A 230,686-nucleotide genomic window follows, 5' to 3' on the forward strand; every position below is an offset into this window, starting at 1 on the left:
GCGTGTACAATGGAATAACATGATCGCCGGGCTTTACGCTGGTCACACCTGCGCCGACTTCACGCACGATCCCTGCGCCTTCATGGCCAAGCACGGACGGGAATATCCCTTCGCTGTCAAAGCCATCGAGCGTATAGGCATCTGTATGGCAAATGCCGGTCGCCATGATCTCAACCAAAACTTCACCAGCCTTGGGACCCTCAAGGTCAAGCTCTACAATCTCAAGTGGCTTCTTCGCTTCAAAGGCAACAGCTGCGCGCGTCTTCATGGTAATCGGGTCTCCCTGTGACTGGAATGGCTTTTCCATTAACCGCGCGGACACGCAAGCCTAGATTCCGGCATACCACTCATAGTCGCCCACATCTTCCCAATATCCACCTTTTCCACCATGGAATTTTGTCAGATCATCGGTCGCCTCGATACGCATGACATATTTGGCCTGCTTATAGCCCAGCTGCCGTTCGACACGCAGGCGCACAGGTGCACCATATTTCACCGGCAGCATGTCGCCATTCATGCCCCACGCCAATATTGTTTGCGGGTGAAATGCATCGATCAAATCGATGGATTCATAATAAGGCTGCGCGCCGTAACTGTCCGCACAATGAAACACGATATATTTGGCCCGCGCCGATAAACCGGCTTGCTGTAACAACAGCCGCAACGGCGTGCCCTGCCATTTTGCAATCGCGCTCCAGCCCTCAACACAGTCATGCCGTGTTATTTGGGTGCGCGACGGCATCGCGCGCAGCGTTTCCAGACTGACGTCCATCGGATTGGCAACCATGCCATCAATGCGCAGCGTCCAGTCGGCAAACTTATTGCCAACATGCGCCAGATACTCCGCCGAGGTGCCTGTCAGTGATCCGTTGGTTTTGAAGACTGGCGAAATGTCGGATGCAGGGAATTCCGGTGCAAGCGCCGCCCTGTCCATCAGGCTTCTGTGCGCCACTTGGTTCAGCGTTTCAGCTGTGCGCAGCGCCGATCGAAACATATCGCTTTCATTCAACGCGTCGCAACCGCTTAAGATCAGCGCGCTGCCACCCAAAGTTGCGCCGCGCAAAAGTGCACGCCGCCCGATGATATCGCGGTCATTCTTCATGACGTCACCCCCGTCACGTTCACGTGGCGTGCCTGAGCAACTTTGCCCGTAATCATCGAACGGATTCCGTTAATTGGCCCGGACAAGAAAACCATCACGAGATGCACCAGCACAAAAATGAACAAAAGCGCCGCGCAAATAAAGTGGATCGAACGCGCCGATTGGCGACCGCCAAATATATCATGCATCCACGGCAGGGCTGCATTCATAGCCGGTGACATCGCTAGACCAGTGAGGATCATCAGCGGTAAAAAAATGAAAATCACGCTGACATAACTGAACTTTTGCAGGATGTTATATGTCCCCGCATTGTGCGCATCAAATCGCAATCGGGCATGGTTTTTAACATCGCGCCATATATGCTTTGGGGCCCATTCTGCCTTGTGGATATGCAAATGCTGGCGGATGTGTCCGTTCAACACCGATGCCGCCATGAAGCCCGCCAACCCAAGTGCGAACAGCCATGCAACGGCAAAATGCCAACGCCGTGCTGCGCCGAGATTGTAACGGGTGGGAATCGTCGCCCAGCCGGGGAAGGCCACGCGGCGGACTTTATCGTCAGCGCCCAACGACAATCCTAGAACACCCGTTGTCTCGAGCGTCATTGAACCGATTTTCACAAATCCAGTTGTTCTTGTGTCGTCAATTTCCAACCATGCGCGGTCTTCACGCGATCCATATTCGCCCCAATACAAACGCGGGTGCGCATTGAAAATCATCAGGCCACTCATCAGCAACACCGTAAGCGCAAGTGCGTTCAGCCAATGCCAAATCCGTGTGGTGGCTTTGTGCCGCTGTACCAGATTTTCCGCCATTGACCGTTTGCCCTATGATTGATCACGCGGGACATTATGCCAATGTGATACTGACCACAACTGATACCCAAGCATCAGGCCATTGGGTGCGCGTGGCCGTTCTAAGGGGCCTGTGCGTTTGCGGTCCCATTGTTCGGCATGGCCGCAATGCGCGGAACGGGGCGGGCGATTAGAATGCCCATATCCACCGTGCCGCTGGATTTGTTCAATGCAGCGACACCCGACAATTCTGAAACCACGCCAATGATGTTGGCCGACAGCGGTGCAACTCTGATCGTATAATTCCCATATGGGATGAACTCGAAAAGGAAAAAGCCGTCAAACTCGCTGCGCGTGGACTTCACGACGCGGCCGTTTTTATCGACAAGCTCAAGTTCAACGCCACTCAGCGGCTTGCCGCCCTCGCGCTGCAAAGTTCCGGATATTTCGCCTGCGGACACGAGCGACAGTTCAATGATCGATGGAATACCTGGCCGCGGCGTTACCACTATTCCGCTATTTGCGGGCTGAACGAAGGGATCGGGTAAGCTGGATGCATCAATGCCGATCAGAATCTGTTCATATGGCTGAAGGCCATCGATGATCGTGCGGCCATAACGATCGGTTGGCAGCCCTCGCCCCGTTGAACCAGCGGTAAGTTCAACGCCTTTTTGCAAATTTTCGCCCGGCTGACGGATACCATCGGCGTTATCATCCTGAAAAACGACAGCAAATGCCTGTCCCGATGACGCAAGCTTTTCAGCCGCAACGCGGAAACCGTTATTGTGCGGATTTGGCCCAAGGCTGAACGCAAGGTTTAAGCCAGCGGCGACGGATCCATCGCTGCCCGCCTCTATCTGTCCCGTAACGGCGAAATATTTGAAGCGCCGACTATGGCCCAGTGACAGGCGCGCGCGGGAACCATCGACCGAATAGCCTGCTTCCACTTTCCAGTCGGAATATTCGCCGGCGCGCCACTCGCCAATAAATTTGGATTGTCTGAAGCCAGCATCGTCTGAAAGCGCGAATGTCGCCTCCCCACGCAAACGCAAGCCGCCAACCCGCCCCGATAGCCGAAGCGCCGAGTCCAGCTGCGATGTGGACATGCCGCCGCGCCCGCTATGCTCCTGCGTCCATTCAAGTTCGGCACTTGCACTTAATCTATTGATATTAAATGATAGTCTTGATGCAACTTCCATTCGGTCGCCGCCATCCGCACGCTCAATATAGCGGATTTCGCCGCGCAGCGGGATATATTGCCGTCCCAACTTGACAGCATGATCCAGCGATAGGCTGTTGAAGCGCCGGACGTCACGATCATATCGCTCGCTTTGATAGTTACCAAAAAGCCAGGCGCTCTCTCCGGCGATGAGCGCCTGTCCGACCTGCGCCAATGCTTGCCCGCGGAGGGCATAGCCACCAACAAGATTTGCCGCGCCAGCCAGTTCAATCAGCGTTGGCCCGACTGCACGGCGGACCGATGCTTCAAGATAATGTTGGCGCTGCCCGCGCAGCTCGGATGTAAACAGCGAAGCCGCGAATGACGTCTTGGGGTCAAGTCCGCGCTCAAGTCCGAAGCCGCCGCGCCAGCCCAAAAAGTCGCTTAATTCAACATAACCTAGGTCGATAAGATCGCGTCCTGCGTCCTGCACCGCGGCCCAATAATAGGTTTCACGCGGCGGGATGGAATCGAGTCCCACCGGGATCATTTTTGTTTCGCGGCGTACCTGACCCTGCGGTCCATAAAGGACCACCTCGAACCGATTTTGGCCATAGGACAATTGGACATCAAGAAATTCAAAGCGCCCATCGCCCCGGCTTTGGACATAAGCAATCAGCTGATCATTGCGGTATAGTTCGGCTTCCCAACCATCGGGCAATTCCCCACGGAACACCGTTCGGTCAAAGCTGGCGGGCCGGTTAAGTGGCCGGTTGGTGACAAAGGCGCCACGCCCCGTCGTGGTTTGGATGCCGAGTGCGGTTGCATTTGTCGCGACATCACCAAGCCCAAAATGTGTGGCGGCCAGTGGCCCCAATAAGGTGCCATCCGGATCGGTCCGATAGGCGCGGAGGCGCAAGTTTTCAGGGATGCCCCGTCCGTTTGAGGACAAGCGAGCATCGACCGACGCGCCCGCAATTTCGCCACTCGCATAGATTTCATATCGCGCGTCAATGCGGTTCCCGGATCTTTTGTCACGGGCCGCACCGATAGACGCCACGACGTCAATGGATGGCATGCGGAAGAATTTATACGGATCATGCGCTTGCGGCAGACTGCTGAAGTCAAAATCTTTCGATGGTTTAACTTTACCCGCCCGTGCCTTGCGTTCTTCGGCAAGCTCAAATGGTAATTTGCGGTCAGCACTGACAAGAATGAGCGCATTGGACCGGTCGGCCTTAATATTCACATCAAGCCATTTTGCCATGACATCAACATCCACACACCAGCCTTCCGGCACATCGCGGATATCGGTGGGCTTCAGATTTTGCGCCTTGTTCACGATTTGCACGATGTTGGCTTCGCGATCGATCGTGAAGGTGCGGCTTTCTTCAAACAGCCATCCAGTTGCGCGACGCGACTTTTTGTCCAAACGCACAGGAAGGTCGAAGGCCATGATGATATCAGCCAGGTCAACGCAGACGCCGGTATCGGTTTGATATCCACGCACGCCATCGCCAACGCGCCATTGGCCAACGCGAACATCAAACAGCAGCGCATCATCTTCATTCGCTTGCCAGCCAGCGGCAAACGCAGGCGCAACCGGAGCCACGAGGACTCCGGTCGCAACGGCGATTGCCATTAGTGCCTTTGCGGCCTGATGAAAAATGCGGCGTATCAATTTTTAGTAGACCGAGCGGTCAGGGAAGGACGGTACGCACCTGGCTGATAAGGCCGCCACCGGCTTCAGGCGCTTCATAATAGGATATGATGATGTCGCCGCGCACCTGAGCGGCCAATGCGGGTGAAAGCGGAATAGATACCACACGTTGGCTAATCTCAGGGTAGATCGCGATACCCTTGCTGACATGCAACGGTTCGGAAAGACCCGGCTTTGTCACGTGAATTTCGCCGAACAATGACCGGTTTCCTGACCGGTTCATGTCGAATTCCAGCGTTGGTCCTTCATTGTCCTTTCCAATGCGGACATTCGCCAATGCAGCCGTCGCATATACATTGCCCTTGCGGACAATGACGGGGATGCTGATTCCGTAAATGGGCGTGATTTGGATCTTTAAACCCTCAGTCGGGCTGGCAGCAGGAGCGGCTGGCGCGGCTTTTGGAATAGCGCGAAACAGCATGTGCGCGCGATATTCGCCATCTGCTAGCCCGTCATTCGGCTGAAGCCCTATCCGGATAGATTGCGGTTGGTTCGGCGGAAGCGTTACCCGTCGCGGTGCATATCGAATGACATCCAAAGCCGATTTTTCTTGATCCGTCGCTTTTTCTAAATCGACATCATCAAGCCGCCCCTGCGCGTTCATACGACGCAGTTCGAGGGTAATGCGATAGGTCGCCTCTTCATCGCCGATATTGTTCAAGATGACTTCTGTTCCACGACGACCGTCGAGAATGACGCGCGTCGGTGCGATGAGCAAGTCACCCGCCGCATACGCAGGGGTTAAAGGCATCACAAAAGAAATTGGGAAGAGAAGTGCTAAGGTGACGCACTTCAGCGCAGTTAGCCACCGTGCTTCTTCAAGCAATTCAAACATAATATTTCGCCCACATTTAGGCACGAGGGGTCAATCCACCGTGCTGGTCCACGCCCCAATGTGGATCAATATGGTTACCATCCGACTAACGATGTTGTGTTGCGGCCACAAAAAACCCCCGAAAGCTTGGCCATCGGGGGTAAGATGCGCGGTGATTACGTCCGAAGACGTAGGCGTCTTACTGATAATCAGCAGAAACGTTGTAAGAGCCCGTGTACGTTCCGGCAGCTTGGTTGGCACCAACTGCAAGTGAACCGCCAACAAAGAATATCTGCGGCGTTCCAGTTGAATTGAACGATGTCATCGAAGGTGTGAGCGTCAGCACCATGTTATTGCCAGCGGAGGTCAAGGTTGTTGACGCTGGAACATTGATCGCGACAACATAGCCGGAGGTTGCACCGCCAACAGTGAAGCGGCCGCGGAGCGCCGTGCCGAGGCAGGAAACGCCAGTCGAGCAGACACGGGTGTCGGAGCCAGTTGGCAGTACAACCGTTCCGGCTGTGCCACTTGTTGCAACGATGCCAAGATCGAGAGCGTTGTTTTGTGCGAGTGTAACGGCGGCGACAATATCAACTTCAGCTGATGCCGTTTGCGTAGCAGCCTGTGCGCCAGTCGAAGCCATTGCAGCGGCAGCGACAACACCCACAAGCGCGAATTTCGTCTTTTTCAACATATTCTGGTCCTTCGTGACTTAGCAGATTCGGAATGCCCCCACAGCATTCACCATCCTCTATGCACGTCGAATCATAAGGTTTTGCTTGCCATTAAGGTTAATGCAGGCGTTCAGCCACGGCTTCGATGCCGCCATTAACCGATCAAAAATCAACGTGTTTCCGCCAAAAATGACGACACCGAACAGCGCACCAGATGTTAACATTCAGCTATACGGCTGAAAAAATATTAGAATTTTTCACCCGTCAGGCGCTGACACAACATGTCGAGTTGATCGAGACTACCATATTCAAACGTCACTGCTCCTGCGCCAGTGGCATTTTTCTGAACAATCCGCACGGTCAAGCCCAACAGGTCCCCCAAATGGGTTTCGACTGCCCGAATATCCGCATTGTCACTCGGGCCCGTACTTTTGCCTTTTTTGGCGGTCGGGGCGCGCTCTTTTTGTACAAGCGCTTCCGTAGCGCGGACCGACAGGCCGTTTTTAATGACCAGCATGGCCAATGGCACCGCATTCTCGCTGCCCAACAATGCGCGTGCATGCCCCATGCTCAACTTCTCTTCGATGACCAAATCGCGCAACGGCATCGGCAAATCAAGCAGGCGCATCATATTCGCAACATGGCTGCGCGACTTGTGCACCAGCTCCGCCAACTCCGCCGCACTATGCCCGAACAAATCGGTTAGCTTTTTATACGCTTCGGCTTCTTCTATTGGATTCAGATCCTGACGCTGGATATTTTCCAACAACGCGATTTCAAGCGTTTCGGAATCGTCAAAATTGCGCACGATCGCAGGCAAATCATGTAGCTGAACCCGCTGCGCCGCGCGCCAACGGCGTTCACCGGCGACGATTTGATAGCCATCGTTGAACGGACGCACGACGATTGGTTGAATCACGCCATGCTTTGCAATGCTGGCCGCCAGCTCATTCAGCTTATCGTCGGAAAAATGGCGGCGCGGCTGGTCGGGGTTTGGGCGTATCTCGGCAACCGCAATTGTCATGACGCCTAAGCTGCGGGAATCGACATTTCCGGACGCGCGCGCAGAAGCGGGATCGCCGCGCAATGCTTCACCAAGCAAGGCATCTAGACCGCGGCCCAAACCCATTTTTTTCTTCAACGGGGATTTTTCAGATGGATTATCATTCGTCACGCTGCGAGCTCCCGGGCCGGTAGACGGCCAATTAATTCTCTTGCCAATTTCATATACGCCTCCGAACCCGAGCAGCGATGGTCGTACACCAACGCGGGCAGTCCATGGCTTGGTGCCTCCGACAAACGTACGTTGCGCGGTATGACTGTTTGGAACACCAGATCGCCCAAGCAACTGCGCACGTCATCCGCAACTTGTTCGGTCAGTTTGTTGCGTTTGTCGTACATGGTCAACGCAACACCCATGATCGTCAGCGCCGGGTTAAACCGGCCCTGAATACGCTCAACTGTCTGTAATAGCTGACTTAAACCTTCCAACGCGAAAAATTCGCACTGTAGAGGTACAAGCAGTGAGTCCACCGCCACGAGCGCATTGATGGTGATGAGCCCAAGCGAAGGCGGACAATCAATGATGCAGATATCCCAGTTGGCATCCGATTTGTCGAAAGCCGCCTTTAACCGCCCGGTGCGGTCCTCATATTCGACCAGTTCAATTTCGGCGCCCGACAGATCAACTGTCGCGGGGACCATGTCGAGATTGGGAATCAAGGTGGGAATGGCGGCATCCTTCAGCGAGGCATCCCCCAGCAAAAGATCATAGCTGCTGTGGACGCGCTGCGCTTGTTTAAGGCCTAGACCGGTGGACGCATTTCCTTGAGGGTCCAGATCGACCAGCACGCACCGCCAACCGCTTGCCGCCAATGCAGTAGCCAAGTTGATAGCTGTGGTGGTCTTGCCAACGCCGCCCTTCTGATTTGCCACTGCAATTCGGATCATGGTTTTTGTCCCTTTGCCCCGGCGTTGCCGCCACCTGTACGCTTACCTACCAATGTACCGACAAGAATACCGGCATCTGCATCGGTTATGCTTTGCTTTACACTAAACGCGCCGTCCCAGACTGTTTTGACGTCATCCCACTCTGCAGCTGCGTTACGACCCTTTGGCAGCAGCCACAAAGTGTTATTATGAGAGAAACGGGCCGCCAGTTCAAACAATTTGGGCAAGGGCGCAAAGGCCCGCGCACTGATGACCGAAAATGGGGCGGTTTTCATGCGCTCCAGCGGCATACCCATGACCGTGACACGACCGCCGATATCGAGCATGCCCACCGCACGCTGCAAATATTCAATCCGCCGCGCGCGCGACTCCACCAGCGTCACTTCAAAATTCGTGAGCAATGCAATAATCAACCCCGGGAAGCCCGCGCCTGAACCAAGGTCCAACCATTTCGTTTCGGGTCGGCTCTGATCCATGAAGGTAAGCAACTGCGCGCTGTCGACGATATGGCGCGACCAAATATCTTCTATGGTCGATGCCGCAATGAGGTTCTGGCTGGCCGACTCGCGTTTCAGGAACGCAACGAACGCATCGAGCGATTCCATTGTTTCACGTGAAACACCCAAGGATGTCGTTAACCACTCTTTCGCTTCGGTTTCGGTCATGCGGCTTCCGTCGCCGCGCTGCGCGCGCGTTTTGCGTGGACGAGGATAGCAGCCAAAGCCGCTGGCGTGATGCCACGAAGGCGCGACGCAGCAGCCAAATTTTCGGGTTTAGCGCTCTGCAATTTCTCCACCATCTCATTGGAAAGTCCTGCAATAGCGGCATAGTCGACATGGCTGGCCAGCGTTATCTTCTCATTTGCGGCGATGTCTTGAATTTCCGCCTCTTGCCGCGCGAGATATGGTGCGTAGCGACCGTCTTGCTCAATCTCTAACAAAAGCTCGCGCGGCCATTCGTCGCCATCTGCGTCCAACAAGTCCATGATCGATACGTGCGGAAAACGCAGCCATTCGAGCTTGGACATTTTACCCGCATCGGGTTTGACCGGCACACCCTGCTTCATCAGCACATCAGCACTTATGGGCGACGACATCATATCGAGCGCTGCCGCTTTCATTTGCGCTCTATGGTTGAATGCATCCATGCGGCCTTTGCCAACGGCACCCGCTTCAATCGCCATTGGCGTGAGCCGCGTCTGCGCATTGTCAGACCGAAGCCTTAAGCGATACTCCGCGCGGGCCGTGAGCATCCTGTACGGCTCTGTAACGCCCTGCAGCGTAAGATCATCAATCATCACCGCAATATAGCTATTGGTACGGTCCATGGCCGGCATGGGTCGATCCAGCATTTTGCACGCCGCACCCAGCCCGGCGACCAATCCCTGCGCCGCAGCCTCTTCATATCCCGTCGTGCCATTGATCTGACCCGCGCAATATAGTCCTTCAAAACCGCGGACGGCGAGGGTCGAATCCAGACACCGCGGGTCGATATAATCATATTCGACGGCATAGCCCGGGACGATGATTTCGCACTGCTCAAGTCCCGCCATCGACTTGACCATGGCTTCCTGAATGTCTGTGGGCAGCGACGTCGATATGCCATTGGGGTAAACAAAATGACTATCAAGCCCTTCGGGTTCCAAGAATATTTGGTGGCCATCACGATCACCGAAACGGAATATTTTGTCTTCAATCGACGGACAATATCGTGGCCCCCTGCCCTCAATATCGCCGCCAAATAAAGGCGAACGGTCCAAACCACTGCGGATGATGTCATGTGTCACCGCGTTGGTGCGTGTCATTGCGCAGAATATCTGGGGTACCGTGCGCCGCTGATTTGAAAAGGACATCGTCCAATCGTCATCATCGGATGGCTGTTCTTCCAACATTGCCCAGTTAATGGTCCGGCCATCAATGCGTGGCGGGGTACCCGTCTTTAGCCGCGCTATCGGCAACGCCGCATCGCGCAGCTGCTTGGACAGCAGCATTGCGGACGCTTCGCCTACGCGCCCACCCTCAAACCGCTCTTCCCCACGAAACAGCTTTCCACCCAAGAATGTGCCCGTCGCCAATATGACGGCCGAAGATGTGATGATGGAGCCATCGCCAAGGACCAAGCCGCCCACATTGTTGGATGACCCTGGATTGATGTGGAGCGCTGCGGCCTCAGCCTGCACGATCGTTAAATGCGCAATCTGTCCCAGTTGGCGCTGGATCGATGCCTTGAACAAAGATCGGTCTGCCTGAACCCGGGGTCCCTGCACGGCCGCGCCTTTTGACGCGTTGAGCATCCGGTAGTGGATCGCAGCGTCATCTGCCGCACGGGCAATAAGACCGTCAAATGCGTCTACTTCACGCACCAGATGCCCTTTTCCAAGACCGCCGATGGCTGGATTGCATGACATCGCGCCGATCATGCTTTTGTCGAAACTCACCAGCGCGACGCGAACACCCATACGCGCGGCGACGGCTGCGGCTTCAGTTCCCGCATGCCCTCCGCCAACTACAATGATGTCGAAATCGGTTGTCATAGGTCGCGCATAGACGAACAAGTCGCATCGGTCAAAACTCTGCGTGGGATTGTTTCACGTGAAACAGCAGGTCATTTTCCGACGCAGAATTTACCAAATACATTATCGAGCAGTTCTTCGGTGTGCGCGCGGCCCGTGAGTGCGTCCAAAGCCAAGCGCGCTTGCCGCAAGCATTCTGCGACGATGAGCCAGTCGTCGGTCGCCTGACATGCGCCGAGCGCATCTGCGCAGTCTGCGAGTAACGTCCGTTGACGCTGGTTCACTGAAAACTGGTCGGGTGGCGGCAAAAGCTTTTTCGCGATATCCGCGATGGCCGTTTTTAGGTCGGCCATGCCAAATCCTGAGACGGCCGACACCTGAATGGCCGCACCCGATTTTTTCAAGCCATCTGGGCTATCCGATTTGGCCGCCACTTCAATGATCTGCGGATGGTTGGGCCCAGTACCTTCGGGCCCAAGCCATAATATGATATCGGCCCCCTGCATCGCGGCCTGACTGCGGTCGATGCCCATGCGCTCAATGACATCGTCGGTGTGATCCCGTATCCCTGCCGTGTCGGTAAAAACGAACGCGATGCCATCAATCCCAATCGGCACTTCGATCATATCCCGTGTGGTGCCGGCAATGTCCGACACGATAGCCGCGTCGCGCTCAACCAAGGCATTCAACAAGGTCGACTTGCCGCAATTGGGTGGACCACCCAGTACGACGCGCAACCCGTCCTTCAATTTTTCAGCAGCGGGGTTGGATAATATGCGTTCGATTTCGCGTTGAATTTCTGCACAAGAGTCTGATATTGAACGATTATGTTGCGTATCCACATCAGACTCATCTGAAAAATCAAGTTCAGCCTCGGTCAGCGCGGACAGTTGGAGAACCTCTTGCCGCCATGCTTCGATCGCTACGCTAAAACTACCGCCAAACATCAATGTTGCGGATTTGCGCTGCCACTCAGTCTCTGCCGATAACAAATCAGCAAGACCCTCGGCCTCGTTAAGATCCAACCGGCCATTGGCAAAAGCTCGGCGCGTAAATTCCCCAGCCTCTGCCGCGCGCACATCGGGAAACTGCGCTATGGCTTTTTCGACAGCGCGAACGACGGCACGTCCACCATGAATATGAAGTTCAGCCAGATCCTCGCCCGTTGCGCTATCAGGACCCGGAAAGAGTAGAACAAGGGCTTGGTCGAGTGTCTCCCCGCTGTCTGGCGCCCGTAATGTAGCCAGCGATGCACGCCGCGGCTTTGGTGTCCGTCCTGCGAGTCCGTGCACCACTTTAAACGCCGCAGGGCCGCTGATGCGGATAATCGCTATGGCAGCCGGCGGCGCACCGCTGGACAGTGCAAAAATAGTATCGGTGGAGGACATCAAGGCTCTATTTTTTGTCTTTGCTGCCCATGCCCGACATGGCGGCCTTCGCACCCGTTTCGATCAGTTGTTGAAACAGCTGCAATCCCATTTGCCCCATTGGCGCGATTTGCTTGCCAAGTTCCTGCAGCTGGTCGATGCCGCCGGCGCCGTTCATCAGGTTCGTGACCTTTTCCACATAGGCTTCATTTGCCTTGGTCACATCGGGCAGACCCAAAAGCGCACGGGCCTCTTCTGGCGAACAATCGATCTCTATGTTCATCTTCATGGCCGGGACTCTCCTCTTGATGGTATGACATACTATAAAGACAACATCGAATCACGCAATTGCGGAGAATGTCCGCACAGGAGCAAGATATGGGCGACATGATAAAGATTCCGGCACTGAACGAAGATGCCTTGTTTCCGGCGTATCTCGCCGCTCCGGTGGGCGCAGCAAAAGCGGCTATTATCGTCATACCTGAAATATTCGGCGTAAATGCGGGCATTCGCCAAAAATGCGATCGCTTGGCTAATAATGGATATCTGGCGATTGCACCCGACATTTTCTGGCGTTTTGCGCCCGGCGTTGAACTTAACCCCGATGTGGAAGCGCAGCTTCAAGAAGCGTTCGGTTATTTTGGCCAATATGATGCCGATGACGGTGTCAAAGACATTGAGGCAACTATTCATGCGATACGGGGCGGCATTTCAGGCCACGCCCCCGTTCAAAATGTGGGCTGTGTCGGTTACTGCCTGGGCGGACGACTGGCCTATATGGCGGCGACACGCACCGATATCAGTGCATCCGTTGGCTATTATGGCGTCATGATTGATCAGATGCTTGGCGAAAGTCATGCGATTGCCCAACCGCTCATGCTGCACATCCCGACCGCAGACCATTTTGTCGGTCTAGAGGCGCAGGCGGCAATCCATGCAGGACTAGGCAACCACCCGAAGGTGACTTTGCACGATTATGAAGGGCTCGACCATGGCTTTGCCGCCGAGATGGGCAACCGCCGAAACGAAGCTGGCGCGGCACTTGCCGATTCACGCACAGCAGCGTTTTTTGCAGAGCATCTAAGTTGAGGGCTATCTGACGATCGTCAGATGCCCTCAAAAATTAGCGGCTGATCAGCGCGATGATATAGTGGCCGACGCCCAGCGCGGGGTCGGTCCAACCTTCGTAAATCATCTTGAGCGCAACATAGACGATCACGGCCATGCCCAGCCATGCAATCCATTTATAGCGTTCAATATATTGCGCGATGATGTTCGCTGCGACGCCCATGAGCGCAACGGCAAAGATCAAACCAACAATCATGATGCCTGGATGATCCTTGGCAGCGCCTGCCACGGCCAGAACATTGTCGAGGCTCATCGATACATCGGCAACCGCAACCGCCCATGCCGCAGCCGCAAAGCTTTTGGCCGCCGGAATACCGCTATTTTCGTCACCTAAAACTTCAGGAGATCCGGGCGATTCCGTTGCTTCGCTGCGTTGAAGGTCGCGGTACATTTTCCACGCAACCCAGATCAGCAACAACCCGCCGACGAAGATGAGGCCAATGACACCCATCAACAAATTGACCATCAAGGCAAACACCACACGCAAAACCAGCGCAGCGATAACCCCGATGAAAATGACCTTTTTGCGCTGTTCCGCAGGCAGGCCCGCAGCCAAAGCGCCAACGACAATAGCATTGTCACCTGCAAGCACGAGGTCAAGCAAGATGACCGAACCCAAAGCGGTCCACGCGCTGGTGGTGTTTAGATTGGAGAAATCATTGACGATATGGCCCCAAATTTCGGCAGGTCCACCAAGAGACATCGCCGATGACGCGGTCGCAATCAAAAATTCAAATATCATGATGTGGCCGATCGCTTACTGATTCATCGAGTCGAAGAAATCTTCGTTGGTCTTCGAATCCTTCATCTTGTCGAGCAGGAACTCCATCGCGTCGATGGTGCCCATTTGCATAAGGATACGGCGCAGGACCCACATTTTCTTGAGCTTGCCTTCCTCGACCAACAATTCTTCCTTACGCGTGCCGGACTTGCCGACATCAAGTGCTGGGAAGATACGCTTATCCGCGACCTTGCGATCGAGCACGATTTCGGAGTTGCCGGTGCCCTTGAACTCTTCAAAAATAACTTCATCCATGCGGCTGCCGGTATCGATCAGCGCGGTTGCGATGATGGACAAGGAACCGCCTTCCTCGATGTTTCGTGCCGCACCAAAGAAGCGCTTGGGACGTTGCAACGCGTTCGCATCGACACCGCCGGTCAACACCTTGCCCGATGATGGAACCACGGTGTTATAGGCACGGCCAAGACGCGTGATTGAGTCGAGCAGGATGACAACATCATGCTTATGCTCCACCAGGCGCTTTGCCTTTTCGATAACCATTTCAGCAACTTGCACGTGACGGGTTGCGGGTTCATCGAAGGTGGAGGAAACAACCTCACCCTTCACCGAACGCTGCATATCGGTCACTTCCTCTGGCCGTTCGTCGATCAACAATACGATCAAGAACACTTCAGGATGGTTTTCGGTAATGGCGCGGGCAATATTTTGCAGCAACACAGTCTTACCGGTACGCGGCGGCGCAACGATGAGTGCGCGTTGGCCCTTACCTTGCGGGCTGACAATATCGATAACGCGTGCGGACTTGTCCTTCACCGTTGGGTCAAGTGAGTCCAAAGTCAGCTTTGAATCTGGATATAGCGGCGTGAGGTTATCGAAATTAACGCGATGACGGACGGCGTCCGGATCATCAAAGTTGATCTTCATCACTTTGGTCAGGGCAAAATAACGTTCGCCATCTTTCGGCGCACGGATTTCGCCTTCAACGGTATCACCGGTGCGCAGACCAAATTGGCGGACCATATTTGGCGATACGTAAATATCGTCTGGGCCAGCGAGATAGTTCGCTTCTGGCGAGCGCAAGAAACCAAAGCTGTCGGGCAGAACCTCAATCGTACCAAGACCCATGATCTGCTCGCCATCTTCGGCCAGCTCTTTCAGAATAGCAAACATCAGATCCTGTTTGCGCAAGGTCGACGCGCCCTCGACACCAAGCTCTTCAGCCATCGATACGAGGTCAGCGGGGTTTTTGCTTTTCAGCTCTTTCAAATGCATAGGTAATTCCGTTGAATGGACCATTGGCCCCGATTGCAGGTGGACAATTGTCCGATTGAGAGCCGGTTTTTAAAAAGACAACCGACAAGATGTTGAAAGTTGGTGGCGCGGTTGTGTTGAGATCGCGCCTCACGCCCAGGACGGGCTTAGACAGTCAAATAGGCTGCGATGCATGCGCCGTCAACTATTCTGCAAAAACGCATCGCATAATCGTCAGAATGGCTTGGCCACGACCAATATAACGATAATGGCGGCCGCAATGCCCGGCACTTCGTTCAACAAGCGCAACTGCTTGCCCGTTAGCTTGCGTTCACCGCGGGCGAGTTTTTTCGCATAGCCAACAATCCAGCCATGATATCCAGACAGGCCCAGCACAAAGAGCAATTTGGCATGGAACCAGCTTTCAGCCATCGCACCGATATTCCAAGCCAAAAATAGTCCGACAACCCAGACAATGATGATCGATGGATTGAGGATGATTTTGATAAGCTTGGACTCACGGTCTACCCATTTGGCAGCCTCTTCAGACCCTACTGCACTTTCCTGATGATAGACGAAAAAGCGCGGGAGCATAAACAGCCCCGCCATCCAGAAAACCACGAAAATGATATGGGCAGACTTTAACCAGATATACAGCACAGATAGCGTTTCCATCATGAAAACGGCCTTTATGGGTTAACCCTTGCGGACCAAATTAAGAAGCATTTCGACATTTTCAATCGGCGTATCCGGCAAAATACCATGACCAAGATTGAAAATATGGGGGCGGTCGGCAAATGCCGATAGAATATTGTCGGCAGCCTCTTTCAACCCCTGACCGCCAGCAATCAGCGCGAGTGGATCAAGATTGCCCTGCACCGGCAGACCCTTTGGCAGCTCTCGGTTGGCCCAATGTGGATCAACCGTTTCATCCAGTCCCAATGCATCAACGCCGGTGCCTTCGGCATAAGCGGCAAGCTTACCGCCCGCCCCTTTGGGGAAACCAATGATGACCGCATTCGGATTGCGGGCTTTTAAGCGACGCACGATTTCGGCATTTGGCGCGATGACCCATTTTTGGAACTGTGCTGGCGACAAAGACCCTGCCCAGCTGTCAAACAACTGAACCGCATCAACCCCGGCATCAATTTGATTGGCGAGATAATCAACCGTTGCCGAAATGATCGCTTCGATAAGACCAGCAAAACGCTCCGGCTCTGCGTGGGCCATTCTGCGGGCCTCTGCTTGGTCTTTGCTACCCTGACCATGCACCATGTACGTAGCGACCGTCCACGGGCTTCCAGCGAAGCCCAGGAAGGTTGTTTCCGCTGGCAGTGCCGCCGATACTTTCCGCACCGTGTCGATAACAGGATTGAGCCGTTCAGGTGCTGGCACAAAGTCTTCAAGCCGTGATTCCGCTAAGCGCGGCGCAAGCCTTGGACCTTCGCCTGTTTCGAACCACAGGTCCTGACCCATGGCGTGCGGAATGACCAAAATGTCAGAGAATAAAATGGCGCCATCAAAACCAAAACGCTTGATGGGCTGCAGCGTTATTTCCGTCGCGGCATCGCTGTCATACGCAAGCGCCAGAAATCCGCCCTTTTCAGCGCGAAGGGCCCGATATTCTGGAAGATAACGGCCTGCCTGTCGCATGAGCCAGATAGGCGGAACCGCTTCTTGGTTGCCCTTAAGGACGTTAAGCAGTTTTTTCGAGGCTTGCGCTGACATAAGCGGCAGAGATCCAATCAAAATATATATTTATATAAAGGATGATGAAAGATGATGTGCTGTTGATATCGCAGGCCTTAAAAGCTTTTGCGGATATTGCCAACATCTTGACGTCCACGGGCAAACGCAAACCAATGGAGTCGCAAATTCCATCCCCATTATTCACAGGCTGTGGATAGGCAATTGCCCCTGTGGACAGGCTGTGCCCGAATCGAGAGGTTATTCGGCGATAGTGGGGAAGATAGGGTGGGTGAAAACTTGTCCCTTGATTTATCCCCAGCCTACCAACAAGACTGTGAGTCATGAGCCAACGTTTTCATCTTCATCTGCTTTCGGACTCCACAGGCGAGACGCTTGAAAACATTGCGAAGGCTGCATTGGCGCAGTTTGATGGTGCCGAAAATGTCGTAAAGCATTTTTGGCCGATGGTCCGTTCGGAAAGCCATCTCGACCGAATTTTACGCGACGTCGCGACCAACCCAGGCCTTGTCCTGTTCACATTGGTCAATCGTGATACGCGGCGCAAGCTGGAAACACGATGTCGTGCGATGGGGTTGCCAGCGGTTGCCGCGCTTGATGCCGTGAGCGACGCTATGTCGAATATGCTTGGGCAAGAGGCAAAGGCGCGCCCGGGCCGGCAGCACGCGATGGACGCCGCCTATTTTGCCCGCGTCGATGCTATTCAATTTACGATTGCCCATGACGACGGCATCAATGCGCAAAATTGGGAAGAGGCGGATATCGTCCTTGCTGGCGTATCGCGGACATCCAAAACGCCAACGAGCATTTATCTGGCCAACCGCGGATATAAGACCGCCAACATCCCCATCGTCCCCGAAGCGCCGCCGCCACCGATATTGTTTCAGTTGAAACACCCGATGGTGATTGGCCTTGTCACCAGCGCCGAACGCTTGGTTCAGGTGCGGCGTAATCGGCTGCTTTCGTTGAATCAGTCGCCCGACACCGATTATGTTGATGAGGAAAAGGTAAAGGCGGAAGTCGCGCATGCACGGCGTATGTTTGCCGATAATGGCTGGCCTGTGCTGGATGTGACGCGGCGTTCGATTGAGGAAAGTGCCGCTGCGATCATCAATCTCTTCAATGAACGCGAACTGGCCGAGGCTGCAAAAATATGACCCTCATCCTCGCGTCACAAAGCGCCGGGCGGATCGCGATGTTGCGCGCTGTGGGTGTTGATGTTGAGCCTTGCCCTGCGCTGGTTGATGAAGACAGCATCAAAACGGCGCTTACGCAATCGGGCGCTAAACCACGCGATATTGCCGACGCACTTGCCGAAGCCAAGGCGCTCAAAATATCACGCAAACAACCGACGGCAATGGTACTTGGCGGTGACCAAATATTGGTGAGTGCCGACGGAAAAATCTTTGATAAGCCTGAAGATAAAGACGAAGCACGCGCACATCTGGCGGCATTGTCGGGCGCGTCGCACAGACTGATAAGTGCTGCGGTCATATGCGAACAAGGCAAGCCTGTCTGGCGGATTGTCGACAGCGCGCAGATGACGATGCGGACGCTCAGCGCCGCATTCATCGACCAATATGTCGACGCATATTGGGATGAAATACGGCATTGTGTGGGTTGCTATCGTATTGAAGCCGAAGGCGCGCAGTTGTTTGCCAGCGTAAGTGGCAGCCAATTCACGATAATTGGCATGCCTTTGCTTCCCATTCTTGACTATCTGCGGGTGAGAGGTCTTTTGCCGACATGACTATATATGCCGAAGTTATCGGGCACCCGATTTCACATTCTAAATCACCGCTCATCCACGGCCATTGGCTGCGGCTTTTGGGCATATCGGGGGCATATCGGGCGCATGAGGTGTTGCCTGAAAATCTGGAGCAATATTTTGCGACCCGCGCAGCCGATGCCAATTGGCGCGGATGCAACATCACCATACCCCACAAGATTGCGGCGCTGGATTTTGTAAATGACCCGGGGGACGTCCGCACGTCTATCGGTGCCATCAACACGGTATTTCGCAATGAATCGGGCGCCTTGGTTGCAACCAACACCGACGCAGGTGGCTTTTATGGTCCAATCGCAGATGTGCCTATCGCGGGTGAAACTGCCATCGTCATTGGTGCTGGCGGTGCCGCACGTGCGGTGCTTTTTGCTTTGGCTCAGGCAGATGTTGGCGAAGTTGTTTTGGTGGCGCGCAATGCGCTGAAGGCTGCTGGCTTGCTGGCCCATTTTGGCCTGAAGGGCAAAGTGATTGGATTTGACGCACGCCTGCCCGATGCTGCCTTGCTCGTGAACGCAAGCCCGCTGGGCATGGTCGGGCAAGAGGCGCTTGATATCGACTTGTCGCCTTTGCCCGAACATGCGCTGGTCTATGATCTGGTATATGCGCCCATTGAAACACCATTGCTAAAGGCTGCGCGCGCACGTGATTTGGAAACAGTCGACGGGCTTGAAATGCTTGTGGGTCAGGCCGCCATCGCCTTTGAATTATTCTTCGGTGTTGCCCCACCAGAAGAGGGCGAAGATGAACTGCGCGCGTTGCTGTTGAAATGAAAAAGCCGCTCATCATCGGTCTCACAGGATCCATCGGCATGGGCAAATCGGCCGTGGCGGCGATGTTCGCTGATGAAGGCGTTCCTGTTTTTGATGCCGATGCGGCTGTCCACGATATGCAAAAGGCAGGCGGCGAACTTGTTGCAGAGATTGAGGCTGCGTTTCCCGGAACAACCAGCGTCGATGGTGTCGACCGCAAAGCGTTGGGCGCTGCGGTTTTTGGCAATCGCGATCAGCTCGCAAAACTTGAATCGCTTATTCACCCTGCGGTGGCTGAACGCCGCAAAGCGTTTCTCGCCGGCCACAAAGACGCCGATATGGTCGTTTTCGATATACCGTTATTGTTTGAAAAGGGCGGACAAGCCGGCGTCGATGTGACGGTGGTGGTATCTGCGCCCGCGTCGGATCAACGCGCCCGTGTGCTGGCGCGCCCCGGCATGGTGCCCGAAAAATTCGAACAGATCTTAAAACTACAAATGGCGGATGCCGACAAGCGCGCACGTGCCGATTATGTCATTGATACCGGACAGGATATTGCAGCTACGCGCGAGGATGTACGCGCACTGGTCAAAAAGCTGCGCTTGGGTCTTGCATAAGGCGGCAAAGAGGCTCACATCTCATCATAGAATGCGTGAAATTATATTCGATACCGAAACGACTGGATTTGACCCCGCAACTGGGGATCGCATGGTCGAAATCGGCTGCATTGAAATGATCGGCCGGGTCATGACCGGCAATCACTATCACGCATATTTCAATCCGCTTCGTCCAATGCCCGCTGCCGCTGAACAAGTGCACGGGCTTTCCGACCGTTTTTTGTCGGACAAGCCTGTTTTTGCGGACAAAGCAGATGAATTGCTCGCGTTTCTGGGTGACAGCCCCTTGGTCGCGCATAATGCCAGTTTCGACTTCGGCTTTTTAAACCATGAATTGCAATATTGCGGACGCACCCCCGTTTCGATGGACCGCATGGTGGACACTGTCGCGCTGGCACGCGTTAAAAATCCCGGTGCCAAGCTGTCGCTGGATGCGTTGTGTTCGCGTTACGGCATCGACCGCAGCCACCGCGTCAAACATGGTGCGTTGTTGGACGCAGAGCTGCTGGCGCAATTATATATTGAGCTAACCGGTGGCCGTCAGATTGGTCTTGGCCTCGCCGATAATGACATTTCTGATACCGCTTTGGCTCAAATGGACGTGAACAGCGTTCAGATAACGAAAATTTGCCGGCCCGCGCGCGCGCATTCGGCTTCGACAGAAGAATTGGCGCGACATGCGGACTTTATAGCGAAGATTAAGGACGCGCTCTGGCTCCAGACGGGGTCATCGCTTTAACAAAGGAGACAGGCATTGGATATCAGGGTTTCAGGACATCAGGTCGACACCGGTGAAGCGCTCCAGACCCATGTGGAAACACGGCTTGGATCCATTGCTGAAAAATATTTCTCCAAAGCCTTATCTGCGCATTCTACATTTGGACGCGCGCCACATGATGGCTTCACCAGCGATATTGTGATGCATGTGATGCAGGGCCTTGTCCTGAAGGGACGGGGAGAGGCGCAGGACGCACATGTCGCTTTTGACCGTGCTGCCGAGCGTATTGAAAAGCAATTGCGTCGCTATATGCGCCGTCTGCAAGATCGCCATGTCCAGACGGCCTATGCGGTGGCGCAGGAAGAAGCGGCCTATACGGTATTTGACGGCAGCGATGGCGAACTGGAGACACCAGCCCCCGACGCACCAGTAATTGTCGCCGAGATGCGTACCGATATCCCTGAATCTACAGTGTCAGATGCTGTTATGTTGATGGATTTGCGCAATACGCCTGCGTTGTTATTCAAAAACACTGGAACTGGACGGCATAATATGGTTTACCGCCGCGAAGACGGCACGATCGGTTGGGTTGAACCAAAATCCGCGCCATAAATACCGGTCACATTCGTTTAGTTTTCTTTACCAATTCAAATATTTAGGGATTGTGCTGCTAGGTGAAGCAGGCGCATTTGAAAGAAATATGATAAGACTTTCTACAAGGCTCGTTGAAGGGGCCGTTGCTGCTAACATGGTATGTTCGGGCAAATCCGACCTTCTTGCGCGCCTATCGGTGATTGCAGCCGAGAATTATTTTCTCGATTCCCATGCGGTGCTTGAAGGCATGGTGGAGCGTGAGCGACTTGGCCCGACGGGTTTTGGTGGCGGTACCGCGATTCCCCATTGCAAGGTGTCGGGCATTGATATGCCCGTTGCCGTATTTGCCCGGCTTTCAAAGCCTGTGCCTTATGATGCCGTGGATGATGAGCCCGTGGACCTTGTCTGCGCGTTGATATCACCTGCGCAAGACGGTGCGTCGCATTTGCGCGCATTGGCCGAGGTTTCCCGCCTGTTTCGGGACGAGAAATTCCGTGCCCAGTTGCGCGGCGCAGCCGACTCGGCGGCCATGTTCGCCGTGCTGACCCTGTCCGAAGAGCGCGACGCTGCTTGATTGAACCGCGGCTTGCAACGGATGTGCAGATATCTGCCATGCGGCGGTTGGCAGAGGCTGACGGCGGTTTTGCGACAGTTTTAAAAAAGGGCGATGCTACGTCAGGCGCCATCCTGCTCATTGGGCAGATCCGCGGCGCAGAGCCGCGTTTGTATGACCGATATCCGTCATTGGACGGCAAAACCGCCTGGAAAAGCGTTGATTTGGCGGAAACAGGTGATGCTGCCATCCAAAATTATTGGCAAAAACGCTGCGCCCGCGACCCAGATTTGTGGGTTTTTGAACTGGATGTCGTATCCGCTGCACGGTTGGACGGACTATTGTCTGCGTTTAATTGACTTTGCTGCGGCGCATCATAAATGCGCGGCCATCGAGTAGCGAAGGTTGTCGAACGGGAACGCAATAGGGGTGACCAGACAAACACGCGAGTCGGACGCAACAAAAGACGAATAAAAACATATATATAGCATTTCGTCCGCTGTTGTTGCCGCTTTATTGTACGTTTAATGTTTAAATTTTTTCGGGCTGCTTCTGTTGCGGCCGTAACGTTTACCCTGGCTTCAGCGGTCATTGCCGCAGATGCCGGTTTCGCTTTTGGGAATACCCAAAGCACTGCCTTAAACGCGACCACCATATCAGTGGACGCTGCGCAAATCTCCGCTGATCAGGTCCAAGCAGACTTGGCAAAAAGCGGTAAGGTTACTGCGACCCTCGCCGACAATGGCGACATCATTTTCACTCCAGGCATCGGCGAATCTTCGAATATCGATGATAATGAAGCCATCGCGGCTTCGTCGCTATCCGACCTCGTGCGCCAACAAGACACCAACGAATCGCTGAGCGCTGAACAACGCTGCCTTGCGAGCGCAGTGTATTTCGAATCAAAGGGTGAATCACTCACCGGACAGCTTGCGGTTGCGCGTGTCGTCATGGCACGAGCCAAGTCCGGTCGTTTCCCCACCACATTATGCGGTGTGGTTTTCCAGAAAAGCCAATTTTCCTTTGTACGGGGCGGCGACATGCCACCAATATCCATTGGCAGTGCCCATTGGCGGAACGCTGTCGCGATCAGCAAGATCGCGCTGGACGACCGTTGGGCAAGTCCCGTTGAGGGCGCTTTATATTTTCACGCGCGGCATGTGTCGCCAGGCTGGCGCTTAACGCGCCTTGGCAGCGTCGATAATCATATTTTCTATCGCTAAACGCCAATGAAAGCTGACAATAAGGGCCCCGAAATGGGGCCTTTATTTTGTTCTACTTTCGTTCTATTTGTGCGCAATGGACGCACACACTTCAATATTGCCGATTGGGGCCCCATCGGTTGCCCGCGGAACATCACGGCTGTTTCTGCGCAACCAGATTATGGTTCAATCGGAGGTAAGCCTTCGCAATGGCCGGCGTGCAGACCTTATGGGGCTGACGACCAAAGGCGAAATCATCATCGTCGAAATCAAATGTTCACGCGCTGATCTTTTGGGTGACCAGAAATGGCCCGAATATCTGGAATATTGCGACCGGTTTTTTTGGGCTGTGCCGGCTGGGTTTGATATCGGACCATTGCATGGCGAGGCGTTTATGCCCGAACGGGCGGGGCTGATCATCGCCGATGCTTATGACGCCGAAATAGCCCGCCCGGCGGCGCTCGTCCCATTGGCCACCGCGCGGCGCAAAACCGAAACGCAACGGCTGGCACGGCTCGCCATGCGCCGCCTGATGGGGATTGCCGATCCTGACCCGATCCTTGCAGAAATCGAAGCGGAGTAAAGAAAGCCTAGCTTAGCTCTTCTTCGGATTAAACCAGATCGGCGAAGAATAAGCCCGCTCTTGTGCCTTCAACTCAGTACCAGGCAGCAGCTTTGCACCATAGCGCAAGGCATCGAACAGCACCCATCGCGGCGTCGGAATTTCAATCACGCGCACATAATAAAAAGCGCGGATGGAAGGGTTAAACTCAGGATCCGTCCATATCGTCCGCAGTTCCGGGTCACCAATGCTGTTGGTATAACTGGCCTTCGCGATATTGACGGTGTCGCCGACGGGCGTCAGCTTGCCATTGGCGCCTTTGGTGCGCTTGTCGGCGTCCGACCAGACAACATCAAAGACTTTTTCTTGAAGTGCGCCCGATGCGTTTACCCAGCCTTTGACGACCTGTACCCGATCAAGGTTGGCACCCATCGGATCTTTGAGTGCAGAAATCATGAATTTCGGCGCGCCGCGGCCGGGTTTTAAATCTGCGCCCATGGGCACACCGCGCGCATAGCCTGCTTTAACCCAGTCACGCGTGAATTCATTCTCGGTAAAGTCCCAACCGCCAAAGAAGCGCAATTTAATGCGTGGCCCCGTCGTGGCATAAACCTCACGCCGTGTCATGGCATCGAAAATGGCGGCGCGCGTGTTCGCCGTAGCCCAAACCGCGGCATATCCGCCGGCGAGATAATGCCAACCAATGCGGCCCTCACGGGTGCCCAGATTCTGGGCTTGGCTCGCGCGCTTCGCACTTGGTTCGACGCCTGCATGCTTTCCGAAGAAATTATTTTCATCGGCGGTGGCAAGGCCTGTGTGGCTGTCGGTTGAACCGATCACACCGAATTTATAGGGGTTCACGCCAGTGCGTGCCTCAATCGCAAGCCCTCGCTTCAAGGCCTCTCGAATATATTCGCCAGCATAATCCTGGTTTTTCTTTTTTATCTGCATGGTCAGGTTGCCGGTGTCCCAGCCTGCCGTACCAAAGCCTGCAAATTCGTCATTTGGCGACAGGAATGGATGCGACTCGCTATCACCCTTAATCTGGGTGATTTCAGTCACCGGTTCGCGTGCGGCCCGCCGCCGGGCATATGCAGCGGTCATTGGTCCGCCATCTGGGCCAACCAATTCAAACATCAGGCCATTGGAAAGGTTGCTGTTGTGCGGAATGGCCAACACCTTGCCACCCGTGACCTTTTCATAATTGTCCATATAGTCCCACAGCTGGCTGACAGGTGTGTCGCCTTGCCCCGGATCATATGGAAGAACCTTGTCGGTCCGGCTTTTGCCATCACGGAACATCACCACGCGGTGTAAATTGTTGCCGCCGGGCATCAGCGTATATTCAAAACCCATGAAGGCGGTGAACTTGCCCGGTTCATTATACCGCTCGACGAGGGAGCTGTGGCCTGTCCAGATGCTCGTCGACGTTTTTTTCTGCTTTACGGGGTCTGTCAGCGCCGCTGGCAACGCATTGCGGCCAACGCGATCGATCAGTTCTGCTGTAACGCGTTGCATGCCTTCCGGGCCCTTGTGCATTTCGTCATGCCAGCGTTTCAGGGTAGGGTCGCGGACAAGAAAGCCGGGTGCGTCATATAATGCTTTGGTCGCGCCCAAGCCGCCGGAGTGATCGGCAATCACCAGAAAGTCGAGTGGACGTTCCAGCTTTGCCTTCAGTCCGCCGGTCGAGGTGACTTCTTCACCGCGTGCAAAGCGCAGCGCATCTTCAGGTCCCAACTTTACGCCGAAACCAAAGGCGTCGATGGAATTTGCCGTATGCAAATGGGTGTCGCCCCATAACAGCTTATCAGCGGGACCCGAGGTCACTTCGCTATCGGATGCTGCTTGCGCGCTACGCGCGTCATCCATGATGCTTTTTTCGCGATATTGCTGCCAACCGTAGGTCAGTCCGGCGCCGACCGCGACAACAGCCACGGTGCCCAAAATGATGTTGCGCAATTTTGCCATGATATAATCTCCCCCAAACTCGAAAATGCGTCGGAAAACAGTGTAGGTCAAGTGCCGCGAAGCAATCGCAATATAACGTTACGTCATGGGCTGCTTCATGCTCCAGACAAATGCAGATGGTCGTTGATCGTCGAATTGGGATAGGCCGATTTTCTGATTTTCGGCACCGACCATGGATTCTGCACAATATGTCCCGAACAATCGGTCCCAGATCGACAAAGCAAAACCGAAATTACTTTTCTGTTCGGCAACAATCACGCTGTGGTGCACCAGATGCATGTCGGGCGTCACAAAAAATGTGCGCAACATCCGGTCGAGATACTTTGGTAGGCGGATGTTGCTGTGATTGAACAGCGCATTTGCGTTGAGCCACAATTCAAATGCCAGCGCCACGGCAAGCGGTACGCCCAACAGGGCGACCATTGCGGATTTATAGAATGTCGATACGATCAATTCGAACGGATGAAAGCGCAGCGCGGTGGTCACATCAAGATCGCGGTCGCTGTGGTGTACGGCGTGCATAGGCCAGAAAAATGCGAACCGGTGCATCGCAAAATGCTGCAGCCAGACGGCGAAATCGAGAACAACAAACGCCATCAAGGCTTGGGCCCAAAAGGGCCAGTTTAAGATGTGCAGCATTCCGAACCGGTGGGCGTCCGCCCATGTCGCCGCCACACCGATAACGACGAAAAACGACAGGATCCTGCCGACAACTGCGTTGGTTGCGAAGAATAAAGCATGCGTCCGCCACCGCGGATAGCGGCCCAAGACCAAGGCGCGGCGCGGCCAGATATATTCTGCGCCGGCCAACGCAAAAAGCAGCAAAGCGGGGATGGCTATTGCATATATGCCAAGCCCCGCTTCGATCATCTTTTATGCGTCCGCCGTTTCCAAGAACGGATAGTCGGTATATCCTTCTGCGCCGGGTGCGTACCATGTCTTGAAATTATCAGGGGTCAGTTCAGCCCCGGACCGCAGACGTTCAACCAGATCAGGGTTGCTGATATAGGGACGGCCAAAGCTGATCGCGTCAGCCAAACCAGATGCCAGATCTTCATCCGCCATTTCGCGCGTATATTCTTGGTTCAGCACCAACGGGCCTTTGAATATCTTGCGGATTTCAGGTGAAATGCGCGGCACATCGGATTGCCCGAAATTGCCATATGTCTTCAATTCACGCAGTTCCAAGAACGCGATGCCGATATCTTGCAACGCAGCCGCGGCAGCGGTGAACAGCGGCACTGGATTGCTGTCATTTGCACCCTGTGTTTCGCCATTGGGCGACAGGCGTACCGAGGTGCGTTCCGAACCAATGGCGTCGACCACCGCTTGGGTGACTTCGCGCAACAGGCGGATACGGTTTTCAATTGGGCCGCCATATTCATCGGTGCGCAAATTGGTGTTGTCGCGCAGGAATTGGTCAATCAAATAGCCATTGGCCGCGTGAATCTGAACGCCGTCAAAGCCGGCGGCCATCGCGTTTTTCGCAGCACTGACATAATCCGATATGATGCGGGGTATTTCCGATGCCTCAAGCGCGCGCGCTTCGGTATATTCTTTTTTGCCTTCCGCGGTGTGCGCATAACCCGGCGCAGTCGTTGCGGATGCGGATACAGGCTGTGCGCCGCCCAAGAAGTCCGGGTGGACAAGCCGTCCCATATGCCACAGCTGCAATATGATCCGGCCATCGGCCTTGTGCACCGCTTCGGTCACTGGCTTCCACGCCGCGATCTGGGCATCTGACCAGATACCGGGCGCCGACGGCCATCCAAGACCTTCTTGGCTAATGCCGGTCGCTTCAGCGATAATTAGGCCAGCCGTGCTGCGCTGGCTGTAATATTCCGCTTTCAAATCCGACATGGGAACATGCCCTTCCACACTGCGGCCGCGAGTCAGCGGCGCCATGAGGACTCGGTTGGGCGCGGTGATGGCGCCGAGTTGAATCGGATCAAACAAAGTTGCAGTCATGTAATATCCTGTCATTAAGCGTTTCTTTGCAGCCAAGATGCGGATTAAAGTTGCAAAATGCAACGGGGGTTTATGTCGCAGAAGATTTTACATCAGCAACCACCCAGCTTGCTTGCCTTTGCGGCATTGCTCGCGGGAAATATTGCGATCGCTTTTGGGCCATTGCTGGTGCGTTTTGCGGACAGCGGACCCATTGCGACCGGGTTCTGGCGACTGGCGCTGGCGACGCCATTTTTGTTTTTTGTCGGATATCGATTTGGTTTTCGTTTCTCGGCGCTTGGCAAATCAACAATCTGGCTTGCGACAATTGCGGGGCTGTTTTTCGGTGTTGATATCATCTTGTGGCATATTGGCATTTTCCAAACGAAAATGGCCAATGCGACATTATTTGCGAACTGCGCCAGCCTGATTCTTGTGGTTTACGGGATATTTGTCGCACGTAAAATGCCCAGCAAATGGGAGAGCGCAGCGGTGCTTTTTGCATTTGTGGGCGCTGCACTTTTAATGGGGCAAAGCCTTGATCTATCGCCACGGCATTTCCAGGGGGATATTTTATCGCTTGCTGCGGGCCTTACATACACGGTGTATCTGGTGCTCATGATGCGTGTGCGGCAGAATACAGAAAGCTGGGGCGCACTGGGCATGGCAAGCGCTGTTGCGGCGGTCATCTTGCTTACCGGGTCGATTGTCGCGGGGGAACAGGTTATTCCGACAGTGTGGTGGCCAGTTGTGTTGCTTGCATTTTCATCGCAGTTTTTCGGACAGGGGTGCCTAACTTATGCCTTGCCGCATTTCAGCCCGCTGGTGATTGGCTTGGCACTGTTGTTTCAGCCTGCACTGTCGGCTGCTGCTGGGTGGCTTGCCTTTGGTGAAACGCTGACCGCAATGGATTTTACCGGCAGCGCGCTGGTGATGATCGCGCTTGTCCTTGTGCGCAAGCAATAGACCTTTTCTTGAGGGCACCGAACGCCTACATATTGTTTATGTCCATATCACCGCTTCCTGCCGACCCGACGCTCGACGAAATTCGCACTGCGCTTGCCCCACTGATCGCGCGTAATGCGGGATTCGATGGCTGGTCTGATGCCGCTGTCCATGCGGCTGCTGATGAAGCTGGCGTGGACCGTGATGTCGCGAAACTTGCGTTCAAGGATAACGCCATCGACATGATTGATGCTTGGATCGACAGCATTGATTTGGAGCTTGCCCATCGTTTGCCGGCTGAAAAGCTTGCGGCGATGAAAATCCGTGATCGGATTACGGCATTGCTGGCAACGCGGCTGGAAATCATGGCGCCCGACCGCGAATCCCTGCGGCGCGCGATGGCGATCATGGCCATGCCGCAAAATCTGGTTCGCAGTGCAAAGATCGGCTGGCGATCTGCCGACCGGATGTGGCGTCTCGCCGGAGATACCGCGAGCGACTTCAACCATTATACCAAGCGCATGACGCTGTCGGCAGTGTATGCGAGCACGCTGAGTGTGTTCGTCAACGATGACAGCGACAACTTCGCCGATGCGCGCGCTTTCCTTGATCGTCGCATCGATAATGTGATGCAGTTTGAGAAGGTGAAGTTTCAGGCGAAACAGCGTCAGGACTATGTGCCAAGCCTTTCCCGTTTCATTGGCCGCCTGCGCTATCCGGCGCGTTAACGCAGATCGCTATTGATGTTATTGCGAATCGGTTGCAAATAAGCGCCCGTGCAGCTTGACCATCTTCCATTGAACCGCGCCGCGGTTATTCGGGCCATCGATTGGGATGTTTTGCCCGATCAGGAAGGACATCGTCTGCGTTCCCTTGGCTTTGAACCCGGGGTTACCATAGAGGCATTGCACAAAGGCATTTTGATGTGGCGTGACCCGCTTGCCGTGCGGGTTGGCCGAATGACCGTGGCCTTGCGCACCAATGTGGCTGCGGCCATTGATTGCGAGCTTAAGCCATGACGCAAATGCCGCCCCTCGTTGCCCTTGTCGGGAACCCCAATGCCGGGAAAAGTGCGTTGTTCAATGCGCTGACCGGCGCGCGGCAGAAGATTGCGAATTATCCCGGCGTCACGGTTGAGCGCAAATCAGGGCGGGCGACGTTTGACGACGGCCAACCCGTTGAAATGATCGACTTGCCGGGCGCCTATAGCCTTGATCCCGATAGCCTTGATGAAGCCGTCACCCGCGATGTCGTTTTGGGCAATCTGGAGGGCCATCGCCGCCCGGACGCGCTTGTGATCGTGCTGGATGCCGGCAACCTTGATAACCATCTGCGCTTTGCGCTTGAGCTGATTGCGCAAGGCCTGCCGACGGTGGTCGCGCTAAACATGGTCGATCTTGCCGAACGTGATGGCTTGCAACTGGACGCAGAAAAGCTCGCCCGCGCATTGGGTGTGCCCGTTATTGAAACGGTGGCGGTACGTCGTCGTGGTCTGGCGCCGTTGATGGCGGAGCTTGAACGCACACTTAAAGCGCCAAGACCTTCGGTCGAGCCAGTTGCGGTATCGTTCGGCGCGAAGAATCAGCAGGCACGCGACATTGCACGCTCGGTGATTGTCAGTGAGACCGCTGGTCGCCAGTGGACGCGCAGGCTCGATTCCGTATTGCTGCACCCGGTCGGCGGCGTGGTTATTTTGCTCGCTTTGTTGTTCCTCATGTTTCAGGCGGTGTACGGCTGGTCTGAGGCACCGATTGGTTGGATCGAAAGCGGCTTTGCCCTGTTAAGTGAAGCGATTACGGGCGCGTTGCCCGATGGATTATTCCGGTCATTCTTGACCGATGGCGTCATTGCGGGCGTCGGGTCGGTGGTCGTCTTCCTTCCGCAGATTTTGATCCTGTTCCTGTTCATTTTGCTGCTTGAAGCATCGGGTTATATGACGCGCGCTGCCTTCGTTATGGACCGGGTGATGGCGGCGGTGGGTCTTTCGGGGCACAGCTTCATTCCGCTTTTATCATCCTTCGCCTGCGCGATTCCAGGCATCATGGCGACGCGCACGATCATGGATCAGAAGGAACGGCTGGCGACCATATTGATCGCGCCGCTGATGACCTGTTCGGCGCGGCTGCCGGTATATACCGTCATCATTGGGGCATTCATTCCTTCAACCACTGTTGGACCGGGCATCGGCCTGCAGGGCCTTGTTCTCTTTGGCCTGTATATCGCAGGCATATTGGGTGCGATGCTGGCGGCGTCCGTCATCCAACGTTTTGTTACGCAAAGCCGGACGAGCAGCTTCCTGATCGAAATGCCGCGTTATCAATGGCCGCGCTTGCGGGATATTGCGCTGAGCCTGTGGCAGCGGGCATGGGTGTTTTTGCGCCGCGCGGGCACCATTATTTTTGCTGCGACCATCATATTGTGGGCGCTTTTAAGCTTTCCCAAAGCACCAGAGGGCAGCGGCATTTCGCAAGTGGAATATTCGGTCGCTGGCCGCATTGCCGACGGGCTTGAACCGATTGTCCGGCCGATTGGCTTCAATCATGACATTGCGCTCGCGCTCATTCCCGCGATGGCTGCGCGCGAAGTGGCCGTCTCTGCCTTGGCGACAGTCTACGCTATTGACGCCGCGGATGAAGATGTGGCGGCGTCTAGTCTTGGTCCCAAGCTGGCGGCGGACTGGTCACTTGCGACAGCCTTGGCCTTTCTTGCATGGTTCGTCTTCGCGCCGCAGTGCATTTCCACCATCGCGGTGACGCGCCGTGAAACCAATGGATGGAAATGGCCGATCTTCATGGTCACCTATCTTTTTGCGCTGGCATATGCCGCCGCTGGCATAACATATTGGACAGCGCGGTCCTTCGGCTTATAGCAAGTTCACAAGATCATTTGATTAGAGGGCAGGAACATGGCGGGAAGCGTCAATAAAGTTATCATCGTGGGCAATTTGGGTGCGGATCCCGAAGTCAAATCCTTCCAGAATGGTGGGCGCATTTGCAATCTGCGGATCGCGACGTCGGAAGACTGGAAAGACCGCACCACGGGCGAGAAAAAAGAACGCACTGAATGGCATAGCGTCGTGTTGAACTCCGACGGTCTTGTGGGCGTGGCCGAACGTTTCCTGAAAAAAGGCAGCAAGGTTTACATCGAAGGCCAATTGCGCACCCGCAAATGGCAGGATGCTTCGGGTAACGACCGCTACACAACCGAAGTGTCGGTTGCAGGCTTTGATGGCAAGCTGGTCATGCTGGATGGTCCCAAGGGCGGATCAGGCGGCGGCGATGGCTGGAGCGGCGGTTCCTCGGGCGGTTCCTCGGGCGGATCGTCCGGCGGTAACAATTGGGGCGCCGGCGGCGGAAGTGCTTCTGGCTTTGGCGGCGGCGATTTCGACAATGATCTCGACGACGACGTACCGTTTTGATCGCTAGCCAGCGGCCAATAGCAATAACAGATTGAACAGGGGCCAAAATGAAAAAAGCAGTTTTGGCTCTTGTCCTGATTGGCGCGATTGCGGCCTATTTTATTTTTGATTTGGGCCAATATTTAAGCCTCGATAATTTCAAAGCCAGTCAGGCAGACATTGTCGCGGCAAAGGATGCATACCCGGCTTTGTATATCGCCGGGTTTTTCCTCCTTTATGTCGCGGTGACGGGATTATCGATTCCGGGCGCTGCAATCATGAGCTTGGTCGCCGGCGCTTTGTTTGGCGTTGTCATTGGCACGCTGATTGTATCCTTTGCATCAACGATGGGCGCAACATTGGCGTTTCTCAGTTCACGTTATGTGCTGCGTGATTGGGTGCAGGGCAAATTCGGCGAACGCTTGCGCGCGGTTGATGACGGGCTTGAAAAAGATGGCGCATTTTATTTGTTCACGCTGCGTTTGATTCCGGTATTTCCGTTCTTCGTCATCAATCTGCTGATGGGTTTGACGCGGATTAAAACCGGCACATTCTTTTGGGTCAGCCAGATCGGCATGTTGCCCGCGACAATCGTGTTCGTGAATGCAGGCACCCAGATCAGCCGCATAGAAAGCACCGCCGGCTTGTTGTCGCCCACACTCATTGCCTCATTTGTGGCGCTCGCGTTCTTCCCCTGGGCGGCAAAGGGCATTGTAGCGATTGTAAAGCGCAGCCGTGGCTAAACGTTGGCAAAAGCCGAAGCGGTTTGACCGCAACCTCATTGTCATTGGTGCCGGATCGGCGGGCTTGGTCTCGGCCTACATCGCGGCAATGGTCCAAGCGAAAGTGACCTTGGTCGAAGCGCATGACATGGGGGGTGATTGCCTGAACACCGGATGCGTCCCGTCCAAGGCGCTCATCAAAAGCGCAAAGGTTGCGCATCAGGTTGCGGACTCGCCCCGCTTTGGCATTCAGAGCGGCGCACCCGTCATCGACTTCCCTGCGGTCATGCGCCGCGTTCGCGATGTCATTACCGCGATTGAACCACATGATAGCGTTGAACGCTTCACCGGTCTCGGCGTCGATTGCGTAAAGGGCTATGCGCGCTTTATCGATCCGTGGACCATCGAGATTGATGACGCACGCCAGTTAACCGCCAAATCCTTCATCATCGCCACGGGCGCAGCGCCATTCATCCCGCCGCTGCCGGGTGTGGAGGATAGCGGCTATCTGACCAGCGAGAGTTTGTGGGATGTCATGGCGGATCGGCCCAGTGCGCCCGCCCGTCTGGTGATTTTGGGTGGCGGTCCCATTGGCTGCGAACTCGCACAGGCATTCCAGCGTTTGGGGTCAAAAGTGACGATCGTCGAAATGGCGGATCGGTTGCTGCTGAAAGAGGATGCCGATGCCGCTGCATTGGTGACCGCACGATTGCAGGCAGAAGGCGTGACCATTCACACCGCCCACCGCGCACTGCGGTTCTCGTCTGGAAAAACTCTGGTCGTAGAAGGGCCGCAGGGTGAAAAATCGATAGCCTATGATGACATCATCATCGCCGTCGGTCGCAAGCCGCGTGTGTCCGGCTTTGGTCTTGAAGAATTGGGGTTGGTTGTCGATGGCCAGCTTGAGAATGATGATTTTCTGCGCACGAACATGCCGCACATATATTGTGCGGGCGACGTTGCCGGACGCCAGCAGCTGACGCACGGCGGCAGTCATGAGGCATGGTATGCCAGCGTTAATGCACTGGCGCGGCCGTTCAAAAAATACCGCACCGATTACCGCGTTTTACCGCGTGTCACCTATACCGAACCCGAATTGGCGAGCGTTGGCCTGACCGAAGCGGAGGCGCGCGCGCAAGGCTTGTCGTTCGATGTCACGCGCTACGACCTTGATGATCTCGACCGGGCGATTGCCGAAAGCGAAGCCCATGGCTTTGTCAAAATTCTGACCGCCAAAGGCAGTGACCGCATTTTAGGCGCAACGATTATTGGGCAGAATGCGGGCGAAATTCTCGCCGAAGTCACCTTCGCGATGAAGCATAAAATGGGGCTGCGTAAAATCCTGCAGACCATCCACCCCTACCCAACATGGGCTGAGGCCAACAAATATGCTGCGGGTCAGTTTGGGTTGGCGCGCAAACCCGAAGCTTTGCTGAAATGGGCCGAGCGTTGGTTCCGCTGGCAGCGGGGTTAGCTGAAGCTTTTGGCCGCGAACGCAACGCGCTGGGCAACGGTCAACACACACAAAGCGGCAAATATTGCCGCCAATGTCGGGAAAAATGCCGGGAACAGGCAGAACAGCAAAAAGAATGCGATGGTTTCCCCGCCCTCCATCAACCCGGTGGAATAGATAAATGCTTTGGGGCCGTGGGCACCGTCATCATCATTGCGGCGCGCGGCGATTGCCGCATATCCGAGAAAGCTGACTGCTGTCAGGGTGAAGCTGCCGACTAGTGCGAGCGCAGGCATTTGATTGTCAGCGCTTATTATGCCGAACGCGACCGGGACGGAAACGTAGAACAGAAAGTCACACAGCGAATCCAAATATCCGCCAAAGTCCGTCGGTCCGTTGATTCGGGCAATCGCGCCATCAAGGCCGTCAAAAAGGCGATTGAGGACGATGCACAATAATGCAGCCGTATAATCCGCCTGCGTGATGAAAAACGCGGCGCCCAGTCCGATGGCAGCACCGGTGATGGTCAGCGTATTGGCCGAAAACCGCGCGGCTGCCAGCACGCGCGCTATCCGGAACAGCGCCGGGTCGACCAGTCGGCGCAGCGCCACATCAAACATGGCGTACCACCATCATTTTTTCGCCAGCAAGTCCTTTAGTCCGGCGAGCGCACCCACTGGAGCGACGTCTTCTTCGCTTTTGACACCCGCAGCCCGCAAAATTTTCTCTGCCTCGGGGCTGCGCGGATAGGGATTGAGCGCGAGACCCATTGACTGGGCAACAGCCTCACCCAAATCAATGGTCTGGCCATCGTGGAACATCGTGTCGCAATCTTCGGGTGCGAGTTCGAGTTCCACTTCGCCATTTGATGTGGGTTCGGCAATAAATTGGATATGGATGGCCTCGTCCAATTTCGCAGGAACGGGATCATGCGTTGCGATGCAAAATTGTGCGAGACTGGCCGTAAAGCGTCCGGTTGCAATCACGGCGTCCGCTTCATGCTTCAACGAAATTTCAGCCTCAAGATTGTCCAGCGCCGCCAGATCAAACCGCGCCATCAGGCCATTACGCGCTGCCTCATCCGCCGAAAGCCGCAGGTTGCGGCTGTGGTTTCCTACTTCGGATATCTTGACGACATGGCTGAACTCGTTGGTGGTCACCACTTTGCTTCACCTTCAACGATCATATCGGGCAATTGCGCCCCCAATGCACGTTCGACATCCAACAAAGCTTGGCGGGTATGCGCAAGCGCGCCAGCTTCAGGGCCAACACCCCGGTAAATGTTGCGCACAATTGCTTCATCAAGCTCCGCCGTATCGGACAAAGCCGAGCGTAGCGCACCGAGGCGGCCGCCGACCGCGCTCATAATCTGGCCGATATGTTTGCCAACAATCATATCGCCAATGCCAACTTCGCGTAGCTGCCCATCCATATCGTCGACAAACACTTCGGTAAGGCGCGCCATGTCGAGTGCGCAATCACCGCTGTCCTCAAGCCGCAGAAGAACCAGCGACAATATAGAGGCAACCATATCGAAGCGTCCGTCAATGCTGTCCGGCACCTGGCCTTCGATATACCAATGCGGCTCACGCGCTTTGGCCACGATCTGATTGTACAACGGAATCAGCTTAAGCTTGGGGTCGGGTTCCCCTTTCCCGAAAAGTCTTTTCAATAATGTCATTTTGACGCGTTTTCATCCTTACTCATCGGGCATTCATCTGGGATTGCATATTGATATTGCGCCTTAAGGATGCAATGGCAAAGGCCCAACTTTAGTGGATTAGCGGAGAAGTTTATGCGCGCGACGCAAATTGCAGGTTTTGCAGCATTATTGGCCGCGATGACATTGGCGTCTGGCTGCACCCGCCTTCGTTCGCATCAGGGCTATATTGGTGACCAGACCCTGCTGAACGCTATCCAACCCGGTGTAGACAATAAGGAATCGGTTCAGGCATCGCTTGGCCGCCCGACATTTGTGGGTCAGTTCGATCAAAACGACTGGTATTATTATTCACGCGACGCAAAGCAGCTGGCGTTCTCGCAGCCAAAGGCAGACACCCAATATGTGCTGAAGGTCCGGTTTGACCCAGCCGGAAATGTCGCATCGGTTGCGCAAACGGGCAAAGAACTTATTGCGAAAATCAGCCCTGAAGGCGACAAAACGCCAACACTTGGCCGCAACACCAGCTTCTTTGAAGAAATCTTCGGCAATATCGGTTCTGTCGGCGCAGGCACTGGTCAAGGCTCAACGCCGAACAGCCCGAACTGATTCTGGCTTAACGTCACGATATTGGAAAAGGCGGGGACCATCGCCCCTGCTTTCCTGTCGCTTATTCAGTGACACCTGCCGCAGCAAGTACGGCCAAGGTCACCAAGTCGCTGGTGCTTGATGCCATAGTGGCCACCTGTACCTGACGCTCGATACCCAGCAGCATGGGTCCGATGACTTGGTCCCCGCCCAATTCGCGCAATAGCTTTGCCGACAGGTTTGCCGATTGCAGACCGGGCATGACAAGCACGTTGGCTGGCCCGGACAAACGGCAGAACGGATAGTTTTTCATCAACGCTGGGTTGAGCGCAACATCCGGCGGCATGTCGCCTTCATATTCGAAGTCGGGGCGGCGGGCATCCAATATGGCAACGGCATCGCGGATGTTATTGAGCCAGTTTCCAGCTGGGTTGCCGAAGGTCGAGAATGACAGGAACGCAACGCGTGGAACATGGCCCATGCGGCGGGCAACGCCAGCGGTTTTCTCGGCAATATGGGCGAGTTCTTCTGCCGATGGACGCTCATTGACCGTGGTGTCGGCGATAAATACCGTATGTGTTTTTCCGACCATGACGTGAATGCCAAACGGTGTCGCATCCTTCTTTGCATCAAGCACCCGGCGCAACTCGCGCAGGGTTTGTCCAAAGGTACGGGTCACGCCCGTGATCATCGCGTCGGCTTGGTCCATCTGAAGCAGCAGTGCGCCAAAGATGTTGCGGTCGCGGTTGACCATCCGCTGGATGTCGCGGCGCAGATAACCGCGACGTTGCAAGCGGTTATACAGCCGGTCGACCATTTTCTCGACCAGTGGACTTTGGACGCTGTTATGGATTTCATACTCGTCCGGATTGGCGCCGAGTCCGATTAGCTTTTCAGTGACGCGCGCATCGCGTCCGATCAGCACGGGAACGCCATAGCCATCTTGCTTGAACTGAACGGCGGCGCGCAAAACGACGTCTTCTTCAGCTTCGGCAAAAATGACACGCTTTGGTTTTGCCCGTGCCGCTTCATAAACTTGGGTCAGAACGGATGTTGTCGGGTTTTGACGCGCGCGCAGACTTGCACGGTAGGCGTTCATATCCGCAATCGGTTTTTGCGCGACGCCCGAATCCATTGCTGCCTTTGCCACGGCCGAGGCGACGATTTCCATGAGGCGCGGGTCAAATGGCGACGGGATGATATAATCCCGTCCGAATTTGTGCATCATGCCGCCATAGGCAGCCGCCACTTCTTCGGGCACGGTTTCGCGCGCCAATTGTGCCAAGGCATGCGATGCCGCAATCTTCATGGGTTCGTTGATCGTCGTGGCGCGCACGTCGAGCGCCCCGCGAAACAGGAATGGAAAACACAGGACATTGTTGACCTGATTTGGAAAATCAGACCGTCCCGTCGCAATGATCGCATCGGGCCGCGCCGCGCGCGCCACAGGTGGCGAGATTTCGGGATCCGGGTTCGCCATGGCGAAGATGATTGGCTCAGGGGCCATCGACTTCACCATATCGGCGCTCAACGCATTGGCGGCGGAAAGGCCAAGGAACACATCTGCGCCGACAATGGCTTCCGCCAGATTGCGCGCGGTTGTTTTTGCCGCATGCGCCGATTTCCACTGGTCCATGCCTTCCGTACGGCCCTGATAAATCACGCCGGAACGGTCGCACATAATGACATTATCGTGCGGAACGCCCATGGCTTTGATCAGCTCGGTGCAGGCAATCGCCGCTGCGCCTGCGCCATTGCAGACAATCTTTATGTCTTTCAGCGAACGGCCCGTAAGCTCGCACGCATTGATCAATCCTGCCGCCGCGATGATCGCGGTGCCGTGCTGGTCATCATGAAAGACGGGAATATTCATCCGTTCTTTCAACGTCTGTTCAATGATGAAGCAATCAGGCGCGGCGATATCTTCCAGATTGATGCCGCCAAATGTCGGTTCAAGAAGTTCGACCGCGTCAATGAAACGCTGCGCATCTTCGGTCTTCACTTCGATATCGATCGAGTCGACATCGGCGAAGCGTTTGAACAGCACCGCTTTGCCTTCCATCACGGGCTTGGATGCCAATGCACCCAAATTGCCCATGCCAAGGATCGCTGTACCATTTGAGATAACCGCGACGAGATTACCCTTCGCAGTATAATCATAGGCCGTTGCCGGGTCGTCATAAATAGCCTGCACCGGCACAGCGACACCCGGTGAATATGCGAGCGACAAATCGCGTTGTGTGGCCATTGGCTTGGTCGCCACGATTTCGATTTTCCCTGGACGACCTTGGGAATGAAAATCCAAAGCTTCCTGAGCTGTAATCTGTACGTCGCTATCGTTCATTTTGGGGCCTGACCGTATTTTATAATTTAAACTGCCCTAACGTGGTGGTGCCGCTAGGGCAAGCATTGCCCCGCAGGAACGGCTCCGCTATCGCGTTGCCCATGACGGGGACAATGAAAGCAACATCGGGACCAACACCAATGATGGTGCAGTATCTCGCGCTGAAGGCGAAGGCCGAAGATTGCCTGTTGTTCTACCGCATGGGCGACTTTTTTGAGCTATTCTTCGATGATGCGCGCGCTGCTGCTGCAACGTTGGATATCGCGCTGACATCGCGTGGCGAACATGATGGCAGGCCGATTCCGATGTGCGGCGTGCCTGTGCATGCAGCCGAAGGCTATCTGGCGCGGCTCATTAAGGCCGGGCACCGCGTTGCGATTGCGGAGCAAACCGAAAGCCCCGAGGATGCCAAGGCGCGCGGCGGTTCAAAGACATTGGTGGCGCGCGACATCGTCCGGTTCGTGACGGCAGGAACGTTGACGGAGGACAGCTTGCTAGACAGCTGGACTTCAAACATGCTCGTCGCCGTCGCGCCGGTGGGTGACGAATATGGTCTGGCGGCGGCAGATATTTCGACGGGCTATTTCGAACTCGTCACCGTTGCGGCGAGCGCACTTGAGGCCGAGCTTGCACGCCTTTCCGCAAGCGAACTTGTCGTACCGGATGGTTTGGCCCAGCAGTTTATAGGCGCAATCATTCGTCCCCGCGCTGACTTTGACAGCATCGTCGGCGGCGATTTGCTGAAGCAGCATTTTGCGCTTTCGACCTTGGACGCTATCGGTGCGGTCACGCGTGCTGAGCAGGCTGCCGCTGGCGGGCTCATCGCCTATCTGGCGCATGTCGGGCAGGGCAACATGCCCTTCCTCAAACTGCCGGTCCGGCGTGAAGTGCATGCCCATTTGCTGATTGACCAAGCAACACGCGACAGCCTGGAAATCAGCGCAGCGAACAAAGGCGCACGCGCTGGATCATTACTGGCCGAGGTGGACCGCACGATAACGGGTGCCGGCGCACGCCAGCTGGCGTCGGACCTGTCTGCGCCGTTGATGGACCAAAGCATCATCGAAGCGCGCTTGTCGCTGGTGCAGTGGTTCCATGACGCGCCGTTGACCCGCGATGCCGTCCGGTCCGCTTTGCGACAATTGCCCGATATCGCCCGCGCATTAGGCCGTGTTGTTGCCGGACGCGGCAGTCCACGTGACTTGGGGCAAATTCGCGATGGATTGGATGCGGCGCGCCATCTACGGGAACGATTGGGCGCCATGGCCGACCGCCCCCAATTGCTCGACCATTTGCTGCCGATGTTGGATGGCCACGGCCATATGGTGGACGTGCTCAGCCGTGCACTTGTTACCTCCCCGCCCACCGATACCACACAGGGTGGCTATATCGCAGAAGGTTATGATGCGGCGTTGGACGTGCTGCGTTCGGCTGGCCGTGACGGGCGGCAGGCGATTGCCCAATTGGAGGCGCGCTATCGCGATTCGACCGGCGTGGCTGCGCTGAAGATCCGGCACAATGCCGTTCTGGGATATTTTGTTGAAGTGCCGGCCAAGCATGGCGATGCACTCATGGCGGCCGGGTCAGGCTTTGCGCACCGGCAAACGATGGCTGGCGCAGTCCGTTTCAACTCGCCTGAGCTTCATGAAGAGGCCATGCGCATCACGCAGGCCAGTGGACACGCCTTGGCTGCTGAAGCCGCGCATTTGGAAGAGCTGACCGCGATTGTGCTCACGCGGCGTGATGCAATCGCCGCGAGCGCCGACGCCTTGGCGCGGATTGATGTTTCGGCGGCGCTTGCGGAACGCGCTGCAGAGGGCAATTGGTGCCGTCCATCTTTTGTCAGCCACCCATGCCTTGAAATCGAAGGCGGCCGACATCCGGTGGTCGAAAGCGCGCTGGCCAAATCGGGTGACCGGTTCATTGCCAATGATTGCAAGCTGTCGCCCGATAAGCGGCTGTGGCTGGTCAGCGGCCCCAATATGGGCGGTAAATCCACCTTCTTGCGGCAGAATGCGTTGATCGTTTTACTGGCACAGGCGGGAAGCTATGTTCCTGCGACATCGGCCAAGCTTGGCCTTGTTGACCGTCTTTTCAGCCGCGTCGGTGCATCGGATAATCTGGCGCGCGGGCGGTCGACCTTTATGGTCGAAATGGTCGAAACGGCGGCCATTCTTGCGCAGGCAACCGAACGCAGCTTTGTGATTTTGGATGAGGTTGGGCGCGGCACATCGACTTATGACGGCCTTGCCATTGCATGGGCGGTTGTTGAGGGCATTCACGAAACCAATCGCTGCCGCTGCCTGTTCGCAACGCATTATCACGAGCTGACCCGGTTGTCGGACAGCCTCGATGCGTTGTCGCTGCACCATGTCCGCGCCAAGGAGTATAAGGGCGACCTTGTCTTGCTCCACGAGCTTGGCGATGGCCCCGCCGACCGCAGTTACGGTATCGCAGTGGCAAAGCTTGCCGGTCTTCCGCCGCAAGTCGTGTCGCGGGCAAAGACCGTGCTGGAGAAACTCGAAAAAGGGCGTGCGGAAACTGGTGGCCTGGCCGCGGGTCTGGGTGACCTGCCATTGTTCAGCGCCGCGCTGGACGCCGCCGAAGCCAAGGTTGATGCCTTGCGTGAAAAGCTCACTGGCCTCGATATCGACGCACTTAGCCCGCGGGCAGCGCTTGACCTGCTCTATGAATTAAAGCGGGCCGCTGGCGAAAATTAATTACCCCAAAGACAGGAACAAACCGGCCAGCGCCGCGCTCATCAGGTTGGATAGCGATCCGGCAGCAAGCGCCTTCAAACCCAGCTTGGCAATGATGGGCCGCTGGTTTGGCGCAAGGCTTCCCGTCACGGCCATTTGAATGGCAATCGAACTGAAATTCGCAAAGCCGCATAACGCGAAGGTAACGATGCCGACGGTCGGTGCGGAAAGTTCTTTCAGTGCGCCCAAATCAATGAAGGCGACGAATTCGTTCAGAACGATTTTGGTGCCGAACAAGCCGCCAGCTTGAATCGCTTCATGCCATGGCACGCCCAAAAGAAACATTACGGGTGCAAAGGCATAGCCAACAATTTGCTGGAAACTCAGGTCCGGCTGACCAAACCAGCCGCCGATGCCGCCCAATATGCCGTTGGCAAGCGCAACCAACGCAACGAAAGCAAGGACCATCGCGCCGACCGCCACCGCCAGCTTAACGCCGGTTTGTGCGCCTTGCGCCGCGGCCATAATGATATTGGCGGGTTTTTCTTCGCCATCATCATGGACCATGACAGGTTCATCATCAGGATGCGGGTTGGCCAGCGCAGGATCACGTTCGGCGAGCACTGCTGCAGGGACGTCGGGCATCATTAGCTTCGCCATCAAAATGCCGCCCGGCGCGGACATGAATGCTGCTGCGAGCAGATAATCGATGCGGATGCCCATCGATGCGTAAGCGGCCAATATGGTGCCGGCAACGCCCGCCATGCCCACGGTCATGACGCAGAAAAGCTGCTCCGGTTTCAAATTGGCAAGATAGGGGCGGATGACCAATGGTGATTCTGACTGGCCCACGAAAATATTGGCGGCAGCACACAGGCTTTCGACTTTTGAAATGCCGGTAATTTTTTGCAAACCGCCACCGATCCAGCGGATAACATATTGCATGATGCCCAGATAATAGAGGATCGAGATCAGCGAAGCGAAGAATATGATGACGGGAAGCGCCGCAATCGCAAAACTGTTGCCGCCGATTTCGGGAGAGGCGAGCGGGCCAAAAATGAATTGCGTCCCCTTTGCCGAATAGCCGAGCAGGTTCGAAACGCCGGTAGACGCGGCATTGAGCGCGACCTTACCCCATGAGGTGTAGAGTACGAGGGCGGCGACGCTGGCCTGCAAGGCAAAGGCTGCGCCAACCACGCGGAACTTGATGGCGCGCCTGTTTGACGAGAGCAAAGTGGCGATCGCGAGAATGACGATCATCCCTGCAAGGCTCAATAAAATATGCATAAAGTCCCCAACCCCGATTTATTGCCGCGATACCTAGCGCCATCGTTGGCCTTGCGCCAATAAAATTAGACGCTAGTCAGTTTCTCATGACTAACCAGACCACATCCGGCGTATCATTAAGCGCCATTCCGCGCTCCTTGTTTGTTTTTGCTATCTTCTATGGTGGCATGGTCCCCTTGGGCGGATTTTTAGGTGCCAAGCAGGTTGCGATTGGGCCGCTGGCCGTTGAAGCGGGGATTTTTCCGTTTCTGACGCTGATCGCGGTTTCAAGTGCCATTGCCGAAATGCATGGACGCGCCATTGCTGACCGCTTGGTGCGTTATGGCTTTGTGCCTTTGTTCATTGCGATTGGCCTTTCCTATTTTGTCCTGCAACTCCCGACTGATCCCGGCATGTATGAACCCGCCAAAGAAGCCTTTCCGGTCATCGTCGGCCAAAGCGGGCGGATGATGGCAGCGGGCATCCTTGCCTATGGCGTATCGGTTTCGTTGAATGTCTGGTTGTTTGCGCGGCTGAAAGGCACGTCGGGCAAGTTCCTTGCGGCTCGTGGTTTTGTCGCCGCTGCCTTGTCGCAGATTGTCGACACGCTGATCTTCATCACGGTGTCCTTCTATGGCGTGCGCCCTATCGCTGATCTGATGGTTGGGCAGATGATTGCCAAAATTGTCCTGTCGGCGGTCATGGTCCCGCTGGTCATTGCCCTAGTCGTCCGTATCGGCCGCAAACTTGACGCAGAAGGCGCAGCATGACGATTAATCCCGCCAACCTAGCCAAAGCCGAAACGCTTACCGAGGCGCTGCCCTATTTGCAGCGTTACGCGGGTAAGACATTTGTCGTAAAATATGGCGGTCATGCGATGGGCGATGCTGGTCTGGCGCGCGATTTTGCGGAAGATGTCGTGTTGTTAAAAGCCGTCGGCATTAACCCCGTCGTTGTTCATGGCGGCGGCCCGCAAATCGGCGCCATGCTCAAAAAATTGGGCGTGGAAAGCCAGTTTGTTGATGGTTTGCGCGTCACCGACGCCGAAACGGCGAAGATCGCCGAAATGGTGCTTTCGGGCGCGATCAACAAAGAACTGGTCGGCTGGATCAACGCTGCGGGTGGTAAAGCGCTTGGCATATCCGGCAAAGACGGCGGCTTTGTTACCGCAACGAAGGTTCAGCGGACGCAGAAAGACCCGGACAGCCATATCGAACGCAATATCGATTTGGGTTTTGTCGGCGAACCGACGACGGTCGACCGCAGCGTCATTGATACGATCAGCGCCGCGGGGATGATTCCGGTCATTGCGCCCATTGGCGTTGGCGCAGACGGGCATACGTACAATATCAACGCCGACACGATGGCGGGCGCGGTGGCGAGTGCGCTTGGCGCATCGCGGTTGTTCCTTTTGACCGATGTTGCCGGCGTGCTCGACAAATCGGGCCAGTTGCTGACCGATCTGGATCCTGCGGCGATTGCTAAGCTGCAAAGCGACGGCACGATTAGCGGCGGCATGATTCCCAAAATTCAGACCTGCGTTGATGCGGTGGAATCGGGCGTGGACGCAGCGGTCATCCTCGACGGGCGCACGAGCCACGCGATGTTGATCGAAATGTTCACCGTGAAGGGTGCAGGCACGCTGATCCATAAGTGAAATCAGCCATTGCTGTTTTAGGGTGTTGATACAGCGCCTTGGCTCGGCTAATTGCCAACGCCAGACCTATCCGGAGAATATCATGCTTCTCGCGCTCATTTCCATTATTGGCTATCTGATGACGATCCTGTCGACGGTTGTCATCGTTCAGTTCATTTTGAGCCTGCTTATCGCGTTTAACGTTGTCAGCCTTTCGAACAATATCGTCTCGTCAATCTGGCAAGCGTTGAATGTCATTCTTGACCCGTTTTTAAGGCCCATCCGCAAAATCCTGCCCGACACCGGCATGATTGATTTTTCCCCAATGGTGCTGCTGATCGGGCTGCGCGTTCTCCAGATGCTTCTGATGGGCCTTGCCAGTGATATCTCAATGGCGGGCATGTGAGCACAGCTATGATCATTGATGGTAAAGCCTTTGCAGCCAATTTGCGCCAACGGATCGCAGCTTTAGTCCCTGCTTTTGTAACCAAAACAGGCAGAAGCCCCGGTCTCGCGGTTGTGCTGGTGGGCGAAGACCCTGCAAGCCAAGTCTATGTAGGGTCCAAGAAAAAGGCGACCGTCGAAGCGGGAATGAAAAGCTTTGAACATAAGTTATCGGCTTCGGTTTCGCAGGATGAACTGATCGCATTGGTGGAAACACTCAATGCCGATCCGGCTGTTGATGGCATTCTGGTTCAGTTGCCCTTGCCAGCGCATATGGATGACAAGGCGGTCATTGCCGCAATTGATCCCGCCAAGGATGTCGACGGGTTCCATGTGGTCAATGCAGGGCGGCTTGCGGTGGGTGAGGATGCTTTTGTGCCGTGCACGCCTTTGGGCTGCCTCATGCTCTTAAAAGACCATATGGGCGATTTGTCCGGCAAGAATGCTGTCGTGATTGGACGGTCCAACATTGTTGGCAAACCAATGGCGCAATTGTTGCTCGCTGAAAATTGTACCGTCACCATCGCGCATAGCCGCACGCAGGATTTGCCCGATGTCGTGCGGCGCGCGGATATTGTTGTCGCAGCCGTCGGCCGCGCTGAAATGGTAACGGGCGACTGGTTGAAACCGGGCGCGGTGGTCATCGATGTCGGTATCAACCGCCTTGCGCCCGCAGATGGGCAAAGCAAGGGCCGGCTGGTCGGCGACGTTGCCTTTGATGATGCCCTCCGTCATGCTGGCGCAATCACACCTGTGCCGGGCGGCGTTGGACCCATGACTATTGCGTGCTTGTTGCGCAACACTTTGGTCGCTGCGCATCGCCGTGCAGGGATAACAGTGCCGGAAGGCATATGACGTCATGAAACCCGTTTTCGCCCTGACACTTGCTGCGGCGTTGACGGGTTGCACCGCTGGCCCCAGTCCAGAGTTTCGCACCTTCCAACCCAAGATTGCCAATCCAAGTGCGATCATCGCGGCGGACATCGCGTTTAACCAGCTTGCCCAACAAAAGGGCCAATGGACGGCATTTCGCGAAACGGCTGCAAAGGATGCGGTGATGTTTGTGCCGCAACCTGTGGCCGCGTCCGAATGGTTGAAAGGCAAGGCTGATCCAGCGGCATCGGTGAAGTGGCAACCGCATAAGGCATTCATGTCCTGCGACGGCAAAACCGGCGTCACGACGGGTGCATGGCAACGGCCCGATGGCTCGGTTGGCTATTTCACCACTGTGTGGGAATTTGTTGAAACGAACAATCGCGGCGATGGCGAATGGAAATGGGTGCTGGACCATGGCGACGCCCTGACCGCGCCGCGCATGCCGAAGGAAATGATTGAGACCAAGGTCGCGAGCTGCAAGGGCCGTGCGCCCGCAATTCTGGTGGCACCACCCGAGGGCGCGAAAATGAAGATCGGTTATGCGCGGGATCAGTCACTAAGCTATAGTTGGATCGTGCACCCAAATGGCGCGCGGACCATTGAAATCAAATTGTGGAACGGTGAAGCGACGGAGACCGTGGTTACCGATCAGGTTGCTGCTGAATTATGATGGACCTGTTCCTCTCGGCCTTCATCACATTTTTCGTGGTGATCGATCCTCCGGGATGCGCGCCAATTTACGCGAGCCTGACCAAGGGCGCAAATGCCGCGCAGCGCCGCAATATGGCGTTTCGTGCGGTCATCGTCGCGTCGGGCATATTGCTGGTGTTTGCGTTGTTCGGTGAACAGTTGCTGTCGGCATTGCACATTGAATTGAACAGCTTCCGAATCGCTGGCGGTATCATGCTGTTTCTCATCGCCATCGACATGGTTTTTGAAAAGCGCACGGAACGCCGGGAAGAACGCGCGCAGAAAATCCTCGACACCCCCGAAATCGAAGACGTCTCGGTCTTTCCCATGGCCATGCCAATGATTGCGGGACCGGGCTCGATCGCATCGGTCATGCTGTTGATGTCGCAAAATAGCGGCATGGATCGCGCAGGCGTGGTCCTTGCCGCGCTTGCCACCGTGTTGGTGCTCACCCTGCTCGCGCTTTTGGCTGCTGGCCCGATCATGCGGGTGCTTGGAGCCAATGCAGAGGCTGTCATCACGCGCCTCCTTGGCGTGCTCCTCGGCGCACTTGCGGCGCAGTTTGTTATTGATGGATTGCGCGCAAGCTTTGTTGGCTGATTATTGCAGTGTTACCCGATCGTCCGATCCGTCATGCCGTCCGAAAAATTGCATCAGTTGAACGATCGTATCTGCGCGGTCTGACAATCCCCGTGCCTCCAACAATGCCTGTTTTGCGGCATAGTCAAACGGTGCGATCTGGGCGATTGCGTTGACCAGCGAATAATCATCCAGCTGCGACACTGCGCTCCAGTCGACACTATAGCCCTGCGCTTCGGCAAAGCGGCGCGATTCGATTTCGAGTGAGGCGCGTTCTGCCAGCGATAGGGCATCACTAATTTCGTCTTCCTCCCACAGCTCGGCTTCGACCTGCCGAAAGCTGGTGGTGACATTCAGCTCATGCACGATCGAAAAGCGCTGCACGCCTTCCAGAATGATATTGTACCTGCCATCGTCGAGCGCCTCCACATCGTGGATGCGTGCAAGACAGCCGACGGTGAACAGCGGCGGGTTGGTACCCTGTCCCTTTGGCTGGATCATGCCGATTTTGCGGTCACGCGCCAGCGAATCACCAACAAGGTCACGGTAGCGTGGTTCAAAAATATGCAGGGGCAATTGCATACCCGGAAAAATAATGGCCCCGGTGAGCGGGAAAATCGAGATACGGCGCGTGGTCATCCGAACAATATCGCAGACAATTTGCGGCGTGTTGCCGACACCCATGGGTCCTCAAGACCGATGACAGCAAAAATTTCCAGAAGTCGTGCCTTTGCCGCGCCTTCATTCCATTCGCGGTCCGCTGCGATGATATGCAGCAGCGCGTCGGCTGCGCCATCGCGGTCACCGGCGGCCATTAACGCATTTGCGAGATCAAGCCGCGCTTGATGGTCTTCGGGCGCTGCATCGACGGCTGCTTTCAAACCGGCCAATTCTTCGGGCGGGACAGCAGCGGCGGCAATGCTCAATATCGATCCCGCCTTTTCGAGCGCGGGATCGCTGCGCAGTTCGTCGCTCAAGCTGTTATAAACCGCCTGCGCCTCTTCCACACGGCCAATAGCGGCCAGAGTTCGGATAAGGCCTGACAATGCTGCGGGATGCTCGGGCGATATCGTCAGCGCCTCTGCAAACAGCCCATAAGCCTGCTCGGCATCATCATGCGCCAAAAGATCTTCTGCAGCTTCCATCAGCGGCAACAGGGCGGCTGTGGGGTCATCCGCAACCTGGCCTGCCGATATGGGCAGTTTCTCAAGCAGCTGGTCCAGCATTTGCTTCAACTGCGGCTCGGTGCGGGCTGGCGACAGGTCGGCAACGGGCTGTCCCTGAAAAATGGCATAGACGGTGGGAATCGAACGCACCTGAAACTGCGACGCGATGAACTTATTTTCGTCGACATTGACCTTGGCCAAAACGACGCCGCGATCTGCATATTCTGCCGCAACCTTTTCCAATATGGGCGTCAACTGCTTGCATGGGCCGCACCATTCGGCCCAGAAATCCAGGATCACCAATTTGTCCATCGACGGCGTAACGACGTCGTTCCGGAATTGCTCAACGGCTTTTTGCTCGTCGGTGGTAAGGCCCATCGTCGCCACTTCATTCTCCATTCCACAGGATTCGTTTCATCCCTATGTGGGCAAAGAGACAGGTTTCACAATAGAGGCATTACCCCAGTTTTCGCAAAAAGCCGATATTTGGGGCTTGCAGGGGAATATACCCCATGCTAACGGCGCGCCTCACCCGTCAGGATTTAAAGAACCTGACCGCCAGAGCGGGCGTAGCTCAGGGGTAGAGCACAACCTTGCCAAGGTTGGGGTCGAGGGTTCGAATCCCTTCGCCCGCTCCAGTTTTCCTAGGGTTTCAGAGAAACCCTACAATCCCCCATGAAACTTCCATGAAAAACGGTATGTTTTATGCGATGATTTATTTAACCACATAATATAGCGTAATCTCTGTTTTCATATTGTTCAACCTTCGAAAACATTGGACCTAGGCAATTACACTTGTTGCGGCACTAGATCCCATTGTTAGCCATGATGCCGCATGTTGGGGTGGGGTTTTAAACCAAAATTCATATGAATATCAAACAGCTGACCGGAAACGGGTCAATCGCCTGCGGTTGGAAAACTACCGATATGTAAGGCAGTTGTATGTTGGGACTGTTAGATTGGCATCCGCGTTTAGCGGATCAAGTCCATGCTATCGTTAGCTTGATACAAATCGTGTAAAGTCGCGCACGGTTTTTGAAAAAGCATTGTCAAAATAGATGCTAGAAACAAAGATTGCCACTTCATGCCAATGCGTTGATAGCCAAGCGCTGTTCGGGGCTGAGGAGGAAGATCGCATGACCAGTAAGCGCAATAGTCAAATGCTGATCAGGAATTGCGAATTCGCGTTTAAATGCGAGCCGTCTGGGAAAATTTGGAACAGAAGCGCAGCAAGAAAATCCGGTTCTGCCATACATGTTCAAAAAATGTATATTTCTGTGAAGACGACGACGAGTTGCGTCAAAAGATCGTCCAAAACAAATGCGTTGCGATTGAAAGATATGGAGAGCGGCTTCTTGGGATGGCTTTGGACCCCGCTGAATCACACTCAACCAAGCTATTTAAAATAAAGAATGTTATCGATGGATAGATCGGCGATTGGATCGATTTTTGGTGTACCGTCATCTTCTAATTCGATCACATGCCAGACACCGTTTGCGTAAAGCAGGTCCTTCCCAACATTGCTGGCTATCTTTGAGAGTCTCTGCATCCCGCCATTCTTAACCTCAACATCATAGACATAATCGACTTCGAGAGACGCAACCGTTTCGTCGAAAATCGTCGTATCGAAGAACTTCTTGGCGACAGGATCATAGTTCCACCAGTGCTGGATTATCTCGGTGGATTTCTGAACTGGGTCTAAAGGGTAGACTATCCACCCGCTGATCAATTCGTTGCATGTTGATCCAGAACCAAGAACGTCGACCTTTTCATTGCCATGTGCGTTCAAGAAGCAGTTTTGCATATTGTTTCGGGGTATCCGTTCCACACTGACCCGCCGAGGCTCAATGTTACAGAACGGCAATCTAGTTTTGATCAGTGCACGGCTGGCACGGTACATGGCATATCTCTCCCTACTTCGCGGTTGATCTTAGATAGCATCACGCATTTAAGACAAGGACGCCGACGCTATATCCGCTTCCCATTGGAGACCATGATGGACACAACTCGCAATGATCGTCCTGCTACACAACCCTGAGAGGCTTCATGCGATCCTAAAGCTTAGCGATGCTCTCCGTCGAAAGATGAGTTCTCCAATGGGTCGCCTTGATGCCGTATGTTAGGGCATGATTTCAATCCAAAATTCATATGAATAACGATCTACTGACCCGAGATTGATCCAAAACTAAGTGCTCCTAAATTTCGGAAAAGTAAGCCTGTTGTATGCTTGTTGGAGCCGGTTTGGAGGGAGGTGTGAAACGACGTACCTAATACCCCAACTCTTCCACTTAGCGCTATGTTAGTTGAAGCGGTCGACGAGGTTCATGCGGTAATGTGCGCTCATGCGCTAACAGTGGTCGCTAAGAGTTGCTTGAATCAATCGAAAGTGCTTCAAATCGAATTCCGTTTCCCGCACTTATCATCCAAACTGATATTAAATGGTGCGCACACTTCAAGGCTGAAAAATGGCAATTAAAAAATCAGAACTGTATAGCTCTCTTTGGTCGAGTTGCGATGAGCTGCGTGGGGGGATGGATGCTAGCCAATACAAGGACTACGTACTTGTGTTGCTGTTCATAAAATACATTAGCGATAAATATGCGAACGTCCCGTATGCACCAATCACTATTCCAGAAGGCGCAAGCTTCAAGGACATGGTGGCTTTAAAGGGCCAGCCAGATATTGGCGACCAGATCAATAAAAAGATAATCGCGCCTCTTGTTAATGCCAACCGCCTGTCAGATTTCCCAGATTTCAATGATGACACGAAGCTGGGGAGCGGAGCTGAGAAAAAGGACCGCCTCACCAATCTCATTGCCATATTTGAAAACCCTGCACTGGATTTTTCCAAGAATCGCGCCGATGGCGACGATATTTTGGGCGATGCCTACGAATTTCTCATGCGACATTTTGCGACCGAAAGCGGCAAAAGCAAAGGGCAGTTTTATACCCCCGCTGAGGTCAGCCGGATCATGGCGCAGATACTCGGCATTAAGAACGCAAAGACCGGCGCGGACACTACCGTTTATGACCCGACGTGCGGATCAGGCTCGCTGATTTTGAAGGTGGGCGACGAAGCTGGAACGAACGTCACGCTTTACGGTCAGGAGAAGGATGCAGCGACCAGCGCCCTCGCTCGCATGAACATGATCCTGCACAACAACCCAACCGCACTCATCAGGCAAGGCAACACCCTTGCCGATCCAAAATTCACTGATGGGGAGGTACTCAAGGCCTTCGACTATGTGGTCGCAAACCCGCCATTCAGCGACAAGCGTTGGAGCACGGGCATTGACCCTCTTAACGACAAATATGACCGCTTCGATTCGTTCGGTGTTCCGCCTACGAAGCAGGGTGACTACGCCTACCTCCTGCACATCGTCAGATCGCTGAAGAGCACAGGCAAAGGCGCGTGCATTCTGCCGCATGGCGTTTTGTTCCGAGGCAATGCTGAAGCGGACATCCGGCGCGCGCTCGTTCGCAAAGGTTACATCAAGGGCATTATCGGCCTGCCAGCAAATTTGTTCTACGGGACAGGCATTCCAGCTTGCATTGTCGTGATCGACAAGGAAGACGCGCGCGCTCGTAAGGGTATTTTCATGATCGATGCAAGCGACGGATTTACGAAGGATGGGCCGAAGAACAGACTCCGCTCGCAGGACATTCACAAGATCGTGGACGTTTTCACCAAGCAGATTGAGATCAGCGGCTTTTCAAAAATGGTATCGTTCGATCTGATCCAGAAGAACGATTTCAACCTCAATCTCCCGCGTTACATCGACAGCACCAAAGCCGAAGATCGGCAGGACATCGAAGGACATTTGCGCGGCGGCATTCCACAGGTAGACGTGGATGCGCTGCAATCCTATTGGGACATTTGCCCGTCATTGAACGCATCGCTCTTCAAGCCATGCCGCGCTGGCTATGTTGAATTGCGCGTAGAGAAGGCAGTGATCAAGCCAAGCATTTTCGGCAACGCTGAATTCGCATCGTTCACCACGGCGATGAACGACCATTTCATCGCATGGCGTGATCGCAACGCACCAAAGTTGAAAGCACTGGCACAGGGGCATCACCCCAAAGAGATAATCGGCGACCTGTCCGAAGATTTGCTCGCCCACTACACCGGCAAGCCGCTGATCAACAAATATGACGTGTATCAGCACATCATGGATTATTGGGCAGAGGTGATGCAGGACGACTGCTATCTCATCGCCGCCGATGGCTGGACAGCCGAAACCTATCGCATCATCGAAACCAACAAGAAGGGCAAAGAGGTCGATAAGGGCTGGACGTGCGACCTTGTTCCAAAGCCCTTAATCGTCGCCCGATATTTTGCAGCCGAGCAAACCACGCTGGACGACTTGCGCGCCGAGCTTGAATCGGTGAGCGCGCAGATTGCCGAACTTGAAGAAGAACATGGCGGCGATGAAGGCGCGTATGCCGACCTCGACAAAGTGACCAAGGCCAACGTCAACGCGCGGATCAAGGAATTGAAAGGCGACAAGGATGCTAAGGAAGAGATCGCCGCGTTCAAAGCTTGGGTCGAGTTGTCTGAAAAGGAAGCCGCGCTCAAGAAGGCAGTGAAGGATTCAGAAGCTGAACTCGACGTCTTGGCATACGCAAAATATCCCAAGCTATCCGAGGCAGACATCAAGACGCTTGTGGTCGATGACAAGTGGATGACGACACTCAACGCGGCAATTCATGGTGAGTTGGACCGCGTCATCCAGACCTTAACTCAGCGTGTGCGCACCCTCGCAGAGCGATACGAAATCCCGATAGCAAAACTTGTGGAGCGCGTTGCCAACCTCGAAACTAAGGTGAACCAGCATCTCGAAAAAATGGGGTTCGCATGGTGAGTGTAATGGCGGCAGTAAAGCTAACTAGCGCCGAGGTGGCTGGATTTCAGGTAACTGAAATTGGGATGATACCAAGCGATTGGAAGCTTCAATACGTTGACGATTTCTGCAAGGTTTCAACAGGTGGACGGAACACGCAAGATCGAGTTGCAGATGGCGAATATCCATTTTTCGTTCGTTCGCAGACGATAGAGAATATCGATCGATTTTCCTATGATGAGGAAGCGATCTTAACTGCTGGGGATGGCGTAGGCACTGGCAAGGTGTTTCACTACATAAGTGGAAAATATGACGCTCATCAGCGCGTCTACCGCATGTTCGATTTTAACAACGAGGTATCTGGCAAGTATTTTTTCCGATATTTTAGCGAGAAGTTTTATGCGCGGATCATGCAAATGACTGCAAAGTCATCGGTGGATTCAGTTCGCCGCGACATGATAACGCGGATGCCAATCGCATTGCCAGTATTGAGAAGCGAACAAGAAGCAATCGCCGAGGCATTGAGCGATGCGGATACCCTTATTGAATCGCTTGCGCATCTCATCGCCAAAAAGCGGGCAATCAAACAAGGCATGGCGCAAGCACTACTGACAGGAAATGTGCGATTATTAAATTCCAAAAACGAATGGAAATTAGCAAAATTGGGTGATTACGCGGAGTTTTTTAAAGGAAAAGGCCTCCCAAAGTCTGATATTGCACCATCAGGTCGCTTTTCATGCATTCACTATGGTGAGCTATTCACAACATATGGCGCTATTATTAAAAAAGTACATTCAAGGACAGATAGAATTGATGTGGCATTATTGTCGAAAAGGTACGATGTATTAATGCCTACGTCAGATGTTACGCCCTATGGCTTGGCCAAGGCAAGCTGTCTTACGCAGGAGAATGTTGTAATTGGTGGAGACACATTAGTTATTAGAACGGATCAAACAAAAATTAACGGAACATTCTTAGCGATGCAAATACGCTATCGCGAGGAACAAATTCTAAAGTTAGTTACGGGTAGCACTGTCTTCCACTTGTACGCCAGTGATATGCGCAAATTCGAGCTACCTATTCCGCCTATTTCAGAGCAATCCGCCATCGTTGAAGCTCTCTCTGCTATCGATAGCGACATTGACGGATTGTGCTCCAGACTCGCCAAGGCACAACAGATTAAAATAGGTATGACGCAGGTGTTGCTGACGGGAACGGCGAGGTTAGTATGAGCGCAATCACTCCAATTTATCGGACGGTTAAAGACCTTCTTCAAAGCCAGTCATTCGCAATTGATGAATATCAGCGCGAATATAAGTGGGAAAAGAAGCACATTGATGAGCTGGTATCTGATTTGCAAACCGCTTTCTCGAATAGCTACCGCACAGGTGATGAAACAAAACACGTCAGCGGATACGTCGAATATTTTCTCGGATCGATCATTGTCAGCACGCGCAATGGCAAGAAATATCTTGTCGATGGCCAGCAGCGCGTCACCTCTCTGACGCTTTTGCTGATCTACCTCTATCGGTCAGCGGCGCAGGTTGGTTTGAATGTTACTCAGACTATTGCGCCGCTGATTTTCAGTGACAATCTCGGCGAACCAAGGTTCAATCTTGACATCCCCGAACGTCTTCCCGTGATCGAAGCTCTATTCAAGGGCGACAAATTCTCTCCTGACGGGAAGGATGAATCGATCCAGACGATGTACGCGCGCTATGGCGACATCGAGCAATCCGAGCTTGCGGCCGAGTTAGGCGAGGCACTTCCACACTTCGCCTATTGGCTCATGACTCGCGTCGGTTTGATTGAGATTTCGACAGACAACGATAACCACGCCTACGCCATCTTCGAGACGATGAATGATCGCGGCAAGCCGCTGAGTCCCGTCGATATGTTGAAGGCGTATCTTCTCGCCCCCGTTGAGAACGTAGAGCGCCGCAATGAGGCGAACCGCGTCTGGAAAGATCAGGTGCTCGGTTTGATCACATGGGGTGGTTCACACGAGCAAGAGCGTGACGCTAACTGCATCAAAGCGTGGTTCAGAGCGCAATATGCCGACACCATTCGCGAGCGCAAAGCCGGCGCGAACGATAAAGATTGGGAACTAATCGGCACAGTGTTCCATCGATGGGCACGCGATAATTCTGCGCGTCTCGGGTTGGGAAGCGAGGCTGGAAATCTGAAAATGATCTCTAATGACTTCCCATTTTTTGCCAAAGCATATCAGCGCATCCTCGATGCGAGCGAAAACTATCGCGCTGGACTGGAGGCAGTTTTCTACAATGCGCACAATGATTTTACATGGCAAAATACGGTGCTGCTTGCTCCATTGGTTTCAACGGATGACGATGAAACCGTTCGCCGAAAATTTGCAGTGACAGCCTCTTATCTCGACATCTGGTTGATGCGTCGAGTTGTTAATTATGTTCGCGTCGGCTACTCATCAACCTCTTACGCGATGTGGCTTTTGTGCCGTGATATTCGCCAAAAGTCTCTGGATGAGTTGGTCGCGATCCTCTCAGAGAAATTGGCTGAGGATGAACAGGACATCAACTTCACAGGCAGCGCTGCTCGCAACCGCAGTGGATTAGCGCAGCTATCGTTGAATCAATTCAGCCGTCGTTATATCTATCACCTGTTGGCGAGATTGACCGCCTACACGGAGATTGGATCAGGCCGAGGCGATCCATTCGCAACCTTAGTCGATAGGGCGAAGGCAAACGCGTTCGACATCGAACATATCTTCGCGGACAAGTTCGGAAATTTCACGGACGATTTTGCGAACGAACATGAATTTCAAGAATGGCGAAATCACATTGCATCACTCTTGTTGCTTCCGGCTGATGTGAATCGCAGCCTTCAAGATAAGTCGTTCTCGCAAAAAGCGCCGCACTACGCGAAGCAAAATTTCTACGCGGCTAGCTTGGATCCGTCTGCGTATCAGCACCAGCCTCAATTTGAGAAATTTTGCGAAGCCAATGGGTTTACCTTCGAGCCCTTTCAGAAATTTGGCAAAGAGGAGCAATTACAGCGCCGTGCTCTTGTGGAGGCGCTGGTGCATCGAGTGTGGTCGCCAGATCGATTGGAAGAGGCCGCGCAATGACGGATGTTGGAAAGCCAGAGCGTGCAACGCAGAACCGTATCATCAATCTCTTTCGTAACGAGCTTGGCTATCGCTACTTAGGCGATTGGTCGGATCGCGCTGGGAACAGTAACATCGAAGAGGGAATTCTCTCAGACCATCTAGCAGGGCGTGGTTATAACGCCGAGCAAATAAGCAGCGCCATATTCAGATTGCGTACCGAGGCGAGTAACCATAGCCGCAGCCTCTATGCCAACAATCAGGCCGTCTATAACCTAATGCGATATGGCGTTCCGGTTAAGGATGATGTGGGTAAGCCCACCGAAACCGTACATCTAATCGACTGGAAAAGCCCAGATCAGAACGATTTTGCGTTTGCGGAAGAGGTCACGCTAAAGGGTGGCTTTGAACGCCGACCGGACATCATTCTATATGTGAACGGTATCGCAACCGGCGTGATCGAGCTGAAAAACAGCCGCGTCAGCATTAATGAGGGTATCCGGCAAAATCTCTCCAACCAGCTTCCTGAGTTTAATGAATGGTTTTTCTCAACTGTTCAGTTCGTGTTCGCGGGCAATGACTCGGAAGGCTTGCAGTACGGCTCGATAAAAACCGAGGAAAAATTCTTCCTGAAATGGAAAGAGGACGAAGCCGAAAACGAAGGCTTTAAGCTCGATAAATATCTTACGAAAATGTGCGAGAAGGCTCGCATTATCGAACTGATGCACGATTTCATCTTGTTCGATGGCGGCGTCAAAAAGCTGCCAAGAGTGCACCAGTATTTTGGCATCAAGGCCGCGCAGGAGCACGTTCGCCAACGCAAAGGGGGCATCATCTGGCACACGCAGGGCAGTGGAAAGAGCATCGTCATGGTGCTGCTTGCCAAGTGGATCCTAGAAAACAATCCAAATGCCCGCGTTGCCATAATTACGGATCGTGACGAGCTAGATAAACAAATTGAGCGTGTATTCACCGAAGCAGGCGAGCCAATCAAGCGCACCAGCAGCGGGCGCGATTTGATGACGCAACTTGGGCAGGCGACGCCGCGCCTTCTTTGCTCACTCGTGCACAAATTTGGGCGCAGGGACGTCGATGATTTTGATGGCTTTCTAAAAAATTTGGAAACGCAACCCAGCCAGACCGTGGGCGAGATATTCGTATTCGTAGATGAATGCCATCGCACACAAAGCGGCAAACTTCACCGCGTTATGAAAGCGATGATGCCCAATGCGATCTTTATCGGCTTCACCGGTACGCCCTTGCTGAAGAAAGATAGGGCAACCAGCGCTGAGATTTTCGGCAACTACATCCACACCTACAAATTCAGCGAGGCGGTCGAGGATGAGGTGGTGCTTGATTTGATTTATGAGGCGCGCGATATCGATCAGCGCCTTGGATCAGAGGATAAGATTGATCAATGGTTTGAGGCAAAAACGAAAGCGCTGAATGACTGGCAGAAGGACGAACTGAAGAAGAAATGGGGCACGATGCAAAACGTGCTCAGCTCACGCTCGCGCATGAATAGGGTCGTCACCGACATCGTTTTTGACTTCAGCGTGAAGCCGCGGCTTTCCAGCGAACGAGGCAATGCGGTCCTTGTCGCATCGAGCATTTTCGAAGCCTCCAAATATTTTGGACTATTTCAGAAGACGCCCTTCAAAGGAAAGTGTGCGGTCGTCACGTCTTACGATCCTCAAGCCCGCGACATCACGCTTGAGGAAACTGGTGCGAACAACGAAACCGACAAGCAGTTGATTTACAACACCTACGTCGATCTTCTTAAAAATGTGGAAGCCAAGGCAGGGATGTCGAAGACTGAAACATATGAGGAATGGGCCAAGAAGCTCTTCACGAAAGAGCCTGCCAACATGAAGCTCCTGATCGTAGTGGACAAACTTCTAACGGGCTTTGATGCTCCACCGTGCACGTATCTCTACATTGATAAGTCGATGCAGGATCACGGCCTTTTCCAAGCAATCTGCCGCACCAATCGTCTCGACGGTGCTGACAAAGATTTTGGCTACATCGTTGACTATAAGGACCTCTTCAAGAAGGTTGAGAACGCCATTTCCGTTTACTCGTCTGAACTGGACGACAGCGACGGCGGGGTCGCACCTGATGTCCTACTGCAGGATCGATTGAAGAAGGGGCGGGAGCGCCTCGACGATGCAGTTGAAGCTATCGAGCTGCTGTGCGAGCCGGTTGATCTCCCTAAGGGCGAACTGGATTTCATTCACTATTTTTGCGGGAATACCGATTTCCCCACCGATCTCAAAGATCGCGAACCGCTTCGTGCGTCGCTTTACAAGGCAACGGCAGGATTGCTGCGATCATTCGCGAACATTTCGGACGAGATGGACGCAGCCGGATATCTGAACAGTGATATCGTGCGTATTAAAATACTAGTCGATCGTTATGTGAACATTCGCGAAATCATACGTAAAGCGAGTGGCGAACAGCTGGATCTCAAGGCGTACGAGGCCGATATGCGGCATTTAATCGACACCTACATAGAGGCGGACGAGCCCCGCAAAATCTCTCCATTCGATAAAATTAGCTTGATCGATTTGATTGTCAAAACGGGCATTGCGGATGCCATTGCGTCCCAGCTTGGAGGTCTGAAAGGCAATAATTCAGCGATTGCCGAAATCATCGAAAATAACGTCCGCAGCAAGATTATTCGTGAGCACCTTAACGATCCCGCGTTCTTTGATAGAATGTCATCGCTGCTGGATGAGATCATCGCGGCCCGAAAGGCCAAGGCCATCGCATATGAGGAGTATCTGAAGGACATCGGGGAGATAGCCAAGAAGGTTTCGGCTGGACAGGCGGAGGACACACCTAAATCCCTAGACACAGCCGGCAAGCGCGCGCTCTTCAATAATCTTGGAGGCGACGAAGCTTTGGCAATTAGGATTGCTGAAACTGTTTTGGAAATTCGACCGGATGAATGGCGCGGCATCCCAGCGCGCGAGATGGTCATCAAACAGGGTCTCTTTAGGATTTTGCAGGACGAAGACGAAGTTGAACGGATCTTCCAGATTATCCGCGCTCAGGGTGAATATTGATGGTCGCTGAGTTGCAACTTGGCGACCTATCGATCGATCTTGTTTTCAAGGATATCAAGAACATTCACCTGAGCGTTTATCCGCCAACTGGTCGCGTTCGGATAGCAGCACCTACGCGCGCAAATATCGAAACAATCAGGGCCTTTGCGATTTCCAAGTTGGTTTGGATCAGAAAGCATCAAACAAAACTTGCCGAACAGGAACGCCAGCCGCCGCGGGAATTTCTTGATCGTGAAAGTCACTACCTTTGGGGTCGACGTATGTTGCTCCAAATCGTCGTAAGCCAAGGTAGACCATCGATCGATATTGAGCATAAAAAGATTACCCTTCGAGGTCCCGAAGCGTTTACGCTTGAAGCGAAACAGCGACTTCTCGACAAGCTATATAGGCGCGAAGCACGGCGGGCAATTGAGCCTATCGCATCGAAGTGGGAGAAAATTCTCGGGATCGAAATCAATCAAATCTATTGGCAGCGAATGAAAACGAGATGGGGAAGCTGTAACCCGCAAAGCGGAAACATCCGCCTCAATCTTGAGCTGGCAAAAAAGCCTTTAGAATGTTTGGAGTATATCCTGCTTCACGAAGCGTTGCATTTTTTGGTGCCAAATCATGGTGAACACTTTCTTGTACTCCTCGATCAGCACATGAGTAATTGGCGGACTATACGTCAAATTCTGGCTGATGAACCGCTTGCCCATTCTCATTGGAAATATTGAAGTTAACTTCGGCACAAAAAACCGATCTTTAGTTCTCTATTAAATTGAGGCCATGCTGGCCACACATTGCGTCAGGTTGCTTGTATCTCAGCTACAACTAGAGCGAAATGGGCGTAGAGCGGTTTCCATGCACGCTGGGCTTTTCTATCAGCAATTCTGAAAAGTGAATACGCCCGTGGTATGAAACATCCATTGTTTTTAGCGCCAAACGAAACTCAGCTTCTGACACATTAGTTTCAACTTTGAAGATACGCTCTGGACCAAGCTGCACAAGAGTTGCTTCATCTCGATGCTGACCAAGAGCCGACATTAACGCGCTACCAAATTTGAAGGCCATTGTGCCATGAGGCCACTTTTCAACAACGATGAGGACCGGACGTTTTTTCCGCGCCTCCACAAGCTTGGGATCGTGCCCTTCACTCATCTTTGCCGCCTCCTTCCGGAGCGGCATTCCAGACCAGCAGCGCAATCGTTCTCCACTGGCTCGCGTCGAGATAACCTTGCTCATTTATCCAGTGAAAGTGATCTAAATCGCCTTTCTCCTTATCCCATCTCCAATAATCGATCAGAAGATGAAAGGCGGCTTGGTCGAGACTGACATCCTTTCGCAGGACATACCCAATCGGCAGCCAATCCCATTTTCCCCAGTTGTCATCATAGCTGTAAAGCCACAGCATCCAGTGACTTCGTCCGCGGCTGATATAATATGCGTCGACGCGGTTATTCATGCGCGACCATGCCCACTCAACTTGTCCCAGATATTCTGGGTTGCTGGGCCCGTTAGCCAAAACGACGCCTTCAGGCTTTTCGTTCCAGCCGACAACAGCATCAAAAGGATTGGGGCGGGCAGGGATCGACGCAACTGGCACTATTCGCTGTTGAGGCAACTTGTCAGGTGACATTGGGATAGATGGATTTTTCATTTCCGCCTCCATTTTTAGCTGCGTATTTGAAGTCGATGGCGAAGAGGTGTTCAGTGAGAAGCTCGCGTATGCCCTCAAGTTCATCATGTGTAGGCGGCGGGCCAGCCTTTGCTAGCCGGTTCCTGAGAAGGTGAGCGAGCGAGAGCATGGCCGGCCTATCCAGCTGGTTGATCTCTTCTCGCGTAAAAACCTCAAGTGCAGCATCGCCCACGAGTACAGATGGAATTCGAGCGGTCGCTCCGTTCGTCATTTGAACAGCTAGGTCGTGGCCTGCAACGGCGTCAACCAAGCCATCTTCTAACCAGCTAGCCCACATCGCTCCAGTAGCCTCCATCATGTTGTGCCACAGCCCTTCCATCAGCTCGAGAGCAATTGCTCTGCGGTCTTCGCCCGCTGGAGCAACAGCGATCACCAGATCACGGACGCCCTGAATATCGGGAGACCGAGCTGTTAGAATTTCAACGTGGAAACCATCGATATAGGTGAGCCAAAATTCGATCGGCCAGTAGAAACCCTTTCCTTCAGTTGTCCATCTGACGGTGCAAACCAGTGTAGGATCGATTAGTCTATTGGTTGGGATCCTGACGTTCCACTCTAGCGCCAAAGCGCGCCCATGCTCACCTTGTGTAGCCCATTTGGGTAGCTGTTCGCTAATGTGGTTGGTAATTAAGCCGGCTGCCGCAAAGGCAGGATCGTCTTCGCATCTAGCATGCAGATCGAGCTTTCGAACGGCTTCCTTCAGTGTTAGCTTCGAGCTGTTCCCGCCTAGATAGGCTTCTAGGATCGCGAGCACCGTCTCTGGGTACTGCGTGGGGATTGATACTTTACACATAAGCTTCTCCTTGCGTTTGCATCGCAAGAAGGCTCGACTAGATATTGCGGTAATTGCGCTCTTGATTGCGTAATCCGCCACATCTCGCTTTCGCGTTACCACCTTACCGAGCAATAGGCAGGTTGGTGAAGGACTTAACCTTCTCTTGATGTGGCTACACGTTAGGAGATAATTGTGGTTCTGTAAATAGAATCCATCCAATCCACTATTCGTTGTTAAGCAAAGGCAGCTTCGTTATCCTTTGGTCCCTACGTAAAGGGCTTTGCCGCAAATGCGTTTGGAATTCTTCTACCCATAACGATTACCGCCCTAATTGGATGCGGGGAGCCGACATGTGAAGCATGTGTCCGCGAAGCAGTTGAAAATGGCCGGTCTGAATATGCTATTCAGATGCTCACAGACCTATGTGATCGAGCGGAACAACAGAAGCAGAAAAAATCTGAAAACGGAGCTTCGCAGCACTAACAAAACAATATGGAGAGCCCGCTGTATAAATTTAAAGAGACTCGCTCACCGGTGGGACCGGTCAATGTGAATTTAATGCAGATCTATCTGCTGAATGACAGTTGGCGGTTTCCTTCCACGAGCAGATGTGCTTGAGATTGTGGGTGTGCAGAGCGACATTAGGATGAGTGTTGCGGCCTCAGGTTTAGCCATGAGATGATCTTTCAATTAGGTAAGCAAGCAGGAGGGGGATATGTGGGAAGAAGATAACGACGACGAGGACCCATGCGGCTGCCCCTTTTGCGGTAACTTCGGGTGCGAACATCTATTGATATCAATAGATGAGACATTTCGATCGGCGGATGGAGGTCCCCTTGCCGAGGCGTTCAACACGCACTGGGGTAACCTTACCGAAGCTGGCGGCGATGATTTTGATGAGCATGAGCCTTGGCTAGACTTAGTCTCGCAATGCGAGGATTACGGTTGCCGTGACTCGTATTATAGAGATTCCGGCCCCATGACCGCAACAAACACCATCGATCTCTACTGCGCTAGTAAAGAGGAGGTGTCTCGATCGATCAAAAAATTGAATAACTTATGGATTGAGATGAGCTGAAAACTAATTATCCCGTCATCAATAATCCTCGGCGCTTTTACGCTGTGCAGCTTCGAAGCTCAAAGTTTTTTCGTGCCAAGGCGTGAGAGGAAAATTGGCATAATGTTGGAAAAAATTATCCCAGTAAAAAGTGTGCGCATTGTTAAGAGCATCGTAATCTACGACAGCATTGCGATTCTCAGTCATTTTAAAGATTCCGACTCCTGTTACGGGCCAATCTGCTTTCACTTCGAATGTACCGCCATGTTGAGCTCCGCCGACTCTACCTGCCGCGATCAACTCGACCCCAAATTCATTTAACGAAGGTTGAATCGCCGACCACCACTTGTGATCATGAAAATCAGCTGTTGAAATTATTGCTGATCCACCCGCATTTAGGCAACCAAATATGCAACTGATTGCATTTGATTGTTGATCAGGCTTGAGGTGGTGCAGGACGTCTATGCAAAGCGCTAAGTCATATTTTTGTTCAGTCTCGAAAGGTAGCTTTCCAATTTGCAATTCAACATTTTTTAGGCCTTTGAGTTGTTCCTTTGCCGCTTCAATCGCCTTTGCAGAAGGATCAATTCCTGTGAATTCATTTGCAAATTTTTGCGCAAGGAACTTCAGTAAAATTCCATTTTGACAGCCTATATCGATTACCTTTCCAGAGACACTGCTGCGCTGCATCCAAGAAAATGATAGAGCGATCAGATCGAGTATATATGTCCGACGGCAATCAGAAACATGAAATGCATGGATATCGAAATCAGCCATTGCATCTGTCACCAGCTTTTCATTTTTCTTCTTACACAGACGTTCAAATCGCTGCCAGCGGGATAGTCCGACTTTTTTCATTTTGGCCAAAATCTGCTCGTGTGTGAGCAAATACTCAATATGCCAGTCTTCAATTAAGTAGCGATCAATTTCCGAAAGGACATCGTACTTTGGAAACCAGCAATCGAGATTGATGTTCGAGACCATATTTTTTCCAGTTCGTGCGTTTTTGCTAGGTATGTGAGGGCAAAGTTGATGTCGCATGCCGGTGTTGGCAACGGTAAGTGCTATAATATAAGGGTTTTACCTTCTAAGAAATAAGCAGCTTACTGGTTCGGCCGTCAAGCACTTCCACTTACCTGTTCGGTTAAAGGCGTTCAACATAGAGCATCGGAACCGTGCTATGGTCTTTTTCCTCCGTTATGACGATTCTTCTTTGAGACATCCAAGGCAGGGATAGAAATTTTTCTGCTGCGGTTTGCATTGGCAAATGTTAAAGCAACAGTGGTTTATACTTTTTGCTGAAAGGGAATAATTTATGGCAGCTGCAGGAATGCGGAAGCCGCTCGATGTGTTGCTCAGCGACATTGATTTTCTTAATGAATACCTTCTCGAACTTAGTGAACGTTTCAGATCGGAAGGTAACACAGAAGAAGCCGAGCGAGCTAATGATTGGGCAATGCTAACTGACGAGATAACGGACCGTCTCTCTGAATGAAGGTAATGATTTAGCAAATCAGCTCCGCTGCGGGGGTGCCCTCACTATGACAGCGGGATGAGACTTTTAGATTTTGAAATCTGATTTTCTGCCGAAGGCTCGGGAGTGGGCACAAATGGTACCAACAGGTTCGTGCCCCCATTCCTGTACCACGCCCCCCCCCCGCCGCCGCTCCATATTCAAGTCCTTTGATAGCAGCAGTGAATTTAGGAGGGCCGACATTAGCTTCGGATTAGATTCAAGCCATAGGATCGACAAATTGCATCCCGCTTGTTGACGTCTTTGTATTCTTGAAACGTCATTACATACTGAGCGTTCGGATGAGCTAGAAACTCGGCCTTTAGCTCTCTAGCTTTCGCACTGTCCGTCTTTCTTCTTCTTTCATTTGGCTTACTACTAAGTTTACTGCTGTTTTCTATGAGCCATCTATTAGCATTTTTGTCTAAGTACATCGTAAATCCTGAACCTTGGTGGAGATCTTCTGTGGGCATAGCTTTGCCTGCGAGACAGAAAGGCTTCCCCTTCTGCCTTGGCAAAGCCATGTTCCTGAACCTCGGAGCCAGCCCACAGGTTTAGTCACAGTTAGATCAGCGGCACCTGTTAAAAGGTGGGGGTGGTCATGCTGTCGCCCGATTACCCGCTACTTGTTGACGCAGAAAACGTGAGCCGATCTAATGACTACCACGCTTCTTGTGGGTTCCTGCAAAGGAGAGCCCACTCACACAGCCGAAGCTGCTTGGCACCAGTCTGCAAAGACTGGCTGGACAGGTTTCCCTGTCTTCGATCTGCCGTCGCCTCACTCCCATGTCTTACCTCAACGGGCTGGGAAGGCGGCCCATAGGGGGCGGGATATCACACCCCCACTGCAGATAGATGCGGAGGCAACTGAGAAGATAGGACTTTTGGATTGGATTGCAAGTAGAAAAATAACCTAAGCTACTGAAAATATTACATAAAAGATATGACTGGTGTTTTAAAAAAATTGTTCCTTATGTACGCAGCGGCTTCCGTTGACGATCAATTTTGACACGCCAATGCATTGATGGATGGGCGCTTCTCGAAAGCGCCGCTCACCAACTCAAGCTGTAAACTTATGTATTTTGATGAAGCCGCTAGGCTCTAACTTCCCTGCCCTCAGAACTATATTTTTTGGGAAACACAAACAGTCACGCTTCGCGGTTCTATTGAACAGTACTATGGCCGAGTCCGACGCCCCAAAGGAAACGCGTAGGCGCCTCAAACCATGAGCTAACACTGAGCACGAGCCGCTGCTTCCGCGCTTCCAGACGCCGGAGAAGGCGACACGATATCAATTGGAAATATGATGGCCCTTATAGTTTTGAGCCAGTAGCACTGCACACGGCCTTAAAATACGAGCCCCGCCAGTGCTTTTTCTGCGTCGCCTTGGATTAAATGTCCGTAATGACGTTCAATCATGACAATGCTGGTGCCTGCTAACTGCGCTACCGTCAGGGCAGGTACGTTCTTCCTGATGAGTTCTGTTATGACACTATGGCGCAATGTGTAGGCGCAAACACCCATGGGTAATCCGCTAGCAAATACGGCTTCTTTGATTGGTCCCTTCCAAGCATCCTTGTTCCAAGGCCTTCCGTCACGCCGTGCGAAGATCGGCGATGTAGGTGGCTTATCTTTGCAATGCGGCTCTATAACTGACGCTATGCTTGGGGGTACGACAAGTTGACGGGCGCCGCCGCTCTTGTCCCGCCCAATCGTTAGTGTTCGAGTTTTGGGATCAAAGTCTTTTACTGTTAGCGCCGCGAGTGCTCCGGCTCGCAACGGCAAAAAACATAGGCCGCGCAAAAAGCCTTCGATTTCCTGATTAGCACACGCCACCAATCTTCTCCGGTCCGCTTCGTCCAAAAACAAGACGCGTCGTTTGTCGGCGTTTCTATAAGGCCTCAAAGCCTCTTGCCACGCCGCGTCGGTATTAGGCGCGCCCTCCGATAAGACCTTCCGCAATGCCGCCCGCAATGGAGACATGTCTCTGTTAACGGTAGACTTGGATCGCTGTTTGGTCGTGATGTTCGTCTTATTTCTCGAAATGAGAGCGGGGGTATCTTCCAGCCTCCTTCTCCATCCTTGCAAATGGTGGCGCCGTAATTTTTTAAGCTTCACGCTCGCGATCGGATCACTGAATACCGTCCGCTCTAAAATACCCAACTCCGAAGGCTGTTTTAATGCGGCATAAGAGCGGCAAGCATCACCGACCGTGATTATGTTCTCCGGTCCCGTTCCACCACACTCTATTTTTGCGGCCCATTGCTCTGCGTCGCGCCGTGCTTGGTTGAAGACCTCATGCCCATTTAGGCTGGGATAGTCACCTAGGGCAGCCCGCTGATACTTCCCAATGTCGGCGTCATAAGCACGTGCAAGCCACGCGCCTCTTCCCCCACGCTTAGAAGGACGAAATCCAACGTAGCAGCCGTTCATGATGCGCTGCCAATGAGGCTCGTCTCCCCTTTTTGGTTTCAAACGCTCCCGCTCGCCGATTTTACTGAGGTCTGCCATTTAGCCACTCCATGAAACACGCATGAAAAACATACTGCTGCAACATGAAATGCCGTCGGAAAAAAAGACGTAATTTCAATGTCTAATGGCGTAGCTCAGGGGTAGAGCACAACCTTGCCAAGGTTGGGGTCGAGGGTTCGAATCCCTTCGCCCGCTCCAATGATTTCAATGACTTAGGCGATATCGCCTTTGCAGCCCAAAGAGTGGCTACAGCGTGCGTTTTTATCAGCGTTCTGATTGGAACGCCGGCTCAAAAATCGGAAAAATTCAGTGTTTAAGTAGGCCTTGGATGAGACATTGCCGGTTTACGTGATTGGCACTGCGCTCATCTTTGTGTTCAGCACGCTCCTAAAAACGGATGAGCGACGATCATCCGTAACGCTTTGGGACTGGTCCGCCAATCCCAAACGTCACATTTGCCCGGGAAGAGCCGTTGGCGTCGAGCATCGTTCGCCAGCGTTCCAATTGGAACAGCTTGCCCTAACGGAAAGCCTAATCGGCCGTCGTCCTTGAGCAGGTGTCATGGCAACTTTTGGGCCGCTCAAAACGCTTGGCAGTTCTCACTTACATAGCGGCCGCTCATTTCGGTTGGCCAAAGCACGGCTTCAGTTAGAAGAGGTCATGTTTAAGCAGTCGCCGACACAAGCCAAGCCTTACCGTGCATGATCACGCCTTGCCCGGCTACATAATGCGTCTGGAATAGTTCGAGCAAATCTGTTTCAGCTGCCGCGCGAACATCTGCACCTTGTTCCTCTAGAGCGCGTCCAGCCGCCATTGAAGACAGCACGAACGATACCGCATCATGAGCTGTGGCATTCACGCCACCAATTGGTTGAAGCCCATTATATGCCACGACGCTGGCTTCCGAAAAACCGGCGCTCGCGAGTATTTCGTTCAGATAGTCGAGGTCTTCAAACGCGAATGGCCCGGGCGCCCGGGGAACCGCCGGGGGGATATCGACATAGCGACGAACGACGCCCATCATTTCCATCATCCACAAATTGTCGCGTGGTGGACCCCAGACCGCCAGATCAATCCGCGCACCGGGACGCAGCAGACTGTGCAAATTTGCAAAGGCCTTATGCGGTTCGGGAAAAAACATACTGCCAAAGCGCGAAAAGAGCCTGTCAAATGGGGCATCTTCCAACTGGACCGTGGCTCCATCAGCGCAGATGAATCCAATGTTGGTAACTCCAGCGTCTTTGGCACGCCGCAGAGACGCGGTCGTCAAGTCGGGTGAAATGTCGATGCCAACCACTTCACCGGAAGGCGCAATGGCCTTTGCTATGGCAATTGTCGTCCCGCCACCACCGCAGCCGATATCAAGCACGCGTTCGCCGGTTTTAAAATCGGCTTGCCGAAGAAGCGCCTCGCCAATCGGGGCAATCATGCCCTCAAAACATGCGAGATTGGCAAGCCATTTGGCACCCATCTCGCCCGCCCAATCTTCACCCTTCAATGCTTCGGGGCCGTTGTGTATCTCGGTCATTTTTGCGCCACTCCCCATGCAATCTTTTAGAGCAATACCCATCGGATAGCACTGCCGACGATCGCCAGCGCCGCGACGCTCAGCAGCCAGATGCCGAAGAACCAGCCCAATTGTTTGGCGCGCGGCATCAATGATATCCGTCGTGGCCGACTTTGCCGCGAAACACCCAATAGGACCATGCGGTATAAGCAACGATGATCGGGACCATGATAGACGCGCCGATCAGCATGAAGACTTGGCTGCGATGTGGTGCGGCCGCTTCCCAAATGGTGACCCGCGCCGGAATGACGTTTGGCCAGATCGAAATGCCAAGGCCAATCAGGCATAAGCCGAACAATGCGAGTGCCCAGAAGAACGGCTGCGCGTCTTTGGTCTGGCGCAGGCTGCGGTAAAAGAGGAATGTCACGGCAATGGTGGCAATCGGCACTATGGCCGTTGCCAATACACCCGGATAGCTCAACCAACGCAGATAATATTGCGCCTCAAGCGTCAATGTGGCGAGGCTGATCAGGCCGATCATCAAAAGCAAGCTTATGCCCAGCCGTCCGGCATAAGTGACCGCCTGACGCTGCAATGCCCCTTCGGTCTTCCAGTTCAGCCAGCACGCACCCAAAAGCGCATAGCCGACCACCAACCCAAAGCCGGTCAAAATACTAAATGGCGACAACCATTCCCACCATCCACCGGCGTAGGAGCGGCCTTCAATGGTAATGCCTTGGAGCAGCGCGCCAAGCGCTATCCCTTGCGCGAAGGTGGCAATGAACGATCCCAGCGTAAACGCCCTGTCCCATAGTTCGCGATGTGCGGGGTCACGCCAGCGAAATTCGAACGCAACGCCGCGAAACACAAGGCCAAGCAGCATCGCAATCATCGGTGCATAGAGCGCAGGCAAAATGATGGCGTACGCCAGCGGGAACGCCGCAAGCAAACCGCCTACCCCCATCACCAGCCATGTTTCATTTCCGTCCCAGACAGGCGCGATACTGTTCATCGCGGTATCGCGGTCCTTGCCCACTTTGAAAAAGGGAAACAATATGCCGATGCCAAGATCAAATCCGTCCATGACGACATAAGCAATGATGGCAAAGCCAATGATGCTGGCCCAAATGACTGTCAGATCGATCATGCCGATGCTCCTTCCAATACCGCGGGTGCAGGGGTGATGCCTGCGCTTCGGATAGGGGCACCATCGAGCGCGCTTTCATGCGCCTCCGGTGCTTTCTTCATCAAGCGCAGCAAATACCAAATGCCCATGCCGAATACTGCGAAATACACGACGACAAAGGCGAGAAGCGAGAAAGCCACAGCAGGTGCATCCAGCGGCGACGCGCTATCAACGGTGCGCAACACGCCATAGATTGTGAAGGGTTGCCGCCCAACTTCGGTCACGACCCAGCCGGCAAGCACCGCAATGAAGCCAGACGGGCCCATCACTAATGCGGCCTTATGAAGCCACGACCATTCATATAGCTGCTTTCTTGCCCGCGCGAGCAGGCTCCACATGCCGATGGCTACCATCGCCATGCCGAGACCGACCATGATCCGGAATGCCCAGAAGACAATGCCAACCGGCGGCTCGTCTGCGTCGGGGATGGTATCAAGCCCAGCGAGCGGTGCATTCAGGTCATGCTTCAGGATTAACGACGATGCTTTGGGAATTTCGATGGCGTAATCGACCGTGCGCTCTTTGCTGTTGGGAATGCCAAACAATATCAATGGCGCGCCGTCGGGATGGCTTTGATAATGCCCTTCCATCGCCATGACCTTCGCGGGCTGACGCTCCAACGTATTGATGCCGTGAAAGTCACCCGCCACGACCTGAAGCGGCGCGACGATGGCCGCCATCCACATTGCCATCGAAAACATTTTGCGCGCGCCCGGATTGGATTTGTCTTTCAACAAATGCCAGGCACCAACCGCCCCCACGGCAAAGGCTGTGGTCAGATAGGCCGCCAGTAAAGTGTGGACGAGGCGGTAGGGGAAGCTCGGGTTGAAGATGATGGTCCACCAGCTATCACCGGGCATGAACTGACCATTGGCCGCAATCTCATATCCCACCGGTGTTTGCATCCAGCTGTTCACTGACAGTATCCAGAATGCCGAAATGAAGGTGCCAATGGCGACGGCCAGCGTTGCGACAAAGTGGAGCTTACGCCCAACCTTGTTGATGCCAAAAAGCATGACACCCAGAAAGCCAGCCTCCAAAAAGAATGCCGTCAGCACTTCATAGGCCATCAAAGGCCCAATGACGGGACCGGCCTTGTCCGAAAATACCGACCAGTTGGTGCCGAATTGGTAGGACATGACGATGCCCGAAACGACGCCCATCGCAAAAACGACGGCGAATATCTTGAGCCAGTAACGAAATAGATTGGCGTACACGCCCTTACCGGTTTTGAGCCACAGCCCCTCAAGAACCGCGAGAAAGCTCGCCAGCCCAATCGAAAACGCCGGGAACAGAAAGTGGAAGCTTACGGTAAAAGCAAATTGTGCGCGGGCCAGAATTATTGCCCATTCTTGTTCAATCATCTCAACGCTCCTGCCGATCTAGCATTCCGGTGTTCAATTTTTTGTGATGAATTCAAATCACTCATGCCAGCAATTCCATGGCGCTGCGCCAGAGCATGTAAAACGCCACCACTAAGACAAATGAGGCAAATATTGTATTCAATTTACCCTTGTCTGCCGACAATATGCCTGAAACGCGTGTCCCCAATGCACTCCCAAAGATGCCGCCGAAGATGAAGACAGCAGCCAGCGGCCAATTCACCAGCCCTGACAGGGTGTAGTTGAATGATGTTGTTAGTCCGAACGCAGTAACGGCGATGAGCGATGTGCCGATGGCGCGAACGATCGGCATTGAGGTTGAGGCGACAAGCCCGGGAACAATCAGGAAACCTCCGCCAATGCCAAAAAAGCCAGAAAAGACGCCAGTGGCAAGGCCGTAGCCAGCCACTTTTCCGACATTTTCGCGGTTACATTGCGCGCCCTCGACACCGACATCGCCGCGGTTGCGAAACATCATTACGGCCACAACGATCATCAATATGGCAAATAAGACGAGCAATTTGTGTCCATCTATATTTTTGCCGATGGTTGATCCCGCAAAAGCGCCCACGACGCCCGCCGCGGCATAGATGTAACCGCAGCGCCAATTTACTGTCCCCGCTTTTGCATGGTTCCACAAGCCAATTGCGGCGTTTGCGGCGACTGCGAATGCGCTGGTGCCAATCGCAACATGCGGATTTTTCACGCCAACCAAATAGAGCAGCAGAGGTACCGCCAAGATGGATCCGCCTCCGCCCACCAATCCCAAAACGAAGCCGACTAGGACGCCCGAAAAGGCACCAAGTGCATAATGTAATGTATCGATCATAGCTTAGTTCGCTGCCCCTATTGTGTGTGGCTTGACCATCCACTCATGTCCTTTGAGCATGCCATGCCAGTAAATCGGCGGCAGGATGGTATCCTTTAACAGCCATGACAGGCGCGATGGGCGCGTGCCGTCGATTAGCCAATTCGGGAAGCTCGGCAGCAATTTTCCGCCATACCCGAATTCGGCGAGCACAATCTTGCCGCGCTCAACCGTCAACGGGCAACTGCCATAGCCGTCATAATCGGCGACAGGTGGCTTGCCCTCAAGAGCAGCCAATACATTCACCGCGACCACTGGCGCTTGCTTGCGTGCCGCCGCCATTGTCTTGGCGTTTGATGCTGAGCAGGCGTCGCCCAAGGCGAAGACATTAGGATAGCGCACATGCTGCAATGTCGCTTCATTGACCTCAATGAAGCCACTTGCGGCAGCCAGCGGACTGTTGCGCACAAAATCTGGCGCGACTTGCGGCGGGACGACATGGATCATGTCGAACTTTTCGTCGACCTGCGTGACGATGTCGCCGCGTTTCTGTTCAAATGTCGCAATTTTGGCAGGGCCATCGATCGCAACCAGCTTTGATTCAAAATTTAAGTGCGCGTCATAGCGTTCGATATATTCCATCAGTGCGGGCACATAGGCGGCAACCCCGAACAGCACTGCGCCGCTGTTATGGAATTGCACATCAATGTCTTTTAACACCCCGGCACGTTCCCACGCACTGCATGATAGATACATTGATTTTTGCGGCGCGCCTGCACATTTAATCGGCATGGGCGGCTGCGTGAACAGCGCGCGGCCTTGCTTGAAATCCTTCACAAGGCGGTTGGTATAAGGGGCAAGGTCGTAACGATAGTTGGACGTTACGCCATTTTGACCGAGTGTTTCGGTCAAGCCGTCGATAGCCGCCCAATCCAGCTTAATGCCGGGGCATGCCACCAGCACGCGATAGGCAACCGAACTGCCATCGGCGAGCAGCACCTTGTTGTCCTCAGGCACAAATCCAGAGGCTGCCTTTTTGATCCAGTCAACCGCTTTGGGCATGACCGATTTTTCGGTGCGCTTGGTGAATTCAGCCGAGAAAACACCAGCCCCAACCATAGTCCAGCCGGGCTGATAATAATGGTCTTCTGAAGGTTCGATTACGGCAACCGATAGCTTCTGATTGCGCTTTAACAGGCTGGCGGCTGTGGCGATGCCGGCACTGCCGCCGCCCACGATAACCACATCATAGATTTTGGCGGAGGATGGCGCTGCATCCTGAGCTTTTGTCGCCATTTCCCAAAGCTTGGCTGAACGCGCGCCGGAGCGGCAATAGGCAAGAATGGGGGGTGGCATTTGGGCCAGAGCCGCTTTCATCTTCGCCGCATCATCGTCCGTAACTGCGCCTGAGACGGCTGGAATATACGTGAATGACAGGCCAAGCGCTTCTGCTTCTTTCTGAATGGCGGCGGCGGATGGTTGCCCCGCCTCTTCGCCATCTGGCCGGTTGCAGATAACCGATTTGAAGCCCTGCGCGGCAGCGTGATGCAGATCTTCTGTCGTCAATTGCCCTGACACAGAAAAGCCTGGCGTGATGGATTTGAACGTCATTTAGGCCCCGCTTGTTTTGGTTTTTGGGATAAAAAAGGTACGAAGCGTTGCGCGGCCATGCCGACAAACATCGCAACGACAAATGGCGCGACATCGCCCGGCGCAATCGCCAAGTCAGCAAGCGCAGGGCCGGGGCAAAGGCCGGCAATGCCCCAACCCATTCCAAACAATATGGCCCCAATGGCAAGCGGGCGATCTAGCTTGGTCGTGCCTGGTAAATCGAACGTTGGTGCCGCAAGCGGCGAAGACAGCCGCGATCTAATCACCCAAGCCACGGCCATTGGCAGCATGGCGCCACCCATGACGAAAGCGAGCGTTGGATCCCATTGGCCAAGCAGATCCAGAAACGCCTGAACGCGGGCAGGATCTGACATGCCCGAATAGGCAAGGCCTGCCCCGAACAGCGTTCCAGAGAGCAATGCGATAAGCGCCCGGGTCATTGCCAGCCTCCCGCGCGCAGAAGCCCCACGGTCACAAACCCGCTTGCCATGAACATGCCGGTTGCCACCATCGACCGCGGCGAAAGACGCGACAGCCCGCATACGCCATGGCCACTGGTGCAGCCCGAGCCGAGCCGTGTGCCATAACCAACGAGCAAGCCACCGATGATCAGCGGCCAGATGGATGCTGGAAAACTGACGTTCACCGCACCAACGGTCTGCGCGATCAGAAGCGCACCAAGCGGAAGGCCGACGACGAATGCGATTGCGACATTTCGCGGCGCTCCGCTATCCGCGATGCCGGTTGCCCGTGCCGCCATTCCGCTGACGCCGGCGATCCGGCCAAGGCCGAGCAGCATGATTGCGGCCGCAAGTCCAATCAGCAAGCCGCCCATAAAGCCCTCAACAGGCATGGCGTTGGGAAAGGCCGATATCATACGGCGTTGACCGGGATTTTGAGGTATGTGATGCCATTGTCGTCCGCCGCGGGCATATGGCCTGCGCGCATATTCACTTGCACCGACGGCAAAATCAGGCGCGGCATATCCAGCGTCGCATCGCGCGCCTCACGCATCGCGACAAATTCATCCTCGGTTATGCCGTCATGGGCATGGATATTGCCTTTACGCTCTGCCTCCACCGTCGTTTCCCATGCATATTCCGTGCGGCCAGCAGGCAGATAGTCGTGGCACATGAAGAGCCGCGTCGTGGCAGGCAGCGACAATATCCGGCGCAACGACTGGAACAATTGCCGCGCGTTCCCGCCGGGAAAATCCGCGCGCGCCGTGCCGTAATCGGGCATGAACATTGTGTCGCCCGTGAACACGGCATCGCCAATGACATAGGCAATGTCCGCAGGCGTATGACCGGGGACATGGAGGACTGTTACGTCCAGCTTCCCAATTTGGAAGTGGTCGCCATCGGCAAACAGCCGGTCAAAGTCCGACCCATCACGCTGAAAATCAGTGCCAGCGTTAAACAGCTTTCCGAACACATTCTGGACGGTGACGATATGTTCGCCAATTGCGATTTTGCCGCCAAGCTTTTGCTGCAAATAAGGTGCTGCCGAAAGGTGATCGGCATGCGCATGGGTTTCGAGCAGCCAATCAACGGCCAAGCCCTGCTGTGCAACATATGCGATAATGGCATCCGCCGACGCGAACGATGTTCGCCCTGAGGCAGGATCAAAATCAAGCACGCTATCAATGATCGCAGCCTTCTTAGTTTCAGGATCGTGAACCACATAGCTGACGGTGAAAGTCGGTTTGTCGAAAAAGGCACGAATTATCGGAACACCCTTTTGGGCATCACTCACCTGCGCGATGGCATTTTCTAACGCTGAGTCGGGCATGGGAAACTCCTATAAATTCATATTTACATAAATTGTGTAATCGATTATCCATGTTGCGTCAATATGAGTCTCGTGGCAGCGCCGACCGATGAACAGGATGAAGAAATGAACGACACGAAAGCAGTTGCCTCACAGCCCATTAGGATCGGCGAAACAGCGCCGGACTTTCGCGCGCGGACAACGCTCGGGGAACGGAGCCTATCGGAATATCGGGGCCAGTGGCTCATCTTGTTTTCGCACCCTGCAGACTTTACGCCCGTGTGCACGACGGAATTTGTTGCGCTTGCCAAGTCGGCCGCTGCGTTCGAAACAACTGGTTGTGCATTGCTCGGGCTTTCCGTGGACAGTATCCATTCGCACATTGCGTGGGTGACTGCGATTAAACATAAATTTGGGGTGAATGTTCCTTTCCCGATCATTGAAGACCCCTCCATGGCCATTGGCCGCGCATATGGCATGATTGACGATACTGCAGCGGATAGCGCCGCGGTTCGCTCAACCTATTTCATCGACCCCGACGGCATCATTCGTGCCATCACGACGTACCCGCATAATGTGGGGCGCTCGGTCAGTGAAATGCTGCGCCTTCTTCGCGCATTGCAAGCTACGCAGGGCGGCACTGGCCTTGCTCCAGAAGGATGGCAGCCAGGGGACAAATTGCTTGCATTACCAATTATAAACAGCGCCGAAATCAGTGGTGACGATGATTGGTTTTGCCATTTGGCCGACACGAAATGACGTCGCTGTTTGAAAGTCGCGACCGCGCCGTAAAAGCGGCGGATAAGCTAAAAGTCTATGCGCAGCCGCAGCGGCTCATGATCTTGTCTTGCCTATTGCGCGGTGAACGCACGGTGAGCGAAATCGATGCCGCAACGGGCATAGGCCAACCTGCGCTTAGCCAGCAACTTGCGGAACTGCGCCGCAACGACCTCGTCAAAACGCGCCGTGCGTCCAAGCAAATCTGGTATGATTTAGCGGATGATAAAGTCTGCTTATGCGTTCGCAGCATGGAAGCCATCCTTGGAGACGAAGGCGATGTGGGGCAAATGTTGAATACCGCCCTGCAATTGAACAAGCCTGAGGTACGTTCGCCTCCAGCGAGTGGTGCGGCAGGGTTCGCCCGCATCATTTAACGGGGTTATATTCTAGCCATCAAAATATGGCCATTCCAACAGAACGAATGGCAAATCGCTGGGTCTTTGGCCTTCAAAGCGGACGGTGCAGAACGTCGTAAAACGCAATCATAGCAATCTTGCTGGAACAATATCCGCTCATAAGGACACAAAGCTCTTTGAGCAAGTGGCGTGGAAAATGTTCGGATCGTGTTCGGATTTTTCAGGAGCTTTATAAATATCTGATTTATATTGGAAATTTCATAGAGCCGAATCTTGCCAAGGTTGGGGTCGAGGGTTCGAAGCCCTTCGCCCGCTCCAATAATTTCAATGCTTTAGGCGATAGCGCCTTTGCTGCCCAAACCCCACCTAAACGGCATTTACCCAGGAAGATCGGTGGGCGTCGAACATCGTTCGCCAGCGTTCCAATTGGAATAGTTTGCCCTGTCGAAAAGCCCATGCGGCCCTCATCCTTGACCAGGTGTCACGGCAGTTTCTGGACCGGAAGCGCGCTGTCCGGTTTATGGATCAAAACGTGCCAATGCTGACATTCGACCAGAGAATCATTGAGGTGGTTATTGCTCATGGCGGCGCCTTTCGATTGTCAGCGACCAATCGATAGTTCTGCCATCGGTTCAGAACGATATGAGATGACCGTTACCAGCCTTGAGCTGCACATATCTGATCTGCCGCGTTTCACAGCCCGGTCAGTTCTTGCGTGTCTCGGATTCTAGGCGAAAGTCTTTGGACCGCAAACCATACCGGTTCAACTTATCGTAAAGCGTTTTGCGGGGTGTACCCAGTGCTTGCTCGAGAAGGTGAATATTCCCTTCAACAGCCCGCAACGCATTCTCAATTACAGTTCGTTCGAACTCTGCCACCGAAAGGTGCAGGGGGCGGCTGTCCATTGCGACCAGCGCTTTCTTGTTGGGCAAGTTGAGGCCGATTGCCCACGTTTGGGCGAATGCTTCGAGTTCGCGGACGTTGCCCGTCCACTCATGGGTCTGCAAATATTGCCAGACATCTCCGGTGACCTCGCGATGCGACAACCCTAGTCCGGCTTCATGCTGGGCAAGAAAATACTGAAACAGAGGGGCTATGTCCTCGCGCCGGCGCGCTAACGGAGCCATCATGAGCCTGACCGCGCTGAGCCGTTCATGGAACATGCTTCGGCCACTGTCGAGATGGTCAGACGGACTGTGTAATTGCCGGGTGACCACGACACACAGGTTCAGTTTGCGCGATTTCTCCGCCCCGGCAGGCAAAATCGAACGGGTCCCCAGGACCGACAGCAGCCGGGCCTGTAAGGACGGGCTGGCCGTTTCGATTTCGTCTATTAATAATGTCCCGCCATTCGCGCGCTCGATTAGCCCGGTTCGCGAAAGGCCGCCACGGCCAGGTTCCCGTCCGAATAGCAACAGATCGACGTCTTCGTGGGTGAGTGTTCCTGCATCGATTGCAACGAACGGGCGGCTGTGGCGCGGGCCAAGTTCATGGATCAATCTTGCAACGAACGTCTTGCCGGTACCGGCCTCTCCCTCGACGACGACATCGACCTCGGTCTGGGCCACAGCCGAGAGCATAGCGCGCAGCCGCACGGCGAATTCCGAAGATCCGATGAACCCGCTTTGCGTCTGCTGCTTTAGGGCATGACTAAGCCTTCGGTTTTCCAGCACGAGCCGGCGTCTCTCTGCAGCAACCGTGATAGCACGTATCAGTGCAGCGGACGAATATGGCTTGGCAAGGAAATCCGCAGCGCCGCCCTTCATCGCTGCCACTGCCATTTCCACGTCGCCGTGGCCGGTGGTGATGATTATTGGCAGCTCGGGATCCTGTTCCTGCAGTTGCGCAAACAGCGCGAGACCATCCATCCCAGGTAAGCGCACATCGCTCACCACTACGCCGGGAAAGTCGGCAGGTAAGGCACGCAGCGCGCTGACGGCATCGCTAAACAATGCAACCTCGATGCCTTCTAATTGCAACGCCTGCGCGACCGCTGGACCGAGGGCATCGTCGTCTTCAACCAGAATAACATTGATGGGGTCGCGTTTGATCATACGGCAGGGATCAACATTGTGAAACGCGTGCCGACTGCCACTGGTTCTTCTATTAAATCTCCGTCAAGCCCACGCATGATGTCTTGTGAAATTACGAGACCTAGGCCCAGCCCTTCAGACTTAGTCGTAACAAAGGGCTGGAAGAGGCTGGCGCGTTGATCCGCAGTCAAACCGCAACCATTATCGGTGACTGATAGTTTTCGAAACTTGCCCGTTTCTATAATGTCTACGGAAACCGTTCCCTCTTGCCCGGTTGCATCGAAGGCATTCTGCAAAAGGTTGACGAGCACCTGCTCGAGCGCAACATGCTCACCCCGAACTATCAGGTCGAGATTGGTCTCCGGTGGCAGGATAAGGTCGATATTTAATTGTGCCATCCGGTCCCGCAACAACAAAAGCGCACCATCGATCACCTGACGCAAGGGAACCTCGCGTGGTTCACGAAGGCCCCGTCGGCTAAATCGCCGCAGTTCGTCGGTTATGGTGCCGATCCGGTCGGCCAGAGCGGTTATTCTAGCAAAGTTGGCGGTGGCCTCGGTATGGGCGCCGCGTTCGCCCAGCCGTTCGCCGGTCTCCGCAAGTATCCGAATAGCGGCCACCGGCTGGCGAATTTCATGCCCGACGCCGGCTGTAATCTGTCCAAGCGTCGCAAGCCGGTTCGCCTGTTGAAGCTGTTCGCGCAGACGCCCCGTCCGTTCGGTGACAAGCGCTTCTGCGCGGGCTTCACGCCTACGAACGCCGAAAACTGCTAGCGCGGCGATAGCAGCGGTGAGCAGCAGTAACAGAAGAAACAGCAAACGGCCGTTCGCCTTCGCTGCCGCGAGCGAGGTTGACGGATCAGACCGCAAATGCAGGTTCCAATTGAGCGATGGAACTGGTTGAAGGCTTTCAATCAAAGCAGGGGTAAGCGTCGACTCGCGATTCTTTCCGGGATCGAAGGGCGGCAGCTTCGCCATGCCAAATTGCTGAAGATCCTGCTGCGCATCGCGTGTTCCTGGTGCGACCGACGCAGTGGTACTGAAACGCCAAGCCGGATTGCTAGTGACCAGGATCACGCCATCAGCATCTGTTACATATACCCCGGACGTGGCCTTGGCCCAGCTGGCTTCGAGCGGGTTGAACTCTACCTTGATTGCTACCACCCCTACCGGGCCAGAAGCGGCATCGACGCGACGGGCGATATAGAGGCCTGGTCGGCGACTTACCGTGCCGAGTGCAAACTCAGTTGCTACGCCTGACGCCTTCGCATCCACAAAGTAGCGCCGGAAGCTGTAGGCAGAACCGACAAAACTGTCTGGCAGGTTCCAATTGCTTGCTGCCAGCGTCATGCCGTCCCGGTTCATCAGGTAGATGACGGCAGCTCCGGTCTGTTGAGCAATTTGTTGAAGGCGCTGGTTGAGATCGGACTGCTGTGTGCGGTCTCCCGCCATAAGCGATTGAACCTGGGGATCGCGTGCAAGCACCAACGGAACCAGACTGAATTTGTCCAACTCACTTTCCAACCCGGCCGCAAGGATAGCGGCCTCGTTGTCGGCCGCATTTTCTGCTTCATCAATTGCCGAAGCCCGCATGGTTCGGTCGATCGCCAGCAAACCCAACGCAGCAAGCAGGAGGATTCCTATCGCCGTTATGCCCGCGAGATATCGGCGGCCAGGCTGCGATAGTGAAGGCGTTTTGCCGGTCAGATTCATATATTGTCTGTCGCCTGACACAAAGGCGGCACGCCCCATGACGCGACGATCGATAACTGCATTGGCAAGTGCGGGACAAATGGCAACGGGTGCAGTCCTTCATAATTACGAAACGTCATTCAACTCGGGCCGCGCCCTCGGAATGTCTGACTATAAATCTTATTTGCAGGCTATGTCTGGAAATCCGCATTTATAGCAAGACTTTTGTCTGGAATATCAGAATTCTTTTATCCGAAATCATGTTATCCAACTGTTTTTATTATGTTAAATTAATTTTACATTATTGGTTGCATGTGAATAAGTGCGCCTTATCCTGACGCGGAACCGAGCGCCCACGTCCGGAAAAGGGGAAGAATTAATGCAGGCGATAACGCCGACCATCGGTGGAAATGGCAAGCCCGTTAAGCTACCATTCTATCGTCAACTATATGTCCAGGTGTTAGCTGCCATCTTCCTAGGTGCGGTTTTGGGGCATCTTTATCCTGACGTCGGGTCGGCATTAAAGCCGCTGGGTGACGGCTTCATCAAGCTGGTAAAGATGATCATCGCGCCGGTCATTTTCCTCACCGTCGCCACGGGCATCGCAGGAATGCGTAACCTGTCAACTGTCGGGCGCGTAGCGGGAAAGGCATTTGCGTATTTCCTGTTTTTCTCCACTCTTGCGCTGATCATCGGTCTGGTTGTTGGCAATATTGTGCAGCCCGGTGCTGGCCTTAATATTGATCCGGCTACCCTTGATGCCAGCAAAGTTGCGGACTATGCCAAGACATCGGAAGGCCAGACGATAGCCGGCTTTCTGTTGAACATCATTCCCGAAACTTTGTTCAGCGCGATGACCGATGGCAACATATTGCAGGTCCTTCTCGTCGCCATTTTGACAGGGTTGGCGCTTTCTGCCACCCGCCCGCACAGCGACCTCGTACTTGACGTCCTCGCCTCGTTTAACGCCGTGGTCTTCAAGCTCGTTCACATGCTGATGAAACTGGCGCCGATCGGGGCATTCGGCGCGATTGCGTTTACCATTGGTGAATTTGGCATAAGGTCGTTAGCCAACCTTGCCGCATTAGTGGCTACTTTCTATCTCACGTCGCTGTTCTTTGTGATCGTCGTGCTCGGCGCTGTCGCCTATTTCGCAGGCTTCTCTATCTTTAAGATGATCCGTTATCTGCGCGAGGAACTGCTTCTGGTTCTGGGCACATCGTCGTCGGAAGCAGCACTGCCCAGTCTAATGGAAAAGCTGGAAATCGCTGGTGCGCGCAAATCTGTGGTCGGTCTCGTGGTTCCAACCGGCTATTCGTTCAATCTCGACGGCACCAATATCTACATGACCTTGGCGGCGCTGTTCATTGCGCAGGCCGTCGGCATTGATTTGTCGATGTCCGAACAATTTGCGTTGGTACTGGTCGCCATGATCAGTTCGAAAGGTGCGGCGGGCGTTACGGGTGCCGGGTTTGTCATTCTTGCGACAACGTTATCGGTCGTGCCATCTGTGCCTGTAGCAGGCATGGCGCTGATACTGGGTATCGACCGGTTCATGAGCGAATGCCGCGCGCTGACTAACTTCATCGGAAACGCCGTGGCAACGATTGTAGTCGCGCGTTGGGAAGGCGCGCTGGATACTGAGCGTTTGGCGGCTGCGATGGCTGGCACACCCATTCCGTTGCCCGAAGATGATCTAGAGCGACATGAACGCAGCGGGCCGCGCAGCCAAGCATTGTCAGAGGCATTGGGCGAACCTGCATGATCGCGCGCCGCACCTTGCTGCAAAACCTTGCCGCGCTGTCGGCGGTTGGCGCCGTGCAATTGGGCAGCGTCATGCCTGCGTTTGCGCAAGAGCGCGAAGAAATTCCGTTGTGGCCCGGTAAACCGCCTGGCCATGGCGGGGTGACGGGTCCGGAAAAGTTGGGCGAATCCGGCGCAGGATTGGGCGCTCTGTCAAACATCTCGGTCCCGCGTATGCGCGTCTATCGCCCGACAAAACCAAACGGTGCGGCCGTTATCGTGTGTGGCGGTGGTGGGTATTTCCGTATTCAGGTGAAGAAAGAAAGCACACCAATTGCCGGTTGGCTGCAAGCGCGCGGTTTTACCGTGTTTGAACTGCTTTATCGCCTGCCCAACGACGGCTGGGATGCCGCCGTACCGTTTATGGACGCACAACGGGCCATGCGGATCGTGCGGACCCGAGCATCGGAGTTCGCCATCGATGCAAAGCAAATCGGCATTATGGGCTTTTCCGCAGGCGGACATCTCGCGGGGTTCACTGCACTTCAACCGCAACGACAATTATATGCCGGGTCGGACAAATATGAGAAAGTCAGCGCCAGGCCCGATTTCTCTGTGCTGCTGTTCCCGGTCGTTTCCCTCCGGAAGCCCTATGATACAACACGCACCCGGCGTGAAATCATTGGCGAAGCACCCAGCGCAGAAGCAGAAAATGCCTGGTCGCTCGACACATATGCCAGTGCGGATGCGCCGCCGACGATCATCTTTGCATCGGCCGATGATAAAACTGCGCCGCCACAGCACGGTATCATGCTGTTTGAAAAGCTTAACGCTGCCGGTGCATCAGCAGAGTTACATATGTTTCGCGACGGCGGTCATGGCTGGGGTCTTGGCCGTCCGGAACAGGTCCTGAGCCAATGGCCAGAAATGTTCGTGAAGTGGTTTGATTCAGGAAAAATTATACAAAACAAGCAGGGAGAATGAAGATGGGGACCAAGATATTACGCAAGGTGGCGCTGTTCAGCACAACCGCGTTGATGACAGCAAATATGGCGTATGCACAAGATGCTGCGACCGTCGCGACCGAGGAAGCCGAAGCATCAATCGTTGTGACCGGCTCACGGATCCAGGGCGCGCAGATCAATGACGTCCTTCCGGTTACTGTTCTTGACGAACAACAGATCGAAAATACGGGCGCTTCGTCAGGCGACGAACTTTTCCGTGCACTTCCGCAGAACGGAACTATCGCGTTTAACGAACAAAATGCCACCACCCAGAACAACGTTCGCGGTGATGTCGGTTCGGTGAACTTGCGCGACTTGGGCACAGGAAACACATTGCTGTTGATCAATGGCCGCCGGATGAACCTACACCCCGGTTTCCAGACCGAATTGCTGGTGCCCGTAGTCAGCCCCGACACCAACGAGATTGCACCCGGCAGCGTTCGCCGGATTGAAGTCCTACGCGACGGTGCTTCTGCCATCTATGGAGCCGATGCTGTCGCAGGCGTGATCAACACCGTACTCAAGGGCAATTTGAAAGGCGGTTTCCTTGAAGCTGACTGGCGTGCGTCGGATGGAACCAGCTTGTACAGCTATTCCATCAGCGGCGGCTTAGGGTTCGATTTCGGCGGCGGACGCGGCAATTTGACCGTCTATGGCGGCCGTTTCCATGAAAACGGCCTTGGTGCGCAAAAACGGGATTATTCGCGCGACGATGATCGCACGCGGTTGCTCGTGGGAACCGATTTCGAAGGTGAGGCCTCGTTCAACAACCGCAACACTTTCGGGCCGTTCGGTCAATTTGATATTCAGACGTCACCCAACAGCCGAACACCGATAAACGACGACGACTTCTATCTGCAACCAAGCACGTTCACCGGCTGCCGCATGGATTTCCGTAACGGGATCTGTGCCCGTAACGGAGAGACGCCTACCACGGCCGTCCGTTATAACACCATATTCGGTAACTCGCTGATTAGCCGCAAGGACCGCTATAATGCGATGGCGCTGCTGAACTACGAACTGACGGACAGTGTCGAAGCGTATTTCGAAGGCAGCTATTACCGATCGGAAAACCAGCGCTTTAATGATGCATCGGCTATCCTCAGCGCTGTTCCAGTCGGCATTGCACGAACCGCCTATTGGAACCCGTTTGGCCCGACCACGCTGGTTGGCGGCGGAGCCAACCCCAACCGTTTGCCTGGCACCACCATCCCTACGACCGGCGCTGATGTAATTATGGAGCGCTATCGCTTTGTCGATGGCGGCAACCGCAGCGTTTTGGTGGACAAGGACGCTTACCGTCTTGTCGCGGGTCTGCGCGGCAATTTCGGCGCGTGGGACTTTGACACCGGGTTCGTTTATTCCGAATCGAAGCTGACGGATCTTGAAACCAACCGCGTGTCGCTCACCGCGATGCAGCAATCGATCAACCGTACGACGCCCGATGCTTACAATCCGTTCAATGGCGGATGTCTCAATGACCCCGGCCAAGGAGATTGCACGCCGAATCCGACCGCTGTATTCGACACTTTCCACATCAACGTGTCCCGCAAGGGCGGCACCAGCCTTGCACTGGCAGACTTCAAGGTCAGCCGCGACGACCTGTTCGTCCTCCCCGGCGGCAACGTTGGCGTTGCAACAGGTATTGAATGGCGTCGTGAGACCTTTTTCGATGATCGTGACCCTCGCCTCGACGGCACGATTACATTTACCGACAGTGTGACCGGCGTATTCAACGGCAGTGATGTTGCGGGAACCAGCCCGTCACCCGACACAGATGGGTCGCGCACAGTATATTCGGCCTTCGCCGAATTGTTCGTGCCTGTCGTCAGCGCAGACATGAACATTCCACTGGTCGAAGAATTCAATGTGCAGATGGCCGGACGGGTCGAGCGTTTCGAAGACATCGACGCGACCGCGATGGTTCCGCGCGTGGCCGCATCATGGACCACCATTCCCGGCATCACATTCCGGGGCGCATGGTCGCAAGGCTTCCGCGCGCCAAATCTCGCTCAGGTCAATGATGACGGCACCACCCGGTCCAATACACGCGATGATTTCGTGTTTTGCCAGGCACAGGTCCGAAAAGGCCTTCTATCTGGCCTCGACGCCTGCCCCGGTGCCGGTGTCATCAGCTTCCGGTCGGGTGCTCGCAGCCTAAAGCCTGAAGATAGTGAAAGCATAAACCTTGGTATCGTGCTTGAGCCGAAGTTTATTCCGGGCCTGACACTCACCGCCGACTATTGGCGGGTAAAGCAAGCCGAGTTGGTTGGTACGTTCGGCGACGACAACGCAATTGCACTTGATTTGCTCCGCCGCCTCGGGGGTAGCACCAATCCAAATGTTATCCGTGCGGCCCCAACCGTGGATGACATAGCGTTGTTCACCGGTACTGGCCTTGCCCCGGCGGGCAAGATCGTCCAGGTGCTCGATCCTTATCTTAACCTTGATAGCCGCGTGTCCAAGGGCTGGGACTTCGGGATGGCCTACAACGTGCCCGATTTCGGGGCAGGTAAGTTCCGCCTTCGCTTGAATGCGGCACGGCTAAACAGCTTCGTCCAAAGCGCCAGCGTTGATGGTGAGGAACTGCTTGCTGGAATTGCGGCTGGCACGTTGCCGGCCGATGTCACGGTTGGCGGGCTGGGTGAATTGCTCGAAATCGACGGCCGTCCCAAATGGCGTGTCAGCGGATCGATCAATTGGGAAACTGGTCCAGTCGAGATCGGCCTGTTTGGCCAATATACCGGCAAGGTATGGGACACCAGCGTTGTCCGCGACATATTGCTGGTTTCGGATGATCCAAATGCCAACTTCTACCGGGTCAACGACCAGTTCCTTACCAACCTTTCGGTTTCTTACACGATCAACAACGACACGGCTCTTAACGGAACCCGGCTGCGCTTTGCGATCAACAACCTGTTCGACAAGGATCCGCCGCTCGCGGATGAAACCTATGGTTTCTACAGCGAGTTGTACACTGCGCGCGGACGTGTCTTCCACGTCGAACTCCGGAAGAAGTTTTGATGTAATGCGGCGGGCAGGAACTTGGTTATCGCTCGCCGCGTGGATTGGGATCGGGTCGGTTGCACATGCGCAGCCACCCGCTACCCCAGCGTCATCTGATTCCAAACCTACCCTGTCTGGCTGCCATACAGCCAAAGGTAGCGTTAAATTTGATTTTGAGGGTGCGTCCCGCTCTGTTTGTTACGTGGAGGATGAACGGACGCTATCGATTCTGGTTACGCCCGAGCATCTTCCGCCAATCAACCCGAGCCCGTGGTATGCCTTCCGATACAGCGCGGCGGAAGGTGGCAGTCTTAACGTTAACGTACGTTACCTTGGCGCACGGCATCGTTATGCGCCCAAGTGGCGCGGACGTGGCGACCCTTCGGCGTTTTCCGTCGTGATTGCCAATGACGCCAGTTCGGTATCAATTACACTCCCACCGGGCGAAGGTGTCGTTAGTGGCCAGCCGCTTTTGACGAGTGCCCATTACGACAATTTGCTTGCTCAACTTACGAAAAGTGGCGGCGGCAGCCGGATTGTGATTGGCCAATCACAGGATAGACGCCCCGTCGAAGCCGTTCATTTGGGCTCTACCGATGCTCCGCGCCTTGTGGTGCTGCTGGGCAGGCAGCACCCACCTGAAGTGACCGGTGTCTTCGCGATGGATGCGTTTTCGCTTAAGATTGCAGAGCTGATCCGCTCAGGTGCTATCGACGGGAAGCAGTTCCAGTTTCTGATTGTGCCTTTACTCAATCCCGACGGCGTCGCCCGTGGGCACTGGCGGGGTAATCTAGGTGGGACAGACCTCAACCGCGACTGGGGGATATTCAAGCAGCCGGAAACGCGCGCGGTCCACGATTGGCTTGCCTCGCTACCCGCACAAGTACAGCCGGTGTTGATGCTCGATTTCCATTCAACCAACCGCAACCTTTTCTATGTGCAGGGTGACGAGGCGAATGCGCAAGGCAAGGCTTTCCTCGCTGCGTGGCTCGGGGGCAAAGAGAACGCCTTTGCGGGATATCCGTTCAAGATTGAGCCGCGCGATGCCAATTCCGGCTCAGGCACAACAAAGAATTGGTTCAGCGCAACATATGGTATTCCGGCCTATACGTACGAGGTCGGAGATGATTCAGACCCTCTCGCAGTTCGCGCTGCAGCGGAGGCGTTGGCACAAAATTTGGTACCATCTCTGGTTATGCCGCCTAAGGAGTGATGCACGGGCATATGTGCGGGGGCGATGCTCAGTTTGATCCGGAGATTTTTAATGAGCCTTACCATGACCTATCGCGTCGCGTGCTTCCTCGCTTGTCTCTCGGCGTCTTTTGTAGCAGCGCCAGCGATGGCAAAAGCGTGCGATCCGCTTGCCGCCGGATCATCGCAGATTGTTTTTTCCGGCTGGTCAGGGCCTAAACTCCCCGTCTTCGTGCACAAGCCACAAACGGCGGGAGCCGATAGCCGAATCGTTTTCGTCATGCACGACGTTCAACGTGACGGCGAGCGTTATCGCGACGAATGGCGCGATCTGGCCGAACAGCATAATCTTATCGTCGTCGTGCCGACGTTTGGCAGAGAGGATTTTCCCACCACCGGCTCTTACAATCTTGGCAACATAATCGATAAGAAAGGCCGAAAAACGCCCAAGGCGGAATGGTCATTCTCCGCTATCGAGCCTTTGTTCGACGACATCGTTTGCCGCGTGTCTGGTAACCAGCGGGGCTATGCGCTCTATGGTCATTCTGCCGGTGGGCAGTTCGTTCATCGCTATGTCGCCTTTGCCGATGCACCCCGAATGGACAGTGCCGTTGCTGCGAATTCGGGATGGTACACGATGCCGGACGATCGAGCTTTCCCTTATGGCTGGGGCGGCGATGTGGCAGGACTGGTTTCGCCTGCGAAGGCATTTCAGCGGCCGTTGACCATCCTGCTTGGGACCGAAGATATTGACCGCAAGGATCCCAATCTGCGCGTCAACGGGCAAGCTGACAAACAGGGCCAGACGCGTTTCGACAGGGGGCACAGTTTTCTGGCCGCTGCACACAAGCGGGCAGGCGTCGCCATGCCGATCAGCTGGAAGATCGCTTACGCACCGGGGGTCGGCCACGACAATGGTCAAATGGCACCGTTTGCTATTCCCCACCTTTTAGGCGCAGCTGCCAGGGCGCCATCGCCGCAAGTCGCCGTTAAGGCCCAAGCGGATATTGAAAAATTGCGATCGCGCAAGGCCGTCACAGCCGCAATGGCGACGATAATTGAGCTTGAAAGCGATTGGGCCATCCAGCGGCTCGTTGAACTAACAGAAATACCTGCCCCCCCGTTCGAAGAGGAAAAGCGCGGGCTGGCTTTTGCCCGCATGTTGCGTGAAATCGGTGGCCTCGATGTTCGAATTGACGAGATTGGGAATGTGATCGCGCGGCGTAAAGGCACTGGCACAGGTTCGGCTGTCATGCTGGCCGCCCATCTCGATACCGTTTTTGCCAAAGACGTAGATGTGACGGTAAAACGCGACGGTGACCGTTTCACCGCTCCGGGCATTGGCGACAATTCACGCGGCCTGGTATCGCTTTTGTTGGTTGCACGCGCGCTGGAAAGGCATGCCATTTACACCGAACGGGACATCCTGTTTGTTGGGACGGTGGGTGAGGAAGGTACGGGCGACCTGCGCGGCATGCGACATATCTTTTCTAAGCCAGATCACGCGATTGGCAGCGTCATCGCAATCGACGGAGGCGAAATGGGCCGACTGATCGACACGGCTGTAGGTTCAAACCGCTACCGGGTGAAATTTACCGGTCCAGGCGGCCACAGCTATGGCGCCTTTGGAACCGTCAATCCGCATCACGCCACGGCGCGAGCGATTACCCGTTTTCTCGACCGCGCCGAACCCGTTACAGCCTCCGGTTCAAAGGCAACCTACTCGGTTGCCTTGTTGGAAGGTGGCCTTGGCATCAACGTCATACCAACGGACAGTGCATTCGAAATCGACCTGCGATCGTCGGACGCTAACCGTCTGGCTGCTCTGGATGCGATACTGCGATCGGCAATTGGTGCAACGCTTGCCAGCGAGAATGCTGGTAAGAAACAAGGCGGGCTGTTGGCAGTCGAGATCAAGGACCTTGGAAAGCGCCCGGCAGGCACGAATGCCGCCAACGCCCCGTTGGTCTCCAATGCTGAAGCGGCCCTTTCTTCTTTGGGCGTCGAACCAAGCCGGAACGCCTCATCCACCGATGCAAATCTGCCCATGTCGCTCGGCATTCCCAGCATAACCATAAGCCGCGGGGGCATCAGTGAGCGATCGCATTCTAATGATGAATACTGGATTGCAAAGGACCCACATTTTGGGCCCCAAGCAGCATTACTCATTAGCCTCCTTGAGGCTGCGGTCAGCAACGATATTGGCGATGCAAGATAGATAAGAAACGCCTAAAAAGAACCTCCAAGGCGTCCAAGACCAGGCCAGCCCCGATTATGGCGACCCGGTGCCGACACCCTGTCCGTGGTGAGCGGGGCCGGTAGATAGAGCGCGAAGACATTTGTCTTTTATGGGGCACTTCTTTTCCAGGCTGAAGCACTGTCGCACGTTGGCCACCCGATAAGACAAATTCGCTGAGAGCGTCCTCGGCATGGCCCAGCTGGCGTGAATGCGCCTGTGGCTCTGCGCTTATGAGTCCACGGTATATCTAAGTAAATCCCGCTAAGTATTATTACGAATTTAAAACAAAACACAAATGTTATTAATTACTTCAAATTTATAAAAAAATCACATTAAATTAAAAAATATAATTATTTATTTTTAAAATATTCAATAATCTTAAAAAAATAAATTATAATAATTTGAGGATATTTTTATGGACGGAAATAATGATAGTTTCACATCAATTTCTTCTTTAAGAAATAATCTGTCTAAAGAAAATAATATTTCTCCTGAACAAAAAAAATTTAAAATAAATAAAGAAGAATGCTCGTACGCGAAATCGCATATTCAAATTGGAGATATCACGGAAATCTCGCAGGGATCAGGTGGGGGCCGCCTCAAAACCAGCAATATATCGCGGCAACTGATTGTGGAAAAGATCGACCAACAGATTTTTCGCGATGCGAAGCAATCCTTTGTAACCCGACGTGTCGAACAAGATTCCATGTCTACCCTTATTAAGGGCCCTATTCGGCCTCGCACTGGTGACCTTGCGCTGGCGCAGGTAGAGCGCATCCACTTCCATCGGCGATTGGAGCTCACGAACGGCCGAAAGGCAACGTTAGAGCCTGGCGACAAGATTATCGTTGCATATGGAGATCGTTACGCCACCGACCAATTCGAGGCTGAAATTCCTTTGGATCTTGGCACCACGAACCTTGTTGCCACTGGTGGCATCGCTTCGCGCATGCTGTCGCGTAACGGGGGGATCCGACCAGCGAGCATCATTTGCCCCCTTGGTCTGATCGGAGATGGCGACGGCGTGCCGTTAAACCTGTCGCGTTTCGCAGCTTCTCCTCCGCCGCTGCCTGACCGACGCCCGATAGTCATGGCAGTGCTTGGTACTTCGATGAACTCCGGGAAAACCACAATCAACTATTCCATGGTTAACGGACTGCGAAGGGCAGGCCACCGCCCCGGCGTGGCGAAAATCACGGGAACAGGTTCTGGTGGGGATTATTGGTTGATGGTCGACGCAGGCGCGCATGCCGTCGTCGACTTCACCGATGCAGGCTATGCTGCAACATACAAGCTTTCCATCCCACAAATAGAATACATCCTCCAGAGCTTGATCGCTCAGCTTATAGGAAAAGGCGTTAATATAATATTGATAGAGATAGCCGACGGGATCTTTCAGGAACAAAATGTCGAGCTGATCCGCTCTCCGCTTTTCGGCCAACTGGTAGATAAGGTCATCTTTGCCGCTGGCGAAGCGATGGGCGCGCTAATGGGTATACATACCCTGCAAGAAGCGGCCGCTCCCCTTATCGGAATTTCAGGCAAGATGACCGCCTCCGAGTTGGCAATCAGGGAATGCCGAGCGGCCAGCACAACCCCAGTATATACCCGTGCCGAACTTTCTGACCCGTCCAGCGTGTGCAAGATTATCGGGATACCTCTGGAAGGTGATCTTCCGCTGGTGGATGTCGCCCCGTTAACCTCGTGTTGCCCGACCATTTCATCGGACACTCCCGCCCGGTCGGTCGCAAGTTCCATTGTTAAGGGCAAAGCGACATGAGCGAGCTACAGACCTTAAGAATGAGGGATTGTCTGACACGCTCAGAAATTATTACCGTGCTTGGAACTGCGCTGGCAAGCGCGGCGTCAGTGATCTTGCTATTCCTATCAATGAAGACCGTATTAAAGACATTAGAATACGGCACCACTAGCTTGACCCGATCCGAAAACCTAACGGCATTGGCAATTCTGTTAGCGGCGGCGACAGCCCATTCCGTGCTAAAGGGTCTCGAATTCGCGGTTCCAGAAGCGATAGGATTCCAGGCCGTCAGCAGGCTTCGTATGTCACTGCACAAGCACATGTCAGGCATGTCCGCGCGCCAAATTCAACACCGATCTCGTGGAAGCTTGATACTCCGCTTAACTGGCGATCTCACCATGCTTCGAACCTGGCTCAGCCGAGGACTTGGTAGAGGCATAATCGCCGGCATTTCGATGATGGCCTGCATCTTAATCGTGGGAACAATTAGCCCGAAGCTCGCTGGCGTCATCACCATCTGTGTTTTTTCCGGCATTATTGTTTCGTTCGCAATTGGTCGGCGTCTTCAGAAGGTCACGGCACGCGTGCGGCGCAAGCGCTCATTGCTAACGAGCAACATCGACGAACAGGTCCATGGATTGGCAACAATCCAGACTTCCGGGCGGTTCAACGGAGAACTCTCCCGATTGGCGCGGCAAAGCGAAAGTTTAACTGCGTCGCTTGTCCGAGAAGCGCGGCTTCGCGGTTGGCTAAGGAGCACGGCATCTGCCTCCGGCTGGTTAGCCATGTGCGGTATTATTGGACTAGGTGGGTTCGACATTGCGAATGGCGCACTCGACCTTAGTTCGGTGATGGTCGCCATTGTTGCGACGCGTCTTTTACAAGGTTATGTCAGCACACTCGGTTTGGTGTACGATTATTGGTGCCGCGCCGAAGTATCGAGACGGAAGCTGGAAGATTTCCTGAACAGTTCGTCGCAGTTGCTCGCTGATCCCGCTCTGGAACCTCTTCGTCACAACCGGGCGCCCATTCGGTTTGAGTCTTTAAGCGTGGACGGGGCCCTTCAAGACATCACCGCTCTTGTTCCGGCTGGATGGCATGTGGCAATCGTTGGGCCGAGTGGTTCTGGAAAAACGACCCTTCTCCACGCAATCGCCAGAATGGTGAAACCTCAGAAAGGCTCTGTGTTCATCGGTGATCAGGATTTGGCAAGCTGTCAGATTGCTAGCGTGTTTCGCAAGATAGGTCTGGTCAGCCCGGATCTGCCGCTTCTAAGAGGTACTATCAGACGCAATCTGTGCTACCGAAAGCCAGCGGCCGGCGATGTCGAAATGTCAGCCCTGCTTACCCGCTGTGGCCTTAAGCCGCTTGTGGATTCCTTTTCCGACGGACTTGATCACTGGATCACAGAAGAGGGTAGGAACATTTCCGTCGGTGAACGCCAGCGGCTGGCTCTGGCGCGGGCCATGATGGGCAGTCCACCAATCTTGCTCCTCGATGACCCTATCGCTCCGCTTGACAGAAAAAACCGCCAGATTTTTCGCAGGATCATTGCACAGTACGCCGGGACCATTCTCCACGTCACCGAGGATCCAGATGATATCGTCATTGCAGACCTTGTCTGGACGATGGAGAACGGCCGCCTCGTATCTACAGAAACTTCGCAAAGTTATCTTAACCGGATGCGTCAACAGCCTGACGCTATCCATCAGTTCTCTCTGGTTGGCTGAAATGGCTGATTTCCAAGCATCAACACGCCTTAAAGGCGACCATGTACTGGGCTATCACCTGTTTGCCCCTTCCAAGCTGAAGCACCCTCGACTTCTGGTCCTTGTTCACGGAAGGCAGACGACACCTGAAGCGATCATCCGACTGTTTGCGCCTATTGCAAGGACGTGCGGCATTGCACTTTTAGCGCCAGATTTTTCAGATTTTCGGTTCAAAGGGTACCAGCAACTGCGCGGTAGCAGTGGCAAGAACGCTGCGGCAACCGCGCTAGATACATTAGCGCGCTTACAATCAAACTACCTTGGCCTCGACGAACAACGGTTTGATCTTTTTGGCTTTTCAGCAGGCGCGCAGTTCGCACATCGTTTTGCCCTCGCTTTGCCCAACCGCACGGCACGGCTCATAGTCGCAGCGGCCGGATGGTATACTGATCTCTCTTGTGATCGCTCTTTTCCGCACGGCCTTGGTCGGTATCGCGCTCATCTGAAACAGTTTCTGCAAATACCCACGCTACTTTTAGTGGGAGAGCGGGATTGCTGCAAAACAGACCAGTCCCTGAGGCGATCACCGGATCTTGATGCCCGTCAGGGCGAAGATCGTGTTTCGCGTGCGCGCAATTGGTTAGAACAGATCGAACAGCAAAGTGCGGCATATGGGCTGCCCTGCAAAGCAAGGCTCGCGATCCTGCCCAACACCGGACACAGCTTGCACGAAGCGATAGCATTAGGTGGCCTAGAAATAGCGGCCTTAAAACACCTCCTGGCGGACAGGGATGCCGGTGCGGGCGAATGGACACAGCGCCAACGACATTCATTGAACTGATGAGAGTTATGTGATGACAAATCCATCCCTTCGAAACGCCGTCGGACGTGTTGTTGTATTTACGTCCCTTTTTGCGCCGATGACTGCCCACGCTGAAGCACTAGAGAGTGACGCCCAGCTTACGCTGTCAGCCAGTGGGGTTATCGCATCCGGCAAATGGATCGACGGCACTGAGGACCCCGACAAATCGGGGGGCGTTTTTGGCGTGAAGGCTTCATGGGACCTGAAAGGCGACGCGACCTATTTAGGAATCGATCTTTCCAGCAGCTATTACGCCTATTCAGATGAAGACCGCGACGATCGCTGGAGCAACAGGATTGCAGGCATTTACGAACGCCAAGTGGCTCCGACGCTCAAGATTGGAGCGCGTGCAGACTTCGCATCTAGGATGGCAGCGCTGGAGAGCAGCTCAGCTGACCAGGCACAGATTCAGGGCATGCTGACTTGGGGAAAACGCAAGGACAGAGTGAGATTGAGCGCTGGATGGCGCTGGCGCGGCTATCGTGACGGCAGCGATGGGTCGGGCGATGGCGCAATTGCGGCCATTTCCTGGCGTCGTCGCTTGGACAAGCGTCAATTTCTGGAGATCTCGGGAAGCTACGACACTATAGATTCTACGATCGATCGGCGCGACTATCGTCGATACACCATCAATGCCGAATACCGCCTGCGCCCAATTGACAAGTTGGAGCTCGGCATAGGCCTTGCCTTGAAGAATTGGCGCTATCGCAATCGACGCTTAGGCGATGGTTACCAGCACGACCACAGCTGGACGCCAAAGGTAAATGTCTCGTACGAAGTGGCCAAGGGTTGGTTCGCTGATCTCGAAGGAGAGATGATTTCGCGAAATTCCAGCGATTCCACATATGATAACGAAATAAAGCGCGGTAAAATCGGAATACGCAAGAAATTATATTTTTGATAAATTTTTAAATTCTCAAAACATATTAAAGTAAATTAACATGTCAGAAGAATTAAATGTATTCGATCAACCCTTAATCGGCCCAAAATGGAAATACAAACGTCATTTTTTGCGACGAATGTTTATATTTTTGATCGCTTTTTCTGTGATCATTACTTGCGTGACCGGACAGAAGCCTCTCAAAGGCATCGCGCCAATAGTGGTGATAGGTGGCGACACGCATTTCGGGGAAAACTATGCTTCTCGAAAGTCGTTTGGAGGGCCGTGGGGAAACGGACAAAATGTTGACTACAGTCGCGGCTTTTTTTGGCTGAAGCCCTTGCTGGATCGGGCGATGTGGAAGGTCGTCAACCTTGAAACGCCTTTAAGCAGTGCTCTTAATGAAACACGTCTGGATAAGGAGTATGTTCATTGGGCGCATGCAGAAAATGCGGGCAGGGCATTGGCCGCAGGGGGGATAAATGCCGTCGGCCTCGCTAACAACCACGTCCTTGATCAGGGGCCACAGGGCTTAAAAAAAACGTTTTCGACGCTAAACCGCTACGGTATCGGCGCGTTTGGCGCCGGCATGGACCTGTCTCAGGCTCGGGCGCCGCTGGTGCGGAAAATTAGCCTTGCCGAGAGGCGGGCTAGAACTGTCGCAATATTCGGCATGTTTGAAGTCCGTAGAAATTATCGAGAAAAACTAGATTTCTACGCAGATACTAACAAACTGGGCGTGGCACCCATTGATGTCGCAGCCTTTGCCAAGCAAGTCTCGGTCTTACGCAAAACAGATCCGAACGCATTCGTAATAGCTTATCCTCATTGGGGGAAAAACTATATGTGGGCCACCGATACACAGGTGGAGATTGGCCATGCATTAATCGATGCCGGTGCCGATATCGTAATCGGCCATCACGCCCATACATTGCAGGAAATTGAACGATACAAATCTAAGTGGATTCTTTATGGGATAGGTAATTTCATATTCAACGCGCCGGGCCGTTACGCCAAGTATCCCAGTAGCCTCCCATTCAGCCTGGTGGTGGAATTGGTTTTCGGCGGCGATCCAACTGCCATCCCTCGCGTAAAGCTTCATCCATTTCTATCAGATAATCTGCAAACACGTTACCAGCCACGCCCAGCCTCTGCCGACGAAGCGCGCATTATTATGGGGGCAATCAGAGCAAGGCCGCACGCAAAAGGCTTTGCCGCGGAATTAGTTGACGATAGCTCGGGTACGAAGGCTATATTACTGACGTCCGATGAGGCGAAGTGAAATGCGTCTAACAACTGGGGTGCAGATACCGGACTGGACCCTGTTCGAATACCGCAGAAAACCAGGAATTGAGCGTTGCTCAATATTCAAAGATTCATGCGTTCAAAGAAATAGATGCGGCGTTTCAGGCGCCGCGCACCAATGTGCTGCGCGCAAGACGGTATACCAATCCGGCAAGCCCGTCATAATTGGCATGGTGGTAAGCTGAATCGGGTGCCAATTGTGCGGTCAGGCGTTTGTGCGCCGTCCCTAGTGCATGATAAGGCACGCTGGGCAGCAAGTGATGCAATGCGTGGTAACGCAGGCCCACAGGTGCCCAGATCTCTGCCAGCAGCCCAGGGGGCGGGACGTTGACGCTGTCGAGGAACTGCGCGGTCACACTCAGCGGTTCACCATCATTTTCCCATAAATGCGCGACGAGCGTGCGGACTTGGTTGAGCACGGCAACGCTTGCGACGATGGCAAGGAAGATCAGGAAAGACTGGAGCGGGATGAAACCGGTAAATACGCCAGTCAGCAGTGCGATCGACCAGATGCTGGCGGCGGTTTCTTGCACGATCCAGTTGCGATGTGCGTCGCCCTCGGCGGGTCTGCGCCGAAATGCAGGGTTGATCGCGAGACCCGAATAACGTTCGACCACGACCTTGCGCAACGCAGGGATAAACAGCGACAGCGGCGCAAGCACGGCGTTGCGGAACAGCAAGGCAATTGGCGCCAGCAACGAAACGATGATGAACACAGGCAGCGTCCATGGTTTCATCAGCGCCAATGGCAGATATTCGGGATCTTGATCGGTGCCATAACGTGTGCGTGCATGGTGCAGGTTGTGGATGCCTTCATACATATAAGACGGCACGAGCAGGGGCACACCAATTACCGCGTTAAAGCCAAAGCGGAAACCGGGAAGCGCGGAATGCTTCACATGCGTCACTTCGTGAATGAAGCCGCCGGCGCGATATAGGCCAAGGATCGAGACCAACGCCGCAGCGCACTGAACCCACAGGGTTCCGGACATGATGGCCACCGCAAGTCCGGCATAGCCAACCAGCGCCGACACAAGGAAATCCGACCAGAAAATGCGCGGGTTCGGCGCGGCAAGATCCCGCGTGAGTTCGGCAACCGCGCGCAACATCGCTTTGTCATCAGGAACCTGTTTAAGACGCGCTGCACGGCCGACGAAATCACCGCCTAAAACGGCACCGTCTACCTGTGTGTGCGGGGTCAGTAACATTTCACTCATGCGCGTATCAATCTGCCTGTCGGAACCTGTTTGACCGTACATAGGCATTAGTCGTGGCGATAAAATGGCAGAATGTATGAATTATGGCCGCTTTCTTTCGGCGCGCTAAGCCTAACATGTGCTCAGGCTTGCCAGCCGTGGGTTGGGCGCTAAACAAACGGGCATGTTAGGTGTCTGTTATTATCCCGAGCACTGGTCCGAGGATCATTGGCCGCGCGACGCACAAAGAATGCGTGATCTTGGGCTGCGTTATGTCCGGATTGGCGAATTTGCGTGGGGTCGCATCGAAAAGGCTGAAGGCCTATTCGATTGGGCGTGGATGGACCGCGCGATCGACGTGCTCGGCGCAGCCGGACTGAAAGTCGTGCTTGGCACGCCCACGGCAACGCCGCCCAAATGGCTGTGCGAAAAATATCCCGACATTTTGCCTGTTGATATTCAAACGGGCCAAGTGCGTGGTTTCGGATCGCGCCGCCATTATGACTTTTCGAGCGAAACCTATCTGGTGCAGGCGGAACGTATCACCGCTGCCATGGCGCAGCGTTATGGCAGCCATCCGCATGTGGCCGGTTGGCAAACCGACAATGAATTGTGCTGCCACGATACGACCATGAGCGTATCGCCAGCGGCGCTGGAAAAATTCCGGGCCTATTGTGCGCAACGTTATGGCACGATTGCGGCGCTCAATGCGGCGTGGGGTAATGTGTTCTGGTCGATGGAATATGACCATTTTGACCAGATCGATCTGCCCTTTTTCACGGTCTGCGAAACGAACCCCGCGCATCGCTTGGCCTATCGGCGCTTTGCGTCGGAACAGGTCGTGCGCTTTCATGACGTCATGATATCGGCCATTCGCCGCCACGCCGCACCGCACCAGTGGGTGACGCATAATATCATTCCGCCAGCAACAACAGGCGTAGACAACGCAGCGCTGACCCGCGACCTCGATTTTGTCAGCTATGACAATTATCCGCTCGGTTTTTCCGATCAGCTCATGGCCAAAGCATCAGCTGATGAATGGAAGCCATTCATGCGCACGGGGCATCCTGATTTGGCGGCGCTCAATTTTGATTCGGTGCGCGGGCTATCCAAAGGTGCATGGTGGGTGATGGAGCAGCAGCCCGGACCCGTTAACTGGGCGCCGCATAATCCGCGTCCTGCGCCGGGCATGGTGCGGCACTGGACGCTTCAGGCTTTTGCCCATGGCGCGGCCTGCGTGGCCTATTTCCGGTGGCGGCAAGTGCCCTTTGCGCAAGAACAAATGCATGCCGGGCTTCGGCGGCCTGATGACATGCCCGCCGCGGCATGGGCGGAAGTGGAACAGGCTGCATCGGAAATGCAGTTGCTTGGCGACTTGTCTGTTGTCGCGGCGAAGTCCCCGGTCGCCATCGTCATTGATCCGGTGTCCGGATGGGTCGACGATATTGAACGGCAGGGTGCGGGATATCGCTATGATGCGGTCGTCTTCCAATATTATCGCGCATTGCGTGGCCTGGGCGTGGATGTTGACTTTGTGTCCGCAGGCGACGCGCAGCTGGCTGGATATCCACTGGTCATCGTACCGACCATGGCGGTGGTTGACGATGCCGCGTTCGATGCGTTGCAGGCGAGCGATGGCATATTGCTGTTCGGGCCACGCGCGGGCGCGAAGACTGACGAGTTCTCGATGAGCGAAGGCCTACCGCCCGGACGGCTGCGTGAACTTGTACCGGTAAAAGTCACTTCGGTTGAAACGCTGCGCGCGGATTGCGGCGGCAGCATTGCGTATAAAGGCGCGGAATATGAAAGCGGCCGTTGGCGCGAGACGATTGAAGTGGGCGGTGCGGACATCATCGCAACCTATGAAGACGGCGCACCGGCGGCGGTGCAGGCAGGTCGAAGCATCTATCTTGCGACGCTGACGGACGATGCCTTTCTGACGAACTTGTTGGTCGATTTATGTGCGGAGACGGACGTGCAGATTACGCCGCTTCCGCCCACGCTGCGTTTGCGCCGCCGCGGTGAACTGACCTTTGCGTTCAATCTGGATAGCGTCAGCGCGCGCGCGCCTGCACCCGCAGGCGCAGAGTTTGTCATCGGCGGTTCGGACATCGAACCCTATGGCATTGCTGTCTGGCGTTAGCGCTCTTTGGTCGCGCTGAATTTCAGGTCCGGATGCTTTTCCTGCTGATAACCAACATCCCATGACGAACGCGCCATAAATACCGGATGGCCATCGCGATCCTTCGCCATGTTTCCGCCATTGAACGAGATGAATTGCGCCAGCGCCGTATCCGACCCGATGAGCCAGCGCGCGGTGTCATAAGGTGCGGGCTCCAGAAACGCATCGACCTTATATTCCGCCTCAAGCCGCGAAATCAGAACGTCGAGCTGAAGTTGCCCGACGACGCCAATTACCCAGTTTGAACCGATCTCCGGATAGAATACCTGAATGACGCCCTCTTCGCTCAGGTCATCCAGCGCCTTGCGCAGCTGCTTGGTCTTCGTGGGGTCGCGTAAGACGACGCGGCGCAAAATTTCCGGCGCGAAGTTGGGCAGGCCCGTAAAGCGCACGTCATTGCGCTCGGATAAAGTATCGCCGACGCGCAAGGTGCCATGGTTTGGAATGCCGATGATATCGCCGGGTTCCGCGCTGTCGGCAATTTCGCGATCTTGCGCGAAAAACAGGATCGGCGAATGAATCGCGACGGGCTTGCCAAGCCCCGAAGGCGTCAGCTTCATGCCGCGTTTGAACGTGCCGGAGCACAATCGCATGAACGCGATGCGGTCACGGTGCTGCGGATCCATATTGGCCTGCACCTTGAAAATGAAGCCCGTGACTTCTTTTTCAGACGGATCAATATCACCCTTCGAACTGGGTTGCGGGCGGGGTGGCGGCGCATATTTGGCGATCGCGTTGATGAGCTCGATCACGCCGAATTCTTTCAGCGCGGAACCGAAATAAACAGGCGTTAGGTCGCCATTTTGGAACGCGGTCAGATCGAACTCGGAATATCCAGCCTGGGCAAGCTCCGCCTCTTCGCGCAGCCGCGCGACGCCCGCGGGCGTGAGCACATCTTCAAGGCTCGTCGCATTCAGGCCGGCATGGTCACTGATTTTGCCTTCAAACGCCTTGCTGTCGCCCGATGGCTGGCTCAGGCGACCGCTGTTGAAGTCGTAAAGCCCTTCAAACTCGCCGCCCATGCCCACGGGCCAGTTCATAGGGCACACATCCAGCGCCAGCGCATCGGCGACTTCGTCAATCGTTTCAAATGCGGGGCGACCTTCACGGTCCACCTTGTTGACGAAGGTAATGATCGGAACGCTGCGCAGGCGGCAAACTTCGAAAAGCTTGCGGGTCTGCGGCTCAATACCCTTTGCGGCGTCGATGACCATGATGGCAGAATCGACCGCGGTTAGCGTCCTGTAGGTGTCTTCGGAGAAATCTTCATGCCCCGGCGTGTCGAGCAGGTTGAAGACAATGCCGTCCTTTTGAAACGTCATCACCGATGACGTAACCGAAATTCCGCGCTGCTGTTCGATCTTCATCCAGTCGGAACGCGCACGGCGTGCCTGACCGCGCGCCTTTACTTCGCCTGCCAAGTGAATGGCGCCACCTTGAAGCAAAAGCTTCTCAGTCAGCGTTGTTTTACCCGCATCGGGGTGGGAGATAATGGCAAAGGTTCGGCGGTTGAGCGTCATACCGCGCGGCTTAGGGATGATTGATTATCGCTTCAACCCGTTTGTCAGAAGGTCAGCAGCGATAGTCGCAACTTCAGCTGCATCGCGATCTTCATCAAGGACACCAAAACGCAGCCCCAAAAACACGTTCATGCCGACAATGGCCCACGCATGCACCTCCTCGACATCGTCCCGCACTTGCCCTTTGGTCGCGGCTTCTTTCAAGCTTGCGAGATATCCGTTGACGGTATTTTCATAATGCGCGCGGTAACTTGGCGGATCGACAAATTCAGCCTCGTCAATAATCCGGTACAGTTCCTTATGCTCGCGCACAAAATTCAAAAATTTGTTCAGGCCCTTACGCTCACCTTCAAGACGGTCTGGCTCCGCAGCGATCACGGGCCCTACCGTCTGCCGCACCTGCGCCGACATGTCGCGGACCAGCGCGCGGAAGAGCGAATCCTTGGAATCAAAATAGGTGTAGAAGCTGCCCAAGGCCACGCCGGCGCGCTGCGTAATCGATACGACGGAGCTTTCGTGAAACCCCTTTTCGCCAAATTCGGCGGCAGCCGCGTCCAACAACAGACGCAATGTTTTGCGGCCCCGTTCGGTGCGGGGTGTTTTTTCAGCCGGTGTCATTGTTGCTGATATGCCACGTTCGACCGACATTCGCTACACTTCCTAAAGCCACTAAGTTGAAACATGGTTCAACTTTCAGTATACGCATATTTGGAAATGGGTAAAGGCCCGCATTTCAATCAGGAGAGTGACAATGAAATCCACCAAAATTTCGATGATCCGCGCAGCATTATTGGCCAGCATTGCCGTTTCCGGCGTGGCAGTGACCGCGCCTGTTATGGCGCAAGACGAAGCTGCGAGCGCGGAAAATGGTGATGAAATCATCGTCACTGCCCGCCGCCGCGAAGAAAATCTGCTCGATGTGCCCATCGCCGTCAGCGCATTTTCGGGCGAAGCGCTTGAATTGCGTGGCGCGCTTGACCTGACCGACATTGGCAACATCACGCCGAACACCACGCTTGAAACATCGCGCGGCAGTAACTCGACGCTGTCGGCATTTATTCGCGGTATCGGGCAACAGGATCCCGTGTCGGGTTTTGAACCCGGTGTCGGCATCTATCTGGACGATGTGTATTTGAACCGTCCACAGGCTGCGGTCCTCGACATTTATGAGGTAGAACGCATCGAAGTTCTGCGCGGACCGCAAGGTACGCTGTACGGCCGCAACACCATCGGCGGCGCGGTGAAATATGTCACAAAGCGTTTGCCGCAAGAGTTCGCCTTGAGCGCACGGGCAACGGTCGGAACTTATGATCAGGCCGACGGCGTGTTGACGGTCTCCGCCCCGATTGGCGACATCGTTCGCGTCGGCGGCAGCGTCGCGCGGCTTTCACGCGGCGGCTTTGGCGATAACCTGACCACCGGCCTTGAAAATTATAACAAGGATGTATGGGCAGCGCGCGGCACCTTGGAGCTTGGCGGATATGGCGCGCCGGTTTCGGTTCGTATCAGCGGCGATTATAGCCATGACAAGAGCGACCCACGCGGCGGTCATCGTATCATTCCCGGATTGTTGTCGGGCGCACCCGTGCTGGACAATGTTTTTGACACACGCGGCGGACTTGTTGATCCGAAACAGGATATCGAAGCTTATGGCCTCGCTATGAACATTTCGGTGGACCTGTCCGAAACCCTGACGCTGCGGTCCATCAGTGCATGGCGTAAAGATGACACGCTGACCCCCATCGATTTTGATGCGCTGCCTGCGGCGGATGTTGACGTCCCCGGTGGCTATTTCAACGAACAGGTCAGTCAGGAAGTGCAATTGCTTGTGGACGCTGGTCCGTTCAGCGGCATGGTCGGTGCATATTATCTGGATGCCACGGCAGATACCTTGTTCGATGTGCGCCTGTTCACGACGCTCAGCGGATTGACGGCATTTACGAAGGCTGCGGTCGATACGGAAACCTACGCCATCTTCGGTGATTTTACGTACGACCTTTCCGAACAGCTCAGCCTGTCGGTTGGCGGCCGTTACACATGGGATAAGCGCACCGCGAATATCCTGCGCCAAAACTATCTCGGCGGCGGATCGCCCTTCTTTGGCGGGGCAGGCGTCGCCTTTGGCGCAGCCAGCACAAACTTCAGCGGACAGCGTGATTTCAAAAAGTTCACGCCCCGCATATCGCTCAGCTTTAAGCCAACGCCAGACGACAATATCTACGCCAGCTTCAGCCAAGGGTTCAAGGGCGGCGGCTTTGACCCGCGCGGCGTGGGTGCCAACGCGCCAGATCTGAACGGCAATGGCATCCGCGGCGAAAATGACGAAGTGGCTGCGTTTTTGAGCTTCCGTCCAGAAAGCGTCGACAGCTACGAAGTTGGTTATAAGGGCAATGCGTTCGACGGCGGCCTAACCTTCGCGCTCGCTGGTTTCTACGCCGATTATACGGACGTCCAAATCCCCGGTTCGGTCGCATGTATCGTCAGCGGCCTGCCATCCTTCTGCGGCGTCACGTCCAACGCGGGCAAGGCCACATTCAAGGGCGTCGAGCTTGAGTTTAACGCACGGCTTGGCGAAAGCGTTGCCAATGATGGTGACCGTTTGAACCTGCTGGGTGCAGTGGGTTATATTGATGCGCAGTTCGACCAATATATCTCGAACATCGCGAGCGTCCCGACCGATGTTGCCGCCTTCCGCGATGTGCAGAACACGCCTTCATGGACAGCCAGCGCAACGCTTGCCTACATGACGCCAGTTGGCGCCGGACGCTTGAATCTGGGCACAACCGTTTCGTACCGCAGCAGCACGACGCAGTTCGAAATTCCGAACCCGTATATCGATCAGTCCGGCTATGCCCTCGTCGACGCAAGCCTGGTGTATACCGCGCCTGACGATCGTTGGAGCATTGGGCTTTATGGTAAGAACCTGCTCGACAAGGAATATAAGACTTCGGGCTACAGCTTCATTGCTGGCAATGCGACGACTGGCGTGCCGATCCTTGGCGGCAACGGTTTGCCCGTTGCGTCACTGGGCCGCGAAGGCACGCTGACCGCATTCTACGGCAACCCGCGTCAGGTGTTTGTGACCGCTGGCGTGAAGTTCTAAAAAGCTGCGCGAAGGCGCATGAAAAAAGAAGGCTGGGCCATCATGCCCGGCCTTTCTTTTTATCCGCGAAGCACCGCGCCAAGTTTGGCCGCGGCCGCAATGACCTTATCTGAAATCAGTTTCAGATCATCATCGCCATAGCTTTTGTCGGTGGGTTGAAGCGTAATTTCAACCGCCAGACTGACTTGCCCCTCGGGTACGCCCTGCCCAGAAAAGCGGTCAAACAAACGCGCTGCGACAATGTTGTCTTTGTCGCATCCCTTAATGGCCCGAACCAGATCATTGGCCGGCGTATCTTGCGCAACCAGAAACGCAAAGTCGCGGGTAACGGCTTGCAATGCAGGCGGTGTGAAGGCCGGACGCATAAAGCCAGTGGCTTTTTTGAGCGGTATCGCATCCAAAAAGATTTCCGCTGCGACAACGCTGCCATCAAGGTCAAAGGCCTTTGCCGTTGCCGGATGCAGCGTGCCGAATGCGCCAAGAATATTCTTTGGTCCCATACGCAATGTCGCCGATTGTCCGGGATGATAATGCGCACCGGCATCGTCCATCACAAGCAGGCTGTCGGTTGCGACACCCGCTGCCTTGAGCAACGCGATGGCCTCTGCCTTGGCATCAAAAGCATCAAATTTTGCCGATTTACCGGTCGCCCAATTGCGCACGGATTTGTCGCCCGCCAGAACGATTCCCGCCGTCAGACGCTCGTCGCTTGTGCCATCCGTCGCAGCAAAATAACGCCGTCCGATTTCGAACAGACGTACCGATGATGCGCCGCGGTCCATGTTCCGCTGCGCGGCGGACAGCAATCCCGGCAACAGCGAAGGGCGCATGACCTTCATGTCTTCGGAGATCGGGTTGGCAAGGCTCCATGTGCCGCCACCAAATGCGTCCGCCGCCTTTTGCGGCAGGAACGACCAGTTGATCGCCTCGTTCAAGCCACGGGCTGCCGCTGCGCGCCGCACTTTGCGTTCCAGCGACTGGACAGGCGTTGCGGTTGGTTTGGCGACGCCGTCTGCACGGGGCAATGGTACGGACACGACATTGTCGAGGCCGACGATACGCACGACTTCTTCGACAATATCTGCGGGGCCATCGACGTCACGACGCCATGTCGGCACGGTAACGCGCCAGTCGTCGCTTACCGAAAAGCCCAGTCTTTCCAATATATTGCGCTGTTCCTCCGGCGCAACATCGACGCCGCCAAGCTGCTGGCAATATTGGGTGTCATAAGAAATGTTGCGCGGCGCAACTGGTGCAGTGCCCGACCGGGTGATGGCACTTGGCGTCCCGCCGCAATGATCAAGCACGAGCTTGGTCGCGATCGCCAAGCCGTCTTCCAAAAACGCAGGGTCAACGCCGCGTTCAAAACGTTGCCGCGCATCGCTGGTCAAAGCCAGCTTCTGTCCGGTGCGCGCAATATGTTCAGGGTCGAAATAGGCGCACTCGATGAGAACATCAGTCGTCGTTTCCGAAACGCCACTATGCTCGCCACCCATGATGCCACCAATGTCATGCACCATGCTGTCGTCAGCGATGACGGTCATGCTGGAATCCAGCGTATAGGTCTTGCCGTTGAGGGCGACCATGTCTTCACCATCGACCGCCTTACGGGCCACCAGCGCGCCGTTCAGCTTCGCGCGGTCATAGACGTGCAACGGCCGGCCAAGATCGATGGAGATGAAGTTGGTGATGTCGACGAGCACTGAAATGGGCTTTTGGCCAATGGCTTTCAGCTTGCTGCGCATCCATTCGGGGGCGTCGCCATTGCGGACACCCGATACAGCCTGTGCGTAAAACGCAGGGCAGCCTGCGGCGTCGTCTGTGCGCACGATCGGCGCGGGTCCGCTGCCTTCATGTGGCGTGTCCAAATTGATGCGGTAGACTTCGTTCAGCGGGCGCAATGTCCCAAGGCCTGCTGCGGCAAGGTCACGCGCGATGCCGCGAACGCCCATGCAATCCTGACGGTTGGGAGTGATGCTGACATCAATGACGGGGTCGTCCAAACCAGCCCAATCGGCATAGACTGTCCCCACCGGCGCGTCGGCGGCGAGTTCGATGATGCCATCATGATCGTCGCCCAGTTCCAGCTCGGCAATCGAACACATCATGCCGTTGGATTCGACGCCTCTGATCGCGGCGACCTTTAGCACCATGCCATTTGCGGGAACGACTGCGCCGGCTGGACCGAATACGCCAAGCATGCCTGCGCGTGCATTGGGTGCGCCGCAGACCACCTGAAGCGGGTCGCCGCCCGCATCAACGGACAACACTTGCAATTTATCGGCCTGGGGATGCGGCGCTGCGCTCAGCACCTTTGCAATGCGGAACGCGGACAATTTGTCTGCCGGGTTCTCGATGCCCTCAACCTCAAGCCCGATACGGTTCAGGCAATCGGCAACGGCCTGCATATCGGCATCGGTATCAAGATGCTCTTTCAGCCATGATAATGAGAATTTCATGCGCCTACTCCTCCGCTCAGCGTCGGTACGTCGAGCGCGTCAAATCCGTAATGTTGCAGCCAGCGATTATCGCCGTCGAAAAAGGCGCGCAGATCGTCCATCCCATATTTCAGCATGGCAAGGCGGTCGACACCGGTGCCGAAGGCAAAGCCCTGCCATATATCGGGATCAAGCCCGCAAGCCTCGATAACCTTGCGATGGACCATGCCGGAACCAAGAACCTCCATCCAGCCTTCCGATCCGCCAATGACGCGCTTGCCGTTGACCATCGAATAGCCGACGTCGACTTCAACCGATGGTTCGGTGAACGGAAAATAGCTTGGACGCAGACGCAAGACGACATCTTCGCGTTCGAAATAGGCCTTTAGAAATGTCTCCAACGTCCATTTCAGATGACCAAGGTGAATGCCCTTGTCGATGACAAGGCCTTCGATCTGGTGGAACATCGGCGTGTGCGTCGCATCGCTGTCGCTGCGGTATACCCGGCCAGGTGCGATAATGCGGATTGGCGGTTCTTGTGAGGTCATGGTGCGGATTTGCACAGGTGATGTGTGCGTCCGCAGCAGCATTTTGCTGCCCTCACGCGCCATTTCGTCGGGGAAATAGAATGTATCATGCATCGCGCGGGCAGGATGTGTTTCGGGAATATTGAGCGCGGTGAAATTGTGCCAGTCGTCTTCGATCTCACGCCCTTCGGCAACCGCAAAGCCCATGTCGGCAAAGATTTCGGCAAGCTCGTCCATGACTTGGCTGACCGGATGCACTGTGCCGCGCGGCGTTTCGGGCGCAGGCAATGTCATGTCGACATATTCGCTTGCGAGACGCCGGTTCAACTCCGCCGTTTCCAAGGCTGCTTTTTTCGCGGCCAGCCCCGCTGTCACGCTTTCGCGCAGACCGTTGATGATCGGGCCTTGCGTCTGACGTTCATCGGGCGACATCGCGCCCATCGTCTTGAGCAACGCCGAAACGCTGCCTTGCTTGCCAAGGGCGGATATCCGAACAGCATCCAGCGCATCCAGCGTATCCGCGGAATCAATCGCTGCCATCAGTTCGGTTTGGAGTGTCGCAATATCTGTCATCATGGTTCGCCTGAATAAGCAAAAGGGCGCGAACGGCAAGTGCCGCCCACGCCCTTTTGCGCAATATCGAAGTTTTAGGAGCTTATGCTGCTTTCGCGAGCGCTGCCTTCGACTGCGCAATGATCGTGCTAAACATCGCGGCTTCGTTCATCGCGAGGTCGGCAAGTACCTTGCGGTCCAGTTCAACGTTAGCAAGCTTCAGGCCATGCATGAACACGCCATAGGTCATGCCTTCGGCGCGGACTGCGGCGTTGATACGCTGGATCCACAATGCGCGGAAGTTCCGCTTGTTTACCTTACGGTCGCGATATGCGTACTGACCGGCCTTTTCGACCGCCTGACGTGCGACGCGGATGGTATTTTTGCGACGGCCATAATAGCCCTTCGCCTGCTCTAAAATTCTTTTATGTTTAGCTTTGGTGGTCACACCACGTTTGACGCGTGCCATAATCTATATCCTTTTCGTTTTTCGTGGTCGCGTGGCTTAACCGAAAAACCGGTTCCCACTTTTTCGCACCACGCTCAGTCTGAAAACGTACGCGCAGTCTTAAAGACCGTATGGCGCCCATTTCTTGATTGTCTTGGCATCGGGATCAGAGATCACGCTGGTGCCACGGTTTTGGCGGATATACTTGGCATTATGGCTGCTCAAACGGTGCCGTTTTCCAACGACGCCATGCTTGATCTTGCCTGTTGCGGTGATTTTGAAGCGTTTCTTCACACCGCTCTTGGTCTTGAGCTTGGGCATTTTGGTCTCCTTTGTTGAGTCCGTATCAAGCCGACATGGCAGCCCTATTGGCCAGCCTGCTTATTCGGAAGGGGCGCGCCTAACCGGATTCGCGCGCGATTGCAAGCATATTGCCGGTAATATGGCCCGGACTGCTGCGTTTTAGTGTTGGCACGCCAATGCTTCGAGCACGTCATCAAGCCGGGCTGGGTCGCCCACCGCAATGATATGGCCGTCGGAAGCGCCGTGTAGTGGCTCCCCCGACCAATCGCTCATCATCCCCCCCGCGCCCGTTACGATGGGGATTAAGGCAGCAAAATCATGCAGCTTTAAGCCAGCTTCGACGACGATGTCGATATGACCAGTGGCGAGCAGGGCGTAGTTGTAACAATCGCCACCGAACAGCATTTTTTTATGTGCCGTTTGCGCCGCGAGCTCCATAAAATGATCGCCGTCATGCTGCGAAAAATATTGTGGCCCCGTCGTTGCCAGAGTGGCTTGATTCAACGCGGTGCATGCTCTTGTCGTAACAGGATTGCCGTTCAGTGTCGTCGGATAGCCCGCAGCGCCGACCCAGCGCTCGCCACTGATGCATTGGTCAATGACACCAAGGACAGGCCAGCCGTCTTCGAGCAACGCAATCAATGTTCCGAATATCGGCCGCCCGGCCATGAAGCTTACGGTTCCGTCGATCGGGTCAATAATCCAGCTGCGGCCCGAACTGCCGGTTTTTTCGCCATATTCCTCACCGATGATCGTATCGCGGGGGCACTCGGCATCCAGAATGTGGCGGATAGCGCTCTCGGCGGCGCGGTCGGCTTCTGTTACCGGGGACGCATCGGCCTTTGCCTCATGACTATAGGCTGCCCGGAAAAAGGGCCGGATAGCGTGGCCCGCTGCCTCGGCCAAACGGTTGGCCAGAAGGATATCCGCCGGTGTCATCAGTCGAACAAAGAACTGACAGAACTTTCATCCGCAATGCGCTTAATCGCTTCGCCCAACAACGGTGCGATGGGCAGCTGGCGTATTTTGGGACTGGCATTGGCAATGTCGGATGCCAGGATGGAGTCGGTGATAACCAGCTTGCGCAGTGAGGACGCGTTGACCCGGTTCACGGCTTCGCCCGACAATACGCCGTGGGTAATATAGGCGACGACGTCTGACGCACCGGCGGCTTTTAACGCGTCGGCCGCGTTACACAGCGTGCCTGCGCTATCTGCGATGTCGTCAATCAATATGCAGAAACGGTCTTTAACATCGCCAATGATGTTCATGACTTCGGAAACACCGGCTTTTTCGCGGCGCTTGTCGACGATTGCCAGTGGCGCATCATCAAGACGCTTTGCCAGTGCGCGCGCACGGACAACGCCGCCGACATCCGGCGATACGACGGTGATATTCTTGTCGCCATGGCGCTCCAAAATATCCGCGCTCATGACAGGTGCGCCGTAAAGATTGTCGGTTGGGATATCGAAAAAGCCCTGAATCTGGCCTGCATGCAAATCCACGGTCAACACGCGGTCAGCGCCAGCCTGGGTAATCAGATTAGCGACAAGCTTTGCGGAAATGGGCGTGCGTGGCCCCGGTTTCCGATCCTGCCGCGCATAGCCGAAATACGGAAGAACCGCGGTGATGCGTTTTGCCGATGCGCGGCGCAACGCATCAATCATGATCAGCAATTCCATCAAATTGTCATTGGCCGGGTGGCTGGTCGATTGGATAACAAACATATCTTCGCCGCGCACATTTTCATGGATCTCAACGAAAATCTCATTGTCGGCGAAACGGCGCACGCTGGCGTCGGTCAGCGGCAAGTTCATATAATCTGCAATGCCCTTCGCCAAAGGAAGATTGCTGTTGCCTGTCATCAATTTCATGTGCGTGTCCCCGGACCCCTGAGCGTTGAATTGCGCGTCAAAGTTTCGCCAATCGCCTTAGCGACGCGCAACTGGCCTGACAATCGGCTTGCCCCGCTACATTGTGGACAATAGGGTGATGAAATGACAAATCGGCTCAATATTGCAATGGCGCAGCTTAACCAGCGCGTGGGTGACCTGGCAGGTAACGCCGGCAAGATGCTTGAATGGCGCGCAAAAGCGACAGATGCCGACCTGATCGTGTTTCCCGAACAGCAGTTGATTGGGTATCCGGCCGAGGATCTGGTGCTGAAGCCAGCCTTTGCCGCGCGCGCTGCGGTGGAGCTTTCCAAGCTGGCGGCGGCGACAGCCGATGGCGGGCCTGCCATGCTCGTGGGTTCGATATTCCTCGACGATGGCGCATTGTACAACGGAATTGCATTGCTCGATGGCGGTCAGATTGCAGCCGTGCGTTACAAGCATGAGCTGCCCAATTACGGAACCTTTGATGAAAAGCGGATTTTCGCCGCTGGCCCCATGCCGGAACCCGTGCTGTTTAAGGGCGTACGCATTGGCGTTCCGATTTGCGAAGATGGCTGGCTCGCGCCGGTCAGCCTCCATTTGAAGGAACGCGGCGCTGAGTTGCTTATTTCGACCAACGGCAGCCCATATGAAATCGATAAGGATGACCGGCGTTTGGAAGAGGTTTTTGCGGCACGTGTGCGCGAAACCGGATTGCCGCTGATGTTTCTAAATCGTGTCGGTGGGCAGGACGAGCTGGTGTTCGATGGCAGTTCCTTTGTCCTGAACGCGGATGGTGCGGCTGCACATCGTTTGCCCGACTGGGAAGAGCATCTGCGCATGACGCATTGGACGCGCGGCGACGATGGCTGGCAATGTGCAGATGGGCCAAAGGCGCTTTGGGAAGACCATCCGGCGGATATCTACAGCGCGATGGTCACGGGCCTGCGCGATTACGTCAACACCAATGGCTTTCCCGGCGTCGTGTTGGGCATGTCGGGCGGTATCGATAGTGCGATATGCGCCGCCATTGCCGCAGATGCGCTTGGGCCGGACCGCGTTTGGTGTGTCATGTTGCCCAGCCGCTATACCAGCCAATCCAGTCTGGACGACGCTGCGCAATGCGCCGAAATGATTGGCTGCCGGATTGATACGATCCCGATTGCACCGGCCGTAATGGCGTTCGATGATATGCTCTCGGGCAGCTTTTCCGACCGCGATGTCGACATTACCGAAGAAAATATTCAGTCGCGTATCCGCGGGGTCACGTTGATGGCCCTGTCCAACAAATTTGGACATATGCTTTTGACTACTGGAAACAAAAGCGAAATGAGCGTCGGCTATGCGACGATTTATGGCGATATGGCCGGTGGCTATAATCCGATAAAAGATGCCTATAAAATGACGGTGTTTGCCATTTCCGAATGGCGCAATGCGCATAAGCCGCGCATTGGTCTTGGCCGGGATGGCCCAGTGATACCCGGCAATATCATTACCAAGCCCCCCAGCGCGGAATTGCGGCCGGACCAGAAAGACAGCGATTCGCTTCCGGATTATCCTGTCCTTGATAAAATGCTGCATGCCTTGGTGGAGGAAGAACGCTCGGTCGATGAGGTCGTTGCGCAAGGCTTTGACCGTGACACGGTGGTACGGATTGAACGGCTGCTCTATCTGGCCGAATATAAACGGCGGCAGGCACCCCCGGGGGTAAAGCTTGGCACACGAAACTTTGGACGGGATCGCCGCTACCCCATTACAAACGCGTTCCGAAGTGGCCGATAAGCCCGGCCTCTTTACATCGGGCACTGGAAATCGCGCGATATCCGTCTTATTGGATAGTCATGTCGTTTTTTAAAGATGTCTCGCTGCGCAGTGCGGGCACAGATCTGATCAGCTTTTTCCGCACAACGGGCACGCATAGTCCGTGGCTGTTTCTCGCTGCCTGTGTGCCGACGGCGATTATCATCTACACATTTTACATCGATACGCTTGAAAAGGCGAAGCCGCCGCCACCAACCGTGACCTATTTCGAAAGCTGGCCCGCGACGCGCACGATCGAGGAATCGAAAGCGGCGATTGCGGAATATCAAAAGCGAAAAGACGAAATGCGCGCCCGCGAGAAGGAGGCATATAAAGCATTCGGTCGCGCTGTCGGGATGGACGTGGAAAAAATTGAGCGTGAAGCCCAGCTGGAGCGTGCGAAAAAAGATGCGCAAGCGGACGACTCTGCCGCGGGAGCAAAACAATAGCCACCGCTGATCACCGCTTCATGGCCGCAGCTTTGGCGCTGGCGGAACGTGGCGTTGGCCAGACGGGGCTGAACCCGTCGGTTGGCTGTATCATCGTCAAGGAAGGCATCGTCGTTGGACGCGGCTGGACCCAAAAGGGGGGCCGTCCCCATGCAGAAGCCATGGCGCTGGCGCAGGCCGGTTCTGCGGCGCACGGCAGCGTTATTTACGTCACGCTTGAGCCCTGTGCACATCAATCCGACCGTGGGCCGGCGTGCGCCCTATTGCTTATGGACGCCCGGCCAGCCCGAGTGGTGGTTGCGCTGGAGGACCCCGATCTCCGGACTGCGGGTGAAGGCATCAAGGCGCTCATGGCCGCGGGCATCGCTGTCGAAACTGGCGTCATGGCGTCCGAGGCGCGCAAAAGTCTCGCCGGGTTTCTGAGCCGCATGCAGCTGCTGCGACCATTTGTAACGTTAAAAATCGCGACTTCGCTGGATGGTCAAATCGCAATGGCCGATGGCAGCAGCCGTTGGATTACGGGGGATATCGCGCGTGCGCATAGCCACATTGAACGCGCGCGGGCGGATGCCATTTTGGTCGGATCGGGCACCGTAAAGGCAGACGCACCACAATTGAATGTGCGGCTGACAGGACTCGAACACCGGTCGCCACGCAAGGTCATGCTGGGCAGCGGTGACGCCCCCGACGGGTGGGAAATCATCCGTGCGCCGGCGGACATCGCAAAGCTGGATTGCAATAATGTGATGGTCGAAGGCGGCGCCGCGACGGCCACGGCTTTTTTGAAAGCTGGGTTGGTTGACCGGCTATCATTGTACCGCGCACCCATTTTCATCGGGGCAGGCAAAGCGTGCCTTGGCGACATTGGATTGGGGCAACTGGCCGACGCACATGGGCTTTGGCAGCTGTGCGATTCCCGCAGTCTTGGCAAAGACCGTCTCGAAGTCTACGAACGCGCCAATTAAAGAGGCAATATATATATGTTCACAGGTATCATCACGGACGTTGGCAATATTCGTTCATCCGAACAGCGGGGCGATTTGCGCCTCGTGATTGACTGTGCATATGACATGGACACTGTCGCCATCGGCGCGTCTATCGCCTGTTCGGGCGTTTGCCTGACCGTTGTTGATAAGGGCGAAGGCTGGTTCGCCATTGATGCGTCTGCCGAAACCGTCTCACGCACCCCGGCGGGTATGTGGGAAGCAGGGACCAAATTGAACCTGGAACGCGCGCTGAAGGTTGGCGATGAATTGGGCGGACATATTGTCACCGGCCATGTCGACGGGGTCGGTCATATTGTTGACAGCGAAACCGTGGGTGACAGTTGGAAAGTCACCGTCGCCGCACCGGGCAGCCTAGCGCCCTATATCGCGGCCAAAGGATCTATAACCGTTGATGGCGTGTCGCTGACCGTCAATGACATTGCTGATCAGGCCGATGGTTCGGCGCATTTCATGCTGAACATCATTCCGCACACGGCGCAGATGACGACGTTAGGGACGCTGAGCGCCGGGCGGCAGGTCAATCTGGAGATTGACGTACTCGCCCGGTACTTGAAACGGATGGAAGATATGCGCGCCCGTTAGAAGGGCAGCCAGCGCTGCTTTTTGGAAAAGCGCATATATCCGACATTGGCGCCCAGCCGAATTCCGGCGCCTACCCTGATGGGAATGAGCACGACATCGCCGCGGCGCAGATAGCTCGCGTTGAAGCCACCGCCGAGATACACGACGCCCTCTCCGGCGGGATAGCGTTTGTAGATGTCCTCGGTGTCGTAAAGATTGTAGACAAGCACAAAGGTGCTGCCCCCATTTGCGCCAAGGTCGGGTCCAATCGATGGGCCCGTCCAATAGACGGTCTTTTGGCCCTCAATCTTATGATTTAGCGTGCCCGAGCCGTAACGTAGTCCAACGACAAGTGCGCCACCACCTTCGCGGCCAACGATGTAGCCATTTGGCCGACCCTGCTTTTTCAAAATGTCTTCAATCAGCTTGCCCAGTCCTTGGGCGCTTCTGCCAAAGACGCCCTCAGCTGCGCCGATCAAATCATCTTGCTGATAGGTGTCCTCGGTCGGGATCGCGGGAGACGCGGACGACGTTTCGGGTAATGCTGCAGGGGCATCTGTCGGAACGCCATCTTGAACAGTCGGAGCAACATCCGCTGCCGGGGCGGTGGCTGGTGCCGGTGTGCCAAGGTCTGAATCGATGACATCATTGGGATCAACGGTGTTAATCTGCGCTATTGCTGGTGAAGCGACAAGTGCGCCGGCTGCGAGCAGCATCAGCACATGATGTATCGACCGTTTCAGGCCCCGGTTGACTGCTAGCATGCGTATCCCACCCTCTTAAAATCAAGCGCCACTATATGATCCTCTGGATGAGCCTATGATGAACGGCCGACAATGTGCGTTCAGTGCGCGCCAGAGCGATCCTATTTCGTTAATTTTCTTCTTATACCATGCGCGTGTCAATAACCATTGCAGCCAAATGCATGCGACGCTATAGGCCGCCGATGCCAAACGCGCTGGAGACGTGGGTGAGTGGCTGAAACCAACGGTTTGCTAAACCGTCGTACTGGTAAATCCGGTACCGAGGGTTCGAATCCCTCCGTCTCCGCCAACAAAATTTCACGCAATCGCAAGATTTCAGCATCAGCAATGATCGCCGGAACCAATTTCGTGCTGCAGGCTGTAGCAACCAGCTTGGCGCAGAATGCACACTCCGCGTGTTCAATATCAGCAAGCGTTAATGTGAAGAATAGAGCTTGATCAGGAGGATATCCGATCAAGCTCTTAAGGAAAGGGCGCCCCTCCTTAAGTGAGAAGCCCTCGGGTCGCAGGACCCATATAGGCTTCATTTTTTCCTTCACGCGTGACGCAGGTCACGCTTTTGCAGCGGCAATCTTATCCTGCGTTTTGGTGTCGAAGTCGCTGGCGTCATGCCGCTCATGCAGCTGGCTGGCCGGATCACCCATGACGCGATTGACCATGCGTCCACGCTTCACAGCTGGTCGTTCGGCAATCAAGTCAGTCCAACGGATGACATTTTTATATTCATGGACAGATAGAAACGCGCCTGCGTCGTAAATCAGGCCTTTGACGAGCGCGCCATACCATGGCCAAATCGCCATATCGGCGATGCTGTATTCGTCGCCCGCCATATAAATGCGGTCGGCAAGGTTGCGGTCCAGCACGTCCAGCTGCCGCTTCACCTCCATCGCGAATCGGTCGATGGCATATTCAAATTTGAACGGCGCATAGGCATAAAAATGGCCAAAACCGCCACCTAGATAGGGCGCGCTGCCCATTTGCCACATCAGCCAGTTGATCGTTTCCGTCCGCGCGTGATGCTCGGTCGGTAGGAACGCGCCGAACTTTTCGGCAAGATATAAAAGGATCGACCCCGATTCAAAGACGCGTGTCGGTTTCGGCGTCGAATGGTCGAACAATGCGGGAATTTTGGAATTGGGATTGGCTTCGACAAAGCCGCTCGAAAACTGGTTGCCGTCGCGGATATTGACAAGCCACGCGTCATATTCTGCGCCTGTATGGCCAAGCGCGAGCAGCTCCTCAAGCATGACCGTCACCTTCACGCCATTGGGCGTGGCAAGGGAATAAAGTTGCATCGGATGCTTGCCAACGGGGCGTTCTTTGTCATGCGTTGCGCCGGCAATGGGCCGGTTGATATTCGCAAACTGGCCCCCGTTTTCGGTATTCCATTCCCAGACCTTCGCTGGCGTGTAATCGGAAAAAGTCTGGGTCATGGATGTGCTATTCCTCAGGTGAAATCATCGGGTGTCGGTTGATAGGCGGGGTTTAGGACAAGGGCGCGCACGCCTCATGTGCCCAAGCCAGCGCGTCGCCGTCCAGCTGTGGCGCGATAATCGACAGCACCTTGGCATGATAATCATTCCACCAGCGCAGCTCTTCGCCGTTTAGCAAGCTGACATCCACTAACGTCTTGTCAATAGGTGCGAAGGTGAGCGTTTCGAAACCGAAATAGCGGCCTTCCGCGCCGGCGATTTCGCGTTCTTCGACCAGCACCAGATTTTCGATGCGAATGCCATATTCGCCGGCTTTGTAATAGCCCGGCTCGTTGGAGAGGAACATGCCTGCTTGCAAAGGCTCGTCTGTGCCAGCCTGTCCGCCCGAGAATTTCCCAATGCGCTGCGGCCCTTCATGCACCGCAAGGAAGCTGCCGACGCCGTGGCCGGTGCCATGGGCGTAATCAAGGCCAGCCTGCCAGAGTGCGGCCCGCGCCATCGTGTCGAGTTGCGCGCCGCGGGTGCCTTCTGGGAATACCGCTAGCGCAAGCGCGATATGGCCCTTAAGCACACGGGTGAAACGGTCCTTCATTTCGGCTGTTGGCTGTCCGGGGCCGACCCAGATCGTGCGGGTTACGTCCGTGGTGCCGTCCAAATACTGCCCGCCGCTATCGACCAGATAGATGCTGTTGGGTTCAATCGCCCGGTTGCTCTTTTCGTCGACCTTGTAATGGCAATGCGCGCCATTGGGACCAGTCGCCGAAATCGTGTCGAACGACAGATCGTGCAGCATGCCGGTATCTTGGCGGAAGGATTTCAACCGCGCTGCCGCCGACAATTCGTCCAGCCCGCCCTTATGCGCCGTTTCGCTCATCCAGTGCAGGAAGCGGCTTAGCGCTGCGCCGTCACGCGCCTGCGCCGCACGATGGCCGGCTTGCTCGACATGGTTTTTGACGGCCTTTGGCAAAATGGTCGGGTCACGCGCTTCGACGATCGTAGCCCCGCCATCCTTCAGTGCGCCGAATATCGCCGCGACGGCACGATCCGGATCCACGGCGATGCGTTTGCCGTTCATGGCTTTCAATGCAGGAACAAACTCTTCCGGGGTGCGCAAGCGCACGGCATTGCCCAAATGCGCCCGGACGTCATCGCCGACCTTTTCCGGGGCGACAAACAGGTCTGCCGTGCCATCGGCATGGGCGAGCACGAAGCTGAGCGCCACCGGCGTATTCGCGACATCAGAGCCGCGGACATTCAGAAGCCATGCCACCGAATCGAGTGCAGAAATCACCGTGCTGTCCAAAGCATTGGCCGTCAGCCATTCGGCAACCGCCGCGCGTTTCTCCGCGCTGCTTTGTCCGGCAAAACGGTCTTCATGGACCATGAGCTTGGCGTCGCTTTTACCCGGCTGATCCGCCCATACGGCATCAATCGGGTTGCTTTTGACCGCGACCAACTCTGCGCCTTTGGCTTTCAACGCCACTGTCGCGCTTTCGACCCAACCCTTTGTGTGGACCCACGGGTCATAACCGATGCGCGCGCCTGCGGGCGTGTGTTCTTTCAACCAATCAGAAATGCTCGTTTGCGGCACGCCGACATATTGCCAATTGTTGCCGTCGACCTGCTCGCGCACCTGAAGCGTGTAGCGGCCGTCGGTGAAGATAGCCGCTTCTTCCGATAAGACCACCGCAGAGCCTGCAGACCCGCCAAAGCCCGTAAGCCAGCCAAGACGTTGGGCATAGTCCCCGACATATTCGGACATATGTTCATCGCAAATCGGAACGACGAATCCATCGAGCTGATCTTTTTTCAGTTGGACGCGCAAGGCAGTAAGGCGGGCTTCGTAGGTGGACATCTTTGACTTCCGTTCATATGGTTGTGCAAACCATATAAGCGAGGAAGTCTTCTCATGAAAGCACTGCTCCCACTCATTATTGCGATTGGTGCGATATCCGCGCCTGCATTTGCCCAGAAAGACATTATGACTGAAAAAACCGCCGGTGAAATTAAGCCCCCCGTTGCTGAAAAGCGCCCGCACAGTGCCACGTGGCACGGGGTTATAATTACCGATGATTATCATTGGCTGCGCGATTCGGGTTATCCGACGATCGATGATAAAGAGATACTCGCGCATCTGAATGCCGAGAACGCCTATTTTGAAGCGCAGATGGCACCGCAGGCGCAGCTGACCGAAACCATCTTTCAGGAAATGAAAGGCCGCGTCAAAGAAGACGACAGCTCGGTCCCGCAAAAGGATGGCGACTATATCTATTGGTCAAAATTCGAAGAAGGCGCGCAATATCGCAAGCATTATCGCAAGCCAGTTGCCGGCGGTGCCGATCAGCTCATCCTCGACGAAAATATACTCGCCAAGGGCAAGGCCTATTTCCGCCTTGGTGCTGCAGAGATCAGTCCCGATGGCAAAATATTGGCATATGCGTACGACGATAATGGGTCGGAACGGTTTGACCTACATTTTCGCAATCTGGAAACCGGCGAAAAATTGCGCGACATCATCCCCGGCACATTGTCGGGCATTGTCTGGTCATCGGACAGCAAAGGCGTTGTTTACGGCCTCGCCAATGAAAATTGGCGCACCGACAATGCGTGGTACCACCGGCTGGGTGAAGATCTGACCAAAGCGAAGTTGCTGTATAAAGAACAGGACATCGGTTTTGGCGTTGGTGTCGGCCTGACTGCGCAAGAGGATTGGATCGTCATTGGTACGGGCGACAATGTGACGAGCGAAGTCCGGCTGGTCCCCGCCAGCGACCCAACCGCAACGCCGATCATGGTGTCCCCGCGCAAGACGGGACGCCAATATAGCGTCGATGTGCGCGATGGCACTTTGTATGTTTTGACCAATGACGATCACGTCAATTTCCGCGTCGCCACCGCCAGCATGAAGGCACCGGGCGAATGGAAAACGCTCATCGCCGGGTCTGACCGCCACTATTTGACGGGGCTGTCGCTGTTCAAAAATTTCTACGTCACTGAAGGCCGCATCGATGGCCTCGATCAAGTTGAAATCCGCGATTATGCCGATGCCAGCAAGGTGCAGCCAATCAAATTCCCTGAAGCCAGCTATGATGCGGGCCTTGGCGATAATCCCGAATATGATGTGACGAAGTTGCGGCTGGGTTATGAATCGATGGTCACGCCGGACACGGTGTTCGACTATCATCTGGCCGATGGCCGCTTGGAAACATTGAAGGTTCAGGAAATCCCCAGCGGATATGATCCCGCGCAATATGTGACCGAACGCGTGATGATCACGGCGCGCGATGGTGCCAAGGTGCCGGTGTCCATCCTGACCAAAAAGGGTTTCAAAAAAGACGGCAGCCAGCCGCTGCATCTATATGCTTATGGCGCATATGGTTACGCGATGCCGCCCGGCTTTAGCGCCAACCGGCTGTCGATGGTCGACCGCGGCTTTGCCTATGCCATCGCGCATATTCGCGGCGGTGATGACCTTGGCTATCAATGGTATTTGGACGGCAAGCTGACCAAGCGCACCAACACGTTCAACGACTTTGTCGATGCGGCGAAAGGCCTTATCGATTTGGGCTTCACCAGCAAAGGCAAGGTTACCGCAAGCGGTGGTTCGGCTGGCGGTGAATTGATGGGCGCGGTGGTCAATCAGGCACCCGAATTGTTCGGCGCGGTCGTCAGCCATGTGGCCTTTGTCGATGTGCTCAACACGATGCTCGACAAGGATCTGCCGCTGACGCCGGGCGAATGGCCCGAATGGGGCAATCCAATCACAGACAAGGCGGCGTTCGACTATATCCGCAGCTATAGCCCCTATGACAATGTCGCGGCAAAGGCTTACCCGCCCATGCTGTGGACCGCTGGATTGAATGACCCGCGCGTGACCTATTGGGAGCCCGCAAAGATGGTCGCCAAGCTGCGCGATATGAAGACAGACGACAATGTGCTGCTGCTCAAAACCAACATGGGCGCGGGCCATGGCGGAAAGTCCGGACGGTTCGAGCGGTTGCGCGAAAATGCCGAAGAGGCAGCGTTCATCATCTGGCAAATGGGGATGGCATCATCACAAAAATGACCCCATTCACGCGCATATTTACCGCGCAACCAGATGACATTGACGAGCTTGGCCACGTCAACAATGCGGTCTGGGTGCGGTGGATTCAGGATATGGCGACAGCGCATTGGCAGGCGGTTGCTGCGCCTGAACATATCGCCGCCTATTTTTGGGTCGTGACGCGGCACGAAATTGATTACCGCGGGAACATTGCTGCAGGTGAGAGCGTGACGGCGCGGACGTGGATCGAAAGCGAACCAAAGGGTGCGCAATTTGACCGGCGGGTGGATTTTGTCGATGCCGCGGGCAAGGTCATTGTGCGGGCCAATACGACTTGGGCGATGATTGATAAAGCGACCGGGCGATTGGTGCGCGTGCGGCCCGAAGTGTCAGCCCCGTTTATGGGTCCTGACCCTAGGTAGCCCAGTCTATGATATGCCGGAATATCGATGGACGATAGGCGGGTTAAAAATCGACCGCCACGCCCTTCAATTCCCAATCACCATAACGCACGGGGTCCAGTCGTTCCGCATCTGGTTCGGGTTCGCGATCAACCGCTTTCGGTGCCGGCACGGGCGGGCTTTTCGACAAATAATCGGGTGCTTTGACATGTGAAGGGCGCGTGCCCATGAAGCTTCTCCTTCGAAAGCGCATTCGGTTAACCCCTACATCGGTGCAGATGCACCCGTTTGCAAGGTGAAGCTGCGCATGGACCTGACATCGAACCGCTCTTCCCTTGTTTGGCGCAGACGCCTAGTGCGCTGTGTATGACTGAAGAAATTTCCGGACTTCCGACCCGCCGCGCCGCATTACGGTTGCTTGATACCGTTATGCGCATGGGCACACCGTTGGATCAAGCAACGGCAAATGCGACCAAAGGGCTATCGCCGCCGGACCGCGCGCTCGCCATCGCGATTGCGCAAGAAACGCTGCGCTGGTCGGTTGATCTGGACCAGTTGATTGACAGCAAAACCAAACAGCCGCTGCCGGACGATGCCAAGGCGCGCATGGTATTGCGGCTGGCGCTGGCGCAAATATTGCGGCTGGGCACACCCGCCCATGCCGCGATTGCGACCGCGCTGCCGCTGGTTGATGGCGGACCACGGCGGCTGGTGCATGGCGTGTTGGGGTCGCTCTTGCGCGCCGAAGCCACGCTGCCCGCTCTACCGTCGCTGCCAGAGGCAGTGATGATGCGCTGGCATCCGGTATGGGGCGACGACATGATTGCAGGCGCACAGGCCGCATTGTCAGAACCGCCGCCGCTTGATCTCGCCTTGCGCGATCCTTCTTCCACACAGGCCTGGGCGGAACGACTGGGTGGCGTCAGCCTGATGCCCGGGCATGTCCGCCTGCCGCGCGGGACCGCCATTGAAGAACTCGATGGCTATGACGAAGGCGCATGGTGGGTGCAGGATCTCGCCGCCAGCCTTCCGGCGCGCTTGCTGGGCAACGGGCAGGGCAAAAGGGCGCTCGATTTATGTGCGGCCCCCGGCGGCAAGACTATGCAGCTTTCGGCCGCAGGTTTTACCGTGACTGCGCTGGATAACAGCGCCCGGCGCATGGACCGTCTGATGGCCAATCTGGAGCGCACGCAATTAAATGCAGAGCGCGTCAATGCCGACGTCATGGATTGGAAACCGGCGCAGCTGTTCGATGCCATTTTGCTGGATGCCCCATGCAGTGCGACGGGCACGATGCGGCGCCATCCCGATGTGCTGCAGCGCATTGACCTGAAAGCCATCAACAATCTGGCGGCGATTCAAAGCGCGATGCTGGACCGTGCGGCGCAATGGTTGAAGCCCGGTGGCACCTTGGTCTTCGCGACCTGTTCGCTTGAACCGCATGAGGGCGAGGCGCAGGCAGAGGCGTTTCTTGCGCGGCAGCCGGAATATACGACGAAGCCTGTAACGGCTGACGAGTTGCCCATTGGGGTTACTGCAAACGCGCAAGGGCATGTCCGGACGATGCCGCCCATGCTGGCCGAACAAGGCGGCTTGGACGGATTTTTCGTGGCGCGGTTCTTGCGGGCTGGTTAAGGTACAAAAAATACCGAAGCCCTGAGCCGTCAGCGCGCACGCGCTGGCGAAAAGTCGAGGGGCGGCTATCGTTCGCAAAGCGCGCTTCGACGGACGCACCCTCTACCCGGATGCTGCTCAGGGCTACGCTATGATCGGAGGGGAAGACATTGACAGCGCCAACACTCACGACCGAACGCCTCTCCATCGAACCCATGACGCGCGCGCATTGGGAAGATTATGCTGCGGCGTGGGCTGACCCGCGTATGACTGCGTTTATTGGCGGTGAGCCGCGCAGCCGCAATACAAGCTGGATGAAAATGCTTCAGGGCATCGGCATGTGGTCGCTGTTCGGCTATGGCTATTGGGCCTTTGTCGAGCGCGAGAGCGGACGCTTTGTCGGCAATGGCGGGCTGGCGCAATTTGAACGCGGCATCAGCGATCTTGAAGGCTTTCCCGAAGCTGGCTGGGCGTTTACGCCCGATGCCTGGGGCAAGGGTTATGCGACCGAGGCGATGACTGCGATACTTGGCTGGGCAGACGCAACGAACTTGGGTGAAATCCGCTGCATCATCGACCGCGGCAACGCAGCTTCGCATAATGTCGCAGCGAAGCTTGGCTTCACCAAATTTGCGGAGTCGCATGATGTGATCGGTGACCTGTTCGTTTACCGCCGTGAGCCGCACCAAAGCGTGCGATAAGCTGTGTATAACGCGGTCCGTTCGCTTGCCCATGCGCGGTCCAGCGTCTAAACGCAAAATATGACCAGCCCTGTTCGCATTGCGCCATCAATTTTGTCCGCTGACTTTGCCCGATTGGGAGAAGAAGTGCGGGCCATTGATGCCGCCGGATGTGACTGGATTCATGTTGATGTCATGGACGGACATTTTGTCCCCAACATCACCATTGGCCCTGCGGTGGTAAAGGCGCTTCGCCCACACAGCGCAAAGCCGTTCGATGTGCATTTGATGATTTCGCCGGTCGACCAATATGTGCAGGATTTTGCAGAGGCTGGCGCGGATATTATTTCATTCCATCCCGAAGCCGGGCCGCACCCGCATCGCACCGTGCAGCTGATCAAGTCGCTGGGTAAAATGGCGGGTATCGTGCTCAATCCGCACACGCCGGCCAAAATGCTGGATTATCTTATCGACGACATCGACCTTGTGCTGGTGATGAGCGTCAACCCCGGTTTTGGCGGCCAGAGCTTTATTTCAAGCCAGCTGCGCAAAATTGAAGCTATTCGCAAGATGATCGACAAAACAGGCCGCGATATCCGGTTGGAAGTTGATGGCGGCATCACAACGCAAACGGCGCCACTGGCGATTTCGGCAGGGGCGGACACGTTGGTTGCCGGAACCGCGACCTTCAAGGGTGGCGCGGGCCAATATGCGGCCAATATTTTGGCGCTGAGGGGTGAATGACCGACGGCGATGAAGGCGACAATGGGCAACGGCAAACGGCGTTGATTGTCAGGCCCCAAGGCGCGGGCCAAAATCTTCTCGAGCGGTTGTCTCTCGAATTTTACAAATTAACATGGCGCACGCCGCTGCATAGCGGCAGGCTCACGGGCAAGGTTCCCATGCGCTTGCTCGCGGTGCCGAACGATCCCCTAAAAGGCGATGCCGGGCGCGGGCAGGCGCTGCGTATGGGCAAATTCCATTATCAGGGTTTTGAACAGGCGTTCGACGGCTTGGATTATGACAAGCTCGCGCTTCAGCCGTCGCTGACCGACTATATTCACCGATTTGATTGGCTGCGTGATTTGTCCGCGGCGACCAATCGCGGCGAAGGTGCACCGGTCGCAGCACAGATTGCCGATGCATGGTTGCTGGCCAATGGCATGAAAACGCGTGAACCGGCATGGCGCGTCGACAATTGTGCGTGGCGCTTGATGAACATGGCAGCGGGATCGCCCTTTCTGCTCAGCAGTGCGGACCCCATTTACCGTGCGCGCGTCATTAATCATTTCGCCCGGGTTGCGCGCCATCTCGATCAAACAGCCCCGCGTGCACAAAGCCATTTCGGCAAGACCGTGGGTTGGGCAGGCGTCGTCGCGGCATCGCTTTTGTTGCCAGAGGGCAAGGTGCGCCGCGCCGTTGGCGAGAGCGGCTTGGCTGAATCGTTGCGGGCGACCATTTTCCCCGATGGCGGCGTGGTGTCGCGCTCACCCGTTCAACTTATGGAATTGATCGGCCTGCTCAGCTTGCTCAAGCAATGCTATACGGCGCGCAACGAGATGGTGCCTATATTCCTGCTCGAAGCGCTCGGACGGGCCGTGCCCGCGTTGCTTGGCCTTACCCATGCCGATGGCGGTCTTGGCGCGTGGCAAGGGTCAGCGCATATGGGTGCGGAACATATCGATGCGCTGGTGGCCGCCAGCGAAGTGCGCGCGCGACCACATCGGCAGGCGCTCGATTGGGGTTATCAGCGCGTTTCGGCGGGTAAGTCCGTGCTGCTGCTGGATGCAGGTCCCCCGCCACTGGCGCGTCAGTCCGCGTCAGGCTGCGCCTCAACGCTTGCGTTTGAATTGTCGCACGGTGGGCAGCGCGTGATTGTTAACTGCGGTGGTGCGGCGCTTGTCGGTGCAACGATACCGGCTGCGTTGGCGCGCGGGCTTCGGACCACGGCGGCGCATTCGACATTATGCATGAATGATACCAACTCGACGGCCATCCTGCCCGGGGGCCAATTGGGCAAAGGTGTTGTCGAAGTGGGGCTCGAACGCCGCGATATTGATCAAGCGACGCGCATTGAGGCCAGCCATGACGGTTACGTCCGGACCTTTGGCTATAGTCACACGCGATTGTTGATCCTGCGTTCCGATGGCATGGATCTGCGCGGAGAAGACACTTTGCTGCCCCGGGACAAACCTAAAGAAGGCGTGCCGGTGCATATCCGTTTCCATCTTGGGCCAGAAATCGAAATCGTCGCTTCCGATAGCCCACAAGCGGTGTTTTTGCGGATGGCCGACGGCAGCAATTGGGCATTTATGGCATCTGACGGTCAATTATCTGTGGATGACAGTCTCTGGGTTGATCAAAATGGTCGTCCCCACCCCACCCGCCAACTTGTGATTGCCACAGACACTGGTACAGGCGGCCTCACCATCGGCTGGCAGCTCCGCCATTTAGGATAAATTTATGCAAGACGTCGTCATTAAGCGTGCCCTACTGTCCGTTTCGGACAAGGCGGGATTGGTTGAACTTGGACATGCTTTGGCAGCGCGCCATGTCGAACTGGTCTCCACCGGTGGTACCGCCAAGACGCTGCGTGATGCAGGGCTTCAGGTGAAGGACATTAGCGAGCTTACAGGTTTTCCCGAAATGATGGACGGCCGCGTTAAAACGCTGCATCCCAAAGTGCATGGCGGATTGCTTGCCGTTCGCGACAATGCCGAACATGCAGCGTCGATGAAAGAACATGACATTGGCGCAATCGACCTTGTCGTCGTGAACCTTTATCCCTTTGCGCAAACCGTGGCGAAGGGTGCCTCGCGCGATGAAATTATCGAGAATATCGACATTGGCGGGCCGTCGATGGTGCGCAGCGCCGCGAAGAACCACGCATATGTCACGATCCTGACCGACCCATCCGATTATGACAATCTGATCGCGGAGTTGGAAGAAAGCGGCGGCAAAACAAGCTATGACTTCCGCCGTAAATGTGCGGCCAAAGCCTATTCGGCGACCGCAGCATATGACAGTATGATCAGCCAATGGTTCGCGTTTGCAGATCAGCAGCAGCTGTTCCCGGATATGCTTGCGGTGAACGGAAATCGCCAAACCGAATTGCGCTATGGCGAAAACCCGCATCAGCGCGCGGCGCTGTATGTGCCCGTCGGCCCGCATGGATCGGGTATTGCCCAAGCCGAACAGGTGCAGGGCAAAGAATTGTCCTATAACAACTATAACGACGCTGATGCGGCACTTGAACTGGTCAGCGAGTTTCGCGACGGACCACCTACCGTCGTCATCGTTAAGCATGCCAACCCCTGCGGTGTGGCAACTGGCGAAACCTTAATCGACGCGTACCGCGCGGCGCTCGAATGCGACAGCGTGTCGGCATTTGGCGGTATTGTTGCGGTTAACCGCCCACTGGATGGTGCTACTGCGGAAGCCATTACCGAGATATTCACCGAGGTCGTTGCCGCGCCATCGGCGGATGATGCCGCCAAGGCGGTGTTCGCAAAGAAAAAGAATCTGCGGCTTTTGTTGACGGGTGATCTGCCCGATCCAAAGCGCGGCGGCTTGTCGATTAAGCCGATCACGGGCGGTCTTTTGGTGCAGTCGCGCGATAACGGTCATGTTGCCGACAGCGATTTCAAAGTGGTGACCAAGCGTGCACCATCGGTGCAGGAATTGGCCGACTGCCGCTTTGCCTGGACCGTGGCCAAGCATGTAAAGTCGAACGCCATTGTCTATGCCAAGGATGGCGCAACCGCGGGTATTGGCGCAGGCCAAATGAACCGACGCGACAGCGCGCGGATTGCCGCGATTAAGGCAACCGAAGCCGCCGAAACTTACGGTTGGGAAACGCCGCGCACCGTTGGATCGGCAGTGGCGTCAGATGCGTTTTTCCCGTTTGCCGATGGCTTGCTGGCTGCCGCTGAAGCGGGCGCAACGGCGGTCATTCAACCGGGCGGATCGATGCGTGATGACGAAGTGATCGCCGCTGCCGACGCGGCTGGTCTGGCCATGGTCTTCACCGGAATGCGCCACTTCCGCCATTGATGACCAAGCCGTCCCCCTGAACTGGTTTCAGGGGAACGGCTCGTCGTTGTTGCTGCGGTTTACCCAGCGCGTTTCACGGAACCTTTGTAATTTCCGTTACCGCCCTTTTTTGGGCCATAGTTCCGCGCCGGTGCGCCCGGATCGCGACGGTTTTCGCTGCGTGCGGCAAATGCACGGTCGGCGGTAGGACGACGGTCACCGCTTGCGGCATTGTCGCTACGTGGACGCGCATCGCGGCTGCCTTCACGGCTGCCGTCACGCGGTCCGATGGCTGGCTGCCATCCACCTTGTGGTGCATGCGTCCGGTTGCGGGTTTCGCCGTTCAAGCCAGTGCCGCCATTGTTGCCGCCCAATTTCTTGCCAGCATAGTTCGTACGACCGCCACCGGGTTGACCACCACCGCGACCGCCACGGGCCTGTTGCGGTTTCTTGTCGGCAACGGGGGGTGGCAATGCGGCAACAGCCGCACGGAAGCCCTCAGGCAAACCAAGCGTCATGGCGCGCACGCCCGTCAGACGCTCAATGTCCTTCATATAGCCACGCTCGTCACCCGCAACGAAGCTCATCGCGATGCCTTCACGGCCCGCACGCGCGGTACGGCCGATGCGGTGCACATATTGTTCGGGCACATTTGGCAGTTCGAAGTTGAACACATGGCTTACGCCGGGAACGTCGATGCCGCGCGCGGCAATATCGGTTGCGACGAGGATTTTGATTTTGCCGTCACGAAATGCCTGCAGCGCAGCGGTACGCTGGCCCTGGCTTTTGTTACCGTGAATGGCGGCCGATTGGATGCCAGCGCCAGCAAGCCCACGCACAACGCGGTCGGCGCCATGCTTGGTGCGCGTGAACACAAGTGCACGATCAATCTCTTCGCTTTGCAACTTGAGCGTTAGCAAAGTCTGCTTTTCGCGCTGTTCGACAAAGGTCACGAATTGCTCAACGCGCTCCGCAGTGGTGGACGCAGGCGCGACCGACACACGCACAGGATTGTTAAGGAAGCGGTTGCCCAATTCAGCAATCGCCTTTGGCATGGTGGCCGAGAAGAACAATGTCTGACGCTGCTTTGGCAGCAATTGGTCAATACGCTTCAATGCGTGGATGAAACCAAGGTCCATCATCTGGTCCGCTTCATCAAGGACGAAGATTTCGACGTCCTTCAATGTCACCGCGCGTTGCTCGATCAAATCGATCAGACGGCCCGGTGTCGCGACCAAAATATCAACGCCGCCAGCAAGGCGTTTTTTCTGGCTGAAAATGGGCATGCCGCCAAAGACGCAATCCACCTTCAGGCCAAGGAATTTGCCATAGGTGCGGAAGCTGTCGGCGATCTGTGCCGCAAGTTCGCGGGTTGGCGACAGCACAAGCATACGGCAGCTATATTGCTGACGCGCTTTTGGCTTTGTTGCGAAATGGTGCAGCGATGGCAAAGCAAACGCCGCGGTCTTGCCGGTTCCGGTCTGTGCGATACCGCACAGGTCGCGGCCTTGCAGCAATGGCGGGATCGACTGTTGCTGGATCGGCGTTGGGGTATCATATCCCGCAGCTTCAAGCGCCTTAAGGATAGGTTGGGCAAGGCCCAGGTCTTGGAAAAAAGACATATATATACTTTCAAATAGTCGTCGCAGCCCCATGATGCAGATCCTTGAAACAGGACCGCACGGGCGCAACAGCAGGTGTTCGGGAGCAGCTTATGCTGACCCGTTGGAAACAACCCTGCGTGATATGGGAAGCCTCTAAGCTTACGCATCTTGTTCGATTGGCGAGGCCACTTGTTGCGGCCCTCACGCTGCCAATACTGCGGCGGTATCGTCCGCTCGCCTCATGCGCTTGGCGGCCTATTGGCTTAATGGGGCACCAAACGCAAGTTATTTGTTCTTTTGCGCAATAATCAGTCGCGACAGCATTGCGCATAACGACGGTTCGTAACGCCCCGTTAACCATCTATTAGGGCATTTCGTTCACTGATTTCCCCAGAGCTTCTCTCAGGGGGTATTTATGGCAGTGCAGGACCAGACAGCAGTAGACGTAGCAATCATCGGGGCAGGACCTGCAGGCCTAACCGCCGCCTATTTGCTGACGAAAAAAGGGTATAGCGTGACCGTCATTGAAAAAGACGAACGTTATGTCGGCGGCATCAGCCGCACGGTCGAAGTGGATGGATATCGCTTTGATATCGGCGGCCACCGCTTTTTCTCCAAGTCGAAAGACGTTGTCGATTTGTGGAACGAGATTTTGCCCGACGACTTCATTCAACGTCCGCGCATGAGCCGGATATATTATGAAGGTAAATTCTACAGCTATCCGCTGCGCGCGTTTGAAGCATTGTTCAATTTGGGCATCATCCGGTCGACGCTGTGCATGGCGAGCTATGTGAAGGCCAAGGCCTTTCCGAATAAAAATGTCCGTAGCTTTCAGGATTGGACGGTAAACCAGTTTGGTCACAAGCTATTTTCGATCTTCTTCAAAACCTACACCGAAAAGGTTTGGGGCATGCCGTGCGACGAAATGTCCGCCGACTGGGCCGCACAACGCATCAAAGGCCTGAGCCTCGGCGCCGCCGTTCTTGACGGGTTCAAGCGGTCCTTGGGGCTGAATAAAAATCCCAATGACGGCATGGAAACCAAAACATTGTTGGAGACATTCCGCTACCCGCGCCTTGGACCCGGCATGATGTGGGACGCCGCGCGCGACTTTGTCGTGGCGAAGGGTAACACGGTGTTGATGGGCCATAGCTTTAAGCAACTCGCGCAGGATGCAAATGGCGACTGGCGGATGTCGGCATCCAAAGCCGATGGCAGCGAGGTGGTGATTACCGCAAAGCATGTCATCAGCAGTGCGCCGATGCGCGAGCTTTCGGCACGTACCCATCCGCTTCCGCAAACATCGTTGCAGGCGAATAACCTGCGCTATCGTGACTTTTTGACGGTGGCACTGATGATCCGCTCGGACGATTTGTTCCCGGACAACTGGATCTACATTCATGACAGCAAGGTGCAGGTTGGCCGCGTGCAAAACTTCCGCAGCTGGTCACCTGAGATGGTACCCGACCCATCCATCGCGTGCGTTGGTCTCGAATATTTCTGCTTTGAAAATGACAATCTGTGGGCGTCGACCGACGCTGACCTGATTGAACTCGCTAAGACGGAAATGGCCATTCTCGGTTTGTGCAAAGCCGAAGATGTGGTTGGCGGCGCCGTTGTCCGTCAGGAGAAGGCATACCCGGTCTATGACGATGAATATGCCGCCAATGTTGAGGCAATGCGTTCGGAGCTTGAGGCGCGCTATCCAACGCTCCACATGGTCGGGCGCAACGGTATGCACCGTTATAACAATCAGGACCACGCGATGATGACCGCCATGTTGACGGTCGAAAATATCGCCGCAGGAAGCCGCGTCTACAATATCTGGAACGTCAACGAAGACGCCGAATATCATGAAGCGGGCGACGAAGGCGAACAGCACGTGATTGCGGCCAAGGTTACCGAAGACCAAGCCGCTGCGCTAACGTCGGAACGCGACGTACCAAAACGGATCGCACCTATCGGCCAGCCTAACGCCGGCGATATCAGCAAGGCAGCGTAAGGGGCAACATGCAGGCGGCCAAGCTGCCTGCATGATTGCGGAACCCATTCAGGGGGTGCACGGGTGATTAAACTGGCCAACCGATTACGCGGCAATGTCTTCCTGCGTTATGTCGCAGTCAGCATTGGTGCGCTTGCAGCCGATATGATCGTGTTCCTGCTCTTGCTGGAAACGGGCATGCCCGGAACGGCGGCATCTGCTTTTGGTTACTCGGTCGGCATATTCGCGCATTGGATTTTATCCAGCCGCAAGGTGTTTCACGATAGGGTTTCGGAAAAGGGAAGCGCCGCCCGCACACGGCAAAAGGCAATGTTTCTGGCCTCTGCCCTCATTGGCCTTGTCCTGACCATAATTGTGGTCGGCGCTGGCACGGCATTGGGTATGGACCCGCGCGTTGCGAAAGTCGTTGCTATCGCGACGTCATTTTTGCTCACCTATCTGCTGCGCAACGTCGTCATTTTCCGGCAAGCGTCGGTGCATTAGTCATGGCGCGCTTTATCGAAAGACATTTTGCGTGGCTGATATTTGGCATTTGGGCGTTGCGATCCCTTTCGCTTATTATCAGCAGCTGGCCCAACATCAGTTCGGGTAGCGGATGGGACCCCGACGACCAATTGCGCTTGGTCCAATCACGAGACTTTCTGAATGGCCAAAGCTGGTTCGATAACCGGCAGTACCGGCTGAACCCGCCCGATGGTGCACCGATGCACTGGTCGCGGCTTATTGAGCTGCCGTTGGCCGCGATAACTTTATTATTCACGCCGATGTTCGGCCAAACAATCGCAGAAATAGTTGCATCGACTGCGGTGCCCCTGCTGCTGTTCGGGTGCATAATCATGCTTCTGGCCCGCACCGCTTGGCACGTAGGTGGCAAAACGGCAGCTATTTCTGCAGCGATTATCGCCGCATTGTCCATCCCGCTGATCGTGCAATTGCGGCCAATGCGTATTGACCATCATGGCTGGCAAATCGCGATGGCCGTACTGGCGTTGGCATCATTATTTTATGGGCATGCGCGCACGGCAGGATTGGTTTTGGGGGCCGCACTCGCGATATGGCTCCATATATCGCTTGAAGGCGCGCCGATGTCTGCGGCCTTTTTCCTGTTCCTGGGTTGGCAATGGCTAGCCAAGCCGCACGAAGCCGCCCGCCTGTTCTGGACGATTAGCGCATTCGCTTTGTCGTCGCTGGTGCTATTTTTTGGCACGCAGACACAGGGCCTCGGCGCAGCGATATATTGCGATACGGTTTCGCCGCCGCAGTTATTGGCAATCCTCGCCGCCGCAGCGATCATGATCCCGGGCCTGTTTATTGCTCCGCAATCCAAGCTGGCGCGTGTAGTGATCATGGCTACTGCAGGGGGTGTCGCTGCTGCTGCACTCGTGTTGCGCGCACCTGAATGTTTGAACGGTCCGTTCAGTACTCTTGATCCGCTCGTGCGGGACTATTGGTATGTGTATGTGCAAGAAGGGATGCCGATTTGGCATCAGGACCTGCCCATCGTCACGCTTCTGATGGCGGCACCAATTGCAGGACTTGTCAGCTGCGTAGTTCTGGCCCGTAAAATGGACAAAACGGATCGATCAAAATTATGGGTCATCGGCTTCTTCAGCCTATATGCGCTTGTCATGTCGCTATTTGTGATGCGGACGATCTCGGTGGCTGCGGCCTATGCGGTGGTACCCGTCGCTGCGCTTATCGCGCACATCTTTGGGTTGTATCGGCAAAGCGGGGTGCCCAAGCAGCGCATTTTTTATGTCACTATGATGCTCTTTTTGTTGGCGCCTGGGTCTTTTGTGACCGCCTCCCTCGATGTCTTGCCACAACCGAAGCCTGCTGATGATGCGCGTTCAGATGCACAGTCGCTCTTATGCGAATCCGCGCAGTCAGTCGCAACATTATCCGCTCTGCCACGCGGACAATTTCTGGTTCCGTTTGATATGGCGCCAATGGTGCTGGTTCAAACCGCGCACAGCGCTTTGGCGAGCGGCCATCATCGCAATCAAAAAGCAATGCACGATCATATCGAAATTTTCCGGTCGCGCCCCGATGTTGCCAAGCAATTGATGGCCGCGCGCGGTATCAATTATCTTGCGGTCTGCCCTGATGAGGGGGAGCTTGATCATTATGCGCGGAAAAATCCCGGCGGCCTGTGGGGACAAATTGCCAAGGGAAATGTACCGGACTGGCTTGAACCGCTGCCCGCAAAAGGCAAGGGGATCATGGTCTGGCGCGTACGTTAAAGATGCATGAAATCCCGGTCGAAACTTTTGAGATGCGCTCCGCCATCAACGAAGATGATTTGCCCGGTAACGTCTTGTGCTTTCGCCAAATAGACCACGGCATCGGCAACAGCGGATGGCGATGGAAGCGCGCCCAGTGGCATCATACCCGCCAATCGCACCTCTTGTTCTGCGCTATAGTCATCGGTTGATATGACGAGACCGGGTGCGACGCCATTATAGCGTGCGCGCCCTGCAAATGACGCAGCCATCGACCGAACCGACGCTGCCAGCGCTTGCTTGGAGAGCGTGTAGCTAATCTGGTCACGGTGTGGATTGGCGACGCGCTGGTCGAGGATGTTGACGATTGCTGGCCGCATATCAGCGCCCGCCGCATCGACAACGGCTTTGGCAAGCAAGAGTGGGGCAAAGAGGTTCAGCCGGAAATGCGCCTCCAGCGTTTCGACCGACATCGACTCCCAATCATCCTGCCCAAACATCGCGGCGTTATTCACCAGCAGCTGGGGTACGCGGCCAAAATGCGTTGTTATGGTTTCAACGAGATGGGCCGGGTTGCCGATGCTCAAATCAAAGGTAAACCGATGCCATTCGCTCTCGTTTTCTTGCAGTGTCGCCAGAAGCTTTTCTTCGGGCTGTGAATCGAGATGGCTAACCAGTGCCAACGCGTAACCCGCATCCGCAAGTTTAGATGCGATTTCGGCACCCAGCCGACGCTTGCCGCCTGTAACAATTGCAAGCGGCGCCGTTGTCACTTGCGGCTCCGCGACATTGTAATGCCAATCGATTCATTATCTTCGGCAATGGCGAGTTTTACAATTTTGACGACGAGGTGGCTGATGCGTGGGTCGTCAGCAAACAAATTATCCATGATATGATCGGCGACGGCTTCGATCAGCGTGAAGTGCACATCATTGGGCAAAAGCGTCGCGGCCTCTTTCAGCGTCATATAATTTTTCGAGGCCGACAACGGCGTGTCTGGCGCATAATGCGGAGCAATATCCAGCGTTGCGCTAATCGAAATACGCAGCGGTTGGGGCAGGTGCGTTTCCTGGCTGTAAATGCCCGTCAGCACATTGACGACAAGGTCATGTACTTCGAGAATGAGGCTATCGGTCATATCACTCCTTAACGTGACCAGCGGGCGAAAATAGCGGTAGGCAAAAGCATGCCCCGCCCCTGTTCGCGCACCGCGAGTTCACCAAATTCAACCTTGCCACCAAGGTCGGCAAAATGGGATTCCAGCAGCCCACCCAACGCCAGTGCAGACATGCGCACGGCGTAGACGGTCAGAAATAGAAACTTTGATTCCGCATCAAGCAACTTGCGGCAATTGGCGATCAGTTCGGGCAGGTCCTCCTCAAGCCGCCAGACTTCGCCGTCGGGACCACGGCCATATTTGGGTGGGTCGAGCAATATGCCGTCATAGCGCTTTTCACGGCGCACTTCACGGGCAACGAATTTCGCGGCGTCGTCGACGATCCAGCGAATGGGTCGGTCGGACATGCCCGACATTTCGGCATTGGACCGTGCCTGCGCAACCGATTTCTTGGAGGCGTCAACATGCACCATCTGCGCGCCTGCTGCCGACAAAGCGAGGGTACCAACACCAGTATAGCCAAACAGGTTCATCGCAACGGGATCGGTTACCCCTGCCAATTGTCCGCGCATCCACCGCCACACCGGGTCCATATCCGGGAAAAAGCCGAGGTGACGGAATGGCGTGCACGATGCGGTAAAATGCACCTCATCATTCCATGCGAGCGGCCAACCATCCATGGGAACGGGTTTATTGTTATACCAACGTCCGCCGCCATCATCGTCGGATCCCGGAACGAATTCGGCATCTGCGGGCCATTCGTCGAGCGCAGGCGCCCACATCGCTTGCGGTTCCGGCCGGATGAAGCGGCGGTCACCGTAGGATTCATATTTCCGCCCATTACCGGAGTCGATCAGCGTGTAATCGCTGCGCGGCTCGCTGATCAGGGTGACGAAATTCTGTTCCATATTTTAGCGAACGGCGCGCGCAAGCACATAGTCACGCACGGCGTCATACGTACCGGGCAAGACATCAAAGCGTTCTTCGCGGTCAAACAGATGCGAGACACGCGCAGGCAAAGCAGGGCGAACGCCGGTTGCGTTTTCTACTGCGTCCGGGAACTTGGCGGGGTGCGCGGTTGCCAATGTGACGATAGGCGTTTCCGGTTTGATGCCTGATGCCCGTGCCGCGTGCAGTGCGATTGCGGTGTGGGGATCGATAATCTGGTCCGCCGCGCCATAGGCCCAGCGCATGGCGGCTGCCATCTGGTCCGCATCGGCGCGCGCGCTCGACAACAAAGCAGATTTTTTCCGCATGTCGGGCGACAGAACCATTTTGCCCATTTGTTCGAACCACTTCATCCGCGCTGCAGTGGTCGATCCATCGCGACCTTCAAGATCAAACAGCAGCCGTTCAAAATTGCTGGACACCTGAATATCCATCGATGGCGCTGCGGTCGGCGTTACGCCCAACACCGAATAGTCACCCTTTGACAGGGCGCGATGCAAAATGTCGTTGATGTTGGTGGCGACAATCAGCTGTTCAATCGGCAAGCCCATTTGCGCGGCAACATAGCCGGCAAACACATCGCCAAAGTTTCCGGTCGGGACGGAAAACGCAATTTTGCGCTCAGGTCCGCCCAATCGAAGTGCGGCGTAGAAATAATATACCACCTGCGCCATCAGGCGGGCCCAGTTGATCGAGTTTACGGCCGATAAAGTCAGTGGGCCATTGACGTCCTTGTCACTGAACATCCGCTTTACCATGGCCTGCGCGTCATCGAAGCTGCCTTCAATCGCGATGTTGTGGACATTGGGCGCAAGGATGGTTGTCATCTGCCGCCGCTGCACGTCAGAGACGCGGTTATGGGGGTGCAGCATGAAGATTTCGATTTGTGCGCGTCCGGCAACGGCGTCGATTGCCGCTGATCCTGTGTCGCCCGATGTTGCGCCGACAATGGTCAGTTTTTTATCCGTGCCCGACAAGAAGCGTTCAAACAATTGGCCCAGCAATTGGAGCGCAACGTCCTTGAACGCCAAGGTTGGACCGTGAAAAAGTTCAAGCAACCAGTGTTGCCCATCAAGTTGCACCAGTGGCGTTGTCGCCGAATGTGCAAATGAACCATAAGCCGTCGCACACAGACCCTTGAGCTCAGCCTCGCTCAATACACCCGCTGTAAAGGGCGCCATAACGCGCGCGGCCAACTCGACATAAGACAGGCCACGCATCGCCTTTATATCTTCTATCGAAAATTGCGGCCAATGGCGGGGGACATATAGTCCGCCATCTCGGGCCAGACCCGTTAGGGTGACGCCTGCAAAATCGAGCGCGTCCGCGTTGCCACGGGTGCTGATATAATCTGTTCCGTTAATCGTCATAGCGCGCACGCGGTTACCCGCGACGCCGCATTTAGGCAAGATTATTGCAAATCAGCCCGGACAAATTCGGCACATCTTTCACCAATCATGATGCTTGGCGCATTTGTGTTCCCGGAAACGAGGCGCGGCATGATGCTGGCATCCGCGACATAGAGCCCTTCGATGCCACGATATTTCAGGCGCGGGTCGACAACATCGTCCGCATTGGGCCCCATCCGGCACGTGCCGACGGGATGGTATACGGTATCCGCGCGATTGCGGATCAGATCATCCAAGGCGGCATCGTCATTCAGATCGACAGGATGGCGATTCTTTCCGCCATAAACGGCCAGCGCAGGTGCTTCGAAAATCCGGTGCATGGCGCGCACGCCGCTGCGCAATGTGGCCATGTCGCGGTCGTCGGTCAGAAATGCGGGGTCAATCAGCGGGGCCGTGCTTGCATCGGTTGATGCGAGGCGCACCGTGCCACGGCTTTCGGGCCGCAAGACACAGGCATGGCAACTGAACCCGTGGCCTTTCACTTTGGAACGGCCATGGTCTTCCAACATGGCGGGGACGAAATGATATTGAATGTCAGGGGCTGGCAAGCTTGCGTCCGAACGCCAAAATCCGCCTGCTTCAGCAAAGCAGGTGGTCATCACGCCTGTACGCTTGCGGCGATGTTCGATAATCGCCTTTACCATCTTTACGGTGCCGGCCAGCGAATCCCCGAAAAAGTCGTCCTTTGACTGTGTTTCAAAGCTGGAAACATAATCGATATGATCTTGCAGGTCGGCGCCGACGGCTTGTTTGTCGTGAACGACATCCACGCCAACGCTGCGCAGATGGTCGGCCGGGCCAATGCCGGACAGCATCAATATTTGCGGCGATCCAAATGCGCCTGCGGACAAAATGATAGCGCCGCGTGCCTTGATCGTGCGCTTCTTGCTTCGACCTTGGCGAATGACAACGCCTGTGGCGCGTCCGTTTTCGACGATAATCTTTTCGGTCAGTGCACCGGTGATGACTTCCATCCGGTCGCGTGCCGGTTCGACATAGGCGCGCGCGGCGGTCCAGCGTTCGCCACCCTTTTGCGTGACCTGATACAGGCCAAATCCGTCCTGCGTCGCGCCGTTGAAGTCATTATTGACCGGTAACTGCAGCTCGGCAGCCGCTTCGATGAAGGCAAGGCTGCCGGCCTGTGGCCAGCGTTGGTCAGAAACGGACAGCGGTCCGCCTGATCCGTGAAAGGCATCAGCACCGCGTTCATTGTCTTCGCAGCGTTTGAAATAGGGCAACACGTCGTCATAGGACCAGCCATCGCAACCCAATGCGGCCCAATTGTCATAATCATATTTGTGGCCACGGATGTAGACCATCGCGTTAATCGCGCTTGACCCGCCAAGGCCTTTGCCGCGCGGTTGATATCCGGTGCGACCATTCAGGCCCTTTTGCGGAACGGTTTCATATTTATAGTTTGACCCGTTACGAATGAACGGCATGAAACCAGGCGTTTTGATCAACATATTGTTGTTGGTGCCGCCGGCTTCGATTAGGCAGACCTTATATTTGCCACCTTCCGAAAGACGGCCAGCTGCAGCGCTCCCCGCTGACCCGCCACCAATCACGATGATATCAAATTCGTCCATGTTGCCTGCTCCTCTAACGCCAAGGTTTAAGCGGACGATTAAATACTGGCAAGAGTGTAAATAGCGCTAGTCGGCCTTTGCCTCTTGCGCTTCAAGCCAGCGTGCACGGATCGTGTCCGATGTTTCGCGGCTGCCATCGTGGCTCCATCCCGGTTCGCGCACAAGGTACGACAATTTATGACGCCATGGCGCCGACCAGAGGTCTTGGAATATCCCGACCCATTCGTGAAACACGCTCCACAACAGGTTGAAGGTTCCGAGTTGCCGGACAATCCCGTAGCGGATTTTCTCGCTTTCTACTTCTTCGGTAAAGGTTCCGAACATGCGATCCCAGATGATGAAAACACCCGCATAATTGCGGTCGAGATACCGCGGATTGGTCGCGTGATGCACACGATGGTGGCTTGGGGTGTTCATCACATATTCGAACCAGCGCGGGAATTTGCCGATGGCTTCGGTATGGATCCAGAATTGATAGATGAGGTTAAACGCGCCGACGAAAAGCAGCAGGGCCGGATGAAACCCGATGAGCGCCAACGGAATGCGGAAGATAAAGCCAAGGGCAATGAACCCGGTCCATGTCTGACGCAGCGCGGTGGAAAGATTATAATGCTGGCTTGAGTGGTGGTTTACATGGCTGGCCCAAAACCAGCGGACGCGGTGTCCGGTGCGATGCGCCCAATAATAAGCCAGATCGTCCAAAACAAAGCATAAGGGCCACGCCCACCACACCCAGCCAATGTCGAACAACCGGTTCTCGTACATCCACATCGCCAGGCTGAACACCAAAGCGCCGGTGAGTGCGCCTGCAACCGTGCTGCCGGTGCCGAGCGCGAGTGACGTCAAGGTGTCGCGCGGTTCATATTTCTCTGGCGCACGGCTGCGTGCCCACAGCATTTCTGCGATGATGAGGATGATGAACGCCGGAATGGCATAATCCACTGGGCGGAAAAGTTCAGGCATGCGTATTTCCCATGTTATGCTGACCGTTGTTCAAATGCCGAAGGCCAGATGCCCATGACGGTGCGTGTTCACCCAAATTGAGCGTAATGATTCCAAATGTCTTCTCGCCTGTTCCTATGGTGAGGAAATTCTGGTCCAAACGCGATTCGCTGTGCCCGTCGAGCAAACGTCCTGCCCATTGCACACCGTGGCGACGGATCAGCATGTGCCTGCCCTGATCGTCACGCAGCAGTGCCGCGATACCCGCTTTGTCGATTGCGATGTCGACGGGATTGAACCCACAGAGCGTCTCTTCGGCAATGTCACGCGCCTGCGCTTCGCTGTGGATGCGGACATCACCGCCCAATCGCCAAAACCGCGCGAGCCATGCGATAAACAAAATCGATGCAATCGACCCGGCAAGTTGCAGCAATTCTGCCATCAAGAAGCCCGTCCGCGCAACATGTCCATCATCGCCCCAACGGACGACAGATCATAACCTGCGTCAGCGGCCTGTTCCGAAAGGACGGCGGGATGGTCGCCCTTCGCCGCGCGGGCCAATGCCCATAACAACGTCGACCGGGTCCCCGACCGGCAATAGGCCAATATCTTGCCATCTGCGTTTTCAATGGCATCGGCCATCGCCGTGACCTGCCATTCGGCAAAGCCCGCATGTGTCACAGGAATGGCGACATAAGCGATGCCGGCTGCTTGCGCCGCGGCGGCGATTTCGGCGCCTGATGTCTGGTCGGCGGATTCATCTTCGGGACGGTTGTTGATGATCAACGAAATGCCCGCGGCTTTCGCCTCCGCCACGTCGGAAAGGCTGATTTGCGGTGCGGCGAAAAACGTGTCTGTTAACTTACGGAACATCAGCAAATCCTGTTATTGGACACGCGAAGCGGTCATCTGCCGTTCGCCTTATTTTAATCTGCAATCGATAACAAGAATGGACCGCGCATTGGCCAGAAACGCCCCGCTAAAACTGCGCGATGACCGATAGGAAATCTTCGCCATAGGCCTCCAGCTTGCGTGCGCCGACACCGCTAATCCGGCCTAAGGCGTGGATGTTGGTTGGCTTGGTCAATGCCATCTCGCGCAAAGTTGCGTCGTGAAAAATCACATAAGGCGGCACGCCCACAGCTTCGGCCAGCGCGCGGCGCTTGGCACGCAGCGCCTCGAACAACGGGTTGCCAATGGGATTGTCCGGTCGACCAGCGCGACGTTTGTTGTCCGGCTTTACGATCGCAATCTGGATATTTTGATCGCCGCGCATAATCGCACGGGCATCGCCAGCCAGTTTCAGGCCGCCATGTTCGTTTGCCACCATTGCTCCGCGTGCCTGCAAGGCGCGAGACAAGGGCTTAAGCATCGCGGCCTCTGCCTTGCTGACAATTCCGAACACCGAAAGCTGGTCATGCCCCAATTGGGTTATGCGGTCATCTTTGCTGCCCGTCAGCACCTTTTCCAAATGGCCCATGCCGAACATCTGCCCCGTGCGATAGGCGGCGGACAAGAGCTTGCGTGACAGTTCAGTGGCGTCGTGGACATCGGGGGCATTCAGGCAATTGTCGCAATTGCCGCACGATTCAGGTGGGCTTTCCCCAAAGTGACGCAGCAGCACTGCACGCCTGCACCCGGCTGTTTCCACAAGATATGACAAAGCGGCAACGCGCGCCAACTCCGCCTCGCGCCGTTCGGGGGGGAGCTCGTTCAGGCGCATGCGGGCGCGGGTGAAGTCGCCGGCAGACCACAGCATATGTGCCACCGCCGGGTCACCATCGCGTCCGGCGCGGCCGCTTTCCTGATAATAGGATTCAATCGATTTCGGCAGGCCGGCATGTACGACAAAGCGCACATCGGGCTTGTCGATGCCCATACCAAACGCCACCGTCGCCACCATCACCATGTCTTCGGACGACACAAACTCCGCCTGCGCCCGCGCCCGTGTCTGCGGCTCCATACCGGCGTGATAGTACAGCGCCTTGCGGCCGGTTTCTGCGATTTGCGCCGCAATCTTTTCGGTGCGGTCACGGGTCTGTGCATAAACGATGCCCGCGCCCGGTAGGCTTTTCACCAGCGCCGCGATTCCGCTGTTCGGCGCGGCCTCGGCGGCATAGCGGATGTTGGGCCGGTCAAAACCTGCCACCATGACGCCATCGTGCGGAATGCCCAGTTGCTCGGCAATATCGTCGCGCGTGTGGGTGTCTGCGGTTGCGGTCAGCGCGAGGCGCGGCACTTCGGCGAAGTCGTCGAGCAATGGACGCAGCAGGCGATAGTCCGGGCGGAAATCATGCCCCCATTCGGAAACGCAATGCGCTTCATCAATCGCAAACAGCGCGATTTTGGTCTCACGCAACAGGTTGCGAAACTCTTGGCCCGATGCCCGTTCCGGCGCGACATATAACAGGTCGAGTTCACCAGCACGAAACCGGCTGATGGTTTCTGCGCGGTTGTCATCCGCCGATGTCAATGTCGCCGCGCGAATGCCAACGGCGTCAGCCGCGCGCATTTGGTCATGCATCAGCGCGATGAGCGGCGAAATGACAATGCACGTGCCGTCCATGATGACCGCGGGCAATTGGTAACATAATGACTTGCCTGCACCCGTTGGCATGATGGCCAAGGTGCGTTGACCCGCAAGCACCCGCGACACCACCTGTTCCTGCTGTCCGCGAAATTCGGGAAAACCGAAAATGCGGTGCAACACATCAGATGGGGTGGGGGACGGAGCGACGGAGGCCATGCCACGCCCTAGCGTGACTGAAGTGTCAGTGACAGAGTGCAGTTGTCTTCAATCCAAGTCGCTTGTGGATAGCGCACGATTATGCCGAAGGGACGGCTTCTTCTTCGGCTTCGCTTTGCTGCCTTGCCCACATTTCGGCATAGAGGCCGCCTTTGCGCAGCAGTTCATTATGCGTCCCTTGTTCGGCAACGCGCCCAGCATCCAAAACCATAATCTGGTCGGCATCGACGATGGTCGACAGCCGGTGGGCGATGATGATGGTCGTGCGGCGTTCCGAAATGCGTTCAAGCGTCGCCTGAATTTCGGACTCGGTGCGGCTATCCAGCGCGCTGGTCGCTTCATCAAGGATGAGGATTGGCGGGTTTTTCAGCAAGGTCCGTGCGATGGCCACGCGCTGCTTTTCCCCGCCGGACAGTTTCAGCCCGCGTTCGCCAACCTTGGCGGCATATTGCTCCGGCAATGACTCGACAAAGCCGTGAATCGATGCGCCGCGTGCGGCCTCTTCGATTTCGATCTGGCTCGATCCCTCACGGCCATAACCGATGTTATAGCCGATGCTATCGTTGAACAGCACGGTGTCCTGCGGCACAATGCCGATGACGCTGCGCAGGCTTGATTGCGTCACGTCGCGCAGATCCTGCCCGTCGATGGTAATGCGGCCGCCGGTGATGTCGTAAAAACGGTATAGAAGGCGGGCAATGGTCGACTTGCCTGCGCCCGACGGTCCCACCACCGCAAGCGTATGGCCGGGCTCAATTTTGAAGCTGACGCCATTCAGGATTTGTCGGTCGGGGTCATAGCCAAAGCGCACATCTTCAAACGCCACCGCGCCGCCCGATACGGCCAATGCGGGCGCACCGGGCTTATCCGTAATTTCGGCGGGCGTATCGATCAGGTCGAACATCGCGGCCATATCCGTCAGGCCCTGACGAATGGTGCGATACACCATCCCGAGCATATCCAGCGGCCGGAACAGCTGCGCCAACAAGGTGTTCACGGTGACAACGTCGCCAGTTGTAAACTGCCCGCGCGACCAGCCCCACACAACATAGCCCATGGCACCCGCCATCATCACATTGGTGATCAGCGACTGCCCGATATTCAGCGCGGCCAGCGAGTTTTCCGATTTAACGGCGGCATTTGCATAATGATGCACCACCTCAGCATAGCGCTGCGTTTCGCGCTTTTCAGCGTTGAAATATTTAACGGTTTCATAATTGAGCAGACTGTCGACCGACTTTGCGACGGTCTGCGTATCCAGCTCGTTCATTTCCTCGCGCAATTTGTTGCGCCAGTTGGTGATGACGGTGGTGTAGGCGATGTAGCTGACCACCATGATAAGCGTCGCCACAACCATGCCCCAGCCAAATTCAATTTTGAAATATGCGGAGACCAGAACGAGCTCAAGCACCGTCGGTGCGATGTTGAACAGCAGGAAATAGAGCATGATATCGATGCTCTTCGTCCCGCGTTCGATAACCTTCGTAACCGCACCTGTTCGGCGGTTCATATGAAAACGCATCGATAGATTGTGCAAATGGCTGAACACATTTTCGGCCAAGCGGCGGGTGGCTTCTTGCCCCACGCGTTCAAAGACTACGTTGCGCAGATTGTCGAACAAGACACCGCCAAAACGCGCACCGGCATAAGCGGCTACGAGCGCAATCGCGATTGCGACGCTGTCTTCCATGCCGGGAACCATGCGGTCGATGGCCTGGCCATAGACCCACGCCATGCTCAACTGAATAAGCTTGGACACCACCACCAGCAGCAGCGCAAATACGATGCGTGCGCGCAGGCCAGTTTCGCCCTTTGGCCATAAATATGGCAAGAACCGGCGCATCACGGCGAAATCGGGCTTGGCATCTGAACTGGGGGCTAATGGTGGCACAGGGGCCATATAATTAGATTAGGCGAAAGCGCAAACGTCCATCAGCTGCGACCTGAAAGCAGCAACCATGTCGCGACCGCGTTAATGGCCGTATATACCCCATATGTCAGCGCGATCGCCAACGACCCGTCATTTGCGAACCACAGCGCGCCAATCAGCAACACCAGTTCTATGGCGTAGCTGCCATAGGGACTGAAATGTGGGCTGAAGTAGCGCTTGGTTTCTTCAACGAAGGGATGCCCGGATTCTGAAACTGCCTTGTGCATGGCAAAATTGGCGATGCCCATCAGGAAGCAGAAAATCAGCAGCATAAACTTGCTTCATGGTCCTTCGCGGATGGCGCGTGCTTCATTGCGTTCGGATTGCCGTTCAAGCGCGACCTTAATCATCGCGATGATGGGGTCCGCCAGCGCAAGGCCCAATATTCCGAATAAAGCGCCCAACAGTATCTGTGCGCCAAGCACAAGCGCGGGCGCTAAATCGACCGCCCGCTTTGCGACCATGGGCACAATCAGATAGCCGTCGACCATCTGAACGACGAAATATACAAAGATGGCATAGAGGCCGACATCAACACCCGCCGAAAATCCGACGAGGATGATGAGTGCACCCGATACGATAGCGCCGATATTGGGCAAAAACGCCAACAGCCCCGTCAGCACGCCCAAAAGCGCCGCCATGGGTACGCCGCCAAGGCTGAGCAATATCCACGTCCCAAAACCTTCTACTGCCATACCAAGCAAACGGCCCGCCATCAGGCGGCGCAATACGTTGCCCATTTTGGCGGCGGTGACGTAGAAATGTTCGCGCTCTGCCAGCGGCAACATCCATGCGACGCCGCGTTCATACATACGCGGTTCGGCGGCGATGAATATGGCGAGCACGAGCATCATCGCCATGTTGGTCACTGTGCCAACCACCGAAGAGACGGCTTCAGTTACGCGGCCGACCGAGTTCAAAATCTGCGTTCCGAAGCCTTTGACATCTTCTGCCGATATGTTGAATCCGGCAGCAGCGATGCGGTTGCCTATGGATTCAATCTGCGCTTCGACAATAGCCTGAAGACTGGCGGCCTGCGCGGCAAGCTCGGATCCCGTGAATATAAATGTCCAATACATGAAACCAAATACGGCAAGGACGACGATGGTCAGGCGGATGCTGCGCGGGATCGGTAAAACCCGGCCAAGCAAACGCGCGCCGCCATCAAACATCGCCGCAAGTACAAGGCCGCCCATGATGAGCAGCAGTGGCTGCGCCAGCCAGACAAACCCGACAACAAACGCGGTCATGCCAATCCAGACAGCCGCCCGTTTGATCTCGGTGCGGATTATGGGGTCGTAAAGTTCGGTTGGGCCTACTTCTTCGCGAAATCCATCCTCCTGCACCACAGGTTTTCTGCGTGAGCGCCGCGCCTTGGCGGGTTTTGCGGCCGGGGTGTCTTTCGCGATATCATTCACTTTAGCGGACCTTTTTGGGACGCAGACTTGTACCCGCGCGGCCGCTGCGCAGCGATGAGATCCACGTCGCCGGGTTCAAGCTCGTGCTGCCATCGACGGAGAAGGTAATGATTTCCGCACGACCGCCAATACGATCCCACGATACGGGGCCGCCAAGGCCGCCCAGCGCTTCGGGTACGCGGCTGTCCGAGCTATTGTCGCGGTTGTCGCCCATTAAGAACACATGGCCTGCGGGTATTTTTACAGGTTCCATATCATCGGTCTCGCGCCTGCGGGCATCGATGGTGTCATATTGCACGCCATTGGGCAGCGTTTCGCGAATGATGGGCAAATGACATGTCATCACGCCGTCATCGCCGCGCGTCAGTGCGCCCGGGAAATCATAATCATTGCATGGATTATTGGCATCGACAGGCAAAACCAGATTGGGCTGGGTCTCTTGCTTAACGGGCTTTCCGTTCAAGAAAACCTGACCTTCGCGCAGCGAGATCGTGTCACCGGGCAGGCCAATAACGCGCTTGATCCAGTCCTGATATTTGCCCTTTGGCGTCAAAATGACAATATCGCCACGGGCCGGCATTTTCCCCCAGACCCGCGTCTCGCTTTCCGGAAGCGGGACGGCCAGCGCCTCTACTTCCTCGCGCAACACCAGCCAGCGAAATATCGCGACCGGATTGGGAATGGTTGGCGACACATGGCTCCAGCCATACGGATATTTGCTCACGAACAGCCGGTCACCCACCAGCAATGTCGGCATCATCGATATCGACGGGATGTAAAACGGCTTTGCAATGAAGCTGTGAAACGCAAGAACGGCCATCAACAGCCAGAACATCCCTTTGATTTCCGCCCAAGCAGCAGAGGCCCAGCCGCGTTGTTCAGGTGCTGGAGCAGATGGGGCGGTGGGGTCGATATTGTCGGTGGTCAAACTGGTTATGCCTTTTGCGATGGTAATGCTTCTATAATGACAAATGCCTGTGCCCATGGGTGGTCATCAGTCAGTGTCAGATGAATATGGGCTTCATAGCCCGAGGGAATCATTGCGTCGAGCCGCGCTTTTGCGCCGCCCGTCAGCGCCAGCGTTGGCGCGCCCGACGGTGCATTGACGACGCCAATATCTTTCATGAACACTCCATGCTTGAATCCGGTTCCAACAGCTTTGGAAAAAGCCTCTTTGGCTGCAAAGCGTTTGGCATATGTGCCCGCCCGGGTGAATGGCCGCTTGCCAGCTTTGGCGCGTTCGATGTCGGTAAAGACGCGCTTTTCAAACCGTTCGCCAAAGCGCTCAAGCGAATGTGTGATGCGCTCAATATTACATAGATCGGAACCAAGCCCGATTATCACCGCGCGAGGTCCATTAACGTCCGCATCTTCCGGACGCTTTCCTCCAAGCCGATGAAGATCGCCTCACCAATCAGATAGTGCCCGATGTTCAACTCGGCGAAATGGGGAATGGCGGCGATGGGTTGGACATTTTCAAACGTCAGGCCATGGCCAGCATGCGGTTCGATACCATTTTTAGCCGCAAGCGCGGCCGCGTCCGCAATACGGCGAAGTTCTATTTCGCGTTCTTCGCCTTCGGCATGCGCATATTTACCGGTGTGGAATTCAACGACGGGCGCTTTCAGACGGATGGCCGCTTCAATCTGGCGGGCGTCGGGTTCAATGAACAAGCTTACGCGAATGCCTGCGTCCGCCAGCCGCGTAACGATGGGCGCGAGATGGTTGTGCTGACCGGCGGCATCCAGCCCGCCCTCAGTCGTACGTTCTTCGCGCCGTTCGGGGACGATGCACGCAGCATGCGGCTTATGCCGCAGCGCGATTTCGAGCATTTCGTCGGTTGCCGCCATTTCCAAGTTAATGGGCAAGCGGATTTCCCGCATAATCGCATCGAGGTCCGCATCGCGAATGTGCCGGCGGTCTTCGCGCAAATGGACGGTGATGCCATCGCCGCCTGCGGCCTCGACGATGTGCGCAGCGCGCATCGGATCAGGATGCATTCCGCCACGCGCATTTCGGATCGTCGCAACATGGTCGATATTGACGCCAAGACGGAGCTTTTTGGGATCAAGAGTGAAAGTCATAATGGAGTACCGGTCGAGCAGAGTGCAGCGCGCATGACGTCATGGGTTATTCCGGCCTGTTGCCAGATTTCACCATAAGCAGGCTCAGCCTCGGCGCGGTTCGATGTCATGATGATAACCATGTCCAGATCAGGCAGGATGATGTTACGCAATACGACGCCACCAATGAAGCCGCGACGCTCGATGATTCGTACGGGAACATCGCCGCAATCCTTCAAAGGCGTACTGAAGGCCCACTGGCCGAGCGCGGCCATGCCATATTCGGGCTTGCCTTCCCACATCTGTGCGCGCTGGGCTTCGGGGATGAGCTTGCCGGTCATTAGCGCGCGGTCGAAGGCGAGCAGATCATGGGTCGTGCCAAAAAGCGCGCCCGCGCCGCCGAAATTTTCGAGCCGGAACGCTGATGTTTCTGGCTTGCCCTCGCTAAAGCCCACAACGGTGGGCTCGGCGCGGGGGAACACGCCAACGCTGCTGAGACCGAGCGGCTGTGCAATCCGTGTTGCAATCAAGTCGGCGTAAGGCTTGCCGCTGGTCGCCTCGATCACCGCGGCCATCATGATGAAGTCGCAGTCACCATAAAAGAACCCGGACAGCGGCTCGCGCGTGGTTGGCCCTTCGCACCATGTCCGCCCGGTTTCGGGACTGCCGAGGTCGACAGAGTAGAAGGTTGGCCAATCGTCTCTGGCGATGGGGCCTTCTCCGGTGCGCGGCAGGCCCGAGACGTGCTGCATCAGCATGCGCGCAGTGATGCGGTTTGCAAAAGGCGCCTTGCTGTCGGGCAGGTAGCGGATGATCGGCGCGTCGAGATCGAGACGGCCAGCCGCTACTTCCTGCATCGCGATGGTCGCCGTGATCTGCTTGGTGACGGAGGCCCAACGCCAGGTCTGCCCCAATTCATGCGGCGTTTCGCTTTCCGGTGAGATTGTTCCGATTGTGCGTTCGAAAACGATTTTGTCGCCGCGCGCGATCAGGATTGTCCCAGGCGCTTTTGCTGGATCAAGTGCAGCGGAAACAGCGGCAGCGTCGATCTTTCCCTGCGGCGGTGATTGCGTCATTAACATCAGCGCCAGCGCTGGAACCATCAAGGCATGCAGCATTCTCTTACTCCTTACTTCCTGCTACCGGGCTTTACCGCCTCGGTCGCCGCCAATTCGGGCGGCAATTCATCAGGCGCATAGGTCGGAAAGTTCAACTGAATCAGCGGGAAGAATGGTACGCCGAGGTCGACCGTGCCTGCGGAACGGTCAACAACTGCGCCAGCGGCGATGACATGACCGCCTGCTGCTTCGATCGCCGCAATAGCCTCACGCGATGAAAGGCCAGTCGTTACGACATCTTCCATCATAAGGACTTTGGTGCCTGGTGTGATCGTAAAGCCGCGGCGCAGACCAAAGACACCATCGGGGCGTTCCACGAACATCGCATCAACGCCAAGTGCACGACCCATTTCATGGCCGATGATCAGGCCACCCATGGCCGGGGAAATGACGGCTTGGATCTCGTTTCGCAGCTCGCGCGGCATTTTTTGTGTCAGTGCCAAGGCAATGCGTCCCGCACGTTCGGGGTTCATGAGCAGGCGGGCACACTGAAGATAATAAGCGCTGTGGCGGCCCGACGACAGCAGGAAATGTCCTTCGAGCAGCGCGTCGACGCTACGGAATTCTGATAGAATTTCATCTTCGGTCATGGTGGGGAGATTTTTCCTAGCTGGCGAATGTTGTGTTTTGCATCTTCCGTTTAGCGGATTGCAACGCAAATAGGTAGAAGAGTGGAGCAATTAAATGCTAAAAATCATGAATCGACCGCTTGAGGGTTCAGATAAGCGCGCCTATAGGTCGCGCGAGTCCGACCCTCCAACGGGGGGTCAGGCCTACGCAATATTTCTGCGTCGCACCAAGAATACGGGGCTAAATTGATGATTATGTTGAAGAAATTTCTGGTTGTAGTGGCTGCCATGGCAATGCCGTCATTGGCATTGGCGCAACCTGCGAATCCCGCGCCTGCGCCAGTCACGAAAGAAGTGGCCGCACCGGTTGTAGCAACACCAGCCGCAGCAGCACCCGCTGCCGCTGAAGCAGCAGCAGCGCCAGCCGCCGCCGCTGCGCCGAAATCGATGGATGGATCGCTTCCTGGCTACACGCCAATGCGTCCTGACTATGCCAACAGCGTTGGTATGCCGAAGGCGAAGGAAGTCGATTTTCAGGAACAGTTCAGCGACAACGGCCAATATGCGAAATGGATTAACAACGCCATTTTGTTGCCAATCATCACGATCATTTCGATGTTCGTTCTTGGATTGCTGCTTTGGGTCATCGTCCGGTTCAATCGCCGCGCAAACCCTGTCCCTTCAAAGACGACGCACAATACCTTTATTGAGGTTGTTTGGACGTTGGTTCCAGTCCTCATCCTTCTTGGCATTGCTTACCCGTCGCTCGACTTGCTTGCCAAGCAGTTCAAGCCAGCACCGGCAGACGCGGTGACCATTAAGGCAACCGGTTATCAGTGGTATTGGGGGTACACCTATCCTGACCATGGCGGCTTTGAAGTTGTGTCCAATATGCTCAAAGAGCAAGGTGACGTCGCCAAAGGCGAGCGCTTCCGTACCGAAAATGACGGCCCCAAGTTGATGGCCGCAGACAACCGTATGGTCGTGCCAGTGGGCGTTCCGATCCGCATTCAGACAACGGCCGCAGACGTAATCCACGCTTTCGCGGTACCATCGCTTTGGTTCAAGCTTGATGCCGTTCCCGGCCGCTTGAATGAAAAGTCGCTGACGATCACGAAGCCAGGCGTCTATTTCGGACAATGTTCGGAGCTTTGCGGTGCACGGCATGCGTTCATGCCCATCGTTGTAGAAGCCCTGCCGCCAGAAAAGTTTGCGGCATGGGTTAAGGCGCAAGGCGGCACGATGCCTGGCGCTGAAAAGCCTGCACCGGCAGCGGCGCCAGCCGTAGCTGCACCTGCAGCTGCTGCGGGAACTGCACCAACCACTGACACAGCCGCTGCGCCTGCCGCAGCGCCAACCAAGTAAAAAGGCCAGACTGATGACCACGATTGCCGCAACAGGTACAGACCTCCACGCGCATGACCATCATGACGCAGATCATAAGCCAGGCTTCTTCGCGCGCTGGTTTATGTCGACCAACCACAAGGATATCGGCACGCTCTATTTGATCTTTGCGATTTTCGCAGGGATCGTCGGCGGCGCAATTTCTGGCCTTATGCGCCTTGAACTTGCTGCGCCGGGTATCCAGTATCTTCAGGGCTGGGCATCCATGATGGCCGGCAAGGAAGCGTCTTTGGACGAAGCCTATCATATGTGGAACGTGCTGATCACCGCCCACGGCCTGATCATGGTGTTCTTCATGGTCATGCCAGCCATCATCGGTGGTTTCGGCAACTGGTTCGTGCCGCTCATGATTGGTGCGCCAGATATGGCCTTCCCGCGTATGAACAATGTCAGCTTCTGGCTGACGGTTGTTGCGTTCATCATGTTGCTCGGCTCCAGCTTTGTACCCGGTGGTACGGGCCTTGGCGCTGGTACAGGTTGGACAGTGTACGCACCGCTTTCGACTTCCGGTTCCGTTGGACCTGCCGTCGATATGGCGATCTTCTCGCTTCACCTTGCTGGTGCGGCATCGATCCTTGGTGCGATCAACTTCATCACGACCATCTTTAACATGCGTGCCCCCGGCATGACGCTGCATAAAATGCCGCTGTTTGTCTGGTCCGTGCTTGTGACCGCATTCCTTCTGTTGCTCGCATTGCCCGTATTGGCTGCTGCAATCACGATGCTTCTGGTTGACCGTAACTTTGGCGGCGCATTCTTTGATGCGGCTGCCGGCGGTGACCCTGTATTGTATCAGCATCTGTTCTGGTTCTTCGGTCACCCTGAAGTGTACATCATGATCTTGCCAGGCTTTGGCATCATCAGCCAGATCGTTGCGACGTTCAGCCGCAAGCCCGTCTTCGGTTATCTCGGCATGGCCTATGCCATGGTCGCAATCGGTGTCGTTGGCTTCGTCGTTTGGGCGCACCACATGTTCACCACGGGCATGAGCGTTGATATGAAGATGTACTTCACCGCGGCAACGATGGTGATTGCGGTGCCAACCGGCATTAAGATCTTCAGCTGGATCGCCACCATGTGGGGCGGTTCGGTCAGCTTCAAAACGCCGATGGTTTGGGCAATGGGCTTCATCTTCATGTTCACCGTTGGTGGCGTGACCGGTGTTGTGCTCGCGAACGGCGGTCTCGACGACAATTTGCACGACACATATTATGTTGTCGCCCACTTCCATTATGTGTTGTCGCTTGGTGCGGTCTTCTCGCTCTTCGCTGGCTTCTATTACTGGTTTGGCAAGATGTCGGGTCGTCACCTGAACGAATTTTTGGGCCATCTGCACTTCTGGGTGTTCTTCATTGGCGTGAACGTCTTGTTCTTCCCAATGCACTTCCTCGGAAACTCCGGCATGCCACGTCGCTACCCCGATTATCCAGAAGCATTTGCCTATTGGAACGGCGTTGCGTCGACCGGCTATGCCATTATGGCTGTCGGTATCCTGATATTCTTCGTTAACGTGATCTGGTCTTTGTTGGCCGGTCGCCGCGCGGAAGACAATTATTGGGGTGAAGGTGCGACAACGCTTGAGTGGACGTTGACGAGCCCTCCACCATATCACCAGTTCGAAACGCTGCCGGTTATCAAGTAACCGGCGGCGGTTCGCCGCTTCAAAGCTTTAAGGCGTTTGGATACGGACATGACAACCGCAGCGCGTGACATATTAATGCCCGCCGAATGGCGTGACTTCTGGGCTTTAACCAAGCCCAGAGTTATGTCGCTTGTCGTATTCACCGCCTTATGTGGTCTGCTGGCCGCGCCGGGTAACATCCACCCCATCATCGCCTTTACGGCAGTCCTGTGCATTGCACTGGGCGCCGGTGCGTGTGGGTCGCTTAACCAGTGGTACGAAGCTGATGTCGACGCCAAAATGGCGCGGACAGCACAGCGGCCATTGCCCGCTGGCCGAATGGACCGTGAGGCCGCGTTGCACTTCGGCGTCGGCCTTGCAGCCTTTTCCGTCGGCATCATGGGTGTTGCTGTAAACTGGCTGTCGGCAGGTTTGCTGGCCTTCTCGATATTCTTTTATTCTATCGTCTACACAATCTGGCTTAAGCCCAACACGCCGCAAAATATCGTTATTGGCGGTGCCGCAGGCGCATTTCCGCCGGTCATTGGTTGGGCCGCCGTCACGGGTGATGTGACTTTCCTGCCGGTCTTGCTCTTCGCCATTATATTCTTGTGGACCCCGCCGCATTTTTGGGCGCTGGCGCTGTTTATGAAGACCGATTACGGCGCAGCAGGCATTCCGATGCTGCCAAATGTGAAGGGTCAGCGCGTCACGCGTAACCAGATATTTGGGTATAGCTTTCCCATGGCCGGCGCAGCGATATTGCCGTTCATCTTGGGCGATAGTGGCTGGCTATATGGTGCGACTTCGATGTTGTTGAGCGGGCTATTCCTTATCCTTGCATTCCGTGTCTGGCAAAATGAAGCAACCGATGCCGCGGCGATGAAGCCGGAGAAGCAGCTTTTCGCATTCTCCATCCTGTATCTGTTTCTTTTGTTCGCTCTGTTCGCAATTGACCGTATGGTGATCGCATGACCCAGCCTGACCAATCGCCGTATACCGCCGAAGAAACCGCGCTTATCCGCAAACGCCAAGCGGCGCGGTCGCGCGTGATGGGCGTCGCCCTTGTTGGATTGTGCATATTGTTCTTCCTGATCACAGTCGCAAAAGTCGGGGTCTGGGGCTGATGGCTATATCGAACGCGAAAACCGGACTTTTGGCGGGCGCGCTTGCGGTCTCGATGGTTGGCGTCGGCTTTGCGGCCGTTCCGCTTTATCGCCTGTTTTGTCAGGTGACAGGTTTCGGTGGTACAACGATGCGGGTTGATGCTGCGCAAGCGGCTACCGTGTCCGCTACAGACAAATCCATCGTCATCCGCTTTGACGCTAATCATCGCGGCGACTTGCCGTGGGAATTCAAGCCCGAACGCCCGACCGATACGGTCAGCATCGGCGCGAAGGATATGTCGATCTTCTTGGCAAAAAATCTGTCGAGCGAAGCTGTGACGGGGACGGCAACGTTTAACGTCACGCCCGAACTCGCGGGCAAATATTTCAACAAAATACAGTGCTTTTGCTTCACCGAACAGACACTTAAGCCCGGTGAACAGATTAGAATGCCGGTCCTATATTATGTCGATCCAAAGATCATGACCGATCCAGAAACCAAAGATATCGAAGAAATTACACTTAGCTACACATTCTACCCAGTGGAAAAGCCAAACACGGTGGACCCGCAGGCGAACGGAAGCTAAGGCAATCTTACCACGTTAAGACTACAGGGAATTGACCATGGCGGGTGCCAAAAATCACGATTATCATATTCTGCCGCCGAGCATCACACCCATATTGGGTTCGTTCTCGGCTCTGACGATGTTCTTCGGCCTCGTGATGTGGATGCATCCCGAGCAGTTCGGTTATGGTAGCCTCGTCTTTGGCCTTGGCCTGTTGGGCGTATTGTACACCTTTTTCGCATGGTGGTCCGATGTCGTGACCGAAGCCCATGCGGGCGATCATACTCCTGTGGTTCAGCTTCACCTGCGCTACGGCATGATCATGTTCATCGCGTCGGAAGTCATGTTCTTCGTGGGCTGGTTCTGGGCATGGTTTGACTTCTCGCTGTTCCCTGTGCCGCTGGAAATCGTGAAGGATGCGGAAACGCATGCATTTACGGTCACCAACCTGATCGGCCAAGAAGGCGCCGCCGCTTTGATGCAGTGGCCGCCAAAGGGCCTCGAGGTTCTCGATTCGATGAAGCTTCCTTTGCTCAACACGTTGATCCTGTTGTGCTCGGGTACCACCGTCACTTGGGCGCACCATGCGCTGATCCATGGCGACCGCGAAGGCTTGAAAAAAGGTCTGTTGGCGACGATCCTGTTGGGTCTGCTGTTCAGCTCGATTCAGGCGTATGAGTATCTGGAAGCACCGTTTCCATTCGCTGGCCTGAACTATGGCACCGCATTTTATATGGCGACTGGCTTCCACGGTTTCCACGTGATCGTCGGTACAATATTCTTGGCGGTATGCCTTGTGCGTGCAAACAAAGGCCACTTCACACCAAAGCAGCATTTCGGCTTTGAAGCTGCGGCTTGGTACTGGCACTTTGTCGACGTTGTGTGGCTGTTCCTGTTCATCGCCATCTACATTTGGGGTGGCTGGGGCGCACCAGTTCACGCTTAAATGACACCAGAGCAATCACCAGAAGGGCGGCCCAGCATATTGCGGGCTGCCCTTTTTGGTCTCTGCCCCAAATGCGGCGGCAAAACGCTGTTTGCGGGGCTGGGCCAATTTGCGGACACATGTTCGCAATGCAAACTTGATTATAGTTCGTTTAACGTAGGCGATGGCCCTGCGGCATTGCTCACCATGGTTATTGGTGCGCTGATCATTGTCTTCGCTTTGCTGCTCGATTCCGCTGTCCGGCCGCCCTTTTGGGTGCATGTCATCATTTGGGTTCCGGTGACCGCCGCGTTAACCGTGGTCACGCTGCGGATGGCGAAAGCGGCATTGCTGGCATCCGAGTATCGCAACCGGGCACATGAAGCCGGGAAGGACGATCTGCTATGAAACGCTGGCCGATTATTCCAACGATCATTGTGACGATTGCGGTCGGTATCATGATTGGCCTCGGCGTCTGGCAGCTTCAGCGTAAGGCTGAAAAGGAAGCGCTGCTTGCCCATTACAACGCGGCTGATGGCCTGCCGGCGATCGCGTGGCCAGTTGCCCCCGATCCCAAGGCATTGCCGTTATTTCGGCGCTCGACGGTCATGTGCGTCAAGGTGATTAAAATCGATTCGGTGTCAGGCAGCAATCGTGCTGGTGACGCAGGCTTTGCCCATGTCGCGTCGTGCCAAACAGGTGGCGCTAAAGGCCATAGCGCGAAAGTTGCAATCGGTTGGTCGGAACGCCCGCAATCACCAAGCTGGAGCGGCGGACTGGTCCGCGGCATTATCGCGCCCGATGGGGTGCAGTTGATTAAGTTGGTGTCGACCGATCCCGCAGATGGCCTGCAACAGCTTGCATTGCCATCGCCAGCGCAAATCCCAAATAACCATTTCCTCTACGCCATCCAGTGGTTCATCTTCGCCGCCGCGGCGTCGATCATTTATATCCTCGCGGTGCGGAAGCGCTTGAAAACGCCTTGAGCCTGCCCGCCGATATCTATTTCTACATCGTCGCAAGCGCTGCCGTCATATTGGTGGGGCTTGCAAAGGGTGGATTTGCAGGGCTGGGCGCCGCAGCCATGCCCATGCTTGCCTTGGTCATGGACCCAGTCGCCGGTGCGGGCATGTTACTACCCATATTGATGGTTCAGGATATTGTGAGCGTCTGGGCATTCCGGCGCGACTTTGATCGGCGGACGTTGTTACTCACCTTGCCAGGCGCAGTCGTAGGCATCTTCTTCGGATGGTTTTTGGCGACCGCGATTAATGCAGATGCGGTTCGCGGCTTTGTCGGCGTCATCGCGCTATCATTTGGCGTATACCGGTTGCTTCCGTTGTTGGGTGCCCAGCTTAAGCTGGCCGGCCCCGTACCCGAGTGGGTTGGGGTGGTCATGGGCGGGGTTGCAGGCTTCACCAGCCAAATTGCACATGCGGGCGGCCCACCGTTTCAGATTTGGGCACTGTCGCGCAACTTTCCACATCTGGTCTTTGTCGGAACGTCGTCGATATTCTTTGCGATCATCAATTGGATGAAAGTGCCTGCTTATGCGGCGCTGGGTCAATTCAACACGCAAAACATGACGTTGACCGCCATCTTCCTGCCATTGGCTATAGTCAGCACAATGGCAGGCGTACGTTTGGTCAAGCGGGTGTCACCCGAACGATTCAATATCATCATTCAGCTTTTGATGGTGGTCGTTGGCTCAGAGTTGATTCGCCAAGCTATTTGGTGACTGTGCCCTATTTGGGCGACAGCACCATAAGCATTTGACGGCCTTCCATGCGGGGATGCGCCTCAACCTTTGCGGTCTCGGTCGTATCGGCCTGAACGCGTTGCAACAGGTGCATACCCAATTGTTGGTGGGCCAATTCACGACCACGGAAACGCAAGGTGATTTTCACCTTGTCACCTTCCTCGATGAATTCCGCAACCTTCTTCATCTTGACCATATAATCATGGTCATCGATGTTTGGACGCATCTTAATTTCTTTAATTTCCTGCGTTTTCTGACTCTTACGCGCAAGGTTGGCCTTTTTCTGGGCCTCATATTTGAACTTGCCGATGTCCAGAAATTTGCAGACTGGCGGATCAGCGTTCGGTGACACTTCCACCAGATCAAGACCGACTTCAGCGGCCTGCGCTATCGCCTCGCGGGTGTACAGGACACCCAAATTTTCGCCGTCATCATCAATGACTCGTACTTTTTCAGCTGTGATGAGATTATTGTAGCGCGGACCACTTTTAACAGGTGGGGTCATTGCGCGCCGGGTCGGCGGGGTGGCGATAGTCGATACTCCTTGTGATGTTATGCAGCGCCATTACAGCCAAATCGCTAACAGATAAAGGCCTTAGCGCCGGATTATCCGCTTTTGTTGGCGACAGTGGCTCTCGAGACACGGCGAAGCGCCCAAAGGATGCTGATCTGATCTATTTCGTGAGCGCAGTCAGGTCATCGACCGTCAATATCTGCGGCAGTATCTGCGCCTCTCCATTGGGCGGGAAGTACAGATATAATGGCACGCCGGATCGTCCGTATTTCGCGAGATAGCGGGTAATGTCGGGGTCTCTGCGCGTATAGTCGCCCACCATCACGGTCATACCCGCCTCGCGAAATGCGTTGCTGGTCTCCGTCCGGTCAATTGCCGCCTGTTCATTGACCTTACAAGTGACACACCAGTCAGCGGTAAAATAGAGGAACACCGGCTTGCCCTCGGAGCGCAGAGTGTTCAGGCGGGCTTCGTTAAAGTTTATGCTGCCGGCCTTGGACGCCTTGGCCGCAGGCTCAATCGTCACTTTGCCGATTATCAGCGCGGCGGCGATAGCTATTCCGAACAAGGCCATCACAACCCATTTATAGGGCGAACCATCTTTCTGTTTCCGGCCGAGTGCAAACAGCGCCACGAGGATAATGAGCGCCGCCGCGCCGCCGATCATCAAACCGGTGAACCCAGCCAGTTGATATGTCAGCCACAGCAATGCCAGCGATGTCAGCGCCATGGGCAGTGCCATCCACTGCCGGAACCGCACCATCCATAGCCCGGGCCGCGGCATCCGCTTGCGTAAGGCAGGAATGAACGCAATCGCGAGGAAGGGGAGGGCGAGACCCAATCCAAGGCCTGCAAAAATCAGCAATGCCAAACCGGTTGGCAACAAAAGCGCGGCGCCCATTGCGGCGGCCATGAACGGCCCAGTGCACGGTGTCGCGACGACCGCGGCAAGCACGCCTGTCCAGAACGAGCCAGAAAGGCCGCCCTGCCGCGTCAGCTTTTCGCCCGCACCAATGCCGCCAACTTCAAATATGCCGACCAGATTTGCCGTGACCGCGACCATCAGCAACAAAAGGATCAGCACGACCGCAGGGTCCTGCAACTGAAATGCCCAACCCACTTCTTCGCCGGCAGCGCGCAAGGCCAGCATGATGCCGCCGAGAATGAGGCAGCTGACAATGATACCAACAGTGTAGGCAACCGCATCGCGGCGGGCTTCGCCTTCATCGCCGCCCATTTTGGCAAGGCTCAGCGCCTTCAGCCCCAATATGGGAAAGACGCACGGCATGAGGTTCAGCAACAAGCCACCGAGCACGGAGAATGCCAATATCCACCCAAAGCCAAGCGGTGGTTGTTCTTCATCGGCAGGTGCACCTTCGCCCAAAACAGACACCGCATCGCCGCCCGATGGCACCGCGCCCGCAACAGCGCGCACTTCAAGCCCTTGCGCGTCATTGAAGCGGAGCAGCCCGTCAATTTGGCCGTCAAAGCCCTCTTTCACCTCACCGCTGACGACCAACCAGTCACCCACACGCCGCGCGCTTTGCGGTGCTGCATAACGGAACAGCTTTTCGGTCTGCGCGAAGAACCAGACGCGTTCAGCCTTGGCACTGCGCGGATAAGGGATAGCGATTTCAATGCGCTTGCCGTCAATTTGGTAGCGCGCCGAACGATCAAGCGGCACCGGCACGGCGCTGCGCCATGCGTCAAAGCGCGCGCGGTCAGCGTTGGATATGGAGCCCGACCCGACCGTCATTGGCACGGACAATGTCGCGACCTCCGGAACACAAACCAAGTCGGAACAGGCCGACCAGCGGGCATCCACTTTGATGTTCAAGCTTTGGCCCGGTCGTGCGTCTTTGGGTATTTTGACATCCACCAGAAAGGCATGCTTTGCCTTGTAGATATGATTCATAAACCCGCTGACGATCAGCGTCTCGGGCACTGGCGCACGCACCATTCCGGCTGTCACACCGCTTGGCAATTGCCATTCGAGCTCAAGCGGGGTGCCTGCATCGCCGGGGTTGATCCAGTAATCATGCCAGCCCGGTTTAGGGTCCATGACGATCGCAACGGTGACCATATCGCCCGGCGCGGGTTGACGGGTCTCAACATCAATGGAGGCATGGACATTTTGTGGCGACGCCGATTGTGCAGCAGCTGTGTTCGCAGCAACACTACCGAACAGGAACATTGTCAGGCAAAGCCTGCAAACATAATGCAGCATAGACGACGCGCTTCGCAATTCAGTTACTCCACGGCCGGCCGCGGTGACGCTGCTTCGCCCATCGTCATCGGCTTTGCGGACTTCCAACCACCATGAACATAATAGCCAATCGATAGCAGACACGAGGTGATTGAAGTCGCGATAAACGCAGCCCAAATGGCATCTGCGCCGACACTGTCATACAGGCCAAAGCCGATGCTGAACCGCACGATGACGGCACTGAAAATCAGGATGAGCAAGGGGGCCATAACGGCGCCATTGGCGCGCACCGCGAACGTTACAACGACCGACACACCCATTAAAATAAAGCTCCACCCGATGATGTGGTTGATATGAATGGCGATGTCGACGGCGGGGCTGCCGCCGGGCAGGAACAGTTCAAGCAAGGGGCGGGCAAAAATGGTCATCAGGCCAATCAACACACCCGACATTAAAAGATTGATGGCAATGCCTGACCAGACAATATGGCTCACTCGGCTCCATTTGTTCGCGCCGATATTCTGCGCAACCATGGCGCTAACCGCGCTACCCACGGCAACCGCGGGCATTTGCACATAACTCCAAAACTGGTTCATCACACCGAATGCAGCCGTGGTGTCTACGCCTTCGCGATTCACGAGCCCGATCATGACCACGGCTGAGCCTGACATGATAATCATGGTGAGGCCCATGGGCAGTCCCATGCGGGCGATGGGTTTCAGGAACGCCCCGTCGGGACGCAGCCATTTGAGTTCCGCGCCGCGCAGGCGAATGGTAAGATCAAGTGCATAGATTTTGCGCAGCAATAGCGCCACGCTGATAATCCCCGCGACCACAGTGGCCAGTGCCGATCCCGCGATGCCCATGGCGGGAATGGGGCCGAACCCCAAAATGAATAGGGGATTGAGGACGATGTCCAAACCGACGTTCAAAACGGTGTTCCAGAATGGCGTCACCGAATCGCCTACCCCGCGCAGCGATGAGGACAGCAGCACCATGACAAAGGATGTCGGCATGGTAAGGAAGATGACGCGCAGATAGGATAAAGCCAGCGGATAAGCCCTGTCGGGCGTTCCCATGAGGTGCAGCATGTGCGGCGCAAAAATCCAGCCAGCAATCGCAAAGATTATGCCCGCGATAAAGAATGTGCTGATCGCCGTGCCCATGATCCGCCGGACCGCTTCTATGTCGCGCCGCCCCATATTCCGCGCGATCAATATAGTCGTGGCCATGGCAAAGCCGAACAGGGTCGAAAACATCAGGAACATCAAGAGGCCGGCATTGGCAGATGCGGCCAAGGCCTCTTCGCCCAAAAATCGCCCGATCCAAACCGAATTGACCGAATTGTTAATCGACTGGAGAATGTTCACGCCAAGCGAAGGCAGCGCAAACAGGAACAATGTTTTTGCAACCGGACCAACCGTCAGGTCGCGTTGATGCGCGGGTGCGCCGCTCACCCCAATCGTGCCAATGCCGCCGTCAGCCGCTCGGCCTCGGCAGCTTTTTCCGCGTGATCGGCGCGTGCCTTTTCCACGGCCTCTGGCTTTGCCTTTTCAACAAAGGATGCGTTGGACAGACGCCCTGCAAGCGCATCACGCTCCTTGGCAGCGGCTTCGATGGCTTTGGTGATGCGGCTGCGTTCGGCATCGAGATCGATGATGCCGTCGAGCGCATAGACGACCGTATCGCCACCGACCACGATCTGCGCGATATTGTTGGTCTCGACAGGCGTAAAAGCAAAGCTGTCGATGCGGCCCAACCGCGATAGCGCCGCGGCTTGGCGTTCGATGATTGCGATCGTTGATGACTGCGGGTCGGCTATATTCGCCGTTAGCCGCGTGCCGGGTGGGATGTTCAGCTCGGCCTTGAACGAACGCGTCTTGCTGATCGTGTCAATCACCCAGTCGATTTCACGAACGGCGTCTGCGTCAACCGTTGCGATCGGCTCGGGCCATTTGGCATGGATGATGTCATAGGGGCGATCACCCAAGGCGTGCCACAATTCTTCGGTGATGAACGGCATGAACGGATGCAGCATGACCAAAATTTGGTCGAGCACCCAGCCAGCGACGATCATGGATTCAGCATCCATCTCGCCCTTTTCACCGTCAACGAAAGCGGGCTTGATAAGTTCGAGATACCAATCGCAGAACTGGTCAAAGACCATGTGATAAATCACATCCGCCATGCCGTCGAAGCGGAATTCGGCGAAGGCCTTGTTCAGCTTCTCGACGGTGCCGACCACCTCGCCGATAATCCAGCGGTTAACCGCGAGCTCGGCTTTGGGGGCGTGGATGCTGTGCGATCCGCTGATGCCGTTGGACTGAGCAAAGCGTGCGGCGTTCCAAAGCTTGGTCGCAAAGTTGCGATATCCGGCCACGCGGCTTTCATCCATTTTGATATCGCGGCCCTGGCTTTCCATGGCGGCCATGAAGAAGCGCAAGGCATCGGCACCATATTGGTCAATCAGGCCAAGCGGATCGACGGTATTGCCCTTGGACTTCGACATTTTGCTGCCGTCTGCGGCGCGGACGAGGCCGTGCAGATAGAGCGTTTTCCAAGGCACTTCTTTCATGAAGTGAATGCCCTGCATCGCCATGCGCGCATCCCAGAAGAACAATATGTCGAAACCGGAAACAAGCACGTCATTGGGATAATGGCGGGCCAGCTCTGTCGTCTGGTCGGGCCAACCCAATGTGCCAAATGGCCAAAGCGCGGATGAGAACCATGTGTCGAGCACGTCTGGATCGCGGATCAGGGTTACACTCTTAAACGGGCCGCCGACTTTGCCGAGGTCCAATTCATGCCCTTTGTTTTCATCAATGAAGACAATTTCGGTCGAAGCGCCGTAATGATCCTTTGCAAGAGCTAAGGCGTGCTCCTCTGTTTCTGCCACGAAACACATTCCATCAGCGCTGAACCACGCCGGTATCTGGTGGCCCCACCATAATTGGCGCGAGACGCACCATGGCTGGATATTTTCCATCCAGTTGAAATATGTTTTTTCCCAAGATTTCGGGACAATATCGATTGCGCCCGAACGCACCGCTTCGATTGCGGGCTTGGCCAATGTTTCTGCGTCGACATACCATTGGTCGGTCAACCACGGCTCAATCACTTGGCCCGAACGGTCGCCAAAGGGTGTTTGGATGACGCGGTCTTCGACCTTTTCGAGCAAGCCCAAAGCGTCCATCGCTTCGACCACCATCTTGCGCGCATTGGTTGGCTCGCCTTCGATGCCGAAGCGATATTGGCCGATATATTCTTGCGGAATGAGGCCATCCGACGTTTGCACAACGCGGCCTTCGCCATCGAGCATGTTGAACATCTCGCTGGCTTTGAATCCGGCGCGCTTGCCAACTTCAAAGTCATTGAAATCATGCCCAGGCGTTACCTTGACGGCGCCCGAGCCCAATTCTGGATCGGCATGTTCGTCGGCGACAATCGGGATCAAGCGGCCGGTGATTGGCAGCCGGACATTTTTGCCCACCAGATGCGCATAACGTTCATCCGCCGGGTTTACCGCCACCGCCATATCGGCGAGCATCGTTTCGGGCCGCGTGGTCGCGACGGAGATAAACCCGCTGCCATCTTCGAGCGGATATTTGAAGTGCCAGAACTTGCCATTGATTTCGCGCGTTTCCACCTCAAGGTCGGAGATCGCGGTTTTCAGGCCCGGGTCCCAATTGACGAGGCGCTTGTCGCGGTACAGCAGGCCTTGATTATACAATTCAACGAACACTTTGATGACGGCTTTTGAAAAGCCCTCATCCATCGTGAAGCGTTCATTTTCCCAATCCATTGAGCAACCAAGCCGGCGCAGCTGGCCGGTAATTTCGCCGCCGCTTTCCTCTTTCCATTCCCACACCTTGGCAATGAATTCGTCGCGGGTGAAATCGGTGCGCTTTTGCTGGCGCGCGTTTAATTGCCGTTCGACCACCATTTGTGTGGCGATGCCCGCATGGTCGGTTCCCACAACCCACAGCGCATCCTTGCCCTGCAAACGCGCGTGGCGGATGAGGATATCCTGCAACGTATTGTCGAGCGCGTGGCCAATGTGCAGCGAACCCGTCACATTTGGCGGCGGGTTCACGATTGTATAGGGCTCTGCATCGGGCCGTACGGGACGGAACGCGCCAGTGGATTCCCAATGGGCATACCATTTTGCTTCAATTGCGGCGGGGTCGAAAGTCTTGTCGATAGTCATAGGTTCGTGCCTTAACGAGCCTTACCCGAAAGGGAAACCCTCACCACACGACATGTGCTTCAACAGCCCATAAAAAGCGCAGTAGCAATGTTGCCTACTTGCCGCTGATTATTGTTGCGCCGGTTACTGCGCGCCTTTCAAATGCTTGGCCAGCCATGCGAACACAGTCTGGTGCCACTGGATGGAATTTTTTGGCTTCAGCACCCAATGGTTTTCATCCGGGAATACCAACAGTTTCGATTCCACGCCCTGCTGCTGCAATGCGGTGAAGGCGGCGAGGCTTTGCGAATACGGAATACGATAATCCCTCTCGCCGTGGATGACTAAGGTCGGTGTTTTCCATTTGGCGACATGGTTCACAGGGTTCCATTTTTCGGCATCGGTCCGCGTTGTCCATGGCCCGCCATTATCCCATTGGTCGAACCATAATTCTTCGGTTTCATATGCCATCGCGCGGAGGTCAAAAATGCCCGCATGGTTGACGAGGCATTTGAAACGGTCGGGCCAGTTGCCCGAAATCCAGTTCATCATATAACCGCCGTAAGATCCACCAAGCGCGCAGGCGTTTGCGGTATCAAGCTGCGTGTCGATTTTGCCAACGGCGTCCATGCCCTTTTGCAAATCTTCAAGCGGCCATCCGCCCCAGTTTTTGTTGATGCTGTCGGTGAATTTCTGACCATAGCCGGTCGACCCGTGAAAATCGATGGTGACAACGGCATAGCCTTGCGATGCCATCACCGCCGGGTTCCACCGGTAGGACCAGCTGTTGTTAAACGAACCCTGCGGTCCGCCATGAACCAGCAGCAGCACCGGCAGTTTGCCCGTCGCATTTTGCGGCTTTACGATTTGGCCAAATACCTGGTCGCCATTGGCCCCGGCAAAATTGAATTTTTGGTAATTGACGGGATCGAGCGTTGCCAGAGCCTCCGCATTTACGTTTGTGAGCCGCGTGGTTTTGCCCTTCGCATCCATGTGCACAAGGTCCGATGGACCAGAGATGCTGTTGATGGCGTAAACGACGCCGCCATTTTTCAACGGCACGGCTTCGGCGATGCTACCGCGGTCGGTCAGCCGCGTGACTTTGCCTTTCAGGTCGACGCGATACAGCGGCGTTTCCAAAACATCTTGCGCAGTCACCAGCAAGCTTCGGCTATCCAAAGCCCATGCAAGCGACGCCACCGAACGGTCCCACTTTTCGGTCAGCGCGGTAACCTTGCCGCTCTTCACATCCATAAGCTTTACAACCAGCTGATCGGCTTCGTAGGTCGCGCGTGGCATCGACGTCCATGCCATCCATTTGCCATCGGGCGACATGGCGGGTGTCGTATCCATTCCGGCATTGTCAGCCGTCAGGTTGACCGGCTCCTTCGACTTGAGCGATACGCCATAAATTTCGAGATTGGTCGATTTGGCTTCATTTTTGTCGGCCAACCGAAGCGTGAAGGCAATACCGCTGCTGTCTGCGTTCCAGCTGATCTCTTCACCGCTGCCAAAGGGTTTGGACGGGGCATCGCCAACAAGGGTGCCGTCCATTGCGGCACCCGATGTGCCAAGCTTGCCATCAGCGCCGAGCATGACGGTGAACACGCGGCTGTAATTGCCCGGTGTTTCCCATTGGTCCCAATGGCGCACCATAAGCTGGTCATATTCGCGACCGGTGCCGGGGCCGGGCTTTGACGTGTCGCCGTCCTTTTCACAGCCAAATTCCATGCAATCGCGGGCAATATCGCCCCAGACAGCAAATTTCTGTCCATCGGGGGAAATTTTGAACCCGCTGACATCGGTCTTGAAATTGCTCGCTTGCGTGGTTGTCGCTGTCGCAATGTCGTAGCGCCAAATCTGGTCAGATCCGCTTTCATTGCTGATGTAAAAAATGCTTTTACCATCGGGGGCAAGGGCGGGGTCATGCTCATTCTTGTCCGGTTTTGATGCGAACATCATTGGCTGCGGATTGGCACCGATTTTGAGCATATAGAGGTCGGTCTTGCCTTTGTTCGCGGCTAAATCGGTCTCGCGCAGCTGATAGGCGATCATTGTCCCGTCGGGCGATGCTGTTGCACCCGAAAGGCGCTTCATTGTCGCGAGGTCGGTCTCCGTCATCGGGCGCGCAAACGCAGCGGAGGAAAGGGCGGAAGTGCCGATGATTGCGGCAAGCATGATGGTTTTTCTCATAGCCACACGCTAGTCAGCGCAAGGCAGGCAGGCAAGAAAATTACAGGCGGAAATCCCAAAATTGGGGTTGGGTTTTTGCAAAGCCGCCGCCCCGCCAGTTGCGTTTTATGCAATCATATTGTCTACTAAATGACTTGAGTTTAAATTTTTTGCCGGTAGGGGAGGCGCAACAACGAAAACATAAAAGGATGCCTTCCACGGGACGACCCGGCCATTTGGCTGTGCGGCAAGTAGAAGGAATGAAATATGCAGAAATTGGCTAGCTTTGTTGGCGCCATCGCGCTCAGCAGCCTGCTTTTCTCGGTCACAATGGTATAATTGGATCTGAGAAAACAGCTTTTCAAATAAGCAACGGATGGGCGGGTACTTCCCCGCCCTTTTGTTTGTCCGAAATCGCCAGGCTGCGAAAATTAGCGGACGATTTTGCCGTCTTTCATGACGTGGGCCAGATTTTCCAACACGCGGATATCCTGAATCGGATCGCCCTTAACGGCCACCAGATCGGCAAAGCGCCCCGGCTGCACGCTTCCTAGCGTTTCTTCTTTGCCCAACAGTTCCGCCGCGCGGATGGTCGCGCTTTGAACGGCCTGCATCGGGGTCATGCCATAGCGGACCATATACGCAAATTGCTTGGCATTATCGCCATGCGGATACACGCCGCTGTCGGTTCCATAAGCAATCTTCACGCCCATCTTCACCGCTTTGGTAAAGCCAGCGCGCTGGATATCGGTCGTCTCGCGGTTCTTGCGCAAATATTCTTCGGGCCATTTTTCGCGGGTGCCGACATCGTCAATATAATCGCCATTATAGATGTCCATGACGAGCCATGTGCCGCTTGCTTTCGCCATTTTGAGCGCTTCATCGTCGATCAGGCTGGCATGTTCGATAGAACGCACGCCAGCGCGGATGGCGCTTTTAATCCCGACCGCGCCGTGCGCATGTGCCGTCACAAATTTGCCCCGCGCCTTGGCAGTCGTCACCACTGCGCGCAGTTGATCTTCGGTCAATTCCGGCTCGCCGGGTTCAGTACCAATCGCAAGCACCGCGCCGGTGGCGATGGTTTTGATGAAATCAGCGCCTTGGTCTATTAAGAACGCGGTTTTCGCTGCGGCTTCGTCGGCTGTGCCCGCAACACCCAGACGCATGTCGGCCGGAAGCTGCTCGTTGGGAACGACACCGTTGAGTTCACCGCCGCCCTTTGGGATCGTAATATAGGCGCCAGCGACAAACATGCGCGGGCCGGGAACCTCTCCGGCATTGATGGCATCGCGCACTGCAACATCGGTTAGCCCGCGATAGGTGCCAACATCACGCACGGTGGTAAACCCCGCCGCAAGCGTGAGCCGCGCATTATGGGCGCCAATTAACGCGGTTGCCGCAGGCGACGTTTTCAGCGGAAGTGCTAAATCCGCGCTTTGGCTCGCGTCGGCCAGATGGGTGTGCAAATCGATTAAACCGGGCAGAACGGTATATGCCGACCAATCAAGCCGTTCGCTGCCCGCGGGCGTCGCGCCACAGGGGGCGACCGCGGTGATCTTGTCCGCAGCGACGCTAATGCATTGCCCTGTCAGGACTTGGCCGGCCTGAACATCCAGCAGCCTGCCTGTTTCAATATAAAGGCTTTGCGCAAATGAAGCCGTTGGCGAAACCGCCAACGCCGCCGCGAGTATCAACGCCGCGCGCATCAACCCTTTTTCGTAATGCGGGTGATTTCCCGCTCAACCATCGCTTCGACGATTGGCGGCAAATGGGTATCGAGCCAATCCTTTAGCATGGGACGCAGCAATTCGCGTGTCAGACCCTCAAGCGAGGTTTCGCCTGACCGAACGATTTGCGGTGCTACGCCGGGTTCAGAGAGGGTTTGCAGCGCTGAAAAGCTATGACGCAGGTTTTGCGCTTTGCTATCGTCCAGCAAGCGATCTTCGGAAATCGCATTTTCATCGGCTGTCGTGAGCTCGAGGACTTCTTCCTCTTCACGTGCAGCAGACTTGGCGCGTTTGGTTGCAGGACGGCTGCGGTCGTCATCGGCGATAATGCGCTTAATCGACGATAATATTTCGTCCATTGACGGTTCGCTGCGATTATCTGCCATAAAATTTGTCCCGCTGCGTTGGATTAGCGCGTTCTACCGCCTGTAGAAATCGGCTCTATTTCTGCTTTTTGCGCCTGTGTGTCAACGGTGCGGGTCGATTTGGCGACGGGGTCAGGCTGCGATGACCAGTCGTTCCAAGCGCCATCCACCTTTTGATAGTCGGCGACGGGATCGTACAACGTTCCGCCTTCGAGACCCAAATCACGTGCCTCTGCCTTGCCCATGGCCGCAAGCAAACTGAAGCCAGCGACATATGCATTGCGGCGTGCCGCAACGAGTTGAACTTTGCTGTTCAACAATTCCTGTTCAGCATTCAAAATGTCGAGGATTGTGCGGTTGCCCACGCTGTTTTCGGCACGCGTGCCTTCTAACGACAACTCGTTTGCTGACACCGCACGTTCGGAAGCGGCAATGACCTCAAGCGCAGCCTTCCAGCTGGCATAAGATGCCCGCGTTTGTGCAATCGCTTCGCGTTCAGCCGCAATTTCCAGTTCCTGTGCCTGACCAAGGCGCGCCTGCGCCTGACGGATTTGCGCCGCAGGCTGGCCGCCTTGATATAATGGCAAAGTTGCGCGAACGCCTGCTTGTGCATTCAGCGAACTATTGTCCGCCTGAAACCCTGGAATATTCGACGATATGGAACGCAGCGCATTGCTGTACGATGGCGACGTAAATACGCTTACGGTCGGAAGCCGCGATGCATTGGCCGCACGGCGGTCAAACCGCGCGGCTTCACGCGACTCGCGTGCCGCAATAAGGTCAGGGTTGCTTTCCAACGCAACGGTTACCGCGCTGTCGGCGGTGGCGGGCAAATTGGGCAGCGGTGGGGGCGCCTGCAATTCTCCGGGTTCGCGGCCAACAAGCTGGATATAGATTTCTTTTGAACGAATGAGGTTGGCGCGTGCCGTTTCCAAATTGCTCGTTGCCAGCGCCAGACGTGCTTCGGACTGCGCGACGTCGGTTCGGGTAAGATCACCGATTTCGAACCGGTCACGTGTGGCGTCCAGATTGACTGAGAGCACACCAACTTGGGCGCGGTTCAGGTCGACAATCGATTCGTCGCGAATGACGTCCATATATGCGCCAACCACGGCCGAGAAAATGGCGCTTTCGGTGCCACGCAGATTGGCAAATCCAGCCTCGACGCGATTTTCAGCGGCGCGTACGGCGTTTTTAATGCCACCACCTGCATAAAGCGGTGCGGAAATGGTCCCGTTGATGCTGACGCCACGCGCTTGAACAACCGATGCGCCGCTGTCCTGAAGCACGTTTTCAACATAGGTTGGCTGAACTGTGATATCAGGGCGGCCATTGGCCTTAGCCAGCGGCACAGCTTCGTTTGTCGCACGCTGCCCGGCGCGCGCTGCGGTCAAGTTCGGGTTGGTTTCATAGGCCGAGACCAGCGCATCGCGGAGCGTATCCGCCATGGCCGGTGCCGAACAAGCTGCCGACGCGAGCAGCGCGACAGTGATAAAATGACGCGCGCTCAAAACACAAACTCCGGCTTGCGGGCAAATGCGGGTAAAGGCGCGATCTCGCTATCGGCGATTGATTTCAAAGCAACGTTCCCGTTCTGCACATATCCTTTTGCGAGGCGCGTCACGGCGCCTTCAACAATGCCCGTTACCAACCGCGTACCATCCGCGGCGAGCGCGAAGAGTGCATCGGGCAGTTCTTCAGCGGCTCCATCGATAATGATGCAGGCATAAGGCGCGTTGGCGCTGGCAGCGCCGAGATTGTCTGGGGCTGCCGTGGTCAAATGCGCGGTGCGGGTTTTCAATATCGCAGCGACATATCCATCAGATTGGCCAACGAGCAGGACATTATCGTCCGCCTGCACGTCAGCAGCCTGCAACAACAATGCGGTTGAGACCGGCGGATTTAACGTCTGGCCGTTTTCCAGCTCAAGCGAGCGGTCCATATAGGCCGTTGTCTGGTGTGAAGCGGGAACAAAATCCTCGCGGGCGATGCTACCCATTCCGGCAAGCACCCAGCTTTCGGTTACACCGCTTGGACGCAGCTGGCTGTCCACCATTGAACGCCGCATATCTTCAAATTTACCTGATTCCATCGGAATATTTCCATTAACCTGCTGGCCATGTGGCACAACTGTATTGCAAACACAATACAGTCTCTCGCTCCCGTTCTAGCTATCCGAACCCGTCCCGCCAAGCTGGATTCAGACAAACGGCCTATTTCAGGATGCAAATAGCAACTTTTCCCACGGCTTGTGGCGCACATGGCACAGCATTCCAGATTGCCGGTTGCAATGAATTCTGCAAGCCGCTAAGTGCCCGCCTTCATCACATGGCGGCATTGCTGATTAGGCAGGTTGTTGTTTAGGGGCCCGATGGCGGAGTGGTGACGCAGAGGACTGCAAATCCTTGCACGCCGGTTCGATTCCGGCTCGGGCCTCCATTTTTTCATATCTAATTAGACGCAACGCAATGTCTCTTACGTTCGGCGATCGCGCGACCCTTGGGTGCCTCGCGCACCTTTTTCGTGAACCGTTTACGGCACAAGGTGTTGAAAAATTTGATGTGGCTATCTAAAATACATAAGCATCAAGGATTGCAGGTCACCGGCAAGAAGCTGACACGCACCGTTGCCGGACTGTGCGTTGCGTGACGGTTCACAAAGAAAGACTATGATTATGGCAAGAGCGATGGGTGGATTACTGGTTTTGTGCGCAATGGTTTCTGCTTGCTCTGATGGTTCGGAAAGCCAAACGGAACAGGTTGCGCCTGCAACAAAGCCTGCGGCAATAGCAGCATCAGACGTGACGACCCTCGACGGTACTGCGATAGCCAGCTTCACCGGAAACGCTGAGAATGGCAAGGCCGTGTTTGCGCAATGCCGCGCGTGCCACGCCACGGATGCAGGCGTAAACATGTCGGGCCCATCGCTACACAATATAATTGGCCGCATGTCTGGAACTGTGCCTGGCTATAATTACTCGGCCGCTAATGCCGGGGCTAAATTTGTGTGGACGAAAGAAAAGCTGTTTCAACATCTTGAAAAGCCGCAGCGCGTAATCCCGGGAACAAAAATGATGTTCTCAGGTATACAGGACGCGCAGAAGCGCGCCGATGTTATCGCTTATCTTGAAACGCCGAGCTGATACTTTATCGCTCGAAAGCAGCCGCAGTCGCCTTTCAGTTCCTATAGCGCATTATGATTTTTAGAAGTCATAAGATGCTCAAGGATGAAATGCGGCACCGTCAGCGTTGATATTAGAATGAACGCAGACCGGACAATGCCCATTTCCGAAGGAACATCGCCTTGGTACAGGAACATCAAGACGCCTAACCCCAATGAAAGCGCTGACACGGCGGCCACAATGGCTGCCTTTTTGAATTTAGAGAGGCCGCCTGTTTCACGCAGTGCGTCCGCCATATGTCGCGGCGAGTGCAGCCCGCAAAAGAAAACGGCAAATGCCACGAGCGGCGGCAGGAACAGGGCGGCTGTGATGCAGGCCAGCACTTCAAGCGCGCTTTGCGTGTCATCATGCCGGAACGCCCAATAAGCAAAGACAAGGCTGCCCAGCGCCGCCGGAACTGATGTCGCGCCAAGCAGAGCGGCGATCATTGCGCCGTTTTGGCTTCCCGTTAGCGCGGCAAATATCATGGCGACATCGTCGGGGCTGGCCAGCGCAGGCAAGGCGACCAATGCCCACCCAACCATCATAGCCAGAAACGGATCAACGCCGCCACGCCAGTCACGGCTGAAATGGACTATAGAAATGAGCAGGAATGCAATGAGCGCCAGTTCAGGAAGCTGTAGCCATAAGACGACCATAGCCGCCGCGCAGCCCAGATAGCTGCCGATAATCTTGGTCCTACCGGCCCAACCGTTTTGTCCAAAATGGGCGGCAGCGATTTCGACATCCAGCGTGCCGTGGGGAATGCCTGCAAGCACGATAGCCAGAGCAGCCAGCATATTGGCCTCAACGCTGTCCATGCCGCCTAGAAGGCGGTCCAGGGCAATCAGCAGCAACGTTGCTGCCGGTAACGCAAACAGGCGCAACATTTTGGACAATGTTGCGCCTGCAGAATGCGGATACAAAATAATATTCATACAGGAATGTACGCCGCCACAGCGGCGCACGTCCACTGTTTATCCGAAGGCCTTAGCCATATTCGGCTTGCGACTTGCGCACGGCGATCATGTAGATCAAGATGCCGACGCCTGCCTTTGCGATCAAGTCAGCGATTGTGTAGCCGACTTGTACGCCAACGGTTACGTCAGAACCGCTCAGATTGGTGTACGGGATCATGTATACGATCGGGTAGAAACCCCATGATGCGAAGGTCAGCAAGCGTGCTTTCTTCACCAGTTCGCGTACATTTTCTGGTTGGTTGTTGATGGATGCACCGAGGCCGGCGAAAAGCTGCCACATGATGTAGACAAACGGGATTGCCGACAATGTGCCCCACAATACGCGGGTTGGAATGTCCGTTGCGATTTCACCTGGGTAACCCAAAATGATCATCAAAGCAGCGGCGCCGCCAAGCTTGAACGACTTCGAGACGGTTTCTTCTTGGCTCAAACGCATCACGAGGATGAGTTCGATGAGAAGCAATGGCACGGTGAGCAACCAGTCGACATAGCGATAGGCATCGTTAAATGCATAACCGCTTGCGGTCACTATGCCGTCTTTAACGGAATATGCGCCTTCCCAGCTCTCGAAAATACGGAAATAGTGATACGCAGCGATGGCGGTAACCAAGCCGGAAATGGTGAGCGCTGTCTTGTAGGCTGGGCCCACTTGCGAGCGGCCGAGCCACAAAAACAGCGTTGCTGCTGCCATGGTGGCAAATGTAAATGAGAATGCATTATAGACCAAGGAATATTGGCCAAAAGTTAGATTTTCCACGTTATTCTCCCCCTTTGCGACATCATTTCGGATGACGGGCCATTTTTCATAAACGCTGACCTGGGGACAACAACCTAACCTTTATACCATGTTTTTGCGATATTGCCCTCGACATCGCGGAACTGGAATATATAATGGTTAACGCTGAAATGCGCCTATGGGGGTACGCGGGAGGCACTGCAATTTGGACGTAGTTGGCCGGTCTAACGAGAAACTAGACGCGCTAATCGCGAATAGCCCGATAGCGTCGGTGATCAGCGACCCGCGTCAAAGCGGCAATCCAATCATTGCCTGTAATGCTGCGTTTCTTGAGCTGACGGGCTATGCGGAACATGAAATCATTGGACGGAACTGCAAATTCTTGGCCGGTCCAGCGACTGAACCATGGTTAACCGACACGATCAGCAATGGCGTTCAACGTCACGCCCCGGTCATGGTCGAAATTTTGAACTACAAACGCGATGGCACACCCTTTCGTAATGCAGTGCTGGTTGCGCCGTTGTTTGACGAAGACGGTGAACTTGAGTTCTTTCTTGGTTCGCAAGTGGAAATTGAGCCCAGCGCGCCAGTGTCTTACGAGAGCCGTCACGCTGCAGCCGCGACGGCGGTCAAGGCATTGTCACGGCGGCAGCGCGAGGTGTTGGCCGAAATGGCCTTGGGCCATTTGAACAAGCAAATCGCCTTCCGGCTTGGGCTCAGCGAGCAAACGGTCAAAATGCACCGTGCGTTGTTGATGGAGCGGTTGGGCGCGGCCTCAACTGCCGAAGCCATCCGCATCGCGGTAGAGGCGGGGCTTTAATCTGCATATGTGCTGTAACGGCGGCTCACGAGCCGCCTCGGCAAGACGTGGCGTCAAGGACGCAATGACCAGCCTCCAAGTAAAAAGGCCCGGCAGTCCCCCAACCGCCGGGCCTTACGCTAATGATCCGATGCGTAGGATCAGTAGCTGTAGTACATGTCGAATTCGACTGGGCTTGGCGTCATTTCCCAACGGGCGACGTCTTCCATCTTCAATTCGATATAGCTGTCAATCTGGTCCTTCGAGAACACGTCACCCTTCAACAGGAAGTCGTGATCCGCAGCCAAGCACTCCAGCGCTTCACGCAGCGAACCGGCTACGGTTGGCACTTCAGCAAGCTCTGCTGGTGGCAAGTCATAGAGATTCTTGTCCATGGCATCGCCAGGGTGGATCTTGTTCTGAATGCCGTCGAGGCCAGCCATGAACAAAGCCGCATAGCACAGATATGGGTTCGCCATTGCGTCCGGGAAGCGGACTTCAACGCGCTTCGCCTTGGCACCTGCACCATATGGAATACGGCATGAAGCCGAACGGTTGCGCGCCGAATATGCGAGCAACACTGGCGCTTCATAACCGGGCACCAAACGCTTGTAGCTGTTTGTGGTCGGGTTTGTGAATGCGTTCACGGCCTTGGCATGCTTGATGATGCCGCCGATGAAATATAGGCACATGTCCGAAAGACCGGCATAGCCGTCGCCGGCGAAAAGCGGGGTCTTGCCTTCCCAGATCGATAGGTGGGTGTGCATACCCGAACCATTGTCTTCCTTGATGGGCTTGGGCATGAACGTTGCGGTCTTGCCATATGCATGTGCGACCTGATGCACGACATATTTGTAGATCTGCATACGGTCCGCGGTCTGTGTCAGCGTTCCGAAAGTCAGACCAAGCTCATGCTGGGCTGCGGCAACTTCATGGTGATGCTTGTCGCAAGGCAGGCCCATTTCGAGCATGGTCGAAACCATTTCGGCACGGATGTCCACTGCGCTGTCGACGGGCGCGACGGGGAAATAACCACCCTTTGCACGGGGGCGATGGCCCATATTGCCGCTTTCATATTTGGTGCCGGTGTTCGTTGGCAGCTCAATATCGTCGATCTTGTAATATGACGTGTTGTAGCCGTTTTCGAAACGCACATCGTCGAACATGAAGAACTCGGCTTCTGGACCGACATATACGGTGTCGCCAATGCCTGTGGTTTTCAAATAGGCTTCAGCGCGCTTTGCGGTCGAGCGCGGGTCGCGGCTGTAAAGCTCGCCCGTTGATGGCTCGACGATATCGCAGAAGATGATCATCATGGGCGTGGCGGAGAATGGATCTACGTACACGGCATCAAGATCAGGCTTCAGGATCATGTCGGATTCATTGATGGCTTTCCAGCCTTCGATGGACGAGCCGTCAAACATCAGGCCGTCTTCCAACTCGTCTTCGCCGATCACGCCAGCGCACATGGTCAGATGCTGCCATTTGCCCTTGGGATCAGTGAAACGGACATCGACCCACTCGATCTCCTCATCTTTGATACGCTTGATAATGTCCTTAGCTGAGGTACCCATTTTACTTTCCTTCTTTGGCTTGTCTTTTTTGGATATTTTGGATTTTTTAAACGGCGTCGTTGTCGCGTTCGCCGGTGCGGATGCGCAGCGCGGTTTCGACAGGGATAACGAAAATCTTGCCGTCACCAATGCGGCCCGTCTGGGCCGCTGCAGCAATGGCTTCTACGACGCGGTCGGCAAGGCCGTCTTCAACGACAACCTCAAGCTTTACCTTCGGCAAAAAGTCGACGACATATTCAGCGCCCCGATACAGTTCGGTGTGGCCCTTTTGACGGCCAAAGCCCTTGGCTTCAGTAACAGTAATGCCCGAGACGCCAACTTCGTGCAGCGCTTCTTTCACCTCGTCCAGTTTGAATGGCTTGATGATCGCTTCGATCTTTTTCATGGCTTTTCCCTTTATGGCGCGTGAGGCAGATGCTCCGCGCGCGCGGATGATATCAAAGGCTTATCAAGTATCGTGCCAAAATTGACTAACACCAAAACGCGTTATTTTGGGCCATATGGGCCATGGCATCTGCCTAAATTTTAGGCAGATGCCAGATTCATGGGCAGCAGTTTTTTACTTTGCGGCCTTTTTTGCGCCACCGCTCAATGCGGCATCATTGGCCTTTGCATAATGGGCACGGCTGACAACATAAGCGCGCATTTGCTCGGCTTCTTTCGCTGTTAACACGCTGCTAAAGCTGACCATGCCATTGCCCTTCAATATGCCGTCAATCACAACCGATTTCCACGTGGCGGCATCCGCAATCACACCAGATTTACGCAGGTCAGGCAGCACGCCGTTCCCGACCGCCCCGGGGCCATGACAGACGAGGCAATAGCGTTGGAAATTCGATCCCCCCGCCGCGATATCTGCTGGCGTACCGAATTGCGCAGGCGGTGCCCACACATGGGCTGGCGCTTTCGGCACGGGTGGCAAGGCTGTTTTTCCGCCCAGCTTTAGAACGATCAGGCGGGGGATGTTGGGAACCGCAGCGCTGGTGGAACCCGCATAACCCGATACCAGTGGAAACGCGCCGCCCTTGCTGGTCAGGAAGGCGACATATTGTTCGCCGTCCACCATATAGGTTGATGCGCCGGACAACACGCCCGACTGAACGTTAAGGTTCAACAGTTGCTTGCCGCTATCCGCAGCATAAGCACGGAACTCGCCCATTGCTGTGCCTTGGAAAACCAGATTTCCGGCGGTGGTCATCGTCCCGCCATTCCATGAGGCGGGGTGATCGACGGTCCATTTTGCTTTGCCGGTCTTGGGGTCGAACGCGACAAGCTTTCCGGTCGTGGCCGCTTTTACAGCCTTCACGAAATTGATGTCATCGGGAAGGTCGGCCGTCGCCATCGCGCCGCCGACGTTGAAGCCCAACGCCTTGCGCTCTTGTTCATTTGGCGCAACGGGTGGCATATACGCGCCGCCAATGTACTGCGCAGGAATGTAGACCAATCCGGTTGCCGGGTTAAAGCTCATCGGGTGCCAATTATGTGCACCCAGCGCCGAAGGGTTCGCCAAATAGAGCTTGCCGGTTTTTTCATACCGCGCTGCAGGGTTTTCGATAGGCCGCCCTGTTTTCATGTCATAGCCGGTTGCCCAGGTGATGCCGTCGATGAACGGGTTGGCTGATAACAACTTGCCGTTCAGGCGATCAATGGTGAAGAAAAACCCGTTCTTTGGCGCGTGGTAAAGAACTTTGCGTTCTTTGCCGCCGCGGGTTTCTGTTGCCAATATGATGGGCTGGGTCGCGGTATAATCCCAGCTTTCGGCGGGTGTTTCCTGATAATGCCAGACATATTCGCCCGTGTCGGGTTTCAGCGCGACGATAGACGAGAGGAACAGATTGTCGCCTTCGCCATTGGAACGAATACCATGGTTCCACGGATTTCCGTTGCCAACGCCAAGGTATAATTGGTCCAGTTCGGCGTCATAGACGATTGCGTCCCACACGGTACCGCCGCCGCCACTTTCGCGCCAGTCACCCTTTTTGGGCTTGGAACTCCATGTTTTGGTTGCCGCTGTTTTTAAGATCTTATCGCTCGCGGCGTTGTCGGGCTCGCCCTTGGGATTGGGCGTGGTGTAAAAACGCCATGCCTGTTTGCCGGTCGCGGCGTCATATGCGGTCACATAACCGCGCGCGCCGAACTCTGCGCCGCCAAAGCCAATAACCACCTTGTCCTTTACGACCCGTGGAACGCCCGTGATGGTGCCGTTGGATTTGAGGTCAAGCGTTTGGACACTCCACAATTGCTTACCCGTGGTGGCGTCCAAGGAAATCAAACGTCCGTCGATGGTTCCGACAAAAACGCTGCCTTTCCAGAACGCGACGCCACGGTTGACCACGTCGCAGCAGGCTTTGACCCCGCGCGATTTGTCGACTTCGGGATCGAAGCTCCACAATGGTTTGCCGGTTTTGGCGTCATAAGAAAATACTTTGGACCATGCGGTCGAAACAAACATTTTGCCGTCGACAACCACGGGTGTTGCTTCCTGGCCGCGTGCGTCGGGTAAGTCAGCGAACCAGGCAATGCCCAGATCCTGCACATTGCTGTCGTTAATTTGGGTAAGCGGGCTGTGCCGTTGCTCATTATAATTGAAGCCCGTCATCGCCCAGTTTGAGCCATCGCCACCAGTTTTCAGATAATCCCCGTTAATCTTGGCGAATGCGGGCACATCGGTCGGTCCAGCTACCTTTTGGCAAGAACCCAACAATAATGTCGCGCCAGCAAATGCGGCTGCGAACCAAAGCTTATTCGTCATATTTTTCTCCCCCTCGACGGAAAGGCTATGCCCTTGAATAGGCTTCGTCCAGTGGGAATTTAACTGACGGGTTAAATTATCTTTTTTATGGCGCTTTCCATCTCGGTCGCCGCCTTTTCATAGACGCGCGCGCGGAGGCTTGAGAGTATCGCATCAGGTGCATTCGCCGGCGTTCCGCCACTAAACGGTGGTGCCGGATCATATTCCAGCGCGAGCTGAATGGTGCGCGCAACATCTTCGCCTGCAATGTCTGAAATCAGTTCAAGCGCGAAGTCGATGCCCGACGTGACGCCGCCTGCGGTGACCAAATTGCCATCGCGGACCACACGCGCGGGGCGGTGCGTTGCGCCAAACATCGGCAACAAATGTGTGTAAGCCCAGTGGCATGTGGCTTCTTTGCTGCGCAGCAAATCGGCCGCGCCCAATATGAAGGCACCGGTACACACGCTGGTGATATATTGCGCCACGCGTGCTTGAGCGCGGACGAAATCGACGATCTGCGGGTCAGCGATCGCGTCGCGCACACCATGGCCGCCCGGCACGCAGATTATGTTCGCCTGTGGGCAGTCTGCGAAGCTGGATCGCGGCAGAATGGAAAACCCACTATCGGTGGTAACCGCCGCGCCCGTTTTGCTGACGACATGAACATCCGCGCCCGGCAATCGCGAGAGGAATTGCACCGGCCCCGTGAAATCGAGTTGCGTGACATTGTCGAAGAGAACGAAGACGATATTCATGCCGCATGCTTAACCTGCACGCGGCAAAAAACAAAGGGCCGCCGAATTTCTCCGACGGCCCAAAGGTCGCAAATTGTATCGATCAGATAAGCTCGATCGCCAACGCGGTCGCTTCGCCGCCGCCAATGCACAGCGATGCCAGGCCGCGTTTCTTGCCATGGCGCTGAAGCGCGGCGACCAAGGTTGTGATGATCCGCGCACCCGATGCGCCAATGGGATGGCCCAATGCCGTGGCGCCGCCATGAACGTTAATCTTGTCATGCGCTATGCCAAGATCGTGCATCGCAAACATCGCGACACAGGCAAATGCTTCATTCACTTCGAACAGGTCAACGTCGGCGATGGTCCAGCCAGCCTTTGCCAAGCATTTGTTGATAGCGCCGACCGGAGCGGTGGTGAATGCTGATGGTTCCTGCGCGTGTGCCGCATGTGCGACGATACGGGCAATCGGTGTTTGCCCATTGGCGTCGGCGACCGATTGCCGCGTGAGCACAAGCGCGGCGGCACCATCTGAAATCGACGAGCTGGTGGCGGCCGTGATTGTACCGTCCTTAGCAAAGGCTGGCTTGAGCGTTGGAATCTTGTCGGGCATGCCTTTGCCGGGTTGTTCGTCGGTGTCGACGATCACGTCGCCCTTGCGTGTGGCAACGGTCACCGGAACGATTTCCGCCTTAAACGCGCCGTCTGCAATCGCGCTTTGCGCGCGGCGCAGCGATTCAATTGCGTAACCATCCTGTGCTTCGCGCGTCAGCTGATATTCGTCGGCGGTGTCTTGCGCGAAAGTGCCCATGGCGCGGCCCGCTTCATATGCGTCTTCCAGTCCATCAAGGAACATATGGTCGTAGGCGGTGTCATGACCGATGCGCGCGCCACTGCGGTGCTTTTTGAGCAAATAGGGCGCGTTGGTCATGCTTTCCATGCCGCCGGCGATGACATAATCGACTGAGCCAGCGGCGAGCGCTTCGCTGCCCATGATGACGGTCTGCATGCCCGAACCGCATACCTTGTTCACCGTCGTTGCTTGTACAGATTTGGGCAGGCCCGCTTTAATCGCGGCCTGACGGGCAGGGGCTTGGCCAAGGCCTGCCGGCAGCACACAACCCATGTAAATGCGCTCAATCGCCGCGCCGTCGACGCCAGCGCGTTCAACCGCGGCCTTCACCACAGTCGCTCCAAGGTCGGTCGCAGAAACGTCTGCCAACGCCCCTTGCATGGCCCCCATTGGGGTACGGGCATAGGACAGGATGACGACAGGATCGGCGTTATGCATGGGAGATTCCTTTGATTTTGATTTGCCGCCTTATAGGGCGACGCAGCATCAAAAACAAATGTGAATCCGCCGAGTGTGCTGCGTTAGAACAACGCCTTCAAATCGCGTTTCAGGATTTTGCCATTCGCATTGCGCGGCAGGGTATCCTGGGTGAAGATGATCTTCACGGGCACTTTGAATTTTGCCAATCGTGCGCTGACATATTCGCGCAGTTCGTCCTCGCTTGCGGTCATGCCGGGCGCCAGATGGACTACAGCCGCGGGTTCTTCACCGAGTGTCTGGTGCGGAATGCCAATCAGCGCGGCATCGGTGACCGCGGGATGTTCGTACAAGATATTCTCGACTTCCGACGAATAGATATTCTCGCCGCCGCGAATGATCATATCTTTGGCGCGATCAACGATGAAGCAAAAGCCTTCGTCATCCACGCGGGCAAGATCGCCTGTGCGCACCCAGCCATCGACAAATGTCTCTGCGGTTGCATCCGGACGGTTCCAATAGCCTTTGACGATTTGCGGGCCGCGTGCCCACAATTCACCGACTTCACCAACGGGCAATTCGGTTGATCCATCCTCTGACATGATTTTCACGTCCGAGACTGCAACGGCCGGACCACAGCTGTCGGGACGATTCAAATAATCTTCGGCAACATGCGAGGTAACCGTCGCCATGGTTTCGGTCATGCCCCAGCCATTGCCCGGAAATGCGCCGAATATTTCGTAGATCTTGCTGACGAGCTCTGGCGCGGATGGTGCACCGCCATAGCTTATCGCGTCGATTGAGCTGAGGTCATATTTCTCGCGGTCTGGGTGCTCGATTAACTGCCAAGCGATGAACGGCACGCCGCCCGTGGCGTTGATCTTTTCACGCTCGATAATCTCGAATGCCTTCACGGTATCCCATTTGTGGAGGAGCACGATCTTGTGCCCTGCTTGAATCGTGGGGATCATGGACGCCGAGCAAGCGGTGACATGGAACATTGGAATGACAAGCAGGCTCGCCCTTATGCTGGGTTCGGGCAAAGGATCGCCACGGCGCAATACAGTCGCCGCGCCGGAATAGGCGCTGGAAAAGCCATTGGTCAGCAGGTTGCGGTGCGAACCCAAGGCGCCCTTTGGCTTTCCGGTCGTCCCGCTGGTGTAGAAAATGGTAGCGGCGTCATCTGGCGCAATCGCCACGTCGGGCAACGGTAGGTCAGCCAAATCGGCGTAGCTTTTTGGATCGCCAATGATGCTTTCGAGCGTGATGGCGGGCTCCGCCATTGCCGCTGTACCCGCGCGCGCGACCATGACATGCGCGAGCGCAGGCATCTCCGCTTTGTAGGGCGAAATGCGGTCCCAGCGTTCTGCGTCGCAGATCAGAACCGCTGCACCCGAATCGGCCAAACCAAAGGCAAGCTCTTCGCCTGTCCACCATGCGTTTAACGGCACGACAATCGCGCCCGCGACGGCGGCCGCAAAAAAAGCGACCGGCCATTCAGGCAGGTTGCGCATGGCGAGGGCCACGCGGTCGCCCTTTTTTACGCCACATTCTTGCAGCGCATGGGCGAGGTTCGCGACCGCGCGGTACCAAGCCGCGTAGGTTACGCGCTCATCCTCATACACCACAAATTCGCGGTCCCCGAATGATGCGTTGGCGTGTGCGGCCAGTACCGCAAGATTGGGTAAGGCGTTTTTCCAGACGCGCGTTGGCACACCTTCAATCTCGACCGTTTCCATCTCGAACGGCATGCCAGGTGCACATAATGCGGCCTTTACCTGATCTCGTGTCATGACGGGCCAACCCGCAGGTGGTGTCCACTTTTTACCGGCCTCAATCATGTTCTCTCCAATATACGCGCCATGCTTTGTGCATGTTGGAAATGTGGATACGCCAAAATGGTTTTCATTTGCAACGCTTCACGCTAGCAATTCATCAACTGGTTAAATGGAGAGAGAAAATGACCGCCAATATGCAGACTGTGCTCGAAAAGCAGCGCGCAGCATTTACCGCAGCGATGCCAGAATCGATGTCGGTACGCCGTGACCGTATCGACCGCGCGATTGCGATGCTGATCGATCATGCGGAAGATTTCGCAAAGGCTGTTTCTGCTGATTTCGGCCATCGTAGCCGCGAACAAACATTGCTGACGGACATCATGCCGTCTGTGAGCGCGATGAAACATGCCAAGAAGCATTTTGAAAGCTGGGCCAAAGGTGAAAAGCGCAAGCCAACTTTCCCGCTAGGTCTGCTCGGTGCAAAGGCCGAAGTCGTTTACCAGCCAAAGGGCGTTGTCGGCGTTGTTGCGCCATGGAACTTCCCTGTTGGTATGGTGATGGTCCCGATGGCAGGTATTCTCGCTGCGGGTAACCGCGCGATGATCAAGCCGTCGGAATTCACTGAGCGCGTGTCGGCATTGTTCGAAGAGCTCGTGCCAAAATATTTCGCACAAGAAGAAATGGCCGTTTTCACTGGTGGCGCTGAAGTCGGCATGGCGTTTTCAAAGCTGGCATTCGACCATATGATATTCACCGGCGCGACGGGCGTTGGCAAGCATATCATGCGCGCGGCAGCGGACAATCTCGTGCCTGTCACGCTTGAGCTTGGCGGCAAATCACCGACCATTATTGGCCGAAGTGCCGACACGAAAAAGGCGGGCGAGCGCATTGCCCTGGGCAAGATGATGAATGCGGGTCAAATCTGCCTCGCACCGGATTATCTGTTGGTGCCCGACGACCAAGAGCATGATGTCATCGCGGCGGTGAAGGCTGGCGCAATCGCGCAATATCCCACTTTGCTGCACAATGATGATTACACTTCGGTTGTGAACGGCCGAAATTATCAGCGGCTTCAGGGCTATTTGGACGATGCGCGTGAAAAGGGCGCTGAACTCATCGAAATCAACCCTGCGGACGAGGATTTTGTCGGATCAAACGGCAACAAAATGCCGCTGACGATTGTCCGCAATGTCACCGACGACATGAAGGTGATGCAGGAAGAAATCTTCGGGCCGATTCTGCCCGTCATGACCTATTCGTCGATGGATGAGGCGATCGATTATGTGAATGCACATGATCGTCCGCTTGGCCTATATTATTTCGGATCGGACAAGGCCGAGGAACAGCGCGTCTTGTCGCGGACCGTCTCTGGCGGCGTAACGATCAACGACGTTGTCTTCCACAATGCGATGGAAGATCTGCCCTTTGGTGGAGTCGGGCCGTCGGGCATGGGCAATTATCACGGCGCGGACGGCTTCAAAACCTTCAGCCATATGCGTGCGGTCTATCGTCAGACCGGAGTCGATGTTGCCGGAATTGGCGGATTCAAGGCGCCTTATGGCAAAGCGACGCTGAAGACACTCGCCAAGGAACTTAAGAAATAAGGATGCGCTTGCATCGGGGCGGAGGCTCGGTTAGAGGAGCCTCCGCTTCAACGGGTTCGCCCTGACGAAGATGTGCCCCAGTGGTGGAATGGTAGACGCGCTGGATTCAAAATCCTGTTCCGAAAGGAGTGCCCGTTCGAGTCGGGCCTGGGGCACCACCATATTTTCTCAGACAGCTTGAAATCCGTTGATCCGCAGTGCGATGCGGTATCGCTGACAATCAGAATCTGATCATGATCCGCTGCGCAAGTGCGGGCGACATCGAATATACAAGCCGAAGCAGCTTCACCATGCCGACATTCGCCTCAGGCGCGTTCGTCGCAATGGCATCAACGATTTCTGCGGCACATTCCTTTGCCGACATCTTTTTGCCATTCACGCGGCCGCGCGTCATCGCGGTGTCGACGACCGGCGGTAATGCCTCGATAACATGAACGTTGGTATCGCGCAGATTGTGCCGCAGCGATTGGGTAAAGCTTCTGAGGCCCGCTTTGGTCGCGCAATAGACTGGACCACCGGCGCGCGGGGCAATGGCAAGGCCTGAGGTGACATTCACAATCGATGCCTCTGGCCGCTGCAGCAAGCCGGGCAACAAGTGCCCAATCAGGTGCAATGGCGCGTTCAGGTTCAGGAAGATCGCCTGATCAGTGAGCGCCAGATCAAGCGGCTCGCCGGGGCCGAAATTGCCGCTCATCCCGGCATTGTTGATCAATATGTCCAGTTCGCGCCCTGCGAGCGCGGCAGCGAGGCCCGCGCAGCCCGCAGCATTGGAAAGGTCTGCCTTTATCGCCTCCAATCCTTCTTGCCGTGCAGAAGCAAGCACGTCGTCGCGGCGACCGCAGACGATAACGCTGGCGCCTTTCGCCATCATTTGGCGTGCTATTTCCAAACCGATGCCATCGGTCCCGCCCGTAACCAATGCGGTCTTGCCCTTAAGTTCCATAAATCCCCCTCAATATTGTCCGAAATTAACCTTGCCGTGAATTGTCAGGGAATCAATATCGAAGAACCAACTGTTTTCTGTCCCTCAAGGTCGCGATGTGCCTGTGCAACGTCTTCCAGCGCGTAGCGGTGGCCGATCGTGATATCAATGATGCCTTGGCGGAACATGTCGAACACATATTCCGCACCCGCTGCCCGCTCTGCGGCATTGTGATAATAATCAAACAAGGTGGGGCGCGAGACGTAGAGCGAACCTTTTTGCGCTAAAGTGCCAAGGTTGACACCCGTCACTGGCCCGCTCGCATTGCCATAGCTGACGATCAGGCCGCGCCGCGCGGTTGCGTTTAGCGACGTTTCCCATGTGTCGCGGCCGACACCGTCGAAGGTCACTTCCACGCCTTTGCCGCCCGTCAGTTCGCGCACCTGCGCTGCGACATCTTCTTTGCCATATAAAATGACATGGTCGGCCCCCGCCGCACGCGCCAGCGCTGCTTTTTCATCGGTGCTGACTGTGCCGATGACACGGGCACCAACATGCTTCAGCCATTGCACAAGCAACAGTCCGACCCCGCCCGCCGCCGCGTGCACCAATATGTCCCATTTGGGTTGAACCTTGGCACAGCGTTCGACAAGAAACTCGGTGGTGCAGCCCTTGAGCAAGCCCGCCGCCGCGATTTCGTCGCTGATGTCGTCCGGTACCAAAAACAGGCCATGTGCGGCAATATTTCGCGCGGTGGCATAGGCACCGATGCTTGGGCCAAAAGTGGCAACCCGGTCGCCCACGCGCCAGTCGGTCACGCCTTCGCCCACAGCCTCAATGACGCCCGCTGCCTCCATACCAAGGCCAGAGGGCAGCGCCATCGGATACAGGCCGCCACGATGATAGGTGTCAATGAAGTTCAGGCCCACGGCCAGATTGCGCATGCGGACTTCACCCGGACCGGGCTCTGCCAGCTCAACGTCCATCCACGCAATAACGTCCGGCCCACCGGTTTGCCGAATTTGTGCTGCTCTTTCCATCGGGAGAACTCCTGTTTGTTGCATGCATCCTAACAGAGGCGGTGGCAGGCCGCCAACCCGCGCTGCGGAATATGGTTAAAAAGGCGTCAATAACTGTCGCAGATCGGGACAGTCGAATTTGCGTCCCTCTTTAACCATCTTTTGGCATGGCCAATATGCCTAACAAAACGTTAACGCCTGATCATGATGAAAAGAAGATTAGTCGGTCACAACGAATCTACCCGCCACCCGCTTCGGCGGATGCTTCCCCCATCACAGATGACGCACGCCGTCATCGCGCCACGCCCCACATCGTGGTGGCGCAATGAAGATACGCATTTGTTCATGCTCAGCTTCAGCGCGTTTTTTGTCGCAATAAGCAGCTTTATCGCCTGATTTTTAGGCTGCGACGGGGTCGCACGCCTTGTGCAGTTTCCACGAAATCCATGCCGAAACAAGGCAGGCCGCAGCAATCATGAACAGTGTGTCGGCAATGCCCACACCTGCGCTGACCAGAAGGCTGTAAATGACAGCACCAATGACCATCGCGCCGGAATTCACGATGTTATTGGCAGCAATGGTGCGGGCGGTTTGCGACTTTGCGACTGTCGTTGTCAGAAACGCGTAGAGCGGGACGACAAACATGCCTCCGGCGATGGAAATGCCAAGAAGATCGACAATCATACGCTCGCCATAGCCAAGCGTCAGAAACTGCCACCAATCTATCAGCTCTGGCCCGGTGGGTTGCCAATGGCTGACCGTCCACCAAAGATCCAGGACGAACAGACCCATTATGATGACTGAAATCGGCGCATATTTGGCGGACACCGTGCCATTCAGCATGCGGTTGACGGCGACTGAGCCAATGGCAATGCCGATAGAGAAAAATGCGGTAAACAACGTCGCGACAGTGTTGTCGCCGCCGATAGCGTTTTTAACCATGGGCGGAAAAATCGACCCAAGGACAGCGCCAACGCCCCAGAAAAAGCTGATGGCCATGATCGCCAAAAACAGGCGGGGTATGTGCATGGTGTCGCGCACCAGGCGCCAGCTGCTGCGAAAGATATTCCAATCCATTTTTGCGGTTGGCGCATCGCTTTCGGGCGGTGCAAGCGGAACAGATTGCGCGGTCACGCGTCCGATGATGGCAACGATGATAATCCCTATGCCTGCAATCTTTCCGGGAATGATCCCGCCCGCGATCGTCCCACCCAAAATGGCAAGATAGGTCCCGGCTTCGACAAGGCCAGTTCCACCTAAAACCTCGTCTTGCTCCAAATGCTGGGGCAAAATTGCGTATTTAATTGGGCCAAAGAAGGTGGAATGCACGCCCATTGCGAACAATGCGGCGAGCATCATCGGTATGTTGTGCAGGTAGATACCCGCCGCACCGAAGATCATGATAAAAATCTCGGCTGTCTTTACCATGCGAATGACGCGCGTTTTTTCGATGGTATCGGCCAGTTGCCCCGCAAGCGCGGAAAACAGGAAAAAGGGTAATATGAAGAGCGCGCCCGCGATGGCGTTAAAATTCGCTTCTTGGGTCGGGTCCGAATAGATCTCGTATGTCACCAAAATGACCATGGCCATCTTGTAAAAATTGTCGTTGAAGGCATTCAGGAACTGGGTGACGAAAAGCGGCAAAAATCTGCGCTTGTTCAACAGGGACATTGTCGTAGCCATTAGTTCTTGCAGTTCCTATGCGGACGGTATCGGAGCCTTAGCGGTCCAGCCCTATCATGGCAAAGCGCATTTCATGTGACGGTGAAATAGCCGCGTGATTTTGCTGGCACATCGCGCTATTGCTATAGGATGCTTAGCTTACCCAATATCCTGACCTTGTCGCGCATTCTTGCTGTGCCCATCCTTGTCTTTTTGCTTTGGCCCGGCGCCAAACAGATAGGCATTCAGCCAGTGCCGCTTGATTACGGCTTTGCATTCATATTGTACTGCCTGATGGGGATTACCGATTATTTCGATGGCTATCTCGCGCGGGCGCAGGGGACAGTGTCGAAATTGGGTGTGTTTCTTGATCCCATCGCCGATAAGATCATGGTCGCCGCTGTCATTTTGATGCTGGTGTTCACGCGCGATGTCGACGGCTGGCATGTCATTGCGGCCCTCATCATTTTACTGCGTGAAATGATCGTATCGGGCCTGCGCGAATTTTTGGCTGGCCTGCAGATTTCGGTGCCTGTTTCGAAACTCGCCAAATGGAAAACGACGTTTCAACTTGTTTCGCTCGGCGGTATCATTTTGGCGGGCGCCTTGCCGGACTGGATATTGCTGAAGCAAGCGGCACTGGCGTTGCTTTGGATCGCCGCGGTGCTGACCATGATTACCGGCTGGGATTATCTGCGCGTCGGCATAAAGCATATGGATTGACCATATGAGGCTGGTGTATTTCGCGGCGGTGCGCGAGGCCATTGGTGTGGCCTCCGAAACATGTGATCTGCCGGCACATGTGCGCAATATTCATGACGCCATTGACTGGCTGGCCGGTCAGTCATCCGGTCACGCACTGGCCTTTCAAGACAAATCGCGGCTTCGTTTTGCTTTGGACCAAGATATGGTGCCGTTGGATGCCATGCTTGGCGACGCACATGAGCTTGCAATTTTCCCGCCAGTGACCGGCGGATGAAACGCGTCCTTATCAGCGGCGAGCCGATCAGCGCGGAGGTTGCACTGGCGGGGCTGAGCGATTTGGGGGGCGGTGCGGTGTCCAGTTTTACCGGCATATCGCGCGACGATGGCGGTGTGACCGCGATTGAGCTGGAGCATTATCCCGGCATGACGGAATTAAGCCTGATGCGGTTAATCGATGAAGCCTTTGGTCGCTGGGCATTGCTTGGCGCGGCGATTGTGCACCGGATTGGGCGCGTTGCCGTTGGCGAACCCGTGGTCGTTGTCGGCGCAGCGTCGCGGCACAGGGCAGACGCGCTTGAGGCCACTGCGTTTCTTATTGATCGCCTGAAAACAGACGCGCCATTTTGGAAGAAAGAGCATTATGCAGACGGAACGTCCGTTTGGGTTGATGCCAAATCCAGCGACGACGACAGGTCTTCACGCTGGGCCTAATGGTTCCGGTTGCGGTGGAGCGTTTAGGTCGTGTGCAATTCCCGCAGGGACTCCGCAAGCAACTCGAACTCCTCACGGCGCGGGCTGTTGGTTCGCCAAATAAGCGCAATTTCGCGCGTCGCGTGGTCCGCATTCAATGGCCGCGCCTGAACGTCGGTTCCGTTCAATAGACCGGCCGCAACGGCCATCTCGGGAATGATGGTTAGGCCCAAGCCATTGTCCACCATCTGCACAAGCGTGTGCAGCGATGTCCCCAGCATCATGGCCGTTGCGCGCAGTTCCGGGCGGTTACAGGCAGCCAGTGCATGGTCTTTTAAGCAATGGCCATCGACCAATAACAAAAGCCTGTTTTCATCAATCAGCTCGGGTTCAATGCTTTCGGGCGGGTCGCGCGGGTCATCCAATGGAAAGGCAACATATAACGCGTCGTTAAACAAATGCGCTTTTTCGACATCGCCCGCCGGGAAAGGAAGCGCCAGCAGAACACAGTCGACCTGACCATGGTGCAATGCTTCGACCGCAGCTGCGCTGGCTTCCTCCCGCAGGTATAACTTCAAATCGGGGTATTTCTTGCGTAATGCCGGTAGCAATTTGGGCAACAGGAATGGCGCAATCGTGGGGATGACGCTCATGCGCAAATCATCCGCAAGCGGCTTGCCTGCGGAACGAGCCATTTCGGCGAGCTCTTCCGCCTCACGTAAGATGCGGTGCGCCTTGGTCACCATCTTGTTGCCCAGCGGCGTAAAGCGGACGACGCGCCGCGTGCGTTCCACGAGCATCAGGCCAAGCAGCGACTCCAGTTCGCGTATCCCTGCGGAAAGCGTGGATTGGGTGACGAAGCACGACTCCGCGGCTTTACCGAAATGGCCATGCTCCTGAAGCGCGACCAGATATTGCAGCTGTTTCAATGTTGGAAGATAGGTGCTCATAAATCGACCCCGTTTATTATTATGGGCTATATAATCGTTTTTACCGATGATTCTAGCAATATTTAGCGAAAAGGTTCATAGATTGCTGGAAATGCCGGTTTGAAAGTCTTAGCTTAGATGCTCAATGGTCCCGCAAGGGACGGCAGGGTCATTTATGTTCATTTCAAATCTCATCGAATATCTCGACTCGATTAAAGAACGCGATCCTGCACCGCGCTCGCGTTGGGAGATATTGCTCTACCCCGGCGTATGGGCTGTGGGTTATCACCGTGTCGCCCATTGGCTGTTTCTTGGCCAGATGTTCTTTCTTGCGCGGTTGGTAAACCATTTCGCCCGGTTTCTAACGGGCATAGACATTCACCCCGGCGCCAAGATTGGGAGCAATTTCTTCCTCGACCATGGTTTCAGCGTCATTGGTGAAACGGCGGAAATTGGCGACAATGTCACCATGTACCAGAACGTTACCTTGGGTGGCACCAATCCGACGAACGGGATGGCGGGCAAACGGCACCCGACGATATTGGATAATGTTATCATTGGATCGGGTGCGCAGATCCTTGGCCCAATCACCGTTGGCGAACGCGCGCGCATTGGCGCTGCTGCCGTGGTGACCGACGACGTTCCGGCGGGCGCAACGATGATTGGTCAAAAGGCCCGATCGACATTAGTTCAGGCCGAAACCTATGCGCGTGACTTCATGCCTTATGGCACACCATGCCGCGAGATGTTCGACCCGGCGACACAAAGCCTCGAAATATTGCAGTGCGAAATCGAAACCCTGCGCAAACGTATCGCCGACATGATGGCCGAGCGTGATGGAACGCCGGCGGCGACACCGGTTAAGCCCCGTGCGAGCAAGGGAAGCAAGCCCAGTTGAGCGCAATCATCACGCCGTTCCCAATAACCAATCGGCTCAACCAGATTGGGTTCGAAAAAGGCGAGCTAACCCAGATACTCAATCTGTACGGGCGGATGGTCGCAGCGGGTAACTGGCGCGATTATGCCATCGATCTTGGCCGCGACGCCGCGGTTTTCAGTGCGTTCCGGCGCGCCACCGAGCGACCCGAATATCGCATTGAAAAGCGACCGGCGTTGCGTAACCGCCAAGGCATGTGGGCATTGGTCGGCGAAGGTGGTGCAATTTTGAAACGCGGGCATGACCTTGGCCCCGTCCTTGCGCCTGTTGAACGAAAGCTCATGAAGCTCGTCGACGCATAAAAAAAGCCCGGTCAAAGACCGGGCTCTTTCGAAACATTGTGAAGGCCATTAGCCGAGTGCTTGAAGCGCTTTCATCACGGCGATGGATTGCTCGCCGCCTGACTGTGGAACGGTTTCGCCGGTGCGGTCGATAATCTTGTCCCACGCCGCAGCAAAGCCTTCGACGTTGCGGTCTTCCTGACGCAGGGCGACGCCCGGAGTCATCGTGACATAGGCTGCGTGATAGCCGCCACCGCCTGCGCCGATGATCATGTTGGTTGGGGCATCTTCGCTGACCAGATACAATGCGGCGGGTACCACATTTTCCGGCGTGAACTGTTCGAACAGGCCTTCCGGGAAAATATCTTCGGTCATGCGTGTGCCAGCAACAGGTGCGAGCGAATTGACGCGGACATTATATTTGGCGCCTTCAAGGTGCAGCGTCTTTGTAAATCCAGCCAATCCGAGCTTTGCCGCGCCATAATTGGCCTGGCCGAAATTGCCGTACAGACCGGTTGACGATGTGGTCATCAAGATGCGGCCATAGGCCTGGTCGCGCATTGTATCCCAAACGGCCTTCGTGCAGTTTGCCGATCCCATGACATGGACCTGAAGCACCAGATTGAAGTCGGGCATATCCATCTTGGCAAAGCTCTTGTCGCGCAGGATGCCGGCATTGTTGATCAACACATGCACGCCGCCCCATGCTTCTTTCGCCTTGGCGACCATTTCGACCATCTGCTCATATTCAGTGACGCTGCCGCCATTGGCCATGGCTTCGCCGCCAGCGGACTTAATCTGTTCGACAACTTGAGCCGCTGCGTCGGATGTGCCTGTACCATCGCGCGCGCCGCCCAAGTCATTGACCACCACTTTCGCGCCGCGCTTGGCGAGTTCAAGCGCATAGGCCTTACCCAATCCACCGCCTGCACCGGTCACAATAGCGACTTTGTCTTTAAAACTGATGGTCATGTTATATCTCCATAATCAGGGGCGAACCGAGCCGCCGAAACATGCTGTGCCTTGGCATGGCACGCCACTTGACGCAAGCGTAAAGCAAGTTGGGGTGAGTGTCATAAAAGAGAAATAATGCTGTCATGCGAAAGACATAAAATTGCTGTCTAGGCGTCACCATTGAAACAAGGATAACATTATGACCGCCGCAAAAAAATGGTTTGCAACGACAGCATTGGTAACGGCGGCATGTGTCGCATTCCCCGCTTATGCGCAGGACAGCACATCTGAGGTCGACTCGCTGCGTGCGGAAGTTGCGGCGCTTAAGGCGCAATTGGCAACGATTGCGGCAAAGATTGATGCGGTCGAGAAAAAGCCTGTAGCGGAAGTAAAATGGAAGGGCGCACCAGAAACCAGTGGTCAAGGTGGTTGGACCTTTAAGCCACGTGGACGCATCCATTATGACGCAGGCTATGTGAGCGTACCCGGCGATTATGCAGTCAACCGCAACCTGGGCTTCAATAGCCGCGTTCGGCGCGTTCGCCTTGGCGCTGAAGGCAGCATGCCCGGCGGCTTCGGTTATAAGGTCGAGGCTGACCTTGCTGGCGGCAATGTTGGCTTTGGTGACGTATTGCTGAGCTACAATCCCACCAACGCACCGATCAGCGTTCGGATTGGCAATTTTGAATCGCTGAACGGGATGGAGCAAATCACCAGTTCCAACAGTGCTAGCTTTACGGAGCGCGCTGCATTCAATGACGCGTTTTTAAACAGCCGTCGCCTTGGCGGCGCGGTTGCATGGCGTGATTCCGATAATGTGCTCCGCGCTGAAGTCGGCCTGTTTGCTGGCCACAGCATCGACAGCTCGTTCGACAATGACGGCTGGATTGGTGCGGGACGACTGACCTATGCGCCAAAGGCGTTTGGCGGCCAGCTGCATTTTGGTGCGACCATTCAGCAGCGCGAATTTGCATCCAACAACAATGGAACGGCGTCGGTTTCCACAAATGCACCGTCGACCAACCAACTGGCCCGTTATCGCGCGCGCCCGAACACACAGCTGACGGATGTACGATTTGTCGACACCGGAAGCTTCGCCGCCAAGAGCGACCGGATTTTAGGTGTCGAATTGGCGGCTATCTTCCCCGGATTTTATTTTGCCGGCGAAGGGCAATGGACCAAAGTAAATGCCTATCGCGCGGGTGACATTGCAACAGGATTGGACAGTTTTGCTGGCGGCAACAGCGCCGTTACACCAAATGGCGACCCAAGCTTTTTTGGGATGTATGCCGAGGCCGGCTATTTCCTGACCGGTGAAACCCGCGGTTATAAGGACGGCGCGTGGGCGCGCACCAAGGTGCTGAATCCCATCGATAAAAAGGGCCTTGGCGCGTTCCAAATTGCGGCACGCTATGATTTTCTGGATCTCGATAGCAATGCCTTGAAAAACGGCGTCACAAACAACTTTGCGACGGGCAGCAATAGTCTGGCGGCGCTCAATGCGCGGCTTGGACGGGGCGGGACACAGACAAGCTATCTGCTCGCTCTGAACTGGTACCCAATCGACTATGTGCGCTTCATGTTGAACTATGGCCGCGTCAATGTCGAAGGTGGTCCGTTGGCCGCGACAGTCGACCCGCTTTCAACACAGGCGGTTGATAAGCGTGACTATTCGGTCGATGTGCTTGCCGCGCGGATGCAGTTGGAGTTCTAAACCGCGTCCTGATCGAGCGAATAGCCTGCGGATCGCACAGTCCGGATAATATCGCTGTCAAAGCCCTCATTTAGGGCTTTGCGCAAGCGACGGATGTGGACGTCAACGGTACGTATTTCGATATCGCTGTCATGGCCCCAGACACTGTCCAAAAGGCGCTCACGCGAGAATACATGGCCTGGATATTCGAGGAAATGCTTAAGTAACCGGTATTCGGTCGGCCCAAGCGGAACCTGCTTTCCGCCGCGCTTTACCTTATGCGCGACCGTATCCATTTCGACGTCACCAAAGCGCAATGCTTCGCCAGCGAGCGCGGGGCGGACCCGGCGGAGAACAGCCTTTGCACGGGCAACCAATTCGCGGGGTGAAAAGGGTTTCGTCACATAGTCATCAGCGCCGATTTCAAGTCCGCGAATACGGTCGTCTTCTTCGCCGCGTGCCGTCAACATAATGATTGGCACATTGGCGGTGTTGTCCGCTTTGCGTAATTGCCGGCACACTTCGATGCCCGACAGATTCTCCAACATCCAATCCAGCAAAACCAGATCGGGCGTGCGTTCTTTGGCCATCAGCAGCGCTTCTTCACCGTCCCCTGTATGCTGAACGTCGAACTCCTCGCGTTCGAAATGCCAGCGCACCAATTCAGCCAGAGCACTATCGTCTTCAACCAATAGCAATTGCGCCTTGGGCATATGTTTCTCCGCGTTAAGCGTCGGGCAGGTTTTCGCCCGTTTCGGTAAAATAAATCATCTGGGCGACGGTGGTGGTATGGTCCCCAATTCGCTCCAGATTTTTGGCTGTAAACAGCAGATGGGCGACTTCCGTCGCATTCTGGGGATTTTTCGCCACATATGCGACAAAATCGACGAACAGATCTTTGTTCAGCTGATCAACGTCATCGTCACGAATGGTCACTGCGCGTGCCAGATCAACGTCGCGTTTTGCATAAGCGTCCATGGCGGTGCGGATCATTTCGACCACGATTTCCCCCATGCGGCTGAGCTGTTCTTTTGCGGAGGCGTGGATTTTACCTTCCATCTTCGGAACACGCTTGGCGATGTTTTTCGCGTAATCCCCAATGCGTTCAATAACGGCAGACATTTTGAGTGCGGCGATAAGCTCGCGCAAATCGTCGGCCATCGGTGCGCGTAAGGCAATGGTGCGCACAACCAAGCGTTCAACGTCGGTCTCAAGAGTGTCGATCACTTTGTCTTCGGCACGTACGGAGGCTGCCAGCTCGACGTCATGCTCCGATAACGCTTTCATGGCCGCAACTACAGCGGACTCGGCGCGCGCACCCATCTCGGCGATGAGGCCACGGATTTCGTCCATGTCATCGTCAAACGCGCTAATGGTGTGCCTTGTGCCTGTACTCATGCTATCAATTCCTAACCGTAGCGGCCTGTAATATAATCCTTAGTGCGGTCTTCACGTGGATTGGTAAATATTTCGGATGTCTCGCCAAATTCAATGAGATTACCCAAATGGAAGAATGCGGTGCGTTGCGACACACGCGCCGCCTGCTGCATATTATGCGTCACGATGATGATAGCATATTTTCCGCGCAGGTCGTGGATTAACTCCTCAATCCGCGCCGTCGCGATAGGATCGAGCGCCGAACACGGTTCGTCCATCAAAATGACTTCGGGATCAACGGCAATGGCGCGGGCGATGCACAAACGCTGCTGCTGACCACCGGAGAGCGCAGTGCCGCTTTCGTTCAGCCGATCCTTGACCTCAGTCCACAAACCGGCCCGGGTCAGCGAACCTTCTACGATCTGATCCAGTTCTGCCTTGCCGCTCGCCAGTCCGTGGATCCGCGGACCATAAGCGACATTGTCATAAATGGATTTGGGAAACGGATTTGGTTTCTGGAAAACCATGCCGACGCGGGCGCGCAATTGTACGACGTCCATCGACGATGCATAGATATCCTGCCCATCGAGCAAAATCTCGCCTTCGACGCGCGCACCAATCACGGTGTCGTTCATGCGGTTAAGTGACCGCAGGAAGGTCGACTTACCGCAGCCAGATGGACCAATGAAGGCAGTCACATTTTCGCGGTCGACGTCGATGGATACGTTGTTTATCGCTTGTTTATCGCCATAAAAAACATTCACATTGCGCGTAGATATTTTCGGATTTCCGGGGTTTTCGCCCACATTAACGTCCTTTTTGTTCATAAATCACCACCGCGTTTCAAAACGGTTGCGAAGATAAATGGCCAAAGCGTTCATTCCCAACAGGAATATCAGCAACACAATGATTGCCGCACTGGTTTTTTCGACAAAGCCCTGATTGACTTCATCCGACCACAGGTAAATCTGCACCGGCAATGCCGTGGCGGCGTCGGTAAAGCCTTCTGGCGCCGCCGGAATGAAAGCGCGCATGCCAATCATCAGCAGTGGCGCCGTTTCCCCAAGCGCACGCGCCATACCGATGATGGTGCCCGTTAGGATGCCGGGCAGAGCAAGCGGCAGTACATGGTGGAAAACGACTTGGACAGGTGACGCGCCGATGCCCAAGGCCGCTTCGCGGATCGACGGCGGCACGGATTTGACGGCGTTGCGGCCGGCAATGACGATGACGGGCATTGTCATCAGCGCGAGTGTTAACCCGCCAACCAATGCGGATGATCGCGGCATACCGAAGATCGTGAGAAACACGGCGAGGCCTAAAAGACCAAAGATGATTGATGGAACAGCGGCCAGATTGTTGATGGACACTTCTATCATGTCGGTCAGCCGGTTCTTTGGCGCATATTCTTCCAAATATAACGCCGCGAGGACACCGACGGGAAAGGCGAGCAACAGGGTAATCGCCATCGTCATCAGCGATCCCTTGAACGCGGCCCAAATGCCAACCGCAGATGGATCCGTCGCATCTGCACCTGTTAGGAAGGTCCAGTTAAAGCCCGTGCGCAAAGCGTCTTTTTCAGACAGCGCAGCAACCGTCTTTTCAGCGGCCGGCTCGCCTTTGCGCTTGAATGCCACGTCCAATCGGGAGTCCGCTGGTAACCAAAGCGTCTGTTTGGACGTCACCAGTTCGGGATTGTCTATCAACATCTGCCGCACATTTGCTGCCGCGGCGGATGTCAGTAGGCTGTCGCCCAAGCCAGCATATTGTTGCCCAACAGCCAATTCGACAAGGCCGGGAATGTCCATCGAATTCAACGCGGCATCGGCATTTGGACCAGTGACGGATGCTGCAGTCGCGCCAGAGGTCAGTGCCGGAAAATCGAACTCCACCGCGATTTCTGTACGCTGGAAACCACGCAGGCCTTGGCCAAGCATGGTGAACAACAGAAACGCAAGGAAAAGCGTCGATAGCGCGACCGCCATAAAGCCCATCGCTTTAAAGCGCCGCTCAGCCGCATAACGGCTGGCAATACGCTTTTGCATAATGTGCCCGTTCCAGTCGGTCGGGGTTGGGTCGATGACGGCTTTATTCATATGCTTCCCGATATTTTTTGACGACCCGCAATGCGACATAGTTCAGGAAGAAAGTCGTTATGAACAATGCCAGTCCAAGCGCGAACGCGGCAAGTGTATGCGGGCTGCCGAAATCCTGATCGCCCGTCAAAAGCGCGACGATCTGGACGGTAATGGTGGTGATCGTATCGAAAGGATTGGCGGTCAGGTTCGCGGTGTAGCCTGCGGCCATCACCACGATCATCGTCTCACCAATAGCGCGGCTGACGGCGAGCAATATGCCGCCGACCACGCCCGGAAGTGCGGCTGGCAAGAGCACCTGTTTAATGGTTTCGCTCTTGGTCGCGCCCATGGCCAAGCTGCCATCGCGCATCGCGTTGGGAACGGCGGCAATGCTGTCATCCGACATTGAAGATACCAATGGAATAATCATCACGCCCATGACGATACCTGCAGCAAGCGCATTGTCAGATGCTGCGTTGCTGACACCCAGCATGACCGCAAAGTCGCGTACGGCAGGAGCCACGGTTAAGGCCGCAAAATAGCCATATACCACGGTGGGCACGCCAGCGAGGATTTCAAGAATGGGCTTCATCCATTTGCGCACGGTTGAGGACGCATATTGCGTCAGGAAGATAGCGCTCATCAGACCCAGCGGGATGGCCACAACCATCGCGATAATTGCACCAATGAAAATCGTGCCCCAGAACAATGGTATGGCGCCATAGCCGTTATCTGCGCCCGGCGTGACAACCGATTTGGGGTTCCAGTCGGTTCCAAACAGGAATTCAAATGGCGACACCATTGAGAAGAAGCGCCAGGATTCAAATATCAACGAGGCGAAGATACCAAGCGTGGTGATGATGGCAATCAGCGATGCGACAAGCAGCCCGAACATGATGACACGTTCGACTTTGCCACGTGCGCGAAAGTCCGGCTTCAGGCGGGTAAAGGCAAAAGCTCCGCCTGCGAATAACAGCAGCAATGTCGCGGCGACGCCGAGCCATTTATAATAAGACAAAGCGCCTTTGTATAAAGGCACAAGCTTGTCGCTCATGTCCTGAAATGCGGTCGCTTGAAAACCCTGCGCTATGGCGCGTGCCTCAGACAATATGGCTGCGCGGGCAAAGGTGTCTTGTGGCAATTCAGCGGCGATCGGTGCCGACAATACCATGTTGGTGACCAGCGATGGCGAAAGCGACTGCCAAATGACCATGAACAACAGCGCAGGCACAACGGCGCAAATCGCAACAAACCAGCCGTGATAATAAGGCAGGCTGTTCACCGTACCGCGCGGACCACCCTTTGCCTTGCGGACGAAACCCGACGCGCGGGCACGCCCAACGATCCAGCCAATGAGGCCGAGACCAAGGACAAGGAAGAGCAAAGCCGTTCCGGTCATAAACTTAACATTGCCCCCTTGGACCAAAATTGGCCGAATTCCGCTGAATACCGAACCCAAAATAGCAATGGGCCTGGATCAAACACAGATTCGATCCAGGCCCATAGACGCGATGATTGTTGCAGTTTTATTTCAAATCTGCGCCCGTCATGGGGTTGAGGCTATTTGCAGCTTCGTTTGCCGCTTTATAGTCTGCTTCAGTCGATGCAATCATGCCCAATTTGGTCAGATATCCGCCTACTGCGCCACCCTTAAGAAATTCGGCAATAAATTCCTTGATGCCAGGAATTTTGTCGATGTGGGCTTTCTTGACATAGATGAACATCTTGCGCGCACCGGGGTAGCTACCATCCGAAATCGTCGCGACTGTCGGGCTGACGCCGTTCATCACGATGCCGTGTACCTTGGATGCATTTTCTTCCATGTAGCTGTAGCCGAAGATGCCAACCATGTTGGGGTTGGAATCGAGCTTCTGCACGATCAGGTTATCGTTTTCGCCCTGCTCCTTGAACGCACCATCGGTGCGGATTTCGGTGCAAATAGCCTTATACTTGTCTTCGTCGGTTTCCTTCAACGCCTTCATTGTAGCGTCGGATTTGCAACCGGATTCCATGATCAGCTCATGGAATGAATCGCGTGTGCCAGATGTCGTTGGAGGGCCATATACCGAAATTGGCAATTTAGGCAGCGAAGGGTTCACGTCCGACCAGAGCTTTGCAGTCTGTGGCTTACCGAACGGGTTGGCCGCGAGTGCCTTGTAGACGTCAGCGGTCGAGAGCACGAACTTGGTGCCCTTGTTCGACTGTGCAAGCGCCAGACCGTCGATGCCGACCTGAACTTCGACAATGTCCTTAACGCCATTCTTCTGGCAATTTTCGAATTCGCTTTTCTTCATGCGACGTGAAGCATTTGCGATGTCTGGTGTCTCTGCGCCTACGCCTTTGCAGAATTGTTCAATTCCGCCGCCGGTTCCGGTCGATTCCAGAACAGGTGATTTGCGTGAAGGATCCGCTTTAGCAAACGCCTCAGACGCGGCCTTTGCGAATGGAAATACCGTCGACGAACCCACAATGCGGATTTCCTGACGCGAGCCGCCAGCGGCTCCACCCGTGCTTGCCTGGTCATTACATGCCGCAAGCGCGAGCGCGCTGATGGCAACAAGTGAAATTTTCTTAATCATAACTGTTGTCCCCATAGTGGATTCGGCACAGATCGAACTGCGCTCCCGGGTCCATTAGACGCTGCAGATGGCTGATAAATGACTCTTGTGTTACACTATTGTGACGGTCATGCCGGTGCAACGGGAAGCAGGATCGACACAGTTGTGCCTTTTCCCAACGTGCTGCGGATTTCCAGATGGCCGCGGTGCCGGTCGACAATATGTTTGACCAGGCTAAGCCCCAGACCGGTTCCGCCAACCAACCGACTGCGCCCCGAATCGACGCGATAAAAACGCTCGGTCAGCCGCGGCAAATGTTCAGGCGCAATCCCGTCGCCTTCATCCGCAACTGCGAAGTTCAGCATGGCGCCGGATCGTGACGACACGAGCGAGACCAGCACCGGGGTGCCGTCTTTTCCATATTTCATGGCATTATTCAGGATATTATTGGCAAGCTGCCGCAACTGGCCCGCATCGCCAATCACTGCGGGCAAATCCGCGGTGATGTCGACCGCAATATCTGCGCCGCGGTCCTTTTGGCTGTTACGAAGCTGGTCCACCGTTTCCATCACGATCTGGGCAAAATCGACGGGTGTTTGCGGCGGGTCATATTTTTCGGCTTCAATGCGGCTAAGCGACATAAGGTCGCGCACCAACGCCTGCATACGATCGGTTTCTTTCGCCATGATGCCTAAGAATCGACTGCGCGTGGCCGGGTCTTCACCAGCAGCGGGGTCATCCAATGTTTCGATAAATCCTTTAACAGCAGCGAGCGGCGTCAACAGTTCGTGGCTGGCATTGGCAACGAAATCAACGCGCATCTTTTCGGCCGCTTGCGTGCCACTGCGGTCGGCCAAATGGACAATCTTCTGTCCGGGCCCCATCATCTGGATACGCATTTCCCACAGCTGGTTTTTCTGACCGATGCCTGTGAGTTTTATGGGGTGGCCGCTGTGCTGGGCATCAGGATCGGACAGCCGCTCGATTGCCCCGGCATGCCGAAATGCCATCCGGACATTCTGACCAACAATATTGCTACCTAATAAGCGCAACGCGACCACATTTGCAGCCGTGACGCGCGCGTTTTCGACCATCAATATCGCATCGGTTGATGCATCGATAAACGCCTGCAACTGGGGGTGTGATGTGATTGAGGCTGCATCGATTGCCCGCGGTTCGTCTGACCGCGGCGTATCGATAACGGCTTCATCATGGTCATGCCCTTCGGCCACGACGAACAAAGCAATCAGCATGGATACGAACACCACAAGGATGCGTTCGGCGACACCAAGCATTTGCCCTGCAAAAACGGCGCCGACAAAAGCAAGGCCAAAGGCAAAAAATACGCGGGGAGAAAACCAACTGTTCACTATATTCACCCGTCCATGTCATCCCAATCGGCGCCAACCCCGTGTTCGCTATTACCGGCTATATTGCCCCACATATAGACGCAGTTTTTGCGTGCAAGCATCGCCGATGAAATAACGGACATTTGATTAGGAGAGGTTTCGTAATACCGCGATCAGATCATCAAAATGGTCGATGATGGCATCAGCGCCCATATCTTCCACGGGCCCGTGCAGGAAACCAAAGCTAACGGCCACACTCGGCACATCGGCATTTTTCGCCGCCATGATGTCGTAAATAGAATCGCCAATATAGGCCGCACGTCCGCCGCCGCATCTTTTGACCATTTCAAAGATGGGCGCGCCGGATGGTTTGGCATTTTCTTTGCCCAACGTGTCCGCACCCAAAATGCAGCCCATACGATGTGCAAGGTTCAGGTCGTTGAGCAACTTGACCGCCAGGCTTTCGAACTTGTTGGTCACAACCGCGTACCGCACGCCCATCGCATCCAGCGTGTCCAGCAAATTGATTGCGCCGTCGAAGGGCCTACTGTGGACCGACACATTGGCTTCATAATAAGCCAACATCTGGCGGTAGAGCGGCTTAAAATCGCCGTCGGGAATGCCGCCTGTCGCCTCCAATCCCTGTTGCAGCATCAGTTTTGCCCCGCCGCCGATATGTTGCTTGACGGTTTCGGCCGAAAGGGTCGGTCTGCCGACGCTGGACAGCACATGATTGACCGCGGCGGTGAGGTCGCCGCTGGTATCCACTAAAGTACCGTCAAGGTCGAAGCCGATGATGTCGAAAGGAATTTTTGTCATATCGCTCCCAAATGGCTGCAAGTTCTGGAAACCGCAACAATTTGCTGGCATGACAATGCACATGACTGAATTAGCTGCCATCATCCTTGCCGCGGGCAAGGGCACCCGCATGAAATCCGATCTGCACAAGGTCCTGCATCCCATCGCCAGCCGGCCAATGCTGATGCACCTGATGGCGTCGGTTGATGCCTTAAGCCCTGCCAAAAAGGTTGTGGTTGTCGGCAGCGGCAAGGATCAGCTTGAAGCTGCCTTAGCCGGGTCCGCAGAATTGGCCGTGCAAGAACCGCAACATGGAACAGGCCATGCCGTGCAGCAGGCGCAAGACGCGTTGGTGGGCTTTGATGGCGATGTCCTCATTCTTTACGGCGATGTTCCGTTCGTGCCGACTGCAACCATGCAGGCGATGGTCGAACGGCTGAACGCCGCCGACGCGCCTGCCGTGGTTGTATTGGCGTTCGCGCCGGAGGACCCAACAGGCTATGGCCGCGTGATTGTCGAAGACGGCCGCATCGTTAAAATGGTCGAACAGAAGGACGCGACCGACGCTGAAAAGGCGGTGAAGCTGTCCAATTCCGGCCTGATGGCGGTCAAGTCACGCGATCTGTTTGGCTTGCTCGACCGCGTGACGGACGACAATGCGCAGAAGGAATATTATCTAACGGACATCGTCAACATCGCGAACGCCGATGGCCGTGTTTGCGTTGCAGTGACCACGGATCCCTTTGATGTTGCGGGCATCAACAGCCGCGCACAATTGGCCGAGATGGAGGCCGAATGGCAAAAGCGCCGCCGCGTGCAGGCGATGGACGATGGCGCAACGCTGATCGCGCCAGAAACGGTCTGGTTCGCATGGGATACGCAAATTGGTCGTGATGTCCTGATCGAACCCAATGTGTTCTTCGGTCCCGGCGTGCGCATCGCCGATAACGTCAAAATTCGCGCGAACAGCCATATCGAAGGTGCGCAAATCGCCAGCGGTTGCGAAGTTGGTCCTTTCGCCCGGTTGCGGCCCGGCACGGTGTTGGAAGAAAAGGCCAAGATCGGCAATTTCGTCGAAACCAAAAAAGCCCATCTGGGCAAGGGCGCAAAGGCCAACCATCTGACCTATCTTGGCGATGCGACAATTGGTGCAGGCGCAAATATCGGTGCGGGCACGATCACCTGCAATTATGACGGCTATTTCAAATATCAGACGGTGATTGGCGAAGGCGCTTTCATCGGTTCCAACAGCGCCCTCATCGCACCGGTAAAAATCGGCCGCGATGCCATCGTCGCGGCAGGCAGCGCCGTATCCCGCGACGTCGCCGATGGTGAACTCCGCATGGTCCGCGCCGAGCAACTGGTAAAGCCCGGCTGGGCGGATCGTTTCCACGACGCGATGCGGAAGAAGAAGGAAGGGAAGTAGTCTGCAAATTTCAATTTGGACGGACGCGGTTGGAATCGCTACTTTGCGCTCCGCTGCGAGAGACCGCGCTTGAAACGCGCCGGGTCAGTGATATTAGCGTCAGCGCAGCTCAATCATCGCATTCTGGTGAACCGAAATATTAGAGATTTTTCGCCCAATGTGCCGGGCATCCGCGTTCCATACATACTCTAAACGAAAGCAAAAAATCCATGTGCGGCATTATCGGAATTGTTGGCAAATCTGCGGTTTCAGACCGGCTGGTCGATGGACTGAAGCGGATGGAGTATCGGGGTTATGACTCCGCCGGTGTTTGCACCGTGCATGATGGTCAGCTCGTCCGCCGCCGGGCAGAGGGCAAGCTTGCGAACTTGGTCAATGTTCTGAAAACCGACGATGCGGCGGGTTACATTGGCATCGCGCATACGCGCTGGGCCACCCATGGCGCGCCAACCACGAGCAATGCGCATCCCCATGCGACGGGCGAAGTCGCGCTCGTGCACAATGGTATCATCGAAAATTTCAAGCAGCTGCGCGATGAACTCATCGCCCGCGGGCGGACATTTGAAAGCGAAACCGATACAGAGGTTGTCGCGCATCTGGTGTCGGAACAGGTGGAGGCTGGCCATGCACCGGCCGATGCCGTGAAGGCCGTGCTGCCCCGCTTGCGCGGTGCCTTTGCACTTGCGATTGCGTTTCGCGCATTTCCCGATTTTCTGATTGGCGCGCGTCTCGGTAGCCCACTGGTTGTTGGTTATGGCGACGGCGAAACCTATTTGGGGTCTGATGCGTTGGCGCTCGCGCCGCTGACACAGAAAATCGCCTATCTGGAAGAGGGCGACTGGGTTGTCATCGCGCGCGATGGTGCGCAGATTTTCGATAAGGATAATAACCCCGTCGTCCGCGAAGTCACCACCAGCGGCGTGTCCGCCGCCCAGATCGAAAAGGGCAATTACCGCCATTACATGCAGAAAGAGATTTTTGAGCAACCCACAGTGGTTGCACAAACGCTCTCCAGCTATATCCGTCCCGTTGAACAGACCGTTGCCCTGCCGCAAATGGATTTCGACCTAGCGGGCGTGAAGCGCATTACCATCGTTGCCTGCGGCACATCCTATTACGCTGGCATGGTCGCCAAATATTGGTTCGAAACATTTGCCCGCGTGCCCGTCGATATCGATGTCGCGTCCGAATTCCGCTACCGTGATCCGGTGTTGGAAGAAGGCGGTCTGGCGCTGTTCATTTCCCAATCGGGCGAGACCGCAGATACGCTGGCCGCGTTGCGCCACTGCAAGGAAAATGGCCAGACCATAGCGGTCGTGGTGAATGTGCCGACCTCGTCAATGGCGCGTGAGGCGGACCTGTTGCTGCCGACACATGCTGGCCCCGAAATCGGCGTTGCTTCGACTAAGGCCTTCACCTGCCAACTCGCCGTGCTCGCGGCGCTCGCCGCGCATCTTGCGCTCGTCAAAGGCAAGCTGACTGCAGAAGAAGAACGCGAGATTGTGCGCCATCTGATCGAAGCGCCCGCTGCCTTGAACGCCGCATTGGCGCATGACGACGACATTGCGGCGATGGCACATCTTATCGCGCCTGCGCGCGACGTGCTCTACCTTGGCCGTGGTCCCGACTATCCGCTGGCGATGGAAGGTGCGCTCAAGCTCAAGGAAATCAGCTACATCCATGCGGAAGGCTATGCCTCGGGTGAAATGAAGCATGGCCCAATCGCGCTGATCGACGAAGCCGTGCCCGTCATCGTGCTCGCGCCAAGCGGCCCGCTGTTCGAAAAGACCGTGAGCAACATGCAGGAAGTGCGTGCGCGGGGCGGGAAGGTCGTGCTGATTTCTGATGCCGAGGGCATAGCCGAAGCGGGCGAGGGCTGCCTCGCCACTATCGAAATGCCAAGTGTCCACCCACTCATCGCGCCATTGGTTTATGCTGTGCCCGTGCAGTTGCTCGCTTATCATGTGGCGTGCGCGAAAGGCACGGATGTCGACCAGCCACGCAATTTGGCAAAGTCTGTCACGGTGGAGTGATGATGCGCGAGCAGATGCTATGGGTGCCCGTATGAGCGCTGGCAAAATCATCTTAATCCTCGTTTTATTATTGGTGGCGGTGCATCTGCTGTTGTTCGGTTACCTTAAACGACAGATTGCTGCCGCGAAACGCGACAAGGGGCTGTAGCCGCTGCGCGTTCATGCGCCGATTGCAGGGGTGATACAGCAGCGGTCGCACGGGTTGATTTGCCATTTTTGCAAGCTTATAGCGGTAGGGCAAAACAAGCGGTCCCGCGGGGCCGCTTTTTGGCTTTTGGAATATGCCAAGCATTTGGTTGGAAGGAAATATACCATGTCGATCACGCCTTTGATGCCCGTCTATCCGCGTTGCGGTTTCCGACCGGTGCGCGGCGAGGGCGCTTGGTTGATTTCCGAAGACGGCAGCCGCGCGCTCGATTTCGCAGCGGGCATTGCTGTGAACTTGCTTGGGCACGGCCACCCGCATTTGACCAAAGCCATTCAGGATCAGGCAGCGACGCTGATCCATGTATCGAACCTTTATGGCAGCCCGCAGGGTGAGGCATTTGCCCAGCGGCTGGTGGATACGACTTTTGCCGACACCGTGTTTTTCACAAACTCGGGCGCAGAAGCCGTCGAGTGCGCGATCAAGACTGCACGCGCGTACCACCAGAGCCAAGGCAGCGACCGCTTTGAAATCATCACCTTCAAAAATGCCTTTCATGGCCGCACGATGGCAACGATTTCTGCCAGCAATCAGGAAAAGATGCACAAGGGCTTTATGCCTTTGCTCGAAGGTTTCAAATATGTCGACTTCGACGATCTTGAAGGCGCCAAGGCTGCATTAGGGCCCAAGACCGCGGCATTCCTTGTGGAACCCATTCAAGGCGAGGGCGGCGTGCGTCCGGCGTCAGACGCCTTTATGCAGGGCCTGCGCGCGCTGGCCGACGAACATGGCATCATGCTCATCCTCGACGAAGTCCAGTGCGGTGTTGCGCGCTCGGGAACGCTTTATGCCTATGAACAATATGGCATCACGCCCGACATTATGGCGACGGCAAAGGGCTTGGGCGGCGGTTTCCCTGTGGGTGCGTGCTTGGCGACCGAAGAGGCAGCCCGCGGCATGGTCGTAGGGACGCACGGTTCGACGTACGGCGGAAACCCATTTGCGATGGCAGCATGCCAAGCGGTTTGGGATGTCGTGGCGAATGACGAATTCCTCGAAAATGTGCGCGCGACGGGCGACAAAGTGCGCACCTCACTTGAACAGTTCATTGGCAACTATCCCGATCTGTTTACCGGCGTGCGTGGCAAGGGCTTGATGCTGGGCGTTATGATGACGCACGAAACGCGCGCCTTCGTCGCGCATTTGCGGGACAATCATGGGCTGCTGCTGGTTGCCGCTGGTGACAACACCTTCCGTGTGCTGCCGCCGTTGAACATTACCGATACCGAAATCCAGATTTTCATGGAAAAGCTTTCGGCTGGCGCGGCAAGTTATCAGGTGCCGCAGGCGGCATGACCCGTCATTTCCTAAATCTGGCGGATGCGGGCGGCGATGCTATTGCTGCCATGCTCAACGACGCCATTGACCGCAAAGCCGCACGACAAGGCTGGCCCAAGGGCAAGGCAGATGCGGATGCGCCATTAGCTGGGCATACGCTCGCGATGGTGTTCGAAAAAAATTCGACACGCACGCGAACGTCATTTGAAATGGCGATGAAGCAACTGGGCGGCGACAGCATTTTTATGGCGTCTGGCCAAATGCAGCTGGGGCGCGGTGAATCCATCGCCGACACCGCACGCGTTTTGTCGCGCTATGTCGACGCCATCATGATCCGGACCGATGATCATGCCAAGGTGGAAGAGCTTGCGCATCACGCCAGCGTGCCTGTGATCAACGGACTGACCGATTTGTCGCACCCGTGCCAGATTGTGGCTGACCTGTTGACGATAACCGAGCATAATAAGGCGTTGCCCGGGCTTGAGCTTGCGTGGCTTGGCGATGGTAACAATGTGCTCAATTCCATCGTTGAGGCTGCGGGATTGTTCCAGTTCAACGTGCGGATTGCCGTGCCACAGGGTTATGAAAGCGACGATAGCTTCATCGCGCGCGCGCGCGCGGCGGGTGCGAACGTTACGCTCACGCGCGATGCTGCCGAAGCGGTCAGTGGCGCAGACGTGATTGTCACGGATACTTGGGTGTCGATGGGACAAGAGCATGCCCACAACAAAATAGCCGCGATGATGCCCTATCAGGTGAACGAGCAGCTTATGGCTATGGCGAAGGGCGATGCCAAATTTCTGCACTGCCTGCCTGCGCACCGTGGCGAGGAAGTCACCGACGCCGTGATCGACGGACCGCAGTCGGTCATCTGGGACGAAGCCGAAAACCGGCTCCACGCACAAAAATCCATCTTACGCTGGTGTTTTGGCCAAATTTAATGGCTGGGCAGTCCGAAACTTTTTGTAATCAGCCTTTGCGCTTTTCCATTCCGACCCGTGACGCACGCGGACGGTTGGTGCGGCTTGACGAAGTGTTGGCTGAAATATTGGCCGCGCATGCTTATCCGCCGCTCATTGAGAAAACGCTCGCAGAGGCACTGGTGCTCACGGCATTGCTGGGTGCCTCGCTGAAGGAAAAAGGCAGCCAGCTGACATTGCAGACGCAAACCGAAAAGGGTGCCATTCGTTTGCTGGCCTGCGATTATAAGGATGGTGCGTTGCGCGGATATGCGCAGTTTGATCCAGCGACTGTCGCTGCGCTGCCGGACGATTCCACATTGTTGGGTATCTTCGGTAAAGGCTATCTTGCCATTACGTTCGACCGGATGAAGCCAGCGATTGAAGGCGGTGGTCGATACCAAGGTATCGTGCCGCTTGAGGGCGATACGCTGGCGGATGCCGCCGCGAACTATTTTGTGCAGTCTGAACAAATACCGACGCTTATTCGCGTCGCCGTCGACCATGTGAACGGCCGCTGTGTGGCTGGCGGGCTGCTCGTCCAGCATTTGCCTGAGGGCGAAGAAGGCCGCGAACGCCTGCATGTCCGGCTTGATCATCCCGAATGGGAGCATGTGGAAATCATTGCCTCTACCATCGCCCGCGCCGAACTTGCTGATCCATCATTGCCACTGGAAGAAATCGTATGGCGCTTGTTCCATGAGGAACAGGAAGTGCGCATTGAACAAGGCCACCCGCTGTCCAAGGGCTGCCGCTGCGACCCCGTGCATATTCGCGATGTCATCGCAAAATTTCCGGCCGAAGACCGCGCGGACATGGCTGATGATGCCGGGGATATCGTTGTGGATTGCGAATTTTGCTCGCGCCGTTTTCCGGTGAGTTTGGCAAGCTTCAACAACTGATCGCGGCGATTGGGCCGATCTGGTCATTCACGGTTCATGGACCACATTCTATCATGCGAAACGTAGCATTTTGTGGTATGTCCCGACAATAAACAGGCCATTTCAATAAAAATGGCGGGTTTATGGATTGAAGCTTATGACATTGAAACTCTCCCAATATCATTTCGTTGGCGCCATTTTACTGTCGCTCACTTCAACTTCACTTGCGCTCGCGAACGCAAATGATCTGTCGTTATTGCACACGCTGGAACGCGGGCAGTGGAGTTTCCGGGCAGCCGGGGCTGAGGCGCCATTGACAAAAATCTGTCTTGGTAACCCAGAGCTGCTAACCCAAATCCAGCATGCTGGTGTAGCCTGTGAGCGGTACGTTGTCCGTTCAACCGTGAATATGGTGACGGTCAGTTACACCTGCAAAGGTCAAGGACAGGGCCTGACGACCATCCGTAAGGAATCCAACCGGATCGTCCACATTCAGTCGCAGGGCATTCGCAATAATGCGCCATTTTCGTTTTCGGTCGAAGGCCGAAGGACTGGCCCTTGCTAGGTCCATCGCCGTCGTCGCGGCGTTTATGAATTATTAACCATCTTCGCGTTAACAGGGGCCGTGTCTTTTAAGAGATACACTTTCCTCCCTAGTTGGCTGCAAAGCCTTAACTGGGCCGCCCGCTGTAACGCTTGGCGGCCCAATTTTTGTCAGAACGCAGCGATGCCCGTGATGGCGCGCCCCAGAATCAAAGCGTGGACGTCGTGCGCACCTTCGTAGGTGTTGACCGTTTCGAGGTTCGCCATGTGGCGCATGACTTGATATTCCTCGCTGATACCGTTGCCGCCATGCATATCGCGCGCGGCGCGGGCGATATCGAGCGCTTTGCCGACATTGTTGCGCTTCACGATTGAAATCATGTCGGGCGCCAGCTGGCCTTCGTCCATTAGCCGTCCGACGCGCAACGATGCCTGAAGCCCAAGCGCGATATCGGTCATCATATCGGCCAGCTTCTTTTGATAGAGCTGGTTGGCGGCGAGCGGCTTGCCAAATTGATGGCGATCAAGGCCATATTGGCGGGCGGCATGCATGCAGAATTCCGCTGCCCCCAACGCGCCCCAGCTAATGCCGTAACGCGCACGGTTAAGGCAACCAAACGGGCCCTTCAGGCCTTGCACGTCGGGCAGAAGTGCGTCCTCACCAACCTCGACATTGTCCATTATGATCATGCCAGTGGTTGATGCGCGCAGCGACAATTTGCCTTGAATTTTTGGCGCGGACAGGCCTTTCATGCCCTTTTCCAGCACAAAGCCGCGAATGCCACCGCCATGTGCTTCCGATTTTGCCCACACGACAAAGACATCGGCAAAGGGTGCGTTTGAAATCCACGTTTTCGAACCGTTGATGACATATCCGCCATCAACTTTTTTGGCGAAGGTGCGCATGCCCGCAGGATCGGACCCGGCGTCCGGCTCGGTCAACCCAAAGCAGCCAATGAGCGTCCCTGCGGCAAGACCGGGCAGATATTTGCGGCGCTGCTCTTCGGAACCATATGCATAGATGGGATGCATCACGAGCGACGATTGAACCGACGCCATCGACCGATAGCCTGAATCGACGCGCTCAATTTCCCGCGCAATCAAGCCATAAGCGACATAAGACGCGCCAACGCCGCCATATTCTTCCGGAATCGTTGCACCCAGCAAACCCGTTTGGCCCATGAGCGGAAACAATTCGGGCGCATCACATTCGGTCCGGTACGCCTCAATCACGCGCGGCTGCAATTCGCTTTGTGCAAAGGCATGTGCCGTATCGCGGATCATGCGTTCATCTTCGGTAAGTTGCGCATCCAGACGGAAGGGGTCGGACCAATCAAATGCTGCCAATTCGGCCATAAGGTTTCTCCAATGTTGCATGGGTCGCTAAACTTTTTGTGTGCTGCGGGCAAGCTGGCAAAATGTCTGTAACCCGTCTATTCGCCTTGCAATCAAATAGGAGATAGCGGTGAAGCTGGCAGCAGATGTAGAGACGATTCTGACACACCTCGGAACGCAAATTTCGGGGGATATGGCGTCATACTCGCCCGTCGATGGCAGCAATATCGGATCGGTACCAACCGCCTCCGCGTCAGATATTGATGCGGCGTGCGCCAATGCTACCGCTGCGTTTCACAGTTGGCGCGCCGTCCCCGCGCCGCGTCGCGGAGAGCTCGTCCGTTTGTTCGGCAATGCCTTACGCGAAGATAAGGAGAAACTGGCGCGCCTTGTCACCATCGAATGTGGGAAGCCGTTGTCCGAGGGCATGGGCGAAGTGCAGGAAATGATCGACATTTGCGATTTCGCCGTAGGCTTATCGCGCCAGCTTCATGGTCTTACCATCGCCAGCGAACGTCCCGGCCACCGCATGATGGAACAATGGCATCCCTTGGGCCCGGTTCTGGTCATTTCTGCGTTCAATTTCCCGGTCGCTGTTTGGGCGTGGAATGCGGCGTTGGCACTTGTCTGCGGCAATAGCGTTATCTGGAAACCATCGGAAAAAACCCCGCTGACTGCGGTGGCCGTACAAGCCATTTTTGAACGCGCGGTGACCGCATTTGGCGATGCGCCGGCGCATGTATCACAAGTGGTGCATGGCGGACGCGACGTTGGCGCGGCTTTGGTTGCGGACCCGCGCATCGCGCTCATCTCTGCCACCGGCAGCACGCAAATGGGGCGCAAAGTCGGACAGGTTGCAGCCGCGCGTTTTGCCAAGACGATATTGGAACTTGGCGGCAATAATGCCGCGATCATCAGCGACAAAGCCGACCTTGCATTGGCGTTGCGCGGCGTGCTGTTCTCCGCGTTCGGCACAAGCGGGCAACGGTGTACGAGCCTACGGCGCGTCTTTGTCCATGATGCGATCTATGACAATTTTGTGGAGGCATTGAAGGCCGCCAGCACATCGATGGCGGTTGGCGACCCATTAGATGGCGGCAACTTGGCAGGCCCCCTTATTGACGAAGCGGCATATGACGGCATGCGGATCGCCCTCGATGAAGCGCGTGCGCTTGGTGCAAATATCACGGGCGGCGCGCGGATGGACATGAAGGGTGCCTATGTCCGGCCTGCGCTGGTCGAGATGCCCACCCACAATGGCCCGGCATTGCGCGAAACCTTCGCCCCGATACTCTACATCTTCCGCTATCACGATTTGGCGCACGCCATCACGCTTCAAAACAGCGTCGGCGCGGGGCTTTCGTCGTCGATATTCTCGACCGACGTACGCGAGTGCGAACGGTTCCTGTCTGCAGAAGGCAGCGACTGCGGCATCGCCAATGTCAATATCGGCACATCAGGGGCTGAAATCGGTGGGGCCTTTGGCGGCGAAAAAGAAACGGGCGGTGGTCGCGAATCCGGATCGGACGCATGGAAAGCCTATATGCGCCGCGTGACGAACACGATTAACTACTCCAACGAACTGCCGCTTGCGCAAGGGGTGACTTTCGACCTAGGCTAATGCCTGAGGAGAGCGAAAATGCGTGTCGATAGATTGCCACCGGTGAAAGCAACGCTGCAGCCGAGCAACCATCCCTATCTCAACGGTGCATGGACGCCGCAGCATGAAGAGGTCACGGCAACGGACCTTGCGGTGATCGAAGGCAGCATTCCGGACGACATTGACGGCGTCTATTTGCGCAACACCGAAAACCAGATCCATCAACCGCTTGGGCGTTATCATCCCTTTGATGGCGACGGCATGATCCACCAGATCGATTTTTCGGGCGGCAAGGCAAGCTACCGCAATCGCTTTGTGCGCACCCGTTGTTTTCAGGCGGAGCAGGATGCCGGCGGTTCGCTGTGGGGCGGGTTGATGGACAAGGTGGGTGTATCGAAACGCCCCGGCTTTGGCGCACATGGTAGCCTCAAGGATTCATCAAGCACGGACATTATCGTGCATGCCGGCAAGGCCGTATCCACTTTCTACCAGTGCGGCGAGGGCTATGTGCTCGACCCCGAAACGCTGGAGCAAGAGGGTGTTGCGTCCTGGGTTCCGCTGGACGGCATTTCCGCGCATCCCAAGGTCGATGAACGCACCGGCGAGTTGCTGTTTTTCAACTACTCCAAACATGCGCCTTATATGCATTATGGTGTGGTCGACCGCAGCGGCAAGCTGGCGCATTATGTGCCCATCCCGCTTCCCGGGCCACGTTTGCCGCATGACATGATGTTCACCGAAAACTGGTCTATTTTGTGCGACTTTCCTTTGTTCTGGGATGAGGAATTGTTGAAGCGCGATGTCCATGTGACGCGGCTGCACGAAGGGCTGCCATCGCGTTTCGCGCTCATTCCACGTTATGGCCAACCCGAAGATATTCGCTGGTTTGAAGCGGACCCGACCTTTGTCCTGCACTTTATCAATGCCTATGAGGAAGGGGATGAGGTCATCCTTGATGGCTATTTCGAAGAGGATCCTTATCCGCCACCGATCGAAAATGCCGACGGCTATGGGCATATGATGGCTTATGTCGACGAACATAGCTTCAAGCCCAAGCTGCACCGTTGGCGTTTCAACTTGAAGGACGGCACGACACGCGAAGAGCGGTTGGATGACCGGATTTTAGAGTTTGGCATGATGAACCAACGTTATTTGGGGCTGCCCTATCGTTATGCCTATAGCACGACGTCAAAGCCGGGTTGGTTCCTGTTCACAGGCTTCGTCAAACATGATTTGGTCACCGGCGAGTCATGGGAGGTCCAACTAACCGATGGCCGCTATGCCAGCGAGGCGCCTTTTGCCCCACGCGTGGGCGCCGTGGACGAAGACGATGGGTATCTTGTCAGCTTTGTGACCGACGAAAATCTTGGAACGTCGGAGTGCATCCTGATCGACTGCAAACGCTTTGATGATGGGCCGGTGTGCAGAATCGCTCTGCCACATAAGATCAGCAGTGGAACCCACGCGCATTGGGCGGACCGAACCGTCCTGTGACAGCTGCATATTGCGCGGCCACGACACCCAAGGAAATCCCCAAGAAAATCAGTGCCTCTTCCCGGCCTTGCTTGGTCGCCAAGTAAACAGTACTAATATTTAATATTAGAAAAACCTGTTGCTGTGATTCCATGGCGCAATCCGATTGCCGCACCAGCTTTTAGTCTGACATAGGGCCGCGATAACGAAAATTGGTGGATATTATGAAGAGCACAGCACGGGCGGTTGTAATTGGTGGCGGCGTTGTCGGCGTAAGCACGTTGTACCATCTTGCCAAAATGGGGTGGAGCGACGTCGTCTTGCTTGAGCGTAAGGAGTTAACCTCCGGCTCAACCTGGCATGCCGCGGGCCTTTTGCCGCTTTTCAACTTGAGCTATTCCGTCGGCAAGCTGCATCAATATTCGGTAGGATTATATCCAACGCTAGAGGCAGAGACCGGCCTGCATGCCGGTTTTTCGCAAGTCACGAACATCCGGCTGGCGACCACCAAAGACCGGATGGATGAGTATAATTATTATGCGGGCGTTGCGCGCACCATTGGCGTCGATGTCAATTTCCTGAGCCCCGACGACGTCAAAGATATTTGGCCGCTTGCGGATATGGACGGCGTTATCGGCGCTATCCAGCATCCCGATGACGGTTATATCCAGCCCGCCGACTTAACACAGGCATTGGCCAAGGGCGCGCGGCAACGCGGCGCGACCATCTATCGCAACACAACCGTCACCGCGATCACGCAGCAGCCCAGCGGCGAATGGCTTATCTCGACCGATCAGGGCGACATCACCTGCGAGCATGTCGTCTCCTGCTCCGGCAATTTCGCGCGTCAGACAGGCGCAATGGTCGGTCTCGATATCCCCGTGATCCCTGTCGAGCATCAATATATCGTGACCGAGCAACATCCGGACATCATGGCGCGCAAGAAAGCCGGTTTGCCCGAAATGGGCGTCCTGCGTGAATCCGACGCCAGCTATTATATGCGTGAGGAAGCGGGCGGACTGTTGTTGGGGCCATATGAACTGGGTGCGCCGGCCTGCTATGTGGATGGCCCTTCGGCAACCAGCGAATATGAACTGTTCCCTGACGCGCTTGAACGGCTTGAACCCTATATTCTTGCCGCAATGAAGCGCGTGCCCGCCTTTGGCGAGGTCGGCATCAAGCGCGTGTATAATGGCGCAATCGCTTACACGCCCGACGGGTCGCCCATTGTCGGACCGGCATGGGGACTGAAAAACTTCTGGCTCAATGAAGGACACAGCTTTGGCGTTACCGCCGCAGGTGGCGCTGGTTGGCAATTGGCACATTGGATTGTCGATGGTGAACCGACCATCGACATGATGGGCGTCGATCCGCGCCGCTTTGGCGATTATGCTGGACGCGGATTCCTGATTGAAAAGAACGAAGAAGCCTATGCCAAAGTCTTCACCGTGCATTATCCCGATGAAGAACGTGAAGCGGGACGCGCGTTGCGGCGTACCCCTTGCTATGACCGGATGAAGGCGCTGGGCGCGGTGTTTGGCAGTGTGTTCGGCTGGGAACGCCCCAATTGGTTTGCGCCGGAAGGCTATGCGCTCAGTGCGGCTGATCTCGACAAGCCCGACGTGCTTTTGAACGACAATCATCCCGTCGTTGCGGATCAACCCATTCGCGAAAAATGGTCGTTCCGTCGTTCCAACTATTTCGAGCATGTCGGCAATGAGTGTCGCCATGTGCATGAAAAAGTCGGCATTCAGGATATGAGCGCATTCGCCAAATGCGAAATATCAGGTCCGGGTGCAGAAGCCTGGCTCGACCAGCTGCTGACAAATGCGGTGCCGAAAAAGGTCGGGCGCGTAACTTTGTCCTATCTGCTCACCCACAAGGGCGGCGTGCGCAGTGAGTTCACCGTCTATAAAGTCGCGCCGCAGCGTTATTATCTTGTCTCGGCTGGCGCCTATGAGCGGCATGACCATGATTATTTGAAAAAGGCCCTGCCGCGCGATGGTTCTGTCAGCTTTGAACGGCTGACCACGGCGATGGGCGTGCTTGTTCTGGCGGGCCCGCGTTCGCGCGATGTGTTGGCGAAGTTGACCGATGCGGACCTGTCCAATGATGCCTTCCCATGGTTGACCGGCAAGAAAATGAGCATTGGTCTGGCGCAGGTCGATGCGCTGCGGGTCAATTTCATCGGTGAACTTGGTTGGGAAATCCATCATCCGATCGAAATACAGAATTATATCTTTGACCGGTTGATGGAGGCCGGCGCGGAGTTTGAGATTAAGCCGTTCGGTATCCGCGCGATGACGTCGATGGCGCTCGAAAAAAGCTATAAGCTGATCCCGCGTGAATTGTCGGTTGAATATTCGGCGTTTGAAAGCGGATTGAATCGCTTTGTCAGCCTGAAGAAACCAGCCTTTCATGGCCGCGATGCATTGCTTGCGTGGCGCGAACGGGGCGCTGCCAACACGCTTGTGACGATGGAAGTGCATGGTGTGACCGATGCCGATGCGCGCGGGTCTGAGCCGATTTATCACGGCGATGATATTGTCGGCCGCGTGACGTCTGGCGGTTATGGTTGGCGCGTGCGCAAGTCGCTTGCGCTCGCGATGGTCCGGCCTGATTTGGCGCATGTAGGTGCCGAGTTTGAAATCGCGATTTTGGGCGTTCGCCACAAGGCGACGATCATCGCGGACTCACCGTTCGACCCTGACAATAATGCACTGAAGAGCTAAGCCAATGTCTCGTTTCGCCCCCATCGCAGATTTGCTTGCGCAGGATCGCAAGGGCCATACCTTGCCGCGCGAATTATATGTGAGCGAAGACGCGTTCGAATTTGATACGCAGGTCATGCTGAAATCGGTTTGGCTTTATGCCTGTACCGTCGCGCATGTGAAAAATCCGGGCGATTTTTTCGTGTTCGAACTGGCGCAGAATTCTGTCGTCATTGTGCGTGGCCGCGACATGCAAGTGCGCGCATTTTGGAACAGCTGCCGGCACCGTGGGGCCAAAATCTGTCTGGAACAGCGCGGACGGGCGCCGCGTTTAATGTGTCCCTATCATCAATGGACATATGGTCTTGATGGTCAACTTCTTGCCGCGCGCAGCATGGCGGAGGATTTTGACAAAGCGGATCACGGGCTTTCGCCGGTAGCGCTGGAAAATGTCGGCGGCCTTATTTTCATCTGCCTGGGCGACAATCCGCCGCCGATTGATCGCGTAAAGGCGGACATATCCGAACAGATTTCGGTCTATGATCTCGAAAAGCTAAAAGTCGTTGTCCAGGACAATTATATCGAAGACGCCAACTGGAAATTGGTGATGGAGAATAATCGCGAATGTTACCATTGCGACGTCGGTCATCCTGAACTGATTAGTGTGCTTGGGACAACAGGCTTTGGTAAAGATGCGCCCGATAATGCGGCGAAGCATGAAGAGTGGAAAGCACTCGGCATCGACCATGACCTCATCGAATTTCCTGACGGCTGGTGGCACCGGGTCGCGCGGTTGGCGCTGGCCAATGGCGCGGTAACCCAATCGATAGATGGCAAGCTTGCGTGTCAAAAATTGATCGGGCCATTTACTGCGCCTGAAACGTCGAGCCTGTCTGTTTGGACTCAGCCCAATAGCTGGCACCATTTCTGCTGCGACCATGTTGTGACATTTTCACTGACCCCGATTTCGCCGGACAAGACATTGCTGCGCACGAGTTGGCTGGTGCACGAAGATGCAGTTGAGGGCGTCGATTACGATCCCGATCATTTGGCCGCATTGTGGCGCAAAACAAACGAGCAGGACGGGCATTTCTCTGCGATCAACCATCGCGGGATCGCCAGCGATGGCTATATTCAGGGGCCTTATGCCGTGGAAGAAAAGCTGGTCGACGACTTCAAGAGTTTCTATGTGAGCCGCGCTACAGCTGCGCTTGAGAAAATATCATGACCCACCACAGTGCTTTCAGTCTTTTCGCCAAAGCGCTTGGCGGACATCAGGATTGGCCCGAACAATGGCCCGATGCGGCACCAAAACCGGCTTATGATGCCATCATCGTCGGCGGCGGCGGACACGGGCTAGGCGCGGCATATTATCTCGCCAAAAAATATGGGATTACTAATGTCGCCGTGCTTGAAAAAGGCTGGATCGGCGGCGGTAATACCGGGCGTAACACAACGATTATCCGGTCAAACTATCTCTATGACGAAAGCGCGCATCTTTATGATCATGCGGTGAAGCTTTGGGACGGGTTGAGTCAGGAACTTAACTACAACGTCATGTATTCGAAACGCGGCGTCATGATGCTCGCGCACAATGTGCATGATGTGCAGAGCCTGCAACGGCACATCAACGCGAACCGGCTGAACGGTGTCGACAATGAATGGCTGACACCGCAGCAGGCCAAAGATTATTGTCCGCCCTTAAACATTTCGCCCGATGCGCGGCACCCTGTGCTGGGGGCTGCATTGCAACGGCGCGGCGGCACAGCACGGCACGATTCGGTGGCGTGGGGCTATGCACGGGCCGCGGCGGCGCTGGGCGTTGATATCATCCAGAATTGCGCCGTAACGGCTATCCGGCGCGGTGCCGATGGTGCGGTTGAGGGCGTTGAAACCACCCGTGGGCCTATCGCCACAAAGCGTATTGGCGTGTCGGCTGCGGGCAATACGTCTGTTGTTATGCAGATGGCCGGTTTGGACTTTCCGTTGGAAAGCTACCCCTTGCAGGCACTGGTTTCAGAGCCTGTCAAACCAACTTTCCCTTGCGTCGTTATGTCGAACACAGTCCATGCCTATATGAGCCAGTCGGACAAAGGCGAATTGGTCATTGGTGCAGGCACCGACCAATATGTCAGCTACTCGCAGCGCGGCGCGCTTCACATTATCGAACATACGCTTGCTGCAATCTGCGAAATTTTTCCGATTTACAGGCGGATGCGGATGTTGCGGACGTGGGGCGGGATTGTCGACGTGACGCCTGACCGTTCACCGATATTGGGCAAGACCCCGGTCAAGGGGCTATATGTCAATTGCGGCTGGGGCACTGGCGGATTTAAGGCGACGCCCGGGGCCGGAGATTTGCTGGCCTACACCATGGCAAAGGACGAGCCGCATCCCATCAACGCGCCCTTCAATCTCGACCGTTTCCGCAATGGCCGGTTGATCGACGAGGCAGCAGCAGCGGCGGTGGCACACTAATGATCTTAATTCACTGCCCTTATTGTGACGAGAAACGTCCCGAAATCGAATTTGCCAATGCCGGGCAGGCGCATGTTGCCCGCCCATTGGACCCGTCAAGCCAGAGCGACGAAGAATGGGAAGCCTATCTTTTCATTCGCGCCAATCCACGCGGGCGGCACCACGAACGCTGGCGGCATGTGCATGGCTGTGGTCGCTTTTTCAACGCCGTACGCGACACAGTGACCGACAAATTTGAAACGACTTACAAGGCTGGGGAGCCGCGGCGATGAGCGGATATCGTCTCGAAAATGGCGGACGGATTGATCGCAACCGACCGGTGGAATTCCGCTTTGACGGACATTCCTATCAAGGTTTCGCTGGCGACACTTTGGCTTCGGCCTTGCTTGCCAATGGTGTCAGCCTGTTCGGCCGATCTTTTAAATATCACCGCCCGCGCGGCATTATGGCAGCGGGCAGTGAGGAGCCGAACGCGCTCATATCGGTGGATCGGGGTGCAGGTCGCTTCACGCCCAATCTGCGTGCGACCAGTGTCGAGATTCATGCGGGGCTCAACGCCTTCAGTCAGAATCGCTGGCCGTCGCTCAAGCGCGATTTTGGCGCGATAAATGACCGGTTGGGTATGTTTTTCCCTGCGGGTTTTTACAATAAAACCTTCATGTGGCCGCGCTCTTTTTGGGAAAAGCTGTATGAACCGGCGATCCGCAAGATGGCTGGACTTGGCGATGCGCCGACCCAAGAAGACCCCGACATCTATGCATCCACTTATGCCCATTGCGACCTGTTGATCGTTGGCGCGGGACCCGCCGGTATTGATGCTGCATTGGAAGCGATGGGTTCGAACAAGCGGATCATCCTGATCGATGAACAGGATGAACTTGGCGGCGGTGCGCTTGCGGATCCGGCGCTATGGCCGTGGCTGGAACGCAGTCGTAAAGCGCTCACCGATGCGTCCAATGTCACGATACTCACCCGGACGACGGCGTTCGGCTATTATCACGATAACTTTATCGGCGCGGTGCAGCGGTTGACCGATCACATGCCGGACAATTCGGACAGCCCACGCGAAAAATTATGGCGTGTGCGGGCCGGTGAAGTGGTCCTTGCGCAAGGTGCGATTGAACGGCCGCTCGTTTTTGACGGCAACGATACGCCGGGCGTGATGCTTTCGTCCGCCGCAAAGGTTTTTGCCAATCGCTACGGCGCCGCGGTCGGCAAATCGGTCGCGTTGATGACCGCGCATGACAGCGGCTGGCATGATGTGTTCGCCTTGGCAAAAGCGGGTGTCGGTATAAAGGCGATCATCGATGTGCGTACCGAGGTGTCCTCTGCGCTGCTGGACGAGGCCAACCGCCTTGGCATCAACGTGCACCTCAATCATAGCGTCACTGGCGTAAATGGCCGGCACCGGGTCACATCCATCCAGATCTGCAATAATGACGATTATCTCGGCGCGCGCATCGATTGCGATACGCTATTGATGGCTGGCGGTTGGACGCCGAGTGTGCATCTATGGTCGCACAGCAAAGGATCGCTTGCATGGCGCGATGAGATCGGCGCCTATGTTCCCGATCAACCGAACGAAAATGTGCGCTGTGTCGGGGCATGTTCAGGCGGCTGGGATTTTGGCAGCGGCGTGATTGTTGATATGTTGCCAACGCCCAAGGACCAAAGCCGGATAAAGGCCTTTGTCGATTTCCAGAATGATGTCACGGCGAAGGATATCAAGCTGGCGGTGCGTGAGGGCTTCCGTTCTATCGAGCATATCAAGCGCTACACAACCAACGGCATGGCAACTGATCAGGGCAAGACATCGAACCTCAATGGCTTGCAGATTGCATCAACGGCGCTTGCCAAGCCAGTGACCGATATTGGTCTGACAAGCTTTCGTCCGCCCTATACGCCGCAGACTTTCGGTGCGTTGGCGGGGCATGCGAAGGGCGCATTGTTCCAACCGACACGGACGACCAATATCGACGGCTGGGCCGCCGAAAATGGCGCTGTGTTCGAACTGGTCGCACAGTGGCGGCGCGCGCGTTATTTCCCCAAAATGGGTGAGGATATGCACGCGGCGGTGAACCGCGAATGCGTTGCGGTGCGGTCCTCAGTCGGCATTTTTGATGCGTCGACGTTGGGCAAGATTGAAGTCGTTGGCCCCGATGCCGCCGAATTCCTGAACCGCATGTATACCAACCCGTGGAAAGCGCTTGAGCCAGGCCGGTGCCGTTATGGGCTGCTTTTGAAAGAAGATGGCTTCATCACCGATGACGGTGTTTCGGCGCGGTTGGCGCCCGACCGGTTCCATCTGACCACCACGACCGGCGGTGCCGCGCGTGTGCTGAATATGATGGAGGATTATCTCCAGACCGAATGGCCTGACCTTGACGTCTGGTTGACCAGCACGACCGAGCAATATGCGGTCATTGCGCTGCAAGGTCCGAATGCGCGCAAATTGTTGGAGCCACTGGTTGAGGGCATTGACCTGTCCGCCGACGCTTTCCCGCATATGGCCATTCGCGAAGGCACAATCTGCGGCATTCCAACGCGCCTGTTCCGGGTGAGCTTCACGGGCGAACTTGGTTTCGAAATCAACGTGCCGACTGCTTATGGCCGCGCGGTGTGGGAACAATTGATGGCAGAGGGTGCGAAATTTGACATCACGCCCTATGGCACAGAGGCGATGCACGTGCTGCGCGCCGAAAAGGGGTTCATTATCGTCGGGCAAGATACCGACGGCACCATAACCCCGTTTGATGCCGGTCTCGATTGGGCGGTGGGCAAGAAAAAGCCGGACTTTGTCGGCAAACGGTCAATGGCACGGCCTGACATCGTTGCGCCGGGGCGCAAACAGTTGGTCGGGTTACTGACCGATGATCCCAATGTTGTGCTGGAAGAAGGTGCACAGATTGTTGCCGACCCGCGTCAGCCAATCCCTATGACGATGATCGGCCATGTGACCTCTTCTTACTGGAGCGAAACGCTTGGCCGGTCGATCGCTTTTGCCTTAGTGGCAGGTGGGCACGAGATGATGGGCGGTACGCTGCACATCCCGATGCCGGGCAAAACGCATGAAGCAAAAGTGAGCGGCATGGTTTTTTATGATGCAGAAGGAGCGCGGCTGCATGTCTGATGCCCTTTTCAGGAACGAACCCGTTTCTTCAACGCCGTACGTAGCCGATGGTGTCAGCATCAGCCTTGCTGCACCGCTGAAGCGCTATTCGCTGCGGGCGCGGACTGCCGAGGCTTTGGAAACGGTGCTGAACGTAAAAGTGCCACAGAAAATCGGCGCGACCGAAGGTGGCATTGCATGCCTTGGTCCGGACGAATGGCTCCTGCGCACGCCAGCGGAGGCGGCCATGCCGACCGGCGCGGGATTGCCGGTTGCCATTACGGATATCAGCGAACGATCGATCTGCCTTGTCCTTGAAGGGCCACGCGCAGCGGAACTGCTGATGACAGGTTGCCCGCTTGATCTCGACAATTTCGCGGTCGGCCGGGCCACACGAACAATTTATGAAACGGTCGAAATCATTATCATCCGCGAGGGTGCAGATCGTTTCCATGTTGAGGTGTGGCGCAGTTTTGCCGCATGGCTGTGGACGGCGTTCACGGCGGCTGCCAGCCATTGATGGTGGCGTGAGACCTTAAGGAGAGTGCATTGGCCGATTGGGACAAAGCAATAGATCTGGGGAACTATGGCCAATCCAATCGCCATTGGGGTGGGATGCATATCAATCCCGCTGTATTTTTCCCGACGGCCATTATTGCGTTCGCGGTCATACTATTCAGCCTGATCGCGCCTGAAGCATCGGCGGACCTGTTTGCGGGCTTGCGCAGTGGTGCGGTTGCCCATTTCGACTGGTTCTTCATGATGTCGGGCAATCTTCTGCTGATCTTTTGCGTCGTTGTTGCACTTTCACCGCTGGGGAAAATCCGGTTGGGCGGCAAAGGGGCTACGCCTGATTATTCGCGATTGTCGTGGTTTGCGATGCTGTTTGGCGCAGGCATGGGCATCGGCTTGGTGTTTTATGGCGTGGGTGAACCAGTCACCCATTTCACGTCTTCCATGGCGGGCGGTTCTGCAGCGCCGTTGGGCGGCGCTGTTGGCGACGCACAAGCGGCACGCAGCATCGCGATGGCGGCGACCATCTTTGACTGGGCGTTGCATCCGTGGGCCATTTTTGCGGTCACCGGTCTCGCGCTTGCGCTCTTTAGCTTTGATTTCAACATGCCGTTGTCGATGCGGTCGGCATTCTACCCCTTGTTTGGAAAGGCGGTTTGGGGCCGCACAGGCGATGTCATTGAAGTGCTCGCAGTCCTTGCGACTATCTTTGGACTGGCCACGTCGCTGGGGCTTGGTGCGCAGCAAGCGATGGCGGGGATCGTCTATCTTTATGGCGTAACGAGCTCGTCACTCACGATCCTTGCGTTGATAGCAGTGATGGCCGGAATCACATTTCTGTCGATCCGGGGTGGCATTGATCGCGGCATCCGCATTTTGAGCGAGGTCAACATGTGGGTTGCCTTTGCCTTGCTGGTGTTTGTCTTGACGACCGGATCTACGCTTCAGCTGATCGGCGATCTTGCGACCAATATCGTCAACTATCTCAAATTTCTGCCGGCATTATCGAATCCGGTTGGCCGCACCGACACCGGTTTTTACAATGATTGGTCGGTCTATTATTGGGCATGGTGGATCAGCTGGGCCCCATTTGTCGGCATGTTCATGGCGCGCATTTCATTGGGCCGGACGGTGCGTGAATTCATTGCCGGGGCCATGATCGCGCCAAGCCTGCTGGGCATATTGTGGCTCACGATTTTTGGGGACGCAAGCATCGCGCAAATCGTTGCGGGCAATGGTGCGGACTTGGCCAAAGCATCACTGGATACGCAGCTATTTGTGCTTCTCGGCACTTTGCCCTGGGCGCAATTCACCTCATTTGTTGCCATTGGCCTGATCCTGATCTTTTTCGTGACGGGCTGGGACTCTGGCACGCTGGTGATTGACACAATGACCGCGGGCGGACGCACCGATACGCTGCTGCGGCAAAAGACCATCTGGCTGGTCGCGGTTGGCGGTATTGGTATCGTTCTGTTGCTCAGTGGAGGCCTCACGTCGCTTCAGGCAGGTGCAATCGCCACGGGTTTGCCACTGGCTTTGGTGTTATTGTGCATGTGTCTGGGTACGCTGAGAGGATTGTTGGCGCTGCATCGCAATCCGGACTGCAGCGGTAATATATAAGCGGACCTTTTGCCGCTGCGCCCAGCCCGACAAAGTGATGCAAGCTTGCAACGCAGCTGGCGTATAATCTGGCTATGTCGAAAATGCATAGCACTATTACTGGCGGTCTCGCATAGCCATTAGCTGAGGTAATATTAGCCATCGGCTATACCTGCACGCTTGGGAGGGTTGCTGCATGAAACTGCCACAAGAATTCGATCTGCACGCGCTCGAAGTATTCGTGATGACCGTCGAGCTTGGCGGCATGTCGCAATGTGCGGCCCATTTGCAGGTGACACAGTCGGCGGTTTCCCAAACCATCGCGAAGCTTGAGGCCGGCATAGGCGCGTCCCTGTTCGACCGCACGATGCGGCCATTGGGCCTAACGGCCAGCGGAAAGTCGCTGTTTGCGCGCGGGCAAAAGCTGATTGCCCACGCCAGACTGGCCTATGACGAAGTGCGCGAAGGCGCAAACTTGCCTATATCGAGCATTACGGTCGCGATGTCGTTCAGCCTTGCCAACCAACTGACCGCACCGATTTTGCATAGCCTCGGTTCGCGGGCCGACCGGTGGAATATCCGATCGGGTATCTCCATGGAGCATCAGGGCGAGTTTCTGGCGCGCGACATTGATATGCTGGTGACCGGTAGCTTCAATCTTGAGCATCGTGACACAGTCGAGCTGCACCCGGTGTTTGAGGAAAGCTTCATTCTTGTTTTCCCCAAAGATTTTCGAGAACCGCTGGATCTTGTCGGCTTGCCATCGTCATTGCCGTTCATCCGCTTTTCGCGGCTTACCGGAACGGGGCAGCAGATTGAACGCCAGATTGTCCGGATGAAGCTGAAACTGCCGCAGATGGTTGAAGTCGAATCGTCGCATCAGCAATTGGCATTGGTGGCGGCGGGGATCGGTTGGGCGATTACCACGCCCGTTTGCTTGGCGGCGGTGCCGGAACTGCTTTCCCAATTGCGCGCCGAACCGATGACAAGGGGGCGGTTTTCACGGTCGGTCCAAGTCGTCGCGCGGATCGATGAATTGGGCAATATCCCCAGCCTAACCGCGGCTTTGTGCCAGCAGGTACTGCAGGAAAAAATCTTCCCGCCGCTCATCGAGGAATATCCATGGATGGCGCAGCAATTGGCGTGGCCGTCGGCTTCGGCCGAAAACGAGGAGTTGATAGCATGATGCGGAACCTTATCGCTTCCATACTGATATTGCTGGGTGCCCCTATCTACGCCAGCCCGCCCAGTGTTCCCGGCGCCGATGCGCCCGAGCTTGCGGCGCTGGGTGCCTATGGCGTTGGCTTTCGTTCCGTCACTTTCACGCATCGTGACCAGCCCGACGTAGAAAATGCAAATGCGGACCCCAGCAATGTTCGCCTTGTCGACCGCAATGTACAGGTGGATATTTGGTACCCCGCCATAGCGCAAAAGGGTTCCAAACCCGTCCTATATCGCGGCAGCCTGTGGGCAGAGCCACCGCTTCCGCCGGTTACGTTCACGCAAAATGGTATCGCGGTTGCGCGCGCGCCTGCCGCAGGCCGCAAGCACCCCTTGGTCATTATAAGCCATGGCTATAGCAACAACCCGGCGGTGATGACGTGGTTGACCGAGAATCTGGCGTCAAAAGGCTATGTCGTCGCGGCGATCCATCATCGCGATCCAAACCCTTATGTCGTTGCAACCACCACGCGTGCTGCGCCGAATTTCAATAGGCCACATGACATTGTATTTGCAGCGGCGCAGCTCCGCGCCACTTTGGGCGATTTGATTGCCCCGGATAATGTTGCGCTCATCGGCTATTCACAAGGTGGTTATGGGGTGCTCACCGCAGGTGGTGCAACGCTTGACCCTGCGGGTCCGAATATGAATTTGGTTGCGGGCGGGTGGCTAAAGAAATTCGCACGCGGCAGTGCGGATGCTGACGCTATCAAAGTGCCCGGCGTCAAGGCTGTGGTGGCACTGGCACCGGCTGGCGGCGCACCGAGCAGCGCATGGGGGGCCGAGGGCCTCGCCGCGCTAACGGCGCCGCTGCTTCTGATTCAAGGCGATAGCGACTTTACTGTTGACTATAAAACCGGCGGGCTGGCGGTGTTTGGTGGCGCCGTAAATGCCGACCGCTATTTGCTGACTTACAAGCAGGCAGGCCATTCCATTGCGCTCAACCCTACGCCGCGTGAAATGCGCGGTTCGCTGTGGGACATCGACTGGTTCGAAGACCCGATTTGGCGGCGGGACCGGATCAATGCCATCAACCTGCACTTTATTTCCGCGTTTCTGGCGGTGCACTTACGGGGCGATGAGAGCAAAAATGCGTATCTTAAGGTCGCTACCGAAAATTCGGATGATGGCGTGTGGAATGCGCCCGCCGGGACGCCATGGGGTGCATATAGCCCGGGCGGTGCAAATGTTACCTTGTGGAAGGGTTTCCAGCAAAGGCATGCGCGCGGCATGACCCTTCTTTATGCGCCTAAAGCGTCAGATTGAGCGCTGCTGTCTTCCAAAAATGGATCATGGCTTCGCTGTAGCTGAGCGGAACATAGGCATGGCAGGTATCGTCATCCACCACATGCAGGCGAACATTGACGTGGTCGATGATTGTTGCGGCGCTGCATCCTGACGCGAAATTCGGGTTTTCCGCATCGAAAATGCCGCCTTCCATCAACAATGTGCGCCAGCCTTTTCCAGAAAGCTGCACCCGCACAACGCTGCCGCCAATTGCGGTGAGCGCACCGTCATCCGCCAATATGCCGGGCAGCGCCGACATATCGCCTTCGACCAGCCAGACGGTGGGTTCATAGCGGATCAGAAGGAGGGCATCATTGCCGTCAGAACGACCCATGGCTGGCAAGGCAAAGCCTGCAGTTTCCTTGAACCTTGTCGCAACAGACGCCGGGTTGCTCCATATCTCCAGAGCATGAAGCGGCGCTGCGGGCAGCATTGTGATTGTTACATCAGTCACGATAACGCTCCCCGGCCGTGTCGTAGAAATGCGGTGCCACAACCCGGACCCGCGCCATTTGACCGCGCGTTGGCGAGGTTGCGATAAGCTCCTCGCCGTGCCGCGCAAAGCCGTCGGTCAATTGGCCAAGTGCAATCGACCCGCCGTCCAGTATCCGGAACGCAGCGGCGCTGACATGGCCATGTGGTGATGCGCCTTCGCCTGTGATAAGCATCGCGCCTTCGGGAATGTTGCCCTCGATTGCTTCAAGTCCGACCAGTTGCCGTCGTCCGGCTTCGGACAAGGCAGGGCGCGATAGGCCGGACGCGCCGACATAGCCACCGGCCTTGTTGAGCATCTTGTCGAGCGCCAGATCATGCGGGGTCATCCGCCCATCGACTTCACCGCCGACGACCAAATGGCCTTTTTCGATGCGCAGGAATTCCATTGCCTCAAGGCCATAGAGTGCGCCGCCCTGCTTGCTGACCTCGGCTTCGCACTCCGCCCAAACGGGTCCGACATGGCTTGCTTCGACATAAATTTCGAACGCGCGTTCGCCGCTGTAGCTGGCGGCGAGGATGATGACCGGAACCCCGGCAATCATGGCCGGAACCGTCGACATATGACGCGGCGGTTCCTCGCCTATCAATGCCGAAAGCGTCGCCTTAGCTTGCGGCCCTGCGACCGCAATCCCGGCATAATGTTCCTGCACATTGATGGCGGAGACGCGGAGGTGCGGGCAGAGATATTGGCGGACATAGGAAATATGCGTCGCCATCCGGTCCGCGCCGCCGGTTGAGCTGGTCAACAGATAGCGGTTCTCGTCCAACCGCCAAACGGTACCGTCGTCGAAAACAAAACCGTCTTCGCGTAGCATGAACGTGTATCGGCCCCGTCCGACGGCAAGTTTGCCGACCGTCGTTGCGCAGATGATTTCCAGAAACGCGGCAGCATCTGGCCCAGACACTTCAAACTTCGCAAGCGTCGACACATCGGTCATCCCGACATTTGAACGCACCGCTTTGGCTTCACGCATTGCCGCTTGCGCCAAAGTTTCGCTGCCCACCGGATAGGCACGGGGTCGGAACCAATATCCCAGCGGCTGCCAGATTGGGTTCTTCGCCGCGTGCACATCGTACAGCGCCAGGCGGCGAACATGCGCGCCTGCGTCTTTCGCGCCGGCACCAGCCAACAAGCCCATCGTAACGGGCGTATAAGGCGGACGGAATGTGGTCAGCCCCGCCTCGGGAATAGCCACGCCCTGCTTTTCGGCCAACCGCCCAAGCGCCGCCATATTGCTGAGCTTGCCCTGATCGGTCGCCATTCCGAGTGTGGTATAACGTTTGAGATGCTCAACCGAGCGATAGCCCTCGGCCCACGCCAGATCGACATCCGACAGCGTCACATCATTCTGAAAATCGATGAAGCTTTTCTTTGGTTTGGAAACCGGGACGACATTGAACACGGGTTCGGGGTTGGCCGCCCCGCCTATCGTCGTCACATTTTGACGCGATGCCGCAGGGACAAAGGCTTGCGCCGCATCATTCCAATCGAGCGTGCCGCCTGCCTGCATATGAAGATGCACCACGGGTGTGAAGCCACCGGAAACAGCGATCAGATCAGCATCCCAGCTTTGGGTCAGGCCATTGACACGCGCGGTCACGCTTTTCAGGCAATGGCGCGCGCCATTGGTCGAAAGCGGAACGGCGTTGTTATAGACGGGAAGCCCGCTATCCGCGCCCGCCGGTGCTGGCCGTGCATCAAGGACGGCTACGACCTCAGCCCCAGCCGCTTTGAGCGCGTAGGCCGTTTTGTATGCGTCATCATTGTTGGTCGCGATCACCACGCGTTTGCCCGGGACTACGCCAAAGCGGCGCACATAGGTGCGCACGGCTTGCGACAGCATCACGCCGGGACGGTCATTATGCGCAAAGGCCATCGGGCGTTCAATGCTGCCGGTCGCAAGTATCACTTGGCCCGCCCGCACATGCCAAAGCCGCTGTGCAACGCCGTGCGACGGGGTTTGACCCGGTTCAGCTATGCGCTGCGTCAGCGTGACCAGATCATGCTCCCAATATCCAGACGCGGTGGTGCGTGTGAGGATGCGTCCGCCGGCGGCACGGATGCGAGCTTGGGTCGATTCCACCCATGCACCATCGCGATCTTGGCCATCGCGGATTAACGAGGCACCGAGAATATTGTCCTGTTCGACGAGGATGACGCGTTTGCCTGCTTCAGCGGCTTCGAGAGCGGCGGAAAGTCCGGCTGGTCCGGCACCGACCACAAGCACATCGCAAAAAGCGGCGCGTTGGCTAAAAAGGTCAGGGTCGGTCTTCGTCGGCGCATTGCCGAGGCCCGCCGCTTTACGAATGAAATATTCGTAGAACATCCAGCGTTTGGCCGAACCGAAAAAGGTCTTGTAATAGAAACCCGCAGACAGGGCAGGCGCGGCCAAGCCAAAGACAGAGCCGATATCGAATGACAGGTTCGGCCAGCGGTTCTGGCTTTTGGCGACCAGTCCTTCATACACAAAAACATCGGTGGCGCGGGTATTGGGCTCACTGCGTCCGCCATCACCGATGGTGACGAGCGCGTTTGGCTCCTCAACGCCAGCTGTCATAATCCCGCGTGGACGGTGATATTTGAAGCTGCGGCCAACAAGGCCAATGCCGTTGCGCAAAAGCGCGGCAGCGAGTGTGTCGCCCTTGTGCGCTTGATAGGTCTTGCCGTCGAAACTGAAGTTTATCACGGCAGAGCCTCCGGACCAACGGCACGGGTGGCGCTGATTTCATTCGTCACACGGTTTCGTGCGATGACCATCCATGCACGGCACCCATAAGTGTGCCGCCAGATTTCTTCATCAACACCGCGTGGATTGTTGCGTGTAAAGAGCGATTTCATCGCTTCTTCGGGTGCAGCATCAAGCGACACTACCGCGTCCACGGTGCGTTCGTATATAAACTCCGCCTGATCGCGCGGGCCGCAATGGGGACAGGTGAACTGCATCATTAGCGACTGTTCGGCATTGGGCCGCTCCCTGTTTCATCGATTGTCGCGCCGCGTTCGAAACGGTCAAGCGCGAATGGCGCATTCAGGGCATGTGGTTTGCCGGTTGCGAGTGTGTGTGCATATGTCCAACCCGACGCCGGTGTCGCCTTGAACCCGCCATAGCACCAACCGCCATTGAGAAAGAGGTTCTTCACCGGCGTTTCACCAATGATCGGCGCACCGTCAAAGCTCATGTCGGTCACGCCAGACCATGTCCGCACCATGCGCAGACGTGATAGCGCCGGGACGAGCGCCAGGCCCTGTGCCACGGCACGCTCCATGACCATCGGATTGCCGCGTTGGGCATAGCTTGGCCAGTTATCAGGGTCACCGCCAAAGACGATGCCGCCCTTGTCTGACTGGCTGATATAGCAATGCAGTGATTGCGACATGATCACGCTGTTTATCATTGGCTTGACGCCTTCGGTCACCATCGCCTGCAACGTTTGCGATTCCACGGGCAGTTTGAGACCCGCCAGCCCTGCGACATGGCCGCTATGGCCCGCAACGCAAATGCCGACGCGACCGGCGTTGATCCGCCCGCGCGTGGTTTCCACGCCGACCACCGCATCGCCATCGCGCACAAAGCCTGTGACTTCGCATTTCTGGATGATGTCAACGCCAAGGCTGTCTGCGCCGCGTGCATAGCCCCAGGCGACGGCATCATGGCGGGCAGTGCCGCCGCGCCGCTGAATCAAGCCGCCCTCAATCGGGAAACGTGCACTGCGTGACATGTCGAGCAACGGTTCCAGCTTTTGCACTTCGTCGCGGGTCATTAAATCGGCATCGATCCCGTCGCACCGCATCGCGTCGCCGCGTTCGGCAAGCTTGGTCATGTCAGCGTCGCTGTGACCCAGAAACATTGCGCCGCGTGGGGAGAACATGACATTGTAATTCAACTCGTCGCTTAAATGCTCCCACATTTTCAAGCCGAATTCGAAAAGGTCGTGCAATGGCTTTAGCCGATAGTTTGACCGAACAATCGTCGTGTTACGTCCGGTGTTGCCGCCGCCTATCCAGCCCTTTTCCAGAACCGCGATGTTTTTCAGGCCATGGACCTTGGCAAGATAATAAGCCGTCGCCAGCCCGTGCCCGCCGCCGCCGATGATGATGATATCATAATGCGATTTAGGCTCCGGATCGCGCCACGCAGGTTGCCAGTGCTTCTGCCCGTTCAAAGCACCGCGCAGCAATCCGAAAGCCGAATATTGGCTCATGAAATCGGCATCCACCCGCGCTTTTCGCGCCAATCGGACTCGAGATTGTCGAAGCGCGATAGTTTGAGGATATCGATATCGGCAAATGAGCATTTCCCGTCGATCACCAGATCGCGGATCGCGTGACCCGACGCTGGCGATAGGCCGAAGCCGACGCTCGACATGGACGCGACCACGACATTGTCTGGGCTGGTGAGGCGGTCGATGATTGGACGGCCATCGGGCGAGTTTTCGATGATGCCAGCCCAGCTGCGGATGACATTCAGATGCGCCGCCTTGGGCAAAAGTTCCGCCAGTCGTTTCGCAAGGTTGCGGGCCAGCGGGGTCGAAGGACGTGCGGCCGGGCCAGTTGCGTCCACATCAAGCCATTCATGCGGGCCACCACCATAAGCGAGGTTTCCGCGCAGCGTTTGGCGGCCATAGATTTTATGGCCGTCAACGCCGCCAAGCGGCATCATTGGCGCAGGTTCCGTGATGATCATTTCCGCGCGGGCGGCTGCCAATGGCACGTTGACGCCAAGCTGTGCCATCAATTGCGGGATCTGCGGTCCTGCCGCCACCACGACAGCGTCACAGCCATAAGTGGCGTTGGCGGTCTTCACGGCCGTCACCTTGCCACCAGCGGTTTCAAAACCGGTGACCGGGCTGTGCTGAACGATTTTTCCGCCCAGATCCTGCAAGGCCCAAGCATAAGCCTGCACACTGCGCTGTGGGTTGGCGTGTCCGCCAAATTTATAATGCACACCGCCAAAGCAATTATCGCCTGCCAATGGCACGGCCTCTTGCACCTGTTTAACGTCCAGCAATTCAACCGGATGATTAAGCCGCGTGTGACGTTCGGCAATGAAACGATATTGTTCCCACTGCCGTTCGGTCATCGCAATCAGGATGCGGCCTTTTTGGTGCTCGGTCGGATAGCCAAGCAATTCGTCCATTTGCGGCCAAAGGCGCTGCTCTTCGTCAAACAATGGGCTCGAATAATGCGATGCACCGCCGCCATTACGTCCGGAGGCTTCCCAACCGACGATGAACTTGTCGAGTACTGTGACCTTGACCCCCGAACGCGCGAGCCACCAGCCCGCACTCAGGCCCGTAACGCCGCCGCCGACGATGACAACTTCCGAACCGCTCATGTGTACATCCCCGTGTAAAGCATCTGGCGATGCTCATCCTGATAAGGCGTGTTAAGATCCTCAACCGGCACCCATTGGGTAGGGATACCAAACCAGACATCCCATGCAGCGTCCATTTCCGCAGGCTCATCCCATTCAGCAAGGATTTTGAGCGGCAGCGGACGAACCGGCGCACGGTGGCTGGCGAGCGGGATTGAGCCGAATGGCTTGTCCGCCTCAATCGCCAGCAACATTGCAACTTGATCGCGGCAACGGCGGCCTTGACACACGCCCATGCCCGCGCGCGTCAGACGCTTGATCTGGTCCGGATTGGCGGGGCCGTCCTGAAGCAAAG

At 55.6% G+C, this 230,686-nt stretch carries 207 protein-coding genes, 4 tRNA genes and 1 riboswitch (1 of these 212 cut by a window edge); of the genes, 100 read left to right on the forward strand and 111 right to left on the reverse strand.

The window, feature by feature from the left end; translation table 11 throughout:
* The 12 genes from GGR91_RS09975 to GGR91_RS10030 form a co-directional block, all read right to left on the reverse strand.
* A partial coding sequence (locus tag GGR91_RS09975; protein WP_183942026.1) for an alcohol dehydrogenase catalytic domain-containing protein occupies positions 1-268 on the reverse strand: 268 nt, incomplete at its 3' end.
* Positions 269-328: 60 nt separating this feature from the next.
* Complete coding sequence (locus GGR91_RS09980; RefSeq protein WP_183942075.1) at positions 329-1,102, reverse strand: molybdopterin-dependent oxidoreductase; 774 nt, start codon at positions 1,100-1,102, stop codon at positions 329-331.
* Positions 1,099-1,917 carry a cytochrome b/b6 domain-containing protein gene (locus GGR91_RS09985; RefSeq protein WP_183942076.1) on the reverse strand — a complete coding sequence of 273 codons (819 nt, stop codon included), beginning with the start codon at positions 1,915-1,917 and terminating at the stop codon, positions 1,099-1,101. Before GGR91_RS09985 ends, GGR91_RS09980 begins: the two co-directional genes overlap by 4 nt.
* A 101-nt stretch (positions 1,918-2,018) precedes the next feature.
* Positions 2,019-4,697 carry a SpaA isopeptide-forming pilin-related protein gene (locus GGR91_RS09990; protein WP_183942077.1) on the reverse strand — a complete coding sequence of 893 codons (2,679 nt, stop codon included), beginning with the start codon at positions 4,695-4,697 and terminating at the stop codon, positions 2,019-2,021.
* Between the two features lie 58 nt (positions 4,698-4,755).
* Positions 4,756-5,610 carry a fimbrial biogenesis chaperone gene (locus GGR91_RS09995; RefSeq protein ID WP_246337164.1) on the reverse strand — a complete coding sequence of 285 codons (855 nt, stop codon included), beginning with the start codon at positions 5,608-5,610 and terminating at the stop codon, positions 4,756-4,758.
* 178 nt (positions 5,611-5,788) lie between these two features.
* A complete protein-coding gene (locus GGR91_RS10000; RefSeq protein WP_183942078.1) occupies positions 5,789-6,283 on the reverse strand; it encodes a DUF4402 domain-containing protein in 495 nt (164 codons plus the stop codon).
* Positions 6,284-6,510: 227 nt separating this feature from the next.
* Entirely contained in the window at positions 6,511-7,392 is an 882-nt protein-coding gene (locus GGR91_RS10005) for a ParB/RepB/Spo0J family partition protein (protein WP_183942260.1), read from the reverse strand.
* 41 nt (positions 7,393-7,433) lie between these two features.
* On the reverse strand, positions 7,434-8,213 hold the full coding sequence (locus GGR91_RS10010) for a ParA family protein (protein WP_183942079.1): 780 nt from the start codon (positions 8,211-8,213) through the stop codon (positions 7,434-7,436).
* The gene (gene rsmG, locus GGR91_RS10015) at positions 8,210-8,878 is read right to left on the reverse strand and encodes a 16S rRNA (guanine(527)-N(7))-methyltransferase RsmG (RefSeq protein WP_183942080.1); all 669 of its coding nucleotides are present in this window, start codon (positions 8,876-8,878) and stop codon (positions 8,210-8,212) included. The genes GGR91_RS10010 and rsmG overlap by 4 nt, the downstream gene beginning before the upstream one ends.
* Positions 8,875-10,746, reverse strand: coding sequence for a tRNA uridine-5-carboxymethylaminomethyl(34) synthesis enzyme MnmG (gene mnmG / locus GGR91_RS10020; RefSeq protein ID WP_183942081.1), 1,872 nt, complete (start codon positions 10,744-10,746; stop codon positions 8,875-8,877). The genes rsmG and mnmG overlap by 4 nt, the downstream gene beginning before the upstream one ends.
* A gap of 71 nt (positions 10,747-10,817) precedes the next feature.
* Entirely contained in the window at positions 10,818-12,113 is a 1,296-nt protein-coding gene (mnmE, locus tag GGR91_RS10025) for a tRNA uridine-5-carboxymethylaminomethyl(34) synthesis GTPase MnmE (RefSeq protein WP_183942082.1), read from the reverse strand.
* Positions 12,114-12,120: 7 nt separating this feature from the next.
* Positions 12,121-12,381, reverse strand: coding sequence for a DUF6489 family protein (locus tag GGR91_RS10030; protein ID WP_183942083.1), 261 nt, complete (start codon positions 12,379-12,381; stop codon positions 12,121-12,123).
* 89 nt (positions 12,382-12,470) lie between these two features.
* On the opposite strand from GGR91_RS10030, the gene GGR91_RS10035 reads away from it, so the two are divergent.
* Positions 12,471-13,181, forward strand: coding sequence for a dienelactone hydrolase family protein (locus tag GGR91_RS10035; protein WP_183942084.1), 711 nt, complete (start codon positions 12,471-12,473; stop codon positions 13,179-13,181).
* Between the two features lie 34 nt (positions 13,182-13,215).
* Here the strand turns inward: GGR91_RS10035 and GGR91_RS10040 are convergent, their stop codons facing one another.
* From GGR91_RS10040 to hemE, 4 genes are all read right to left on the reverse strand, one after another.
* Positions 13,216-13,962, reverse strand: coding sequence for a YjbE family putative metal transport protein (locus GGR91_RS10040; protein WP_183942085.1), 747 nt, complete (start codon positions 13,960-13,962; stop codon positions 13,216-13,218).
* Positions 13,963-13,977: 15 nt separating this feature from the next.
* Positions 13,978-15,234, reverse strand: a complete 1,257-nt coding sequence (gene rho, locus GGR91_RS10045; RefSeq protein WP_183942086.1) for a transcription termination factor Rho — start codon at positions 15,232-15,234, stop codon at positions 13,978-13,980.
* Positions 15,235-15,447: 213 nt separating this feature from the next.
* Entirely contained in the window at positions 15,448-15,888 is a 441-nt protein-coding gene (locus GGR91_RS10050; RefSeq protein WP_183942261.1) for a CopD family protein, read from the reverse strand.
* Positions 15,889-15,909: 21 nt separating this feature from the next.
* The gene (gene hemE / locus GGR91_RS10055) at positions 15,910-16,941 is read right to left on the reverse strand and encodes a uroporphyrinogen decarboxylase (protein WP_183942087.1); all 1,032 of its coding nucleotides are present in this window, start codon (positions 16,939-16,941) and stop codon (positions 15,910-15,912) included.
* Positions 16,942-17,243: 302 nt separating this feature from the next.
* Here hemE and GGR91_RS10060 point away from each other — a divergent pair, with 302 nt between their 5' ends.
* From GGR91_RS10060 to GGR91_RS10105, 10 genes are all read left to right on the forward strand, one after another.
* On the forward strand, positions 17,244-18,077 hold the full coding sequence (locus tag GGR91_RS10060) for a pyruvate, water dikinase regulatory protein (protein ID WP_183942088.1): 834 nt from the start codon (positions 17,244-17,246) through the stop codon (positions 18,075-18,077).
* Entirely contained in the window at positions 18,074-18,670 is a 597-nt protein-coding gene (locus GGR91_RS10065; protein ID WP_183942089.1) for a Maf family protein, read from the forward strand. The genes GGR91_RS10060 and GGR91_RS10065 overlap by 4 nt, the downstream gene beginning before the upstream one ends.
* Positions 18,667-19,476 (forward strand): shikimate dehydrogenase, encoded by an 810-nt coding sequence (aroE, locus tag GGR91_RS10070; RefSeq protein ID WP_183942090.1) that lies wholly within the window; start codon positions 18,667-18,669, stop codon positions 19,474-19,476. The genes GGR91_RS10065 and aroE overlap by 4 nt, the downstream gene beginning before the upstream one ends.
* Complete coding sequence (gene coaE, locus GGR91_RS10075) at positions 19,473-20,072, forward strand: dephospho-CoA kinase (protein ID WP_183942091.1); 600 nt, start codon at positions 19,473-19,475, stop codon at positions 20,070-20,072. The genes aroE and coaE overlap by 4 nt, the downstream gene beginning before the upstream one ends.
* A gap of 31 nt (positions 20,073-20,103) precedes the next feature.
* On the forward strand, positions 20,104-20,811 hold the full coding sequence (gene dnaQ, locus GGR91_RS10080; RefSeq protein ID WP_183942092.1) for a DNA polymerase III subunit epsilon: 708 nt from the start codon (positions 20,104-20,106) through the stop codon (positions 20,809-20,811).
* A gap of 15 nt (positions 20,812-20,826) precedes the next feature.
* The gene (hpf, locus tag GGR91_RS10085) at positions 20,827-21,402 is read left to right on the forward strand and encodes a ribosome hibernation-promoting factor, HPF/YfiA family (protein ID WP_183942093.1); all 576 of its coding nucleotides are present in this window, start codon (positions 20,827-20,829) and stop codon (positions 21,400-21,402) included.
* An 88-nt stretch (positions 21,403-21,490) separates the two neighbouring features.
* The gene (locus tag GGR91_RS10090) at positions 21,491-21,958 is read left to right on the forward strand and encodes a PTS sugar transporter subunit IIA (RefSeq protein ID WP_183942094.1); all 468 of its coding nucleotides are present in this window, start codon (positions 21,491-21,493) and stop codon (positions 21,956-21,958) included.
* A complete protein-coding gene (locus tag GGR91_RS10095) occupies positions 21,955-22,296 on the forward strand; it encodes a DUF1491 family protein (RefSeq protein ID WP_246337165.1) in 342 nt (113 codons plus the stop codon). The genes GGR91_RS10090 and GGR91_RS10095 overlap by 4 nt, the downstream gene beginning before the upstream one ends.
* A 300-nt stretch (positions 22,297-22,596) precedes the next feature.
* On the forward strand, positions 22,597-23,160 hold the full coding sequence (locus tag GGR91_RS10100) for a cell wall hydrolase (RefSeq protein WP_322788804.1): 564 nt from the start codon (positions 22,597-22,599) through the stop codon (positions 23,158-23,160).
* A gap of 76 nt (positions 23,161-23,236) precedes the next feature.
* Positions 23,237-23,722, forward strand: a complete 486-nt coding sequence (locus tag GGR91_RS10105; protein WP_183942096.1) for an MmcB family DNA repair protein — start codon at positions 23,237-23,239, stop codon at positions 23,720-23,722.
* Positions 23,723-23,734: 12 nt separating this feature from the next.
* Here GGR91_RS10105 and GGR91_RS10110 read toward each other — a convergent pair whose 3' ends face one another.
* From GGR91_RS10110 to GGR91_RS10120, 3 genes are all read right to left on the reverse strand, one after another.
* Entirely contained in the window at positions 23,735-25,669 is a 1,935-nt protein-coding gene (locus GGR91_RS10110) for a DUF3604 domain-containing protein (protein ID WP_246337166.1), read from the reverse strand.
* A gap of 78 nt (positions 25,670-25,747) precedes the next feature.
* Entirely contained in the window at positions 25,748-26,539 is a 792-nt protein-coding gene (locus GGR91_RS10115) for a sterol desaturase family protein (protein WP_183942097.1), read from the reverse strand.
* A 3-nt stretch (positions 26,540-26,542) separates the two neighbouring features.
* Positions 26,543-27,637, reverse strand: coding sequence for an alkene reductase (locus GGR91_RS10120; RefSeq protein ID WP_183942264.1), 1,095 nt, complete (start codon positions 27,635-27,637; stop codon positions 26,543-26,545).
* A 72-nt stretch (positions 27,638-27,709) separates the two neighbouring features.
* Here GGR91_RS10120 and GGR91_RS10125 point away from each other — a divergent pair, with 72 nt between their 5' ends.
* From GGR91_RS10125 to GGR91_RS11660, 7 genes are read left to right on the forward strand one after another with little or no spacing between them, the layout of a single operon-like run.
* Positions 27,710-28,582: a DMT family transporter gene (locus GGR91_RS10125; RefSeq protein WP_183942098.1), complete on the forward strand. Its 873-nt coding sequence runs from the start codon at positions 27,710-27,712 to the stop codon at positions 28,580-28,582.
* Between the two features lie 38 nt (positions 28,583-28,620).
* Positions 28,621-29,289, forward strand: coding sequence for a COQ9 family protein (locus GGR91_RS10130; RefSeq protein ID WP_183942099.1), 669 nt, complete (start codon positions 28,621-28,623; stop codon positions 29,287-29,289).
* Between the two features lie 48 nt (positions 29,290-29,337).
* Positions 29,338-29,580 (forward strand): FeoA family protein, encoded by a 243-nt coding sequence (locus tag GGR91_RS10135; RefSeq protein WP_183942100.1) that lies wholly within the window; start codon positions 29,338-29,340, stop codon positions 29,578-29,580.
* A complete protein-coding gene (feoB, locus tag GGR91_RS10140; protein WP_183942101.1) occupies positions 29,577-31,430 on the forward strand; it encodes a ferrous iron transporter B in 1,854 nt (617 codons plus the stop codon). Before GGR91_RS10135 ends, feoB begins: the two co-directional genes overlap by 4 nt.
* Positions 31,431-31,466: 36 nt before the next feature.
* Positions 31,467-31,979, forward strand: coding sequence for a single-stranded DNA-binding protein (ssb, locus tag GGR91_RS10145; protein WP_183942102.1), 513 nt, complete (start codon positions 31,467-31,469; stop codon positions 31,977-31,979).
* A gap of 47 nt (positions 31,980-32,026) precedes the next feature.
* Positions 32,027-32,701, forward strand: a complete 675-nt coding sequence (locus GGR91_RS11655) for a TVP38/TMEM64 family protein (protein ID WP_246337167.1) — start codon at positions 32,027-32,029, stop codon at positions 32,699-32,701.
* On the forward strand, positions 32,694-34,154 hold the full coding sequence (locus tag GGR91_RS11660; RefSeq protein ID WP_322788805.1) for a dihydrolipoyl dehydrogenase family protein: 1,461 nt from the start codon (positions 32,694-32,696) through the stop codon (positions 34,152-34,154). The genes GGR91_RS11655 and GGR91_RS11660 overlap by 8 nt, the downstream gene beginning before the upstream one ends.
* On the opposite strand, the gene GGR91_RS10155 is transcribed toward GGR91_RS11660, so the two are convergent.
* Genes GGR91_RS10155 through GGR91_RS10165 form a run of 3 tightly spaced genes read right to left on the reverse strand, consistent with a single transcriptional unit; the run spans position 34,151 to position 35,814 of the window.
* A complete protein-coding gene (locus GGR91_RS10155) occupies positions 34,151-34,753 on the reverse strand; it encodes a CDP-alcohol phosphatidyltransferase family protein (RefSeq protein ID WP_183942103.1) in 603 nt (200 codons plus the stop codon). The genes GGR91_RS11660 and GGR91_RS10155 overlap by 4 nt on opposite strands.
* A gap of 12 nt (positions 34,754-34,765) precedes the next feature.
* A complete protein-coding gene (locus GGR91_RS10160; RefSeq protein WP_221204308.1) occupies positions 34,766-35,296 on the reverse strand; it encodes a YceD family protein in 531 nt (176 codons plus the stop codon).
* On the reverse strand, positions 35,290-35,814 hold the full coding sequence (locus GGR91_RS10165) for a ubiquinol-cytochrome C chaperone family protein (protein ID WP_183942104.1): 525 nt from the start codon (positions 35,812-35,814) through the stop codon (positions 35,290-35,292). The genes GGR91_RS10160 and GGR91_RS10165 overlap by 7 nt, the downstream gene beginning before the upstream one ends.
* Positions 35,815-35,928: 114 nt before the next feature.
* Here GGR91_RS10165 and GGR91_RS10170 point away from each other — a divergent pair, with 114 nt between their 5' ends.
* Complete coding sequence (locus GGR91_RS10170) at positions 35,929-36,402, forward strand: outer membrane protein assembly factor BamE (protein WP_246337168.1); 474 nt, start codon at positions 35,929-35,931, stop codon at positions 36,400-36,402.
* Between the two features lie 61 nt (positions 36,403-36,463).
* Here GGR91_RS10170 and GGR91_RS10175 read toward each other — a convergent pair whose 3' ends face one another.
* The gene (locus GGR91_RS10175) at positions 36,464-38,725 is read right to left on the reverse strand and encodes an NADP-dependent malic enzyme (RefSeq protein ID WP_183942106.1); all 2,262 of its coding nucleotides are present in this window, start codon (positions 38,723-38,725) and stop codon (positions 36,464-36,466) included.
* Positions 38,726-38,826: 101 nt separating this feature from the next.
* On the opposite strand from GGR91_RS10175, the gene mutS reads away from it, so the two are divergent.
* Positions 38,827-41,445, forward strand: coding sequence for a DNA mismatch repair protein MutS (mutS, locus tag GGR91_RS10180; RefSeq protein ID WP_407698411.1), 2,619 nt, complete (start codon positions 38,827-38,829; stop codon positions 41,443-41,445).
* Here mutS and GGR91_RS10185 read toward each other — a convergent pair whose 3' ends face one another.
* On the reverse strand, positions 41,446-42,711 hold the full coding sequence (locus GGR91_RS10185; RefSeq protein WP_183942107.1) for a NupC/NupG family nucleoside CNT transporter: 1,266 nt from the start codon (positions 42,709-42,711) through the stop codon (positions 41,446-41,448). It abuts the gene before it with no gap.
* An 86-nt stretch (positions 42,712-42,797) separates the two neighbouring features.
* On the opposite strand from GGR91_RS10185, the gene GGR91_RS10190 reads away from it, so the two are divergent.
* The 6 genes from GGR91_RS10190 to GGR91_RS10215 all read left to right on the forward strand — a co-directional run bounded on the left by GGR91_RS10190 (position 42,798) and on the right by GGR91_RS10215 (position 46,936).
* Entirely contained in the window at positions 42,798-43,460 is a 663-nt protein-coding gene (locus tag GGR91_RS10190; RefSeq protein ID WP_183942108.1) for a queuosine precursor transporter, read from the forward strand.
* A complete protein-coding gene (argB, locus tag GGR91_RS10195) occupies positions 43,457-44,347 on the forward strand; it encodes an acetylglutamate kinase (RefSeq protein WP_183942109.1) in 891 nt (296 codons plus the stop codon). Before GGR91_RS10190 ends, argB begins: the two co-directional genes overlap by 4 nt.
* 82 nt (positions 44,348-44,429) lie before the next feature.
* On the forward strand, positions 44,430-44,732 hold the full coding sequence (locus GGR91_RS10200; RefSeq protein WP_221204309.1) for a YggT family protein: 303 nt from the start codon (positions 44,430-44,432) through the stop codon (positions 44,730-44,732).
* A gap of 8 nt (positions 44,733-44,740) precedes the next feature.
* Positions 44,741-45,625 (forward strand): bifunctional methylenetetrahydrofolate dehydrogenase/methenyltetrahydrofolate cyclohydrolase FolD, encoded by an 885-nt coding sequence (folD, locus tag GGR91_RS10205; RefSeq protein WP_183942268.1) that lies wholly within the window; start codon positions 44,741-44,743, stop codon positions 45,623-45,625.
* A gap of 4 nt (positions 45,626-45,629) precedes the next feature.
* Positions 45,630-46,316: a Cif family virulence factor gene (locus GGR91_RS10210; RefSeq protein WP_183942110.1), complete on the forward strand. Its 687-nt coding sequence runs from the start codon at positions 45,630-45,632 to the stop codon at positions 46,314-46,316.
* Complete coding sequence (locus GGR91_RS10215) at positions 46,313-46,936, forward strand: MarC family protein (protein ID WP_183942111.1); 624 nt, start codon at positions 46,313-46,315, stop codon at positions 46,934-46,936. The genes GGR91_RS10210 and GGR91_RS10215 overlap by 4 nt, the downstream gene beginning before the upstream one ends.
* Here GGR91_RS10215 and GGR91_RS10220 read toward each other — a convergent pair whose 3' ends face one another.
* Both GGR91_RS10220 and GGR91_RS10225 read right to left on the reverse strand, forming a co-directional pair.
* Complete coding sequence (locus GGR91_RS10220; RefSeq protein ID WP_183942112.1) at positions 46,937-47,554, reverse strand: LON peptidase substrate-binding domain-containing protein; 618 nt, start codon at positions 47,552-47,554, stop codon at positions 46,937-46,939.
* Positions 47,551-48,480 (reverse strand): tetratricopeptide repeat protein, encoded by a 930-nt coding sequence (locus GGR91_RS10225; RefSeq protein ID WP_246337170.1) that lies wholly within the window; start codon positions 48,478-48,480, stop codon positions 47,551-47,553. Before GGR91_RS10225 ends, GGR91_RS10220 begins: the two co-directional genes overlap by 4 nt.
* Positions 48,481-48,644: 164 nt before the next feature.
* On the opposite strand from GGR91_RS10225, the gene GGR91_RS10230 reads away from it, so the two are divergent.
* Positions 48,645-48,719: transfer RNA gene (locus tag GGR91_RS10230), tRNA-Gly, on the forward strand.
* 758 nt (positions 48,720-49,477) lie between these two features.
* Here the strand turns inward: GGR91_RS10230 and GGR91_RS10235 are convergent.
* On the reverse strand, positions 49,478-49,981 hold the full coding sequence (locus GGR91_RS10235) for a hypothetical protein (RefSeq protein WP_183942113.1): 504 nt from the start codon (positions 49,979-49,981) through the stop codon (positions 49,478-49,480).
* Between the two features lie 565 nt (positions 49,982-50,546).
* Between GGR91_RS10235 and GGR91_RS10240 the strand changes: the two genes are divergently transcribed.
* From GGR91_RS10240 to GGR91_RS10260, 5 genes are read left to right on the forward strand one after another with little or no spacing between them, the layout of a single operon-like run.
* Positions 50,547-52,943, forward strand: coding sequence for a type I restriction-modification system subunit M (locus tag GGR91_RS10240; RefSeq protein ID WP_183942114.1), 2,397 nt, complete (start codon positions 50,547-50,549; stop codon positions 52,941-52,943).
* 5 nt (positions 52,944-52,948) lie between these two features.
* Positions 52,949-54,154, forward strand: a complete 1,206-nt coding sequence (locus GGR91_RS10245; protein WP_221204310.1) for a restriction endonuclease subunit S — start codon at positions 52,949-52,951, stop codon at positions 54,152-54,154.
* The gene (locus tag GGR91_RS10250; protein WP_183942116.1) at positions 54,151-56,028 is read left to right on the forward strand and encodes a DUF262 domain-containing protein; all 1,878 of its coding nucleotides are present in this window, start codon (positions 54,151-54,153) and stop codon (positions 56,026-56,028) included. Before GGR91_RS10245 ends, GGR91_RS10250 begins: the two co-directional genes overlap by 4 nt.
* On the forward strand, positions 56,025-59,075 hold the full coding sequence (locus GGR91_RS10255) for a type I restriction endonuclease subunit R (RefSeq protein ID WP_183942117.1): 3,051 nt from the start codon (positions 56,025-56,027) through the stop codon (positions 59,073-59,075). Before GGR91_RS10250 ends, GGR91_RS10255 begins: the two co-directional genes overlap by 4 nt.
* Positions 59,075-59,791 (forward strand): M48 family metallopeptidase, encoded by a 717-nt coding sequence (locus GGR91_RS10260; protein WP_183942270.1) that lies wholly within the window; start codon positions 59,075-59,077, stop codon positions 59,789-59,791. Before GGR91_RS10255 ends, GGR91_RS10260 begins: the two co-directional genes overlap by 1 nt.
* A gap of 97 nt (positions 59,792-59,888) precedes the next feature.
* Here GGR91_RS10260 and GGR91_RS10265 read toward each other — a convergent pair whose 3' ends face one another.
* From GGR91_RS10265 to GGR91_RS10275, 3 genes are read right to left on the reverse strand one after another with little or no spacing between them, the layout of a single operon-like run.
* Positions 59,889-60,215: a hypothetical protein gene (locus GGR91_RS10265; RefSeq protein WP_183942118.1), complete on the reverse strand. Its 327-nt coding sequence runs from the start codon at positions 60,213-60,215 to the stop codon at positions 59,889-59,891.
* Positions 60,208-60,714 carry a hypothetical protein gene (locus GGR91_RS10270; protein ID WP_183942119.1) on the reverse strand — a complete coding sequence of 169 codons (507 nt, stop codon included), beginning with the start codon at positions 60,712-60,714 and terminating at the stop codon, positions 60,208-60,210. Before GGR91_RS10270 ends, GGR91_RS10265 begins: the two co-directional genes overlap by 8 nt.
* Positions 60,683-61,546, reverse strand: a complete 864-nt coding sequence (locus GGR91_RS10275; protein ID WP_183942120.1) for a hypothetical protein — start codon at positions 61,544-61,546, stop codon at positions 60,683-60,685. The genes GGR91_RS10270 and GGR91_RS10275 overlap by 32 nt, the downstream gene beginning before the upstream one ends.
* A 51-nt stretch (positions 61,547-61,597) precedes the next feature.
* A riboswitch (SAM-I-IV-variant riboswitch) is annotated at positions 61,598-61,703 on the reverse strand.
* Between the two features lie 540 nt (positions 61,704-62,243).
* Between GGR91_RS10275 and GGR91_RS10280 the strand changes: the two genes are divergently transcribed.
* Positions 62,244-62,606: a hypothetical protein gene (locus GGR91_RS10280; RefSeq protein WP_183942121.1), complete on the forward strand. Its 363-nt coding sequence runs from the start codon at positions 62,244-62,246 to the stop codon at positions 62,604-62,606.
* A gap of 18 nt (positions 62,607-62,624) precedes the next feature.
* Here GGR91_RS10280 and GGR91_RS10285 read toward each other — a convergent pair whose 3' ends face one another.
* The gene (locus GGR91_RS10285) at positions 62,625-63,569 is read right to left on the reverse strand and encodes a class I SAM-dependent methyltransferase (protein ID WP_183942122.1); all 945 of its coding nucleotides are present in this window, start codon (positions 63,567-63,569) and stop codon (positions 62,625-62,627) included.
* Between the two features lie 331 nt (positions 63,570-63,900).
* Here GGR91_RS10285 and GGR91_RS10290 point away from each other — a divergent pair, with 331 nt between their 5' ends.
* Entirely contained in the window at positions 63,901-64,080 is a 180-nt protein-coding gene (locus tag GGR91_RS10290; protein WP_183942123.1) for a hypothetical protein, read from the forward strand.
* A gap of 1,365 nt (positions 64,081-65,445) precedes the next feature.
* On the opposite strand, the gene GGR91_RS10295 is transcribed toward GGR91_RS10290, so the two are convergent.
* The 10 genes from GGR91_RS10295 to GGR91_RS10340 all read right to left on the reverse strand — a co-directional run bounded on the left by GGR91_RS10295 (position 65,446) and on the right by GGR91_RS10340 (position 74,855).
* Positions 65,446-66,609 (reverse strand): tyrosine-type recombinase/integrase, encoded by a 1,164-nt coding sequence (locus GGR91_RS10295; RefSeq protein ID WP_183942124.1) that lies wholly within the window; start codon positions 66,607-66,609, stop codon positions 65,446-65,448.
* Between the two features lie 625 nt (positions 66,610-67,234).
* On the reverse strand, positions 67,235-68,098 hold the full coding sequence (locus GGR91_RS10300) for a class I SAM-dependent methyltransferase (protein WP_183942125.1): 864 nt from the start codon (positions 68,096-68,098) through the stop codon (positions 67,235-67,237).
* 26 nt (positions 68,099-68,124) lie between these two features.
* A complete protein-coding gene (locus GGR91_RS10305; RefSeq protein ID WP_183942126.1) occupies positions 68,125-68,226 on the reverse strand; it encodes a DUF2474 family protein in 102 nt (33 codons plus the stop codon).
* Complete coding sequence (gene cydB / locus GGR91_RS10310; RefSeq protein ID WP_183942127.1) at positions 68,226-69,224, reverse strand: cytochrome d ubiquinol oxidase subunit II; 999 nt, start codon at positions 69,222-69,224, stop codon at positions 68,226-68,228. The genes GGR91_RS10305 and cydB overlap by 1 nt, the downstream gene beginning before the upstream one ends.
* Positions 69,221-70,627, reverse strand: coding sequence for a cytochrome ubiquinol oxidase subunit I (locus GGR91_RS10315; RefSeq protein ID WP_183942128.1), 1,407 nt, complete (start codon positions 70,625-70,627; stop codon positions 69,221-69,223). Before GGR91_RS10315 ends, cydB begins: the two co-directional genes overlap by 4 nt.
* 61 nt (positions 70,628-70,688) lie before the next feature.
* Positions 70,689-71,474, reverse strand: a complete 786-nt coding sequence (locus GGR91_RS10320) for a sulfite exporter TauE/SafE family protein (protein ID WP_183942129.1) — start codon at positions 71,472-71,474, stop codon at positions 70,689-70,691.
* Positions 71,475-71,477: 3 nt separating this feature from the next.
* Positions 71,478-73,064 carry a bifunctional protein tyrosine phosphatase family protein/NAD(P)/FAD-dependent oxidoreductase gene (locus GGR91_RS10325; RefSeq protein WP_183942130.1) on the reverse strand — a complete coding sequence of 529 codons (1,587 nt, stop codon included), beginning with the start codon at positions 73,062-73,064 and terminating at the stop codon, positions 71,478-71,480.
* Complete coding sequence (locus GGR91_RS10330) at positions 73,061-73,504, reverse strand: DUF6691 family protein (RefSeq protein WP_183942131.1); 444 nt, start codon at positions 73,502-73,504, stop codon at positions 73,061-73,063. The genes GGR91_RS10325 and GGR91_RS10330 overlap by 4 nt, the downstream gene beginning before the upstream one ends.
* On the reverse strand, positions 73,501-73,941 hold the full coding sequence (locus GGR91_RS10335; RefSeq protein ID WP_183942132.1) for a YeeE/YedE family protein: 441 nt from the start codon (positions 73,939-73,941) through the stop codon (positions 73,501-73,503). Before GGR91_RS10335 ends, GGR91_RS10330 begins: the two co-directional genes overlap by 4 nt.
* On the reverse strand, positions 73,938-74,855 hold the full coding sequence (locus tag GGR91_RS10340; RefSeq protein ID WP_183942133.1) for an MBL fold metallo-hydrolase: 918 nt from the start codon (positions 74,853-74,855) through the stop codon (positions 73,938-73,940). The genes GGR91_RS10335 and GGR91_RS10340 overlap by 4 nt, the downstream gene beginning before the upstream one ends.
* Positions 74,856-74,960: 105 nt before the next feature.
* Between GGR91_RS10340 and GGR91_RS10345 the strand changes: the two genes are divergently transcribed.
* Both GGR91_RS10345 and GGR91_RS10350 read left to right on the forward strand, forming a co-directional pair.
* A complete protein-coding gene (locus GGR91_RS10345) occupies positions 74,961-75,593 on the forward strand; it encodes a peroxiredoxin (RefSeq protein ID WP_183942271.1) in 633 nt (210 codons plus the stop codon).
* Complete coding sequence (locus tag GGR91_RS10350) at positions 75,590-75,988, forward strand: ArsR/SmtB family transcription factor (RefSeq protein WP_183942134.1); 399 nt, start codon at positions 75,590-75,592, stop codon at positions 75,986-75,988. The genes GGR91_RS10345 and GGR91_RS10350 overlap by 4 nt, the downstream gene beginning before the upstream one ends.
* Before the next feature lie 686 nt (positions 75,989-76,674).
* Here GGR91_RS10350 and GGR91_RS10355 read toward each other — a convergent pair.
* A complete protein-coding gene (locus tag GGR91_RS10355; protein ID WP_183942135.1) occupies positions 76,675-78,024 on the reverse strand; it encodes a sigma-54-dependent transcriptional regulator in 1,350 nt (449 codons plus the stop codon).
* Complete coding sequence (locus GGR91_RS10360) at positions 78,021-79,715, reverse strand: sensor histidine kinase (RefSeq protein ID WP_183942136.1); 1,695 nt, start codon at positions 79,713-79,715, stop codon at positions 78,021-78,023. Before GGR91_RS10360 ends, GGR91_RS10355 begins: the two co-directional genes overlap by 4 nt.
* A gap of 358 nt (positions 79,716-80,073) precedes the next feature.
* Here GGR91_RS10360 and GGR91_RS10365 point away from each other — a divergent pair, with 358 nt between their 5' ends.
* The 10 genes from GGR91_RS10365 to GGR91_RS10410 all read left to right on the forward strand — a co-directional run bounded on the left by GGR91_RS10365 (position 80,074) and on the right by GGR91_RS10410 (position 95,369).
* Positions 80,074-81,459, forward strand: coding sequence for a dicarboxylate/amino acid:cation symporter (locus GGR91_RS10365; protein ID WP_183942137.1), 1,386 nt, complete (start codon positions 80,074-80,076; stop codon positions 81,457-81,459).
* Positions 81,456-82,421, forward strand: a complete 966-nt coding sequence (locus tag GGR91_RS10370) for an alpha/beta hydrolase (RefSeq protein ID WP_183942138.1) — start codon at positions 81,456-81,458, stop codon at positions 82,419-82,421. Before GGR91_RS10365 ends, GGR91_RS10370 begins: the two co-directional genes overlap by 4 nt.
* Positions 82,418-85,465, forward strand: coding sequence for a TonB-dependent receptor domain-containing protein (locus GGR91_RS10375; protein WP_246337172.1), 3,048 nt, complete (start codon positions 82,418-82,420; stop codon positions 85,463-85,465). The genes GGR91_RS10370 and GGR91_RS10375 overlap by 4 nt, the downstream gene beginning before the upstream one ends.
* A 184-nt stretch (positions 85,466-85,649) precedes the next feature.
* A complete protein-coding gene (locus GGR91_RS10380) occupies positions 85,650-86,660 on the forward strand; it encodes a M14 family metallopeptidase (protein WP_183942139.1) in 1,011 nt (336 codons plus the stop codon).
* 51 nt (positions 86,661-86,711) lie between these two features.
* The gene (locus GGR91_RS11555) at positions 86,712-88,856 is read left to right on the forward strand and encodes a M20/M25/M40 family metallo-hydrolase (RefSeq protein ID WP_221204312.1); all 2,145 of its coding nucleotides are present in this window, start codon (positions 86,712-86,714) and stop codon (positions 88,854-88,856) included.
* Between the two features lie 436 nt (positions 88,857-89,292).
* Positions 89,293-90,657 carry a DUF1611 domain-containing protein gene (locus GGR91_RS10390; protein WP_183942140.1) on the forward strand — a complete coding sequence of 455 codons (1,365 nt, stop codon included), beginning with the start codon at positions 89,293-89,295 and terminating at the stop codon, positions 90,655-90,657.
* On the forward strand, positions 90,654-92,366 hold the full coding sequence (locus GGR91_RS10395) for an ABC transporter ATP-binding protein (protein ID WP_183942141.1): 1,713 nt from the start codon (positions 90,654-90,656) through the stop codon (positions 92,364-92,366). The genes GGR91_RS10390 and GGR91_RS10395 overlap by 4 nt, the downstream gene beginning before the upstream one ends.
* Before the next feature lies 1 nt (position 92,367).
* Complete coding sequence (locus GGR91_RS10400) at positions 92,368-93,186, forward strand: alpha/beta hydrolase (RefSeq protein ID WP_183942142.1); 819 nt, start codon at positions 92,368-92,370, stop codon at positions 93,184-93,186.
* A 13-nt stretch (positions 93,187-93,199) separates the two neighbouring features.
* Positions 93,200-94,108: a TonB-dependent receptor gene (locus tag GGR91_RS10405; protein WP_183942143.1), complete on the forward strand. Its 909-nt coding sequence runs from the start codon at positions 93,200-93,202 to the stop codon at positions 94,106-94,108.
* 40 nt (positions 94,109-94,148) lie between these two features.
* The gene (locus GGR91_RS10410) at positions 94,149-95,369 is read left to right on the forward strand and encodes a CapA family protein (RefSeq protein WP_183942144.1); all 1,221 of its coding nucleotides are present in this window, start codon (positions 94,149-94,151) and stop codon (positions 95,367-95,369) included.
* Positions 95,370-95,493: 124 nt separating this feature from the next.
* Here the strand turns inward: GGR91_RS10410 and GGR91_RS10415 are convergent, their stop codons facing one another.
* Positions 95,494-96,600 (reverse strand): fatty acid desaturase family protein, encoded by a 1,107-nt coding sequence (locus GGR91_RS10415; protein WP_183942274.1) that lies wholly within the window; start codon positions 96,598-96,600, stop codon positions 95,494-95,496.
* Positions 96,601-96,772: 172 nt separating this feature from the next.
* Here GGR91_RS10415 and GGR91_RS10420 point away from each other — a divergent pair, with 172 nt between their 5' ends.
* Positions 96,773-98,731 carry a beta-galactosidase gene (locus GGR91_RS10420; protein WP_183942145.1) on the forward strand — a complete coding sequence of 653 codons (1,959 nt, stop codon included), beginning with the start codon at positions 96,773-96,775 and terminating at the stop codon, positions 98,729-98,731.
* Here GGR91_RS10420 and GGR91_RS10425 read toward each other — a convergent pair.
* Together GGR91_RS10425 and GGR91_RS10430 are read right to left on the reverse strand one after the other, a co-directional pair.
* Positions 98,728-100,290 (reverse strand): peptide chain release factor 3, encoded by a 1,563-nt coding sequence (locus GGR91_RS10425; protein ID WP_183942146.1) that lies wholly within the window; start codon positions 100,288-100,290, stop codon positions 98,728-98,730. The genes GGR91_RS10420 and GGR91_RS10425 overlap by 4 nt on opposite strands.
* A gap of 24 nt (positions 100,291-100,314) precedes the next feature.
* On the reverse strand, positions 100,315-100,908 hold the full coding sequence (locus tag GGR91_RS10430; RefSeq protein WP_246337175.1) for a TetR/AcrR family transcriptional regulator: 594 nt from the start codon (positions 100,906-100,908) through the stop codon (positions 100,315-100,317).
* 133 nt (positions 100,909-101,041) lie between these two features.
* Here GGR91_RS10430 and GGR91_RS10435 point away from each other — a divergent pair, with 133 nt between their 5' ends.
* On the forward strand, positions 101,042-103,393 hold the full coding sequence (locus GGR91_RS10435) for a TonB-dependent receptor (protein ID WP_183942148.1): 2,352 nt from the start codon (positions 101,042-101,044) through the stop codon (positions 103,391-103,393).
* A 59-nt stretch (positions 103,394-103,452) separates the two neighbouring features.
* Here GGR91_RS10435 and pheT read toward each other — a convergent pair whose 3' ends face one another.
* The 6 genes from pheT to GGR91_RS10465 form a co-directional block, all read right to left on the reverse strand.
* The gene (gene pheT, locus GGR91_RS10440; protein ID WP_183942149.1) at positions 103,453-105,852 is read right to left on the reverse strand and encodes a phenylalanine--tRNA ligase subunit beta; all 2,400 of its coding nucleotides are present in this window, start codon (positions 105,850-105,852) and stop codon (positions 103,453-103,455) included.
* The gene (pheS, locus tag GGR91_RS10445; RefSeq protein ID WP_183942275.1) at positions 105,849-106,931 is read right to left on the reverse strand and encodes a phenylalanine--tRNA ligase subunit alpha; all 1,083 of its coding nucleotides are present in this window, start codon (positions 106,929-106,931) and stop codon (positions 105,849-105,851) included. The genes pheT and pheS overlap by 4 nt, the downstream gene beginning before the upstream one ends.
* Positions 106,932-107,013: 82 nt before the next feature.
* Entirely contained in the window at positions 107,014-107,379 is a 366-nt protein-coding gene (gene rplT / locus GGR91_RS10450) for a 50S ribosomal protein L20 (RefSeq protein WP_183942150.1), read from the reverse strand.
* A gap of 99 nt (positions 107,380-107,478) precedes the next feature.
* The gene (gene rpmI / locus GGR91_RS10455; protein WP_125231188.1) at positions 107,479-107,679 is read right to left on the reverse strand and encodes a 50S ribosomal protein L35; all 201 of its coding nucleotides are present in this window, start codon (positions 107,677-107,679) and stop codon (positions 107,479-107,481) included.
* A gap of 141 nt (positions 107,680-107,820) precedes the next feature.
* Positions 107,821-108,600, reverse strand: a complete 780-nt coding sequence (gene hisN / locus GGR91_RS10460; RefSeq protein ID WP_183942151.1) for a histidinol-phosphatase — start codon at positions 108,598-108,600, stop codon at positions 107,821-107,823.
* On the reverse strand, positions 108,600-109,535 hold the full coding sequence (locus GGR91_RS10465; protein WP_183942152.1) for a ribose-phosphate pyrophosphokinase: 936 nt from the start codon (positions 109,533-109,535) through the stop codon (positions 108,600-108,602). Before GGR91_RS10465 ends, hisN begins: the two co-directional genes overlap by 1 nt.
* Positions 109,536-109,658: 123 nt before the next feature.
* On the opposite strand from GGR91_RS10465, the gene GGR91_RS10470 reads away from it, so the two are divergent.
* From GGR91_RS10470 to GGR91_RS10485, 4 genes are read left to right on the forward strand one after another with little or no spacing between them, the layout of a single operon-like run.
* Complete coding sequence (locus tag GGR91_RS10470; protein ID WP_183942153.1) at positions 109,659-111,317, forward strand: NAD+ synthase; 1,659 nt, start codon at positions 109,659-109,661, stop codon at positions 111,315-111,317.
* Between the two features lie 59 nt (positions 111,318-111,376).
* Entirely contained in the window at positions 111,377-111,784 is a 408-nt protein-coding gene (locus tag GGR91_RS10475; protein ID WP_183942154.1) for a ubiquitin family protein, read from the forward strand.
* Positions 111,781-112,749, forward strand: coding sequence for a bifunctional diaminohydroxyphosphoribosylaminopyrimidine deaminase/5-amino-6-(5-phosphoribosylamino)uracil reductase RibD (ribD, locus tag GGR91_RS10480; RefSeq protein WP_322788812.1), 969 nt, complete (start codon positions 111,781-111,783; stop codon positions 112,747-112,749). Before GGR91_RS10475 ends, ribD begins: the two co-directional genes overlap by 4 nt.
* A 15-nt stretch (positions 112,750-112,764) precedes the next feature.
* The gene (locus GGR91_RS10485) at positions 112,765-113,373 is read left to right on the forward strand and encodes a riboflavin synthase (RefSeq protein WP_183942156.1); all 609 of its coding nucleotides are present in this window, start codon (positions 112,765-112,767) and stop codon (positions 113,371-113,373) included.
* Here GGR91_RS10485 and GGR91_RS10490 read toward each other — a convergent pair.
* Positions 113,370-114,116, reverse strand: a complete 747-nt coding sequence (locus tag GGR91_RS10490) for a DUF1134 domain-containing protein (RefSeq protein ID WP_183942157.1) — start codon at positions 114,114-114,116, stop codon at positions 113,370-113,372. The two genes, GGR91_RS10485 and GGR91_RS10490, sit on opposite strands and share 4 nt — an antisense overlap.
* 196 nt (positions 114,117-114,312) lie before the next feature.
* Here GGR91_RS10490 and GGR91_RS10495 point away from each other — a divergent pair.
* Positions 114,313-114,405 (forward strand) — tRNA-Ser (locus GGR91_RS10495).
* Between the two features lie 262 nt (positions 114,406-114,667).
* On the opposite strand, the gene yghU is transcribed toward GGR91_RS10495, so the two are convergent.
* Together yghU and GGR91_RS10505 are read right to left on the reverse strand one after the other, a co-directional pair.
* Positions 114,668-115,549: a glutathione-dependent disulfide-bond oxidoreductase gene (yghU, locus tag GGR91_RS10500; RefSeq protein ID WP_183942158.1), complete on the reverse strand. Its 882-nt coding sequence runs from the start codon at positions 115,547-115,549 to the stop codon at positions 114,668-114,670.
* Between the two features lie 52 nt (positions 115,550-115,601).
* On the reverse strand, positions 115,602-117,404 hold the full coding sequence (locus tag GGR91_RS10505; protein WP_183942159.1) for an aminopeptidase P family protein: 1,803 nt from the start codon (positions 117,402-117,404) through the stop codon (positions 115,602-115,604).
* Positions 117,405-117,530: 126 nt separating this feature from the next.
* Here GGR91_RS10505 and GGR91_RS10510 point away from each other — a divergent pair, with 126 nt between their 5' ends.
* Positions 117,531-119,615 carry a S9 family peptidase gene (locus tag GGR91_RS10510; protein WP_183942276.1) on the forward strand — a complete coding sequence of 695 codons (2,085 nt, stop codon included), beginning with the start codon at positions 117,531-117,533 and terminating at the stop codon, positions 119,613-119,615.
* Positions 119,612-120,016 (forward strand): acyl-CoA thioesterase, encoded by a 405-nt coding sequence (locus tag GGR91_RS10515; protein ID WP_183942160.1) that lies wholly within the window; start codon positions 119,612-119,614, stop codon positions 120,014-120,016. Before GGR91_RS10510 ends, GGR91_RS10515 begins: the two co-directional genes overlap by 4 nt.
* 43 nt (positions 120,017-120,059) lie before the next feature.
* Here GGR91_RS10515 and GGR91_RS10520 read toward each other — a convergent pair whose 3' ends face one another.
* Positions 120,060-120,224, reverse strand: coding sequence for a DUF1674 domain-containing protein (locus tag GGR91_RS10520; protein WP_183942161.1), 165 nt, complete (start codon positions 120,222-120,224; stop codon positions 120,060-120,062).
* A gap of 137 nt (positions 120,225-120,361) precedes the next feature.
* Here GGR91_RS10520 and GGR91_RS10525 point away from each other — a divergent pair, with 137 nt between their 5' ends.
* The 5 genes from GGR91_RS10525 to purH all read left to right on the forward strand — a co-directional run bounded on the left by GGR91_RS10525 (position 120,362) and on the right by purH (position 126,342).
* Positions 120,362-121,630: an RsmB/NOP family class I SAM-dependent RNA methyltransferase gene (locus GGR91_RS10525; RefSeq protein ID WP_183942162.1), complete on the forward strand. Its 1,269-nt coding sequence runs from the start codon at positions 120,362-120,364 to the stop codon at positions 121,628-121,630.
* A gap of 149 nt (positions 121,631-121,779) precedes the next feature.
* Positions 121,780-122,310 carry a GNAT family N-acetyltransferase gene (locus GGR91_RS10530; RefSeq protein WP_246337176.1) on the forward strand — a complete coding sequence of 177 codons (531 nt, stop codon included), beginning with the start codon at positions 121,780-121,782 and terminating at the stop codon, positions 122,308-122,310.
* Between the two features lie 60 nt (positions 122,311-122,370).
* Positions 122,371-123,033: a ribulose-phosphate 3-epimerase gene (gene rpe / locus GGR91_RS10535; protein WP_183942163.1), complete on the forward strand. Its 663-nt coding sequence runs from the start codon at positions 122,371-122,373 to the stop codon at positions 123,031-123,033.
* The gene (locus GGR91_RS10540; protein ID WP_183942164.1) at positions 123,030-124,748 is read left to right on the forward strand and encodes a heparinase II/III family protein; all 1,719 of its coding nucleotides are present in this window, start codon (positions 123,030-123,032) and stop codon (positions 124,746-124,748) included. Before rpe ends, GGR91_RS10540 begins: the two co-directional genes overlap by 4 nt.
* Before the next feature lie 4 nt (positions 124,749-124,752).
* On the forward strand, positions 124,753-126,342 hold the full coding sequence (gene purH, locus GGR91_RS10545; protein ID WP_183942165.1) for a bifunctional phosphoribosylaminoimidazolecarboxamide formyltransferase/IMP cyclohydrolase: 1,590 nt from the start codon (positions 124,753-124,755) through the stop codon (positions 126,340-126,342).
* Positions 126,343-126,401: 59 nt separating this feature from the next.
* Here the strand turns inward: purH and GGR91_RS10550 are convergent, their stop codons facing one another.
* Positions 126,402-127,943, reverse strand: a complete 1,542-nt coding sequence (locus tag GGR91_RS10550; RefSeq protein WP_183942166.1) for a DEAD/DEAH box helicase — start codon at positions 127,941-127,943, stop codon at positions 126,402-126,404.
* Positions 127,944-128,340: 397 nt separating this feature from the next.
* Between GGR91_RS10550 and GGR91_RS10555 the strand changes: the two genes are divergently transcribed.
* From GGR91_RS10555 to GGR91_RS10565, 3 genes are all read left to right on the forward strand, one after another.
* Entirely contained in the window at positions 128,341-129,927 is a 1,587-nt protein-coding gene (locus tag GGR91_RS10555; protein WP_183942167.1) for an NAD(P)/FAD-dependent oxidoreductase, read from the forward strand.
* 63 nt (positions 129,928-129,990) lie between these two features.
* On the forward strand, positions 129,991-130,410 hold the full coding sequence (locus GGR91_RS10560) for a GtrA family protein (protein ID WP_322788808.1): 420 nt from the start codon (positions 129,991-129,993) through the stop codon (positions 130,408-130,410).
* A gap of 2 nt (positions 130,411-130,412) precedes the next feature.
* Positions 130,413-132,170 carry a hypothetical protein gene (locus GGR91_RS10565; RefSeq protein WP_183942168.1) on the forward strand — a complete coding sequence of 586 codons (1,758 nt, stop codon included), beginning with the start codon at positions 130,413-130,415 and terminating at the stop codon, positions 132,168-132,170.
* On the opposite strand, the gene GGR91_RS10570 is transcribed toward GGR91_RS10565, so the two are convergent.
* The 17 genes from GGR91_RS10570 to pyrE all read right to left on the reverse strand — a co-directional run bounded on the left by GGR91_RS10570 (position 132,167) and on the right by pyrE (position 148,019).
* Positions 132,167-132,922 carry an SDR family oxidoreductase gene (locus GGR91_RS10570; RefSeq protein ID WP_183942169.1) on the reverse strand — a complete coding sequence of 252 codons (756 nt, stop codon included), beginning with the start codon at positions 132,920-132,922 and terminating at the stop codon, positions 132,167-132,169. The two genes, GGR91_RS10565 and GGR91_RS10570, sit on opposite strands and share 4 nt — an antisense overlap.
* Complete coding sequence (locus GGR91_RS10575; RefSeq protein WP_183942170.1) at positions 132,919-133,287, reverse strand: dihydroneopterin aldolase; 369 nt, start codon at positions 133,285-133,287, stop codon at positions 132,919-132,921. The genes GGR91_RS10570 and GGR91_RS10575 overlap by 4 nt, the downstream gene beginning before the upstream one ends.
* 8 nt (positions 133,288-133,295) lie before the next feature.
* Positions 133,296-134,174, reverse strand: coding sequence for a class I SAM-dependent methyltransferase (locus tag GGR91_RS10580; protein ID WP_183942171.1), 879 nt, complete (start codon positions 134,172-134,174; stop codon positions 133,296-133,298).
* Between the two features lie 3 nt (positions 134,175-134,177).
* On the reverse strand, positions 134,178-135,584 hold the full coding sequence (gene thrC / locus GGR91_RS10585) for a threonine synthase (protein ID WP_183942172.1): 1,407 nt from the start codon (positions 135,582-135,584) through the stop codon (positions 134,178-134,180).
* A gap of 41 nt (positions 135,585-135,625) precedes the next feature.
* The gene (locus tag GGR91_RS10590) at positions 135,626-137,212 is read right to left on the reverse strand and encodes a GMC family oxidoreductase (RefSeq protein WP_183942173.1); all 1,587 of its coding nucleotides are present in this window, start codon (positions 137,210-137,212) and stop codon (positions 135,626-135,628) included.
* A gap of 66 nt (positions 137,213-137,278) precedes the next feature.
* Entirely contained in the window at positions 137,279-138,175 is an 897-nt protein-coding gene (locus GGR91_RS10595) for a sterol desaturase family protein (protein WP_183942174.1), read from the reverse strand.
* Positions 138,168-138,596 (reverse strand): hypothetical protein, encoded by a 429-nt coding sequence (locus GGR91_RS10600; protein ID WP_183942175.1) that lies wholly within the window; start codon positions 138,594-138,596, stop codon positions 138,168-138,170. The genes GGR91_RS10595 and GGR91_RS10600 overlap by 8 nt, the downstream gene beginning before the upstream one ends.
* Positions 138,596-139,027, reverse strand: coding sequence for a TIGR01244 family sulfur transferase (locus GGR91_RS10605; protein WP_183942176.1), 432 nt, complete (start codon positions 139,025-139,027; stop codon positions 138,596-138,598). Before GGR91_RS10605 ends, GGR91_RS10600 begins: the two co-directional genes overlap by 1 nt.
* A gap of 106 nt (positions 139,028-139,133) precedes the next feature.
* Positions 139,134-140,900: a DNA helicase RecQ gene (recQ, locus tag GGR91_RS10610; protein WP_183942177.1), complete on the reverse strand. Its 1,767-nt coding sequence runs from the start codon at positions 140,898-140,900 to the stop codon at positions 139,134-139,136.
* Positions 140,901-140,979: 79 nt separating this feature from the next.
* Positions 140,980-142,791: an ABCB family ABC transporter ATP-binding protein/permease gene (locus GGR91_RS10615; RefSeq protein WP_183942178.1), complete on the reverse strand. Its 1,812-nt coding sequence runs from the start codon at positions 142,789-142,791 to the stop codon at positions 140,980-140,982.
* A gap of 41 nt (positions 142,792-142,832) precedes the next feature.
* Positions 142,833-143,102 (reverse strand): hypothetical protein, encoded by a 270-nt coding sequence (locus GGR91_RS10620; RefSeq protein WP_183942179.1) that lies wholly within the window; start codon positions 143,100-143,102, stop codon positions 142,833-142,835.
* A gap of 9 nt (positions 143,103-143,111) precedes the next feature.
* On the reverse strand, positions 143,112-144,179 hold the full coding sequence (locus GGR91_RS10625) for an AI-2E family transporter (RefSeq protein ID WP_322788813.1): 1,068 nt from the start codon (positions 144,177-144,179) through the stop codon (positions 143,112-143,114).
* A 70-nt stretch (positions 144,180-144,249) separates the two neighbouring features.
* Complete coding sequence (gene lepB / locus GGR91_RS10630; protein ID WP_407698412.1) at positions 144,250-145,185, reverse strand: signal peptidase I; 936 nt, start codon at positions 145,183-145,185, stop codon at positions 144,250-144,252.
* Positions 145,182-145,592, reverse strand: coding sequence for a holo-ACP synthase (acpS, locus tag GGR91_RS10635; RefSeq protein ID WP_183942181.1), 411 nt, complete (start codon positions 145,590-145,592; stop codon positions 145,182-145,184). The genes lepB and acpS overlap by 4 nt, the downstream gene beginning before the upstream one ends.
* Complete coding sequence (locus GGR91_RS10640; protein ID WP_183942182.1) at positions 145,589-146,332, reverse strand: pyridoxine 5'-phosphate synthase; 744 nt, start codon at positions 146,330-146,332, stop codon at positions 145,589-145,591. The genes acpS and GGR91_RS10640 overlap by 4 nt, the downstream gene beginning before the upstream one ends.
* A complete protein-coding gene (locus GGR91_RS10645; protein WP_183942183.1) occupies positions 146,329-147,429 on the reverse strand; it encodes a serine hydrolase domain-containing protein in 1,101 nt (366 codons plus the stop codon). The genes GGR91_RS10640 and GGR91_RS10645 overlap by 4 nt, the downstream gene beginning before the upstream one ends.
* 11 nt (positions 147,430-147,440) lie before the next feature.
* Positions 147,441-148,019 carry an orotate phosphoribosyltransferase gene (gene pyrE / locus GGR91_RS10650; RefSeq protein ID WP_183942184.1) on the reverse strand — a complete coding sequence of 193 codons (579 nt, stop codon included), beginning with the start codon at positions 148,017-148,019 and terminating at the stop codon, positions 147,441-147,443.
* A gap of 234 nt (positions 148,020-148,253) precedes the next feature.
* Here pyrE and coxB point away from each other — a divergent pair, with 234 nt between their 5' ends.
* Genes coxB through GGR91_RS10695 form a run of 9 tightly spaced genes read left to right on the forward strand, consistent with a single transcriptional unit; the run spans position 148,254 to position 155,358 of the window.
* On the forward strand, positions 148,254-149,363 hold the full coding sequence (coxB, locus tag GGR91_RS10655; RefSeq protein WP_183942280.1) for a cytochrome c oxidase subunit II: 1,110 nt from the start codon (positions 148,254-148,256) through the stop codon (positions 149,361-149,363).
* A 13-nt stretch (positions 149,364-149,376) separates the two neighbouring features.
* Positions 149,377-151,044, forward strand: a complete 1,668-nt coding sequence (gene ctaD, locus GGR91_RS10660) for a cytochrome c oxidase subunit I (RefSeq protein WP_183942185.1) — start codon at positions 149,377-149,379, stop codon at positions 151,042-151,044.
* Positions 151,045-151,092: 48 nt separating this feature from the next.
* Entirely contained in the window at positions 151,093-151,998 is a 906-nt protein-coding gene (locus GGR91_RS10665) for a heme o synthase (protein WP_183942186.1), read from the forward strand.
* On the forward strand, positions 151,995-152,150 hold the full coding sequence (locus GGR91_RS10670) for a hypothetical protein (RefSeq protein WP_183942187.1): 156 nt from the start codon (positions 151,995-151,997) through the stop codon (positions 152,148-152,150). The genes GGR91_RS10665 and GGR91_RS10670 overlap by 4 nt, the downstream gene beginning before the upstream one ends.
* Complete coding sequence (locus GGR91_RS10675; RefSeq protein ID WP_183942188.1) at positions 152,150-152,716, forward strand: cytochrome c oxidase assembly protein; 567 nt, start codon at positions 152,150-152,152, stop codon at positions 152,714-152,716. Before GGR91_RS10670 ends, GGR91_RS10675 begins: the two co-directional genes overlap by 1 nt.
* A gap of 37 nt (positions 152,717-152,753) precedes the next feature.
* Positions 152,754-153,641 (forward strand): cytochrome c oxidase subunit 3, encoded by an 888-nt coding sequence (locus GGR91_RS10680; protein ID WP_183942189.1) that lies wholly within the window; start codon positions 152,754-152,756, stop codon positions 153,639-153,641.
* A 39-nt stretch (positions 153,642-153,680) separates the two neighbouring features.
* Positions 153,681-154,028: a DUF983 domain-containing protein gene (locus GGR91_RS10685; RefSeq protein WP_322788809.1), complete on the forward strand. Its 348-nt coding sequence runs from the start codon at positions 153,681-153,683 to the stop codon at positions 154,026-154,028.
* On the forward strand, positions 154,025-154,606 hold the full coding sequence (locus GGR91_RS10690) for an SURF1 family cytochrome oxidase biogenesis protein (protein ID WP_183942191.1): 582 nt from the start codon (positions 154,025-154,027) through the stop codon (positions 154,604-154,606). Before GGR91_RS10685 ends, GGR91_RS10690 begins: the two co-directional genes overlap by 4 nt.
* On the forward strand, positions 154,603-155,358 hold the full coding sequence (locus GGR91_RS10695) for a sulfite exporter TauE/SafE family protein (RefSeq protein ID WP_322788810.1): 756 nt from the start codon (positions 154,603-154,605) through the stop codon (positions 155,356-155,358). The genes GGR91_RS10690 and GGR91_RS10695 overlap by 4 nt, the downstream gene beginning before the upstream one ends.
* A 7-nt stretch (positions 155,359-155,365) precedes the next feature.
* Here the strand turns inward: GGR91_RS10695 and infC are convergent, their stop codons facing one another.
* The 9 genes from infC to GGR91_RS10740 all read right to left on the reverse strand — a co-directional run bounded on the left by infC (position 155,366) and on the right by GGR91_RS10740 (position 168,641).
* A complete protein-coding gene (gene infC, locus GGR91_RS10700; protein ID WP_183942192.1) occupies positions 155,366-155,884 on the reverse strand; it encodes a translation initiation factor IF-3 in 519 nt (172 codons plus the stop codon).
* Positions 155,885-156,053: 169 nt separating this feature from the next.
* Positions 156,054-158,120 carry a protein-disulfide reductase DsbD family protein gene (locus GGR91_RS10705; RefSeq protein ID WP_183942193.1) on the reverse strand — a complete coding sequence of 689 codons (2,067 nt, stop codon included), beginning with the start codon at positions 158,118-158,120 and terminating at the stop codon, positions 156,054-156,056.
* 23 nt (positions 158,121-158,143) lie between these two features.
* Positions 158,144-159,556, reverse strand: coding sequence for an MATE family efflux transporter (locus GGR91_RS10710; protein ID WP_183942194.1), 1,413 nt, complete (start codon positions 159,554-159,556; stop codon positions 158,144-158,146).
* A complete protein-coding gene (locus GGR91_RS10715) occupies positions 159,553-162,306 on the reverse strand; it encodes a valine--tRNA ligase (RefSeq protein ID WP_183942195.1) in 2,754 nt (917 codons plus the stop codon). The genes GGR91_RS10710 and GGR91_RS10715 overlap by 4 nt, the downstream gene beginning before the upstream one ends.
* A gap of 123 nt (positions 162,307-162,429) precedes the next feature.
* Positions 162,430-164,478 (reverse strand): alpha/beta hydrolase family protein, encoded by a 2,049-nt coding sequence (locus GGR91_RS10720; RefSeq protein ID WP_183942196.1) that lies wholly within the window; start codon positions 164,476-164,478, stop codon positions 162,430-162,432.
* Positions 164,479-164,888: 410 nt separating this feature from the next.
* The gene (locus GGR91_RS10725; protein WP_183942197.1) at positions 164,889-166,163 is read right to left on the reverse strand and encodes a Xaa-Pro dipeptidase; all 1,275 of its coding nucleotides are present in this window, start codon (positions 166,161-166,163) and stop codon (positions 164,889-164,891) included.
* Positions 166,163-166,570, reverse strand: a complete 408-nt coding sequence (locus GGR91_RS10730) for a DUF2497 domain-containing protein (RefSeq protein ID WP_183942198.1) — start codon at positions 166,568-166,570, stop codon at positions 166,163-166,165. The genes GGR91_RS10725 and GGR91_RS10730 overlap by 1 nt, the downstream gene beginning before the upstream one ends.
* 23 nt (positions 166,571-166,593) lie before the next feature.
* A complete protein-coding gene (locus GGR91_RS10735; RefSeq protein ID WP_246337178.1) occupies positions 166,594-168,060 on the reverse strand; it encodes a TolC family outer membrane protein in 1,467 nt (488 codons plus the stop codon).
* Positions 168,057-168,641: a protein-L-isoaspartate O-methyltransferase family protein gene (locus tag GGR91_RS10740; protein ID WP_183942199.1), complete on the reverse strand. Its 585-nt coding sequence runs from the start codon at positions 168,639-168,641 to the stop codon at positions 168,057-168,059. The genes GGR91_RS10735 and GGR91_RS10740 overlap by 4 nt, the downstream gene beginning before the upstream one ends.
* A 273-nt stretch (positions 168,642-168,914) precedes the next feature.
* Here GGR91_RS10740 and GGR91_RS10745 point away from each other — a divergent pair.
* Both GGR91_RS10745 and GGR91_RS10750 read left to right on the forward strand, forming a co-directional pair.
* Positions 168,915-168,988 (forward strand) — tRNA-Cys (locus GGR91_RS10745).
* Between the two features lie 229 nt (positions 168,989-169,217).
* Positions 169,218-169,691: a c-type cytochrome gene (locus GGR91_RS10750; protein WP_246337179.1), complete on the forward strand. Its 474-nt coding sequence runs from the start codon at positions 169,218-169,220 to the stop codon at positions 169,689-169,691.
* A gap of 41 nt (positions 169,692-169,732) precedes the next feature.
* Here the strand turns inward: GGR91_RS10750 and GGR91_RS10755 are convergent, their stop codons facing one another.
* Together GGR91_RS10755 and GGR91_RS10760 are read right to left on the reverse strand one after the other, a co-directional pair.
* A complete protein-coding gene (locus GGR91_RS10755; protein ID WP_183942200.1) occupies positions 169,733-170,647 on the reverse strand; it encodes a Brp/Blh family beta-carotene 15,15'-dioxygenase in 915 nt (304 codons plus the stop codon).
* 52 nt (positions 170,648-170,699) lie between these two features.
* Positions 170,700-171,446, reverse strand: coding sequence for a bacteriorhodopsin-like (locus GGR91_RS10760; RefSeq protein WP_183942201.1), 747 nt, complete (start codon positions 171,444-171,446; stop codon positions 170,700-170,702).
* 184 nt (positions 171,447-171,630) lie between these two features.
* Between GGR91_RS10760 and GGR91_RS10765 the strand changes: the two genes are divergently transcribed.
* The gene (locus GGR91_RS10765; RefSeq protein ID WP_246337180.1) at positions 171,631-172,245 is read left to right on the forward strand and encodes a LuxR C-terminal-related transcriptional regulator; all 615 of its coding nucleotides are present in this window, start codon (positions 171,631-171,633) and stop codon (positions 172,243-172,245) included.
* A 140-nt stretch (positions 172,246-172,385) separates the two neighbouring features.
* Here GGR91_RS10765 and glnA read toward each other — a convergent pair whose 3' ends face one another.
* The 6 genes from glnA to GGR91_RS10795 form a co-directional block, all read right to left on the reverse strand.
* The gene (gene glnA / locus GGR91_RS10770; RefSeq protein ID WP_183942203.1) at positions 172,386-173,798 is read right to left on the reverse strand and encodes a type I glutamate--ammonia ligase; all 1,413 of its coding nucleotides are present in this window, start codon (positions 173,796-173,798) and stop codon (positions 172,386-172,388) included.
* Between the two features lie 46 nt (positions 173,799-173,844).
* Positions 173,845-174,183, reverse strand: a complete 339-nt coding sequence (locus GGR91_RS10775; RefSeq protein WP_125231011.1) for a P-II family nitrogen regulator — start codon at positions 174,181-174,183, stop codon at positions 173,845-173,847.
* Positions 174,184-174,357: 174 nt separating this feature from the next.
* The gene (locus GGR91_RS10780; RefSeq protein WP_183942204.1) at positions 174,358-176,550 is read right to left on the reverse strand and encodes a PQQ-dependent dehydrogenase, methanol/ethanol family; all 2,193 of its coding nucleotides are present in this window, start codon (positions 176,548-176,550) and stop codon (positions 174,358-174,360) included.
* Between the two features lie 71 nt (positions 176,551-176,621).
* The gene (locus tag GGR91_RS10785) at positions 176,622-177,287 is read right to left on the reverse strand and encodes a DJ-1/PfpI family protein (RefSeq protein ID WP_183942205.1); all 666 of its coding nucleotides are present in this window, start codon (positions 177,285-177,287) and stop codon (positions 176,622-176,624) included.
* A gap of 82 nt (positions 177,288-177,369) precedes the next feature.
* Positions 177,370-178,557 (reverse strand): acetyl-CoA C-acyltransferase, encoded by a 1,188-nt coding sequence (locus GGR91_RS10790; RefSeq protein ID WP_183942206.1) that lies wholly within the window; start codon positions 178,555-178,557, stop codon positions 177,370-177,372.
* A gap of 83 nt (positions 178,558-178,640) precedes the next feature.
* On the reverse strand, positions 178,641-180,377 hold the full coding sequence (locus tag GGR91_RS10795) for a class I adenylate-forming enzyme family protein (RefSeq protein WP_183942207.1): 1,737 nt from the start codon (positions 180,375-180,377) through the stop codon (positions 178,641-178,643).
* Between the two features lie 41 nt (positions 180,378-180,418).
* Here GGR91_RS10795 and GGR91_RS10800 point away from each other — a divergent pair, with 41 nt between their 5' ends.
* Together GGR91_RS10800 and GGR91_RS10805 are read left to right on the forward strand one after the other, a co-directional pair.
* Positions 180,419-181,918, forward strand: a complete 1,500-nt coding sequence (locus GGR91_RS10800; RefSeq protein ID WP_183942208.1) for a coniferyl aldehyde dehydrogenase — start codon at positions 180,419-180,421, stop codon at positions 181,916-181,918.
* A gap of 74 nt (positions 181,919-181,992) precedes the next feature.
* A tRNA-Leu gene (locus GGR91_RS10805) sits at positions 181,993-182,076 on the forward strand.
* Between the two features lie 62 nt (positions 182,077-182,138).
* On the opposite strand, the gene GGR91_RS10810 is transcribed toward GGR91_RS10805, so the two are convergent.
* The 3 genes from GGR91_RS10810 to GGR91_RS10820 form a co-directional block, all read right to left on the reverse strand.
* Positions 182,139-182,861 (reverse strand): SDR family oxidoreductase, encoded by a 723-nt coding sequence (locus tag GGR91_RS10810; RefSeq protein WP_183942209.1) that lies wholly within the window; start codon positions 182,859-182,861, stop codon positions 182,139-182,141.
* 44 nt (positions 182,862-182,905) lie between these two features.
* Positions 182,906-183,880: a quinone oxidoreductase family protein gene (locus tag GGR91_RS10815; RefSeq protein ID WP_183942210.1), complete on the reverse strand. Its 975-nt coding sequence runs from the start codon at positions 183,878-183,880 to the stop codon at positions 182,906-182,908.
* 378 nt (positions 183,881-184,258) lie between these two features.
* Positions 184,259-185,542, reverse strand: a complete 1,284-nt coding sequence (locus GGR91_RS10820; protein WP_183942211.1) for an MFS transporter — start codon at positions 185,540-185,542, stop codon at positions 184,259-184,261.
* Between the two features lie 129 nt (positions 185,543-185,671).
* Here GGR91_RS10820 and pgsA point away from each other — a divergent pair, with 129 nt between their 5' ends.
* Genes pgsA through GGR91_RS10835 form a run of 3 tightly spaced genes read left to right on the forward strand, consistent with a single transcriptional unit; the run spans position 185,672 to position 186,937 of the window.
* On the forward strand, positions 185,672-186,244 hold the full coding sequence (pgsA, locus tag GGR91_RS10825; RefSeq protein WP_183942212.1) for a CDP-diacylglycerol--glycerol-3-phosphate 3-phosphatidyltransferase: 573 nt from the start codon (positions 185,672-185,674) through the stop codon (positions 186,242-186,244).
* Between the two features lie 4 nt (positions 186,245-186,248).
* A complete protein-coding gene (locus tag GGR91_RS10830; protein ID WP_183942213.1) occupies positions 186,249-186,500 on the forward strand; it encodes a MoaD/ThiS family protein in 252 nt (83 codons plus the stop codon).
* A complete protein-coding gene (locus GGR91_RS10835) occupies positions 186,497-186,937 on the forward strand; it encodes a molybdenum cofactor biosynthesis protein MoaE (protein ID WP_183942214.1) in 441 nt (146 codons plus the stop codon). The genes GGR91_RS10830 and GGR91_RS10835 overlap by 4 nt, the downstream gene beginning before the upstream one ends.
* Before the next feature lie 23 nt (positions 186,938-186,960).
* On the opposite strand, the gene GGR91_RS10840 is transcribed toward GGR91_RS10835, so the two are convergent.
* Positions 186,961-187,866, reverse strand: coding sequence for a hydrogen peroxide-inducible genes activator (locus tag GGR91_RS10840; RefSeq protein WP_183942215.1), 906 nt, complete (start codon positions 187,864-187,866; stop codon positions 186,961-186,963).
* 154 nt (positions 187,867-188,020) lie between these two features.
* On the opposite strand from GGR91_RS10840, the gene epsC reads away from it, so the two are divergent.
* Complete coding sequence (gene epsC / locus GGR91_RS10845) at positions 188,021-188,743, forward strand: serine O-acetyltransferase EpsC (protein WP_183942216.1); 723 nt, start codon at positions 188,021-188,023, stop codon at positions 188,741-188,743.
* A complete protein-coding gene (locus tag GGR91_RS10850; RefSeq protein WP_183942217.1) occupies positions 188,740-189,084 on the forward strand; it encodes a DUF2794 domain-containing protein in 345 nt (114 codons plus the stop codon). The genes epsC and GGR91_RS10850 overlap by 4 nt, the downstream gene beginning before the upstream one ends.
* 48 nt (positions 189,085-189,132) lie before the next feature.
* Here the strand turns inward: GGR91_RS10850 and GGR91_RS10855 are convergent, their stop codons facing one another.
* A complete protein-coding gene (locus GGR91_RS10855; protein WP_183942218.1) occupies positions 189,133-190,035 on the reverse strand; it encodes an SDR family NAD(P)-dependent oxidoreductase in 903 nt (300 codons plus the stop codon).
* Between the two features lie 181 nt (positions 190,036-190,216).
* Here GGR91_RS10855 and GGR91_RS10860 point away from each other — a divergent pair, with 181 nt between their 5' ends.
* Positions 190,217-191,731, forward strand: coding sequence for an OprO/OprP family phosphate-selective porin (locus GGR91_RS10860; RefSeq protein ID WP_183942219.1), 1,515 nt, complete (start codon positions 190,217-190,219; stop codon positions 191,729-191,731).
* Here the strand turns inward: GGR91_RS10860 and phoB are convergent.
* The 8 genes from phoB to GGR91_RS10900 all read right to left on the reverse strand — a co-directional run bounded on the left by phoB (position 191,728) and on the right by GGR91_RS10900 (position 199,891).
* Complete coding sequence (gene phoB / locus GGR91_RS10865; protein WP_183942220.1) at positions 191,728-192,423, reverse strand: phosphate regulon transcriptional regulator PhoB; 696 nt, start codon at positions 192,421-192,423, stop codon at positions 191,728-191,730. The two genes, GGR91_RS10860 and phoB, sit on opposite strands and share 4 nt — an antisense overlap.
* A 13-nt stretch (positions 192,424-192,436) precedes the next feature.
* Positions 192,437-193,108: a phosphate signaling complex protein PhoU gene (phoU, locus tag GGR91_RS10870; protein ID WP_183942221.1), complete on the reverse strand. Its 672-nt coding sequence runs from the start codon at positions 193,106-193,108 to the stop codon at positions 192,437-192,439.
* 11 nt (positions 193,109-193,119) lie between these two features.
* Complete coding sequence (pstB, locus tag GGR91_RS10875; protein WP_183942222.1) at positions 193,120-193,914, reverse strand: phosphate ABC transporter ATP-binding protein PstB; 795 nt, start codon at positions 193,912-193,914, stop codon at positions 193,120-193,122.
* A 3-nt stretch (positions 193,915-193,917) separates the two neighbouring features.
* A complete protein-coding gene (pstA, locus tag GGR91_RS10880; protein WP_246337182.1) occupies positions 193,918-195,183 on the reverse strand; it encodes a phosphate ABC transporter permease PstA in 1,266 nt (421 codons plus the stop codon).
* On the reverse strand, positions 195,176-196,564 hold the full coding sequence (gene pstC / locus GGR91_RS10885) for a phosphate ABC transporter permease subunit PstC (protein WP_183942223.1): 1,389 nt from the start codon (positions 196,562-196,564) through the stop codon (positions 195,176-195,178). The genes pstA and pstC overlap by 8 nt, the downstream gene beginning before the upstream one ends.
* Positions 196,565-196,691: 127 nt before the next feature.
* Entirely contained in the window at positions 196,692-197,744 is a 1,053-nt protein-coding gene (locus GGR91_RS10890) for a substrate-binding domain-containing protein (RefSeq protein ID WP_183942224.1), read from the reverse strand.
* A 107-nt stretch (positions 197,745-197,851) separates the two neighbouring features.
* Positions 197,852-199,093, reverse strand: a complete 1,242-nt coding sequence (locus GGR91_RS11755) for an ATP-binding protein (protein ID WP_183942225.1) — start codon at positions 199,091-199,093, stop codon at positions 197,852-197,854.
* 126 nt (positions 199,094-199,219) lie between these two features.
* Positions 199,220-199,891: an HAD hydrolase-like protein gene (locus tag GGR91_RS10900; RefSeq protein ID WP_183942226.1), complete on the reverse strand. Its 672-nt coding sequence runs from the start codon at positions 199,889-199,891 to the stop codon at positions 199,220-199,222.
* Between the two features lie 61 nt (positions 199,892-199,952).
* Here GGR91_RS10900 and glmU point away from each other — a divergent pair, with 61 nt between their 5' ends.
* From glmU to GGR91_RS10930, 6 genes are all read left to right on the forward strand, one after another.
* Positions 199,953-201,296 (forward strand): bifunctional UDP-N-acetylglucosamine diphosphorylase/glucosamine-1-phosphate N-acetyltransferase GlmU, encoded by a 1,344-nt coding sequence (gene glmU / locus GGR91_RS10905; RefSeq protein ID WP_183942227.1) that lies wholly within the window; start codon positions 199,953-199,955, stop codon positions 201,294-201,296.
* Positions 201,297-201,505: 209 nt separating this feature from the next.
* On the forward strand, positions 201,506-203,329 hold the full coding sequence (gene glmS, locus GGR91_RS10910) for a glutamine--fructose-6-phosphate transaminase (isomerizing) (RefSeq protein ID WP_183942228.1): 1,824 nt from the start codon (positions 201,506-201,508) through the stop codon (positions 203,327-203,329).
* Positions 203,330-203,642: 313 nt separating this feature from the next.
* Entirely contained in the window at positions 203,643-204,830 is a 1,188-nt protein-coding gene (locus GGR91_RS10915) for an aspartate aminotransferase family protein (RefSeq protein ID WP_183942229.1), read from the forward strand.
* Positions 204,827-205,753 carry an ornithine carbamoyltransferase gene (gene argF / locus GGR91_RS10920; protein WP_183942230.1) on the forward strand — a complete coding sequence of 309 codons (927 nt, stop codon included), beginning with the start codon at positions 204,827-204,829 and terminating at the stop codon, positions 205,751-205,753. The genes GGR91_RS10915 and argF overlap by 4 nt, the downstream gene beginning before the upstream one ends.
* Positions 205,753-206,673, forward strand: coding sequence for an Hsp33 family molecular chaperone HslO (gene hslO / locus GGR91_RS10925; protein ID WP_183942231.1), 921 nt, complete (start codon positions 205,753-205,755; stop codon positions 206,671-206,673). Before argF ends, hslO begins: the two co-directional genes overlap by 1 nt.
* A 136-nt stretch (positions 206,674-206,809) precedes the next feature.
* Positions 206,810-207,217 (forward strand): DUF3617 domain-containing protein, encoded by a 408-nt coding sequence (locus GGR91_RS10930; RefSeq protein ID WP_246337183.1) that lies wholly within the window; start codon positions 206,810-206,812, stop codon positions 207,215-207,217.
* 149 nt (positions 207,218-207,366) lie between these two features.
* Here GGR91_RS10930 and GGR91_RS10935 read toward each other — a convergent pair whose 3' ends face one another.
* Positions 207,367-208,551, reverse strand: coding sequence for an acyl-CoA dehydrogenase (locus GGR91_RS10935; RefSeq protein WP_183942232.1), 1,185 nt, complete (start codon positions 208,549-208,551; stop codon positions 207,367-207,369).
* A gap of 109 nt (positions 208,552-208,660) precedes the next feature.
* On the opposite strand from GGR91_RS10935, the gene amaB reads away from it, so the two are divergent.
* The 11 genes from amaB (at position 208,661) to GGR91_RS10990 (ending at position 224,500) form a co-directional block, all read left to right on the forward strand.
* Complete coding sequence (gene amaB / locus GGR91_RS10940) at positions 208,661-210,151, forward strand: L-piperidine-6-carboxylate dehydrogenase (protein ID WP_322788811.1); 1,491 nt, start codon at positions 208,661-208,663, stop codon at positions 210,149-210,151.
* Between the two features lie 18 nt (positions 210,152-210,169).
* A complete protein-coding gene (locus GGR91_RS10945; RefSeq protein ID WP_183942233.1) occupies positions 210,170-211,624 on the forward strand; it encodes a carotenoid oxygenase family protein in 1,455 nt (484 codons plus the stop codon).
* A gap of 203 nt (positions 211,625-211,827) precedes the next feature.
* On the forward strand, positions 211,828-214,335 hold the full coding sequence (locus GGR91_RS10950) for a GcvT family protein (RefSeq protein WP_183942234.1): 2,508 nt from the start codon (positions 211,828-211,830) through the stop codon (positions 214,333-214,335).
* A 4-nt stretch (positions 214,336-214,339) separates the two neighbouring features.
* On the forward strand, positions 214,340-215,542 hold the full coding sequence (locus GGR91_RS10955; RefSeq protein ID WP_183942235.1) for an aromatic ring-hydroxylating oxygenase subunit alpha: 1,203 nt from the start codon (positions 214,340-214,342) through the stop codon (positions 215,540-215,542).
* A complete protein-coding gene (locus tag GGR91_RS10960) occupies positions 215,539-216,792 on the forward strand; it encodes a sarcosine oxidase subunit beta family protein (RefSeq protein WP_183942236.1) in 1,254 nt (417 codons plus the stop codon). The genes GGR91_RS10955 and GGR91_RS10960 overlap by 4 nt, the downstream gene beginning before the upstream one ends.
* Entirely contained in the window at positions 216,792-217,064 is a 273-nt protein-coding gene (locus GGR91_RS10965) for a sarcosine oxidase subunit delta (protein ID WP_183942237.1), read from the forward strand. Before GGR91_RS10960 ends, GGR91_RS10965 begins: the two co-directional genes overlap by 1 nt.
* Positions 217,061-219,922, forward strand: a complete 2,862-nt coding sequence (locus GGR91_RS10970; protein ID WP_183942238.1) for a sarcosine oxidase subunit alpha — start codon at positions 217,061-217,063, stop codon at positions 219,920-219,922. The genes GGR91_RS10965 and GGR91_RS10970 overlap by 4 nt, the downstream gene beginning before the upstream one ends.
* Positions 219,915-220,421, forward strand: a complete 507-nt coding sequence (locus tag GGR91_RS10975; RefSeq protein ID WP_183942239.1) for a sarcosine oxidase subunit gamma — start codon at positions 219,915-219,917, stop codon at positions 220,419-220,421. Before GGR91_RS10970 ends, GGR91_RS10975 begins: the two co-directional genes overlap by 8 nt.
* A 95-nt stretch (positions 220,422-220,516) precedes the next feature.
* Entirely contained in the window at positions 220,517-222,034 is a 1,518-nt protein-coding gene (locus GGR91_RS10980) for a BCCT family transporter (RefSeq protein WP_183942240.1), read from the forward strand.
* Between the two features lie 175 nt (positions 222,035-222,209).
* The gene (locus tag GGR91_RS10985; RefSeq protein WP_183942241.1) at positions 222,210-223,199 is read left to right on the forward strand and encodes a LysR family transcriptional regulator; all 990 of its coding nucleotides are present in this window, start codon (positions 222,210-222,212) and stop codon (positions 223,197-223,199) included.
* Positions 223,196-224,500, forward strand: a complete 1,305-nt coding sequence (locus GGR91_RS10990; RefSeq protein ID WP_183942242.1) for an alpha/beta hydrolase family protein — start codon at positions 223,196-223,198, stop codon at positions 224,498-224,500. Before GGR91_RS10985 ends, GGR91_RS10990 begins: the two co-directional genes overlap by 4 nt.
* Here the strand turns inward: GGR91_RS10990 and GGR91_RS10995 are convergent.
* The 6 genes in view from GGR91_RS10995 to GGR91_RS11020 are tightly spaced (each overlapping or abutting the next) and all read right to left on the reverse strand, a layout consistent with a single transcriptional unit that may run on beyond the window.
* Positions 224,484-224,975 carry an aminomethyltransferase family protein gene (locus GGR91_RS10995; protein WP_183942243.1) on the reverse strand — a complete coding sequence of 164 codons (492 nt, stop codon included), beginning with the start codon at positions 224,973-224,975 and terminating at the stop codon, positions 224,484-224,486. The genes GGR91_RS10990 and GGR91_RS10995 overlap by 17 nt on opposite strands.
* Positions 224,968-227,703, reverse strand: a complete 2,736-nt coding sequence (locus GGR91_RS11000; protein WP_183942244.1) for an FAD-dependent oxidoreductase — start codon at positions 227,701-227,703, stop codon at positions 224,968-224,970. The genes GGR91_RS10995 and GGR91_RS11000 overlap by 8 nt, the downstream gene beginning before the upstream one ends.
* Entirely contained in the window at positions 227,700-227,963 is a 264-nt protein-coding gene (locus tag GGR91_RS11005) for a sarcosine oxidase subunit delta (RefSeq protein ID WP_183942245.1), read from the reverse strand. The genes GGR91_RS11000 and GGR91_RS11005 overlap by 4 nt, the downstream gene beginning before the upstream one ends.
* Positions 227,963-229,219, reverse strand: a complete 1,257-nt coding sequence (locus GGR91_RS11010; RefSeq protein ID WP_183942246.1) for a sarcosine oxidase subunit beta family protein — start codon at positions 229,217-229,219, stop codon at positions 227,963-227,965. Before GGR91_RS11010 ends, GGR91_RS11005 begins: the two co-directional genes overlap by 1 nt.
* A complete protein-coding gene (locus tag GGR91_RS11015) occupies positions 229,216-230,352 on the reverse strand; it encodes an NAD(P)/FAD-dependent oxidoreductase (RefSeq protein ID WP_183942247.1) in 1,137 nt (378 codons plus the stop codon). Before GGR91_RS11015 ends, GGR91_RS11010 begins: the two co-directional genes overlap by 4 nt.
* A protein-coding gene (locus GGR91_RS11020; protein WP_183942248.1) for an FAD/NAD(P)-dependent oxidoreductase crosses the window boundary here: on the reverse strand, positions 230,349-230,686 show its end. Its footprint extends 1,126 nt past the window's final position; only the last 338 of its 1,464 coding nucleotides appear in the window; its start codon lies beyond the right edge, outside the window; it ends in the stop codon at positions 230,349-230,351. Before GGR91_RS11020 ends, GGR91_RS11015 begins: the two co-directional genes overlap by 4 nt.

Origin of the sequence: Sphingorhabdus rigui (genome assembly GCF_014196595.1) — a bacterium.
In the GTDB taxonomy this organism is placed as follows: Bacteria; Pseudomonadota; Alphaproteobacteria; order Sphingomonadales; family Sphingomonadaceae; genus Sphingorhabdus_B; species Sphingorhabdus_B rigui.

Bases quoted from the DNA above. Each gene is read 5' to 3' on its own strand.
- GGR91_RS10110 (WP_246337166.1), bottom strand. From the start codon at position 25,669: ATGGCAAAATTGCGCAACATCATTTTGGGCACCGTGGCTGTTGTCGCG.
- epsC (WP_183942216.1), top strand. From the start codon at position 188,021: ATGTTCATTTCAAATCTCATCGAATATCTCGACTCGATTAAAGAACGC.
- GGR91_RS10335 (WP_183942132.1), bottom strand. From the start codon at position 73,941: ATGATATCGGCCTTTCCCAACGCCATGCCTGTTGAGGGCTTTATGGGC.
- GGR91_RS10855 (WP_183942218.1), bottom strand. From the start codon at position 190,035: ATGACCATCAGTTTTAAAGACAAAGTCGCTATTGTGACCGGTGCAGGC.
- GGR91_RS10270 (WP_183942119.1), bottom strand. From the start codon at position 60,714: ATGAAAAATCCATCTATCCCAATGTCACCTGACAAGTTGCCTCAACAG.
- GGR91_RS10475 (WP_183942154.1), top strand. From the start codon at position 111,377: ATGTCGTTTTTTAAAGATGTCTCGCTGCGCAGTGCGGGCACAGATCTG.
- GGR91_RS10510 (WP_183942276.1), top strand. From the start codon at position 117,531: ATGACTGAAAAAACCGCCGGTGAAATTAAGCCCCCCGTTGCTGAAAAG.
- GGR91_RS10405 (WP_183942143.1), top strand. From the start codon at position 93,200: ATGACAAATCCATCCCTTCGAAACGCCGTCGGACGTGTTGTTGTATTT.
- GGR91_RS10520 (WP_183942161.1), bottom strand. From the start codon at position 120,224: ATGGGCACGCGCCCTTCACATGTCAAAGCACCCGATTATTTGTCGAAA.
- GGR91_RS10175 (WP_183942106.1), bottom strand. From the start codon at position 38,725: ATGAACGATAGCGACGTACAGATTACAGCTCAGGAAGCTTTGGATTTT.
- GGR91_RS10325 (WP_183942130.1), bottom strand. From the start codon at position 73,064: ATGACGTTCAAATCCATCACGCCAGGCTTTTCTGTGTCAGGGCAATTG.
- GGR91_RS10170 (WP_246337168.1), top strand. From the start codon at position 35,929: ATGCGCGCGACGCAAATTGCAGGTTTTGCAGCATTATTGGCCGCGATG.
- glnA (WP_183942203.1), bottom strand. From the start codon at position 173,798: ATGGGTACCTCAGCTAAGGACATTATCAAGCGTATCAAAGATGAGGAG.
- GGR91_RS10750 (WP_246337179.1), top strand. From the start codon at position 169,218: ATGATTATGGCAAGAGCGATGGGTGGATTACTGGTTTTGTGCGCAATG.
- GGR91_RS10645 (WP_183942183.1), bottom strand. From the start codon at position 147,429: ATGCTGCATGCCTTGATGGTTCCAGCGCTGGCGCTGATGTTAATGACG.
- GGR91_RS10525 (WP_183942162.1), top strand. From the start codon at position 120,362: ATGACTGAAGAAATTTCCGGACTTCCGACCCGCCGCGCCGCATTACGG.
- mutS (WP_407698411.1), top strand. From the start codon at position 38,827: ATGACGGGGACAATGAAAGCAACATCGGGACCAACACCAATGATGGTG.
- pheT (WP_183942149.1), bottom strand. From the start codon at position 105,852: ATGAAATTCTCATTATCATGGCTGAAAGAGCATCTTGATACCGATGCC.
- GGR91_RS10060 (WP_183942088.1), top strand. From the start codon at position 17,244: ATGAGCCAACGTTTTCATCTTCATCTGCTTTCGGACTCCACAGGCGAG.
- GGR91_RS10665 (WP_183942186.1), top strand. From the start codon at position 151,093: ATGACAACCGCAGCGCGTGACATATTAATGCCCGCCGAATGGCGTGAC.
- GGR91_RS10350 (WP_183942134.1), top strand. From the start codon at position 75,590: ATGACGTCGCTGTTTGAAAGTCGCGACCGCGCCGTAAAAGCGGCGGAT.
- hisN (WP_183942151.1), bottom strand. From the start codon at position 108,600: ATGACACCGGCGGATATCCTTCTGGCCAACCGTTTGGCCGAGGCAGCG.
- GGR91_RS10725 (WP_183942197.1), bottom strand. From the start codon at position 166,163: ATGCGCGCGGCGTTGATACTCGCGGCGGCGTTGGCGGTTTCGCCAACG.
- pheS (WP_183942275.1), bottom strand. From the start codon at position 106,931: ATGACAGATATTGCGACACTCCAAACCGAACTGATGGCAGCGATTGAT.
- GGR91_RS10240 (WP_183942114.1), top strand. From the start codon at position 50,547: ATGGCAATTAAAAAATCAGAACTGTATAGCTCTCTTTGGTCGAGTTGC.
- GGR91_RS10190 (WP_183942108.1), top strand. From the start codon at position 42,798: ATGACTAACCAGACCACATCCGGCGTATCATTAAGCGCCATTCCGCGC.
- GGR91_RS10200 (WP_221204309.1), top strand. From the start codon at position 44,430: ATGCTTCTCGCGCTCATTTCCATTATTGGCTATCTGATGACGATCCTG.
- GGR91_RS10400 (WP_183942142.1), top strand. From the start codon at position 92,368: ATGGCTGATTTCCAAGCATCAACACGCCTTAAAGGCGACCATGTACTG.
- GGR91_RS10035 (WP_183942084.1), top strand. From the start codon at position 12,471: ATGGGCGACATGATAAAGATTCCGGCACTGAACGAAGATGCCTTGTTT.
- GGR91_RS10355 (WP_183942135.1), bottom strand. From the start codon at position 78,024: ATGATCAAACGCGACCCCATCAATGTTATTCTGGTTGAAGACGACGAT.
- GGR91_RS10155 (WP_183942103.1), bottom strand. From the start codon at position 34,753: ATGTTTGATGTGGCGCTGCGCCGACTGGTCGACCCGGCGCTGTTCCGG.
- GGR91_RS10130 (WP_183942099.1), top strand. From the start codon at position 28,621: ATGTCCATATCACCGCTTCCTGCCGACCCGACGCTCGACGAAATTCGC.
- GGR91_RS10490 (WP_183942157.1), bottom strand. From the start codon at position 114,116: ATGCTAGCAGTCAACCGGGGCCTGAAACGGTCGATACATCATGTGCTG.
- argB (WP_183942109.1), top strand. From the start codon at position 43,457: ATGACGATTAATCCCGCCAACCTAGCCAAAGCCGAAACGCTTACCGAG.
- GGR91_RS10950 (WP_183942234.1), top strand. From the start codon at position 211,828: ATGAAGAGCACAGCACGGGCGGTTGTAATTGGTGGCGGCGTTGTCGGC.
- coaE (WP_183942091.1), top strand. From the start codon at position 19,473: ATGAAAAAGCCGCTCATCATCGGTCTCACAGGATCCATCGGCATGGGC.
- GGR91_RS10425 (WP_183942146.1), bottom strand. From the start codon at position 100,290: ATGACGCTCAACCGCCGAACCTTTGCCATTATCTCCCACCCCGATGCG.
- GGR91_RS10255 (WP_183942117.1), top strand. From the start codon at position 56,025: ATGACGGATGTTGGAAAGCCAGAGCGTGCAACGCAGAACCGTATCATC.
- GGR91_RS10930 (WP_246337183.1), top strand. From the start codon at position 206,810: ATGACATTGAAACTCTCCCAATATCATTTCGTTGGCGCCATTTTACTG.
- GGR91_RS10830 (WP_183942213.1), top strand. From the start codon at position 186,249: ATGAGGCTGGTGTATTTCGCGGCGGTGCGCGAGGCCATTGGTGTGGCC.
- GGR91_RS09985 (WP_183942076.1), bottom strand. From the start codon at position 1,917: ATGGCGGAAAATCTGGTACAGCGGCACAAAGCCACCACACGGATTTGG.
- glmS (WP_183942228.1), top strand. From the start codon at position 201,506: ATGTGCGGCATTATCGGAATTGTTGGCAAATCTGCGGTTTCAGACCGG.
- GGR91_RS10410 (WP_183942144.1), top strand. From the start codon at position 94,149: ATGTCAGAAGAATTAAATGTATTCGATCAACCCTTAATCGGCCCAAAA.
- GGR91_RS10235 (WP_183942113.1), bottom strand. From the start codon at position 49,981: ATGTACCGTGCCAGCCGTGCACTGATCAAAACTAGATTGCCGTTCTGT.
- GGR91_RS10550 (WP_183942166.1), bottom strand. From the start codon at position 127,943: ATGTCTTTTTTCCAAGACCTGGGCCTTGCCCAACCTATCCTTAAGGCG.
- argF (WP_183942230.1), top strand. From the start codon at position 204,827: ATGACCCGTCATTTCCTAAATCTGGCGGATGCGGGCGGCGATGCTATT.
- GGR91_RS10420 (WP_183942145.1), top strand. From the start codon at position 96,773: ATGTTAGGTGTCTGTTATTATCCCGAGCACTGGTCCGAGGATCATTGG.
- GGR91_RS10465 (WP_183942152.1), bottom strand. From the start codon at position 109,535: ATGAAATTGATGACAGGCAACAGCAATCTTCCTTTGGCGAAGGGCATT.
- GGR91_RS10785 (WP_183942205.1), bottom strand. From the start codon at position 177,287: ATGAATATCGTCTTCGTTCTCTTCGACAATGTCACGCAACTCGATTTC.
- GGR91_RS10600 (WP_183942175.1), bottom strand. From the start codon at position 138,596: ATGGCAGAATTGCTGCAACTTGCCGGGTCGATTGCATCGATTTTGTTT.
- GGR91_RS10915 (WP_183942229.1), top strand. From the start codon at position 203,643: ATGTCGATCACGCCTTTGATGCCCGTCTATCCGCGTTGCGGTTTCCGA.
- GGR91_RS10515 (WP_183942160.1), top strand. From the start codon at position 119,612: ATGACCCCATTCACGCGCATATTTACCGCGCAACCAGATGACATTGAC.
- GGR91_RS10690 (WP_183942191.1), top strand. From the start codon at position 154,025: ATGAAACGCTGGCCGATTATTCCAACGATCATTGTGACGATTGCGGTC.
- GGR91_RS10125 (WP_183942098.1), top strand. From the start codon at position 27,710: ATGTCGCAGAAGATTTTACATCAGCAACCACCCAGCTTGCTTGCCTTT.
- GGR91_RS10705 (WP_183942193.1), bottom strand. From the start codon at position 158,120: ATGCTGCATTATGTTTGCAGGCTTTGCCTGACAATGTTCCTGTTCGGT.
- GGR91_RS10595 (WP_183942174.1), bottom strand. From the start codon at position 138,175: ATGCCTGAACTTTTCCGCCCAGTGGATTATGCCATTCCGGCGTTCATC.
- GGR91_RS10990 (WP_183942242.1), top strand. From the start codon at position 223,196: ATGATGCGGAACCTTATCGCTTCCATACTGATATTGCTGGGTGCCCCT.
- GGR91_RS10470 (WP_183942153.1), top strand. From the start codon at position 109,659: ATGACAAATCGGCTCAATATTGCAATGGCGCAGCTTAACCAGCGCGTG.
- GGR91_RS10945 (WP_183942233.1), top strand. From the start codon at position 210,170: ATGCGTGTCGATAGATTGCCACCGGTGAAAGCAACGCTGCAGCCGAGC.
- yghU (WP_183942158.1), bottom strand. From the start codon at position 115,549: ATGACCCAGACTTTTTCCGATTACACGCCAGCGAAGGTCTGGGAATGG.
- GGR91_RS10220 (WP_183942112.1), bottom strand. From the start codon at position 47,554: ATGACCACGCGCCGTATCTCGATTTTCCCGCTCACCGGGGCCATTATT.
- GGR91_RS10715 (WP_183942195.1), bottom strand. From the start codon at position 162,306: ATGACTATCGACAAGACTTTCGACCCCGCCGCAATTGAAGCAAAATGG.
- GGR91_RS10860 (WP_183942219.1), top strand. From the start codon at position 190,217: ATGACCGCCGCAAAAAAATGGTTTGCAACGACAGCATTGGTAACGGCG.
- GGR91_RS10430 (WP_246337175.1), bottom strand. From the start codon at position 100,908: ATGACACCGGCTGAAAAAACACCCCGCACCGAACGGGGCCGCAAAACA.
- GGR91_RS10960 (WP_183942236.1), top strand. From the start codon at position 215,539: ATGACCCACCACAGTGCTTTCAGTCTTTTCGCCAAAGCGCTTGGCGGA.
- GGR91_RS10330 (WP_183942131.1), bottom strand. From the start codon at position 73,504: ATGACCCGGGCGCTTATCGCATTGCTCTCTGGAACGCTGTTCGGGGCA.
- rplT (WP_183942150.1), bottom strand. From the start codon at position 107,379: ATGGCACGCGTCAAACGTGGTGTGACCACCAAAGCTAAACATAAAAGA.
- GGR91_RS11555 (WP_221204312.1), top strand. From the start codon at position 86,712: ATGAGCCTTACCATGACCTATCGCGTCGCGTGCTTCCTCGCTTGTCTC.
- GGR91_RS10835 (WP_183942214.1), top strand. From the start codon at position 186,497: ATGAAACGCGTCCTTATCAGCGGCGAGCCGATCAGCGCGGAGGTTGCA.
- GGR91_RS10365 (WP_183942137.1), top strand. From the start codon at position 80,074: ATGCAGGCGATAACGCCGACCATCGGTGGAAATGGCAAGCCCGTTAAG.
- pgsA (WP_183942212.1), top strand. From the start codon at position 185,672: ATGCTTAGCTTACCCAATATCCTGACCTTGTCGCGCATTCTTGCTGTG.
- GGR91_RS11015 (WP_183942247.1), bottom strand. From the start codon at position 230,352: ATGAGCGGTTCGGAAGTTGTCATCGTCGGCGGCGGCGTTACGGGCCTG.
- GGR91_RS10740 (WP_183942199.1), bottom strand. From the start codon at position 168,641: ATGGAATCAGGTAAATTTGAAGATATGCGGCGTTCAATGGTGGACAGC.
- GGR91_RS10980 (WP_183942240.1), top strand. From the start codon at position 220,517: ATGCATATCAATCCCGCTGTATTTTTCCCGACGGCCATTATTGCGTTC.
- GGR91_RS10580 (WP_183942171.1), bottom strand. From the start codon at position 134,174: ATGGAACAGAATTTCGTCACCCTGATCAGCGAGCCGCGCAGCGATTAC.
- GGR91_RS10340 (WP_183942133.1), bottom strand. From the start codon at position 74,855: ATGCCCGACTCAGCGTTAGAAAATGCCATCGCGCAGGTGAGTGATGCC.
- GGR91_RS10505 (WP_183942159.1), bottom strand. From the start codon at position 117,404: ATGTCCACCTACGAAGCCCGCCTTACTGCCTTGCGCGTCCAACTGAAA.
- GGR91_RS10370 (WP_183942138.1), top strand. From the start codon at position 81,456: ATGATCGCGCGCCGCACCTTGCTGCAAAACCTTGCCGCGCTGTCGGCG.
- GGR91_RS10215 (WP_183942111.1), top strand. From the start codon at position 46,313: ATGATGGACCTGTTCCTCTCGGCCTTCATCACATTTTTCGTGGTGATC.
- GGR91_RS10225 (WP_246337170.1), bottom strand. From the start codon at position 48,480: ATGGAGAATGAAGTGGCGACGATGGGCCTTACCACCGACGAGCAAAAA.
- GGR91_RS10935 (WP_183942232.1), bottom strand. From the start codon at position 208,551: ATGGCCGAATTGGCAGCATTTGATTGGTCCGACCCCTTCCGTCTGGAT.
- GGR91_RS10120 (WP_183942264.1), bottom strand. From the start codon at position 27,637: ATGACTGCAACTTTGTTTGATCCGATTCAACTCGGCGCCATCACCGCG.
- GGR91_RS10245 (WP_221204310.1), top strand. From the start codon at position 52,949: ATGGCGGCAGTAAAGCTAACTAGCGCCGAGGTGGCTGGATTTCAGGTA.
- purH (WP_183942165.1), top strand. From the start codon at position 124,753: ATGCAAGACGTCGTCATTAAGCGTGCCCTACTGTCCGTTTCGGACAAG.
- GGR91_RS10815 (WP_183942210.1), bottom strand. From the start codon at position 183,880: ATGGAAAGAGCAGCACAAATTCGGCAAACCGGTGGGCCGGACGTTATT.
- GGR91_RS10675 (WP_183942188.1), top strand. From the start codon at position 152,150: ATGGCTATATCGAACGCGAAAACCGGACTTTTGGCGGGCGCGCTTGCG.
- GGR91_RS10030 (WP_183942083.1), bottom strand. From the start codon at position 12,381: ATGAAGATGAACATAGAGATCGATTGTTCGCCAGAAGAGGCCCGTGCG.
- GGR91_RS10485 (WP_183942156.1), top strand. From the start codon at position 112,765: ATGTTCACAGGTATCATCACGGACGTTGGCAATATTCGTTCATCCGAA.
- GGR91_RS10265 (WP_183942118.1), bottom strand. From the start codon at position 60,215: ATGAGTGAAGGGCACGATCCCAAGCTTGTGGAGGCGCGGAAAAAACGT.
- GGR91_RS10375 (WP_246337172.1), top strand. From the start codon at position 82,418: ATGAAGATGGGGACCAAGATATTACGCAAGGTGGCGCTGTTCAGCACA.
- GGR91_RS10105 (WP_183942096.1), top strand. From the start codon at position 23,237: ATGGACGCACACACTTCAATATTGCCGATTGGGGCCCCATCGGTTGCC.
- GGR91_RS10620 (WP_183942179.1), bottom strand. From the start codon at position 143,102: ATGCTGCTGATTTTCTGCTTCCTGATGGGCATCGCCAATTTTGCCATG.
- GGR91_RS09980 (WP_183942075.1), bottom strand. From the start codon at position 1,102: ATGAAGAATGACCGCGATATCATCGGGCGGCGTGCACTTTTGCGCGGC.
- GGR91_RS10575 (WP_183942170.1), bottom strand. From the start codon at position 133,287: ATGACCGATAGCCTCATTCTCGAAGTACATGACCTTGTCGTCAATGTG.
- rho (WP_183942086.1), bottom strand. From the start codon at position 15,234: ATGCATTTGAAAGAGCTGAAAAGCAAAAACCCCGCTGACCTCGTATCG.
- GGR91_RS10005 (WP_183942260.1), bottom strand. From the start codon at position 7,392: ATGGGTTTGGGCCGCGGTCTAGATGCCTTGCTTGGTGAAGCATTGCGC.
- GGR91_RS10395 (WP_183942141.1), top strand. From the start codon at position 90,654: ATGAGCGAGCTACAGACCTTAAGAATGAGGGATTGTCTGACACGCTCA.
- GGR91_RS10680 (WP_183942189.1), top strand. From the start codon at position 152,754: ATGGCGGGTGCCAAAAATCACGATTATCATATTCTGCCGCCGAGCATC.
- GGR91_RS10260 (WP_183942270.1), top strand. From the start codon at position 59,075: ATGGTCGCTGAGTTGCAACTTGGCGACCTATCGATCGATCTTGTTTTC.
- rsmG (WP_183942080.1), bottom strand. From the start codon at position 8,878: ATGACCGAAACCGAAGCGAAAGAGTGGTTAACGACATCCTTGGGTGTT.
- GGR91_RS09995 (WP_246337164.1), bottom strand. From the start codon at position 5,610: ATGTTTGAATTGCTTGAAGAAGCACGGTGGCTAACTGCGCTGAAGTGC.
- GGR91_RS10360 (WP_183942136.1), bottom strand. From the start codon at position 79,715: ATGAATCTGACCGGCAAAACGCCTTCACTATCGCAGCCTGGCCGCCGA.
- glmU (WP_183942227.1), top strand. From the start codon at position 199,953: ATGACTGAATTAGCTGCCATCATCCTTGCCGCGGGCAAGGGCACCCGC.
- GGR91_RS10345 (WP_183942271.1), top strand. From the start codon at position 74,961: ATGAACGACACGAAAGCAGTTGCCTCACAGCCCATTAGGATCGGCGAA.
- pyrE (WP_183942184.1), bottom strand. From the start codon at position 148,019: ATGACCGAAGATGAAATTCTATCAGAATTCCGTAGCGTCGACGCGCTG.
- GGR91_RS10415 (WP_183942274.1), bottom strand. From the start codon at position 96,600: ATGTTACTGACCCCGCACACACAGGTAGACGGTGCCGTTTTAGGCGGT.
- GGR91_RS10605 (WP_183942176.1), bottom strand. From the start codon at position 139,027: ATGTTCCGTAAGTTAACAGACACGTTTTTCGCCGCACCGCAAATCAGC.
- dnaQ (WP_183942092.1), top strand. From the start codon at position 20,104: ATGCGTGAAATTATATTCGATACCGAAACGACTGGATTTGACCCCGCA.
- cydB (WP_183942127.1), bottom strand. From the start codon at position 69,224: ATGATCGATCTGACAGTCATTTGGGCCAGCATCATTGGCTTTGCCATC.
- GGR91_RS10010 (WP_183942079.1), bottom strand. From the start codon at position 8,213: ATGATCCGAATTGCAGTGGCAAATCAGAAGGGCGGCGTTGGCAAGACC.
- GGR91_RS10305 (WP_183942126.1), bottom strand. From the start codon at position 68,226: ATGCCGCGCGCCAAACAATTGGGCTGGTTCTTCGGCATCTGGCTGCTG.
- GGR91_RS10285 (WP_183942122.1), bottom strand. From the start codon at position 63,569: ATGGTCTCGAACATCAATCTCGATTGCTGGTTTCCAAAGTACGATGTC.
- aroE (WP_183942090.1), top strand. From the start codon at position 18,667: ATGACTATATATGCCGAAGTTATCGGGCACCCGATTTCACATTCTAAA.
- folD (WP_183942268.1), top strand. From the start codon at position 44,741: ATGATCATTGATGGTAAAGCCTTTGCAGCCAATTTGCGCCAACGGATC.
- GGR91_RS10555 (WP_183942167.1), top strand. From the start codon at position 128,341: ATGGCAGTGCAGGACCAGACAGCAGTAGACGTAGCAATCATCGGGGCA.
- GGR91_RS10795 (WP_183942207.1), bottom strand. From the start codon at position 180,377: ATGATTGAGGCCGGTAAAAAGTGGACACCACCTGCGGGTTGGCCCGTC.
- GGR91_RS10065 (WP_183942089.1), top strand. From the start codon at position 18,074: ATGACCCTCATCCTCGCGTCACAAAGCGCCGGGCGGATCGCGATGTTG.
- GGR91_RS10540 (WP_183942164.1), top strand. From the start codon at position 123,030: ATGACCGACGGCGATGAAGGCGACAATGGGCAACGGCAAACGGCGTTG.
- mnmG (WP_183942081.1), bottom strand. From the start codon at position 10,746: ATGACAACCGATTTCGACATCATTGTAGTTGGCGGAGGGCATGCGGGA.
- pstC (WP_183942223.1), bottom strand. From the start codon at position 196,564: ATGACCGGAACGGCTTTGCTCTTCCTTGTCCTTGGTCTCGGCCTCATT.
- GGR91_RS10185 (WP_183942107.1), bottom strand. From the start codon at position 42,711: ATGCATATTTTATTGAGCCTTGCAGGGATGATCGTCATTCTCGCGATC.
- GGR91_RS11655 (WP_246337167.1), top strand. From the start codon at position 32,027: ATGAAAAAAGCAGTTTTGGCTCTTGTCCTGATTGGCGCGATTGCGGCC.
- rpe (WP_183942163.1), top strand. From the start codon at position 122,371: ATGACCAGCCCTGTTCGCATTGCGCCATCAATTTTGTCCGCTGACTTT.
- infC (WP_183942192.1), bottom strand. From the start codon at position 155,884: ATGACCCCACCTGTTAAAAGTGGTCCGCGCTACAATAATCTCATCACA.
- GGR91_RS10730 (WP_183942198.1), bottom strand. From the start codon at position 166,570: ATGGCAGATAATCGCAGCGAACCGTCAATGGACGAAATATTATCGTCG.
- GGR91_RS10320 (WP_183942129.1), bottom strand. From the start codon at position 71,474: ATGATCGATACATTACATTATGCACTTGGTGCCTTTTCGGGCGTCCTA.
- GGR91_RS10775 (WP_125231011.1), bottom strand. From the start codon at position 174,183: ATGAAAAAGATCGAAGCGATCATCAAGCCATTCAAACTGGACGAGGTG.
- GGR91_RS10290 (WP_183942123.1), top strand. From the start codon at position 63,901: ATGGCAGCTGCAGGAATGCGGAAGCCGCTCGATGTGTTGCTCAGCGAC.
- GGR91_RS10210 (WP_183942110.1), top strand. From the start codon at position 45,630: ATGAAACCCGTTTTCGCCCTGACACTTGCTGCGGCGTTGACGGGTTGC.
- GGR91_RS10640 (WP_183942182.1), bottom strand. From the start codon at position 146,332: ATGACTTTCACTCTTGATCCCAAAAAGCTCCGTCTTGGCGTCAATATC.
- GGR91_RS10970 (WP_183942238.1), top strand. From the start codon at position 217,061: ATGAGCGGATATCGTCTCGAAAATGGCGGACGGATTGATCGCAACCGA.
- GGR91_RS10435 (WP_183942148.1), top strand. From the start codon at position 101,042: ATGAAATCCACCAAAATTTCGATGATCCGCGCAGCATTATTGGCCAGC.
- ssb (WP_183942102.1), top strand. From the start codon at position 31,467: ATGGCGGGAAGCGTCAATAAAGTTATCATCGTGGGCAATTTGGGTGCG.
- GGR91_RS10985 (WP_183942241.1), top strand. From the start codon at position 222,210: ATGAAACTGCCACAAGAATTCGATCTGCACGCGCTCGAAGTATTCGTG.
- pstA (WP_246337182.1), bottom strand. From the start codon at position 195,183: ATGAATAAAGCCGTCATCGACCCAACCCCGACCGACTGGAACGGGCAC.
- GGR91_RS10315 (WP_183942128.1), bottom strand. From the start codon at position 70,627: ATGATTGAACAAGAATGGGCAATAATTCTGGCCCGCGCACAATTTGCT.
- GGR91_RS10720 (WP_183942196.1), bottom strand. From the start codon at position 164,478: ATGAGAAAAACCATCATGCTTGCCGCAATCATCGGCACTTCCGCCCTT.
- rpmI (WP_125231188.1), bottom strand. From the start codon at position 107,679: ATGCCCAAGCTCAAGACCAAGAGCGGTGTGAAGAAACGCTTCAAAATC.
- GGR91_RS10280 (WP_183942121.1), top strand. From the start codon at position 62,244: ATGTGGGAAGAAGATAACGACGACGAGGACCCATGCGGCTGCCCCTTT.
- GGR91_RS10965 (WP_183942237.1), top strand. From the start codon at position 216,792: ATGATCTTAATTCACTGCCCTTATTGTGACGAGAAACGTCCCGAAATC.
- GGR91_RS10755 (WP_183942200.1), bottom strand. From the start codon at position 170,647: ATGAATATTATTTTGTATCCGCATTCTGCAGGCGCAACATTGTCCAAA.
- GGR91_RS10300 (WP_183942125.1), bottom strand. From the start codon at position 68,098: ATGACCGAGATACACAACGGCCCCGAAGCATTGAAGGGTGAAGATTGG.
- GGR91_RS10590 (WP_183942173.1), bottom strand. From the start codon at position 137,212: ATGGACGAATTTGATATCATCGTGATTGGTGGCGGGTCAGCGGGGAGC.
- hemE (WP_183942087.1), bottom strand. From the start codon at position 16,941: ATGTCAGCGCAAGCCTCGAAAAAACTGCTTAACGTCCTTAAGGGCAAC.
- GGR91_RS09990 (WP_183942077.1), bottom strand. From the start codon at position 4,697: ATGGCAATCGCCGTTGCGACCGGAGTCCTCGTGGCTCCGGTTGCGCCT.
- GGR91_RS10565 (WP_183942168.1), top strand. From the start codon at position 130,413: ATGGCGCGCTTTATCGAAAGACATTTTGCGTGGCTGATATTTGGCATT.
- ctaD (WP_183942185.1), top strand. From the start codon at position 149,377: ATGACCACGATTGCCGCAACAGGTACAGACCTCCACGCGCATGACCAT.
- GGR91_RS10000 (WP_183942078.1), bottom strand. From the start codon at position 6,283: ATGTTGAAAAAGACGAAATTCGCGCTTGTGGGTGTTGTCGCTGCCGCT.
- GGR91_RS10090 (WP_183942094.1), top strand. From the start codon at position 21,491: ATGATAAGACTTTCTACAAGGCTCGTTGAAGGGGCCGTTGCTGCTAAC.
- GGR91_RS11010 (WP_183942246.1), bottom strand. From the start codon at position 229,219: ATGAGCCAATATTCGGCTTTCGGATTGCTGCGCGGTGCTTTGAACGGG.
- pstB (WP_183942222.1), bottom strand. From the start codon at position 193,914: ATGAACAAAAAGGACGTTAATGTGGGCGAAAACCCCGGAAATCCGAAA.
- GGR91_RS11005 (WP_183942245.1), bottom strand. From the start codon at position 227,963: ATGATGCAGTTCACCTGTCCCCATTGCGGCCCGCGCGATCAGGCGGAG.
- hslO (WP_183942231.1), top strand. From the start codon at position 205,753: ATGGCTGGGCAGTCCGAAACTTTTTGTAATCAGCCTTTGCGCTTTTCC.
- recQ (WP_183942177.1), bottom strand. From the start codon at position 140,900: ATGGCCTCCGTCGCTCCGTCCCCCACCCCATCTGATGTGTTGCACCGC.
- GGR91_RS10670 (WP_183942187.1), top strand. From the start codon at position 151,995: ATGACCCAGCCTGACCAATCGCCGTATACCGCCGAAGAAACCGCGCTT.
- GGR91_RS10250 (WP_183942116.1), top strand. From the start codon at position 54,151: ATGAGCGCAATCACTCCAATTTATCGGACGGTTAAAGACCTTCTTCAA.
- GGR91_RS10390 (WP_183942140.1), top strand. From the start codon at position 89,293: ATGGACGGAAATAATGATAGTTTCACATCAATTTCTTCTTTAAGAAAT.
- phoU (WP_183942221.1), bottom strand. From the start codon at position 193,108: ATGAGTACAGGCACAAGGCACACCATTAGCGCGTTTGACGATGACATG.
- GGR91_RS10840 (WP_183942215.1), bottom strand. From the start codon at position 187,866: ATGAGCACCTATCTTCCAACATTGAAACAGCTGCAATATCTGGTCGCG.
- mnmE (WP_183942082.1), bottom strand. From the start codon at position 12,113: ATGTCCTCCACCGATACTATTTTTGCACTGTCCAGCGGTGCGCCGCCG.
- GGR91_RS10820 (WP_183942211.1), bottom strand. From the start codon at position 185,542: ATGGCTACGACAATGTCCCTGTTGAACAAGCGCAGATTTTTGCCGCTT.
- GGR91_RS10295 (WP_183942124.1), bottom strand. From the start codon at position 66,609: ATGGCAGACCTCAGTAAAATCGGCGAGCGGGAGCGTTTGAAACCAAAA.
- GGR91_RS10900 (WP_183942226.1), bottom strand. From the start codon at position 199,891: ATGACAAAAATTCCTTTCGACATCATCGGCTTCGACCTTGACGGTACT.
- GGR91_RS10040 (WP_183942085.1), bottom strand. From the start codon at position 13,962: ATGATATTTGAATTTTTGATTGCGACCGCGTCATCGGCGATGTCTCTT.
- coxB (WP_183942280.1), top strand. From the start codon at position 148,254: ATGTTGAAGAAATTTCTGGTTGTAGTGGCTGCCATGGCAATGCCGTCA.
- GGR91_RS10050 (WP_183942261.1), bottom strand. From the start codon at position 15,888: ATGGAAACGCTATCTGTGCTGTATATCTGGTTAAAGTCTGCCCATATC.
- GGR91_RS10955 (WP_183942235.1), top strand. From the start codon at position 214,340: ATGTCTCGTTTCGCCCCCATCGCAGATTTGCTTGCGCAGGATCGCAAG.
- feoB (WP_183942101.1), top strand. From the start codon at position 29,577: ATGACGCAAATGCCGCCCCTCGTTGCCCTTGTCGGGAACCCCAATGCC.
- GGR91_RS10890 (WP_183942224.1), bottom strand. From the start codon at position 197,744: ATGATTAAGAAAATTTCACTTGTTGCCATCAGCGCGCTCGCGCTTGCG.
- GGR91_RS10115 (WP_183942097.1), bottom strand. From the start codon at position 26,539: ATGATCGAAGCGGGGCTTGGCATATATGCAATAGCCATCCCCGCTTTG.
- GGR91_RS10790 (WP_183942206.1), bottom strand. From the start codon at position 178,557: ATGCATAACGCCGATCCTGTCGTCATCCTGTCCTATGCCCGTACCCCA.
- GGR91_RS10810 (WP_183942209.1), bottom strand. From the start codon at position 182,861: ATGGAACTTAAGGGCAAGACCGCATTGGTTACGGGCGGGACCGATGGC.
- GGR91_RS10780 (WP_183942204.1), bottom strand. From the start codon at position 176,550: ATGACGAATAAGCTTTGGTTCGCAGCCGCATTTGCTGGCGCGACATTA.
- GGR91_RS10275 (WP_183942120.1), bottom strand. From the start codon at position 61,546: ATGTGTAAAGTATCAATCCCCACGCAGTACCCAGAGACGGTGCTCGCG.
- phoB (WP_183942220.1), bottom strand. From the start codon at position 192,423: ATGCCCAAGGCGCAATTGCTATTGGTTGAAGACGATAGTGCTCTGGCT.
- thrC (WP_183942172.1), bottom strand. From the start codon at position 135,584: ATGACGATTAACGGAACAGATTATATCAGCACCCGTGGCAACGCGGAC.
- GGR91_RS10800 (WP_183942208.1), top strand. From the start codon at position 180,419: ATGTGGATACGCCAAAATGGTTTTCATTTGCAACGCTTCACGCTAGCA.
- GGR91_RS10165 (WP_183942104.1), bottom strand. From the start codon at position 35,814: ATGACATTATTGAAAAGACTTTTCGGGAAAGGGGAACCCGACCCCAAG.
- GGR91_RS10975 (WP_183942239.1), top strand. From the start codon at position 219,915: ATGTCTGATGCCCTTTTCAGGAACGAACCCGTTTCTTCAACGCCGTAC.